This is a genomic window from Sphingomonas gei (assembly GCF_004792685.1).
GTDB classification, from domain to species: Bacteria; Pseudomonadota; Alphaproteobacteria; order Sphingomonadales; family Sphingomonadaceae; genus Sphingomonas; species Sphingomonas gei.
Genome location: NZ_SRXT01000007.1, coordinates 108,576 through 335,183 on the forward strand (window position 1 = coordinate 108,576; position 226,608 = coordinate 335,183).

General features: G+C 65.5%; 222 protein-coding genes and 2 tRNA genes (2 of these 224 running past the window's edge). 130 read left to right on the plus strand and 94 right to left on the minus strand.

The features are described from left to right. The 10 genes from secY to E5A73_RS17525 form a co-directional block, all read left to right on the plus strand. On the plus strand, positions 1 to 684 hold the 3' portion of the coding sequence (gene secY, locus E5A73_RS17485; protein WP_135965134.1) for a preprotein translocase subunit SecY. It extends 678 nt beyond the left edge of the window; 684 of the gene's 1,362 nt are visible here — the last part of the coding sequence; the start codon falls outside the window, past its left edge; the stop codon is at positions 682 to 684. Between the two features lie 27 nt (positions 685 to 711). Continuing rightward, positions 712 to 1,365, plus strand: a complete 654-nt coding sequence (locus E5A73_RS17490; RefSeq protein WP_135965135.1) for an adenylate kinase — start codon at positions 712 to 714, stop codon at positions 1,363 to 1,365. 31 nt (positions 1,366 to 1,396) lie between these two features. Then, complete coding sequence (locus E5A73_RS17495; protein ID WP_135965136.1) at positions 1,397 to 1,609, plus strand: hypothetical protein; 213 nt, start codon at positions 1,397 to 1,399, stop codon at positions 1,607 to 1,609. A gap of 121 nt (positions 1,610 to 1,730) precedes the next feature. Then, positions 1,731 to 1,901, plus strand: a complete 171-nt coding sequence (locus E5A73_RS21480) for a hypothetical protein (protein WP_168355971.1) — start codon at positions 1,731 to 1,733, stop codon at positions 1,899 to 1,901. Between the two features lie 98 nt (positions 1,902 to 1,999). Beyond that, complete coding sequence (locus E5A73_RS17500) at positions 2,000 to 2,692, plus strand: response regulator transcription factor (RefSeq protein ID WP_135965137.1); 693 nt, start codon at positions 2,000 to 2,002, stop codon at positions 2,690 to 2,692. Continuing rightward, positions 2,692 to 4,032 carry a sensor histidine kinase gene (locus tag E5A73_RS17505; RefSeq protein ID WP_206366530.1) on the plus strand — a complete coding sequence of 447 codons (1,341 nt, stop codon included), beginning with the start codon at positions 2,692 to 2,694 and terminating at the stop codon, positions 4,030 to 4,032. Before E5A73_RS17500 ends, E5A73_RS17505 begins: the two co-directional genes overlap by 1 nt. 381 nt (positions 4,033 to 4,413) lie before the next feature. Then, positions 4,414 to 4,782: a 30S ribosomal protein S13 gene (gene rpsM, locus E5A73_RS17510; RefSeq protein ID WP_135965139.1), complete on the plus strand. Its 369-nt coding sequence runs from the start codon at positions 4,414 to 4,416 to the stop codon at positions 4,780 to 4,782. Positions 4,783 to 4,796: 14 nt separating this feature from the next. After that, the gene (rpsK, locus tag E5A73_RS17515; protein WP_077511532.1) at positions 4,797 to 5,186 is read left to right on the plus strand and encodes a 30S ribosomal protein S11; all 390 of its coding nucleotides are present in this window, start codon (positions 4,797 to 4,799) and stop codon (positions 5,184 to 5,186) included. A gap of 101 nt (positions 5,187 to 5,287) precedes the next feature. Next, complete coding sequence (locus E5A73_RS17520; RefSeq protein ID WP_135965140.1) at positions 5,288 to 6,358, plus strand: DNA-directed RNA polymerase subunit alpha; 1,071 nt, start codon at positions 5,288 to 5,290, stop codon at positions 6,356 to 6,358. Positions 6,359 to 6,669: 311 nt separating this feature from the next. Further along, complete coding sequence (locus tag E5A73_RS17525) at positions 6,670 to 8,949, plus strand: TonB-dependent receptor (RefSeq protein ID WP_135965141.1); 2,280 nt, start codon at positions 6,670 to 6,672, stop codon at positions 8,947 to 8,949. Positions 8,950 to 9,028: 79 nt separating this feature from the next. On the opposite strand, the gene E5A73_RS17530 is transcribed toward E5A73_RS17525, so the two are convergent. Further along, the gene (locus E5A73_RS17530) at positions 9,029 to 9,469 is read right to left on the minus strand and encodes an anthrone oxygenase family protein (RefSeq protein ID WP_135965142.1); all 441 of its coding nucleotides are present in this window, start codon (positions 9,467 to 9,469) and stop codon (positions 9,029 to 9,031) included. A gap of 633 nt (positions 9,470 to 10,102) precedes the next feature. Between E5A73_RS17530 and rplQ the strand changes: the two genes are divergently transcribed. From rplQ to guaA, 6 genes are all read left to right on the plus strand, one after another. Then, positions 10,103 to 10,525 carry a 50S ribosomal protein L17 gene (rplQ, locus tag E5A73_RS17535; protein ID WP_135965143.1) on the plus strand — a complete coding sequence of 141 codons (423 nt, stop codon included), beginning with the start codon at positions 10,103 to 10,105 and terminating at the stop codon, positions 10,523 to 10,525. 70 nt (positions 10,526 to 10,595) lie between these two features. Continuing rightward, a complete protein-coding gene (locus tag E5A73_RS17540; protein WP_135965144.1) occupies positions 10,596 to 12,731 on the plus strand; it encodes a prolyl oligopeptidase family serine peptidase in 2,136 nt (711 codons plus the stop codon). Between the two features lie 155 nt (positions 12,732 to 12,886). Beyond that, the gene (locus E5A73_RS17545) at positions 12,887 to 13,633 is read left to right on the plus strand and encodes a hypothetical protein (RefSeq protein ID WP_135965145.1); all 747 of its coding nucleotides are present in this window, start codon (positions 12,887 to 12,889) and stop codon (positions 13,631 to 13,633) included. Beyond that, the gene (locus E5A73_RS17550; RefSeq protein ID WP_135965146.1) at positions 13,630 to 14,826 is read left to right on the plus strand and encodes a M48 family metallopeptidase; all 1,197 of its coding nucleotides are present in this window, start codon (positions 13,630 to 13,632) and stop codon (positions 14,824 to 14,826) included. The genes E5A73_RS17545 and E5A73_RS17550 overlap by 4 nt, the downstream gene beginning before the upstream one ends. A gap of 16 nt (positions 14,827 to 14,842) precedes the next feature. Then, positions 14,843 to 15,415 (plus strand): hypothetical protein, encoded by a 573-nt coding sequence (locus E5A73_RS17555; protein WP_240700242.1) that lies wholly within the window; start codon positions 14,843 to 14,845, stop codon positions 15,413 to 15,415. A 50-nt stretch (positions 15,416 to 15,465) separates the two neighbouring features. Further along, the gene (gene guaA, locus E5A73_RS17560; RefSeq protein ID WP_135965148.1) at positions 15,466 to 17,022 is read left to right on the plus strand and encodes a glutamine-hydrolyzing GMP synthase; all 1,557 of its coding nucleotides are present in this window, start codon (positions 15,466 to 15,468) and stop codon (positions 17,020 to 17,022) included. 114 nt (positions 17,023 to 17,136) lie between these two features. Here guaA and E5A73_RS17565 read toward each other — a convergent pair whose 3' ends face one another. The 3 genes from E5A73_RS17565 to E5A73_RS17575 are packed head-to-tail and all read right to left on the minus strand — an operon-like array spanning position 17,137 to position 19,176. Further along, a complete protein-coding gene (locus tag E5A73_RS17565; protein ID WP_135965149.1) occupies positions 17,137 to 17,769 on the minus strand; it encodes a class I SAM-dependent methyltransferase in 633 nt (210 codons plus the stop codon). A gap of 25 nt (positions 17,770 to 17,794) precedes the next feature. Next, the gene (locus E5A73_RS17570; protein ID WP_135965150.1) at positions 17,795 to 18,394 is read right to left on the minus strand and encodes an NADPH-dependent F420 reductase; all 600 of its coding nucleotides are present in this window, start codon (positions 18,392 to 18,394) and stop codon (positions 17,795 to 17,797) included. A gap of 47 nt (positions 18,395 to 18,441) precedes the next feature. Then, entirely contained in the window at positions 18,442 to 19,176 is a 735-nt protein-coding gene (locus E5A73_RS17575; protein ID WP_135965372.1) for an SDR family NAD(P)-dependent oxidoreductase, read from the minus strand. 216 nt (positions 19,177 to 19,392) lie between these two features. Here E5A73_RS17575 and E5A73_RS17580 point away from each other — a divergent pair, with 216 nt between their 5' ends. From E5A73_RS17580 to E5A73_RS17625, 10 genes are all read left to right on the plus strand, one after another. Further along, on the plus strand, positions 19,393 to 20,289 hold the full coding sequence (locus E5A73_RS17580) for a LysR family transcriptional regulator (RefSeq protein WP_135965151.1): 897 nt from the start codon (positions 19,393 to 19,395) through the stop codon (positions 20,287 to 20,289). 131 nt (positions 20,290 to 20,420) lie between these two features. Then, positions 20,421 to 21,032 carry a hypothetical protein gene (locus E5A73_RS17585; protein ID WP_135965152.1) on the plus strand — a complete coding sequence of 204 codons (612 nt, stop codon included), beginning with the start codon at positions 20,421 to 20,423 and terminating at the stop codon, positions 21,030 to 21,032. Further along, positions 21,017 to 21,445 carry a GNAT family acetyltransferase gene (locus E5A73_RS17590; protein WP_135965153.1) on the plus strand — a complete coding sequence of 143 codons (429 nt, stop codon included), beginning with the start codon at positions 21,017 to 21,019 and terminating at the stop codon, positions 21,443 to 21,445. The genes E5A73_RS17585 and E5A73_RS17590 overlap by 16 nt, the downstream gene beginning before the upstream one ends. Next, on the plus strand, positions 21,442 to 21,789 hold the full coding sequence (locus E5A73_RS17595) for an ArsC family reductase (RefSeq protein ID WP_135965154.1): 348 nt from the start codon (positions 21,442 to 21,444) through the stop codon (positions 21,787 to 21,789). The genes E5A73_RS17590 and E5A73_RS17595 overlap by 4 nt, the downstream gene beginning before the upstream one ends. A 529-nt stretch (positions 21,790 to 22,318) precedes the next feature. Continuing rightward, positions 22,319 to 22,759: a hypothetical protein gene (locus tag E5A73_RS17600; protein ID WP_168355972.1), complete on the plus strand. Its 441-nt coding sequence runs from the start codon at positions 22,319 to 22,321 to the stop codon at positions 22,757 to 22,759. Positions 22,760 to 22,806: 47 nt separating this feature from the next. After that, on the plus strand, positions 22,807 to 23,664 hold the full coding sequence (panB, locus tag E5A73_RS17605; protein WP_135965155.1) for a 3-methyl-2-oxobutanoate hydroxymethyltransferase: 858 nt from the start codon (positions 22,807 to 22,809) through the stop codon (positions 23,662 to 23,664). Between the two features lie 115 nt (positions 23,665 to 23,779). Next, complete coding sequence (locus E5A73_RS17610) at positions 23,780 to 24,451, plus strand: tetratricopeptide repeat protein (protein WP_240700243.1); 672 nt, start codon at positions 23,780 to 23,782, stop codon at positions 24,449 to 24,451. Beyond that, positions 24,448 to 25,770: an outer membrane protein assembly factor BamB family protein gene (locus E5A73_RS17615; protein ID WP_135965157.1), complete on the plus strand. Its 1,323-nt coding sequence runs from the start codon at positions 24,448 to 24,450 to the stop codon at positions 25,768 to 25,770. Before E5A73_RS17610 ends, E5A73_RS17615 begins: the two co-directional genes overlap by 4 nt. 166 nt (positions 25,771 to 25,936) lie before the next feature. Continuing rightward, entirely contained in the window at positions 25,937 to 27,313 is a 1,377-nt protein-coding gene (gene der, locus E5A73_RS17620; protein ID WP_135965158.1) for a ribosome biogenesis GTPase Der, read from the plus strand. Positions 27,314 to 27,406: 93 nt separating this feature from the next. Further along, complete coding sequence (locus tag E5A73_RS17625; protein WP_135965159.1) at positions 27,407 to 27,826, plus strand: Hpt domain-containing protein; 420 nt, start codon at positions 27,407 to 27,409, stop codon at positions 27,824 to 27,826. On the opposite strand, the gene bfr is transcribed toward E5A73_RS17625, so the two are convergent. The 6 genes from bfr to purL form a co-directional block, all read right to left on the minus strand. Beyond that, a complete protein-coding gene (gene bfr, locus E5A73_RS17630; RefSeq protein WP_135965160.1) occupies positions 27,823 to 28,305 on the minus strand; it encodes a bacterioferritin in 483 nt (160 codons plus the stop codon). The genes E5A73_RS17625 and bfr overlap by 4 nt on opposite strands. Before the next feature lie 91 nt (positions 28,306 to 28,396). After that, positions 28,397 to 28,567, minus strand: coding sequence for a (2Fe-2S)-binding protein (locus E5A73_RS17635; protein ID WP_135965161.1), 171 nt, complete (start codon positions 28,565 to 28,567; stop codon positions 28,397 to 28,399). Between the two features lie 76 nt (positions 28,568 to 28,643). Continuing rightward, positions 28,644 to 29,870: a DUF418 domain-containing protein gene (locus tag E5A73_RS17640; RefSeq protein WP_135965162.1), complete on the minus strand. Its 1,227-nt coding sequence runs from the start codon at positions 29,868 to 29,870 to the stop codon at positions 28,644 to 28,646. Between the two features lie 10 nt (positions 29,871 to 29,880). Beyond that, positions 29,881 to 30,555 (minus strand): nitroreductase family protein, encoded by a 675-nt coding sequence (locus E5A73_RS17645; RefSeq protein WP_135965163.1) that lies wholly within the window; start codon positions 30,553 to 30,555, stop codon positions 29,881 to 29,883. 35 nt (positions 30,556 to 30,590) lie between these two features. Beyond that, positions 30,591 to 31,016: a DUF3052 family protein gene (locus tag E5A73_RS17650; RefSeq protein ID WP_135965164.1), complete on the minus strand. Its 426-nt coding sequence runs from the start codon at positions 31,014 to 31,016 to the stop codon at positions 30,591 to 30,593. Positions 31,017 to 31,073: 57 nt separating this feature from the next. Beyond that, positions 31,074 to 33,293, minus strand: a complete 2,220-nt coding sequence (gene purL, locus E5A73_RS17655) for a phosphoribosylformylglycinamidine synthase subunit PurL (RefSeq protein WP_135965165.1) — start codon at positions 33,291 to 33,293, stop codon at positions 31,074 to 31,076. A 154-nt stretch (positions 33,294 to 33,447) separates the two neighbouring features. On the opposite strand from purL, the gene E5A73_RS17660 reads away from it, so the two are divergent. Beyond that, on the plus strand, positions 33,448 to 34,134 hold the full coding sequence (locus tag E5A73_RS17660; RefSeq protein WP_135965166.1) for a helix-turn-helix transcriptional regulator: 687 nt from the start codon (positions 33,448 to 33,450) through the stop codon (positions 34,132 to 34,134). An 81-nt stretch (positions 34,135 to 34,215) separates the two neighbouring features. Continuing rightward, entirely contained in the window at positions 34,216 to 34,599 is a 384-nt protein-coding gene (locus E5A73_RS17665) for a VOC family protein (protein ID WP_135965167.1), read from the plus strand. Between the two features lie 87 nt (positions 34,600 to 34,686). Here E5A73_RS17665 and E5A73_RS17670 read toward each other — a convergent pair whose 3' ends face one another. From E5A73_RS17670 to aroQ, 5 genes are all read right to left on the minus strand, one after another. After that, on the minus strand, positions 34,687 to 36,150 hold the full coding sequence (locus E5A73_RS17670) for a phospholipase D-like domain-containing protein (protein ID WP_135965168.1): 1,464 nt from the start codon (positions 36,148 to 36,150) through the stop codon (positions 34,687 to 34,689). Next, complete coding sequence (gene arsC, locus E5A73_RS17675; RefSeq protein ID WP_135965169.1) at positions 36,147 to 36,482, minus strand: arsenate reductase (glutaredoxin); 336 nt, start codon at positions 36,480 to 36,482, stop codon at positions 36,147 to 36,149. The genes E5A73_RS17670 and arsC overlap by 4 nt, the downstream gene beginning before the upstream one ends. Before the next feature lie 94 nt (positions 36,483 to 36,576). Beyond that, positions 36,577 to 37,932, minus strand: coding sequence for an acetyl-CoA carboxylase biotin carboxylase subunit (gene accC / locus E5A73_RS17680; protein WP_135965170.1), 1,356 nt, complete (start codon positions 37,930 to 37,932; stop codon positions 36,577 to 36,579). 2 nt (positions 37,933 to 37,934) lie between these two features. Continuing rightward, on the minus strand, positions 37,935 to 38,408 hold the full coding sequence (gene accB / locus E5A73_RS17685; RefSeq protein WP_135965171.1) for an acetyl-CoA carboxylase biotin carboxyl carrier protein: 474 nt from the start codon (positions 38,406 to 38,408) through the stop codon (positions 37,935 to 37,937). Positions 38,409 to 38,443: 35 nt separating this feature from the next. Beyond that, complete coding sequence (aroQ, locus tag E5A73_RS17690; protein WP_135965172.1) at positions 38,444 to 38,878, minus strand: type II 3-dehydroquinate dehydratase; 435 nt, start codon at positions 38,876 to 38,878, stop codon at positions 38,444 to 38,446. 184 nt (positions 38,879 to 39,062) lie between these two features. On the opposite strand from aroQ, the gene thiS reads away from it, so the two are divergent. Both thiS and E5A73_RS17700 read left to right on the plus strand, forming a co-directional pair. Beyond that, entirely contained in the window at positions 39,063 to 40,067 is a 1,005-nt protein-coding gene (gene thiS / locus E5A73_RS17695; RefSeq protein WP_135965173.1) for a sulfur carrier protein ThiS, read from the plus strand. A 225-nt stretch (positions 40,068 to 40,292) separates the two neighbouring features. Further along, positions 40,293 to 40,646: a nuclear transport factor 2 family protein gene (locus E5A73_RS17700; protein WP_276605818.1), complete on the plus strand. Its 354-nt coding sequence runs from the start codon at positions 40,293 to 40,295 to the stop codon at positions 40,644 to 40,646. Positions 40,647 to 40,710: 64 nt separating this feature from the next. On the opposite strand, the gene E5A73_RS17705 is transcribed toward E5A73_RS17700, so the two are convergent. Further along, the gene (locus E5A73_RS17705; protein WP_135965175.1) at positions 40,711 to 41,307 is read right to left on the minus strand and encodes a class I SAM-dependent DNA methyltransferase; all 597 of its coding nucleotides are present in this window, start codon (positions 41,305 to 41,307) and stop codon (positions 40,711 to 40,713) included. 91 nt (positions 41,308 to 41,398) lie between these two features. Here E5A73_RS17705 and E5A73_RS17710 point away from each other — a divergent pair, with 91 nt between their 5' ends. Next, on the plus strand, positions 41,399 to 41,569 hold the full coding sequence (locus tag E5A73_RS17710) for a CsbD family protein (protein ID WP_135965176.1): 171 nt from the start codon (positions 41,399 to 41,401) through the stop codon (positions 41,567 to 41,569). A gap of 58 nt (positions 41,570 to 41,627) precedes the next feature. On the opposite strand, the gene E5A73_RS17715 is transcribed toward E5A73_RS17710, so the two are convergent. Both E5A73_RS17715 and E5A73_RS17720 read right to left on the minus strand, forming a co-directional pair. After that, positions 41,628 to 41,867, minus strand: a complete 240-nt coding sequence (locus E5A73_RS17715; RefSeq protein ID WP_135965177.1) for a hypothetical protein — start codon at positions 41,865 to 41,867, stop codon at positions 41,628 to 41,630. Between the two features lie 40 nt (positions 41,868 to 41,907). Next, entirely contained in the window at positions 41,908 to 43,560 is a 1,653-nt protein-coding gene (locus tag E5A73_RS17720; RefSeq protein ID WP_135965178.1) for a thiamine pyrophosphate-binding protein, read from the minus strand. A gap of 149 nt (positions 43,561 to 43,709) precedes the next feature. Here E5A73_RS17720 and E5A73_RS17725 point away from each other — a divergent pair, with 149 nt between their 5' ends. The 19 genes from E5A73_RS17725 to E5A73_RS17815 all read left to right on the plus strand — a co-directional run bounded on the left by E5A73_RS17725 (position 43,710) and on the right by E5A73_RS17815 (position 61,665). Continuing rightward, positions 43,710 to 44,417, plus strand: coding sequence for a CoA transferase subunit A (locus E5A73_RS17725; RefSeq protein ID WP_135965179.1), 708 nt, complete (start codon positions 43,710 to 43,712; stop codon positions 44,415 to 44,417). Then, positions 44,414 to 45,490 carry an HAD family acid phosphatase gene (locus E5A73_RS17730; RefSeq protein ID WP_240700245.1) on the plus strand — a complete coding sequence of 359 codons (1,077 nt, stop codon included), beginning with the start codon at positions 44,414 to 44,416 and terminating at the stop codon, positions 45,488 to 45,490. The genes E5A73_RS17725 and E5A73_RS17730 overlap by 4 nt, the downstream gene beginning before the upstream one ends. Next, positions 45,490 to 46,143: a CoA transferase subunit B gene (locus E5A73_RS17735; protein ID WP_135965180.1), complete on the plus strand. Its 654-nt coding sequence runs from the start codon at positions 45,490 to 45,492 to the stop codon at positions 46,141 to 46,143. The genes E5A73_RS17730 and E5A73_RS17735 overlap by 1 nt, the downstream gene beginning before the upstream one ends. Before the next feature lie 152 nt (positions 46,144 to 46,295). Next, positions 46,296 to 47,531, plus strand: coding sequence for a hypothetical protein (locus tag E5A73_RS17740; protein WP_135965181.1), 1,236 nt, complete (start codon positions 46,296 to 46,298; stop codon positions 47,529 to 47,531). Positions 47,532 to 47,573: 42 nt separating this feature from the next. Then, entirely contained in the window at positions 47,574 to 48,257 is a 684-nt protein-coding gene (locus tag E5A73_RS17745) for a ferritin-like domain-containing protein (RefSeq protein WP_135965182.1), read from the plus strand. A 612-nt stretch (positions 48,258 to 48,869) separates the two neighbouring features. Then, positions 48,870 to 49,832, plus strand: a complete 963-nt coding sequence (locus E5A73_RS17750) for an NAD-dependent epimerase/dehydratase family protein (RefSeq protein WP_135965183.1) — start codon at positions 48,870 to 48,872, stop codon at positions 49,830 to 49,832. A 57-nt stretch (positions 49,833 to 49,889) separates the two neighbouring features. Continuing rightward, the gene (locus E5A73_RS17755; protein WP_135965184.1) at positions 49,890 to 50,729 is read left to right on the plus strand and encodes a c-type cytochrome; all 840 of its coding nucleotides are present in this window, start codon (positions 49,890 to 49,892) and stop codon (positions 50,727 to 50,729) included. Positions 50,730 to 50,805: 76 nt separating this feature from the next. Beyond that, positions 50,806 to 52,248, plus strand: coding sequence for a 3-isopropylmalate dehydratase large subunit (gene leuC / locus E5A73_RS17760; protein ID WP_135965185.1), 1,443 nt, complete (start codon positions 50,806 to 50,808; stop codon positions 52,246 to 52,248). A 156-nt stretch (positions 52,249 to 52,404) separates the two neighbouring features. Beyond that, positions 52,405 to 53,034, plus strand: coding sequence for a 3-isopropylmalate dehydratase small subunit (gene leuD / locus E5A73_RS17765; protein ID WP_135965186.1), 630 nt, complete (start codon positions 52,405 to 52,407; stop codon positions 53,032 to 53,034). Next, positions 52,997 to 53,992: an NADPH:quinone oxidoreductase family protein gene (locus E5A73_RS17770; RefSeq protein ID WP_135965187.1), complete on the plus strand. Its 996-nt coding sequence runs from the start codon at positions 52,997 to 52,999 to the stop codon at positions 53,990 to 53,992. Before leuD ends, E5A73_RS17770 begins: the two co-directional genes overlap by 38 nt. Before the next feature lie 200 nt (positions 53,993 to 54,192). Then, the gene (locus E5A73_RS17775) at positions 54,193 to 54,516 is read left to right on the plus strand and encodes a DUF1476 domain-containing protein (RefSeq protein WP_135965188.1); all 324 of its coding nucleotides are present in this window, start codon (positions 54,193 to 54,195) and stop codon (positions 54,514 to 54,516) included. Beyond that, positions 54,517 to 54,756: a BolA family protein gene (locus tag E5A73_RS17780; protein ID WP_135965189.1), complete on the plus strand. Its 240-nt coding sequence runs from the start codon at positions 54,517 to 54,519 to the stop codon at positions 54,754 to 54,756. It begins immediately after the preceding gene. 6 nt (positions 54,757 to 54,762) lie between these two features. Then, positions 54,763 to 55,095, plus strand: coding sequence for a Grx4 family monothiol glutaredoxin (gene grxD / locus E5A73_RS17785; RefSeq protein ID WP_135965190.1), 333 nt, complete (start codon positions 54,763 to 54,765; stop codon positions 55,093 to 55,095). A 488-nt stretch (positions 55,096 to 55,583) separates the two neighbouring features. After that, positions 55,584 to 55,952: a BlaI/MecI/CopY family transcriptional regulator gene (locus tag E5A73_RS17790; RefSeq protein WP_100283928.1), complete on the plus strand. Its 369-nt coding sequence runs from the start codon at positions 55,584 to 55,586 to the stop codon at positions 55,950 to 55,952. Beyond that, positions 55,949 to 57,457: a M56 family metallopeptidase gene (locus tag E5A73_RS17795; protein WP_135965191.1), complete on the plus strand. Its 1,509-nt coding sequence runs from the start codon at positions 55,949 to 55,951 to the stop codon at positions 57,455 to 57,457. Before E5A73_RS17790 ends, E5A73_RS17795 begins: the two co-directional genes overlap by 4 nt. 162 nt (positions 57,458 to 57,619) lie before the next feature. Next, a complete protein-coding gene (locus tag E5A73_RS17800; RefSeq protein WP_135965192.1) occupies positions 57,620 to 58,477 on the plus strand; it encodes an MBL fold metallo-hydrolase in 858 nt (285 codons plus the stop codon). After that, on the plus strand, positions 58,459 to 59,157 hold the full coding sequence (locus E5A73_RS17805; RefSeq protein ID WP_240700246.1) for a DUF4230 domain-containing protein: 699 nt from the start codon (positions 58,459 to 58,461) through the stop codon (positions 59,155 to 59,157). Before E5A73_RS17800 ends, E5A73_RS17805 begins: the two co-directional genes overlap by 19 nt. A 44-nt stretch (positions 59,158 to 59,201) precedes the next feature. Then, entirely contained in the window at positions 59,202 to 60,230 is a 1,029-nt protein-coding gene (nadA, locus tag E5A73_RS17810) for a quinolinate synthase NadA (protein WP_135965193.1), read from the plus strand. 10 nt (positions 60,231 to 60,240) lie between these two features. Continuing rightward, a complete protein-coding gene (locus E5A73_RS17815; protein WP_168355973.1) occupies positions 60,241 to 61,665 on the plus strand; it encodes a hypothetical protein in 1,425 nt (474 codons plus the stop codon). Positions 61,666 to 61,709: 44 nt separating this feature from the next. On the opposite strand, the gene dinB is transcribed toward E5A73_RS17815, so the two are convergent. Together dinB and E5A73_RS17825 are read right to left on the minus strand one after the other, a co-directional pair. Continuing rightward, positions 61,710 to 62,801 carry a DNA polymerase IV gene (gene dinB / locus E5A73_RS17820; RefSeq protein WP_135965195.1) on the minus strand — a complete coding sequence of 364 codons (1,092 nt, stop codon included), beginning with the start codon at positions 62,799 to 62,801 and terminating at the stop codon, positions 61,710 to 61,712. Between the two features lie 96 nt (positions 62,802 to 62,897). Then, the gene (locus E5A73_RS17825; protein WP_135965196.1) at positions 62,898 to 63,680 is read right to left on the minus strand and encodes an OmpA family protein; all 783 of its coding nucleotides are present in this window, start codon (positions 63,678 to 63,680) and stop codon (positions 62,898 to 62,900) included. A gap of 183 nt (positions 63,681 to 63,863) precedes the next feature. Here E5A73_RS17825 and nadC point away from each other — a divergent pair, with 183 nt between their 5' ends. Further along, the gene (gene nadC, locus E5A73_RS17830) at positions 63,864 to 64,709 is read left to right on the plus strand and encodes a carboxylating nicotinate-nucleotide diphosphorylase (RefSeq protein ID WP_135965197.1); all 846 of its coding nucleotides are present in this window, start codon (positions 63,864 to 63,866) and stop codon (positions 64,707 to 64,709) included. Positions 64,710 to 64,713: 4 nt separating this feature from the next. Here nadC and E5A73_RS17835 read toward each other — a convergent pair whose 3' ends face one another. The 7 genes from E5A73_RS17835 to aroA all read right to left on the minus strand — a co-directional run bounded on the left by E5A73_RS17835 (position 64,714) and on the right by aroA (position 71,953). After that, positions 64,714 to 65,124, minus strand: a complete 411-nt coding sequence (locus tag E5A73_RS17835; protein WP_135965376.1) for a DUF4112 domain-containing protein — start codon at positions 65,122 to 65,124, stop codon at positions 64,714 to 64,716. A 22-nt stretch (positions 65,125 to 65,146) separates the two neighbouring features. Beyond that, positions 65,147 to 66,613, minus strand: a complete 1,467-nt coding sequence (locus tag E5A73_RS17840; RefSeq protein WP_135965198.1) for an ABC transporter substrate-binding protein — start codon at positions 66,611 to 66,613, stop codon at positions 65,147 to 65,149. Between the two features lie 88 nt (positions 66,614 to 66,701). Then, positions 66,702 to 66,788 (minus strand) — tRNA-Leu (locus tag E5A73_RS17845). Between the two features lie 83 nt (positions 66,789 to 66,871). Beyond that, entirely contained in the window at positions 66,872 to 67,150 is a 279-nt protein-coding gene (locus E5A73_RS17850) for an HU family DNA-binding protein (protein WP_100283941.1), read from the minus strand. A gap of 171 nt (positions 67,151 to 67,321) precedes the next feature. After that, positions 67,322 to 69,037, minus strand: a complete 1,716-nt coding sequence (gene rpsA, locus E5A73_RS17855; RefSeq protein WP_135965199.1) for a 30S ribosomal protein S1 — start codon at positions 69,035 to 69,037, stop codon at positions 67,322 to 67,324. Between the two features lie 940 nt (positions 69,038 to 69,977). After that, a complete protein-coding gene (locus E5A73_RS17860; RefSeq protein ID WP_135965200.1) occupies positions 69,978 to 70,625 on the minus strand; it encodes a (d)CMP kinase in 648 nt (215 codons plus the stop codon). Next, positions 70,622 to 71,953, minus strand: a complete 1,332-nt coding sequence (gene aroA / locus E5A73_RS17865; protein ID WP_135965201.1) for a 3-phosphoshikimate 1-carboxyvinyltransferase — start codon at positions 71,951 to 71,953, stop codon at positions 70,622 to 70,624. The genes E5A73_RS17860 and aroA overlap by 4 nt, the downstream gene beginning before the upstream one ends. A gap of 100 nt (positions 71,954 to 72,053) precedes the next feature. Between aroA and E5A73_RS17870 the strand changes: the two genes are divergently transcribed. Next, positions 72,054 to 72,374 carry a TIGR02300 family protein gene (locus E5A73_RS17870; RefSeq protein ID WP_135965202.1) on the plus strand — a complete coding sequence of 107 codons (321 nt, stop codon included), beginning with the start codon at positions 72,054 to 72,056 and terminating at the stop codon, positions 72,372 to 72,374. Between the two features lie 88 nt (positions 72,375 to 72,462). After that, positions 72,463 to 72,538, plus strand: a tRNA-Ala gene (locus E5A73_RS17875). A gap of 42 nt (positions 72,539 to 72,580) precedes the next feature. Here the strand turns inward: E5A73_RS17875 and E5A73_RS17880 are convergent. Further along, complete coding sequence (locus E5A73_RS17880; protein ID WP_135965203.1) at positions 72,581 to 73,381, minus strand: hypothetical protein; 801 nt, start codon at positions 73,379 to 73,381, stop codon at positions 72,581 to 72,583. A gap of 148 nt (positions 73,382 to 73,529) precedes the next feature. Here E5A73_RS17880 and E5A73_RS17885 point away from each other — a divergent pair, with 148 nt between their 5' ends. Further along, positions 73,530 to 73,973 (plus strand): hypothetical protein, encoded by a 444-nt coding sequence (locus E5A73_RS17885; RefSeq protein ID WP_206366531.1) that lies wholly within the window; start codon positions 73,530 to 73,532, stop codon positions 73,971 to 73,973. Between the two features lie 15 nt (positions 73,974 to 73,988). Here the strand turns inward: E5A73_RS17885 and E5A73_RS17890 are convergent, their stop codons facing one another. The 5 genes from E5A73_RS17890 to E5A73_RS17910 all read right to left on the minus strand — a co-directional run bounded on the left by E5A73_RS17890 (position 73,989) and on the right by E5A73_RS17910 (position 78,211). After that, positions 73,989 to 75,092, minus strand: coding sequence for a calcium:cation antiporter (locus E5A73_RS17890; RefSeq protein ID WP_135965205.1), 1,104 nt, complete (start codon positions 75,090 to 75,092; stop codon positions 73,989 to 73,991). Positions 75,093 to 75,125: 33 nt separating this feature from the next. After that, positions 75,126 to 75,359, minus strand: a complete 234-nt coding sequence (locus tag E5A73_RS17895) for an antitoxin Xre/MbcA/ParS toxin-binding domain-containing protein (RefSeq protein WP_168355974.1) — start codon at positions 75,357 to 75,359, stop codon at positions 75,126 to 75,128. Positions 75,360 to 75,556: 197 nt separating this feature from the next. Further along, positions 75,557 to 76,576: an extracellular catalytic domain type 1 short-chain-length polyhydroxyalkanoate depolymerase gene (locus tag E5A73_RS17900; RefSeq protein WP_135965207.1), complete on the minus strand. Its 1,020-nt coding sequence runs from the start codon at positions 76,574 to 76,576 to the stop codon at positions 75,557 to 75,559. Positions 76,577 to 76,596: 20 nt separating this feature from the next. After that, the gene (locus tag E5A73_RS17905; RefSeq protein ID WP_135965208.1) at positions 76,597 to 77,010 is read right to left on the minus strand and encodes a CopG family transcriptional regulator; all 414 of its coding nucleotides are present in this window, start codon (positions 77,008 to 77,010) and stop codon (positions 76,597 to 76,599) included. 88 nt (positions 77,011 to 77,098) lie between these two features. Then, positions 77,099 to 78,211 carry an FAD-dependent oxidoreductase gene (locus E5A73_RS17910; protein ID WP_206366532.1) on the minus strand — a complete coding sequence of 371 codons (1,113 nt, stop codon included), beginning with the start codon at positions 78,209 to 78,211 and terminating at the stop codon, positions 77,099 to 77,101. Positions 78,212 to 78,273: 62 nt separating this feature from the next. On the opposite strand from E5A73_RS17910, the gene E5A73_RS17915 reads away from it, so the two are divergent. After that, entirely contained in the window at positions 78,274 to 78,720 is a 447-nt protein-coding gene (locus E5A73_RS17915; protein WP_135965210.1) for a MarR family winged helix-turn-helix transcriptional regulator, read from the plus strand. Positions 78,721 to 78,965: 245 nt separating this feature from the next. Then, entirely contained in the window at positions 78,966 to 79,214 is a 249-nt protein-coding gene (locus tag E5A73_RS17920) for a hypothetical protein (protein WP_240700247.1), read from the plus strand. Positions 79,215 to 79,266: 52 nt separating this feature from the next. On the opposite strand, the gene E5A73_RS17925 is transcribed toward E5A73_RS17920, so the two are convergent. Beyond that, complete coding sequence (locus E5A73_RS17925) at positions 79,267 to 79,755, minus strand: Ros/MucR family transcriptional regulator (protein ID WP_135965212.1); 489 nt, start codon at positions 79,753 to 79,755, stop codon at positions 79,267 to 79,269. A gap of 375 nt (positions 79,756 to 80,130) precedes the next feature. Between E5A73_RS17925 and E5A73_RS17930 the strand changes: the two genes are divergently transcribed. From E5A73_RS17930 to E5A73_RS21485, 6 genes are all read left to right on the plus strand, one after another. After that, the gene (locus E5A73_RS17930) at positions 80,131 to 82,272 is read left to right on the plus strand and encodes a TonB-dependent siderophore receptor (RefSeq protein ID WP_135965213.1); all 2,142 of its coding nucleotides are present in this window, start codon (positions 80,131 to 80,133) and stop codon (positions 82,270 to 82,272) included. Positions 82,273 to 82,280: 8 nt separating this feature from the next. Then, positions 82,281 to 82,586 carry a ketohydroxyglutarate aldolase gene (locus E5A73_RS17935; RefSeq protein ID WP_135965214.1) on the plus strand — a complete coding sequence of 102 codons (306 nt, stop codon included), beginning with the start codon at positions 82,281 to 82,283 and terminating at the stop codon, positions 82,584 to 82,586. Further along, complete coding sequence (locus tag E5A73_RS17940) at positions 82,583 to 84,076, plus strand: PepSY-associated TM helix domain-containing protein (RefSeq protein ID WP_240700248.1); 1,494 nt, start codon at positions 82,583 to 82,585, stop codon at positions 84,074 to 84,076. Before E5A73_RS17935 ends, E5A73_RS17940 begins: the two co-directional genes overlap by 4 nt. Beyond that, positions 84,073 to 84,414, plus strand: coding sequence for a DUF3325 domain-containing protein (locus E5A73_RS17945; protein WP_135965216.1), 342 nt, complete (start codon positions 84,073 to 84,075; stop codon positions 84,412 to 84,414). The genes E5A73_RS17940 and E5A73_RS17945 overlap by 4 nt, the downstream gene beginning before the upstream one ends. A gap of 98 nt (positions 84,415 to 84,512) precedes the next feature. Next, the gene (locus E5A73_RS17950; RefSeq protein ID WP_135965217.1) at positions 84,513 to 85,517 is read left to right on the plus strand and encodes a LacI family DNA-binding transcriptional regulator; all 1,005 of its coding nucleotides are present in this window, start codon (positions 84,513 to 84,515) and stop codon (positions 85,515 to 85,517) included. Positions 85,518 to 85,623: 106 nt separating this feature from the next. Continuing rightward, positions 85,624 to 85,791 (plus strand): hypothetical protein, encoded by a 168-nt coding sequence (locus E5A73_RS21485; RefSeq protein WP_168355975.1) that lies wholly within the window; start codon positions 85,624 to 85,626, stop codon positions 85,789 to 85,791. Between the two features lie 152 nt (positions 85,792 to 85,943). Here the strand turns inward: E5A73_RS21485 and E5A73_RS17955 are convergent, their stop codons facing one another. Then, a complete protein-coding gene (locus E5A73_RS17955; RefSeq protein ID WP_135965218.1) occupies positions 85,944 to 87,236 on the minus strand; it encodes an MFS transporter in 1,293 nt (430 codons plus the stop codon). 155 nt (positions 87,237 to 87,391) lie between these two features. Between E5A73_RS17955 and pgsA the strand changes: the two genes are divergently transcribed. From pgsA to E5A73_RS17970, 3 genes are read left to right on the plus strand one after another with little or no spacing between them, the layout of a single operon-like run. After that, positions 87,392 to 87,946, plus strand: a complete 555-nt coding sequence (gene pgsA / locus E5A73_RS17960; protein ID WP_135965219.1) for a CDP-diacylglycerol--glycerol-3-phosphate 3-phosphatidyltransferase — start codon at positions 87,392 to 87,394, stop codon at positions 87,944 to 87,946. Next, positions 87,946 to 88,197, plus strand: a complete 252-nt coding sequence (locus E5A73_RS17965) for a MoaD/ThiS family protein (RefSeq protein WP_135965220.1) — start codon at positions 87,946 to 87,948, stop codon at positions 88,195 to 88,197. Before pgsA ends, E5A73_RS17965 begins: the two co-directional genes overlap by 1 nt. Further along, positions 88,194 to 88,631 carry a molybdenum cofactor biosynthesis protein MoaE gene (locus E5A73_RS17970; RefSeq protein ID WP_135965221.1) on the plus strand — a complete coding sequence of 146 codons (438 nt, stop codon included), beginning with the start codon at positions 88,194 to 88,196 and terminating at the stop codon, positions 88,629 to 88,631. The genes E5A73_RS17965 and E5A73_RS17970 overlap by 4 nt, the downstream gene beginning before the upstream one ends. 106 nt (positions 88,632 to 88,737) lie before the next feature. On the opposite strand, the gene E5A73_RS17975 is transcribed toward E5A73_RS17970, so the two are convergent. The 4 genes from E5A73_RS17975 to E5A73_RS17990 form a co-directional block, all read right to left on the minus strand. Then, entirely contained in the window at positions 88,738 to 89,637 is a 900-nt protein-coding gene (locus tag E5A73_RS17975; protein WP_135965222.1) for a hydrogen peroxide-inducible genes activator, read from the minus strand. 139 nt (positions 89,638 to 89,776) lie between these two features. Further along, entirely contained in the window at positions 89,777 to 91,357 is a 1,581-nt protein-coding gene (gene ahpF / locus E5A73_RS17980; RefSeq protein ID WP_135965223.1) for an alkyl hydroperoxide reductase subunit F, read from the minus strand. Positions 91,358 to 91,461: 104 nt separating this feature from the next. Next, positions 91,462 to 92,025, minus strand: coding sequence for an alkyl hydroperoxide reductase subunit C (gene ahpC / locus E5A73_RS17985; protein WP_135965224.1), 564 nt, complete (start codon positions 92,023 to 92,025; stop codon positions 91,462 to 91,464). A 219-nt stretch (positions 92,026 to 92,244) separates the two neighbouring features. Beyond that, on the minus strand, positions 92,245 to 93,003 hold the full coding sequence (locus E5A73_RS17990) for a sulfite exporter TauE/SafE family protein (RefSeq protein WP_135965225.1): 759 nt from the start codon (positions 93,001 to 93,003) through the stop codon (positions 92,245 to 92,247). 157 nt (positions 93,004 to 93,160) lie between these two features. Here E5A73_RS17990 and epsC point away from each other — a divergent pair, with 157 nt between their 5' ends. Both epsC and E5A73_RS18000 read left to right on the plus strand, forming a co-directional pair. After that, positions 93,161 to 93,856, plus strand: coding sequence for a serine O-acetyltransferase EpsC (epsC, locus tag E5A73_RS17995; RefSeq protein WP_135965226.1), 696 nt, complete (start codon positions 93,161 to 93,163; stop codon positions 93,854 to 93,856). Then, positions 93,856 to 94,194 carry a DUF2794 domain-containing protein gene (locus E5A73_RS18000; protein ID WP_135965227.1) on the plus strand — a complete coding sequence of 113 codons (339 nt, stop codon included), beginning with the start codon at positions 93,856 to 93,858 and terminating at the stop codon, positions 94,192 to 94,194. Before epsC ends, E5A73_RS18000 begins: the two co-directional genes overlap by 1 nt. Positions 94,195 to 94,296: 102 nt before the next feature. Here E5A73_RS18000 and E5A73_RS18005 read toward each other — a convergent pair whose 3' ends face one another. The 12 genes from E5A73_RS18005 to E5A73_RS18060 form a co-directional block, all read right to left on the minus strand. Continuing rightward, a complete protein-coding gene (locus tag E5A73_RS18005) occupies positions 94,297 to 94,731 on the minus strand; it encodes a hypothetical protein (protein ID WP_135965228.1) in 435 nt (144 codons plus the stop codon). A gap of 580 nt (positions 94,732 to 95,311) precedes the next feature. Then, positions 95,312 to 96,433 (minus strand): hypothetical protein, encoded by a 1,122-nt coding sequence (locus tag E5A73_RS18010; protein ID WP_135965229.1) that lies wholly within the window; start codon positions 96,431 to 96,433, stop codon positions 95,312 to 95,314. 71 nt (positions 96,434 to 96,504) lie between these two features. Beyond that, positions 96,505 to 96,762, minus strand: a complete 258-nt coding sequence (locus E5A73_RS18015) for a hypothetical protein (protein WP_135965230.1) — start codon at positions 96,760 to 96,762, stop codon at positions 96,505 to 96,507. Positions 96,763 to 96,814: 52 nt separating this feature from the next. After that, the gene (locus tag E5A73_RS18020) at positions 96,815 to 97,702 is read right to left on the minus strand and encodes an SDR family NAD(P)-dependent oxidoreductase (protein WP_135965231.1); all 888 of its coding nucleotides are present in this window, start codon (positions 97,700 to 97,702) and stop codon (positions 96,815 to 96,817) included. Positions 97,703 to 97,768: 66 nt separating this feature from the next. Beyond that, a complete protein-coding gene (locus E5A73_RS18025; protein ID WP_135965232.1) occupies positions 97,769 to 98,179 on the minus strand; it encodes a Fe-S oxidoreductase in 411 nt (136 codons plus the stop codon). 77 nt (positions 98,180 to 98,256) lie between these two features. Further along, a complete protein-coding gene (phoB, locus tag E5A73_RS18030; protein ID WP_135965233.1) occupies positions 98,257 to 98,949 on the minus strand; it encodes a phosphate regulon transcriptional regulator PhoB in 693 nt (230 codons plus the stop codon). A gap of 10 nt (positions 98,950 to 98,959) precedes the next feature. Then, positions 98,960 to 99,649, minus strand: coding sequence for a phosphate signaling complex protein PhoU (phoU, locus tag E5A73_RS18035; RefSeq protein ID WP_135965377.1), 690 nt, complete (start codon positions 99,647 to 99,649; stop codon positions 98,960 to 98,962). Then, a complete protein-coding gene (pstB, locus tag E5A73_RS18040; protein WP_135965234.1) occupies positions 99,649 to 100,416 on the minus strand; it encodes a phosphate ABC transporter ATP-binding protein PstB in 768 nt (255 codons plus the stop codon). Before pstB ends, phoU begins: the two co-directional genes overlap by 1 nt. Continuing rightward, positions 100,416 to 101,657, minus strand: a complete 1,242-nt coding sequence (pstA, locus tag E5A73_RS21635; protein ID WP_420822588.1) for a phosphate ABC transporter permease PstA — start codon at positions 101,655 to 101,657, stop codon at positions 100,416 to 100,418. Before pstA ends, pstB begins: the two co-directional genes overlap by 1 nt. 88 nt (positions 101,658 to 101,745) lie before the next feature. Next, positions 101,746 to 103,122, minus strand: a complete 1,377-nt coding sequence (gene pstC, locus E5A73_RS18050) for a phosphate ABC transporter permease subunit PstC (RefSeq protein ID WP_135965236.1) — start codon at positions 103,120 to 103,122, stop codon at positions 101,746 to 101,748. Beyond that, positions 103,122 to 104,153: a substrate-binding domain-containing protein gene (locus E5A73_RS18055; RefSeq protein WP_135965378.1), complete on the minus strand. Its 1,032-nt coding sequence runs from the start codon at positions 104,151 to 104,153 to the stop codon at positions 103,122 to 103,124. The genes pstC and E5A73_RS18055 overlap by 1 nt, the downstream gene beginning before the upstream one ends. Before the next feature lie 75 nt (positions 104,154 to 104,228). Continuing rightward, complete coding sequence (locus tag E5A73_RS18060; RefSeq protein ID WP_135965237.1) at positions 104,229 to 105,431, minus strand: ATP-binding protein; 1,203 nt, start codon at positions 105,429 to 105,431, stop codon at positions 104,229 to 104,231. 62 nt (positions 105,432 to 105,493) lie between these two features. On the opposite strand from E5A73_RS18060, the gene E5A73_RS18065 reads away from it, so the two are divergent. The 5 genes from E5A73_RS18065 (at position 105,494) to E5A73_RS18085 (ending at position 108,852) form a co-directional block, all read left to right on the plus strand. Then, a complete protein-coding gene (locus tag E5A73_RS18065; RefSeq protein WP_135965238.1) occupies positions 105,494 to 105,883 on the plus strand; it encodes a hypothetical protein in 390 nt (129 codons plus the stop codon). Between the two features lie 214 nt (positions 105,884 to 106,097). Then, positions 106,098 to 106,364 (plus strand): HPr-rel-A system PqqD family peptide chaperone, encoded by a 267-nt coding sequence (locus tag E5A73_RS18070; RefSeq protein WP_338112878.1) that lies wholly within the window; start codon positions 106,098 to 106,100, stop codon positions 106,362 to 106,364. Continuing rightward, positions 106,361 to 107,221, plus strand: coding sequence for an HprK-related kinase A (locus E5A73_RS18075; protein ID WP_135965239.1), 861 nt, complete (start codon positions 106,361 to 106,363; stop codon positions 107,219 to 107,221). Before E5A73_RS18070 ends, E5A73_RS18075 begins: the two co-directional genes overlap by 4 nt. Further along, on the plus strand, positions 107,218 to 108,216 hold the full coding sequence (locus tag E5A73_RS18080) for a nucleotidyltransferase domain-containing protein (protein WP_135965240.1): 999 nt from the start codon (positions 107,218 to 107,220) through the stop codon (positions 108,214 to 108,216). The genes E5A73_RS18075 and E5A73_RS18080 overlap by 4 nt, the downstream gene beginning before the upstream one ends. 327 nt (positions 108,217 to 108,543) lie before the next feature. Beyond that, on the plus strand, positions 108,544 to 108,852 hold the full coding sequence (locus E5A73_RS18085) for a hypothetical protein (RefSeq protein WP_135965241.1): 309 nt from the start codon (positions 108,544 to 108,546) through the stop codon (positions 108,850 to 108,852). On the opposite strand, the gene E5A73_RS18090 is transcribed toward E5A73_RS18085, so the two are convergent. Further along, entirely contained in the window at positions 108,837 to 109,280 is a 444-nt protein-coding gene (locus tag E5A73_RS18090) for a GAF domain-containing protein (RefSeq protein WP_168355977.1), read from the minus strand. The genes E5A73_RS18085 and E5A73_RS18090 overlap by 16 nt on opposite strands. A gap of 176 nt (positions 109,281 to 109,456) precedes the next feature. Continuing rightward, positions 109,457 to 110,134 carry an HAD-IA family hydrolase gene (locus E5A73_RS18095; protein WP_135965243.1) on the minus strand — a complete coding sequence of 226 codons (678 nt, stop codon included), beginning with the start codon at positions 110,132 to 110,134 and terminating at the stop codon, positions 109,457 to 109,459. A gap of 74 nt (positions 110,135 to 110,208) precedes the next feature. Here E5A73_RS18095 and glmU point away from each other — a divergent pair, with 74 nt between their 5' ends. Then, complete coding sequence (gene glmU, locus E5A73_RS18100; RefSeq protein ID WP_135965244.1) at positions 110,209 to 111,561, plus strand: bifunctional UDP-N-acetylglucosamine diphosphorylase/glucosamine-1-phosphate N-acetyltransferase GlmU; 1,353 nt, start codon at positions 110,209 to 110,211, stop codon at positions 111,559 to 111,561. 143 nt (positions 111,562 to 111,704) lie between these two features. Then, positions 111,705 to 113,528 carry a glutamine--fructose-6-phosphate transaminase (isomerizing) gene (gene glmS, locus E5A73_RS18105; RefSeq protein ID WP_135965245.1) on the plus strand — a complete coding sequence of 608 codons (1,824 nt, stop codon included), beginning with the start codon at positions 111,705 to 111,707 and terminating at the stop codon, positions 113,526 to 113,528. A 14-nt stretch (positions 113,529 to 113,542) separates the two neighbouring features. Here glmS and E5A73_RS18110 read toward each other — a convergent pair whose 3' ends face one another. Continuing rightward, positions 113,543 to 115,189, minus strand: coding sequence for an ArnT family glycosyltransferase (locus E5A73_RS18110; protein ID WP_168355978.1), 1,647 nt, complete (start codon positions 115,187 to 115,189; stop codon positions 113,543 to 113,545). A gap of 28 nt (positions 115,190 to 115,217) precedes the next feature. Between E5A73_RS18110 and rfbF the strand changes: the two genes are divergently transcribed. The 3 genes from rfbF to E5A73_RS18125 are packed head-to-tail and all read left to right on the plus strand — an operon-like array spanning position 115,218 to position 117,834. After that, positions 115,218 to 115,991, plus strand: a complete 774-nt coding sequence (gene rfbF, locus E5A73_RS21815; protein WP_135965247.1) for a glucose-1-phosphate cytidylyltransferase — start codon at positions 115,218 to 115,220, stop codon at positions 115,989 to 115,991. Next, positions 115,988 to 117,076, plus strand: coding sequence for a CDP-glucose 4,6-dehydratase (gene rfbG, locus E5A73_RS21640; protein WP_240700249.1), 1,089 nt, complete (start codon positions 115,988 to 115,990; stop codon positions 117,074 to 117,076). The genes rfbF and rfbG overlap by 4 nt, the downstream gene beginning before the upstream one ends. Then, positions 117,070 to 117,834, plus strand: coding sequence for a TylF/MycF/NovP-related O-methyltransferase (locus E5A73_RS18125; RefSeq protein WP_206366533.1), 765 nt, complete (start codon positions 117,070 to 117,072; stop codon positions 117,832 to 117,834). The genes rfbG and E5A73_RS18125 overlap by 7 nt, the downstream gene beginning before the upstream one ends. A gap of 38 nt (positions 117,835 to 117,872) precedes the next feature. Here the strand turns inward: E5A73_RS18125 and E5A73_RS18130 are convergent, their stop codons facing one another. Genes E5A73_RS18130 through E5A73_RS18170 form a run of 9 tightly spaced genes read right to left on the minus strand, consistent with a single transcriptional unit; the run spans position 117,873 to position 127,957 of the window. Continuing rightward, positions 117,873 to 118,298, minus strand: coding sequence for a GtrA family protein (locus E5A73_RS18130; protein ID WP_240700250.1), 426 nt, complete (start codon positions 118,296 to 118,298; stop codon positions 117,873 to 117,875). Beyond that, the gene (locus E5A73_RS18135) at positions 118,295 to 120,115 is read right to left on the minus strand and encodes a thiamine pyrophosphate-binding protein (protein WP_135965250.1); all 1,821 of its coding nucleotides are present in this window, start codon (positions 120,113 to 120,115) and stop codon (positions 118,295 to 118,297) included. Before E5A73_RS18135 ends, E5A73_RS18130 begins: the two co-directional genes overlap by 4 nt. Then, positions 120,112 to 121,122, minus strand: a complete 1,011-nt coding sequence (locus E5A73_RS18140; protein WP_135965251.1) for an NAD-dependent epimerase/dehydratase family protein — start codon at positions 121,120 to 121,122, stop codon at positions 120,112 to 120,114. Before E5A73_RS18140 ends, E5A73_RS18135 begins: the two co-directional genes overlap by 4 nt. Further along, positions 121,119 to 122,411 carry a hypothetical protein gene (locus E5A73_RS18145; protein WP_135965252.1) on the minus strand — a complete coding sequence of 431 codons (1,293 nt, stop codon included), beginning with the start codon at positions 122,409 to 122,411 and terminating at the stop codon, positions 121,119 to 121,121. Before E5A73_RS18145 ends, E5A73_RS18140 begins: the two co-directional genes overlap by 4 nt. Continuing rightward, the gene (locus tag E5A73_RS18150) at positions 122,408 to 123,376 is read right to left on the minus strand and encodes a glycosyltransferase family 2 protein (protein WP_135965253.1); all 969 of its coding nucleotides are present in this window, start codon (positions 123,374 to 123,376) and stop codon (positions 122,408 to 122,410) included. The genes E5A73_RS18145 and E5A73_RS18150 overlap by 4 nt, the downstream gene beginning before the upstream one ends. Further along, positions 123,373 to 124,461 carry a capsule biosynthesis protein gene (locus E5A73_RS18155; protein ID WP_135965254.1) on the minus strand — a complete coding sequence of 363 codons (1,089 nt, stop codon included), beginning with the start codon at positions 124,459 to 124,461 and terminating at the stop codon, positions 123,373 to 123,375. Before E5A73_RS18155 ends, E5A73_RS18150 begins: the two co-directional genes overlap by 4 nt. Continuing rightward, positions 124,458 to 126,296 (minus strand): SLBB domain-containing protein, encoded by a 1,839-nt coding sequence (locus E5A73_RS18160; RefSeq protein WP_240700251.1) that lies wholly within the window; start codon positions 126,294 to 126,296, stop codon positions 124,458 to 124,460. Before E5A73_RS18160 ends, E5A73_RS18155 begins: the two co-directional genes overlap by 4 nt. Before the next feature lie 11 nt (positions 126,297 to 126,307). After that, complete coding sequence (locus E5A73_RS18165) at positions 126,308 to 127,138, minus strand: inositol monophosphatase family protein (RefSeq protein ID WP_135965256.1); 831 nt, start codon at positions 127,136 to 127,138, stop codon at positions 126,308 to 126,310. Between the two features lie 6 nt (positions 127,139 to 127,144). Continuing rightward, on the minus strand, positions 127,145 to 127,957 hold the full coding sequence (locus E5A73_RS18170; protein ID WP_240700252.1) for an aldolase/citrate lyase family protein: 813 nt from the start codon (positions 127,955 to 127,957) through the stop codon (positions 127,145 to 127,147). Between the two features lie 192 nt (positions 127,958 to 128,149). On the opposite strand from E5A73_RS18170, the gene E5A73_RS18175 reads away from it, so the two are divergent. From E5A73_RS18175 to E5A73_RS18190, 4 genes are all read left to right on the plus strand, one after another. Next, positions 128,150 to 128,749, plus strand: a complete 600-nt coding sequence (locus tag E5A73_RS18175; RefSeq protein ID WP_240700253.1) for a M23 family metallopeptidase — start codon at positions 128,150 to 128,152, stop codon at positions 128,747 to 128,749. Between the two features lie 83 nt (positions 128,750 to 128,832). Further along, entirely contained in the window at positions 128,833 to 129,348 is a 516-nt protein-coding gene (locus E5A73_RS18180) for an RNA polymerase sigma factor (RefSeq protein ID WP_135965258.1), read from the plus strand. Between the two features lie 33 nt (positions 129,349 to 129,381). Beyond that, positions 129,382 to 130,320 carry a FecR family protein gene (locus tag E5A73_RS18185; RefSeq protein WP_168355979.1) on the plus strand — a complete coding sequence of 313 codons (939 nt, stop codon included), beginning with the start codon at positions 129,382 to 129,384 and terminating at the stop codon, positions 130,318 to 130,320. Between the two features lie 19 nt (positions 130,321 to 130,339). Continuing rightward, a complete protein-coding gene (locus tag E5A73_RS18190) occupies positions 130,340 to 132,706 on the plus strand; it encodes a TonB-dependent receptor (protein WP_240700254.1) in 2,367 nt (788 codons plus the stop codon). Between the two features lie 65 nt (positions 132,707 to 132,771). Here the strand turns inward: E5A73_RS18190 and E5A73_RS18195 are convergent, their stop codons facing one another. The 4 genes from E5A73_RS18195 to E5A73_RS18210 form a co-directional block, all read right to left on the minus strand. Continuing rightward, on the minus strand, positions 132,772 to 134,808 hold the full coding sequence (locus E5A73_RS18195; protein ID WP_135965261.1) for a phosphocholine-specific phospholipase C: 2,037 nt from the start codon (positions 134,806 to 134,808) through the stop codon (positions 132,772 to 132,774). A gap of 115 nt (positions 134,809 to 134,923) precedes the next feature. After that, on the minus strand, positions 134,924 to 135,286 hold the full coding sequence (locus tag E5A73_RS18200; RefSeq protein ID WP_135965262.1) for a response regulator: 363 nt from the start codon (positions 135,284 to 135,286) through the stop codon (positions 134,924 to 134,926). Beyond that, a complete protein-coding gene (locus E5A73_RS18205; protein ID WP_135965263.1) occupies positions 135,283 to 137,430 on the minus strand; it encodes a PAS domain-containing sensor histidine kinase in 2,148 nt (715 codons plus the stop codon). The genes E5A73_RS18200 and E5A73_RS18205 overlap by 4 nt, the downstream gene beginning before the upstream one ends. A 73-nt stretch (positions 137,431 to 137,503) precedes the next feature. Next, complete coding sequence (locus tag E5A73_RS18210; protein ID WP_135965264.1) at positions 137,504 to 138,376, minus strand: HpcH/HpaI aldolase/citrate lyase family protein; 873 nt, start codon at positions 138,374 to 138,376, stop codon at positions 137,504 to 137,506. Positions 138,377 to 138,729: 353 nt separating this feature from the next. On the opposite strand from E5A73_RS18210, the gene E5A73_RS18215 reads away from it, so the two are divergent. Both E5A73_RS18215 and E5A73_RS18220 read left to right on the plus strand, forming a co-directional pair. Next, entirely contained in the window at positions 138,730 to 140,577 is a 1,848-nt protein-coding gene (locus tag E5A73_RS18215; protein ID WP_420822587.1) for a GGDEF/EAL domain-containing response regulator, read from the plus strand. Beyond that, positions 140,577 to 142,415, plus strand: a complete 1,839-nt coding sequence (locus tag E5A73_RS18220) for an ATP-binding protein (protein ID WP_135965265.1) — start codon at positions 140,577 to 140,579, stop codon at positions 142,413 to 142,415. The genes E5A73_RS18215 and E5A73_RS18220 overlap by 1 nt, the downstream gene beginning before the upstream one ends. 147 nt (positions 142,416 to 142,562) lie before the next feature. Here E5A73_RS18220 and E5A73_RS18225 read toward each other — a convergent pair whose 3' ends face one another. The 4 genes from E5A73_RS18225 to cysD form a co-directional block, all read right to left on the minus strand. Further along, a complete protein-coding gene (locus tag E5A73_RS18225; RefSeq protein WP_135965266.1) occupies positions 142,563 to 143,705 on the minus strand; it encodes an SET domain-containing protein in 1,143 nt (380 codons plus the stop codon). A gap of 386 nt (positions 143,706 to 144,091) precedes the next feature. After that, the gene (locus E5A73_RS18230; RefSeq protein WP_135965267.1) at positions 144,092 to 144,811 is read right to left on the minus strand and encodes a 3'(2'),5'-bisphosphate nucleotidase CysQ; all 720 of its coding nucleotides are present in this window, start codon (positions 144,809 to 144,811) and stop codon (positions 144,092 to 144,094) included. After that, positions 144,808 to 146,721, minus strand: coding sequence for a sulfate adenylyltransferase subunit CysN (gene cysN, locus E5A73_RS18235; RefSeq protein WP_135965268.1), 1,914 nt, complete (start codon positions 146,719 to 146,721; stop codon positions 144,808 to 144,810). The genes E5A73_RS18230 and cysN overlap by 4 nt, the downstream gene beginning before the upstream one ends. Continuing rightward, complete coding sequence (gene cysD, locus E5A73_RS18240; protein ID WP_135965269.1) at positions 146,718 to 147,623, minus strand: sulfate adenylyltransferase subunit CysD; 906 nt, start codon at positions 147,621 to 147,623, stop codon at positions 146,718 to 146,720. Before cysD ends, cysN begins: the two co-directional genes overlap by 4 nt. 128 nt (positions 147,624 to 147,751) lie before the next feature. On the opposite strand from cysD, the gene rfbA reads away from it, so the two are divergent. Both rfbA and rfbB read left to right on the plus strand, forming a co-directional pair. Beyond that, a complete protein-coding gene (gene rfbA, locus E5A73_RS18245; protein WP_135965270.1) occupies positions 147,752 to 148,684 on the plus strand; it encodes a glucose-1-phosphate thymidylyltransferase RfbA in 933 nt (310 codons plus the stop codon). Beyond that, the gene (gene rfbB / locus E5A73_RS18250; protein WP_135965271.1) at positions 148,681 to 149,742 is read left to right on the plus strand and encodes a dTDP-glucose 4,6-dehydratase; all 1,062 of its coding nucleotides are present in this window, start codon (positions 148,681 to 148,683) and stop codon (positions 149,740 to 149,742) included. The genes rfbA and rfbB overlap by 4 nt, the downstream gene beginning before the upstream one ends. Before the next feature lie 3 nt (positions 149,743 to 149,745). Here the strand turns inward: rfbB and E5A73_RS18255 are convergent, their stop codons facing one another. Beyond that, positions 149,746 to 151,062, minus strand: coding sequence for a UDP-glucose dehydrogenase family protein (locus tag E5A73_RS18255; protein ID WP_135965272.1), 1,317 nt, complete (start codon positions 151,060 to 151,062; stop codon positions 149,746 to 149,748). Between the two features lie 764 nt (positions 151,063 to 151,826). On the opposite strand from E5A73_RS18255, the gene E5A73_RS18260 reads away from it, so the two are divergent. From E5A73_RS18260 to E5A73_RS18270, 3 genes are all read left to right on the plus strand, one after another. Continuing rightward, positions 151,827 to 152,942, plus strand: coding sequence for a putative bifunctional diguanylate cyclase/phosphodiesterase (locus E5A73_RS18260; protein ID WP_240700255.1), 1,116 nt, complete (start codon positions 151,827 to 151,829; stop codon positions 152,940 to 152,942). Continuing rightward, positions 152,939 to 155,395 carry a tetratricopeptide repeat protein gene (locus E5A73_RS18265; protein WP_135965273.1) on the plus strand — a complete coding sequence of 819 codons (2,457 nt, stop codon included), beginning with the start codon at positions 152,939 to 152,941 and terminating at the stop codon, positions 155,393 to 155,395. Before E5A73_RS18260 ends, E5A73_RS18265 begins: the two co-directional genes overlap by 4 nt. 67 nt (positions 155,396 to 155,462) lie before the next feature. Further along, positions 155,463 to 155,849 (plus strand): response regulator, encoded by a 387-nt coding sequence (locus E5A73_RS18270; protein WP_135965274.1) that lies wholly within the window; start codon positions 155,463 to 155,465, stop codon positions 155,847 to 155,849. A 504-nt stretch (positions 155,850 to 156,353) separates the two neighbouring features. Here E5A73_RS18270 and E5A73_RS18275 read toward each other — a convergent pair. The 3 genes from E5A73_RS18275 to E5A73_RS18285 all read right to left on the minus strand — a co-directional run bounded on the left by E5A73_RS18275 (position 156,354) and on the right by E5A73_RS18285 (position 159,944). After that, positions 156,354 to 157,640: an MFS transporter gene (locus E5A73_RS18275; protein ID WP_135965275.1), complete on the minus strand. Its 1,287-nt coding sequence runs from the start codon at positions 157,638 to 157,640 to the stop codon at positions 156,354 to 156,356. A 301-nt stretch (positions 157,641 to 157,941) separates the two neighbouring features. Beyond that, positions 157,942 to 159,207, minus strand: coding sequence for an ATP-binding protein (locus tag E5A73_RS18280; RefSeq protein ID WP_240700256.1), 1,266 nt, complete (start codon positions 159,205 to 159,207; stop codon positions 157,942 to 157,944). Then, positions 159,204 to 159,944, minus strand: coding sequence for a response regulator (locus tag E5A73_RS18285; protein ID WP_135965276.1), 741 nt, complete (start codon positions 159,942 to 159,944; stop codon positions 159,204 to 159,206). The genes E5A73_RS18280 and E5A73_RS18285 overlap by 4 nt, the downstream gene beginning before the upstream one ends. Positions 159,945 to 160,184: 240 nt before the next feature. On the opposite strand from E5A73_RS18285, the gene rpsU reads away from it, so the two are divergent. Both rpsU and E5A73_RS18295 read left to right on the plus strand, forming a co-directional pair. Then, entirely contained in the window at positions 160,185 to 160,391 is a 207-nt protein-coding gene (rpsU, locus tag E5A73_RS18290) for a 30S ribosomal protein S21 (RefSeq protein ID WP_019368605.1), read from the plus strand. A gap of 76 nt (positions 160,392 to 160,467) precedes the next feature. Beyond that, complete coding sequence (locus tag E5A73_RS18295; RefSeq protein WP_135965277.1) at positions 160,468 to 161,109, plus strand: FKBP-type peptidyl-prolyl cis-trans isomerase; 642 nt, start codon at positions 160,468 to 160,470, stop codon at positions 161,107 to 161,109. A gap of 156 nt (positions 161,110 to 161,265) precedes the next feature. Here E5A73_RS18295 and E5A73_RS18300 read toward each other — a convergent pair whose 3' ends face one another. Next, positions 161,266 to 162,207 (minus strand): sterol desaturase family protein, encoded by a 942-nt coding sequence (locus E5A73_RS18300; protein ID WP_135965278.1) that lies wholly within the window; start codon positions 162,205 to 162,207, stop codon positions 161,266 to 161,268. 343 nt (positions 162,208 to 162,550) lie between these two features. On the opposite strand from E5A73_RS18300, the gene E5A73_RS18305 reads away from it, so the two are divergent. The 25 genes from E5A73_RS18305 to E5A73_RS18425 all read left to right on the plus strand — a co-directional run bounded on the left by E5A73_RS18305 (position 162,551) and on the right by E5A73_RS18425 (position 191,722). After that, positions 162,551 to 163,861 carry an O-antigen ligase family protein gene (locus E5A73_RS18305; RefSeq protein ID WP_168355980.1) on the plus strand — a complete coding sequence of 437 codons (1,311 nt, stop codon included), beginning with the start codon at positions 162,551 to 162,553 and terminating at the stop codon, positions 163,859 to 163,861. Between the two features lie 61 nt (positions 163,862 to 163,922). Next, positions 163,923 to 164,675 (plus strand): polysaccharide biosynthesis/export family protein, encoded by a 753-nt coding sequence (locus tag E5A73_RS18310; RefSeq protein ID WP_135965280.1) that lies wholly within the window; start codon positions 163,923 to 163,925, stop codon positions 164,673 to 164,675. A 44-nt stretch (positions 164,676 to 164,719) separates the two neighbouring features. Further along, positions 164,720 to 166,906, plus strand: a complete 2,187-nt coding sequence (locus E5A73_RS18315) for a GumC family protein (RefSeq protein ID WP_168355981.1) — start codon at positions 164,720 to 164,722, stop codon at positions 166,904 to 166,906. A 97-nt stretch (positions 166,907 to 167,003) separates the two neighbouring features. Further along, positions 167,004 to 168,128 (plus strand): tetratricopeptide repeat protein, encoded by a 1,125-nt coding sequence (locus E5A73_RS18320; RefSeq protein WP_135965282.1) that lies wholly within the window; start codon positions 167,004 to 167,006, stop codon positions 168,126 to 168,128. A 68-nt stretch (positions 168,129 to 168,196) separates the two neighbouring features. Beyond that, on the plus strand, positions 168,197 to 169,042 hold the full coding sequence (locus tag E5A73_RS18325) for an aldolase/citrate lyase family protein (protein WP_168355982.1): 846 nt from the start codon (positions 168,197 to 168,199) through the stop codon (positions 169,040 to 169,042). 43 nt (positions 169,043 to 169,085) lie between these two features. Then, on the plus strand, positions 169,086 to 170,513 hold the full coding sequence (locus tag E5A73_RS18330) for a lipid II flippase MurJ (protein ID WP_135965284.1): 1,428 nt from the start codon (positions 169,086 to 169,088) through the stop codon (positions 170,511 to 170,513). Beyond that, positions 170,510 to 171,064, plus strand: a complete 555-nt coding sequence (locus E5A73_RS18335; RefSeq protein WP_135965285.1) for a sugar transferase — start codon at positions 170,510 to 170,512, stop codon at positions 171,062 to 171,064. Before E5A73_RS18330 ends, E5A73_RS18335 begins: the two co-directional genes overlap by 4 nt. Position 171,065: 1 nt before the next feature. Beyond that, complete coding sequence (asnB, locus tag E5A73_RS18340) at positions 171,066 to 172,856, plus strand: asparagine synthase (glutamine-hydrolyzing) (RefSeq protein ID WP_135965286.1); 1,791 nt, start codon at positions 171,066 to 171,068, stop codon at positions 172,854 to 172,856. A gap of 116 nt (positions 172,857 to 172,972) precedes the next feature. Beyond that, positions 172,973 to 173,983, plus strand: a complete 1,011-nt coding sequence (locus E5A73_RS18345; RefSeq protein WP_168355983.1) for an acyltransferase family protein — start codon at positions 172,973 to 172,975, stop codon at positions 173,981 to 173,983. Then, entirely contained in the window at positions 173,980 to 175,068 is a 1,089-nt protein-coding gene (locus tag E5A73_RS18350; RefSeq protein WP_135965288.1) for an acyltransferase family protein, read from the plus strand. Before E5A73_RS18345 ends, E5A73_RS18350 begins: the two co-directional genes overlap by 4 nt. Continuing rightward, positions 175,065 to 176,117: a hypothetical protein gene (locus E5A73_RS18355; RefSeq protein ID WP_135965289.1), complete on the plus strand. Its 1,053-nt coding sequence runs from the start codon at positions 175,065 to 175,067 to the stop codon at positions 176,115 to 176,117. The genes E5A73_RS18350 and E5A73_RS18355 overlap by 4 nt, the downstream gene beginning before the upstream one ends. A gap of 158 nt (positions 176,118 to 176,275) precedes the next feature. Continuing rightward, positions 176,276 to 177,634, plus strand: coding sequence for a hypothetical protein (locus E5A73_RS18360; protein ID WP_135965290.1), 1,359 nt, complete (start codon positions 176,276 to 176,278; stop codon positions 177,632 to 177,634). A gap of 96 nt (positions 177,635 to 177,730) precedes the next feature. Further along, positions 177,731 to 178,897 (plus strand): glycosyltransferase family protein, encoded by a 1,167-nt coding sequence (locus tag E5A73_RS18365; RefSeq protein ID WP_168355984.1) that lies wholly within the window; start codon positions 177,731 to 177,733, stop codon positions 178,895 to 178,897. Between the two features lies 1 nt (position 178,898). Continuing rightward, a complete protein-coding gene (locus tag E5A73_RS18370; protein WP_135965292.1) occupies positions 178,899 to 180,230 on the plus strand; it encodes an N-acetyl sugar amidotransferase in 1,332 nt (443 codons plus the stop codon). 24 nt (positions 180,231 to 180,254) lie between these two features. Next, positions 180,255 to 181,013: an imidazole glycerol phosphate synthase subunit HisF gene (gene hisF, locus E5A73_RS18375; protein WP_135965293.1), complete on the plus strand. Its 759-nt coding sequence runs from the start codon at positions 180,255 to 180,257 to the stop codon at positions 181,011 to 181,013. Further along, positions 181,013 to 181,660, plus strand: a complete 648-nt coding sequence (gene hisH / locus E5A73_RS18380) for an imidazole glycerol phosphate synthase subunit HisH (protein ID WP_135965294.1) — start codon at positions 181,013 to 181,015, stop codon at positions 181,658 to 181,660. The genes hisF and hisH overlap by 1 nt, the downstream gene beginning before the upstream one ends. Before the next feature lie 7 nt (positions 181,661 to 181,667). Continuing rightward, positions 181,668 to 182,693 (plus strand): Gfo/Idh/MocA family protein, encoded by a 1,026-nt coding sequence (locus tag E5A73_RS18385; protein WP_240700269.1) that lies wholly within the window; start codon positions 181,668 to 181,670, stop codon positions 182,691 to 182,693. Then, positions 182,690 to 183,406, plus strand: coding sequence for an acylneuraminate cytidylyltransferase family protein (locus E5A73_RS18390; RefSeq protein WP_135965296.1), 717 nt, complete (start codon positions 182,690 to 182,692; stop codon positions 183,404 to 183,406). The genes E5A73_RS18385 and E5A73_RS18390 overlap by 4 nt, the downstream gene beginning before the upstream one ends. A gap of 20 nt (positions 183,407 to 183,426) precedes the next feature. Continuing rightward, positions 183,427 to 184,218 carry an SDR family oxidoreductase gene (locus tag E5A73_RS18395; protein ID WP_206366535.1) on the plus strand — a complete coding sequence of 264 codons (792 nt, stop codon included), beginning with the start codon at positions 183,427 to 183,429 and terminating at the stop codon, positions 184,216 to 184,218. A 36-nt stretch (positions 184,219 to 184,254) separates the two neighbouring features. Beyond that, the gene (gene neuB / locus E5A73_RS18400; protein ID WP_135965298.1) at positions 184,255 to 185,286 is read left to right on the plus strand and encodes an N-acetylneuraminate synthase; all 1,032 of its coding nucleotides are present in this window, start codon (positions 184,255 to 184,257) and stop codon (positions 185,284 to 185,286) included. Beyond that, a complete protein-coding gene (gene neuC, locus E5A73_RS18405) occupies positions 185,283 to 186,416 on the plus strand; it encodes a UDP-N-acetylglucosamine 2-epimerase (protein ID WP_135965299.1) in 1,134 nt (377 codons plus the stop codon). The genes neuB and neuC overlap by 4 nt, the downstream gene beginning before the upstream one ends. Next, entirely contained in the window at positions 186,406 to 187,032 is a 627-nt protein-coding gene (locus tag E5A73_RS18410) for an acetyltransferase (protein WP_168355985.1), read from the plus strand. The genes neuC and E5A73_RS18410 overlap by 11 nt, the downstream gene beginning before the upstream one ends. Positions 187,033 to 187,038: 6 nt before the next feature. Then, a complete protein-coding gene (locus tag E5A73_RS18415) occupies positions 187,039 to 188,514 on the plus strand; it encodes an aminotransferase class I/II-fold pyridoxal phosphate-dependent enzyme (protein ID WP_135965301.1) in 1,476 nt (491 codons plus the stop codon). Between the two features lie 222 nt (positions 188,515 to 188,736). Continuing rightward, a complete protein-coding gene (locus E5A73_RS18420; protein ID WP_206366536.1) occupies positions 188,737 to 190,563 on the plus strand; it encodes a polysaccharide biosynthesis protein in 1,827 nt (608 codons plus the stop codon). A gap of 19 nt (positions 190,564 to 190,582) precedes the next feature. Next, the gene (locus E5A73_RS18425; RefSeq protein WP_206366537.1) at positions 190,583 to 191,722 is read left to right on the plus strand and encodes a glycosyl hydrolase family 28-related protein; all 1,140 of its coding nucleotides are present in this window, start codon (positions 190,583 to 190,585) and stop codon (positions 191,720 to 191,722) included. Between the two features lie 10 nt (positions 191,723 to 191,732). Here E5A73_RS18425 and E5A73_RS18430 read toward each other — a convergent pair whose 3' ends face one another. Continuing rightward, complete coding sequence (locus tag E5A73_RS18430) at positions 191,733 to 192,503, minus strand: metallophosphoesterase family protein (protein ID WP_135965303.1); 771 nt, start codon at positions 192,501 to 192,503, stop codon at positions 191,733 to 191,735. Positions 192,504 to 192,652: 149 nt separating this feature from the next. Next, entirely contained in the window at positions 192,653 to 192,835 is a 183-nt protein-coding gene (locus E5A73_RS18435; RefSeq protein WP_240700257.1) for a hypothetical protein, read from the minus strand. Positions 192,836 to 193,266: 431 nt separating this feature from the next. On the opposite strand from E5A73_RS18435, the gene E5A73_RS18440 reads away from it, so the two are divergent. Further along, a complete protein-coding gene (locus E5A73_RS18440) occupies positions 193,267 to 194,289 on the plus strand; it encodes a M48 family metallopeptidase (RefSeq protein ID WP_168355986.1) in 1,023 nt (340 codons plus the stop codon). 5 nt (positions 194,290 to 194,294) lie between these two features. Here the strand turns inward: E5A73_RS18440 and wecC are convergent, their stop codons facing one another. The 3 genes from wecC to msrB form a co-directional block, all read right to left on the minus strand. Next, the gene (gene wecC / locus E5A73_RS18445; RefSeq protein WP_135965306.1) at positions 194,295 to 195,590 is read right to left on the minus strand and encodes a UDP-N-acetyl-D-mannosamine dehydrogenase; all 1,296 of its coding nucleotides are present in this window, start codon (positions 195,588 to 195,590) and stop codon (positions 194,295 to 194,297) included. Continuing rightward, positions 195,574 to 196,704, minus strand: a complete 1,131-nt coding sequence (wecB, locus tag E5A73_RS18450; protein ID WP_135965307.1) for a non-hydrolyzing UDP-N-acetylglucosamine 2-epimerase — start codon at positions 196,702 to 196,704, stop codon at positions 195,574 to 195,576. The genes wecC and wecB overlap by 17 nt, the downstream gene beginning before the upstream one ends. 288 nt (positions 196,705 to 196,992) lie before the next feature. After that, entirely contained in the window at positions 196,993 to 197,442 is a 450-nt protein-coding gene (msrB, locus tag E5A73_RS18455; protein ID WP_135965308.1) for a peptide-methionine (R)-S-oxide reductase MsrB, read from the minus strand. An 83-nt stretch (positions 197,443 to 197,525) separates the two neighbouring features. Here msrB and E5A73_RS18460 point away from each other — a divergent pair, with 83 nt between their 5' ends. After that, a complete protein-coding gene (locus E5A73_RS18460) occupies positions 197,526 to 197,789 on the plus strand; it encodes a hypothetical protein (protein WP_135965309.1) in 264 nt (87 codons plus the stop codon). 168 nt (positions 197,790 to 197,957) lie between these two features. Further along, on the plus strand, positions 197,958 to 199,436 hold the full coding sequence (locus E5A73_RS18465) for a PQQ-dependent sugar dehydrogenase (RefSeq protein WP_168355987.1): 1,479 nt from the start codon (positions 197,958 to 197,960) through the stop codon (positions 199,434 to 199,436). Positions 199,437 to 199,493: 57 nt separating this feature from the next. Here the strand turns inward: E5A73_RS18465 and E5A73_RS18470 are convergent, their stop codons facing one another. From E5A73_RS18470 to E5A73_RS18495, 6 genes are all read right to left on the minus strand, one after another. Next, positions 199,494 to 200,840 carry a nucleotide sugar dehydrogenase gene (locus E5A73_RS18470; RefSeq protein ID WP_135965311.1) on the minus strand — a complete coding sequence of 449 codons (1,347 nt, stop codon included), beginning with the start codon at positions 200,838 to 200,840 and terminating at the stop codon, positions 199,494 to 199,496. A gap of 55 nt (positions 200,841 to 200,895) precedes the next feature. Beyond that, entirely contained in the window at positions 200,896 to 201,906 is a 1,011-nt protein-coding gene (locus tag E5A73_RS18475; protein WP_135965312.1) for an NAD-dependent epimerase/dehydratase family protein, read from the minus strand. 245 nt (positions 201,907 to 202,151) lie between these two features. Beyond that, the gene (locus E5A73_RS18480) at positions 202,152 to 202,955 is read right to left on the minus strand and encodes a HesA/MoeB/ThiF family protein (RefSeq protein WP_135965313.1); all 804 of its coding nucleotides are present in this window, start codon (positions 202,953 to 202,955) and stop codon (positions 202,152 to 202,154) included. Then, positions 202,952 to 203,401: a dUTP diphosphatase gene (gene dut, locus E5A73_RS18485; RefSeq protein WP_135965314.1), complete on the minus strand. Its 450-nt coding sequence runs from the start codon at positions 203,399 to 203,401 to the stop codon at positions 202,952 to 202,954. Before dut ends, E5A73_RS18480 begins: the two co-directional genes overlap by 4 nt. A 1-nt stretch (position 203,402) precedes the next feature. Beyond that, on the minus strand, positions 203,403 to 204,641 hold the full coding sequence (gene coaBC, locus E5A73_RS18490; RefSeq protein WP_135965315.1) for a bifunctional phosphopantothenoylcysteine decarboxylase/phosphopantothenate--cysteine ligase CoaBC: 1,239 nt from the start codon (positions 204,639 to 204,641) through the stop codon (positions 203,403 to 203,405). After that, entirely contained in the window at positions 204,638 to 205,759 is a 1,122-nt protein-coding gene (locus E5A73_RS18495) for a hypothetical protein (RefSeq protein ID WP_135965316.1), read from the minus strand. Before E5A73_RS18495 ends, coaBC begins: the two co-directional genes overlap by 4 nt. 101 nt (positions 205,760 to 205,860) lie before the next feature. On the opposite strand from E5A73_RS18495, the gene E5A73_RS18500 reads away from it, so the two are divergent. From E5A73_RS18500 to E5A73_RS18520, 5 genes are all read left to right on the plus strand, one after another. Continuing rightward, positions 205,861 to 207,345 (plus strand): sensor histidine kinase, encoded by a 1,485-nt coding sequence (locus E5A73_RS18500; RefSeq protein WP_135965317.1) that lies wholly within the window; start codon positions 205,861 to 205,863, stop codon positions 207,343 to 207,345. Between the two features lie 2 nt (positions 207,346 to 207,347). After that, positions 207,348 to 207,797: a response regulator gene (locus E5A73_RS18505; protein WP_135965318.1), complete on the plus strand. Its 450-nt coding sequence runs from the start codon at positions 207,348 to 207,350 to the stop codon at positions 207,795 to 207,797. After that, complete coding sequence (locus E5A73_RS18510) at positions 207,794 to 208,831, plus strand: sensor histidine kinase (RefSeq protein ID WP_135965319.1); 1,038 nt, start codon at positions 207,794 to 207,796, stop codon at positions 208,829 to 208,831. Before E5A73_RS18505 ends, E5A73_RS18510 begins: the two co-directional genes overlap by 4 nt. A gap of 105 nt (positions 208,832 to 208,936) precedes the next feature. Further along, entirely contained in the window at positions 208,937 to 210,391 is a 1,455-nt protein-coding gene (locus E5A73_RS18515; RefSeq protein WP_135965386.1) for an ATPase domain-containing protein, read from the plus strand. Continuing rightward, positions 210,388 to 212,061 (plus strand): ATP-binding protein, encoded by a 1,674-nt coding sequence (locus E5A73_RS18520; RefSeq protein ID WP_206366539.1) that lies wholly within the window; start codon positions 210,388 to 210,390, stop codon positions 212,059 to 212,061. The genes E5A73_RS18515 and E5A73_RS18520 overlap by 4 nt, the downstream gene beginning before the upstream one ends. Here E5A73_RS18520 and ubiB read toward each other — a convergent pair. Together ubiB and E5A73_RS18530 are read right to left on the minus strand one after the other, a co-directional pair. Beyond that, positions 212,058 to 213,590: a 2-polyprenylphenol 6-hydroxylase gene (gene ubiB, locus E5A73_RS18525; protein WP_135965320.1), complete on the minus strand. Its 1,533-nt coding sequence runs from the start codon at positions 213,588 to 213,590 to the stop codon at positions 212,058 to 212,060. The genes E5A73_RS18520 and ubiB overlap by 4 nt on opposite strands. Positions 213,591 to 213,717: 127 nt before the next feature. Then, a complete protein-coding gene (locus tag E5A73_RS18530; RefSeq protein WP_135965321.1) occupies positions 213,718 to 214,449 on the minus strand; it encodes a class I SAM-dependent methyltransferase in 732 nt (243 codons plus the stop codon). Between the two features lie 45 nt (positions 214,450 to 214,494). On the opposite strand from E5A73_RS18530, the gene mutM reads away from it, so the two are divergent. The 3 genes from mutM to dnaA all read left to right on the plus strand — a co-directional run bounded on the left by mutM (position 214,495) and on the right by dnaA (position 217,455). Beyond that, a complete protein-coding gene (gene mutM, locus E5A73_RS18535; protein WP_135965322.1) occupies positions 214,495 to 215,304 on the plus strand; it encodes a bifunctional DNA-formamidopyrimidine glycosylase/DNA-(apurinic or apyrimidinic site) lyase in 810 nt (269 codons plus the stop codon). A gap of 92 nt (positions 215,305 to 215,396) precedes the next feature. Then, positions 215,397 to 215,660: a 30S ribosomal protein S20 gene (rpsT, locus tag E5A73_RS18540; protein ID WP_135965323.1), complete on the plus strand. Its 264-nt coding sequence runs from the start codon at positions 215,397 to 215,399 to the stop codon at positions 215,658 to 215,660. Between the two features lie 424 nt (positions 215,661 to 216,084). After that, entirely contained in the window at positions 216,085 to 217,455 is a 1,371-nt protein-coding gene (dnaA, locus tag E5A73_RS18545) for a chromosomal replication initiator protein DnaA (RefSeq protein ID WP_135965324.1), read from the plus strand. A 389-nt stretch (positions 217,456 to 217,844) separates the two neighbouring features. On the opposite strand, the gene E5A73_RS18550 is transcribed toward dnaA, so the two are convergent. The 4 genes from E5A73_RS18550 to secB all read right to left on the minus strand — a co-directional run bounded on the left by E5A73_RS18550 (position 217,845) and on the right by secB (position 222,000). Further along, entirely contained in the window at positions 217,845 to 218,663 is an 819-nt protein-coding gene (locus E5A73_RS18550; RefSeq protein ID WP_168355988.1) for a ThuA domain-containing protein, read from the minus strand. A gap of 93 nt (positions 218,664 to 218,756) precedes the next feature. After that, on the minus strand, positions 218,757 to 219,746 hold the full coding sequence (gene trpS, locus E5A73_RS18555) for a tryptophan--tRNA ligase (RefSeq protein WP_135965326.1): 990 nt from the start codon (positions 219,744 to 219,746) through the stop codon (positions 218,757 to 218,759). Between the two features lie 2 nt (positions 219,747 to 219,748). After that, a complete protein-coding gene (gene murJ, locus E5A73_RS18560) occupies positions 219,749 to 221,332 on the minus strand; it encodes a murein biosynthesis integral membrane protein MurJ (protein WP_135965327.1) in 1,584 nt (527 codons plus the stop codon). A gap of 158 nt (positions 221,333 to 221,490) precedes the next feature. Continuing rightward, complete coding sequence (secB, locus tag E5A73_RS18565; protein ID WP_135965328.1) at positions 221,491 to 222,000, minus strand: protein-export chaperone SecB; 510 nt, start codon at positions 221,998 to 222,000, stop codon at positions 221,491 to 221,493. A gap of 163 nt (positions 222,001 to 222,163) precedes the next feature. Between secB and E5A73_RS18570 the strand changes: the two genes are divergently transcribed. From E5A73_RS18570 to E5A73_RS18585, 4 genes are read left to right on the plus strand one after another with little or no spacing between them, the layout of a single operon-like run. Then, entirely contained in the window at positions 222,164 to 222,808 is a 645-nt protein-coding gene (locus tag E5A73_RS18570) for a Tim44/TimA family putative adaptor protein (RefSeq protein ID WP_135965329.1), read from the plus strand. Positions 222,809 to 222,818: 10 nt separating this feature from the next. Continuing rightward, on the plus strand, positions 222,819 to 224,123 hold the full coding sequence (mltA, locus tag E5A73_RS18575; protein WP_135965330.1) for a murein transglycosylase A: 1,305 nt from the start codon (positions 222,819 to 222,821) through the stop codon (positions 224,121 to 224,123). Continuing rightward, positions 224,120 to 224,758, plus strand: coding sequence for a Smr/MutS family protein (locus E5A73_RS18580; RefSeq protein WP_168355989.1), 639 nt, complete (start codon positions 224,120 to 224,122; stop codon positions 224,756 to 224,758). The genes mltA and E5A73_RS18580 overlap by 4 nt, the downstream gene beginning before the upstream one ends. Positions 224,759 to 224,810: 52 nt before the next feature. Further along, positions 224,811 to 226,484, plus strand: coding sequence for a putative bifunctional diguanylate cyclase/phosphodiesterase (locus E5A73_RS18585; RefSeq protein WP_135965331.1), 1,674 nt, complete (start codon positions 224,811 to 224,813; stop codon positions 226,482 to 226,484). On the opposite strand, the gene dapE is transcribed toward E5A73_RS18585, so the two are convergent. Further along, positions 226,481 to 226,608, minus strand: the final stretch of a protein-coding gene (gene dapE, locus E5A73_RS18590) for a succinyl-diaminopimelate desuccinylase (protein ID WP_135965332.1). 1,021 nt of this gene lie beyond the right edge of the window; 128 of the gene's 1,149 nt are visible here — the last part of the coding sequence; the start codon falls outside the window, past its right edge; it ends in the stop codon at positions 226,481 to 226,483. The two genes, E5A73_RS18585 and dapE, sit on opposite strands and share 4 nt — an antisense overlap.

Here is a 226,608-nt window from a genome sequence, read left to right on the forward strand (position 1 = left end):
ATCATGATCCTCGTCGGCGTCGCCGCGCTCGTGCTCGGCATCTGTTTCATGGAGCGCGCCCAGCGCCGGATCCTGATCCAATATCCCAAGCGCCAGACCGCGCGCGGGGTGCAGGCCGAGCGCAGCCATCTGCCGCTCAAGCTCAACACCGCCGGCGTGATCCCGCCGATCTTCGCCTCGTCGCTGCTGCTGCTGCCGCTGACCATCACTCAGTTCGCCGGCAACATGGCCGCGGGGGAGAGCCGCTGGGGCGATTTCGTGATCAGCCTCAACACCATGCTGCGCCACGGCTCGCCTTTGTATCTCTCGCTTTATGCCGCCGGCATCATCTTCTTCTCGTTCTTCTACACCGCCGTGGTGTTCAATCCCGAGGAGACCGCGGACAACCTCAAGCGCCATGGCGGGTTCATCCCCGGCATCCGCCCGGGCAAGAACACCGAGACCTATTTCGATTACGTGCTGACTCGCATCACCGTGATCGGCGCGGCATATCTGACGATCATCTGCCTGGTGCCCGAATGGGCCTTCTCGGCGATGAGCATTCCGTTCGTGATGGGCGGCACTAGCCTTCTGATCGTGGTCAACGTAACGATGGACACGGTTACGCAGATCCAGTCGCATTTGCTGGCGCACCAGTATGGCGATCTGATCAAGAAGGCGAAGCTGAAGGGCCGCATGCGCTAAGCGCAGCGCAATGAGGGGACTGTTGCGTTGAATATCATCCTGTTGGGCCCTCCTGGTGCGGGCAAGGGCACCCAGGCGAGTCGCCTCGAAGCGGAGCGCGGCATGGTCCAGCTCTCGACGGGCGACATGCTGCGCGCCGCGGTCAAGGCCGGGACCCCCACGGGGGTGAAGGCCAAGGCCGTGATGGAGGCGGGCGAGCTCGTCTCCGACGAAATCGTGTCGGGAATCATCGGCGAGCGGCTCGACATGGCCGACACCGCCAAGGGCGCGATCTTCGACGGCTATCCGCGCACCGCTGCGCAGGCCGAGGCACTCGACGTGTTGCTGGCGGAGCGCGGGCGCAAGCTTTCCTACGTCATCGAGCTCCAGGTCGACGAAGAGGCTCTGGTCGACCGCATCACCGGGCGCTTCACCTGCGCCCAGTGCGGCACGGGCTATCACGACCGCTTCAAGCTCCCCAAGGTCGCCGAAACCTGCGACGTCTGCGGTTCCCATGAGTTCAAGCGCCGGCCCGACGACAATGCCGAGACGGTGCGTACCCGCATGGCCGAATACCGCGCCAAGACCGCGCCGATTCTGCCGATCTACGAAGCGCAGGGGCTGGTCCGCCGGGTCGACGGCATGGCCGACATGGACGAAGTCGGCGCGCAGATCGCGGCGATCCTCGACGGCAAGGACTGAGGGCGCTAGCCTGCCGGAAACGGGAGCGCGCATGACCAAGAACCGCGACATCGTCCGATCGGCGCCTTCTGCAGAAGGGCCGCTCGCCACGCCGCAGCGCGCCGTATCCCGGTTGCAGTTCGGCGAGCGCTTCTCCGCCGCGGCCGAAGTCGAAGTCACCCCGGCCGGCCTGCTCGCGATCGGCGGCATGGTCGGCGTAATCCTGCTCGGCGCGGCAATCGTGGTGCGCGCCGCGAAGCGCTGAGGCGCTCCAGCCGGCGCATGACAAATTCTTCATCTCCGCGTCACCGCCACGTGAGGCGGCTGGGCTTAGGAAGGGGGCAGGGCCGGCAACTCGCCGGCTCCTTCTTCCACGGAGGATTTCGATGAAGCTTTCCCGCACCCTGCTTCCCATCGCCGCAATCGCGATGCTCGCCGCGCCGACGCTCGCCAGCGCAGCCGCCGCGCCGACCGCCAAGCATCACAAGGTCGCCAAGCACCACAAGGCGGCCAAGACCGTCACGACCACCCAGACGACGGTCAAGAAGGCCAAGTAACGCGCCAGACCCGGTGCCCTGCCCTGCATCGGTGTTACGGCCGGCGGAAGACCCCTCTTCCCGCCGGCCGTTCTGCGTCCTAAGCGATGGGACCGCCGATGACTCGCAAGATCCTCCTCGTCGAAGACGATGCCGCCGCGGCGGGCTATGTCGCCAAGGGCCTGCACGAGGCCGGCTTCGCGGTGGAAAGCTGCGGCGACGGCCGCGACGGGCTGTTCCTGGCGTCCGAGGGCATTTTCGATCTGGTGATCGCCGATCGCATGCTGCCCGGGCTCGACGGGCTGTCGATGCTCGGCGCGCTCCGGGCAGCGAACATCCGCACCCCGGTGCTGATCCTCTCGGCGCTCGCCACCGTCGACGATCGCGTGAAGGGGCTGCAAGCCGGCGCTGACGATTATCTGACCAAGCCGTTTTCCTTCGCCGAATTGCTCGCCCGGGTCGAAGCGTTGCTCCGCCGTGGTGACGGCGCGGGCGCCGAGCCGCAGGTCACCCGGCTGACAGTGGGGGACCTCGAGATCGATTTGCTCGCGCGCAGCGTCGCGCGGCAGGGCCGGGCGCTCCCGATCGGCGGGCGCGAGTTCAACCTGCTCGAATTCCTCGCGCGGCATGCCGGGCAAGTCGTCACCCGCACGATGATGCTCGAGAAGATCTGGAACTATCATTTCGATCCGGGCTCGAACGTCGTCGACGTGCATATCGGCCGGCTGCGCCGCAAGCTCGAGGAAGGCTTCGACGCGCCGATCCTCCACACCGTGCGCGGCGCGGGCTATCGCCTGTCGCTCGACGGCTGATGCGGATATCGATCACCGCGCGGCTCGCATTGCTCGCGGTTTCGCTGTCGCTGGTCACTAGCCTCGCGCTCGCCGGGCTGATCTGGCAGCAGACGCATGACGACGCGATCGAGGCGCTGCGCCGCGACACCGCGCAACAGACCGACGCCTTCGCCGCGGTGTACCGCTCGGGCGGCGTCCCGGCGCTGGCCCAGGCGATCGCCGACGCGCAGGCCGACGATGATTCGCTGGTGGCGGCTCTCGTCGATCGCAACGGCGTCCGCCGATTGGGTGTCGGCCCCGATCGGCTCGCCTTCGCGCCCTCGGTCGAGGCCTTCCGCATCGAGACGCTGGGCACCGCCGGCGACTGGGCAGGGCAGGAGGCGGGGATCGCGATCCGCCCGCTCGGGCGTGACTGGCTGGTCAGCGGCCGGCTGCTCGACGATTGGGAGCGGACTCAGCGCAATATCGAGCAGGCGCTGCTGCTGGCAGTGCTGCTGTCCCTGGTGCTCGGCGTCGCCGTCGGCCTCGTCCTCACTCGCTACGTCACGCGCCGGCTCGATCGCATCGCCGGCGCCGTGGACGCAGTCGCCGCCGGCGATCTTACGCGCCGCGTCGGCACCACGGGCGGCAGCGACGCCTTCGACCGGCTGGCGGTGCGGATCGACGGAATGCTCGACCGGATCGACCGGCTGATGGCCGAGCTCCGCGTCGTCACCGATTCGATCGCGCATGATCTGCGCTCGCCGATCGCCAGGCTCCGTGCCCGCGCCGAAGCCGCCGTCACTGCTACGCAGCCGCAACAGCGTGACGCCGCGCTCGCCGGGCTGATCACCGAGACGGACCTGGTGATGCGGATGCTCGCGGTGCTGCTCGAGATCAGCCGCTCCGAGGCGGTGACGCGCGACACCCTGCTTCCGTTCGACCCCGCGGCGTTGATCGAGGAGATCGGCGATCTCTACGCTCCGGTCGCCGAAGAGGCCGGGCTGAACTTCGCCATCGCGCCGCCGTCGGCGCCGGCGCCGAAAGTGAAGCTCCACCGCGAATTGCTGTCCCAAGCGCTCGCCAATCTGATCGACAATGGACTTCGCCATGCCGGGGCGGGCGGCGCGATCACGCTATCGCTGGAAGTTGTATCCGGAGAGCTTCGCTTCACCGTCGGCGATCGCGGCCCCGGCATTCCCGCCGGCGACCGGGCGCAGGCACGCAGCCGCTTCGGCCGGCTCGATTCGGCGCGCAGCCTGCCGGGGGCGGGGCTCGGGCTCGCGCTGGTCGAATCGGTGGCGCGGCTGCACGGCGGAAGGCTGGAGCTCGACGACAATGATCCGGGACTGATCGCGACGATCGTCGTGCCGCGTTAACTCTGTCCCTGAAAGGGAGGGGTTGGGGGTGGGTGCGAGCGCAGCGAGCCCATCGAGATGTCCGGTGATAAAGAAAAGGCCGGGCATCGAGCCCGACCTTTTCTAACCCACCCCTAACCCCTCCCTTGCAGGGAGGGGGATGATGCTGGTCATCCAGCTTGGCGGCCGGGCAACGTTCGTGTATACATCCGGTTCCGGCGAATACCGCCCGCAGCGCTTGACAGCGCCCTTGCGGCTGCATATGTCGCCCATCTTCCGAAACACCGGTTGCACGGCGGCGCTCCTTCTGCGCTCGCTGCGTCGCCGTATTTTCGGATCAACGCTACGAGATGGGGTGCGAAGCTGCCATGCGGCACCCCGTGGAGCTGGGAGAATAAATTCATGGCTCGTATTGCGGGTGTCAACATCCCGACCAACAAGCGCGTTCTGATCGCGCTGCAATATATCCACGGCATCGGCCCGACCAAGGCCAAGGAAATCACCGAAAAGCTGGGCATCTCTGCCGAGCGTCGCGTGCAGGACCTGACCGATCAGGAAGTGCTCCAGATCCGCGAGGCGATCGACGCCGGCTATACCGTCGAAGGCGATCTTCGCCGCACGGTGGCGATGAACATCAAGCGCCTGATGGATCTGGCCTGCTATCGCGGCCTGCGCCATCGCAAGGGCCTGCCGGTACGTGGCCAGCGCACGCATACCAATGCGCGCACCCGCAAGGGCAAGGCCAAGCCCATCGCCGGCAAGAAGAAGTAAGGGAGCGCTGAGCAATGGCACGTGAACCGCAGCGCATTAAGCGTCGTGAGCGCAAGAACATCACATCGGGCGTCGCCCATGTGAATGCTTCCTTCAACAACACCATGATCACGATCACCGATGCCCAGGGCAACGCGATCTCGTGGTCGTCGGCCGGCATGATGGGCTTCAAGGGGTCGCGCAAGTCGACGCCTTATGCCGCCCAGGTCGCCGCCGAAGACGCTGGTCGTAAAGCGGCTGAGCACGGCGTTCGCACCCTCGAGGTCGAAGTCAAGGGTCCGGGTTCGGGCCGCGAGTCGGCGCTTCGCGCGCTGCAGGCGGTCGGTTTCCAGATCACGTCGATCCGCGACGTGACGTCGATCCCGCACAACGGCGTTCGCCCGTCGAAGCGCCGCCGCGTCTGATTTGCAATACTGCTCGGTTCACGGGCCCCGAGGGCGGGGTCCGGACCGGGTAGACGTTACCCGGCAGGATGGCCCCGTCCTGCCCAAATATGAGGAAGCCCATGTCGGTGAACCCTAAGAACTGGCAGGAACTCAAGAAGCCCAACGGCCTGGAAAAGAAGGCCGGTGGCGATCCCAAGCGCAAGTCGACCTTCGTTGCCGAGCCGCTCGAGCGCGGTTTCGGCCTCACGCTCGGCAATGCGCTGCGTCGCGTTCTGCTCTCGTCGCTTCAGGGCGCCGCGGTCACGTCGATCAAGATCGAGAACGTGCTTCACGAGTTTTCCAGCCTCGCCGGCGTCCGTGAGGACGTGACGGATATCGTGCTCAACGTGAAGCAGATCGCCATCCGCATGCAGGGCGAAGGTCCGAAGCGGCTCCAGCTTTCGGCCACTGGCCCGGCTGAAGTGAAGGCCGGCGACATCGCCGTCTCGGGCGACATCGAAGTGATGAACCCCGAATTGGTGATCTGCCATCTCGACGACGGCGCGACGCTCAACATGGAGCTGACTGCCGACACGGGTAAGGGCTATGTCCCCGCCCAGTCGAACCGTCCGGCGGATGCGCCGATCGGCCTGATCCCGGTCGATGCCCTGTACAGCCCGGTTCGCCAGGTCTCGTACAAGGTCGAGAATACCCGCGTCGGCCAGGAGCTCGATTACGACAAGCTCACGCTGACCGTCGAGACCGACGGCACGATCACCCCGGAGGACGGCCTCGCTTATGCGGCGCGCATCCTCCAGGACCAGCTCTCGCTGTTCGTGCACTTCGACGATTCGTCGGTCACGCGCTCGGCACCGATCGGCATGGCCGCTCCGGCGGCTGCGCAGGACGGCGGCGCCGTCGGCGATACCGCGCAGATCAATCGTTACCTGCTCAAGAAGGTCGACGAGCTCGAACTGTCGGTGCGTTCGGCCAATTGCCTCAAGAACGACAACATCATCTATATCGGCGACTTGGTTCAGAAGACCGAAGCCGAGATGCTGCGCACGCCGAATTTCGGTCGCAAGTCGCTCAACGAGATCAAGGAAGTGCTGTCGAGCATGGGTCTGCGTCTGGGCATGGAAATCCCCGGCTGGCCGCCCGAGAACATCGAAGAGATGGCCAAGAAGCTCGAGCAGGAAATCATGGGCTGATCGCGGGCGGATCGCGCAAGCGATCTGCCGGCAGGACGATCTGCCCTCGACGATGCGGCTTTGCCGCCTCGGCCTCGAGCAACGACAAAGGGGCTCCGCAGCAATGCGGGGCCCTTTTCGTTTCGGGTGCGAAATCACCGCAAGTGCGTGCGCATGCTGCAGAAATCCGCAAGTCGTGCGTGTGTTTTTGGCAACATGCCCCCGCAAAACGCGCGCCACAAAGAAACTTTTCCACGGCTCCAAGACCGGCGCTCCTGCGAACCACCTATAAATTTGGGAGCAGAAACATCTCGGGCAATGGGGAAAGTTTAATGAAGCGTTTGAATACATCGGTCTGCTTTGGCGCGCTTGCTGTGTCGCTCCTGGCCAGTTCGCAGGTCTATGCGAAGGCAGACGACGTCGTAGCCGTTGCGGCGCCGACGGCACCGGTCGCTGCCGAGCCGACCGAGGACGAAGGCGAGATCGTCGTCACCACCACCGCGCAAAAGCGGTTCGAGAACGTCCAGAACGTTCCGCTCGCGGTTCAGGTGGTCACCCCCGATCAGCTCGAAGCGCAGGGCGTCCGCCATTTCCAGGACCTCGGCAAGATCGCGCCGTCGCTGACGGTCCGCCCGGCCGAGCATCCGGTCAATGCCAACGTGTCGCTGCGCGGCGTCGGCACCTTCGCATTCGGCATCGGCGTCGAGCCGAGCGTCGCGGTCACGGTCGACGGTGCCGCGCTCGCCTTCCAGGCACGCGCCTTCACCGATCTTCCCGACGTGGCGCAGATCGAAGTGCTGCGCGGGCCGCAGAGCACGCTGTACGGCAAGGCGGCGTCCGCCGGCCTGATCAAGATCATGACGATCCAGCCGACCGACACGCTCCACGTGCGCGCCAACACGGTCGCGACCACCGACGATGAATTCGGCGGCAATTTCAGCATCACCGGCCCGATCAGCGAGACGCTCGGCTATGTCGTGTCGGCGGGCTACACCAATTGGGGCGGCAACGTCCGCAACGTGGTCAATGGCGAGAAGTCCAATGGACGCGAGACGCTCAACAGCCGCGCCAAGCTGCGCTGGAAGGCCACGCCCGACCTCACCTTCACGCTGTCGGGCAACTACATGAACGGCAACACCACCGTCGGCCGTCCGTTCATCCGCATGGCGCCCGATGCGCTGCTGCGCAATTCGCCGGGCCTGACCCCGGCGGTCGCGTTCCCCGGCGTGACGATCGACGAAGACAATCAGAACATCGCCAACAACTATAAGTCGCGCACCAAATATTGGGGCTGGGGCACCTTGCTGCGCAGCGAAGCCAATATCGGCAAGCTCAACATCCTGTCGCTGACTGCGTACGATCGCTTCCGCCTCGACGATTATCTCGATCATGACGATACGGCGGCACCGGGTCCGTTCGGCAGCAATCTGCAGATCGGCGCGTTCAAGTCGCGGTTGTTCACCCAGGAACTCCGCCTGCTTTCGCCGGGGGACGAGGCATTCCGCTATGCACTGGGCGTCTATTACGCCAACGTCGCCTTCGAGCGCCCGTTCGATCGTGGCCCGGCATTTTCGCCCGCCAGCTGGGACGCCACGTCGGGTTCGCGCCAGATCGCCGGTTTCGCCCAGGTCGACTGGGAATTCCTGCCGCATCTGACCGCGACTGCGGGTGGCCGCGTGCAGAACGAAGCGATCAAATATACCTTCCGCGACAATGTCGCCGCGACCAACTTCGCTGGCGATGCGGACGATAGCGTCGCCACCTATCGGCTGGGCCTCAGCTATCAGGCGACGCCGGACATCATGCTCTTCGGCAGCTATACCACCGGCTATAAGGGCCAGACCTACGATCTGACCACCGGCTTCAACGCCACGCGGGCGAATGCCGGTCCGATCCGTCCGGAAACCTCGCGTGACAAGGAATTCGGCGTACGCACGCAGTTCTTCGATCGACACGTGACGTTCAACGTCACCTATTTCGACACCGACTATACCGATCTTCAGGCACAGTCGATCGAGGCGCTGCCGGGCGGCACGTCGAACTTCCGGCTCACCAATGTCGGCGGGCTCAACACCAAGGGCCTCGAATTCGAGCTGGCCGCCCGGGCCACGCGCGACTTGAGCTTCAACGGCGCGGCGACTTATCTCGATGCGACCTACACGTCGTTCCCGACCGCGCAATGCTATGTGCTGCAGACCGCCGCGCAGGGCTGCATCCCCGGCGCGCCGGCCAGCCAGAACCTGACCGGCACCCGTGCCGTGCAGTCGCCGAAGTGGAAGGCCTCGGCAGGCGCCGAATATGCGCCGTCGCTGGGACGCAACCTCAACGGCGTCGTGCAGGCAAGCTGGCAATATCAGTCGAGCCTGTATTTCGTCGCGCGCGATCCGCAGGCTTTCCAGCCGGGGTTCAGCGTGTTCAACTTCGGTCTGGGCGTGCGCGACCATGACCGCCGCTGGGAAGCGACTGCGTTCGTCAACAACGCGTTCGACAAGCAGTATTTCCAGTCGCTGGTGAACTCGGCGGGCAATTACGGCAACCGGATCGCCACCCAGGCACTGCTGCCGCGCGATTTCCGCCGCTATGGCGGGGTACGGGTCGGCCTGCACTTCTGACCTCGAAACGGGGCGGGACTGGTTCCCGCCCCACCTTGACCCCTCCCCCCAAGGGGAGGGGCTGATGTTGCCCCGGCCGTCAGCCTGCGCCTGCCAACGCCCAGGCAAAGACGAGCATCGTGGCCGTGCCCAGCGCGCTCCGGACGTCGTGCAGCTTTCCCCACTGGATCAGCATCGCTCGGCTTCCGGCCCCCGCCTCGCGCTCCTCCATTGCCATCAAGCGTTTGTTGACCGGCATGATGGCGAATAGGGTAAACGGCCAGTTGGCGAGCAACAGGATGCTTCCAGCGAACCATCGCCAATCCGCCGAGAGAAATCCGACGATCAGTCCCGCCGCACCGCCGGCAACCGCTAGCCCGGACTGGATCGGTAGCGCGCGCTTATAGCTTGGTTGCCACTGCGCCAGTAAGGGTCCGTCGGCCAATCCCAGACGCGCGGGATGCTCGACGAAGCTTATGTAAAGTGCGGCGCCGGCGAACAGCGTGGCGAAAACGAGGGCAGCTATCGATAGTTCGAACATTGGTATTCCTCGGCATCAGCCGGGAAGGCGCAAAAACCACGTCAGCGCCTTCCCAAGCAAGTTGGGTCGACGCCGCGGCTGAGAAGAACCCGACGAGCGGGCGCAGGAGCTACCGACCTGCAACTCTATTTTCGGCAACGAGAGAGTGGCCCGCGAAGGTCGCGATTGCAAGACGCCAGCGTCTGCAATTTGGACGGTTGCAATGTAGGATTTCACCTGCTTCGCTCGGCAGGCGCCGATGCTGCGCCGCTCTTTCCACCGTAGATCGTCCAGAATGACTGGCGCGTCAGGGACGCGTCCTCGCCGCGTCGGTGGCGCGCGGGCGCCGCGTGGATGCCGCGTCAGTGTAGCGTCGGCGCCGCCTCGCAGGCGCGACGCATCGTCGCCGCCTCCGGGGCGGGGAAATAAACCCGCAAAGGAGTCAACCGGAGTCAACTTGCGGCCGGAACGCCGCCCCGGGGTTTGCTGTCGTCCGCCGCCACGCAAGGCGGCGCGGGCATCGAATCCTTGACTTTGGGCACCGAATCCGCTTTGGGCGCGCCTTCCCGCGGAAACGCGTGGGGTTTCGGCAGCGCCCTTGCTGCCTGGTCTGGGGTACCTCAAACGGCCCCTTAACGAACGAAGGAAAATACCATGCGCCATCGCGTAGGCGGCCGTAAGCTTCAGCGGACCTCGGCTCACCGCATCGCCCTGTTCCGCAACATGAGCGCCGCGCTGATCAAGCACGAGCAGATTACCACCACCGTCGCCAAGGCGAAGGAGCTTCGCCCGTATGTGGAGAAGCTGATCACGCTCGCCAAGAAGGGCGGCCTTTCGAACCGCCGTCTCGCCCATTCGCGGTTGCTCGACGACGCCCAGCTGACCAAGCTGTTCGACGTGCTCGCCGCGCGCTACGCCGATCGCAACGGCGGCTACACCCGCGTGATCAAGGCCGGCATCCGCGCTTCGGACGCCTCGCCGATCGCGATCATCGAATTCGTCGACCGCGACGTCTCGGCCAAGGGCCAGGATTCGGGCCCGGTCCAGGGCGACCAGGATTTCGACGAAGCCGCCTGATCGCCCGGCGACTTGCGAAACAAAAGAGGCCGGGCCATCGTTGCCCGGCCTTTTTCGTTCCGGAGCCTCCATGCGCCACGTATTCGCCCTGCCGCTCATCCTCGCTGCCTTGCCTGCCCTTGCCCAGACCCAGGAGACATCCGTGAAGCTTGCTTACCCCGACACCCGCCGCGTCGATGTCGTCGAGGAGCAGTTCGGCGTGAAGGTGGCGGATCCCTATCGCTGGCTCGAGAACGACGTGCGCAACGACAAGGAAGTCGCCGACTGGGTCGCCGCGGAGAACAAGGTCACCAACGCCTATCTGGCGACCCTGCCCGGCCGGCAGCTGTTCCACGACCGGATCAAGACGCTGTTCAACTATGAGCGTTTCGGCGCGCCGCAGAAGAAGGGCGGGCGCTATTTCTATGCCCACAATGCCGGGTTGCAGAACCAGGCGGTGCTCTGGGTGCGCGACACGCTCGAAGGGCAGGGGCGCGTGCTGATCGATCCCAATGGCTGGTCGAAGGACGGCGCGACGGCGCTTGCCGAGTGGCTGCCCTCCGAAGACGGCAAGCTGCTGGCCTATTCGGTGCAGGACGGCGGCACCGACTGGCGGACGATCAAGGTGATCGACGTGGCCACCGGCAAGGAAACCGGCGACGAGATCGCCTGGGCCAAGTTCACCATGGGCGCCAGCTGGGCCAAGGACGGCTCGGGCTTCTTCTACTCGCGCTATCCCGAGCCGCCCGCCGACGCCAAGTTCCAGGCGCTCAACGAGAACCACAAGGTCTATTTCCACAAGCTCGGCACGCCGCAGTCGGCGGATCGCCTGGTCTACGAGACTGCGTCGAGCCCCAAGCTCAGCCATTATGCCGGCGTCACCGATGACGGGCGCTATCTGGTCATCGGTACCTCTGAAGGCACCGACAACAAGAACCTCGTCCACATCGTCGACCTGACCGACTCCAAATGGCAGGCGCGCGAAATCATCGGTACGCTGGCCAATGAATGGTCGGTGATCGGCAATGTCGGCACCAAATTCTGGTTCGCCACCGATGCCGGCGCGCCGCGTCAGCGCATCGTGACGCTCGACCTCGCCGATCCGAAGCTGACGCCGAAGCAGATCGTCGCCGAGCAGAAGGAGACGCTGGCCGGTGCCTCGATCGTCGGCGACCGGCTGATCCTCAACTACATGGTCGACGCCAAGACCGAGGTCCGCCGCTACACGCTCGACGGCAGCGCCGACGGCAAGGTGGCGCTGCCCGGCATCGGCACCGCGAGCGGCTTTGGCGGCGAGGCAGGCGACCCCGAGACCTTCTTCGCCTTCACCAGCTTCAATTATCCGACGACGATCTTCCGCTACGACGTGACCACCGGCAAGGCGACGCCTTGGGCCCAGCCCAAGGTCGCCTTCGATCCGTCGCAGTACAAGGTCGAGCAACGCTTCTTCGTTTCGAAGGACGGTACGCGGGTCCCGATGTTCGTGGTCCGCAAAAGCACGACGAGGGGCCCGGCACCGACATTGCTGTGGGGCTATGGCGGGTTCAACGTGCCCTATACGCCGAGCTTCTCGGCGGCGCGGGTGGCGTGGATGGAGCAGGGCGGGGTGTTCGTCCTCGCCAACATCCGCGGCGGCGGCGAATATGGCAAGGCGTGGCACGACGGCGGGCGTCTGGCGAACAAGCAGAACGTGTTCGACGATTTCATCGCGGCGGGCGAATATCTGATCAAGGAAGGGATCACCGGCAAGGACCAGCTGGCGATCCAGGGCGGCTCCAACGGCGGGCTGCTGATTGGCGCGGTGGTCAACCAGCGCCCCGACCTGTTCGCGGCGGCGCTGCCCGCGGTGGGGGTGATGGACATGCTGCGCTTCGATCGCTGGACCGCCGGGCGCTATTGGGTCGACGATTATGGCTATCCGTCGAAGGAGGCCGATTTCAAACGGCTCTACGCTTACTCGCCCTACCACAACATCAGGGGCGGAAAGCCCTATCCGGCGATCCTGGTGACCACCGCGGACACCGACGACCGCGTCGTGCCGGGGCACAGCTTCAAATACACCGCCGCGCTGCAGGCGGCCGAAATCGGCGACAAGCCGCACCTTGCCCGCATCGAGACCCGCGCCGGCCATGGCTCGGGCAAGCCGACCGACAAGATCATCGAGGAAGCGGCGGACCTCTATGCCTTTGCGGCAAAGTGGACCGGGCTCGGCGTCAAGCAGCGATAGGGATCGACTGAAGTTTCCGGGCAGTCGATTGTGTCCATTATGGACTCGATGACTCGAGACGAAGCAAAAATCCGGTTGCGATTCTACCCGGCCAGTTGATATTTCATCCCCTCCGGAGGCATCGCGAGATGTCTCCGGAATGGGGGGCACTGAAAATGAAGACTCTGAAAGGGATCGTCTTTGCGATCGGCTTGGCGTTGCTTGCCGCAACGCCCGCCGCCGCTCAGGAACGCTCGGCGCGGAAGCAGGGCTTCGAGCTGGCAACCGGCAGCGGCAAGCGAATTCTCGTCTTTCGCCCTTCGGTCAGTGTCGGGTCGCAGTCGACGGGGGGAATGTTCGAACCCAATGGCGATTGGACCGAGAAAGCGACGACGAACATCCGGGTTTCGCTCGAACGTCTGCAGAGCCGGCTCGGCAATTCGGTCGTCGCAGCCCCCGAAGCCTATGGCGACGACGCGCAGCGATTGCAGGAACATATGGCGCTGTTCGCCGCGGTCTCGCAGGCAGTGATCGAATACCAGTTCTTTCGCGGCAATCGACTGCCGACGAAGAAGCGCGACAACAAGAATGACGTGTTCGACTGGTCGCTGGGCACCGGAGTGGCATCGCTGCCGGGCGCGCAGGACGCGGACTATGGCCTGTTCATCTACAATCGCGATGCCTATGGCTCGACCGGGCGCAAGATCCTGCAGGTCCTAGCGCTGCTCGGGCCGGGAATCGCCGTGAAATCGGGCGAGCATGCCGGCTATGCCGGGCTGGTCGACCTCAAGACCGGCGATCTGTTGTGGCTGAACGCCGATGGCGCGATGGGCGGCGACGTGCGCGACGCGGGGGGATCGGAGAAGAGGGTTCGCCAGCTTCTAGAGGAGTTCCCCGGCGCGGACCTCAAGCCGGCGCAATGAACTGGCTGCTGCTTGCCGGCGCGCTGTCGGCGCTGAGTGCGATTCCGGCGGCTGCGCAGAAAGCCGCCGTGCCACCGCCTTATGCAGGCGTCTATCAGCCCCAGGGCGTCGACGAGATCGGCTGGTGGCGCCAGGACGACGAGGATGAGCGCACGCTGGCCGCATCGCCGCTCGTCATCCGCGACGAGAAATTGACTGGCTATATCCGGAACGTACTCTGCGCGACCGTGGGAACGGGCCGCTGCGCCTCTGCCCGCGTCTATGTGATCCGCGAGCCGGTGTTCAACGCGAGCATGTCGCCCAACGGTACCCTGCGCGTGTTCAGCGGGTTGCTGCTACGCATGCGCAACGAGGCGGAACTGGGCGCGGTGCTCGGGCACGAGTTCGGCCATTTCGAGCGGCGGCATTCGCTCAATCTGTTCAGGACCCAACGCAGCGGGACCGACTTGCTCGCCTGGTCCGGCCTGCTCGCCAGCATGGCGCCGAGCTATAACGTGATACGAGTCTATCGCGACCTGCAATGGTCGGTTTACGGGCATCTGTTCCGCTACGGTCGCGACCAGGAGCGCGAGGCGGACGCGCTCGGCGTCGGCTATCTCAACCAGAGCAGCCTGCCGCCCCAGGCGGCCGCGGCGATGTGGCAAAACCTCATGGCCGAACTCGAAGCGTCGGCCAAGGCGCGCGGGCTGCGCAAGCCCAACTTCAAGACCGTGGCGTTCACTGCGTCCCACCCGCCGGAGGGCGAACGCGCGGCGACGCTCGCGGGGCTGGCGCTGCCCGACGGCAGCGGCCGCGACAACCGCGCGGCACAGTATCGCGCGGCGCTCGCGCCCTGGCTTCCGCTGCTGCTGGAGGACCAGATCAAGCTCAACGATTTCGGCGGCAGCGACTATCTGATCCAGAACCTCGCCGCCGACGGCTGGACCGCCGATCTGTGGTTTGCGCGGGCCGAGCTGTACCGCACGCGGGGAAACCAGCGCGATTTTGCCAATGCGATCCAGTTCTATGGCAACGCGATCAGCCTGAGCGGCGCGCTCCCCGCCGCCTATCGCGGGCTCGGACTCGCGCTCACCAAAACCGGAAGGCTGATCGAAGGGCAGGCGGCGCTGCAGAAATATCTGCAACTGAGCCCCGACGCTTCGGATGCGAAAATGATCAGCATGATGGTGCCGGGGGCAATGCGCAATGAATAGAATAAATGCCGGGGTAATGCTGTTGGCTTTGCTGGCGATGGCGTTTCAGGCTCCGTTGGCCCACGCCCACAATCTGCGCAAGAAGGGGGAGACGGTCACCGTCGCCGATTCAACGCTCAGCGTGACGCCGGGGCGCGACTGGAACCGGCTCAGTGGCAAAGCCGGCAAGAATGTCGAGACCTGGACGCTGGACGGCGGGCAGCTCAACGATCTCACCTTTTTCGGCGGGATCGTCCCCGGCAAGCCGCTGGTGAAGGAGCGACACAAGAAGAAGGCGCCCTTGCCGAAGTTCCGCAAGGTCACTCTGCTCGTCGAGCTGCCCGAACTGCTGGAGGGCACCTATCGGACGTACAAGAATATCGGCACCTTCCGGCTAATCTCGACCAACCCGATCAAATTTCTCGGTCAGGACGGAGTGACCTTCACCTACGAATATACCGACCAGGATCAGATTACCCGCAAGGGCGAGGCGACCGCTGCGATCGTCGCCGGCAAGCTCTACATGGTCAGCTTCGATGCGCCGCGGTTGCATTATTTCGAACGGACCATCGCCGATGTCCGGGCGCTTGTGGCCACGGCGACGTTATAGCAGCCGCGCGGCCCTTCCCATGCCGGCCGCATCTGCTATGCGCGCTGGGCATGGAACATCATGCCGATTCAATCCTGATCGTCGATTTCGGGAGTCAGGTGACCCAATTGATCGCGCGCCGCGTGCGCGAGGCTGGGGTCTATAGCGAGATCGCCCCCTTCAATTCCGCCGCCGAGGCCTTTGCTCGGATGCAGCCCAAGGGGATCATCCTGTCGGGCTCGCCCGCCTCGGTGCTCGACGAAGGCAGCCCGCGGGTGCAGCAGGAAATCTTCGATTCGGGGCTGCCGATCCTCGGCATCTGCTACGGCCAGCAAGTGATGATGGAGCAGCTGGGCGGCACCGTGCAGCTCGGCGATTCGGGCGAGTTCGGGCTGGCCTTTATCGAGATCCAGGACAGCTGCGTGCTGTTCGACGGGCTGTGGGCCGAGGGCGAAAGTCATCAGGTGTGGATGAGCCATGGCGACAAGGTCACCGAGCTGGCACCCGGCTTCCGCCCCGTGGCGGTCAGCCCCGGTTCGCCGTTCGCCGTCGTTGCCGACGATGCGCGGCGCTATTACGCCACCCAGTTCCACATGGAAGTGGTCCACACCCCCGATGGGGCGCGGCTGCTGGCCAATTTCGTGCGGCACGTCTGCGGGCTGCAGGGCCACTGGACGATGGCCGAGTTCCGCGCCGCCAAGATCGCCGAGATCCGCGCGCAGGTCGGCACCGGCCGCGTGATCTGCGGGCTTTCGGGCGGAGTCGATTCGGCGGTGGCGGCAGTGCTGATCCACGAGGCGATCGGCGAGCAGCTGACGTGCGTGTTCGTCGATCACGGGCTGATGCGCGCAAAGGAAGCCGACCAGGTCGTCAGCTTGTTCCGCAATCACTACAATATCCCGCTCGTCCATGTGAACGCCGAGACTTTGTTCCTGAACGGGCTGGCCGGGCTCACCGACCCCGAGGCCAAGCGCAAGTTCATCGGCAAGACCTTCATCGAAGTGTTCGAGGAGGAAGCGAAGAAGATCGGCGGCGCCGATTTCCTGGCGCAGGGCACGCTGTACCCGGACGTGATCGAGAGCGTCAGCTTCACCGGCGGGCCGAGCGTGACGATCAAGAGCCACCACAATGTCGGCGGTCTTCCCGAACGGATGAACATGAAGCTCGTGGAGCCGTTGCGCGAATTGTTCAAGGACGAGGTCCGCGCGTTGGGCCGCGAACTGGGGCTGCCCGACATCTTCGTGGGGCGGCATCCGTTCCCCGGACCCGGTCTCGCGATTCGTATTCCGGGCGAGGTCACCAAGGAACGCTGCGATATTCTGCGAAAGGCCGACGCGATCTATCTCGAGGAGATCCGCAACGCCGGGCTGTATGACGCGATCTGGCAGGCATTCGCAGTGCTGCTGCCGGTGCGCACCGTCGGCGTGATGGGCGACTTCCGCACCTATGACTATGTGCTGGCGCTGCGCGCGGTGACTTCGACCGACGGGATGACCGCCGTCGCATTCCAGTTCCCGGGCGATTTCCTGCCGCGGGTCGCCACCCGGATCGTCAACGAAGTGCGCGGGATCAATCGGGTCACCTACGACTATACCTCAAAGCCGCCGGGCACGATCGAGTGGGAATGAACGGGAGTGTGGAGTGGCATCAGGTCACTTGAGCGAATTCCAGAAGGACTCGTTTGCTCCCATTGAAGTCGACATCTCCCATTGAAGTCGCCATGAGGTCGGCGCCGTGACCGGTCAGGGCTTCACGAACCGATAGGCGAAGCGATCGGTCCGCCCCTTGATCGACGGATCGAATATCTTGATCGAGTGCGGATCGTTCTTGTTCGCGAGCGCGGTGCTTTCCGCTTCCAGCACGAAGCCGGCCGCCTCCACCTCCTCGCGAACGGATACGGGCTCAATCCGATGCAGCGACCTAGCATCGCTCGTGCCCGCCCCGACGATGGCGGCGTGGTCTATGATGACGTAGAACCCCCCGGGCTTGAGCCGCTCGTAGACGGCTCGATTGAACTCGGCCGCCGTCGCGCCTTTGGCCTGGATCAGCGCGGTGTGGAGGTCGTGGTAAAACAAGTGAAGCCACGCGACATCCGCGGGCTGCGTGACCTCCGGCATAGCTAAGAGATCCGCGGTGACGGCTTCGACATTTGCTCGGCCCGGCTCCTTCGCCAGTGCCTGGATGTGGCCAACCGGGTCTTTCTCGAAGTGGGCGACCTCGGCCGGGACGAAGCTGTAGACCCGTCCCTCGGGTCCCACCATTTCGGAGAAGAGACGGGTCCACTCGCCGTTGCCTGGGTAAATGTCGATGACGGTGGCGCCGGCATCGACATGTGCGAACGGGATCAACTCGGAGAGTATGGATTGGTCGTACATCGGGATATCCCCTTACGATTTGCCATCAGTCGAACTTGATGAGGTTCTTGAAGATCAGACGACCCCAGCTGTTTCCGTGCGCCTGGACAAGTAGCCCGCCTTCAGAAAGCCCGCCCAGCTTGATCGGTGCGAAGCCGAGATCCTCCGCGAGCCCGCCGACTTCAGTTGCAGCACTGTCGTCGTCGCTCGCCAGGAATACAACTCTCTTGCCGCCATGCACGGCAGGGTCTTGATCGAGGACGGCCGCGACCAGATGGTTGAAGCCCTTGACCAGCCTGCCGCCTGTGAACGCTTGCGCGACGACCTTGGCGGAAGGCTGCCCACCCAGTTCTGCATCGGGCACGCCGTAGGCGTTAGTCACGTCGACGATGATCTTCCCCTGCCAGTTGGGCAGTGCCTTCGCGACATCCGCGTGCGATTGGAACCGGACAGCCAGGAAGATGACGTCCGCCTTAACCGCTTCCGCCAGTGTCTGGGGAATGACCCCGGATCCGATGGCGGCTGCGGCAGATGCAAAGCTTTCCGGGTCGCGCGTGGTTGCGACGGATACCTCGATGCCGCTTCGGGCAAATGCCTTGGCGAGGGTCTGGCCGATCTCGCCGAAGCCGATGATTGCGTAGCTCATTATATTCTCCTTTGGTTTTTGACGTTTCCGACGGCCGGTGCAGTACGTCAGAGTTGCGCGAGGCCGCCGTCGACGGCGAGCTCGCTGGCGGTCATGAAGCTGCTGTCCGAAGAGGCGAGAAAGGCGGCCGCTGCGCCGATCTCCGCCGGATCGACCATGCGCTGGAGCGGAGTCATCGCGGCGAAGGCCTTCTGGCCCTCCGCGCCCAGCGCTTCCTTGGCGAGCTCGGTCGCCGTCGCCCCAGGCGACAGCACGTTTACCCGGATGCCGGTGCCCTTCAGGTCCTCCGCCCAGCTCCGCGCGAGATTGCGCACCGCCGCCTTGCTCGCGCTGTAGGCAGTGAATGCGGGAGCGCCCGTGGTGCCGGCACTCGATCCGGTCAGGATGATCGAACCGCCCTCGCCCATCAGCGGCAGCGCCTTCTGGACCGTGAAGATCGTACCCTTCACATTGGTATCGAAGATTTCGTCGATATGCGCTGCGGTGATCTTGCCGAGTGCGAGCGGGCTTCCCGCCCCGGCATTGGCGAAGACCACGTCGAGGGTTCCGCGCTCGGCCCCGACCGCTGCGTAGAGTCGGTCGAGATCGGCCTCGTCGGAGACCGAGCCCCGCACGGCGCGGGCGTTGGGCCCTAGCTCGGCCACAGCGGTGTCGAGCGATTCCTGCCGGCGGCCGAAGAGGAACACGAAAGCGCCTTCCTCGATGAAGCGCTTTGCAGCGGCGAGGCCGATGCCGGTAGCGCCGCCGGTGATCACGGCGGTCTTTCCCTTCAGTCTGATCATGTCTTTCATGCTAATTCGCGTTGTCGGCCTAAGTCTGTGTGCGGCGGTTCCCCGAGAGCCCTGAGATGGGGTCGCGTGATCCTGGAGTGAGTGCGAAATCACGCACATCGGTGGTGCGTAAACGATCCGGCATAAGCGCGTCGGCGGTGCGCACCGCGGGTGAAGCGCGTCATCAAAAGGCTTTGAAGCGCGCGCCGCTCGGCGCAGGATTGCACCATGATCGATTGGGACGACGTTCGCTACTTTCTAGCCGCCGCGCGCGAAGGCTCGGTGCGCGCTGCCGCCAACCGCCTCGGTGTGAACCACGCGACCGTGCTGCGACGGATCGCTCAGCTCGAGGAACGCTTGGGCGCGCAGATGTTCGAAAAGCTGCCTACGGGCTACCGCTTGACGGCCGCGGGCGAGGAAGTCCTCGGGCTCGCGATTCAGATGGAAGCGACGTCTCACCAGCTGGAGACGCGCGTCCTCGGACGCGACCAGAGCGTGCGCGGGCTTTTGCGGGTGACGACGGCGCCGACCCTCGCGGCGCACCTGCTCATGCCGGACTTCGCCGATTTCGCGCGGCTGCATCCGGACATCGAGATGGACATCCTGTCGTCCGGCGAGCTGGCAAATCTGACCAACCGCGAGGCCGATGTGGCGATCCGAGTCGTCTACGACCGCAAAACCCTGCCGCTCAATCTTCACGGCCTGAAGGGCCCGGAGCTGTTCGGCGGCGTCTACATGTCTCGCGATCTACTGGCCGCGTGGCGTGCCGGCGCGGCTGACCCCATCCGCTGGATCGTCATCAGCATGCATGGCGTCCCGGACTGGGCGAGCGAGGGCGAGGTTCGCACGACGGGGGTTCCGTTCAGGACCACGGACGCCGAGGCGCAGGTCGTTGCCGTACGGCAGGGGCTCGGGATCACGACACTGCCGTGCTTCGTCGGAGATGCCGACCCGCTGTTGGTGCGGGTGCCGGGCACCGACCTGCACTTGTACGGAACGCTCTGGCTGCTCACCCAGGGGGAGACACGCAAGACGAAGCGCGTGCGGCTTTTTACCGAGTTCGTATCCGGCAGGCTCGCCGGACACGCTCCGCTTCTCGCCGGGCTGTCGATATCGCGCGACTGACCCCTGGAAATTCTCCCTTGAATTCAGAAGCGACAATTTCCGACGGGTCCGGGATACGGTTTCTCGTCGTCAGCGGGACGACCGCCCTTTATGGACCAACGCGTATGATGCTTCAGAATAATCGATCGGGAATGCTGCGGGTCGGTTTGCTTATCGCGCCGCTGGCGCTCGCGGGCTGCGGCGGCTCCGAGCGTGAGGCGCATGCCGGCCGCTCGATGGTGATCACCGGCAACGAGAACGAGTTGATCGTGCCCGTGCCGCAATCCGCCGCGAATGCGGCCGAAGCCTCCGAGCCGGTGGTCAACCTCGCGCCGGATGGCCTGAGCCTCGTGTTCGGCACCGGCGGCGCGCGTCAGGTGACGTTCGGGATGCCGCGCGCCGCCGTGACCGAAGCGCTCGCCAAAATGCTCGGCAGCCCGATCGAGGAGGGTGACGATCAGGAGTGCGGGGCGGGCGCATTGTCCTTCGCCAGCTTCCGCGGTGGGCTTGGTGCTTATTTCGACGGCGGCAAGTTCGTCGGCTGGGACCTCGATGGGCACGACGGTGGCCGTTTTGTCACCGCGGCCGGCGTGGGCATCGGCGCGACTCGCAAGCAACTCGAATCCGCAACCGCGGTCACGATCGAGGACTCGACTCTGGGTATCGAATTCAGTGCCGGCGGGATGTCCGGCCTGCTCAGCGCGCGCGATGCGGGGGGTGAGGTCACCAATCTCTGGGCTGGCGCGACATGCATCGCCCGTTGATCGAAGCTGCGGCGGCGGACGACGGCGAAGGGGTAGTGGAATTGTGGAATGCTTGCGGCCTCACCCGGCCGTGGAACGATCCGCAAGCTGACTTCGCGCTCGCGCTGGGCGGGGCAAGCTCGGCGGTCCTCGTTGCGCGTGACGGTAAATCTCTCGCCGGCAGCGTGATGGTCGGCTTCGACGGGCATCGCGGCTGGGTCTATTACCTCGCGGTCGCTCCCGACAGCCGCCGCGCCGGCCTCGGCCGCGCGCTGATGGCCGCCGCCGAGGACTGGCTCCGCGCCCGCGGAGCCCCCAAGCTCCAACTCATGGTTCGAGAGGACAATGACGCCGCGCTCGGCTTCTATGCGGCGCTCGGGCTCGAGCGGCAGAAGGTCGTCACGCTCGGCCGCTTCCTGAAGGATTCCGCATGACCGTCACGATATATGGCATCAAGAATTGCGACACGATCAGGAAGGCGCGTGCCTGGCTCGACGATCATGCCATCGCCCATGATTTTCACGACCATAAAACCGCCGGCGTGGACACCGCGTCGCTCTCGCGGTGGATCGCGGCCAAGGGGTGGGAGACCGTCCTCAATCGCGCCGGCACCACTTTCCGCAAGCTCCCTGATTCCGACAAGGCGAACCTCGACGCCGAGAAGGCGACCGCGCTGATGCTGGCGCAGCCCTCGATGATCAGGCGCCCGGTGCTCGAGCATCCCGGCGGGCTGATCGTCGGTTTCAAATCGGAACGCTACGCCGCCGCGCTGCTCTAGGTCAGGCCTCGGGTTAGAAACCGCTCGCGATCAAAGGCAGGCGATCGCGCCGCGGCGATGGAAGGTCACACCAGGGTCACACTGTCGCGCATGTCCAGCGGCAAACATGCCCTGCCGGAATTCGCAACGGTCCGGTGCAGACGCGCTTCGTATTTGGATCGGCGTCGACAGTGTCGAAGAGCGGCGCCGGAAGGCATCGCATCGATCTCAGCAAATGAAATCCTACATTGCAAGGGGGGGCCGTGGACTGCAAACCGTGCAAGCAAAATCGAGCGGCCTAGGTTCAAGACCGTATCCAAGTATATGATTTAATTAACAATTATCGCGATCGTCGCCATCCCGGCGAAAGCGGGCACCCATCTCCGCCGCGCGCCGCAAATAAAAGCCGTCGTAACTTTGGAGAGTCCGGGAGATGGGTCCCCGCTTTCGCGGGGATGACGAAGTTTGGGAATATGAGTCCTCCACCTAGCGATTCCGCCCGCATTCCGTTACATCTGCGTTCCAGAATTCGCAGGCATGGGAGGAAGGCGTGGCAACCTATCTTCGGCAGCGGCCCCCGGGCTGGTTCATCGCAGTCGCGGTGCTGCTGGCCTTGTGGGGCGTGCTCGGCTGCATCGCCTTGTACATGCACGTCAAGTTCGGTGCAGCGATGGACCCGAATGCCACCGACTGGGACCGCGCTTATTATGCGGCGCTGCCCGGCTGGTTCACGCCGGTCTACGCCGCAGCGGTAGGCGGCGGGCTGCTCGGGTCGATCGCGTTGCTGTTCCGCTCGAAGCTCGCTTTGCCGCTGTTCGCGATCTCGCTGATCGCAGTGATCGTCCAGTTCGGCTATGTCTTCCTGGGCACCGACATGCTCGCGCGCAAAGGGGCGGGCGCGACCATGCCGTTCCCGCTGTTCATCGCGGCAGTGGCGGTGTTCCAGATCTGGCTGGCCAGGTTCGCCCGGCAGCGCGGCTGGATCTCCTGACCGCGGCCTCGCTGGCGCGGGCGCGCACGAGCGGCTAGAGCCGATTCATGTCAACCTACACGCTCGACAGCGGCACCAGCCGCGCCAATCCGACGCCCGCGCCGATGAAGCGGCTCACCATTCCCGCGATCCGCAACCGCAAGGGCAAGGAGCCGGTGGTGATGCTCACCGCCTACACCACGCGGATGGCGCAATTGCTCGATCCGCACTGCGACGTGCTGCTGGTCGGCGACAGCCTGGGGCAGGTGATCTACGGCCTGCCGTCGACGCTGCCGGTGACGCTCGACATGATGATCGCGCACGGCGCGGCGGTAGTGCGCGGCAGCTGGCATTCGGTGGTGATCGTCGACATGCCGTTCGGCAGCTACGAAGCGAGCCCCGAGCGCGCGTTCGAATCGGCGGCGCGGGTGCTGGCGGAGACCGGTGCGGCCGGCGTGAAGCTGGAAGGCGGGACGGCGATGGCACCGGTGGTCGAGTTCCTCACCCGGCGCGGGATCCCGGTGATGGGGCATATCGGGCTCACGCCGCAATCGGTGAACGCGCTCGGCGGCTACGGCGCGCGCGGGCGCAGCAATGCCGAGCATGCCCAGATCCTCGACGATGCCCGCGCGATCGCCGATGCCGGCGCGTTCGGGATGGTCGCGGAGGGGGTGGTCGAGGGACTCGCCAACGAAATCACCGCGGCGGTTACGGTTCCGGTGATCGGAATCGGCGCGTCGGCGCAATGCGACGGGCAGGTGCTGGTTACCGAGGACATGCTCGGGCTGTTCGAGCGCACGCCGCGCTTCGTGAAGCGCTATGACGATCTCGCTGGCCGCATTTCCGCCGCGGTTGAGACCTATGCCGCCGAAGTCCGGTCACGGGATTTTCCGGGCGCAGAACAGGTCTATCCGGCGCGCGGCTGAAGGGCTAGGCGAGCGCTTCCCTCAGGCGGTGCCCGCGGCTAAGGTCCGCGCCCGCAGCACACCCATGGAGTCACTCTTGGCGCTTCCTCCTTCCGGCACCACTGACGAAGCATTTATGCGCGAAGTCGACGAGGAGTATCGCCGCGATCAGGCGATGCAGATCTTCCGGCGCTACGGCCAGCTGATCGTGGGCGCCGTCGTGGTCGCGCTGATCGCGCTCGCCGGGTGGCTGTATTGGCAGCATCACAGCCAGAGCCAGGCCGGCAAGCAGGGCGAGGGATATGACTCCGCAATGCGCCTGGTCGAGCAGAACCAGACCGACAAGGCGATCCCCGCGCTCGACAAGATCGCCACCGACAGCGGTGAGGGCTATGCCGCAATGGCGCGGATTTCGCAGGGGAATCTGCTGCTCCAGAAGAACGACATCAAGGGCGCGGCGGCGAAGTTCGCCGAAGTTGCGAACAGCACCAAATACGAGCAGCCCTTCCGCGACCTCGCACTCGTGCGCCAGACGGTCGCCGAATATGACACCCTCAAGCCGCAGGTCGTGATCGACCGCCTCAAGGGCCTGACCAATCCCAATTCGCCGTGGCTCGGCAGCGCGGGCGAACTCGTCGCCGCGGCGTATCTCAAGGCAGGCAACAAGGCCGAAGCGGGCAGGCTCTACGGGCAGATCGCCCAGGGCGGCGACAAGGTCCCCGAATCGATCCGTCAACGTGCGGTTCAGCTGGCCGGCGTACTCGGTGTCGACGCCATCGATCAGTCGAAGGAAACCAAGGCTAAATGAATAACAAGGTGAGGGTGGCTGCCGCTCTCGCGGCGCTCGCTATGGTGAGCGGCTGCGGGATCTTCAAAGGCGGCGGCAAGAAAACCCCCGTGCTCGGCGAGCGCGTGCCGATTCTGGTCTCGGAAAGGGATGTCGTCGCCGACAAGTCGCTGGCCGGCGTCGAAGTGCTGCTGCCCGAGGCGGCGGCGAACGACGGCTGGCGCCAGCCCGGCGGCAATGCCGCCAAGTCGATGGGGCACCTTGCGCTCGGCGCGAGCCCGACGCGGATCTGGTCGAAGGACGTCGCCAAGCCCTCGAAGAAAGAGCGCCTTGCCGCCGCGCCGGTGGTTTCCGAGAACAAATTGTTCGTGATCGACACCGATGGTGTCGTCCACGCTTTGGCGGCGGACACCGGCGCCGAATTGTGGCGCACCGCGACCACCGACGGCAAGGGCAATGAGAGCGCCCGCTTCGGCGGCGGAGTCAGCGTCGAAGGCGAGCGCGCTTTTGCCTCCAATGGGCTTGGCGATGTCGTCGCGCTCAACGCGACCGACGGCAAGGTGCTCTGGCGCAAGCGTCCGGGCGGGCCGCTGCGCGGTGCGCCGACGCTGGCCAACGGCAATGCCTATGTCGTGACGCAGGACAACCAGTTGTTCGCGCTCTCCCAGGACACCGGCGAGATCAGCTGGACGGTCTCGGCCAGTCTCGAGACGCAGGGCGTGTTCGGCGTCGCCGCGCCGGCTTCGGCGCAGGGCACCGTGATCGCAGGCTTCTCTTCGGGCGAGCTCAATGCCTATCGTTACGAGAATGGGCGGTCGCTGTGGGACGTGGTGCTGTCGCGTACGTCGATGTCGACCTCGGTCTCTTCGCTGTCGGACATCGATGCCGAGCCGGTGATCGATCAGGGCCGCGTCTACGCGATCGGGCAAGGCGGCCGCATGGTCGCAATGGACATCGCCAGCGGCAATCCGCTGTGGGAGCAGACCATTGCCGGCATCTCCACCCCCTGGGCGGCGGGCGAATGGCTGTTCGTAGTGACCGACGACGCGCGGCTGCTCGCGATCGCGCGCGGCACCGGCAAGATCCGCTGGATCTCGCAGCTGCGCCATTACCGCAACGAGAAGAAGTTGAAGAACCCGATCAGCTGGGTCGGCCCGGTGCTCGCCGGTGGCCGCCTCGTGCTCGGCAACAGCGAGGGCGAGATCGTCTTCGCCTCGCCGGCCGATGGCAGCGTGACCTCGACGATGGACGTCAAGGAGTCGATCACGCTGCCGCTGACGGTGGCCAACAACACGATCTACGTCCTCGACGACAAGGGCCGGCTGAGCGCGTATAGATAGTCTTTGTTCCCTCCCTGCTTGCAGGGAGGGGCTAGGGGTGGGTCAAGCAAAGAGCGGGGCTCGATGCCTCGCTCTTTGCTGTTTATGGCACGCTTGGGAGCTCGCTTCGCTCGCACCCACCCCCAGCCCCTCCCTTTCAGGGAGGGGAGATGATATCGGAATAAAAATGCCCCTACCCATCGTCGCGATCATCGGACGGCCGAATGTCGGCAAGTCGACGCTGTTCAACCGTCTGGTCGGCAAGCGGCTGGCGCTGGTCGACGACCAGCCCGGCGTGACGCGCGACCGCCGCGAGGGGGATGCCAATTTGCTTGGGCTCGAGTTCCGGGTGATGGACACCGCCGGATACGAGGAAGACGAGGCCGCGACGCTGCCCGGGCGGATGCGCGCACAGACCGAGGCCGCGGTACGCGACGCCGACGTCTCGCTGTTCATGATCGACGCGCGCGCGGGCATCACGCCGCTCGACGCGGAGATCGCGCGCTGGTTGCGCAGCACCGACCGCCCGGTGGTGCTGATGGCCAACAAGTGCGAGGGCAAAGCGGGCGAGGCGGGAATCTACGAGGCGATGGCGCTCGGGCTCGGCGATCCGATCCCCTTTTCGGCCGAGCATGGCGAAGGCGTGGTCGACCTGTTCGAAGCGCTGCTGCCGCATGTCGAGCGCGATGCGGAAGAGGGTGTCGAGCCCGAAGACGAGGAATCACCCGACGCGCCGCTCAAGCTGGCGATCGTCGGCCGTCCCAATGCCGGCAAGTCGACGCTGGTCAACAAGCTGCTCGGCGAAGATCGCATGATCACCGGCCCCGAGGCGGGGATTACCCGCGATTCGATCTCGATCGACTGGCAATGGCCCGACGCCGAAGGCAATCTCAGGGCCGTCCGCCTGATCGACACTGCGGGGATGCGCAAGCGCGCCAAGATCGAGGAGAAGCTCGAAAAGCTCTCGGTGATGGATGCGATGCGCGCAGTCGACTTTGCCGAAGTCGTCGTACTGCTGCTCGATGCCACCCGCGGGCTTGAAGTGCAGGATCTCAAGATCGCCGATCGCGTCCTTCAGGAAGGTCGCGCGCTGGTGATCGCGCTCAACAAATGGGACGTCGCCGAGAACGCTTCCAGCCTGTTCAACGGCGTAAAGGGCGCGCTCGATGAGGGGCTGGCGCAGGTCAAGGGCGTGCCCCTGCTCACCGTTTCGGCCGAGACCGGCAAGGGGCTCGACATGCTCATGCAGGTCGCCTTCGAGACCCGCGACGCCTGGTCGCGCCGTGTCTCGACCGGTCAGCTCAATCGCTGGTTCGAGCGCGCTATCGAGACCAACCCGCCGCCCGCGCCTGGCGGCAAGCGGATCAAGCCGCGTTATATCACGCAGAACAAGAGTCGCCCGCCCAGCTTCGTGCTGTTCGGCACCCGCGTCGATCTGCTGCCGGTCAGCTATCAGCGCTATCTGATCAACGGATTGCGCAAGGAATTCGATTTCGGCGCGGTGCCGGTGCGCCTCGCGCTGCGCGCCTCGAAGAATCCGTTCGATCGCGACAAGCACACCTGATCGCTCCAAACCCCCGGGCATTACCCGTCAACGCCCTGTTTACGTTCCTGTACTATCATCGTCCCGTGCCGTTCCGGGGGGTATGCTTGAGCTATGGACGTGACGATCGGCAATGATCCGCTGGTGAACTGGCAAAGCTACCAGCAGGCGCGCTCGGAGCTTGGCGCCAATTTCGTGCGCATTCTCGGCTATTTCCGCGAGGACGGGATCAAGTCGGTCGACCGCATCGAGGACGCGATGCGCGGCCACAACGCCACTGCGATGGTGATTCCCGCGCACACGCTCAAGGGCGAGTCGCGCCAGTTCGGCGCCGACCCGCTGGCAGACCTGGCGGAGACGATCGAAATGATAGCGCGCGGCTGCATCGAGCGCCGCGAGACGCCGACCGAGGCGCTCGAGCATGTCGTCAAGCTGCGGCCCTTGTTCGAGACCACGCTCGACCTGCTCGAACGCGAGGCGAACCCGCTGGTCGCGCGCAAGCCGATGGCGTTCGGTCGGCGGCCGGTTCTCTAGCTCGCTTCTTCCGCCTTGCTGTTGAGCTGGATGTAATTTTCCAGTCCCATCCGCGCGATCATGTCGAACTGGCGCTCGAGCGTGTCGACATGCTCTTCCTCGCTCTCGAGGATATAGGTGAACAAGTCGCGGCTGACATAATCGCGCACGCCCTCGCAATGCTGGATCGCGTCCTTGAGCAGCGCGATCGCCTCGATCTCCACCGCCAGATCGGCGCGGAGGATCTCCTCGACGGTCTCGCCGATGCGCAGCCGCCCGAGCAGCTGAAAATTGGGCAGCCCGTCGAGGAAGAGGATGCGCTCCGCCAATTTGTCGGCGTGCTTCATCTCGTCGATCGATTCGTGACGTTCCAGCTCGGCGAGTTTCCTGACGCCCCAATTGTCGAGCAGCCGGTAGTGCAGCCAATATTGGTTGATCGCGGTGAGCTCGTTCCTGAGCACCTCGTTCAAATATTCGAGGACCTTTGCGTCGCCCTTCATGGCCGTCATCCCTATGCTTTGCAGGGATGCCATAGCGCTAAAAGAGGGCGCCGAAAACCGCAGAAATCCGCGGTTTTTCTAGTTGCGAACGCTACGCAGCCGCACGCTCGTCATTGATGATCTCGCGGGCGAAAGGCACGCATTGCCCGCATTTCGGGCTCCGCCCGAGCGCACGATACGCCTGGCAGGCGCTGGTCGCACCGTCGCGGGCGGCCGCGCGCACATCCTGTTCCCGAATTGCATTGCAAACGCAGACGACCATCGGACCCTCACGCTTCGATCGGGCGGATGTACGGCTAATGAGATCGATTCGCAAGGGTATTGCGAGGCATTCGCATTTATACCGAGGCCGGGCCCCGCAGCCGCTGCCACTGCCCGCGCGCAAGGCTGCGCCACAGCCATTCGAACGGGCCGAATCGGAAACGGGCGAGCCACGGCTTCGACCATGACAATATCAGGGCCCACACCGCGAAGACCACCGGATAGAGCTGCCAGCGCGACAGCTGGCCGAACCAACCCAGGCCGTAGCCGTAGAACAGGGTCGTGCAGATCAGGCTGGTCAGCAGATAGTTGGTGAATGCCATCCGCCCCGCCGCGGCGAGGCGCTCGGTCAGCGCGCCGCCGGGCCTGGCGAGCAGCAGGATCAGGCAGATCCAGCCGGCGATCATCGGCGGGCGCAGCGGCGCGGTGAGCGTCCAGCTTCCCAAGGCCAATGAGAACAGGCCGAACTGCGCGAGTATGACGTAGAGAGCGAGCGCGACATAAGCGGGCAGCGCCACGCCCCAGCAGATGCGCAACCATCGGCGATACCGCGCCCGCGGCCATTCCCCGCGGAGCATGCCGCTGCGCAGCGCGGCCATGCCGAACAGCATATAGGCCAGCGTCTCGGGCCCGTAGAACCACAGCATCGGCAGCGGCGTGGTGGCATGTTCGGCCCATCGGGCAGGGAGAATCGACATGTAGCCGCTGCGATAAAGCGCGATCTCACGGGCGATCTCGGCGGCTGGGGGCATGCCCATCGTCCGGTTGAGCGCGGCGAGGCCCTGTCCCTGGTGCACGGCGATCGGCACCGCAGCGAAGAAGAAGACGCTCACGCCGATCAGCAACGCACCGAGCGTCACCAGCCGATGGGTCGGCAGGTCGCGCAATCCGAAGGCGAGCATCCCCACCAGCGCATAATGGGTGAGGATGTCGCCGTGCCAGACCAGCCAGAGATGCGCGAGCCCGAAGCCCAGCAGCCACGCCATCCGCCGGTAATGGACCGTGGCGGCGCTCTGGCCGCTCGCCTCTGCGCGCTCGGCGACGAGCAGCAGTGACGCGCCGAACAGAAACGAGAACAACCCGCGCATCTTGCCGTCGAACACTATGAAATTGACCAGCCACGCCGCGAGATCGGCACCGTGCCAGCCGCCATAGGCGCGCGGATTGAGATAGGCCGCCTCGGGCAGGCCGAAGCTCACAATGTTGAGCAGCAGGATGCCGAGCACCGCGACGCCGCGGACCACATCGAGCGAGGCGAGCCGGCGCTGGCCGTGCGCATCGTTGCTGGGCAGGGCCGCATTCATGCGGCGAGCGCTACAGCCAGCTCGCAATCTGCTCCAGCGACTTCTTTTCGACGGCGTGCGCGGGGATCACGGCATCCGCGCCGGGATGCCCGGCGACGATGATCATCAGCGGCTTTTCATTGTCGGGGCGACGGCACACCCGGTTGAGGAATCGCATCGGGTTCGGCGTGTGGACGAGCGTTGCGACGCCCGCCTGGTGCAGCGTGGCGATCAGCAATCCGCAAGCGAGGCCGACGCTCTCGGTCACATAGTAATTCTGCTTGAGGTTGTCGGGATCGGGCCCGCCGCGACGCTGTGCGAAGACCACGATCAGCCAGGCGGCAGTTTCGAGATAGGGCTTGTCGGAGCCGGTGCCGAGCGGGACCAGGGCCTCGAGCCATTCGCTGCCGGCGCGGCCGTCGTAGAATGCGCGCTCCTCCTCCTCGGCGGCGATCCGGATCGCGCACTTGGCCTCGGGCGAGGAGACGACGCAGAAATGCCAGGGCTGGCGGTTGGCACCGTTGGGGGCCGAGCCCGCAGCGGCCAGTGCCGCCTCGATGACTTCGCGCGGCACCGGCTCCTCGCTGAACGCGCGGCAGCTGCGGCGCGACTGCATCGAAGTGCTGAAAGCCCGTGCACGCGCGATGCGCTCGGCATCGGTCAGTGGAGGATAGGGCCGCCAAGGCAGCGCAGCACGGTTTGGCATGCGCAAATCGTGCACATTAAAATCGGAAAAGCCAGTCAGCGGTTTCCCTTAGGCTCGCGATTTTCCTTGCGGATCACGAGCTTGAGGCCCGACCAGGTCTCGTCGACGGCGCACACCTTGATATCGACCAACCCCGTCGGCAATGACACCTCGCGAATGACGTCTTCCGTAACGTCGGTGTCCACTTTGGCCGCCTGCTTAGGCCATGAAATCCAGATGAAGCCGTTCTGCGCCATCAAGGGTCGCAGCGCCGCGAGCTCGCGTTCCAGTCTGGCACGTTCGGTCACGAAAAGATGCGCGCATTGGAGCCCGTCGGAAGCGGTCGGCTGCTCCTCGACTTCCGCCCCCTCCGGGTCGATCGTCGCGCGCACGCTTTCGGGCATGTTGTGGAACCAGCAGCGCATGCCGCGCTTGAGCCCGAGCTTGTCGGCGAGCGGCGTTCCGGAATAGCCAGCGGTCATCAGCACCTCCGGGGGGCATCTTAGGCGCAATCCGGGGCGGGGATAGTCCCCGCGGCTTCAGGCGAGCGCCGCGTCGGCTCCCATCAGCGCCGGGAAGAAACCTTCGTGCGCGGTGCGGAGATCGGCCAGCGAGACGGTCCAGTCGCCTTCGTCGAGCTCGAAGATCATCCGCTCCTTGATCGTCCGGCCGAGATGGTCGGCGGGCACGTCGGCCTTGTGCGCCGCGACCATGAAATCGGCGAGGCACGAATCGCAGACGGTGACGATGTAGAGACCCTGATCCTCGCCGAACAGCGAGCCGGCGATGCCGAAGGGCTGCGGCTCGTTGACCAGCGCGCCGATCCCCGAGGCGAGCGCCATTTCGGCGACTGTGACGGCGAGACCGCCGTCCGAGACGTCGTGGCAGGCAGTGATCGCACCGTTGGCGATCTGCGCGCGGATGAAGTCGCCGGTGCGGCGCTCGGCGGCGAGATCGACCGGGGGCGGGGGGCCGTCCTCGCGGCCGTGGATTTCGCGCAGCCAGATCGACTGGCCGAGATCGCCGCCGCGCTCGCCGATCGCGAGAATCGTGTCGCCGACGCCCTTGAAAGCGATCGTGCAGCTCTTCGACCAGTCCACGAGCAGCCCAAGCCCGCCGATCGCCGGCGTGGGCAGGATCGCCGAGCCGCCGCCGGTCGCCTTGCTCTCGTTGTAGAGGCTGACATTGCCCGACACGATCGGGAAGTCGAGCGCGATGCACGCCTCCGACATGCCTTCGAGGCAGCCGACGATCTGGCCCATGATCTCGGGGCGCTGGGGATTGGCGAAGTTGAGGCAATTGGTGATCGCGAGCGGGTTGGCACCGACCGAAGTCAAATTGCGCCACGCCTCCGCGACTGCCTGTTTGCCGCCCTCGACCGGATCGGCAAAGCAGTAACGCGGGGTGCAATCGGTGGTGATCGCGAGGCCCTTTTGGGTGCCGTGGACGCGGACCACGGCGGCGTCGCCGCCCGGGCGCTGGACGGTGTCGGCACCGACCATGTGGTCATATTGCTCCCAGATCCAACGGCGGCTGGCGATGTCGGGCGAGCCCATCAGCTTGATCAGATCGGCGACCGGATCCTTGCTTTCGGGCACGTCCATCAGCGGCGCGCGTTTCGGCGTCGGCACGTGCGGACGGTCATAAAGCGGCGCGTCGTCGGCGAGCGGGGCGAGCGGAATGTCCGCAACCACCTCGCCCTTCCATTTGAGCACCATGCGGCCGGTATCGGTGACATGGCCGATCACCGCGAAGTCGAGCTCCCATTTGCGGAAGATCGCCTCGGCGAAATCCTCGCGGCCGGGCTTGAGCACCATGAGCATCCGCTCCTGGCTCTCGCTCAGCATCATCTCGTACGGGGTCATGCCGGTTTCGCGCTGCGGGACGTCGTCCATCACCAGCTCGATGCCGACGCCGCCCTTGCTGGCCATCTCGACTGAGGATGAGGTGAGTCCGGCGGCGCCCATGTCCTGGATCGCGACGATCGCGTCCGAGGCCATCAGCTCGAGGCAGGCCTCGATCAGCAGTTTCTCGGTGAAGGGGTCGCCGACCTGGACGGTGGGGCGCTTCTCGTCCGAATCCTCGCCGAAATCGGCCGAGGCCATCGTCGCGCCATGGATGCCGTCGCGGCCGGTCTTCGAGCCGACATAGACGATCGAATTGCCGATCCCCGAGGCGGCCGAATAGAAGATCTTGTCCTGCTCGGCGATGCCGACGGTCATCGCGTTGACCAGGATGTTGCCGTCATAGGCCGGGTGGAAGTTCACTTCGCCGCCCACCGTCGGGACGCCGACGCAATTGCCATAGCCGCCGATACCGTGAACGACGCCGGCGATCAGGTGGCGCATCTTCGGGTGATCGGGCCGGCCGAAGCGCAATGCGTTCAGATTCGCCACCGGGCGGGCGCCCATCGTGAACACGTCGCGCAGGATGCCGCCGACCCCGGTCGCCGCGCCCTGATAGGGTTCGATGTACGAGGGGTGGTTGTGGCTCTCCATCTTGAAGATGGCGGCCTGACCGTCGCCGATATCGACCACGCCGGCATTCTCGCCGGGGCCGCAGATCACTTGCGGGCCGGTGGTGGGCAGCTTCTTCAGGTGGATGCGGCTCGATTTATAGCTGCAATGCTCGGACCACATCACGCTGAAGATGCCGAGCTCGGTCAGATTGGGCGCGCGGCCCATCGCGTGCAGGACGCGATCATATTCCTCGGGGGACAGGCCGTGCTCGGCGACGATCTCGGGCGTGATCTGAGTCATGCCGCGGGCTTTAGCGAGGGTGCGAGGTTTCGTCACCCCGGTGCGGGTGGAGAAGTTGCGAACAAGCGGGGGCGAAGTGCCGCGCTGCGGCGAGAATGTCCCTACTGCCAGATCGTGGCACTATGCTATCATCGACCTCAGGAGGGCAGTCATCATGTCACGCGCCCAGCGCCTTCTCGACCTGATCCAGGTGCTGCGCCGGCATCGCCGCGCGGTTTCCGGCACTGTTCTGGCCGAGGAGATCGGCGTCTCTCTCCGCACGCTGTATCGCGACATCGAGACCTTGCGGGCGCAGGGCGCGCCGATCGAGGGCGAAGCGGGGGTGGGCTATGTACTGCGCCCCGGCTTCATGCTGCCACCGCTGATGTTCTCCGAGGAGGAGATCGAGGCTTTGGTGCTCGGCTCGCGCTGGGTTTCGGAACGGGCGGACGGGCCGCTGGGCAAGGCAGCGCGCAATGTGCTCGCCAAGATCGGCGCCGTGCTGCCCGAAGACCTCAAGGCGAGCGTGGAAGCGTCGGGCCTGTTGATCGGCCCCGGCGAACCGATAGCCGCCGGCGACGCCGAACTGGCGTCGATCCGCCAGGCCATCCGCTCCGAGCGCAAGATGCAGATCGCCTATGCGGACGAGCACGGCAACGCCACCGACCGCATCATCTGGCCCATTGCGCTGGCGTTTTACGATCGGGTGCGCGTGGTCGTCGCGTGGTGCGAGTTGCGTAACGGCTACCGCCATTTCCGGACCGACCGGATCATGGCGTTCGAGGTAACCGCGAGATATCCGCGCCGCAGGGTCGCGCTGTTCAAGGAATGGCGCACGATCCGGAACATTCCCGAACAATGACTGCTGCCACAAACTGACAGCATAATTTCGTAGACCTTCCCACCGGCGTTCGATCCCGAACGCCGCGAACGGAGGAACGTCATGCCGGATTTCAACTTCCTGCTGCTGCACGTCGCGGACGAAATCGCTAGTGCGGCCTTCTACAACGAGCAGTTGGGAATCCCGATCGTCGACCAGAAACCGGGCTTTGCGATGCTGGCGCTGCGGGACGGAGTCATGCTCGGCCTGTGGCTGCGCGATACTGTCGAACCGCAAAGCTCGGGGCAATCGGGCGCGAGCGAGATCGCCTTTGCCGTCGCCGACGCGGCGGCGGTCGAAGCCACGCACGCCGATTGGGCCGGGCGCGGGTTGACGATCCTTCAGCCGCCGACGGTCATGAGCTTCGGCACCACCTTCGTCACGCTCGACCCTGATGGCCACCGCCTGCGCGTATTCGCGCCGGGCGCCGCACAAGCGCAATCCTGAGTGGCGAGGGGCGAACGGAAAGCCGCTCGCCCCTTCATGCTCAGTTCGCCGAACCGCTCGCTTGAAGGGAAGGGGCTTATACGGGGGTCACCCCTTCGGCTTGCGCAGCCTTCGGAACAGGCCGGGGCCGGCGATCGGCTCGAACAGGTCCTCCGGATTTTCGGGGTCGAGGACCTCGTGGTCGGCGAGCCATGCGGTGACCCCCTCGAGGTCGGGGACTTCATAGGGCCGCAGCGTCTTGCCGCCGCGCTGGCGGAGGCGCTCGACCGCGGCGATCAGCGATTCGCTCTCGATCGCTTCGGCGACTTCCTCGGGCGTGCAATCGAGATGCTCTGCCAGCAAGCCGTTGCGGATCGAGGCGATATGGCTGCGATTCGACTCGTCCGCCGGCCCCGCCTCGATCGTCACGTCGCATTCGGTGTCGAGCCGCAGCGAGCGGTTGTTGAAGTTGGACGAGCCGACGCGCAGCACCATGTCGTCCACCACCAGCACCTTGGCATGGACATAGATCGGCGCGCCGCCGGCGGTGAACGGGTGATAGATTCGCAGCCGGCCATATTTGTCGCGTTTGCGTAGCGCCTCGACCAGCCGGGCGCGGGCCGTGTCCATCGCCACCTGCTCTAGCCAGCCATCGGCCGCCAGCGGATTGACGATCAGTATCTCCGGGCCGTCTGCCTCGTCGAGCCGCCGCGCGATCGCCTCGGCGATGCGGCGCGAGGCGAAATACTGGCTCTCGGCATAGATCGTCCGCTCGGCACGCGCGATCAGGTCGAGATAGAGCTGCTCGATCTCGTGGACCGCCTCGACGCCCTTCATCTCGGGCTGGGTGCGCGAGATCGCGGCGGGCACGTCGGTGAAATGCGGGGTCAGGATTTCGGGCCAGCACGCGTCGCGCGCGGGCGGCGGGGCGATCGGCCTGCCGCCGGCCAGCTCCCAGCGCTCGCGGCACAGGTCGCCCAGCACCGCCGCGACGGGCCCCTGCAGCGCCGTGGAAGCGTCGTGCCAGGGCATGTAGGCGGCTCCGCCGGGGTCGACGCGACCGGGCTCGTCGTCGCGGTGGCCGCGGGTGTCCCAGCGCTTGTTGGTCATGTCGATGCCCCCGCAGAAAGCGAGGCAATCGTCGATCACGACGATCTTCTGGTGGTGCGACGCGCCTGGCGGGTGGGTACTGTCGAGCATGGGATGGATGCGGGGATGGAGCATCCAGCGCGCCGTCGTGCTCAGGGTCTTGGGCCGCAAATAGGTCTTCAGCGCACCGACATCCCAGCGCAGCAGATAGATTTCGAGTTCGGGATTGCGCTTCGCCAGCCAGGTGATGAACGGCCCGACCTGCTCGGGGGCGTCGGGCGCTTCGTCAGACGGCTCCGCCAGCTCGATCCGGGCGTCGAAGTCCCAGCCGATCAGCAGGATCTGGCGTTTCGCCAGCAGCATCGCGTCGCGCGCGGCGCGGAAATAATCCTCGGCGTCGACGATCACCGAGACGCGAATCGCCTGCTCGACGCGCCACGCATTACGGCCGGGGCGGACGACCTTGCCCTTGTCGGCGGTCACAGGATTTCGCGCACCTTCTCGGGCGGGCGGCCGAGGCGGACGCCCTTTTCGGTCTCGACCAGCGGGCGTTCGATCAGCAGCGGATCGACCATCATCGCGTCGAGGATGGTATCGCCGTCGGCGGACTTGAGCGGCTTGGCGCCATCCTCTGCGATCCGCAGCCCCGCGCGCGGGCTGATGCCGGCGCGGGCATAGAGCTCGGCAAGCTTCGCGCGCGAGGGCGGAGTCTTGAGATATTCAACGATCTCGACCTCGGCGCCGGCCTCCTGCAGAATCGCCAGCGCCTCGCGCGATTTCGAGCAGCGCGGATTGTGGTAGATCGTGGCTTTCATTCACCCATCCGTTCGTGCTGAGCTTGTCGAAGCACGGTGCTTGACCGGTGCCGGAGGAAAGCGCCCTTCGACACGCTCAGGGCGAACGGTCGAGCTATTGCGCGTCCTGCTTCGCCAGCCATTCCTCGAGCCACTTGATCGTATATGCCCCCGCCTGGAACTCGGGATCGTCGAGCAGTGCCTGATGAAGCGGGATCGTGGTCTTCATCCCCTCGATCACGAATTCCTCGAGCGCACGGCGCAGCCGCATCAGGCAGCGTTCGCGCGTCGAGCCATAGACGATCAGCTTGGCGATCATGCTGTCGTAATAAGGCGGCACCTTGTAGCCGGTGTAGAGCCCGCTATCGACGCGGACGTGCATCCCGCCCGGCGCGTGGAACTGCTTCACCGTGCCCGGCGAAGGCGCGAAGGTGCGCGGATCCTCGGCATTGATCCGGCATTCGATCGCATGGCCGTGGAACTGAATCTTGTCCTGCGTGCACGACAGGCCATGCCCCTCGGCGACGCGGATCTGCTCGCGGACGAGATCGAGCCCGGTGATCATCTCGGTCACCGGATGCTCGACCTGGAGCCGGGTGTTCATCTCGATGAAGTAGAACTCGCCATTCTCCCACAGGAACTCGATCGTCCCCGCGCCGCGATAGGCCATATCGGCCATCGCCTTGGCACAGACGCCACCGATCCGCGCGCGATCGGCCTCGCCGAGCACGGGGGAGGGGGCTTCCTCGAGCACCTTCTGGTGGCGGCGCTGGAGCGAGCAGTCGCGCTCGCCGAGATGGACGGCATTGCCGTTGCCGTCGCCGAACACCTGGATCTCGATATGGCGCGGATTGCCGAGATATTTTTCGAGATAGACGGTGGCGTCGCCGAACGCGGCCTTCGCCTCGCTGCCCGCCTGCTGCATCAAGGTTTCGAGCTGGTCCTCGGAGGTGCACACCTTCATGCCGCGCCCGCCGCCGCCCGATGCCGCCTTGATGATCACCGGGTAGCCGGCTTTCGCGGCGATGATCTTGGCTTCGGCGAGGTCGCTGATCGCACCGTCCGAGCCGGGGACGAGCGGCAGGCCGAGCGCGCCCGCGGTGCGCTTGGCTTCGATCTTGTCGCCCATCGTGCGGATATGCTCGGGCTTGGGCCCGACGAAGATGATCCCGTGCGCCTCGACGATCTCGGCGAACTGGGCGTTCTCCGAGAGGAAGCCATAGCCCGGGTGGATCGCGTCCGCGCCCGAGATCTCGGCTGCCGAGATGATGTTGGGGATGTTGAGATAGCTCTCGGTCGCGCTCGGCGGCCCGATGCAGATCGCCTCGTCGGCAAGCCGCACGTGCATCGCGTCGCTGTCGGCGGTCGAGTGCACCGCGACGGTCTTGATCCCCATCTCGTGGCAGGCACGGTGGATGCGCAGCGCGATCTCGCCGCGATTGGCGATCAGCAGCTTCTTGATTTCGGCCATGCTTACTCGACGACCACGAGCGGCTGGTCGAACTCGACCGGCTGGCCGTTCTCGATGAGGATCGCCTTGACCGTTCCGGCGGCGGGGGCCTGGATGGCGTTCATCACCTTCATCGCCTCGATGATCAGCAGCGTGTCGCCGGCAGCAACCTTGTCGCCCACCGTTATGAAGCTCTTCGCCTCCGGATTGGGCTTGAGATAGGCTGTGCCGACCATCGGCGACTTGACTGCGTTCGCCGCGGCGGCGGGCGCAGAGGCCCCGACTTCGGCGGCGGCAGGCGCGGAAGCGACGGGCGCGGTCGCCGGTGCGGCATATTGCATTGCCGGCGCGACCGTCACGGTCCGCGCGACGCGCACGCGGCGTTCACCGTCCTCGACTTCGATTTCGGTAAGCTGTGTCTCGTCGAGCACGGCGGCGAGCTGGCGGACCAGCTCGATATCGACGTGCATCGCCCCTTGTTTGGTATCTTCGGCCATTGCGACCCTTTTATCCGATGAAACGCGGGCTCATGTCAGAGACGCGCCGCGGCTTCAAGCGCAAGCATGTACGAGAGCGCGCCGAAGCCGGCGATGGTTCCGCGTGCGGCACGGCCGACATAGCTGATGTGCCGGAAGTCCTCGCGCGCATGCGGGTTGGAAAGATGGACCTCGATCACCGGCGTCGTGATGCTCTTGACGGCATCGTGCAACGCGATCGAGCTGTGCGTGTACCCGCCCGGATTGAGGAGCACTGCCCTCGCGCCCCGGGCCTGCGCTTCGTGCAGCCAGTCGATGAGGTGGCCCTCATGGTTCGACTGGCGCATGTCGATGACCAGATCGAGTTCTCTCGCCCGGTCCTCGAGGTCGCCCGCGATATCGTCCAGCGTCGCCGAGCCGTAGATCTCCGGCTCGCGCAGCCCCAGCAGGTTGAGGTTGGGGCCGTTGAGGACGTAGATCGTATCGGCCAAGCCGGTGCCTTTCGGTTGCGGGTCTGCCCATCGCCTCTATATGACGCAGCGTCAGCGATCAAATCGGGCTGCTGATCCTTTCCCGTTCGCCCTAAGCTTGTCGAAGGGCCGCTCTTCTTCCTTCGTGGCGGCGGAAGAAAAGAACGGGGCTTCGACAAGCTCAGCCCGAACGGAGGTTAAGCGCGTGCACACCGACGGTACCGTCAGCATAGTCGTCAACGGCGAGCACAAGCGCGTCGCGGCGGGCCTCACCATCATTCAGCTCGCGGAACAGCTCGGGCTGGTGCCCGAGAAGATCGCAGTCGAGCGCAACTTGGAAGTGGTGCCGCGTTCGACCTTGGGCGAAGTCCTGGTCAAGGACGGCGACGAGCTCGAGATCGTCCACTTCGTCGGCGGCGGCGATCATGTCCGCCCGATCGCGGACGACAGCTGGAGCGTCGCGGGGCGGACCTTCCGCTCGCGGCTGATCGTCGGCACCGGCAAGTACAAGGATTTCGAGCAGAACGCCGCGGCGGTGGCGGCATCGGGCGCCGAGATCGTCACCGTGGCGGTGCGCCGGGTGAATGTCAGCGATCCCAATGCGCCGATGCTCACCGATTATATCGACCCGAAGAAGATCACCTATCTCCCCAACACCGCGGGCTGCTTCGATGCCGAGAGCGCGATCCGCACGCTGCGGCTGGCGCGCGAGGCTGGGGGCTGGGACCTGGTCAAGCTCGAAGTGCTCGGCGAGGCGCGGACGCTCTACCCGGACATGGTCGAGACTTTGCGCGCGACCGAGATCCTCGCCAAGGAGGGCTTCAAGCCGATGGTCTATTGTGTCGACGATCCGATCGCGGCGAAGCGGCTCGAGGATGTCGGCGCAGTCGCGATCATGCCGCTGGGCGCGCCGATCGGCTCGGGGCTCGGCATCCAGAACCGGGTGACGATCCGGCTGATCGTCGAAGGCGCCAAGGTGCCGGTGCTGGTCGATGCCGGCGTGGGCTCGGCCTCGGATGCGGCGGTGGCGATGGAACTCGGCTGCGATGGCGTGCTCATGAACACCGCGATCGCCGAGGCAAAGGACCCGATCCTGATGGCTGCGGCGATGAAGGCCGCGGTCGAGGCGGGTCGATTGTCGTACCGCGCGGGACGGATGGCCAAGCGGCGTTATGCCGATCCGAGCAGCCCGCTCGCGGGGCTGATCTAAGGTCTTGCAGTCGCGCGCGTGCGAAGGCGGGCGGCAGCGATGAACCCGGTTGCCGATCTGCCCGGTTGCTGACAGGCTGATGGCGCTACACTCGGATCACCATCTAGCTTGGAGCGGAGTATGATCGGGCCATTCGCGTTTGCATTGCTGCTTGCCCCCGCTCCGGTTGGTGCCGACCCTGCGCCACCTGCACAGTCGAGCGCGGTTGCACTGGACAAGGAGTTAATCGACCTCTCGAGGCAAAAGTGGCTGTGGATGGCCGACAAGAACGTCGACGCACTGGCCAGACTGTTCGACGACAAGGCGATCTTCGTCCACATGAGCAGGACGATGACCAAGCCCGAGGAACTCGAGGTCATCAAGGGCGGGAACATCGAGTATCGTCGAGCCGACATCAAGGAGATATCGGTGAGGTTTATCGGGGATACCGCCATCGTCCTCAGCCGGATCGATCTCCACGCCATCGTCCGCGGGAACGTGGCCGATAATCCGTTCTCGGTAACCGAGACATATGTGAAGAAGGGCGGCGAGTGGAAGCTCGGCGCGCTCGCCTTTTCCCGGCTGGCCACACCGAACTGAATCACGCGTGGACGCGTTGGCCTGACTGTCCCTAACCTTTTGGGGGCGAGATGAGCGCGCCGGCTTACTGCGGTTTGCGCGCCAGCCAGACCGCCCTTCCCCCGGCAGTCGCATCGCGTGGCGCGAACGCCACTTCGAGCAGCCCGTATTCTGCGAACAGCGCGCGATATTCGGCCGGGGCGAGGCTGGCATAGTATAGTCCCTCGCCGAACTGGCACCCTATGACTTCGCCGCGCGCCGGTCCGGTGTTGAAGAGGAACGCTCCGCCCGGTGCCAGCCAGTGGGCCACCTTCACCACTATCTCGGCCTGCTCCTCCGAGCGCAGGTGAAAGACGCTGTCCCAGGCGACGACGCCATGGAAGTGCCCGTCGATCACGACATGGCGCATGTCGCCGCGGATCCACCTGTGCCGGCCGAATCGGGTTCGCGCGAGTGTGATCATGGCCTCGGATGCGTCGACGCCGGTCAATTCCCGGCCCTTGTCGATCAGATAGCGGGCGATCGGTTCGCCTGCGCCGCAGCCGAGGTCGAGCACATGGCCACCCTTCGGCACCCCCAGCAGGAAGCGATCGAGCCAGGCCTTTTCGACGAAGTTCTTGCGGCGTGCTTCGTCGAACGCATGGGCGTGGCGTTCATAATGCGCGGCAATCCGATCGGGCATCGCAGGAACCCCACCCGGCCATAACCGTTGTTAGGATGCACGCAAGACAGGGCGCATCATGCGCCGGTCCTAGAGCCAGGAGTTTGAAATCATGGGTGAACTCACCGACAAGATCAAGGGCAACGTCAACGAGGCGGCCGGCAAGATCAAGCAGCAGAGCAGCGACCCCGAAACCCGCGACGAAGGCGCCGCGCAGGAGCTCAAGGGCAAGGGCCAGCAGCTGGCCGGCAAGGTCAAGGGCGCACTCGGCGACGATATCTGACGCCGGCGATCGGTGCTAGAAGAGGAGGGCGGTCTCGCGAGAGGCCGCCCTTCGTCATTCAATCGGGAACGTAGAACGACCAGAGCCCGCTTGGCAGCTTGCTCGCCGCGAACTGGACCGGGCGGGTCTTGGTGCCGACTTCGCAGATCATGTACGACTGGGTCTGCACCGGTTCGAGCGGATTGGGCAGCGTCACGGTCCTGCTGTCGAGCCAGCGCCATTCCTGCTGCCACACTTTTACACCGGAAAGTGCGAGCTGATCGCCTTCCTTGCCGATGTGTGCCGTCTTCCAACTCATGCCACTCTCCTTGCCTCCATTATAGAGGCTTAAGAGCCGGTTAGCGCTCGCGGATCGCGGTGATCGTCGTTGCTGGCGAGATGAATTCCACGTCGGTCTTGAGGTGGAGCAGCCGTACTCCGGTTTCCGCCAGCGCACGGTCCAGCGCGGGCGCGAATTGTTCGGTGCGCTCGACTGTCTCGGCCCAGCAGCCATAGGCGCGGCCGAGCGCGGCGAAGTCCGGATTGTGGAGCCTGGTGCCCGAAAGCCGCGCCGGATATTCGCGCTCCTGGTGCATGCGGATCGTGCCGTAGGCGCCGTTGTCGATCACCAGCACGATCATGTCGGCACCGTGCTGGATGGCGGTCGCGAGTTCCTGCCCGTTCATCATGAAGTCGCCGTCGCCGGCCAGCGCGACTACTTGCCGCTCGGGCGCGCGCAGCTTGGCGGCGACGGCGGCGGGGACGCCGTAACCCATCGCACCGGCGGTGGGGGCAAGCTGCGACGGTTGCGCGCTATACTGCCAATAGCGGTGCCACCAGCCCGAGAAATTGCCCGCGCCGTTGCAGATGATCGTGTCCGCCGGCATCGCCGCGCGCATCGCCGCGACGCACTGACCGAGATCGAGCGTAACGCCCTCACGCGGCTTGGGCGTGGACCATTCGAGCCATTCGGCATGGGCTTCGGTGGCGGCGGCGCCTTTGACCGCACCGATATTCGCGAGGCCGGCGGCACCGGCGAAGCTCGCCATATCGGCGCAGATCGCGACATCGGCGCGATAGACCCGCCCGAGTTCGCCCGGATCGGGATGGACGTGGATCAGCGTCTGGCCCGGATGATCGGGGGTGATCAGCGTATAGCCGTCGGTGGTCGCCTCGCCGAGCCGCGCGCCGACCGCGAGGATCAGGTCCGCACCCTTGATCCGCGACACCAGCTTCGGGCTGGGACCATAACCGAGATTGCCGGCATAGACCGAGGAACCGGCAGGCAGCGCGTCCTGCCGCCGGAACGCCGATGCCACCGGCAGGCCGATTCGCTCGGCAAATGCCGCGAACGCCGTGCCTGCCGCCGCGGTCCACCCGGCGCCGCCGACGATCGCGATGGGGCGCTGCGCCTGCTCGATCAGCGCCGCCATTGCCTGCATCGCATGCCGGTCGGGCGCTTGGGTGATTCGCGGCAGCGGCGGGCGATCCGCTGTCTCGACTACATCGCGCAGCATGTCCTCGGGCAGCGCGATCACCACCGGCCCGGGCCGCCCGCTGGTCGCGACGTTCCAGGCCCGCGCGACATATTCGGGGATTCGCGCCGCATCCTCGATCCGCGTCGCCCATTTGGCGATCGGCCCGAAAAACGCCGGGAAGTCGACTTCCTGAAATCCCTCGCGGTCGCGCATGCCGCGGTCGACATCGCCGATGAACAACAGCATCGGCTGCGAATCCTGCATCGCGACATGCACGCCGATGCTGGCATTGGTCGCGCCAGGCCCGCGCGTCACGAAAGCGACGCCCGGCCGCCCGGTCATCGCCCCGTCGGCGCAGGCCATGAAGCCGACCCCGCCTTCCTGCCGGCAGGTGACCAGGTCGATCGCCGGCGTGTCGTGCAGCGCGTCGAGCACGGCGAGGAAGCTCTCGCCCGGCACATGGAAGATGCGGTCGCAGCCTTGTGCGACCAGATTGTCGACGAGGATCCGGCCCCCGGTTCGTTTCGCGGTCATGCTGCTGTCCTAGCGCGGCTCGCCCGCGCTGCGTAACCCCCGTTGATGCATCGCCTATGTGCGGCGGAAGTTGAAGGACGATTCAGGTTCGCTTGACCGCCCGCCCGCACGCGGATTATCGCCGCGCCAGGTCAGGAGAGAATCGCGCCATGAAGAAGCTCTACCCCAACGCCGAGGCAGCGCTGGAAGGGCTGCTGTTCGACGGCATGACGCTGTGTGCCGGCGGCTTCGGGCTGTGCGGCATCCCCGAGCGGCTGATCGACGCGATCCAGGCCGCGGGGGTCAAGGACCTCACCATCGCCTCGAACAATGCCGGGATCGACAATGAAGGCCTGGGCAAGCTGCTGCGCAGCCGCCAGGTGAAGAAGATGATCAGTTCCTATGTCGGCGAGAACAAGGAATTCGAGCGGCAATATCTGAGCGGCGAGCTCGAAGTCGAGTTCTGCCCGCAGGGCACGCTTGCCGAGCGCTGCCGGGCGGGCGGCGCGGGCATTCCCGGCTTCTACACCAAGACCGGCGTCGGCACGCAGGTCGCCGAGGGCAAGGAAGTCAAGGTTTTCGACGGCGAGGACTATATCCTCGAGCGCGGCATCCGCTCCGACCTGTCGATCATCAAGGGCTGGAAGGCCGACGAGACCGGTAACCTCATCTTCCGCAAAACCGCGCGCAACTTCAACCAGCCGATGGCGACCGCCGGCCGGATCTGCGTCGCCGAGGTCGAGGAAATCGTGCCCGTCGGCAGCATGGATCCCGACGCGATCCATTTGCCAGGCATCTATGTGCAGCGGCTGATCCTCGGCGCGCCCTATGACAAGAAGATCGAGTTTCGCACCGTGCGTCCGCGCGAGGCGGCGTGATCGCGCGGCGGCCTGCGGCCGGGCTCGCGCTCGCGGCCGCGGGGGCGACGCTGCTCTCGGGCTGTGCCGCGGCGATGGTCGCGGCGCCGCTCGCAGCCGGAGCCGGCGTGTTCAAAGCGAGCAAGCAGGACCGCCCGTCGAAGCGCGACCGCAAGCGTGCGCAGCAGCAAGCGCCCAAGCCCGGGCAGGTTTTCACTGCGCCCGATGGCAGCAAGGTGCAGGTCACCACGCTGACCGCATTGCCGCCGCCGAGCGGCGCGGCCGCCGCGCCGGCCGCGCCGGGGGCCAATGCCCCGCCGGGGATGCAATTTCTCTATGGCTCGGGCGAGGCCGCGGCGCTCAGCCTCCAGGCGTACCAGGCGCTGTGGAATTACCTCAAGGTCGAGATCGGCTACCGGCGCGACAAGACGCAGGTCCGCTCGGTGGTGCTCGCTCCGGGGTCGACGCTGGACAATCCGCGGTTCGAGCCGTGCGGCAAGCGTCCGATGGCGGTGGTGCTCGACATCGACGAGACCGCGCTGCTCAATCTCGGCTATGAACGCGACGAAGCGAGCCGCGGCGGCAGCTATGACGCGGCGCGCTGGGCCCGTTGGGAGCAGAGCGGCGCCGACCAGGTCGCAGCGGTGCCCGGCGCCGCCGAAGCGCTGGCCGCCGCGCGGCGCGAGGGGTTCACGGTGATCTTCAACTCCAATCGCTCGGCCGCCAGTGCCGCGCAGACTGCCGCCGCGCTCGACCATGCCGGGCTCGGCCCGGCGGCTTTGTTCGATACCCTGTGGCTGCGCGGCGAAGGCGAGCCGAGCGGCAAGGACGCACGCCGCCAGAAGATCGCCCAGCGGTTTTGCATCGTCGCGATGGCGGGCGATCAGCTCGGCGATTTCAGCGACTTGTTCAACGCGCCCGATGCGCCGGTCGCCGCGCGGCGCAACAGCGTCGGCGGCACCCTGCTCGCGCCGCTCTGGGGCGCTGGCTGGTTCATGCTGCCCAACCCGGTCTACGGCACCGGGCTCAAGGGCGGCGTCGACGAGATTTTTCCGCCCGACGCGCGCTGGGTGGACCCTGAGGAGAAGAAGTAATGCCCTGGACCCGTGACGAAATGGCCGCGCGCGCCGCGAAGGAGCTGCAGGACGGTTTCTACGTCAATCTCGGGATCGGCATCCCGACGCTCGTCGCCAATCACATTCCCGAAGGCGTCGAAGTCACGCTCCAGTCCGAAAACGGCATGCTCGGCATCGGGCCATTCCCTTATGAGGGCGAAGAGGATCCCGACCTGATCAACGCGGGCAAGCAGACGATCAGCGAGCTGCCCCAATCGGCCTATTTCTCGTCGTCGGACAGCTTCGCGATGATCCGCGGCGGGCATATCGACTTGACCGTCCTCGGCGCGATGGAAGTCAGCGAGAAAGGCGACATCGCCAATTGGATGATCCCCGGCAAGATGATCAAGGGCATGGGCGGCGCGATGGATCTCGTCGCCGGAGTCAAGAAGATCATCGTGGTGATGGAACACACCAGCAAGAACGGCGACCCCAAGTTCATTCCCGAGTGCACCTTGCCGCTGACCGGCAAGAACGTCGTCGACATGATCATCACCGATCTCGCGGTATTCCAGCGCGACGACCATGACAGCCCGTTCAAGCTTGTCGAGCTGGCGCCGGGTGTCGGAGCGGAGGAAGTGGCGGCGAAGACGACGGGTCGTTACGAAGTAGCTTCGACCCAGCCGATCTGAATAGCCGCGGTTTTGCTTCGGCGTGAAGCTGCGGCTTCGCCGGCGGTACTGACATAGAGTCTGGCTTTATCTCGCGGCACTGCGTAAACTTGTCGCGGGGCCGCCGAATCGCGCCCGCGTAACTTGCGTTGATCCTAGGGTGGGGGACCCTGATGGCAAGCTATCCGCATGGTGCAGCGACGCAGAAACGACGGTTCGCGGTCAAGGTCGACGATGTCGAGGTGGGCGCGCACGACCGGGCTGGCGATGTAATCCTCCAGGTCTATTCGGTCGTGGTACCGCGCTACGCGGTATATCGCACCGAGAAGCGCGTGATGGTGCACTATTCGGACGATGGCGCAGAGCAGGCCGAACAGGAGAAGCGGATCGGACAGCTATACGCGGTCCGCGGGCAGATCAGCTCGCTGATCGACGGCTGGCGTGCCGAAGAGGACGTTCGCAACAGCAAGGGTGCGCGGGTCGGCAATGGCCGCCGTGCCGCGCGCTACGACCGGCGGATCGCCGATGCGCTGCTGCTCGCGCTGCAAGGCAATGTCCCGGCAGCGATCGAACTGCTCAACGGCGCCAAGAACGACATCGTCAGCGAGCGCCAGTCGATCGCGCGGATCGATTATCTATGGACCGCGATGGCGGTGACCGGCTTCTTCGTGCTGCTGATGGCGATCATCTCGTCCGGCACGCTATATGGCGTCGTGCACCGGCTCGGCCCGCCTTATGCGTCGGTGTGGACTGCGGTCAGCGGCGGGACGATGGGGGCATTTTTCTCGATCGCGACCGGGCTCAACACGCGTACCATCCTGATCGATCTGCAGAACCGCAATAACCGCGCCGACGCGGCATTGCGCGTGATGATCGGCGCGATCTCGGGCGGGATGCTGCTGTGCCTGCTCAGTTCGGGGCTGGCGGCCAATTCGCTGATCGCCATCGGCACGCTGAACGAGACCAGCGTCAAGGCGACGCTGCTGGTCTTCGTGCTGGGCTTCCTCGCCGGCTTCGCCGAGCGCCTGCTTCCCGATCTGCTCGAAAAGGCCAAGCTCGGGCTCGAAGACGATGCGCCGACCGCCCCTAAACCCTCGGGCGGCGGCGCCACCCCTGGCGCCGGAGCCGGTGGCGGCGGTGGTGGGGCGGAACTGCCCGTCACCGTCACGCCCGTCGCGGCGCCCACTCCGGAGGGGCGGGACGCGGAGGCGAGCGGACCGGTCGATGATCCTGACGCCCCCGTTGCGGACGAGAGTGGCGCTGCGGCTCCGCCGGAAAGCGTGGGGGATCCTGAAAGTCTCGCCCCCAGCGTGACGCAGGTGGACGATCCCGACGCGGCATCTCCGTTGGCGAGCGAGGAAGGTCAGCCTGTTACCGAGGAGCCGCCCGCGCGACCGCTGACGGCGTGAGCGGCGCGTTGACCCTGTTTGGGACGAGGCGTATCTTCGCGCATGTTTGCTTGGTTCCGCCGCCGTTATCTCGACCTGCTGGGCTCGATCTACATCTATAACGAGCATCGGGGCTATACGAGCATCGACCGTGTGCTCGATGCGGCGCGGGTGCGTTCGGCCGACGACCCCACCTTCATCGCCGCGATCGAGAAGCACCGCGCGGACGAGCGCAAACACTATCTGATGTTCAAGCGCTGGTTCGAGCTACAGGGCAAGATGCCGCTCGAGGTCGGCCGAACGTGCGGCCATATCGATCGCTTTGTCGAGATCATCTTCCACCGCACGATCGACGATCTCGATACCGACGCGATCATCGCCAGCGACGACGCGTTCGAGAAGCTCTGCCGCGTGATCTCGCTTACCGAGCAGCGTGGCTATCGACAGGTCGACATCCTGCTGCGTCATCCCCTGGTCACGGGGGACAAGGTGCTGATGAAGATATTCCGGATCATCGAGAAGGACGAACCGAGCCACTGGGCGCCCTATGAGGGCTGGCTCGAGGCCCATGGCAAGCGCGGTCCGAAATGGTGGGAGCGCGCGATCGACACGTTCATCCATTCCGAGCTGCTGTTCCTCAAGCTGCCCATGCTCTTCCTCAACCCGTTCGTGAAGCGCCGGGTCGACTGGGCGGATGCGCATGACTCCGCCCAGCGGTTGGCGAGTCCGCTCCCCGCGGGCATCTGATGGGGGCAGCCGGAGCGGGCGCGTCGACGGCTCGCAACTAGAGACGATTTCAGTTGGATTGACCACCCGAGCCGTTCGCCCTGAGCTTGTCGAAGGGCGATGCTGCCAGCGGTCCGTGCGTGGATAGCCGCCCTTCGACAGGCTCAGGGCGACCGGGAAAAGCACCGATTCCGTCAATATGAAATCGACTCTAGTCGGTCGCCTCTCCCGGAAGGTCAGGTCAAGGCGCGCTGCATCCGATGTCCTGGACCAAGGTGTCCCAGATCCATTCCGCCGCCGTGCAAGTGCGCGCCTGTTGCTTCGGAAGAAGCGTCGTGATCGTTGGCAGTATGACTGCGAAGGCGGCCGCCGCAAATGCAATGGCTTTCATGATATTGCCCTTGTCCCAGAGGATGTGATCATCGCAACTGACTTGCGGGTGTCGCTTTGCTGTCCGCCCCGCAATCTAAAGCTCGGGCGAATATGCAATCGAGTCAAGGTGGTATCGAGTGATCGACTGCTATGATCCGATCCTGTTAGCCTGCGCGCTCGCTTCATGCTTCGGGGCCTTGGTGCCTGCGGTGGGATGAACAAGTGTTTCAACAAGGCCGTCGCTCGGCTATCGACGCCGGCATGCATGTTCTTCTGACAGGTTCTTCCGGCTGGCTCGGCCGCTTCCTTGCGCCGCTGCTGCGTGCCCGCGGCGATGTGGTGGTCGGCCTCGATGTCGCACCCGGCGCCGACACCGACGTCATCGGTTCGGTCGCCGATCGCGCACTGATCGACCGCGTCTTCGCCGATCATGGCGTAGAGGCGGTGATTCACGCCGGCGCGCTGCACAAGCCCGACATCGTCCGCTATCCGGCGCGGGCGTTCGTCGACGTCAACGTGAGCGGCACGCTCAACTTGCTCGAAGCGGCAACGGCGGCGGGGCATGATCGCTTCGTCTTCACCTCGACCACGTCGCTGATGATCTCCAACGCGATCCGGGACGAGCTCGCCGATCATGCCGTGTGGCTCGACGAGACCAGCGGTCCGCTCGAGCCGCGCAACATCTATGGCGTCACCAAGCTTGCCGCCGAGCAGCTTTGCCGGCTCGCGCATCTGGAGAAGGGCCTCAACTGCGTCGTGCTGCGCACCAGCCGCTTCTTCCCGGAGGACGATGATACGCATCGCATCCTCTCGGGCGACAACATGAAGGCCAACGAGTTGCTCCATCGGCGCCTGACGGTGGAAGACGCGGCCCGCGCGCACCTCGCCGCGCTAGACCGGGCGCCGCAGATCGGCTTCGGCACCTTCATCGTATCGGCGCCGACGCCGTTCGACCGCGGCGAGTGCGCCGCACTCAAGCACGATGCCGCGACAGTAATCGCACGCCATTTCCCCGATGCACCTGCGTTATATGCCGCAAAAGGCTGGGAACTGCCCAATTCGATTGGCCGTGTCTATGACGCCGCGCTTGCGGAGCAAGTCATGCACTTTCGCTGCGAGACAGATTTTGGGAAATTGCTCGGCGCTTTGAAGGCTAGTGACTCGCTGCCATTCGCGCATGACCCCTCCTATATCTCGCCGAAGGAAGTATCGGGCGCTGCATGACCTGACGATGCGCGATGCGCATTGTTCGCGTAACAAGTATTTGAGCTTGGGGGGAATATGCGCTGGATCATCCGTGGACTGGCGGCGCTCGCCGGCCTGATCCTGGTCGTCGTCGTGATCGTCTATGCGGGGTCCGAATGGGTGATCCGCAAGGGCCACGCCGTGCCGCTCGCCGAAGTCGCGATCCCGCGTGACGCCGCCGCGGTCGCCGAGGGTGCGCGCGTCGCCCGCATCGCCAATTGCCGCGACTGTCACGGCGCCAATGGCGAAGGCAAAATCCTGTTCGAAGATCCGCTGCTCGGCCGCATCGCGCCGCCGCCGCTGGCGAGGGTCGCCGCAACGATGACCGATGCCGAACTCGTCCGCGCGATCCGCCACGGCGTCCACAAGGATGGCTCCTCGCTGTTCGTCATGCCGACCGCCGCGCTCGGCCATCTGTCGGATCAGGATGTCGGCCGGATCGTGGCGTGGATCCGCACCCTGAAACCGGGCCCGACGGATTCGCAGGCAACCATGTCCTACGGCCCGATCGGGCGGGCGCTGATCCTCGCGGGCAAGCTCCCCGCGGCGGCAAATTCGGCGAGTCTCTCGCAGCCTGCCCGCCCGGCCGACATGGGCCGCTACGTCGCCGACTTCGCCTGCCTCGCCTGCCACAAGCTCCATCAGGACGGCACGATGGAAGACGGCACCACCAAGGTCCCCGCGTTGGCCCCGATGGTCGCAGCCTATGATCCCGCCAGGCTCAAGAAGCTGCTGCGTACCGGCATAGGCACCAGGCCGGATCACGGCCTGATGAGCAAGGTCGCGCGCGAGAGCTTCTTCGTGCTCACCGATCCCGAGATCGACGCGATCCAGGCATATCTGAAGGGCGAGGCCGAGCGGGCGCCGGCGCAATAGGCCGGAATAGCCCAGCTTCGCGACGCAAAATTGCGGCGCGGCTTGCCCTGACGTACGATTGGACTAGATCGCCTGCATGGCCAGCATACCGCGCACCCTGTACGAGAAGATCTGGGCAGACCATGTCGTCGAGCGCCGCGGCGACGGAACCTGCCTGGTCTATATCGATCGGCATCTCGTCCACGAAGTCACCAGCCCGCAGGCTTTCTCGGGCCTTCGCGCCGCCGGTCGTCCTGTACGCCGCCCCGACCTTACCCTCGCGGTCCCCGACCACAACCTGCCGACCACCGCGCGCGTCGATGCCGCGGGGCGTGCGCTGCCGATCGCCGATGCCGCAAGTGCCGGCCAACTCGCCGCGCTCCGCGCCAATGTCGCCGAGTTCGGTGTTCCCTATATCGATGCGCTCGACGCGCGGCAGGGGATCGTCCATGTCGTCGGCCCCGAACAGGGCTTCACGCTCCCCGGCACCACGCTCGTCTGCGGCGACAGCCACACCTCGGCACACGGTGCGCTGGGGGCGCTGGCCTTCGGTATCGGAACCTCGGAGGTCGAGCACGTCCTCGCCACCCAGACCCTGCTGCTCCAACAGTCCAAAACGCTCGAGATCCGCGTCGACGGGAGCCTCGGCTTCGGAGTGAGCCCCAAGGACGTCGTCCTCGCGATCATCGGCAAGATCGGCGCGGCCGGGGGGTCGGGCTATGTTATCGAATTCACTGGCGAAGTGATCCGCGCGATGTCGGTCGAGGGCCGCCTGACCGTCTCCAACATGTCGATCGAAGGCGGCGCCCGCTCGGGCCTGATTGCGCCCGACGAGACGACCTTCGCCTATCTCAAGGGGCGCCCGATGGCGCCGCAGGGCGAGGACTGGGACAGGGCCGTCGCCTATTGGCGCATGCTCCCGACCGACGCCGGCGCGCGCTACGACAAGACTGTCCTTCTCCATGCCAGCGACATCGCGCCGTCGCTCACCTGGGGCACCAGCCCCGAGGACGTCGTCGCGATCACCGGTGCCATCCCCGATCCCGAGAGCTTCGCCGATCCGTCGAAGCGCGTCGCCGCGCAGAAATCGCTCGATTATATGGGCCTCGCCGCGGGCACGGCGATGCAGGACATCGCGATCGAGCATGTCTTCATCGGCAGCTGCACCAACAGCCGCATCGAGGATCTGCGCGCCGCTGCCGCGGTGGTGAAGGGCCGGCACGTTGCCGACCGCATCCGCCAAGCGCTGATCGTCCCGGGCTCGGGGCTGGTCAAATTGCAGGCCGAGGCCGAGGGGCTCGACCGCATCTTCACCGAAGCCGGCTTCGAATGGCGCGAGCCCGGCTGCTCGATGTGCCTCGCGATGAATCCGGACAAGGTGCCCCCCGGCGAACGTTGTGCTTCCACCTCGAATCGAAACTTCGTAGGGAGGCAGGGTCCGGGCGCGCGAACCCACCTGCTGTCTCCCGCCATGGCGGCGGCCGCGGCAGTGACGGGGCGCCTCACCGATGTCAGGGAGCTGATGTCGGCGGATGCGTGAGGGGACTGCGTATGAAACGGGCCTTGATGGTGTTGATCGTAGGAACGGTGTTGAGCGGCCTCGCCGCGGCGTATGCTTCTGCACACAGCAAGCCGCCGACAACGCAGTCGCCCGACCCGAACTGATCGGGCGGCCCACCCTCTGGAGTCCTTGCTGATGGAACCCGTTCGCCAAGTCGAAGGGCGTGCCTATCCCTGGGGCGCCAAGAATATCGACACCGACATCATCATCCCCGCCCACTGGCTCAAGACCACGACGCGCGAGGGGCTAGGGAAGGGTGCGTTCGAGACCGTCCGTGCGCAGCCGGGCAACATCTTCGACGATCCGCGCTATGCCGGCGCGCCGGTGCTGATCGCCGGCGACAATTTCGGCTGCGGGTCGAGCCGCGAGCACGCCGCCTGGGCACTCGCCGACATGGGCGTCAAAGCGGTGATCGCGCCGAGCTTCTCGGACATTTTCTCGGGGAATGCGTTCAAAAACGGGATCGTCGCCGTCGTCCTGCCGCAGGACGCGATCGACCGGCTGGTCGAAGTCGCACGCGACAATGAAATCACCGTCGACCTCGAGACGATGACCGTCACCACCCCTTTTCAGGACCGCTTCGCCTTCGAACTCGACGCCTTCCGCCGGCAATGCCTGCTGGAGGGGCTGGACGAGATCGGCATGACACTGGCAAAAGATACCGAGATTTCGAAATACGAATCCGGTGTCGCCATGTCGCGGCCGTGGATCGCAGTGGGAGCGGGCAATGAAGGCACTCTTGTCACAGGCGCCGGGCGGACCTGAAACTCTAAGCGTTTCCGACCTGCCGGATCCCGCACCCGGCAAGGGCCAGGTGCTGGTCGCAGTGCGTGCCTGCGCGATCAACTATCCCGACGTGCTGATCATCGAGGACAAATATCAGTTCAAGCCGCCGCGCCCGTTCGCCCCGGGCGGCGAGATCGCCGGATTGGTCGAGGCGGTGGGCGAGGGCGTGAGCCAGTTCGCGGTCGGCGACCGCGTCTTGGGCGTGATCGGCCATGGCGGGCTCGCGGAGAAAGTCGCCGTCGATGCCGCGCGGCTCTATCCGCTCCCCGAAGGCCGCAGCTTCGAGGAAGGCGCGGCGCTGCTGCTGACCTATGCGACGACGATCCACGCCTTGCTCGACCGCGGGCATTTGAAAGCCGGGCAGACCCTGCTCGTCCTCGGCGCCGCGGGCGGCGTCGGCCTTTCTGCGATCGAGCTTGGCAAGGCGTTCGGCGCGCGCGTCGTCGCGGCGGTCTCCTCGGACGAAAAAGCCGAGGCGGCGCGATCCGCAGGTGCCGACGAGACGCTCGTCTATCCGCGCGCACCGTTCGACAAGGCGCAGTCGAAGGCGCTGGCCGAGGCGTTCAAGGCGGCGGTCGGCCCCAAAGGCGCCGATGCGATCTACGATCCGGTCGGCGGCGATTATGCCGAGCCGGCGTTGCGCGCGATCGGGTGGGAGGGGCGCTATCTGGTGGTCGGCTTCCCTGCGGGCATCCCGAAGCTGCCGCTCAACCTGACGCTCCTCAAGAGCTGCGACGTCTGCGGGGTGTTCTGGGGTGCCTTCGCGGCGCGCGATCCGCAGGCCAACCAGGCGCATGTCGAGCATCTGTTCCGGCTGTGGGAGGAGGGCCGGATTTCGCCGCGGGTGACCGAGACCTTCGCGCTGGCGGACGGCGGCAAGGCGATCGCCAGGATGGCGGCGCGGCAGGCGATCGGGAAACTGGTGGTGACGCCCTAAAAGTCCTCCCTCGCGAAGCGGGGGAGGGGGACCACGAAGTGGTGGAGGGGGCCTCTCCGCGGGCGTGTCGCTTGCGGCTAAGCCCCCTCCGTCGCCTTCGGCGCCACCTCCCCCGCTGCGCGAGGGAGGATCGAGGTTGTTGCCTTGCTTCTCCTCCCCTCCTATCTCGGCGGAAACCGAACCCAAAAGGCGAGCAGCACATGACCACTTTCGACGATCGCGAACGCGGGTTCGAGGCGAAGTTCGCCCATGACGAGGACATCGCCTTCCGCATCGCCGCGCGGCGCAACCGGCTGCTCGGCCAATGGGCCGCCGCCAAGATGAAGCTGACCCCCGAAGAGACCGATGCCTATGCCAAGGCCGTGGTCCAGGCCGATTTCGAGGAAGCCGGCGATGAGGACGTCATCCGCAAGCTGCTCGGCGACCTGCTCGCCGCCGGGGTGGAGGTCGACGACGCGACGATCCGCAGCGCGATCCAGGAGCAGACGATCGAAGCACGCCGCCAGCTGATGGAATCCAAATAGATGGCGATGGCCGCAGCCGAGATCGAGGAGCTGATCCGCGCCGGCATCCCCGATGCCCGCATCGAGATCACCGACCTGGCCGGCGACGGCGACCACTATGCAGCGCGCGTCGTCGCCCCCATGTTCAAGGGGATGCCGCGGGTGCGCCAGCACCAGGCGGTTTACGCAGCGCTAGGCGGACGCATGGGCGGCGTGCTCCACGCGCTCCAGCTGACCACCGAAGCGCCGGCCGAGGAGTAGAGTGAAATGACCGACGACGTTCAGGCGCGCATCCAGGGTATCGTGGATGCCAATCCCGTTCTGCTCTTCATGAAGGGCAGCCCGCTTTTCCCGCAATGCGGCTTTTCGAGCCGCGCGATCGCGATCCTCACCCATCTAGGCGTCGAGTTCGAAAGCGTCGATGTCCTCCAGGACCAGGGCGTCCGTCAGGGCATCAAGGCCTTTTCCGACTGGCCGACGATCCCGCAGCTCTATGTGAAGGGCGAATTCGTCGGCGGATCGGACATCATGATGGAGATGTACGAGAGCGGCGAACTCGCGCAATTGCTGGCCGACAAGGGCGTGACGGCCTCTGCCTGACCTTCCTCTTCCCCTCCCTGCAAGGGAGGGGCTAGGGGTGGGTTAGAAAAGGTCGGGCTCGACTCCCGGCCTTTTCCTTATGTCCACCATCTCGTTGGGCTCGCTGCCGCTCGCACCCACCCCCAACCCCTCCCTTGCAGGGAGGGGAGTTCCTCAGTGTCGTTGCGAATCGCAATCATCGATGTAAGGGAACCCGGGTCGGGTGGGTCGACGCGAGACCGGTAAGTAAGCGGTCGACCCACCCTGGAATGAAGCGTCGAAACGCTCGGGTGCCTGATACGGTGCATTCGCCGTGCCACTTCGCGCGAACCCCCGAATCTCAACCGCTTCGTTGGTTAACGTTGGTTCCGCGCCTATCCCCGGTGTAAGCCAATCCGACACTTCGGCGGCAAGCGGTGCTGACGCATCGAAACCGTTCATCGGCCATTCAGCCTATTGACTACAGACGTAATCGTGGCGATTACAGCCGTAGTCAGTACGAGGGACCCATGACCGAGCGGATCAGCGAAGCCGAGCAGGCAGTGATGGAAGTGCTCTGGGAAGAGTCGCCGCTCACTGCGCAGGAAGTCGCCGAGCGGGTTCCCGCCGAGCGCGACTGGAGCGCCAACACCGTCAAGACCCTGCTCGGCCGGCTGCTCGCCAAGAGCATCATCGGGCATGAGGAAGACGGCCGCCGCTATCGCTACCGCCCGCTGGTCGAGCGCGCGGACTATGTCGTCGGTGAATCGCGCCGCTTCATGGACCGGCTGTTCGGCGGCAAGCTCACGCCTTTGGTCGCGCACCTCGCCGAGCGCGATGCGATCACCGACCAGGACATCGCCGAGATCGAAGCGCTGCTGAAGGAGCTGAAGTCATGATCGGCTGGGCACTCGAAACCTTCGTCGCCACCACTTTGCTGATGCTGCTCGTGCTCGCGCTCCGCGGACCCGTGCGCAAGTCGTTCGGGCCACACATGGCCTATGCCCTGTGGCTGCTGCCCGTGGCGCGGCTGCTGCTGCCACCGCTTCCCGAGAGCTGGCGCGAGCAGGCGGTGGCGCCGGTCGCCGCGGCAAGCGACATCGTCGCGGTCTATTTCGTCGAGCCGCTGGGCGCGGCGCCTTCCGCCGGGGCGGAGGGGAGCTTCGGCTTGTGGATGGTGATCCTGCTCGTCTGGGCGCTCGGCGCGGCGGCGTTCCTCGGCTACCATCTGGTCGCGCACGGCCGCTTCACCGCCAATCTGCTCCGCCGCGCCCGCGTCGACCGCACCGTCGCCCAGGGCAAAGTCCGGGTGATCGAGACCGACGCCGCGCACGGTCCCTTGGCCTTCGGGGTGTTCCGCAAATATGTCGCGTTTCCGCGCGACTTCTCCGAGCGGTATGACGAGCAGGAGCGCGATCTCGCGCTCGCGCATGAGCTCGGCCACCACGTCCGCGGAGACTTGATCGCCAATTGGGTGGCGCTGTTCGTCCTCGCGCTCCACTGGTTCAATCCGATCGCGTGGCGGGCGTTCCGCGCCTTCCGCGCCGATCAGGAAATGGCCTGCGACGCCCTGGTGCTCGCTGGCCGCGCCCAGGCACTGCGCCATGCCTATGGCCGTGCGATCGTCAAGTCCGCGCATGGGGGTGCGGTCTCGGCGGCATGTCACTTGCACACGATCAACGAAGTCAAAGGGAGGTTACGCATGCTTTCGAAGACCCGGCCATTTTCCCCCACCCGCGCCGCCGCGGGATTGATCGGGGTCGGCGCGCTGTCGGTCGCCGCGCTCGGGCTCACCGCCTCGGGAACGCAGGCCGCGGAGACGCTCAAGAACAAGGTCGAAACCGTCACCGGCGTCGATCTCGGCCAGGATATGCCCGCGCCGCCGGCGCCTGCCGAAGCGCCCGCCGCGGCCGAGGCTCCCGAGCCGCCGGAAGCGCCGGAGGCGCCCGCAATCGTAGAGGGGCCGCAGAAGGTCCATGTTCATCGCTTCTCGGTCGACGACAAGGGCAAGGACGGCAAGAAGATCCGCAAGATGGTCATCGTCCGTACCGATGGCAGCAAGGACGAGATCGTGATGCCCGATATGGACGCGATCCGCATCTCGATGCCCGAGATCCGCGACGGCAAATGCGGCAAGGGCGGTCCCAACGTCGAGCATCGCGCGGAGGGCGACAAGAAGATCATGATCATCTGCACCGACCGGATCGAGATGGCGGCGGAAGGCGCCGCGCAGATGGCGATGCGCCACAAGGCGATGGGTCTGGAAAGCGCCCGGATGGGGCTGCGCATGGCGCGCCGCTCGGTCGAGGCCGAGACCGACCTGTCGGCGGATGAGCGCGCCAAGGCGCTCAAGGGCATCGACGAGGCGATGGCCGAACTCGCCAAGGAGCGCGACGAGGATTGACGAGAGGGGAGGGGCGTCCGCAAGCCCCGCGGACACCCTTCACGACGGGGCCGGCTGAACTCCTTCGCAGCCGGCCCCGTTTAATTTTCTCTTGTTCCCCTCCCGCAAGGGAGGGGAGTAGAAGGGGTTGCACCGCACCCTTCCACCCGCCACATCCCCAGCATGATCGAGGCTCCCACTGGCATTGCGGTTGCGGTCGAGCCGTTGGTCACGCGCGTTCTCGCGCCCAACCCTTCGCCGTTCACTTATACCGGTACCCAGACCTATCTGGTCGGCACTACCGAGATCGCGGTGATCGACCCGGGCCCCGATGAGAGCGTGCACCTGGAAGCCTTGCTCGCTGCAATTGCCGGCCGCCCGGTCGTCGCGATCCTCTGCACCCACACCCACCGCGATCACAGCCCCGCCGCGGCACCGCTCAGGGCCGCCACGGGCGCTCCGATCATCGGCTGCGCCCCGCTCACGCTGGATGACGCCGGCCCGCGCGCCGACGCCGCCTTCGACACCAATTATGCCCCCGATCGCGTGCTCGCCGACGGCGAGAGCGTCACCGGGCCGGACTGGACGCTCACTGCAATCGCCACGCCCGGGCACACGTCGAACCATCTCGCCTTCGCGCTGCCCGAGGCCGGCGCGCTGTTCACCGGCGACCATGTCATGGGCTGGTCGACCACCGTGGTGGCACCCCCGGACGGCGACATGGCTGCGTATATGGCGAGCCTCGACAAGCTCATGGCGCGCGACGACCGCATCTATTACCCCGCGCATGGCGATCCGATCGAGCGCCCGCAGCGCTTCGTCCGTGGACTGATGGGCCACCGCAAGCAGCGTGAAGGCCAGATCCTCCGCCTGCTGCGCGAGGAGATCGGCGCGGTCCCGGCGATGGTCGAGCGCATGTATGTCGGGCTCGATCCGCGGCTGACGGGTGCCGCCGGCCGCTCGGTGCTCGCGCATCTGCTCGATCTGCGCGCGCGTGGTCTCGTCCAGGGGGAGGGCGAAGCGTGGAAGCTGGCGGCTTGATGCGCTGGGGCTGCCTGAAGTTCGCCGCGCTGGTCACCGTGCTGGTCCTGGCGATCGGCGGCGGTTTCTGGTTCCTCGGCGACACGATGAAGGGTCAGTTCCGCGGCCCCGACCCGGTCACCGTCGCGCAGGCGAGCCTGCAGGGGCTGCGCGAGCAGAACCGGCTCTCCACCTTCGCCGCGCGCTATGTCGCGGTCGTCACGTCGAAGCAGAGCCGCCTCGGCATGACCGCGGAGAAGACGCTGATCATGCCCGGCATGGTCCGCTATGAAGTCGACCTGGCCAAGCTCCAGCAGAAGAACCTCGCCTGGGACGCGGCCGACAAGCGGCTCACCATCCTGCTCCCGCCGCTCGAAGTGATCGGCCCCGATGTCGATCTCGACGGCATCCGCGAATATTCGCAGGGCGGGCTGCTGATGCGCTTCACCGATGTCGAGAAGCAGCTCGACGCCGCCAACCGCAAGTCCGGCCAGCAGGAATTGATCCGCCAGGCGCGCGGTCCGGTTCCCGTCAAGCTTGCCAAGGAAGCCACGCGCCGCGCGATCGAACGCAGCTTTACGATGCCGCTCAAGGCCGCGGGGCTCGACGCGAAGGTGACGGTCTATTTCCCCGACGAGCGCCCCGGCGAGGACTGGGACCGCTCGCGCCGCCCCGAAGACGTCATCGCCAATCGCTTCTGACGGTTCCACTTGATCCGCGCCTGCCCACGGGCCATCTGCCCGGGATGGACGCTAGAAACGGAACGGGCGCAAGCCTGACAGGGCTCGACCTTCGCGCCGAGATCGATCGGCTGCGCAAGGAGCGTAACGCGGTCATCCTCGCCCATTATTATCAGAAGCCCGAGCTCCAGGATCTGGCGGACTTCGTCGGCGACAGCCTCGATCTCTCGCGCAAGGCGGCCGAGACCGATGCCGACGTCATCGCATTCTGCGGCGTGCGTTTCATGGCCGAGACTGCCAAGATCCTGTCGCCCGACAAGATCGTCGTGCTCCCGGACATGAACGCCGGGTGCAGCCTCGAGGACAGCTGCCCGCCCGATCAGTTCGCCGCCTTCCGCGCACAGCATCCCGATCACATCGCGCTGACCTACATCAATTGCTCGGTCGAAGTGAAAGCGCTGAGCGACATCATCGTCACCAGCTCGAGCGCGGAGAAGATCCTCAGCCAGATCCCGCTCGACCAGAAGATCATCTTCGGCCCCGACCGCAATCTTGGCGGCTATCTCACCCGCACGCTGGGCCGCGAGATGCTGCTCTGGCCGGGCGTGTGCATCGTCCACGAGGCGTTCTCGGAGACCGAGTTGCTCAAGCTCAAGGCGCAGCACCCCGGCGCGCCGATCGCCGCGCACCCCGAATGCCCGCCGCACATCCTCGATCACGCCGATTATGTCGGCTCGACGCGGGGCATCCTCGATTTCGCCAAGAGCTTCCCCGGGCAGACGCTGATCGTCGCCACCGAGCCGCACATCATCCACCAGATGGAAAAGGCGCTGCCCGAGAAGCAGTTCATCGGTGCTCCGGGCGCCGACGGCAACTGCAACTGCAACATCTGCCCGTACATGGCGCTCAACAACATGGAGAAGCTCTATCTCGCGCTACGCGACCTCAACCCGCGGATCGAGATCGAGGAAGGCATGCGGCTGAAGGCCAAGAAGAGCCTCGACCGGATGCTCGAAATGGCGAGCGCGACGGTGGGGCAGGGCGATCTCGGCCCCGTCCCGGTCGTCGGCGGCGATCCGAAGAAGGGCGATTGACGCCGGCGTGATGCGCGGGCTTTCGCCTGAGGCCCGGGCCGGGCTGGCGGCGGCGCTGCTCTGCGTGGGGGTGCTGCTGTTCTTCTGGCCCGGCGTCGCGCATTACGACACGATTGCGCAATATCAGCAGGTCGTCTCCGGCGCGTATAACGACTGGCATCCGCCGGTGATGGCGCGGCTGTGGTCGCTTTTCCACGCGCTTGGCTGGGCGGGACAGGGGCCGATGTTCGTGCTCCAGACAATGCTCGGCTGGACCGGTCTCGGCCTGCTCGCGGCGGCGCTTGCCCGCGGCGGCGCCCGGATCGCCGCGCTGGCGGTGCTCGCGCTAGGGCTGTGGCCGCCCTTGCTCGGCTGGCAGGCGCTGGTGGTCAAGGACGGCCAAATGGCGGCCGCGTTGCTCGCCGTCACCGGGCTCTTCGCCTGGTGTCGGTTGGACGCGAAGCGGCTCGGGCCGATTGCGACGTCGGCAGTGGTCGCGCTGCTCGCTTATGCCTTGCTCGTCCGGGCAAACGCGGTGTTTGCCGTCGCGCCGCTCGCGGTGGGGCTGTTCGCGCCGTGGCGCTGGCAGGCGTGGCGCTCGAAGGGCCTGCTGATCGGCGCCGTGACGCTCGCCGCGCTCGCCTTGTCGCCGCTGATCAATCACCGCATATTCCGGGCCGAGCCCAGCGGCGTCGCTGCCACCCAGCCGATCTTCGACATGGCCGGCATCGCCCACCGCGCCGGGCCGAACGCAATCCCGCTGCTCCCCGCGGAGACATGGCAGCGGCTCGAGGCAGAGCGTTGCGTCTCTTCGGTGCTGTGGGACATCTTCTCGATCGGCAAGCGCTGCGATTTCATCCAGCACGGCATCAGCGGGCGCCCCCGCCAGGACATCTTCGCGGCCTGGACCCGCGCGATCCGCGACCATCCCGGCGCTTATCTCTCGCACCGGCTGGCGCATTGGAACGCGACGATGCGATGGTTCGTCCCCTGGCACTTCCCCCAGGCAGTGCCTCAGGCCGAATCCCTGCCGAACGAGTTCGGGCTGGGTTCGCCGGGGCATCAGGTCTTGGCCTATGATCGGTTCGCCGGCTGGCTCGCCAACAGCCCCCTCGGCGCGCCGATCCTCGCGCTGGCGGCGGCGCTGGCAGTGCTGGCGCTGGCAAGGCCTGCGCAGAGCGCCGCGCATGAACTTGCAGTCCCGCTCGCGCTGTCCGCCATGGCGATGGAATGCAGCTTCCTGTTCGTCAGCATCGCCAGCGACTGGCGCTATCATCTCTGGTCGATGCTCGCGGCGTGGCTGGCGGCGATCCTGCTGCTCACCCAGCCGCTGCCCAGGCGCGGGGCGCGGATCGCGCTGGCCGGGCTGGCGCTGGTTGCATTTACTTCGCTCGGGGCCCGGCTGGGGCTGCCGCAGGTCGGCGATGATTATGAGGCGCTGATTCTCAGATATTAAAATACTCCTTCCCCTGCTTCCGCAGGGGAAGGAGTCAGTCGAATCTAGGCCGCATCCTCCGCCCCGAACAGCGGCAATGCCTCCGCCGGCCCCGTATCCGCTTCGAAGTTCGACACCGTCACCCCCACCAGCCGGATTCCCTTTTCCGGCGGCAGCACCAGCCCGATCAGCTCGCGGCTCGCCGCGCGCAATGCCTCCTGTGTTTGTACCACCGTCGCGAAGCTCCTGCTCCGCGTGATCTGCCTGAAGTCGGCGAACTTGACCTTCACCGTCACCGTTCGCCCGAACGCCTGCGCCTTGTCGCACCAGCCCCAGACATCGTCGGCCATCCGCAGCACCCCCGCCTCGATCTCGGCGGGCTCGGTCAGGTCGCGGTCGAACGTGGTCTCCGAGCCCGAGGATTTGCGCTCGCGCGACGGGTTGACCGGGCGCTCGTCCAGCCCCCGCGCGATCGCGTGATACCATTCGGCCGCGCTGCCGAAATGCGCGCGCAGGAAATCGAGCGGCTTGTCGCGGAGATCGGCACCGGTCTCGATCCCCAGCCGCTTCATCTTGGCCGCGGTCACCGGCCCGACCCCGTGGAAGCGCGATACCGGCAGCGTCTCGACCCATGCCGCGCCCATCTCGGGCGTCACTGCGAACTGGCCATTGGGCTTGCGCTGGTCCGAAGCCAGCTTGGCGAGGAACTTGTTGTACGAAATCCCCGCCGAAGCAGTCAGCCCGGTCTCCTCCAGAATGCGCGCCCGGATATGCTTCGCGGTCGCCCAGGCGGTGTCGATCCCGCGGCGATTGGCAGTGACGTCGAGATACGCCTCGTCGAGCGACAGCGGCTGGATCAGCTCGGTAAATTCGGCGAAGATCGCATGGATCTGCTGCGACACTGCCTTGTACACGTCGAAGCGCGGCCGCACGAACACCAGCTCGGGGCAGCGCCTGAGCGCGGTCACCGAGGGCAGCGCTGATCGCACCCCGAAGGTCCGCGCCTCATAGCTCGCCGCCGCCACCACCCCGCGCGCCGCGGCATAGCCCACCGCCACCGGACGCCCGCGCAATTCGGGCGCGTCGCGCTGCTCGACCGACGCATAAAAGGCGTCCATGTCGATATGGATGATCTTGCGGACGGGCGCGTTGCTCACCGCCCCAGTCTAGCGCGTCCCGAACAATAGGGGAACGACAAAGCGGGAAGATCGGCCGAAAGGGAAGGGACGGCTGCACCGCCGCCCCTTCGCGGCTCAGTCGTCCCGCTCGAAGCGATCGGCGCGCTGGCCGAGCAATGTGACCTCGACGCGGCGATTGAGGCGCATCCCCGCAGGCGTATTGTTGGTGGCGACGGGCTCGCGCTCGCCATGCCCTTCGACGCGGAAGCGCGCGCGAGTCACGCCCATTTCGTCGAATGCCGATCGCACGCTGTCGGCGCGGCGCTCGGACAAATCCTGGTTATGCGCATCGGTGCCGCGCGAATCGGTGTGGCCGATGATCGCGACGCGGACGCCGGGATTGGCGCGCAGATAGCCGGCGAGCGGGCGGAGCTTTTCGATCGCGCCCGGGCGCAGATCGGCGCTGTCGGTCCGGAACAGCACGTCCTCCTGCAGCGTCATCGTCGCGCCGAGCGGGGTCTGGCGAAAACGATAGTTGCGCATTGCGCCGTGATCCCAGTCACCGCCGCGATCGGGAGTTACGACAACTTCGTCGCGCGATGACCAGTCGAAGCCACCGCGGCCGGGGCGGGCGACCTGGATGAACACCCGATTGGCTTCCTGCGCTTCGCGGCGGTTGATCCGGCCGTCGCGATTGGCGTCGAAATTGCGCATGACGAAGGCCCGGCCGCGATTGGTGTTGCGCAGCTCGCGGTGAAGCAGCGGCACGCCGGCGCCGACCAGGCGATATTCCCGGTCGCCCGCCCGGCCACCTCCCCAATCCCAGTTGCGCTGCTGCGCGAGTGCCGGGCTGCAGGTGGCGAGGATCGCCGCCGAAGCGGCGAGGGCGCGAAATGCCTGTTTCTGAAACTGAATCATGATCGTCTCCATGGCCCCCGCCATGGCTTTTTATGCAAGCATCGCGTTGAACCGGACCTGAGGACTACCGACAGCCGAGGTTCACGGCGGAAGGCCTCCTCTCTCTCAAATGAGGGGATCGAGAACGCGGCTGGTGCGCAATCGCAGCTTCCGCCGGCATGGCCTGAGATGTAGAGCGCCACCATGCCCTTTTCCCTCGATCATTTCGACCTCGCCGCCTTTGTCAGCGCCACGCTCGCCGAGGATGTCGGCATTGCCGGCGACATCACCTCGGCCGCGGTGATACCCGCCGACGCGGTCTTCGAAGGGGTCATGGACAGCCGCGACGCGGTCACCGTCGCAGGGCTGCCGATCGCCGAGGCTTTCTTTCGCGCACTCGATCCCGAAGTGACGGTCGAACGACTGGTCGAGGACGGGCAGGCGGTGCCCGCCAATACCGACCTCCTGCGCCTCCGCGGCAAAGCGCGCGCGATGCTCACTGCCGAGCGGTCGGCGCTCAACACCGTTCAGCACCTCTCGGGCATCGCCACGCTCACCCGTGCCTATGTCGATGCGATCGCCGGCACCGGCGCAATCTTGCTGGACACGCGCAAGACCATCCCGGGCCTGCGCGTGCTCGAGAAATACGCCACGCGCATGGGCGGCGCGCAGAACCACCGCATGGGGCTGTGGGATGCCGCGATGATCAAGGACAATCATGTCGGCGTCGCCGGCTCGATCGGCGAGGCGGTGCGCCGCGCAGTCGCCGCGGGGATCGACCGCATCATCGTCGAGGTCGACCGGATCGACCAGATCGCGCCTGCGCTCGAAGCGGGGGCCACGCATCTCCTGCTCGACAACATGGCGCCCCCGACGCTTCGCGAAGCGGTAGAATTGGTGGCGGGCAGGGTGCCGACCGAAGCCTCGGGCGGGGTCCGCCTCGACACGATCCGCGCGATTGCCGAAAGCGGGGTGACCTATGTCAGCGTCGGGCGCCTGACCCAATCGGCTCCGGCGGCCGATATCGGGCTCGATTTCGCCGCAGGCTGACTCGTCACAAGTCGATCGTCGTCGTCGCCGGATGATGCTTGTCGAGGTGCTTACGGATGATCTTGAGATTGCGCGAGTTCGAGCGGAAGAACAGATCAGGGATCGCGCCGACCCAGGGGATCATGCCCAGCGCCCAATCGAACCCGACATTGCCCGCCATCCGCGCGATCTGGGTTTTCGACATGCCGAGATTGCGCGCTTCCCACGCCATATAGGCGCCCATCGCGGCGGCGATCGTGGTGCCGATCCCCGGCACGAGATCGAGCACGACGTCTAGGCCGACCGGAAAGCGTGTCCCGGGAATGGTAAAGCTGCGCTCGAGCAGATGCTCCATCGCTTCGATCCGGCGGCGGATATGCGCGGGATCCTTGCCCAGCGGCAGGTCTTTCGCCGCCGCGCTCCATCCGCTCGCCATTCGCTCCGGCCTCGCCACCACCTTACTCCTTCTCGTTTCGCAGATGGTTCAACGGGTGCCAGCCCCGCGCGTTCCCCTGCCACGCTCCCAGCCGCAGCGCGACCAGCGACCAGCGCAGCGGCTGGGCGATCGGGATATAGGCGGCATCGGCGGTCAGCGCCGCATCGGCCTCTGCGATCCGCTGGGCGCGTGCCGCCAGATCGGGCGCCTCACGCCCCGCGGCGATAAGCGCCTTGGCTTCGTCCGAGCAGGCGACGCAGGCGGTCTGCACGAACCAGCGCCCGCTGTCATAAGGCGCGATGGCGTCGATCAGTCGCAGGTCGGCAGGAGCGGCCGCGCCGACGCGCTGCGGGGTGATGCCGATCCGCAGCATCGCTTCGGCGAGATGCGCCCACAGCAGAGTCGCACCCGGGCCGGCAGGCAGGGCGATGCGAAGCGTGAGCGGCTCGGGATGCACGCGCCGCCACGCGGTCACCCGGTCGCGCGCCATCTGCCGCCGCGCGTCGAGCGTGAGCGAAGACCAGTCCGCCCGCGCCGGCGGTGCGGCCGAATCGAGCTGGCCAGGGAGCAAGGTCTCCAGCGGTGTCCAGTCGGGGCGCAGCGCCTGAGTCAGCGCCGCGCGGTTGATCGCCATGGCAACGGCGGCACGGTTGCCCGGTTCGGACAGAAATCCCTCTCGTTCGGCCACCGCGAGCCCGAACAGCCCCGATGGCTGCTCGACATGCAGATTGGCCGGCGCGAGTGCGGCCTGCGCCGCGATCGGCCAGTCGACGAAGCTCCCGCCGAGGATCAGGTCGGACTCGCGCGCCTTGAACCGCGCCAGCGCGACTGCCGCCCGCTCGGCGAGAAGCTGGACGGTCTCCTCGGGCTCGGGCGCGCTGTTGTCGCCGGCGCCGCCGGGGTCCGGCACCGGGCGCAGCAGCACGCGCCCGCGCACGCTCGGCTGCGCGCGGAACGGGCCGCTGCCGTCGAGCGTGCCGGTGCGGAACACCGCCAGTTCGGGCTGGGCGAACAGCTTGAGCAGGTCGGGCCGCGGCCGCTTCAACCGCACTTCGATCACCGTCGGCGTCATCTCGACGATCTCGTCGATCACCGCCAGGAATGGCGCGAGCGTGTTGCGGCTGCCCGGCGCGGCGGCGCGGCGGAGCACGCGGACGACCTGCGCCGCGGTCACCGGCGCGCCGTCGGGCCAAGTGGCTTCGCGCAGGCGGAAGATGTAGCTGCGGCCGTCGTCGATGACGATCCAGCGCTCGGCCAGCGCCGCCTCGATCTGGCCTCCCGCGTCGAACCGCACCAGGCCCTGCGCAGTCGCGCCCATCAGCACGCGTTCGGCCGCGTCGAGCGGTCCTGCGCTGGGATCGGCGGCTTTGCTCTCCCCGCCGATGACGCTGACTACGACCGGGGCGTCATCCTTGCGCTGGCCGCTGCCGCATCCTCCCGCCGCCAGCGCGAGGCCGAGCAGAACAACAAGGGAGGTCGATCGCTGCATCGGGGTTTCCGCTGTTGGAGACGCGGCGGGTGTATGATCCGCGCCGCGCGCTGCCAACCCCTTGCCCGTCCGGCAGCCCTTGGGATTCTGGTGCGGACGGCGGGACTCGAACCCGCACGCCCCGAGGGGCAGAAGATTTTAAGTCTCCGGCGTCTACCGGTTCCGCCACGTCCGCATCCATAGCTTGCCAAGCGCATGAGGCCGGAACCGTCAAGCGGTTCCGGCCTCATCTGCGTTTCAAAAGGGTGACGCGTACGCTCAGACGTTGAGGCGGACGCGCATTTCCTTGCCGGGCTTGAAATAGGGGACGCGCTTCGGCGCGACGTCCACGGTCTCTCCGGTTCGCGGGTTGCGGCCGGTGCGGCCGTCGCGGGCGCGCGTGGAGAAGGCGCCGAAGCCGCGCAGTTCGACGCGGCCATCCTCGGTGAGGCGGCCGACAATGTCGTCGAAGAAGACCGAGACGATCTTCTCGACCTCGCGTGCGGACAGGCCGGGATTGTCGTCAACCAGCAATTGCACGAGTTCCGAACGGATCATCCGCACCCTCCCTTGGCACACGCGGACCGCGGTCGTCCGGCGCGGCTAGTCCCCAACGCAGCGACTGCTTAGCGCCGTTTCCCAACTTGCATCAACCCGAAGATTAACAGTTTAGGGGATTTATTTGAAACAACGAGGGGAAGCGGCCGAAACCGCTCCCCCAAAGCTGCGTCAGTTCTTCTCGTTGTTGCGGGCCTTGAGGGCCTCGCCGAGAATGTCGCCCAGCGACGCGCCCGAATCGGACGAGCCATATTGCTGCACGGCCTGCTTCTCTTCGGCGATCTGCATCGCCTTGACCGAGAAGGTCGGCTTCTTCGAACGATCGAAGCCGGTAACCATCGCGTCGAACTTCTGCGCGACCTGGAAGCGCTCGGGGCGCTGCTCGTCGCGGTCGCGGCCGAGATCGGTCCGCTTGATGAAGCCCGTCGCGCCGTCTTCGCCGACCTGAACCTCGAGGCCCGCATCGCGGACTTCGAGAACCGTGACGGTGACGACCTGGTTCTTGTTGAGCTTGTCGCCTTCGCCGGCAACCACGGCCGCCGAAGGACCGCCACGCTCGAGCTGCTTCATGCCGAGGCTGATGCGCTCCTTGTCGGGCTCGATCGCGAGCACCACTGCCTTAACGGTCTCGCCCTTGCGATGCAGGTTGAGCGCGTCCTCGCCCGAAATGCCCCAGGCGATGTCCGACATGTGAACCATGCCGTCGACGTCGTTGTCGAGGCCGATGAACAGGCCGAATTCGGTGGCGTTCTTGACTTCGCCTTCGACTTCGCTGCCGACCGGATGGGCTGCCGCGAAGGCCTCCCACGGGTTCGAGATCGCCTGCTTGAGGCCCAGCGAGATGCGGCGCTTCTCGGCGTCGACCTCGAGGACGACGACATCGACTTCCTGCGAAGTCGAGACGATCTTGCCCGGATGGACGTTCTTCTTGGTCCAGCTCATCTCGGAGACGTGGACGAGGCCCTCGATGCCCGCTTCGAGCTCGACGAACGCACCGTATTCGGTGATGTTGGTCACGCGGCCGGTGAGCTTCGCGCCGACCGGATACTTCTCGGCTGCACCATCCCACGGATCGCTCTCGAGCTGCTTCATGCCCAGGCTGATGCGCTGGGTGTCGCGGTTGATGCGGATGATCTGCACCTTCACCGTGTCGCCGATGTTGAGCACTTCGCTCGGATGGTTGACGCGCTTGTAGCTGAGATCGGTGACGTGGAGCAGGCCGTCGATGCCGCCGAGATCCACGAACGCACCGTAATCGGTGATGTTCTTGACGACGCCGTCGATCACCTGGCCCTCGGCCAGCGACAGGATCAGGCCCGAACGCTGCTCGGCGCGGGTTTCCTCGAGCACCGCGCGACGCGACACGACGATGTTGCCGCGCTTGCGATCCATCTTGAGGATCTGGAAGGGCTGGGGAATGTCCATCAGCGGCGTGACGTCGCGCACCGGGCGGATATCGACCTGCGAGCCGGGGAGGAAGGCCACCGCGCCCGAAAGGTCGACGGTGAAGCCGCCCTTGACGCGGCCGAAGATGACGCCCTCGACGCGCGCGGTCTTGGCGAATTCGGTTTCGAGCGTGTCCCAGGCGGCTTCGCGGCGGGCGCGGTCGCGGCTGAGCATCGCTTCGCCGTTCGCATTCTCGACGCGGTCGACATAGACCTGGACTTCGTCGCCGACCTTGAGATCGGCCTTCTGGCCCGGCGCGGCGAATTCGCGCAGCGGCACGCGGCCTTCGGACTTGAGGCCGACGTCGATGACCGCAAGGTCGTTCTCGATGCCGGTGACGGTGCCGACGACGACGCGGCCTTCAAAGCTTTCTGCGCCGCCGAGAGTTTGTTCGAGGAGCGCCGCGAAATCGTCGCGACTGGGGTTTGCCGTAGTGGCCATAAAAGTTCAGTTCCTAGTTCAATTTTTCCGGCCGGCCGGTTGTATCCGGCGGTCTTGAAAGGCCGAAATTGCCGCGGCGGCCGAATGCCGGTCGCGGCATCCATGCGGACGAGACAGGCGGAGGAGCTAGACGCGGTCGAATGCGAAAAGGGCGCGGGCGACTCAACGCGCCGCGCCATACCTCCGCAAGCAACGCTCGCAGAACGGGCGGGCCATAGCCGAAGCGGGGGGAAGAGGCAAGGCGGGGCGCGCGCTGCGACCGACCCGGAAGTGCGATCGCCAGATGCGATCGTCGGCGCGGTCGCCGAGCCCGAAGCTGCGGTGAGCAACCTCGGCGAAGCCATAGCGGGCGCAGCATCGAAAGTCACACCAAAGTCACACCATCGCGCACGTTCGCAGGGCTACGGATGTCAAAGGGCGCGTGGCAAGGCCACGGTTCATGCAAGCAGAGCAAATCCAACATTGCAAGCGACCTTCGACCGGATTTTGGTGGTTAGGTCCCGTTCAACGCACCCTGATGTTACCGCCGGCCTCGTGAATTTACCGAGGAACGCAAAAAGCCTGAGTCCGAGATGGCCCGCGGATTCGAGTGGGCGTATCAGGCGGCGGTGCGGTCTGCTTTCGGATCGCATCGCGAGCGCGCTGGCATGCACGGCCTGTCTTGTAGTCGATGCGCGTGATCGCGCTTCCATCAGAGATTATCAAAGTATGAGGACCCGGCCCGAACTGCGGGGTCTGGTCCCAAATCTCTGTGTCGCTTTGAAGGAGCAGGGCCAGGGTCAGCGCGATCATTCCAGCCTGTCCGGCGCATGCTTGTGCTTCGTCATCTTCGTTAGTCCTCGGCCCTGGCAAGCTTCTTAGTCAGCCATCGCATTGGAAAGGTGCACGCTTCTAGCAATGTGCGCAAACGAAGCCTCAGCCGTCGTACTAGTCCTCCGGCTCACGCCTGACCGGCCCCGCCGCCGGCGCCTCGCGTCCGTGCCTCGACCAGCGCAATCGCGCGCTGGATTGCGGCGTCGATCGACAGGAAGCTGGTGTCGAGCACCTGGGCATCCTCGGCCTGGCGCATCGGGGCTTCGGAGCGGTGCGAGTCGCGCTCGTCGCGCGTGCGGATGTCGGCAAGGACCTTGTCGAGGCTGGGGTTGGCGCCGTGTTTGCGCAGCTCGAGATGGCGCCGCTGCGCGCGGATTGTCGGCGTCGCCTTGACGAACAGCTTCGCGTCCGCGTCGGGCGCGATCACCGTGCCGATATCGCGACCGTCGAGCACCGCGCCGCCCGGCTGCTGCGCGAAGCTGCGCTGCCGCTCGAGCAAGGCTGCGCGAACCGGCGGGTGCGCCGAGACCACCGACGCTGCCTTGCCGACTTCGTCGGTGCGGAGCTCGGGATCGTCGAGCAGGCTGTCGGCAAAGCCGCAGGCGGCGAGCGCATCGGCCTCCGACGCCGGATCGCGCCCTTCACGCAGCACGCTGACCGCGACTGCGCGGTAGAGCAAGCCGGTATCGAGATGCGGCAGGCCGTAATGCCGCGCCAGTGCCCGCGCGATCGTGCCCTTGCCCGATGCCGCGGGTCCGTCGACGGCGATGATCATCGCGGCGTGCCCAGTGCGTCGAGCGTATGGAAGAAATCGGGATAGCTGGTCGCCACCGGGCTGGCGTCGTCGATGGTCACCGGCGCACGGACATGGAGCCCGGCGACGGTCATGCTCATCGCAATACGATGATCGAGCTTCGAGGCGATCTGTGCGTTGCCGGCAAGCGGTTCGCCGCCGGACCCGTGGATCGCAAGGCCATCTTCGAACTCCTCGGTATGCACCCCGGCGGCTTCGAGCGCGCTGCGCATCGTCGCGATCCGATCGGATTCCTTGACGCGCAATTCATGGGCGCCGCGTGCCACGGTGCGGCCTTGCGCGAACGATGCCGCGACGAACAGAATCGGATATTCGTCGATCATGCTCGGCGCGAGTTCGGGCGGCACTTCGATCGCGCGGAGCGGCGCATGGCGGACGCGCAGGTCGGCCACGGCCTCGCCGCCCACGTCGCGACGGTCGATCTCGGCGACGTCGGCGCCCATCAGCTTGAGCGCGGTGATCAGTCCGGTGCGCGTCGGGTTCATGCAGACGTTGCGGATCAATATCTCCGAGCCCGGCACGATCGACGCCGCGACCATCCAGAAGCCGGCCGAGGAGGGATCACCGGGCACCAGGATGTGCTGGGGCTTGAGCTCGGCCTCGCCGGTGATCGAGATGATCTTGCCCTGGGGCGCATCCTCCACGCTCAATTCGGCACCGAATCCGCGCAGCATCCGTTCGCTGTGATCGCGGGTCGACACCGGCTCGATGACCCGAGTGATTCCGGGAGTGTTGAGCCCGGCGAGCAGGATCGCCGACTTCACCTGCGCCGATGCGACGGGAAGACTATATTCGATCGGCACGGCGGGGTTCATGCCGCGCACCATCAGCGGCAGCCGCCCTCCCGGCGAAGCCGTGATGTCCGCGCCCATCCGCGACAGCGGCTCGATCACCCGACCCATTGGGCGGCCGGAGAGCGAGGCGTCGCCGGTGAAGGTCGCAGTGATCGCATGGCTCGCGACGAGCCCCATCAGCAGCCGGGTCGACGTCCCCGAATTGCCCATGTCGAGCGCGGTCTGGGGTTGGAGCAGCCCGCCCACGCCCACGCCGTGGACGCGCCACACGCCGTCGTCGCCGCGCGCCACGTCCGCCCCCATCGCCCGCATCGCCGCAGCGGTGGCGAGTACGTCCTCGCCCTCGAGCAGGCCCTCGATCCGGCTTTCGCCGACCGCCAACGCTGAAAACATCAGTGCGCGGTGGCTGATCGACTTGTCGCCGGGGACAGTTACGGTGCCGCGCAGCGGACCGCGCGCGGAGACGGTGAAGGGGCGAGGCTCAAGGTGCGACATTGCGCGCGGCTTTGACAGTCGCCTTGCGTCATGGCAAGGCGCGCCCCACTTCCGGGTCACACCCGAAATCCAAGATATTTTGAAAGGCAAGAGGCAACACATGGTGAAGCCGGAATGGGGCACCAAGCGCGCGTGCCCGAAGTGCGGAACGCGCTTCTACGATCTGACCAAGGACGAGCCGGTCACCTGCATCGCTTGTTCCTATGCGTGGGAGCCGGAGCCGATCCTCAAGTCGAAGCAGCCGCTGCCGTTCGAAGCGGCCAAAGCCAGCCCGGCCAAGCCGGAGGCAGTCGATTCCGATCTGGGTGACGAAGATCTGGACATCGCCGAGGACGAAGAGCCGTCGCCCGACGACGATGTCGATCTGGGCGGCGACGACGATCTCGGCGTCGAGACCGGCGGCGATAAGGACGAGCAGTAAGAGAATCGGTGGGGCAGGGGCGCATCCGGAAATGCGTCCTTGCCAAACCGGCAGAGCCCTTCTAATGGGCCTGCCTTCCCGGGGGTTTGGGGCCGTAGCTCAGCTGGGAGAGCGCTGCAATGGCATTGCAGAGGTCAGGGGTTCGATCCCCCTCGGCTCCACCATTCCCCCCGCCGGCCGCTTGATCCGCCAAGCCCGGCTCCGCATCAGCCGCGGGGGATGAAGAGGATGCGTTGCTCGATCTGATATTGCTCGACCAGCACATGCTCACCGGCTTCCAGCGGCTTTATCACGCGAACCGAATAACGCTTCTTGCCGAGCTTGCTCGCCTCGATAACGGCGCCGGCGATCTCGATCCGCGCCGGGCCGCCCGAGAATCGCACGGCGCGATGCGTGCCCGTGATCGCTATCGGCGCGTCGGCGGTGCCCAGCGCCTCATAGAAATGGTGCTGCCCAAGCAGCGGGTTCGATCCCGAGATGCAGAAGCCGAGCTGCAAGGCCTCCTCGGCTTCCGGCGGACCGATTTGATACCCGATCGGGTCGAACGTCAGCGCGACTCGCTTGGCGTCCGGATAGGGTAGCGCGGGAGCGAGACGGTCGGAGCGTGCTACCACGGCGTTGCCCTCCCAAAGCGTGTCGAAGCCCGCATTTCCGTCTTGATCGGCAAGGCAGAGCAACGCTGCCATCTTCTTCGGCTTGACGAGCCGGCAATAGACCGGCCCCTTGAAGCTCGCCCCGGCGGCGCGGTGCTCGAACAGGCGCGTACCGGCCGCCAGCAGCAGCGTTCCATCCGCCAGCTTGAGGTCGTGCGCAATCGTGGCGACCGATCGGTATCGCGCTTGCTGTGCGCCGAACATCGCGCCGGTGCTGGTTTCTTCGGGCACGGCATCGGCGGCCTCGCTGACCAGGATCGGCAGCTCCAAGCGCACATTGTCCTTCGGCGGCAACGCACTCGCGGCGGCCGCGGCGAACACTGGTGCGGCCAACCATGACAGAATGTTCCCCATTGCCGATCTTCCCCCCGGACTGGAGTCGTCGCTCCCGCCATGGGCATAATACATGCCGCGCGATCACATTATGCAAGGCGATTGGAAGATGCGGCTGTATCGAAGGCGCGAATAGCAGAACTGACGAAATGGACGAACACCGCCGATGTTGAGCAAGTTGCAACAGGCCGCGCTCAATCTGGAAGAGGCGCGCGGATTGCGCGCGTCGGGGGCCGGCTATCGCGAGATCGGCAGGAAGCTCGGCCTCAGCTCTGCCCAGCTCAGCCATATCCGACGGGCGCTGCGTCGTGAGAAGGCCGCCGGTACCCGCCTGAAGTCTGCGATGCCGGGAGCGACCAGCCGCGACCTGCCGGTCGCTCAGTCCGGTTTGCCGGCCGGGCTTCGCAAGAATCTGGTCAAATCCGGCTATCGAACGCTCGGCGATCTCGCGGACCGGGTTTCCGATCCTGCACTTCCGCGGATCGAGACGATCCCGGGGATAGGACCGCACAAGGCCGATCTGGTGAAGCGGCTGCTCGAATATTACGGTCTGCTCGCCGGCCGAAGCGACTTGCCGGCCGAGATCGAGCGCCTCTTTCCCGAATTCTTCTGACGGGCGCGCCGGCGCCTACGGGCTGAACACCAGCACCAGGAAGACGAAGAACAGCGACATATGGACCGCGCCTTCCAGCATGGTGGTGCGCGTGCCCGAGAAGGTCAGCGTGTTGAGCACCAGAGTCACCGCGAGCAGGACCATGTTGGCGGGGGAGACGCCCAGCACCACGGGCTGTCCCGTCGCGATCCCGATGAACAGCACCGCCGGCACCGTCAGGCCCAGCGTGGAGGTCGCCGCGCCGAGGCACAGGTTGATCGCGCGCGTCAGCTGATTGGCCGCCACTGCCTTCAGCGCCGCAATCCCCTCCGGAGTGAACACGATCAATGCGATGACGATACCGCCCAGCGCGGTCGGCGCCCCCAGCACGGCGATGCCGTGATCGAGCAGCTTGGCGAGGTCCTTCGACAGGATCACGATCGGCAGGATGTTGGCCACGAGTATGGCGATCCGCGCGCCGGTCGAGCCGGCTGCACGGGCGTGGTGCGGCAGCGGCGTTCCGACGTCGTCGCTCGCCTTTCCGCCGACCGCGACGAAGAAGCCGCGGTGCCTGCCGGTCTGGAGCCAGAGGAAGCCGCCGTAGAGCGCCATCGTGAACGCCGAGAAGAAGCCCGCCTGGAGCAGCGACAGCGTGCCGACCGCGCTGGATGTCGTGAAGTTGGGCAGCACCAGCGCGATCACGCTCAGCGGAATGATGACGGCGAGATAGGCAGTCGCGCCCTGCAGATTGTAGCTCTGCTGGTGGAAGCGCAAGCCGCCGACCAGAAGGCACAGCCCGACCACGCCGTTGAGCACGATCATCAGAACCGCGAACATCGTGTCGCGGCCGAGCGTCGGCACGTGCTTGTCGCCCAGCATGACCGCACCGATCAACGCCACTTCGATGATGACGATAGAGAGCGTGAGGACCAAGGTGCCAAGGGGCTCGCCGAGGCGCTCGGCCACTTCTTCGGCTTCGTGCACCACGCCGAACGCGGCCCACAGGATGATGCCGAGCAACCAGCCGAACAAAGCGACCGTCACCAGCGGATGCACCCCGACCAGCCGCATCGGATCGCCGAGCTGGACTGCTGCGACGGTTGCCCAGGCGGCTGCCATGCGCGCTGGCGGTAATTTCATCGTCTCTCCAGCCAAATCGTCAGCACGGCATCATCAGGCATCGCGCGCGGCGATCGCCTCCTCCACTGCGCGCAACCCCGCGTCGCTCGCGACGGCGAGGTCGATCGGCCGGCCGCCCAATCCTTCGTCATGGGTATTGAGAAACGCGACCGCGGCGCCCGGCTCGGGCATTTTTTCCCAGGCAAGTTGCGCCGCACGGCCCTGGCGCGCGGCTTCCTCGGCCGAAAGGCGCGGGCTGTCGAAGCGTTTCCGAAATTGCTTGTTCAATGTGTGGCTCCTCATCGATTGGCACTGATCCCGTAGGGCATCCGCCGCCGGGATCAGCGTTCCGCGCGCGACATGCGGACGGAGCCAGGAACCGAAAGGAGATATCGGCGCGCGCGCCTCAATGTCCGTCGCAGGCGCCGATAGCAGTGCTTATATGGTGGTCCGGTCCGCAATCGACAATGCGTCCGTCCCAGCCGTCAGGCGCGCTTCCGCTCCAGGAAGAAGCGCACCATCTCGTGCGACGCGTCCGGGCCGTTCGGATCGGCATAGGAGCCGGAGCGGTCGCCGCCCGACCAGGCATGCCCGGAACCGGCGATCGTCCATCGTTCGATCAGCACCCTGCCTTGCGGATCCGCGCTCGCTTCCCGGCGGTATGACCGTCCCGCGCTGCTGCCTTCGTCGACCCCGACGGTAAGCGGCACCCCGGCCGCGGCAGTGGCGGCGGCGACGATTTCCCGGCTGTTCACTTCATGCACGGTCGTGTCGCGGTCGCCATGGAAGGTGATGACCGGCACGAAGCGCTTGGCGCCGCGCGCCGTCGCCGCCTTGCCGCCACCGCGCTTCATCGCGGAAAGCGCGCTCGGAAGATCGCGCGCCGCGCCGCAGGCGAGGCCGGAATGGACGCCGACGGCGGCGTAGAGATCGGGATATTCCGACGCCATGATCGCCGCCGCGGCGCCGCCGGCGGAAAGCCCGGCGATATAGACTCTGTCCGCGTCGACGCCGTGCCGGGCGATCACTTCGCGCGTGATCGCCGCCAGGAGCGCCGGCTCGCCCTTGTCGCGTTGCTGGTCGCCCGGCTTGAACCAATTCCAGCATTTCTGCGCATTGGCGGTAGAGGATTGCTGCGGATAGGCGACCAGGAAGCCGAGTTCGTCGGCAAGGCGGTTCATCCCGGTGCCGCGCGCGAAATCCTCGGGCGATTGGGTGCAGCCGTGCAGCATGACGATCAACGGCATGCCGGCACTGGCCTGCGCCGGCCGGTACAGCCAATAGCCAATCGCACCCTCGCTTCCCTTATAAAGCTGCTCTTCGAACCGCGCGGCCTCGGGCACGCGCTCGGCCACGAGATCGATCGGATCGTTTTGCGGCGCGCGCACGGGCGCGGCCCGCGGCGCGCCGGGGTTGAGCGTCGACCGAAGCAGGGCGGCCGCTTCCATCAAATTGCCCGAGCGAGTCAGCCGAAGCGCCTCCGCCATCGAAGCCTGGAATGCCATCTGATTGTCCCTGATGATGTTCAAACGGTGCGGTCGGCGAGCGCGGCCTTGACCGCGGAACTCGCATGCAGCGCACCCAGAACGTGAAGCGATGAAATTGCCGAGTGCGCCAGCTCGGGCGAAACGTCCGCGGCGATCGTCGCGAGCCCGAGGACGCGGATGTCCAGGGTCTCGCCGGCGTCGCGGGCGGCTTCCAGCTGCGCACGCGAGAAGTGGCTGATCCCCAGTTCCAGCCGCCTGCGGACCACCGCTTTCTCGGCCGCCTCGCGGTGGCGGTCGAGCTGGTTGCGGATCGCGGTGCGAATGAAGTCGGTCCGGTTCGAGTAAAAGCCGTCCCGAACCAGCAGGTCGACATGGCCGAGATCGACATAGCCGAGATTGATGGTGATCTTCTCGCTGTCGCCCCGGGGCTTGATGTCATGCGCCTGCGGCATTGCGATCCTTACCATCCGTGTGGATGGTATATGGATGTCGAATCTTCGAGTTCAACCAGTCGGCGTCGAATTACAGGATCCGTTCGACTCAGGCCCCCGGATCGAGTGTCCGCTCCAGATAATGCTCCAGCACAGGCGCTGCGCCTTTCGACGAAAACGCGCCCGCCAGCCCCTGCGCGGCGCCTTCGGCGGCGGTTTCCCCGCGTGCCGCCATCACGCTTTCGAATTCGCTGACGGCCGGCCAGCCACCCGAACCCAATGCGTCCGCCAGGTCGACTGCGTCGGCGAGCGCAAGGTTCACCCCTTCGCCCGAAAAGGGCGACATCAGATGCGCAGCATCGCCGAGCAGGGTCAGTCCGGGCCGGCTGTCCCAGCGATGGCCGATCGGCAGCGCGTGGAGGGCGCGGACCGCGATGATTTCGCCGCTGTCGATGACCTGGGTCAGCGAGGGTGCCCAGCCTGCAAAGGCCTGTCGCAGCGCGGCGCGGACTTGCGCGGGTGGCAGCTTGCGCCAGTCCTGCGCCAGGGCTTCCGATATGCGGACCCCGGCATATCCGCGGATATGGCCATGCCCGTTCCTCTGGGTGATCAGCGCGCGATTGTCGCCCACCGCGAACATCTTCCCGCTTCCGGTCAGCGCGTCCACGGCGGGGTGGCGTTCGGTGTCGAAGCCGAGTTCGACCAAAGTCACGCCCTCATATTCCGGAACCGCGGTGCTGAGCAGCGGCCGGACGCGCGACCATCCGCCATCGGCGCCGACCACCCTGTCGAACCGCGCGCGAAAGCCGTCGCCGGCCACCGTCCACCCTTCGGCATCAGGCGCTATCTCGCGCACCAGGCTGCCCCAGCGCACCGTCCCGGGCGCGAGCGACTCGAGCAGGATCTGGCGAAGCGCGGTACGGTCTATCTCGGGGCGGTCGTCGCCCTGGCCATCGCGATCGTAGAGCAGGCTTCCGTCGACATCATATAGTCGGTCGCCCTGGTCCTCAGGCCGCGCGGCGGCGGCGAATTCCGCCGCCAGGCCCGCCAGCCTTATCGCGCGCTGACCGGTTTCGCCGTGCAGGTCGAGCGATCCGCCCTGCGGTCGCTCGCCGGCATGTGCATCGCGCTCGAACACCGTCGGCAAGCAGCCACGCAATTGCAGCAGCCGGGCCAGCATGAGTCCACCGGGACCGCCTCCGACGATAGCGACGCGTTCCATTGTCATTTCATCACCCCTCCGATACATAGGGTCCTATATAAAACAATATAGGACCCTATGCAATGGGCGAAGACGATTGGGATCCGCTGCGCCATCCGGGCCATTATTTCAGCCGCATTTCGCGCGGCCTGACTCGGGTCGGCGACGGGCGGCTACGGGAATTGGGCTTCGCCACCGCGCAGCTTCCGGTGCTGGCTGCGCTGAAGGACGGCGCACGGCTGTCGCAGAGCGAACTCGCGCGCTGGGCCAAGGTCGAGCAGCCCACCATGGCACAGATGCTCTCGCGGATGGAACGCGATGGCCTGATCCGGCGGGAGCCCGATCCGGAGGACCGGCGCTCAAGCCTGGTCTCGCTGACCGAGATCGCGCTCGAGCGGCTTCCGGCCGGGCGTGCCGTACTGCGCCAGGGCAATGCCGACATGACCAAGGGGTTGTCTCGGGACGAGGTGGATGCCCTCATTTCACTGCTGCGGCGCGTCCTCGCCAATGTCGAAGCGCTCGAGGCCTGATCCGGCTGTCGAGCGGGGCGCCGGCGAGCGAAGCGCCCGATGCAGGCCAGCCTGTTCCCCCACGTTGCCGCCGAAGCGGCGTGCGGCTAGGCGCAGTGCATGATGATCAAACTGGCAACCGGACCACGCATGCCCGTTCCCGAGAGCAATCGTCTGTGAATCCCGCAGATCTTTACGGGCGCCTCATCCTCTGGATCGGTGACGGTACGGGGGCGCCGGACACCGTCCTTCACATTCATGCCGGTATGGCGGTGCTGCTGGTCGTGCGGCTGCTCACCGGTCGGTCGCTTGCAACGCCCTGGCCGCTGCTCGCCGTGTACGCGGCCGAGCTTGGTAACGAGATCATGGATTATTTCGGACATGGTCGCGTCATGCCCGACACGTTGAGTGACGTGCTCAACACGGTGTTTTGGCCAACGGTGCTGTTCATCGGTTTGCGGGTCAGGCGCGCGCGCGAAGCGCGTCCGTCACGCCGCCACGACGCGCTGCGATAATCACGGAGCGACGGTTGGTGCCGCGCGATCGACCGCGCGGCACCTTGGTCGTTCAGGCGGTTTTGGCGCGGCCGCGCGGCGCAGCCGTTGCCGGTGCAGTCTGCGAACGGGCAGCGCGACCCTTCGCGCCGAGGCCGATCTTCTTCGCCATCGCGCGGCGCTGTTCCGAATAGCTCTCGGCGACCATCGGATAATCGGGCTTGAGGTTGTACCGCCGACGATAGTCCTCGGGGGTCATGCCGTGCGTCGAGAGATGGCGGCGCAGCGTGCGATACGGCTTGCCGTCTATCATCGAGAGGATGTGATCCTTCGATGCGAGCGATTTGCGCACCGATACCGCCGGCGAAAACTCCTGCCCGGCGCTGGCATCTTCCGTCTCGCTCGCGGCTGCGCCGCCGGCAAGCTCAGTTACCGTGGCGTGCATCGCCCGCAGGAAGGTCGGCACGTCCTCTCCCGACACGCGATTGTTCTGGTTTCCCAGCCACGCGATCGTCAACTCGGTCGCTAGTTCGACTGCGTTGAGGGTGTTTTCTTCCGACATGGGCGACTCCTTATCATTGTTTGCGACTGCAATTCTCTGCGTCGCGGCGGCACCATAGAGAAACATCGCGGTCTGTCGACTACATGCGTTGGCTTTTTTCACTTTTATCGTGACTGTTCTGAACCACACAAATTCCCAGTTCCGGAACTTAACCCCCATTCAGCTGATCTGCTCGAGACGTTTGGTCAAACTCGCCACGCAATAAATCCAGCAGTTTAGAAGGCGACTCTGCCCTTTGAAGAATGCTTCTGAACGCGGGGAGGTGCCGGGCATGACGGCAGCATGGCTCGCTGCGGCGCGTTAATGCTATTGCGATTGACTCGCATTACAGTCGCTTTTATGGCGCCCCCACCATCCGGTCCAAGGGGAAATCAAATGAAGCTGGCGCCGCGCCAACTCCTGCTGGCGAGCACGCTGCTTGCCGTCGCACCAGCTTCTACCCTCGCTGCAGTGGCCAATCCCGATCCGGCGGCGTCCGACGAGCAGGACCAGGCCAAGGGCGAAATCGTGGTGACCGGCACGATCGAACGGCAATCCAGCTCGGCGACGGGCCTGGCGCTCACGCCCAGGGAGACGCCGCAGTCGGTCACCATCATCGATCGCCAGCGGATCGAGGATTTCGCGCTGACCAACATCAACGACCTGCTCGACCAGACGGTGGGCATCAATGTCGAGCGCGTCGAGACCGACCGCACTTATTTCAATTCGCGCGGCTTCGACGTGTCGAACTTCCAGGTCGATGGGATCGGCCTGCCGCTCTTCTGGGGGATCCAGTTCGGCGAGCTCGACACTGCCTTGTTCGACCGGGTCGAGACCGTGCGCGGCGCCAATGCGATCATGACCGGCATCGGCAATCCCTCGGCGACGATCAACTATGTCCGCAAGCGCCCGGTCGACGGGTTTCAGGCGGATGCTACCGTGCAAGCCGGATCGTGGGGCAAGTGGCGGGGCGAGGCCGATGTGTCGATCCCGCTCGGCGACACGGTCGCGGCACGGCTGACCTATGCGCATGAGGAGCGCGATACGCATCTCGACTACAACCACGTCAACCGCGACGTCTTCGGCGCGGTCATCAGCTGGGACGTGACTCCGCAGCTCAAGCTCACGGCAGGCTACAGCCAGCAGGACAATGATGCCGACGGCGTGATGTGGGGGGCGCTTCCGCTCACCTATTCGGACGGCACGCGCATCGGCTTGCCGGTTTCCGCCTCCACTTCGGCCGACTGGACCTATTGGAACGTCAATGACCAGAGCGCCTTTGCCGAGATCGGCTATCAACTGGGCGGCGGCTGGTCGGTGAAGGGCGTCTTCACCTACAAGCGCTTCGAAGAAAATGCGAAGCTACTCTACGCCTTCGGCTATCCGGACAAGGCGACCGGCCTCGGCGTCGAGGGGTCTTCCGGCATCTATCCCTCGATCTACGACCAGTATCTCGGTGATTTCTATGCGTCGGGGCCGGTCAAGCTGTTCGGGCGCGAGCATCAGCTCGCCTTCGGCGTGTCGACTGCGCGCTCGGATGCGCTCGAATATGAGGATTTCTCCAACGACGCGATCGTCTATCCGCCGGTGGAAGACTGGGGCAAGGGCCTGATCCCTGAGCCGAGCTACGGAAACGAATATCTCGCCGCAGACTATAGCGATCGTCTCACGCGGGTTTACGGCGCCGCCCATCTCAACTTCGCCGACAATCTCAAGGCGGTCGTGGGCGCCAGCGCGATGTGGATCAAGTCGACCGGCTATTCCTACGACACCGACCAGTCGCGCAAGAACAACAAGGTCAGCCCCTATCTCGGGCTGCTCTTCGATCTCACCAAGAACGTCACGCTATATGCGAGCTATACCGACATCTTCAATCCGCAGGTCGAAGTCGATTCCGACAACCGCAAGCTCGATCCCGCGCAGGGCAGCAGCCTGGAGGGCGGGATCAAGAGCACCTGGTTCGACGGGCGGCTCTACGCCACTGCCTCCTTGTTCCGTGCCAAGCAGAAGGGGCTGGCGCTGTTCTCCGGGGTGTTCACCGATCCCGATGGTCCGGGCAAGGTCGGCAACAGCTTCTATGAAGGCGTCGACACCAGCTCGAAGGGCTTCGAGCTCGAAGTCGCCGGCCGGATCACCGACAATTGGAGCCTGAGCGGCGGCTATACCGGGTTCGAGGTCGAAGACGAGGCCGGCGAGCGCACCCGCATCTGGATCCCGCGCAAGACCCTCAAGCTCGCCACGACCTGGGTCGAGCCGCGGCTCAACGACCTCAAGCTCGGCGCGCAGTTGCGCTGGCAGAACGACATCCACTACGTCGACACCGGCGTTCAGGATGTGGGTGGCAACGATGTCGTGCTCAAGCAAAAGGGTTATGCAGTGGTCGATCTGATGGCCGGGATCCGCCTGTTCGATCGCGTGCGCGCCACCGCCAATGTCCGCAACGTCACCAATCACAAATATCTGGCCAGCCTGATGTGGGGACAGGCCTATTACGCGGCGCCCCGCAGCGCGACGCTGTCGCTAAGCATCGCATATTGAGCGTGGCGGTGGCGGGGGGCGCACGATCCGGGCGGGAAGGCTGGCGCTATCGCGGCAACGTCGCCGCGCGCGCGGTGATCGGCACCGTCGGGGCCTATGCAGTCGCGGCCTTGCTTGCCACCGCGCTGGCGCGCACGCTGGCGATGCCGCGCGTCGAGGCAGTAACCGTGGCGACGTTGCTCGGCTTCGTCGTCGCGCCCGCGGTCACGATCTGGGCATTCCTCGCGCGCGGGCCCTGGCGCGCCGCCGCGGGCGTGCTTGCGGTGGCGCTGCCGCTCGCCGCGATCGTCTGGGCGGCGGGATCGCCGGCATGACCGCGGTGCGCGAGGGTGCGCGGCAAGTGATGGCGTGGCTGCACGGCTGGACCGGGCTATTGCTCGGCTGGGTGCTGTTCGTGATGTGCCTCGCCGGCACGCTCAGCGTGTTCAAGCCCGAGATCGGCCGCTGGATGCGTCCCGAGGCGACCGCCATTGCCGATCCGGCCCAGGCGATCGCCGCTGCGGGCAATTGGCTTTCGCGCAACGCCCCCGACGCCACTGGCTGGTACCTCGCCGCCCCCGATGGCCGGATGCGCACCGTCGAGGCGGCGTACGATACCGGCGGCGCCTTTCTCTACCGCGCGCTCGATCCGGTGACCGGCGCGCCGGTCGCCCGCGAGACATTCGGCGGCGAGTTCTTCTACCGCCTCCATTTCGAGCTCGAATTGCCCTTTCCCTGGGGCCGGCTGCTCGCCTCGCTCGCCGCCGCGGTGATGCTGATCGCCCTGATCACCGGGATCATCGCGCATCGCCGCATCTTCCGCGACTTCTTCACCTTCCGGCCGCGCAAGGGCCAGCGCTCGTGGCTCGACGGACACAATGCGCTCGGCGTGCTGGCGCTGCCCTTCCATTTGATGATCACCTTCACCGGGCTGATCACGCTCGCCTCGCTGAGCATGCCCTGGGCGATCAGCGCGGCCTATGGCGAAGACGTGGCGGCGCTGTACCGCGAACAGGTCCCCGGCATCGCCGAGCGCGCCGCTACCGGAACCAAGGCGCCACTCGCCCCGCTCGCGCCGATGCTGAACGAGGCGCAGCGCCGCGTCGGCGGCGCGATCGGGCGCGTCTATGTGCTCAATCCCGGCGACAAGGCTGCGGTGGTGACGGCGTTCCGCGCCGATTCGGGCCAGATCGGCTATACCCCCGCCGAGATCAGCTTCGACGGCGCGACCGGGCGAGTGCTGGCCGAGTGGTCCGAGACGCGGCCCGCGATCCAGACCTACAATGTGCTCTACGGCCTGCACATCGCCCGCTTCGCGCCATGGCTGACGCGCTGGCTCTATTTCCTCGGCGGCGCGATGCTGACGCTGGCGATCGCCACCGGATTGGTCCTGTGGATCGTCAAGCGCCGCGAGCGCGCGCCGCTCTCGCTGGCCAACAGGATCCTCGAGCGCCTCAATGTCGGCGTGCTCGCCGGCGTGCCGCTCGGCTGCGTCGCCTTCCTGCTCGCCAACCGCCTGCTGCCGCTGGGCGTATCGGGTCGAGCGGAGGCGGAAGTGTCGGTCGCCTTGTGGACCGCCGCGGCCGCATTGGCGGTCGGCGCGGCGCTGCCGCCCAGGGTCGCCTGGCCATTGTTGCTCGGATTGGTCGCGGCGAGCTGCGCGATCGCGCCCTGGCTCGTGCCGCTGGGGCAGGGCGACGCGGCCTTGCGCATCGGCAATCTGATGCTGCTCGGGTTCGCCGCGGCCTTCGCGGCGCTGGTATGGCAGCAGCTGCGGCGCTCTTCCGTCCCCGTCTCGCGCCGCGCGGCAAGGGCGGCCGCATGATCGCAGCGGGGCTGCTCTATCTCGGCCTGTTTGCCTTGGCGGCAGCGATGCCGCGCCACGCGCCTGCGTTGCTAGGGCCTTGGCATGTGCGCCAGCGGATTCCCCGCCTGCCGCTCGTCGGCTGGACCCTGGTCCTGCTCTCGCTCGCGGCGGCGCTGTCGGCGCCGGACTGGCCGCGGGCCCTGGTCGCCTGGTTCGGCCTCGCGCCGCTTGCTGCCGGAATCGTGCTGCTGAGCCTCACCTTCGCGCCGCGGCTGGCGCGCGTGGGTGCGATATTGGCGGCCGGGCTGGCGATCGTCGGGCTCGCGACCCTAAGCGGGGCGGGCGGCCCGGTCTGAAGCGATAGCGACGCACCTGCAGCATATATCTTGGCTTGCACGATGGCAGCGCTGTCAAATATGCCGGGTGCCGGGCCGCTTTCGGCCGGGGGTCCGCCATGTCCAGCCGTCCGACGATCAAGGAAGTCTCGAAGATCGCGGGCGTGTCGTTCAAGACGGTCAGCCGCGTCCTCAACAACGAAAAGCATGTCAGCGAAGAGACCCGCCGCCGCGTCGAGGAAGTCGTCGCGCGATTGAACTTCCGCCCCAGCCATGCCGCGCGCACGCTCGCCGGGCGGCGCTCGTTCCAGGTGGCTTTGCTCTACGACAATCCCAGTCCCTATTATGTCTATCACATCCAGATCGGCGCGCAGAAGCGCTGCAGCGAGCTCGGCTATCGGCTGCTGCTCCAGCCGGTCGACAGCCAGTCGCCCGATCTGGTCTCGAATGTCATGGCGCTAATCGACGAGGCGCATCTCGACGGCGTGATCCTCTCCCCGCCGGTCACCGAAATGATTGGATTGCTCGACGAGCTCGATCGCCGCGGCCTGCCTTATGTCCGCATTGCGCCCGGCGCGCGCAAGGAAGCCGGCATGGCCGCGACAATCGACGATGTCGCCGCGGCGCGCGAAGTCACCGAGCATCTGATCGAGCTCGGCCATCGCTCGATCGGATTCATCCGCGGCCTCGAGAGTCACGTCTCGACCTGGGAGCGCCTGCAGGGCTATCGCGAGGCGCTCGAAGCGCACGGCATCGCGTTCGACGAGGATCTCGTCGCGGCGGGCGAGAACAGCTTCACGTCGGGCGGCGATGCGGCGCGGAAGCTGCTCGAACGCCAGCCGCGTCCGACCGCGATCTTCGCCGGCAATGACGATATGGCGGCCGGCGTGCTGGCAGTGGCGCACGAGAGCGATGTCGACGTGCCCGGCCAGCTGTCGATCGTCGGCTTTGATGATTCGGACCTGGCCAAGGCGGTGTGGCCGCCGCTCACGACGATGCGCCAGCCGGTGCGCGAGCTCGCTTACGCCGCCGCCAATCTGATGCTCGCGCCCGATGCCGAGCCGCAGGTCATGCTCGAGCACAAGCTCATGGTGCGCGCGACCACCGGCCCGGCACCGCGTTAACCACCCGAGCCGAGGAAATTCGCCGGGCGGACTGTCCCGCGAAAAGACGCGCGTTAACCTTCTTCGGCGCTGGCAATAAAAGTAAACAAGTCGTTAACTCCTGGCCATGCAGACTCGTCTCGTCGCCGAGGGCCATGCCCGCCGCCATCCGTTCCGCGTGCAGATGCGCCGCATAGTGGCGATCGAGCGCAAGATCAGCGACGACAGCGACTGGAAGCTGTTCGCACTGAGCTTCGCTGCGTTCTTCGTCTGCTTTTCGACGTTCATCGCCTGAAAATTCCTCCCTCGCTCCGCAGGAGCGGGGGAGGGGGACCACCGCCAAAGGCGGTGGTGGAGGGGGCGTAGCCGCAAGCGATGTCCGCGCGGCCAAGCCCCCTCCGTCACGCTTCGCGTGCCACCTCCCCCGCTGCGCGAGGGAGGAAAGAATCAGGGAATCGGATCGAGCCCGTGGGGCAGGTCCTCGGCCTTGTACAATCGCCACGCGCAATACGCCGAGGCTAGGCACAGCAGGAACACCACCCAGATCGCGTGGACGACATCCACCCCGGGGACATGCGTCAGCCCCAGCACGCCGACCGATCCGATCACCATCGCCCCCGAATTGACGATGTTGTTCGCCGCGACGGTGCGCGAGGTCTGCGATTTGTCCACCGTGGTGGTCAGGAAGGCATAAAGCGGCACGACGAACATGCCTCCGGTGATCGCGATCATCGCGAGATCGAACAGCACGCGCCACGCATCGGGCAGAGCGAGGAAGTTCGCGGTCTTGAGCAACGGCCCGTCGCTCACCGGAAAGAAGGTCGCGGCGAAGAAGAAGTCGACCACGAATACCGACATCGCCAACACCGAGGCGGGGGCATATTTCGCCGAGACATGCCCCTTGAGCAGCCGATTGATGATGATCGATCCGATCGCGATGCCCACCGAGAAGATCGCGAGGAACACGCTCGCCACGTCCTTCTGCGCATGGAACACGTTCTTGACCAGCGGCGGGAACAGCACGCCAAGGATCGCGGCGATCGTCCAGAACACGCTGATTGCGACGATCGCGAGATACAGCCGCGGAATGTGCATCGTCGCGCCGATCAGCCGGGCCGATGCGCGAAAGATGTTATAGTCGATCTTGAGCTTGGTCAGCGGCGGCGCCGGCGGGATCTGCAGCGAGGCCAGCCAGCCGATCATCGCGACGCCGATCACTGCGAACGCCGCGAAGGTCGGGCTGATCAGTCCTCCCGCGATCGTCCCGCACAAGATCGCGATATAGGTCCCCGCCTCGACCAGCCCGGTGCCGCCCAGCACTTCGTCGTCGTTGAGATGCTGGGGCAGCACGGCATATTTGATCGGCCCGAAAAAGGTCGAGTGGATCCCCATGCCGACGAGCGCGACCAGCATCAGCGGCAGGCTCTTGATGAAGATGCCCAGCGCGCCGACCAGCATGATCAGCACTTCCGCGGCCTTGATGATCCGCATGATCTTCGCTTTGTCGTAGCTGTCGGCGAGCTGGCCGGCGAGCGCGGAGAAGAGGAAGAAGGGCAGGATGAAGATGCCGGTGGCGACGGCGCTGAACCGCGTCTCCTCCTCGACCGAGTTGAAGATCTGGTAGGTCGCGAAAAAGATCATCGCATTCTTGAAGAGGTTGTCGTTGAACGCCCCCAGGAACTGGGTGACGAACAGCGGCAGGAAGCGGCGCTCCTTGATCAACCCGAGCGCACCGATCATATCGAACCCATGTCCTTGAAGCGCGAGGAGCGAGCCCCGCCAAATGACGGGTCCGCATAGCCGAGGGTCAGGGAACGTATCAACCGCCATATGCGTCGCACCCCCATGACGAAGATGGTTTCGGCAGCCGTGCGACCAATGCTAGGACAGCCGCGATGCTGACTCTTCCCAACATCCTGACGCTGTCGCGGATCGTCACGGTGCCGCTGCTCGCGGCGTTCCTGTGGTGGCCCGAATGGCGGACGGGATACGCCATCGCCTTCGCGATCTACTGCCTGATGGGCATCACCGATTATTTCGACGGCTATCTCGCCCGCGCGCAGGGCACCGTCTCCAAGCTCGGCGTGTTCCTCGATCCGATCGCCGACAAGATCATGATCGCCGCGGTGATCCTGATGCTGGTCGGCAAGGGCGTGATCAGCGATTTCCATTTGATCGCGGCGTTGATCATCCTGCTGCGCGAAATCACCGTCTCGGGGCTGCGCGAATTCCTCGCCCAGCTTCAGGTGTCGATGCCGGTGTCGCAGCTCGCCAAATGGAAGACGACGTTCCAGCTCGTCGCGTTCGGCGCGTTGATCCTCGGCCAGGCGCTGCCGCAATATCCGTGGGTGGCGCTGGTCGGGCTGGTGACGTTGTGGAGCGCCGCGGTGCTCACCGCGATCACCGGCTGGGACTATCTGCGCGTCGGCCTCAAGCACATGGATACGTGATGGACCTGCTCTATTTCGCCTGGGTGCGCGAGCGCATCGGGACGGGACAGGAGCGGCTCGATCCCCCCGAGGCAGTCGTCAACATCGCCGATCTGATCGGCTGGCTCGCTACCTTGAGCCCCGGCCATGCCGAGGCGATGCGCGAGCCGGAGCGGCTGCGCGCCGCGATCGATCAGCGCTTCGTGCCGCTCGATGCGCCGCTCGGCAATGCCCGCGAAGTCGCGCTCTTCCCCCCGGTGACCGGCGGATGATCCGCGTCTCGGTCGATTCCGCGCCGATCGAGCTGTCGGTCGAAGTCGCGGCGCTCGAGGAGCGCGGGGCAGGCGGCGTCGCCACCTTCACCGGCCTGGTCCGCGGCGACGACGGCGTCACCGCGCTCGAGCTCGAACATTATCCGGGCATGACCGAGGCAGTGCTTATCGACCTCGCCGAGGCGGCGACGTCGCGCTGGGAGCTGCTCGGCGTGACGATCGTCCACCGGGTCGGGATAATGACGCCGGGCGAGCGGATCGTTTTCGTCGGCGCCGCCGCCCACCACCGCCGCGAGGCGCTCGACGCCTGCGCCTATCTGATCGACCGGCTCAAGACCGACGCGCCGTTCTGGAAGCGCGAGCAAATCGGGGAGGGGGCCCGCTGGGTCGAGGCGCGCGCTAGCGACGGGGATGCTGCGGGGCGCTGGCTCTAAGCACCCCCAACTGTCACCCCGGCGAAGGCCGGGGCCCAGGGTTTCTGATACCGGCCGGTTCTGCTTGGCCCTGGGTCCCGGCCTTCGCCGGGATGACGAAAGGGGGCTATCGCGTCTGCGCCAGAACCTCCGCCAGCAACCGGAAGTCGCGCTCCCGCGGGCTCGCCTTGCGCCACACCAGGGCAATCTGCCGCGACGCATTCTCCGCCTCCAGCGGCCGCGCGGTCACCCGCGTGTGTTCGAGGATCCCCGCGTCGATCGCCATCTGCGGCAGCATCGTCACGCCCAGCCCGTTATCGACCATCTGCACCATCGTATGCAGCGACGTCCCAAGCATCGTCGCCTCGGCACGGAGCTCTGGGCGGTTGCACGCGGCCAGCGCATGGTCCTTCAGGCAATGCCCGTCCTCGAGCATCAGCAGCCGGTTGGCATCGATGTCGGCAGGGCGGATCGTCGGGGTCGGGTCCATCTCGCCTTCTGGAAACGCGACGAACAGCCGATCGTCGAACAGCCGCGCCGCCTCGACTTCGCCGCAGCCGAAGGGAAGCGCGAGCAGCACGCAATCGGTGCGCCCGTGGTGGAGCTGCTCGCAGGCCTGGCCGCTGGTCTCCTCGCGCAGGAACAGCTTGAGGTCGGGATATTCGCGGCGCAGCCGCGGCAGGATGCGCGGCAGCAGGAACGGCGCGATCGTCGGGATCACGCTCATCCGCATCTCGCCCGACAGTGGCCGCCCGGCGACCCGCGCGAGATCGCCAAGCTCGTCGGCCTCGCGCAGCACGCGCCGCGCCTTCTCGACGATCCGCTCGCCCAAGGGCGTGAACCGCACCACCCGCCGCGTGCGCTCCACCAGCACCACGCCGATCAGCGTCTCGAGCTCGCGAATACCGGCGGAGAGCGTCGACTGGGTGACGAAGCTCGCCTCCGCCGCGCGGCCGAAATGGCCGGAATCGTGCAACGCGACGAGGTACTGAAGCTGCTTGAGCGTCGGGAGGTAAGTCGCGGCCACTGATCGCCTCTATCGATTGAATTGGCGTATATAAGTGACTTCTTCTCTTACGTCATCCCGGCGAAGGCCGGGACCCAGAGCCACGGGCGACGCGGCTTTGGGCTCTGGGCCCCGGCCTGCGCCGGGGTGACAATAAGGGTCAGGCCGCGGCTTCGATCCGTTCTTCGGCCGGCAGCCGGATCAGATAATCGAACGCGGAGAGCGCCGCAGTCGACCCCGCGCCCATCGCGATGACGATCTGCTTGTACGGTACCGTCGTCGCGTCGCCCGCGGCGAAGATCCCCCGCTGCGACGTCTCGCCGCGCGCGTCGATCTCGATCTCGCCGCGCGGGCTCAGCGCGACGGCATCCTTGAGCCATTCGGTATTCGGCACCAGCCCGATCTGGACGAAGATGCCTTCGAGCGGGACTTCGTGCGAGGTGCCGTGGTTGCGGTCCTTGTAGACCAGGCCGATCACCTTCTCGCCGTCGCCCTGAACTTCGGTGGTCAGTGCCGAGGTGATCACCTTGACGTTCGGCAGAGTCGCCAGCTTGCGCTGGAGCACTGCGTCGGCGCGCAAGTCGCTGTCATATTCGATCAGCGTGACGTGCGCGACGATCCCCGCCAAGTCGATCGCGGCTTCGACCCCCGAATTGCCGCCGCCGATCACCGCGACGCGCTTGCCCTTGTAGAGCGGCCCGTCGCAATGCGGGCAGTACGCCACGCCCTTGTTGCGATACTGCTCCTCGCCGGGAACCCCCATCTGCCGCCAGCGCGCGCCGGTCGACAGGATCAAGGTCCGCGCCTTCAGGCTCGCGCCATTGGCCAGCCGCACTTCGTGCAGCCCGCCCTCTTGTCGAGCGGGGATCAATTTCTCGGCGCGCTGCAGGTTCATCACGTCGACGTCATACTCCTTGACGTGCTGCTCGAGATGCGCGGCGAGCTTGGGGCCCTCGGTATGCGGCACCGAGATGAAATTCTCGATCGCCATCGTATCGAGCACCTGCCCGCCGAAGCGCTCGGCGGCGATGCCGGTGCGGATGCCCTTGCGCGCCGCATAGATCGCCGCCGCGGCACCGGCCGGTCCGCCGCCGATCACCAGCACGTCGAATGCGTCCTTGGTCTTGATCTTGTCGGCCGCGCGCGCCTCCGCGCCGGTGTCGAGCCTGGCGACGATCTGCTCGAGCTCCATCCGGCCTTGGCCGAACGGCTCGCCGTTGAGGAACACCGTCGGCACCGCCATCACCTTGCGGCGCTCGACCTCGTCCTGGAACAAGGCGCCGTCGATCGCGACATGCTTGATCCGCGGATTGAGCACCGCCATCAAATTGAGCGCCTGCACCACGTCGGGGCAATTCGCGCACGACAGCGAGAAATAGGTTTCGAACGCGAAGTCGCCGTCGAGATCCTTGACCTGATCGATCAGCTCCTGCGCCGCGCGCGACGGATGCCCGCCGACCTGAAGCAAGGCGAGGACCAGCGAGGTGAATTCATGCCCCATCGGCAGACCCGCGAAGCGCACGCCGATATCGGTGCCGGCGCGGCGAATCATGAAGCTGGGCTTGCGCGCATCGTCCTTGCGGACGACGCTGATGTCGTCCGAGAGCGCCGCGATGTCGTTGAGCAGCCGCTCGAGCTCGCCCGACTTGGCATCGTCGCCCAGGCTGGCGACCAGCTCGATCGGCTGCTTGATGTTGACCAGATAGGTCTTGAGCTGCTGGGTCAGATTGGCGTCGAGCATGGGATACTCCGGTAACTTGAAACAAAACGACCCGGGATGAACCGAAATCCACCCCGGGCCGCATGGGCGCCCCCACAAGGGGGGAGGGAGGGGCGCCTTAGGGGCTAGATCTTGCCGACGAGATCGAGCGACGGCGCAAGGGTCGCTTCACCCTCTTCCCACTTGGCCGGGCAGACTTCGCCCGGATGCGCGGCGATATACTGCGCGGCCTTGATTTTCCGCAGCAGCTCGGTCGCGTTGCGGCCGACGCCTTCGCTGGTGATCTCGACCAGCTGAATCACGCCCTCGGGATCGACGACGAAGGTGCCGCGGTCCGCAAGGCCCTGACCCTCGCGCAGCACCTGGAAGTTGGTGCTGAGCACGTGGTTCTGGTCGCCGAGCATGAAGTAATTGATCTTGCCGATCGCCGGCGAGGTATCGTGCCATGCCTTGTGGCTGAAATGCGTGTCGGTCGACACCGAATAGACTTCGACACCCATCTTCTGGAGCTGCGGATAGATGTCGGCGAGGTCCTCGAGCTCGGTCGGGCACACGAAGGTGAAGTCCGCCGGATAGAAGAAGAACACGGCCCATTTGCCGCGGGTGTCGGCATCGCTGACCTCGACGAACTTGCCTTCCTTATAGGCCTGCGCGGTGAAAGGCTTGATCGAGCTTCCGATGAGCGCCATGCGAATTTTCCTCCAAAGGCGTTGTGTTGCAATGCGGGATATAGGCGCGCTGCAGTGCAATGCTAATGGGAAGCTTCGCTTGCGTTGATCGAGTGAGGCGATCAGTGGCGCGGAATTGATCGGACCCGTCGTCATCCCGGCGAAGGCGGGATCTCGGGAGTAGAGGACGGTACGTGGCACGAGATCCCGGCCTTCGCCGGGATGACGGATTACGTTGTTCTACCGCACTGCAAGATAAAGATTGTACAGGCTGGTCACCGTCAGCACCACGCCCACCATCAGCATCAGCCTTTTGGGGTCGACGCGCTTGGCCAGCATCGCGCCGAACGGCGCCGCGATCACGCCGCCGATGAGCAGGCCGACCGTGGCGAGCGTGAACGCCCCCCAGCCGAGCTGGGTGATGAACGTCGCCGAGATCGTCGTCGTCACGAAGAATTCGGCGGTGTTGACCGTGCCGATCGTCATCCGCGGGCTCGATCCCTGGACCAGCAGGTTGCTGGTCACCACCGGGCCCCAGCCGCCGCCGCCCGCCGCATCGAGGAAACCGCCGGCCAGCCCGAGCGGCTCGACGATCTTGGGGCTGCGCTCCTGCGGCGGATAATGCCGGCTGCGCCACAACAGATAGATCCCGATCGCCGTCAGATAGGCGAGAATGAACGGCTTGGCGGTCGCGGCGTGGATATTGGAGAGCACATAGGCGCCCAGCGCGCCGCCGATCACCCCGGGAATCGCGATCCGCAGAAACAGCTTCCAATTGACGTTCTTGTGGAGCGCGTGGCTGATCCCCGAGACCGCAGTGGTGAAGGTCTCGACGGTGTGGACGCCCGCCGATGCCATCGCCGGGGGCACGCCGAGGCTCAGCAGCAAGGTGTTCGAAATCACGCCGAACGCCATGCCCAGCGCCCCGTCGACCATCTGCGCGGCAAAGCCCACGGCGATGAAGGGAAGCAGCGCCGTGAGGTCAATTCCGAAGATCATCCGCGCCCTGCATCCGCCTGTTGGACGCGCAGGAATGCCGCGCCGATCCAATTCCTACAAGATACATCGTGTTTAGGTGGGACAAGCGCGGAGAGGGGCCGTTCTGGAAATTTGGCGTTCCGTGCATTAGATGAACCCGTCAAAGGGGAACCCGGCCATGTTCCGTCGTCTGAAGGCCTATCTCGATTCGATCCGCGCGCGCGATCCCGCGCCGCGCAGCCGTGCCGAAATCCTGCTCTACCCGGGGGTGTGGGCGGTCTTCTATCATCGCATCGCGCATCGGCTGTTCAAACGCGGCTGGTTCTTCCTCGCCCGCGCCGTCAATCACTGGTCGCGCTGGATGACGGCGATCGACATCCATCCCGGTGCGACGATCGGCCGCAATTTCTTCATCGACCATGGCTTCGTGGTGATCGGCGAGACCGCCGAGATCGGCGACAACGTCACGATCTACCAATGCGTCACGCTGGGCGGCACCAGTCCGGACAACGGCGTCGTCGGCAAGCGCCACCCGACCATCCTCGACGGCGTGATCATCGGATCGGGCGCGCAGGTGCTGGGGCCGATCACCGTCGGCGAGCGCTCGCGGATCGGCGCCAATGCCGTCGTCACGCGCGACGTGCCCGAAGGCGCCGTGATGGTCGGCATCCCGGCCAAGCCGATGCTCGTCGAGGCGGCGACGTGGCAGAAGGATTTCGTGCCCTATGGCACCCCGTGCAGCGAGACCTTCGATCCCGCGACGCAGAAGCTCGAGATCATGCGCTGCGAGCTCGAGACGCTTCGCAAACGCCTCGACACGATGATCGAATCGACCGAGGCCGCCAGCAAGACAGGGCGTCGCGACCGCGCCTGATGGGAACCGTGACGCCACTCCCGCTCGGCCGTCCGACACAGGTCGGCTTCGAGCGTCTCGAACTCACCCGTATCCTCGATCTCTACGGCCGGATGGTCGCGGCGGGGCATTGGAAGGACTATGCGATCCAGTTCGACCAGGACGCCGCCGTCTTCGCCGCCTTCCGCCGCGCCGCCGAGCGTCCCGAATTCCGCATCGAGAAGCGCCCGGCGCTGCGCAACCGCCAGGGCATGTGGGCTTTGGTCAACGAAGCGGGGATGATCCTCAAGCGCGGGCACGAGCTCGGCCCGGTGCTGGCGCCGGTCGAGCGGCGGCTGATGAAATTGGTGGGGGAGTAGAGCGCCGGCGAATGGCGACTTGTGGGTGGGAAGCGGAATGGCGGCTCTCAGGAACGACGAAAGCGATTGTTGCCCTTCCGCGTTGACCTCGCGGGAATGACGCTACCCCCCCGCTTTCAGTTGGGGAATGAAAGGCTGCAGTTGGATGCCGGGGCATGCTCTTCTCAGCTCCGACTGATGCGCATCATACATCGTCGTATTGTACAGATAAGCGAAGGCGCGGGCCGTCTGTGCGCGACGCCATTCGGTTCGTATCAGCCCGCGCCCTTCCGAGAAGTCCGCCTGTTCGATCTGCACCCGTTTGAGTTTCCAGAAGGCCGATGATTGCGCCGAGTCAGGACAATAGATGCCAGGCGTCCTCGTCCCGGGACTTATTGAATCATATCGATGCTCGTAAAGCTTCGGCGGTAATCCCGCGACAGCATCATCCAAGGCTTCCGCCGCACCGTTTCTGCCATCGTAGCTGCCGGTCGCTATGTGAAGCGGGCCAATTGCGAGTGCAGCGAAGACGGACGTCGCAAGAACCAACAAAGCCACTCTTTTCCACAAGATTGAAGAGGGGCCAGCAAGCCGCATCCGACTGTGGTGCCGCGGAGTGATTGCAATCGGGTTAAATACCCGTGTTCAACGTCGGCTTTCCGGCAGGTCGATGGCAGCTTAGAACGTCAACGGTTGGGGCGTCAGTGGTCGTTGCGTTGCTGAATGAACGAACGACCGCTTTCGGGAGCAACGGCTAACCTGCTGAATGGTGGGTATTAGGGGCGACGGCGGCGGTTCCGCTCCGATCTTCCATCGCCCAAAATCAACCCTGGCAATGTAGGATTTGTTCTGCTTTCGTTCGAGTATGCGCAAACCTCGCCTGCACCATGGCGTCACGCCGCATCCCGCCCGGCGGTTGACTCGTGACTGTGCAAACCAGTCAAGCGCGCCGCTTGACTCTGACCCTCGAACGCAAAAACCCACGAAAATCCGCGCTTTTCGATCCAACCAGATGGTTAGTAGCCCCATCCATGCCAACCTTTCGGTTGGCTATCCGTGCGCCCGCCGATCGCCGTGCGGCGCACAGCAAAAGGGCCCGGGAAACGCCCGAGCCCTTTCGAATCGACACGCCTTGGTGTCAGGCGATGGCAAGCTGCTGGGTGGGCGGCAGGCGCCCCTCCAGATCCTTGCCGAGCAGCCCCACGACCTGCCGCCGCATCGGCTGCCAGAAGGCGGAGAGGGTGAGCAGCGCCGATCCGATCACCAAGGCGGTCAGCGCCGCGGCCAGCTCGACGGCGCCGCTCTGCTCGAACAGCGCATACATCGCCCACAGCACATAAACGAGGCTCGAGACGAGCAGCGCCCGCCGGTCGACCGCCAGCGCCACCGCGGCGAAGACCACGTAGAGCGCGAGCACTACGCCGGCCATCGGCGCGGCGATGTCGCCGTCGAACACGCCGAGCATGTGGAACACCGGATGCGCGATCAGCGGCGCCGCGGCGAGGTGCAGCCAGAAGGCGACGTCCGAGCGGCGCGTGCGGCGCTCGCGGTCCGAAATGTCCCAGCGCATCGCGAAGGTGAAGACCAGCACGCCGGCGATCAGCAGCATCAGGTTGAGCGAATCCTGCGAAGCGGGAACGAAGGCCGTGATCGCCCCTACCGCCACCGCGACCAGCGCGAGCGCGCCTACTGCAATGGTGATCGGCACCATGAAGCGGCGCCAGTGCAGCCAGGTCGCCCCGGCAGTGACGATCCCGGTGACGATCCCGATCGCGCCGGCGAGCTGGCGCTGCTGGAGCTCGGTGGTCAGGCCGAATTGCTCGGAGAGCCACGGCGCATTGGCGCCCCAGATCGCGCCGAACCCGACGAAGATGCCGCCGGCAAAGCCGAGCAGCAGCAGGATGCTGGGGAGCGCCATCCGGCGTTGCCGCGTGAAATATTCGGCGAGCAGCCAGCTGGTGATCGACACCGCGAACCCGCCGAACGCAGCGGCGACGCCCACTTGGCGCGGGCCTTCATTGGCGTCCAGGTCCATGATCTTCGCGCCGATATAAAAGCCGATCCAGCCGACCGCGACGAGGATCAGGATCGATGCGATCCCGACGAAGATGTCGTTGAACCCGGAGAGCAACCGGAAGCTCTCTTCGTCGACGGTTGGGGTAGACCGGCTCGCGGCTACGTGGTTCCTGAGGGCGGCCGCAGCCTCGGGCGTGATCGCGCCCGCCTCCACTGCGCCTGCCAGGTCGCTTTCGCTGTACATGGGCAATCCTCCTGTTGTGCGGGAGGTTCTAGCACGAGTGTATTAGTGAAGCAATACGGTGATGCGCCGCGTCAACAAGCGGCTAGGGTCATGGCGAAGCCGACGCGCAGGCACAGGCCGTCCGCGACTCTGATTTTCGGACGCCGGTCGACGGTCAGCGGATCCGGCCGGGGCGCCGTGCGGGCGAGGCGGTCGGGTTCCCGCGCACCGCAGACGAGAATCTCCTCGTCGGCCAATTGGCGGCGGCATTCGGGCTTGGCGAAGAGGCGTGGCCCGATGACGACTTCGTCGGGATCTGCCGTCTGCATCAGCGCGAGGAGCAGGAACATCGGTGGTGCCTCCGGGCCGGAGATTGGTCCGCGGCGCGGCTGCAGGCAAGCGCTATTGCAGCCGCGACAGAATCGACATGGTCTGCTCGGATCCCGAATTGGGGACGATTTCGCCCGTACGGTCGATGATCTCGTGCCACTGCGCCGCCACGCTCTCGGGCGTCGGTTCGGCCAGTTTCGCGCCTTGCGTGAGCGTCACATATGCCGCCTGGACGACCCCGCCGCCCGCGCCGATGATCATGTTGGTCGGGGCGTCTTCCGAGACCAGAAACAGCGCCGCGGGGGCGACATTCTCGGGCGCGAAGGCCTTGAACGCGGCTTCGGGAAAGATGTCCTCGGTCATCCGCGTGCCTGCGACGGGGGCGATCGTGTTGACCTTGATCCCGTATCTGGCGCCCTCGAGGTGGAGCGTCTTGGCGAGGCCCGCGAGCCCGAGCTTGGCGGCGCCGTAATTGGCCTGGCCGAAATTGCCGTACAGCCCGGTGGAGGATGCGGTCATCAGGATGCGGCCGTAATTCTGGTCGCGCATCGTGTCCCATACCGCCTTGGTACAATTGGCCGAGCCGATGAGATGGACATCGACGACGAAGCGGAAATCCTCCGGCGCCATCTTGGCGAAGCTGCGGTCGCGCAGCACGCCGGCATTGTTGATCAATATGTCGACCCGGTCCCAGCGCGCCTTGGCGGCTTCGACCATCGCGACCATCTGATCATATTCGGTGACGCTGCCACCGTTCGAAACGGCCTCGCCGCCCGCCGCCGTGATTTCCTCGACCACCTTGAGCGCGGCGTCCGAGTGGCCGGTGCCGTCGCGCGTACCGCCAAGATCGTTGACGAGAACCTTCGCGCCGCGCCGCGCCAGTTCGAGCGCGTAAGCGCGTCCCAGGCCGCCGCCCGCGCCGGTTACAATGGCGACGCGGTTTTCGAAACTTATGGTCATCGGAAGCGCTCCAGCTGCGGAGCGCTTCCTAGACGTTTTTACCTCAGGCTGAACAGCCCGTGGGGCTCAACGGCCGCCGCGCTGGCGGCACTGGTCCTTCACGGTGCGCGAGCACAAAGGATAGGCGTTCGGTGCGGCAGTCGGCGCGGGGGCAGCTGCTGCCTCGGGGGCCGCCGTCGTGGCCGAAGCCTCGGGCGCGGGAGCCGCCGTATCGGGTGCCGGAGCGGCCGCATCGGGTGCCGGCGCCGCCGGTGCAGTCGCGGCATCAGGCGCGGCGGTGTCCGGCATCGTCGTCGTGCCCGATCCGGTGGTGCCGGCATTGGGGTCGGACGGCGGGGTGTTGGGATCCGGGGTGGTCGTGCCCGGCGCGGCCGGGCTGGTCGTCGTGGCGGGCGGAGTCGTCTGCTGTGGGGTATCCTGGGCGACGGCCGTGCCGCCGAATGCGGCGATAGCGGCCGCCAATGCGATAAGCTTCATCAAGCTTCTCCTGAATTTTGCTCGGACGCAGCATGCGCGTTCCGAACAATCAACGCAGGAGAATGCCGGTTAGCTCCTCAGTTCCCCGCGTCCAGGGCATAGCCCGCCGAACGAACCGTCCGAATGATGTCCGGCCGGTCGCCATTGTTGATCGCCTTGCGCAGCCGCCGGATGTGGACGTCGACGGTACGGCTTTCGATGTCGCTGTCATGCCCCCACACTGCATCGAGCAGCCGCTCGCGCGAGAAGACCCAGCCCGGATGCTCGAGGAAATGCTTGAGCAGGCGGAATTCGGTCGGTCCGAGCGAGATGACTTCGCCGCCGCGGCGGACCTTGTGGCCCACCGTGTCCATCTCGATGTCCGAATAGCTGAGCGCCTCGCCGGCGAGTGCGGGCCGCACCCGCCGCAGCACCGCGCCGACCCGCGCGACGAGTTCGCGGGGGCTGAAAGGCTTGGTGACGTAATCGTCCGCCCCGGTTTCGAGTCCGCGCACGCGATCCTCTTCCTCGCCGCGCGCAGTCAGCATGATGATCGGGATATTGGCGGTCTCGGGCATGCGGCGCAGCCGGCGGCACACTTCGATCCCCGAAAGCCCCTCGACCATCCAGTCGAGCAGCACGATGTCGGGGGTCGCTTCCTTGGCGAGCAGCAGTGCCTCCTCGCCGTCGGGGGTGTGCTTGACCTCGTAATCCTCGCGCTTGAAGTGCCACGTCACCAGCTCTGCGATCGCGGCGTCGTCCTCGACGAGAAGCATCTTTACCCGGGCCATATACGCGTCCTTATGCCGTTGCCGCTTCGTCGGCCAGATAGCGGCCGGTAGCGGCGAAATAGACCATTTCGGCGACGTTGGTGGCATGGTCGCCGATCCGCTCGATGTTCTTGGCGACGAACAGCAGATGCGCCACCTGGCTCACCGTGCGCGGATTCTCGACCATGAAGGTCACCAAGGTGCGGAAGATCGAATCGTAGAAATCGTCGAGCGCGGAGTCGCGCTGGCACACCTCGGCGGCGGCCTCCGCGTCGCGCGAAGCGAAGGCGTCGAGGACGTCGTGCACCATGTCGCTCGCCATCTGCGCCATTGCCGGCAGTATCGACAGCGCCTCGATCCGGTCCTCGCCCTCGGTGTGGATCAGTGGGACGCGCTTGGCGATGTTCTTGGCATAGTCGCCGATCCGCTCGAGTACCGCGGCGATCTTGAGCGCCGCGATCACTTCGCGCAGATCGTCGGCCATCGGCGCACGCAGCGCGATCAACCTAACGACGAGCTTCTCGACCTCGGCCTCGATGACGTCGATCTGCTTGTCCTTCTTGCGGACTTCGCTGGCCAATGCGGTGTCGCCGCGCTGGAGCGCCTTCATCGCGTCGTGGATCGCCTGCTCGGCCAGCCCGCCCATCTGGCTGATCAGCGCGCGCAGATGCTTGATGTCCTCGTCGAACGCCTTGACGGTATGTTCCTGGCCCGTCCCCATCATCCGTACCTTCCGGTGATATAGTCCTTGGTCCGCTCCTCGCGGGGCGTCGTGAAGATCTGGTCGGTATCGCCATATTCCACCAGCGTGCCGAGGTGGAAGAAGGCGGTGCGCTGGCTGACTCGCGCGGCCTGCTGCATGTTGTGCGTGACGATCGCGATCGCATAGCGGCCGCGCAGCTCGTGGATCAGCTCCTCGATCTTCGCGGTTGCGATCGGGTCGAGCGCCGAGGCGGGCTCGTCCATCAGGATCACTTCGGGATCGACGGCGATCGCGCGGGCGATGCACAGCCGCTGCTGCTGGCCGCCGGAGAGCGCGGTGCCGCTGTCCTGCAGTCGATCCTTGACTTCCTCCCACAGCCCGGCGCGCTTGAGCGAACGCTCGACGATGGCGTCGAGATCGGGCTTGGACGGGGCGAGGCCGTGGATGCGCGGGCCGTAAGCCACATTCTCGTAGATCGACTTGGGGAAGGGATTGGGCTTCTGGAACACCATGCCGACCCGGGCGCGCAGCTGGACCACGTCCATCGCCGAGGAATAGATATTCTCGCCGTCGAGCATGATATCGCCGGTAACGCGCGCGCTCGGGATGGTGTCGTTCATTCGGTTCAGGGTGCGCAGGAACGTCGACTTGCCGCAGCCCGACGGGCCGATGAACGCCGTCACCTTGTCCATCGCGATGTCGATCGACACGTCCTTCACGGCCTGCTTGTCGCCGTAGAAGACGCTGACGCCGCGCGCGGACATCTTGTGGGGAGTCTCGGTCATTACCAGCGGGTCTCGAATTTGTTGCGAAGATAGATTGCGAGCCCGTTCATGGCGAGCAGGAACACCAGAAGCACGATGATCGCGGCGCTGGTCTTCTCGACGAAGCCGCGGCTGACTTCGTCGGACCACAGGAAGATCTGCACCGGCAGCACGGTGGCGGGATCGGTGAACCCGCCCGGCGGGGTGACGATGAACGCGCGCATCCCGATCAGCAGCAGCGGCGCGGTCTCGCCCAATGCGCGCGCCATGCCGATGATCGTGCCGGTCAGGATGCCGGGCATCGCCAGCGGCAGGACGTGGTGGAACACCACCTGGATCGGGCTCGCGCCGATGCCGAGCGCGGCGTCGCGGATCGACGGCGGCACGGCCTTGACCGCATTGCGGCTGGCGATGACGATCACCGGCATGATCATCAGCGCCAGCGTCAGCCCGCCGACCAGTGCCGCCGAGCGGGGAAGCAGCGGGCCGAACTGATAGCCGAACAGATTCCAGCTGCCGAGGAACACCGCCAGCCCGAGCAGGCCGAAGATGATCGAGGGCACCGCCGCGAGATTGTTGATCGAGACTTCGATCAGGTCGGTCCAGCGGTTCTTCGGCGCATATTCCTCGAGATAAATCGCCGAGAGCACGCCGACCGGGAAGGCGATCAGGAAAGTCACCGCCATCGTCAGCAGCGATCCCTTGAGCGCGCCCCAGATGCCGACCGCGACCGGATCGGTCGAATCGGATTCGTACAGGAAATCCAGGTTGAAGTGGCGCGACAGCGCGCCCGCCTGCTGCAGCTTGGCGACGGTGGCCTTGGCCTCGGCATTGCCGTCGCCGCGCACCGCCTGGTCGATTTCGGTCGAGGCGGGGACGTCGATGCGCATCTTGCGGTCGAGGATCGACGGATCGGCCTTGATCGCGTCGCGGATGCGCAGCCAGGCGTTCTCGGAGATGAATTCCTCGCCGCCGGGCCCGAACGCCGTCGCTGCGGCGCCCTTGACTGCGTTTTCCAGCCCCGCGCCGGCCAGCGCCAGATCGGCAGCCGGAGTCCTGAGCTGCGCGCGCTCGATCAGCATCCCCGAAGCGGGGAAGTCGATCGGCAGCGCGACGTCGGTGCGGGTAAAGCCGCGCCAGCCGTTCGCGACCATCGTGATCAGCAGGAAGGCGAGGAACGCCGCCGACAGGCTCACTGCCGCCAGCCCGAAAAAGCGGAAGCGGCGCTCGGCGCCGTAGCGGCGGCGGATGCGCTTCTGCATCGCATGGGTCGTCCAGTCGGTCGGCGCGCGCCAAGAGCCTTTGGCGTCGGGCTCTTTCGGACCGGTCGGCAGCTGTGGGACGAGCGACTTACTCATAGGCTTCGCGGTACCGTTTCACGACGCGCAGCGCGACGATGTTGAGCAGCAGGGTGATCACGAACAAGGTCAGTCCCAGCGCGAAGGCGGCGAGCGTCTTGGGGCTGTCGAACTCGCTTTCGCCGGTGAGCAAGTCGACGATCTGCTTGGTGACCGTGGTCGCGCTCTCGAACGGATTGAGCGTGATGTTCGCGGCGCCGCTCGCCGCCATCACCACGATCATCGTCTCGCCGATCGCGCGGCTGACTGCCAGCAATATGCCTGCGACCACGCCAGGCAATGCCGCGGGGATCAGCACCCGCGAGATCGTCTCGCTGGTAGTTGCGCCCATCGCCAGGCTGCCGTCGCGCATCGCGGTGGGCACCGCCGCGATCGAATCGTCGGCCATCGACGAGACGAACGGAATGATCATCACCCCCATCACCAGACCCGCTGCCAGCGCGCTTTCCGATGAGGCATAGGTATAGCCGAACGACACTGCGAGATCGCGCACCGCCGGCGCGACGGTCAGCGCGGCGAAATAGCCATAGACCACCGTCGGCACGCCCGCGAGCATCTCGAGCGTCGGCTTCATCCATTTGCGCACGGTCGGCGCGGCATATTGAGTGAGGTAGATCGCGCTCATCAGCCCGAACGGGATCGCGACGATCATCGCGATCACCGCGCCGATGAAGAAGGTTCCCCAGAACAACGGCACCGCGCCGAGCGATTTGCCCGGATCATTGGCGTCGATCACCTGCGGGCTCCAGTGCGTGCCGAGCAGGAAATCGGTGATCGGCACCTGCTGGAAGAAGCGCAGCGATTCCCACAGCAGCGAGAGGAAGATGCCGAGCGTCGTCAGGATCGCGATCAGCGATGCGACCAGCAGCAACACCATCATCCCGCGCTCGACCTGGCTGCGCGCCTTGAAATGCGCACCCACGCGGGTCAGCGCGAAGGCGGCGCCGGCAAAGGCGAGCAGGATCGCCACGCCGGTGCCCATCCAGCCATAATAAGCCTGCGCCGAGCGGGTCGGGGCAGCGAGTTGCTCGGCAACCGGATCGAACGCCGTCGCGTTGTCCTCGCTGGCGACGCGCTTGGCTTCGGCGAGCAGCGCGTCGCGCTCGAATTCGAATTGCGGAAGCTGCGCCGCAGCCGGGTGCTCGAGCACCGCTTCTTTGACCAGCCCGGGCTGGGCCGCGCTCCACACCACGACGAACAGCAAGGCGGGCAGGATCGTCCACATCGCGACGTACATGCCGTGCTGGCCCGGCAGCGAATGCAGCCGCTTGGCGCCGCCCCGGTCGAAACGGTTGGCGCGCGCGCGCGCGGTGAGCCAGCCGATGAGGCCAAGCCCGGCGATCAGGAAGAGGAGTGCGAAGCCGTTCATCAGTGCAATCCGGCCGGGTCGAGCGCAGCGCGCTGCGCCACGATCTGCGCCGATTTCGCGCGCAACGCGTCGGGCGCCGCGATCAACCCGCGCTGGGTGAGCTTGCCCTTGGGGTTCCACATCGTCGTGTAGAGCGTGAGGAAGTCCGCAAGCCCGGGCACTGCCCGTAGATGGCGCTTCTTCACATAGAGGAACAAGGGCCGCGCGCCCGGATAGGTTCCGTCGGCGATGGTCGCATAGGTCGGCGTCACCCCTTCGATCGGCACGCCGTGGAGCCGGTCGATATTCTCCTCCAGATACGAATAGCCAAACACGCCGAGCGCGTTGGGGTTCGCGGCGAGCCCCTGGACGATCAGATTGTCGTTCTCGCCCTTGTCGATATACGGCCCGTCGTCGCGGATGCGCTTGCAGCGGGTGTCATAGGGCGCGGCGTCCTTCGCCGCCTTGAGCGCGTTGGCCTGCGGGTCGGCGGCGGCGCAGCCCGGTTCCATCACCAGCTCGACCAGCGCATCGCGCGTGCCGCTGGTCGACGGCGGACCCATTACCTGGATCGGAATCGCCGGGAGCGATGGATTGACGTCGCGCCACGTCCGCGCCGCATTGGGCTTGCCCAGCGGGTTCGCGGCGAGCGCCAGATAGACGTCCTGCTTGCTCAGCCGGAGCCGGGGGCCGTTATTCGCTTCGGCCAGCGCCACCCCGTCCACGCCGATCTGGACTTCCATGATCTCGCCGACGCCATTGGCCTGGCAGAGCTGGTATTCGGATTTTTTGATGCGGCGGCTGGCATTGGCGATGTCGGGGAATTCCCAGCCCACGCCTTCGCAGAAGCGCTTGAGCCCCGCGCCGGTGCCGATCGATTCGACCACCGGCGCCCGCCGTCCGCCGCCTTGATTGACGAAGGTCTCGGCGACCGCAGTGGTGAACGGATACACCGTCGACGAGCCCACGACGCGGATCTCGCGCGCCGTGTTGCTGTCGCAGCCGGCCAGCGTGAACGCCGCCGCTGCAATCAGGCCTAACCTGCCGAAAATGTCGCGAACTCCCGCTATGCCCCGAGTCGTGCGCCGCAGCACGCAAGCCGCATGTCTTGCAGCCCGGTTACGGCTTTATGACACTCGCCGGACCGGAAGCAGCATCGTGACCGTCGTGCCCTTGCCGACCGTGCTGGTGATATCGAGCCGGCCGCGGTGGCGTTCGATGATGTGCTTGACGATCGCGAGGCCGAGACCGGTACCTCCCAGCGACCGGCTGCGTCCCGAATCGACACGGTAAAACCGTTCGGTGAGCCGCGGCAGATGCTGGGCCGGGATGCCTTCGCCTTCGTCGCCGACGCTCAGGCGGACCATCGATTCGCCATCGGGCTGCAGTGCGATCGTCACCGGCGTGCCCTCGCGGCCATATTTCATCGCATTGCCGATGATGTTGTGGAGCACTTGGCTGAGCTGGGTCGGGTCGCCGGCCACCGGCGGCACGTCGGCGAGCTGGGTCACCAGATCGGCCGCGCGCGGGCTGCCCGAGAGCTCGATCGCGACCTGTCCGATCAGCTCGGCGAGGTTCACCGCTTTGTCGGGCGCGCGATATTTCTCGGCTTCGATGCGGCTCAGCGAAATCAGATCCTCGATCAGCCGCTGCATCCGCTGCGCTTCGCCGAACACGATCTTGAGGAAGCGGCCGCGCGTCTGCGGATCGTCGCCGGCGTCTTCGCGCAGCGTCTCGACATAGCCGAGCAGCGACGCCAGCGGGGTACGCAATTCGTGGCTGGCATTGGCGACGAAATCGACACGCATCCGCTCGGCGGCATAACTGCCGGTGCGGTCGATCAGATGGACCACGCGGCGCCCGTCGTCGAGCGCATGCACCCGCATCTCCCAGCGCTGGTCGCGCGTGCCCAGCCCAACCAGATGGATCGGCGCGCCGGGGGCGCCATTGTCGCGGCGCATCAGCCGCTCCGCCGCGGCGGGGTGGCGGATCGCGACGCGAACGTCTTCGCCCAGCACATGCTCGCCGAGCAGTTCGCGCGCGCCGTGATTGGCCGCCTCGACTCGGCTGTCGGTGATCACCAGCAACGGCTCGGCGACGGCCTCGATCACTTCGGCGATCGCCGGCTCGCTCTGCGGCGGCGGGGCGGCGCGTTCGGGCGGGGCGGGGGCTTCGTCGTTGCCGCTCGCGGCGATCAGCACCGCCGCCACCGCGCAGACCAACACCACCAGCCCCGCCTGCACATCGCCGTTGAGCAACATGCTCGCGACCGCGGCGATAGCCGCGACGACGAGCGCCAGCGCTGTTCGGACCCCGAGAAAGGAATGCATATGTCCCGTTCTAGGCGCGGATTTACGATTGCGAAAGCCGTGCGGGCGCATGACAAGGCATCATGGCCGACGAAACCACCGGACCCAAGGCTTCGCGCCGCCGCGCATTGATGCTCGGCGCCGCCGGCGCATCGGCCATCGTCTCGATTCGGCCCGCGCTCGCGCAGACCAGCGCTTCGGTGATGAACTGCGAGATTCCGGTTCCCGATCCGGCGCGCGCGGGCAATTACATCGCGCCCGATGGCAGCCTGGTCCCGGCCGGCACGCCGGGCGCCTATCCGCCGCCGGGGGCGCCGTTCAAGGCCGAAGACGTCAAGCGCGCGCTCGCCGGCGGCAATCTGCCCGGTGCCGATGCCGAGAGCAGCCGCGCCTACACCAATTACATCCGCCGCCTGCAGTCGGGCACCAGCGGCTTCACTTGCTTCGCCTCGCTGCAGATGCCGCGCGGCTGAACGCCGTGCGTGTGACCCGTCATCCCGGCGAACGCCGGGATCGCATGCGGCGAGCGTGCGCATGCCTTGTAGAAGATTTGTTCACGCGGAGGCGCGAAGCGGCTGACGCCGCCGAACGGACTGTTCTCGTCGCGTCGTCGCGTCGTTGCGCGAACCCTCTTCTTCTGCTCCGCGTCTCCGCGCCTCCGCGTGAACAACACAAAGCCCGCGCCTGATGATGCGTTACAAGGTCGCCCCCAGGGAAGCGCTGCGTGTCGTCCCCCTCGACGCGCTGACTCTCGTCTATCACCGCGCCTCCGGCATCACCCACATCGTCGACGCCCCGGTGCCCGAAATCCTCGAGGCGCTGACCGAACCGCTCGACGCCGATGACCTGCTCGCCAAATTGAGCGAAACCTTCGACCTCGCCGACGCCGATCCGGCGGCGCTCGCCGCGCGGCTCGACGAGCTCGCCGCAGTCGGCCTGGTCGAGCGGCTGTGAGGCACGCCACCACGCTCCGCATCGGCCCGGTGGGATTCCGCGTCGGCAGCGATTGGCGTGCGCCGATCGCCGCGTTGAACGACCTCTATCGCGATTACCCGCAGCCCGACGACGGCATCCCAGACTTCAACGTCCACCTGTTCGCCGCACGCCCATGGCGGCGGGTGTTGCGCCCGTCGGTCCACATCGGGGGCGACTTCGTCATTCCCGACGCCGCGCCGCTTCCGCTCGTGCAAGGGCTGCTCGCTGCCGAAATGGGGATGAACCTCCAGATGGCGCTCGGCCAGCGCCGCTATCTGCTGCTCCATGCCTCGGCAGTCGAGCGCGACGGCAGGGCGCTCCTGATGACCGGCATGTCGGGCGCGGGCAAATCAACTCTCGCCGCCTTGCTGATGGCGGCAGGCTGGCGGCTGATGGGCGATGAATTCGCGTTGCTCGACCCCGTCACCGGGCTGATCCACGGCTTCCCGCGGCTGATCAGCCTCAAGAACGAAGCGATCGGCGTGATCGAGCGCGCGCTGCCCAGGGCCCGGTTCGGCCCGCGGCTCGAAGGCACCCCCAAGGGCACGATTCGCCACCTCGTCCCCGACGCACGCGCAATCTCGGTGATGGCCGAGCCCGCCGCGCCGCGCCTGATCCTGTTCCCGAGCTACGGCTTCGCCGCCGCCGAACGGGCAGTGCTGCCCAGCGAAACCTTCGTGCGCCTGACCCAGGCCTCGACCAACTATGTCGCGCTGGCCGAACGCGGGTTCGGTGCCCTGACCGGTCTCGTGCGCAGGGTGCCCGCCCGTGCGCTCGATTATCCCGACACGGCGACGGTGCTCGAGCAGGTCGAGCGGATGTGGAGCGCGGGGTGACCGACGCCCGCATCCTCACCGAAGCATTGCGCGACCCGGCAACGGTCGCGCAACTCGACGCCGCCGGCTGGACCGCGTTGCTCGCCATCGCCCGCGCCGAACAATTGATCGGCACGCTCGCGCATCGTCTCGCCGGCCTGCCGATGCCGTCTGCCGCGGCGCGCGTTCTCGAAGACGCACGCGCCTCCGCCGAACAGGGCCGCATCGCCGCCTTGTGGGAAGCCGAGATGGCGCGCCGCGCGCTCGCCCCCACGGGCATGCCGGTGATCTTGCTCAAGGGCACCGCTTACGCCGCCGCGGGGCTCGCCGCCGGCACCGGCCGGGCGATCGGCGACCTCGACATCCTCGTTCCGCGCGCCCGGCTCGAAGAAGCCGAAGCGGTGCTCCTTCAGGCCGGCTGGGAATGGGTGAAGCCCGATCCCTATGACGATCTCTATTATCGCCGCTGGATGCACGAACTCCCGCCGCTGATCCACCGCGAGCGCGACCGGATGATCGACGTCCACCACACGATCCTGCCGCTCACTGCGCGGGTGACGCCCGATGCGGACGCGCTGATCGCCGACAGCGTGGTTCTGGAGAACGGGCTCCGCATCCTCGCCCCGCACGACATGCTCTGCCATGCCGCAGCGCACCTCTTCGCCGATGGCGATCTCGCGGGCGGCTTGCGCAATCTCTGGGACATTCATTGCCTCGCGGGGGAACACGGCATCGCGGGGGTCGAGGCCCGCGCCGTGCATCATGGCCTAGAAGCCGCCGTCGGACGCGCGTTGCGCCTCGCCGATCGGCTATACGGCGGCGGCCTTCGATACGGACAGGGCAGGGATCGCGATATGCTGTATCTGCGGCGCCTGCTCGCGCGTGACGATTGGGGCCGCCCCACCCGCAAACTGACTCGCCTCGGCTTCTATGTTCGCAGCCATTGGCTGCGCATGCCGCCGGCGCTTCTTGCACAACATTTATTTACAAAATGGCGAAAGACGGCGGCTCAATAAGATATGAATAATAGTGTTCCGAGAAATCGGCAAAGTAACGACTTGCCGCTGAGCTGATTCGATTTGAGATTCGAGTTGAAGGAGTAGTTTCGGAATATTACATTAGGTCCACGCTCTGGTCAGTGACAGCGCGTGCATTTGAACGAGCGCCTGATAAAAAATAAACTTTGGGCAGAACGCCTCCTGCTGCGCATCCGAAGGAGTGGCAGCAGGCTCTCCGTTAGCGGTTTGTTAACCTTTCCGAAGCGAAAGTTAACAGGCGACCGGAACAATCGGGGCACACGGCAAGGGGCGCAGATCGATGTAGTTCAGGGTGGTGAGGCTTTTGTGATCGACGAACCCGCGCAGGCTTGTGAATCCGCCGACGCAAAGACGATCGTCGACGCATTGTGGGCGAACTGGCCGATGGTCGTGACGCTTCGGGCGGCCGATGTCGGCATGGAGAGTGCCGAGCGCGTCACCGATTTCATCCGGAACTTCCAGGATCTCAGCGACGCCGGGATGATCAGCTACGAAGCGTTCGTCGTCGGTCCCGGCGGCCCCCAGGTCATCGACGCGGCGCTCACCGCGCGCGGCCGCGCGTTGACCGCGCGGCGAATGCACCCGCCAAGGGCACCGCGTCAGCTGGCGAGGTGAGGCTGGCGGATCATGTCCGCCACGACATCGGCGATGGTGCGCAGGATCTTGAGGTCGTGCCCGTCGAACGCGCGCTGCCCGCGCTGTAGCGCGACGATGCGGCCGAGCGGTGCGCCGTCGGTGTCGTGGAGCGGGACGCAGGCATAGGATCGAAAGCCGCTCGCACTCGCTTCGATCGGGTCGGCGAGCTGCCAGAGCAATGCCTCCGATCTCTCGGCCTCTCCGCCCGCAAGCAATATACCCGCGGTCGAGAGGCGCTCGGCTGCGGCGACGGCGCGCTGACGCTCGGCATAATGGCGGAGATCGACGATCGCCCCGTCGGCGACCAGGGTGAGCTGGACGAGTTCGGCCAGCTTGGCGGAGGCGATCCGCCCGCCCGGTTTCAGCCCGTCATCGGCCTCCCAGGAGGCGCGCCCAGACCCCTTCAACAACATCCCCCCGAAGCGACCCACGCTCTTTTCCTTCGTATATGCTCGGTCGGTTGTACGGTAAAAGCAAGACCCCGGTGTAGTCCGGTGAATCACGGGGCAGGACGGCGAACTATAGCGGCCGGATGCCCCTGATCAGCTGCCGAAGAAAAGATGCGGAAGCATCGAGATATGGGTCACTGCGCCGCCAGTCGCTCGAGCGTGGGTATCAGTTCGTCGAAATGGTCGATCACCGCGTCGGCGCCGAGTTCCTCGACCGGCTGCATCAGGAAGCCGAAGCTGACCGCGATCGACGGAATGCCCGCATTCTTCGCCGCTTCGATGTCGAAGATCGAATCGCCGACGAACGCCGCCCGCCCGCCGCCGCACCGCCGGATCATCTCGCGGATTCCCGTGGGGGAGGGTTTGCGGCTGTCCGGACCCATCGTGTCGCCGCCGATGACACAGGCGAAGCGGTGATCGAGGTCGAGTTCGGCGACCAGCCTCGCTGCCAGCTGCTCGGACTTGTTCGTCACGATCGCGAACTTGGCGCCGCGCGCGTCGAGCGCGTCCATCGCCGCCGAAAGCCCGGGAAAGGCGTGCGTGGCCCGGGCGATGTTGTCGCCGTAGAAAGCGAGCAGTTCGGGATAGACGCGCTCCAGCACTTCCGGATCGCAGCCGCCCGACGCCTCCAGCCCCTGCTGCAGCATGTATTTCCCGCCGCGCCCGATCATCGGCTTGACCGCCGCGATGCTCAGCGGTGGACGCCCGAGCAGGCCCAACCCGTGGTTGAGCGCATCGGTCAGGTCGGCGCTGGTGTCGAACAGCGTGCCATCGAGGTCGAACCCGATGATGTCGAAGGGGAAGTCGGTCATCGCCGCGCCTGCTGCCAGCAACGCTATGGAATTGGCAAGCTTGTCATGGCAGGGGATTGCGCTGGAGGGTATTCATGACAGCGCCGATAGCCGCGATCATCCTTGCCGCGGGCAAGGGCACGCGGATGAAATCCGATACGCACAAGGTGCTCCACCCGATCGCCGGGCGGCCGATGCTGCTGCACTTGATCCACAGCGTCGCCGCACTCGAACCCGCGCGCACGATCGTGGTGGTCGGTGCCGGCCGCGAACAGGTCGAGGCAGCCGTGCATCCGCTCGGCGTCGAAACGGTCGAGCAGGTCGAGCAACTCGGCACCGCGCATGCCGTGCTGGAAGCGAAACCCGCGCTCGACGGGTTCGAAGGCGATGTCCTGGTGCTGTTCGGCGACGTGCCGCGCGTCGGCGCCGGCACGCTCGCGCGCATGCTCGAGCGGCTGCATGCCGAGGATGCGCCGGCGACGGTCGCGCTCGGCTTCCGGCCCGCCGATCCTGGGGCTTATGGCCGGGTGATCGCGGATTCGGAGGGTAGGATCGACCGGATCGTCGAGTTCAAGGACGCCTCGCCCGAGGAGCGTGCAGTGACCCTGTGCAATTCGGGGCTTTTCGCTGCGCGCGCGGCGGATCTGTTCGACCTGCTGGCGAAGGTCGGCAACGACAATGCCGCCGGCGAATATTATCTTCCGGATATCGTCACCGTGGCGGCATCGGCGGGACGGCATTCGGCGGTGATCGAAGTTCCCGCCGCGGAAGTTGCCGGGATCAACAGCCGCGGCGAGCTCGCCGCGGTGGAAGCCGAATGGCAGCGCGACCGCCGGGCCCGCGCGATGGCGGAGGGCGCGACTCTGATCGCACCCGAGACAGTGTGGTTCGCATACGACACCAGGCTCGGCCGCGACGTGTTGATCGAGCCCAACGTGTTCTTCGGCCCTGGCGTCGAAATCGCCGATCGCGTCACCGTCCATGCCTTCAGCCATATCGAGGGCGCGACGATCGCCAGCGGCGCCGTCGTCGGCCCTTATGCCCGGCTGCGGCCCGGCACCGTGCTCGGCGAAGACGCCAAGGTCGGCAATTTCGTCGAGACCAAGAAGGCCGTGCTCGGCAAGGGTGCCAAGGCCAACCATTTGACCTATCTCGGCGACGCCGAAGTCGGCGCGGGGGCCAATATCGGCGCAGGCACGATCACCTGCAATTACGACGGCTTCTTCAAATATCGTACGAATATCGGCGCAGGTGCGTTCATCGGCTCGAACAGCGCTCTGGTCGCGCCGGTGACGATCGGCAGGGACGCCACCGTGGCGGCAGGATCGGTGATCACGCGCGACGTCGAGCCCGGCGCGCTCGCGCTGTCGCGTGCCCGGCAAGAGGCAAAGCCCGGCTGGGGAACCCGCTTCCGGGAAGTCATGAAGGCAAGGAAAGCCGCGAAGTAGTTCTTGCTCCCCTCCCTGCAAGGGAGGGGCTGGGGGTGGGTGCGAGCCGAAGGCGAGCCCTTTTCTCCCCAACGCGCCGACGCTAATGCGTCGGCACCCACCCCCGACCCCTCCCTTCCAGGGAGGGGAGAGAGACTTGAAGCATGTGTGGAATCGTTGGAATCGTCGGTACCGAGCCTGTCGCCGAGCGGCTGTTCGAAGGTCTCAAGCGCCTCGAATATCGCGGCTATGATTCGGCGGGAATCGCCACATTGCACGATGGCGAGATCGATCGCCGCCGCGCCGAGGGCAAGCTCGTCAATCTCGGCAAAAGGCTGGCGGAGAGCCCGCTGCCCGGCACGATCGGCATCGCCCATACCCGCTGGGCCACCCACGGCGCGCCGACCGAGGACAATGCCCATCCGCACATCGTCGGAGACGTCTCGATCGTCCACAACGGCATCATCGAGAACTTCAAGCCGCTGCGCGACGAGCTGATCGCCGAAGGCCGCGCGTTCAAGAGCCAGACCGATACCGAAGTCGTCGCGCATCTCGTTTCGCGCGAACTCGAGCGCGGCAGGACCCCGCGCGAGGCCGTCGCCGCGGTGCTGCCCCAGCTCCACGGCGCATTCGCGGTCGCCTTCCTGTTCCGCAACGAGCCCGACCTCCTGATCTGCGCCCGGCTCGGCGCGCCGCTCACCGTCGGCTATGGCGAGGGCGAGAATTATCTCGGCTCCGACGCGCATGCGCTCGCCGGGCTCACCCAGCGCATCGCCTATCTCGACGAGGGCGACTGGGCGGTGATCACCCGCGAGAAGATCGAGATCTTCGATCGCGACAACGATCCGGTCACGCGCCCGATCGTCGCTTCCGGCGTCTCGCCCGCGCTGATCGACAAGGGCAATCACCGCCACTTCATGCTCAAGGAGATTTACGAGCAGCCCGTGGTCGTCGCGCAGACGCTGGCATCGTATATCCGCCCGGTCGAGCAGAAGGTCGCACTCCCCGACATGAGCTTCGACCTGACCAGGGTCGAGCGCGTCACGATCGTCGCCTGCGGCACTGCCTCCTATGTCGGGATGATCGGCAAATACTGGATCGAGCGTTTCGCCCGGCTGCCGGTCGAAGTCGATGTCGCCTCCGAGTTTCGATACCGCGATCCGATCCTGCTCGCCAACACGCTCGGCGTCGTCGTCAGCCAGTCGGGCGAGACCGCCGACACGCTCGCAGCACTACGCCACATGAAAGCGAACGGCGTCACCACTGCAGGCATCATCAACGTGCCGACCAGCTCGATGGCGCGCGAAGTCGATCTTTTGCTGTCGACGCATGCGGGGCCGGAGATCGGCGTCGCCTCGACCAAGGCTTTCACCTGCCAGCTCGCCGTGATGGCCGCGCTCGCAGTCAATCTCGCCCGCGCCAAGGGCAAGCTCGGCGAGGACGAAGAGCGCGAAATCGTCCGCCACTTGCTCGAGGCGCCTGCCGCGATCAACGCCGCGCTGGCGCATGATTCGGAGATCGAGGCGATGGCGCACACCATCGCCGCGGCGCGCGACGTGCTCTATCTCGGTCGCGGCCCCGATTATCCGCTCGCGCTCGAAGGGGCGCTCAAGCTCAAGGAAATCAGCTATATCCACGCCGAAGGCTATGCGTCGGGCGAGATGAAGCACGGCCCGATCGCGCTGATCGACGAACATGTGCCGCTGATCGTCCTCGCCCCCTCGGGCCCGCTGTTCGACAAGACCGTCTCCAACATGCAGGAAGCCAAGGCGCGCGGAGCCCGCGTAGTGCTGATCTCGGACGCCGAAGGGCTGGCGCAGGCCGGCGAAGACGCCATCGCGACGATCGAGATGCCCAGCGTCCATCCGCTGATCGCGCCGCTGGTGTATGCGGTGCCGGTGCAGCTGCTCGCCTATCACGTCGCGGTGGCGAAGGGGACCGACGTCGATCAGCCGCGCAATCTCGCCAAGTCGGTCACTGTCGAATAACTCCCGGCCCGAACTCAGGGCGCGCGTTCGAATATGGTCACCGTCGGCCCGGCCCGCAGCCCGTTCGCCGGCGTGATCACGCTGCGCAAAATGCTTCCCTGCGTCAGTCGCGCATAACGCAGCCACTGCGACGGATATTGCGCCCGTGCGTCGCGGTAACGGTCGTAATGCACGAGAATGGCAAACCGGGCACGGCAGCCATCGATCCGTCCCGCGTCGACGTTTCCGAGATCCACGATCGGCGCTCCCGTGCGTAGTTTCTCCACTTCGCCGTAGCCCACACGACGCGTGAGCATCGCGCGAGCATCGACGCAGCCGGCGCTGCCCAGCGGAAACAATATCTTCCACGGGCCTGAGACCAGGTCGAGTGCGGCGTGCTCGACCAGGATCGAGCTGCCCGGCGGCACGTGACTGCGGATCCAGGCGGAAGCGATCTGGCGGGTGTCGTTCGCCCGCGCGACCGCTCGGCTCTGCGCCGCCGCGAGCATCGGCCCCATCAGCAACAGGGCGGCGGCGGGCGGCAGGAAACGCACCGCCGGATCGATCCGCGGCCGCAGCATTTCGGCGAACATGCGCAGCGCGTATCCCGCGGCAATCGCAGCGAAGGGGAGCAGCGGGATCAGCCAGCGCTCCCAGCGCAGCGCCTGCATGCAGAGCAGCAGGCAGAGCCCAGCCACGCCGGGCAACAAGGCGATGGCCGCCACGCGGTTGCGCAGCGCCAGCACGACCGTGCCGAGCCCCGCGAGAGCGAGCCCCGCCGCGCCGAAGGAGGCAGTCAGCGGACCACGCGCATACCAGGCCAGATTGGCAAGGAAACCGCCGCCGGTCGCTCCCAGATGCATCGGGCGCGCTTCGCGGGTGAGGTTCTGGATTACGGTGGGATAGTCGAGCAGCAGAAAGGGGGACGCGACGAACAAAGTCGCGATCGCACTGCCGACGAAGCCGGCCAGCTTGCCGGCATCCGAACTGCCCCGGTATATGCGCCACAGCCCGGCCGCTACGGGGCTCAGCGCAATCACTGCCGCCGGCCATTTCGTAGCGCAGCCCAGCCCGACGAAAATGCCGGCCCAGAGATAATCGCGCAGCCTGCCATTCTCCGCGATCGCGATCGTGGCGGACAGGCAGAGCAGCATGAACAGGCTGACCTGCACGTCGGTGCGGATCACCTGCGAATACTCGATATGGATCGCATTGACGGCCAGGAACGCCGCCGCGATCAGCCCGGTCTGCGCCCCGCCGATCCGCCGCCCCAGCCGCCAGGTCAGATAGACGCAGGCGACCCCGCAGGCCGCGAAGAACAGGCGGGCGGGGAGAAACAGGATCGTCGGATCGGCATAGACCGCGCTGACGAACGCGTCCGAATCCATATATCGGCCCGTCGCCACGCCGATCCCGCCGACCGCGAGGCTGACCAATGCGAGGCAATAGAGCGTGATCGTCGCCGGATGGCCGAACCAGCCTGGGTTGAGGCTGTGGTTCTGCAGCATCTCGACTGCCTTCATCATGAACAGCGGCTCGTCGGGATCGTTGAGCGCCGGAAGCCCGAACCCGATCCCGCGCACGCGCAGTCCCGCCGCGAGCAGCAGGATCAGCAGCAGCACGCCGCGCTGGGGCCAGGAATCGCCATCCGGCTTACGGGCTGAGGGGGAGGGGTACGTCATGGTGCTGAAGTGATGACGTGGAGTGGCGATGCGAACCGTAATCCTGGCCGGCGGTCTCGGCACCCGGCTCGGCGAAGAGACGTCGGTGCGGCCCAAGCCGATGGTCGAGATCGGCGGAATGCCGATCCTCTGGCACATCATGAAGATCTATTCGTCGAGCGGATTCAACGACTTCGTCGTGTGCCTCGGCTATAAGGGCTATCTGATCAAGGAGTTCTTCGCGAACTATTTCCTCCACACGTCCGACGTGACGATCGATCTGCGCGGCGGCAACGGCATGGAAGTCCATTACGCGCGCAGCGAGCCATGGCGGATCACGCTGGTCGAGACCGGCGCGACGACGATGACCGGCGGCCGTCTCGCGGCAATCCGCCCCTATCTCGATCCCGACGAGCCCTTCTGCTTCACCTATGGCGACGGCGTCGCCGATATCGACGTCGGCGCATTGGTCGACTTCCACAAAGCACACGGCCTGCGCGCGACGATCACGTCGGTGTCGCCGCCGGGGCGCTTCGGCGCGCTCGAATTCGATGCGGGCAAGGTGATCGATTTCAAGGAGAAGCCCGCGGGCGACGGCGGCCAGATCAACGGCGGGTTCTTCGTCGCCGATCCTTCGGTACTCGATCTGGTCGATGGCCCCGACACCGTCTGGGAAGCCGGCCCGCTCGAGCAGCTCGCGCGCGGCGGCGAGCTGATGGGATATCGGCACCAGGGTTTCTGGCAGCCGATGGATACACTGCGCGACAAACTCTATCTCGACGAATTGTGGAAATCGGGCGACGCCCCGTGGAAGCGCTGGTGACCGGCTGGCGCGGCCGCCGGGTCCTCGTCACCGGGCATACCGGGTTCAAGGGCAGCTGGCTGAGCCTGTGGCTCCACGCGCTGGGCGCCGAAGTCACCGGCTTCGCGCTGCCGCCGCCCACCGAGCCGAGCCTGTTTGCCGCGGCGCGGATCGATGCACTGATCGAGCATCACGAAGGCGATATCCGCGATCTCACCGCAGTCCGCGCGGTGGTCGAGGCGTCGCGGCCGGAAGTGATCTTCCACCTCGCCGCGCAGCCGCTGGTGCGGCTCTCGTATCAAGAACCGGTCGAGACCTACGCCACCAACGTCATGGGCACGGTGCACCTGCTCGAAGCCGCGCGCCGCGCGCCCGGCGTCAGAGCGATCGTCTGCGTCACCAGCGACAAATGCTATGACAATCGCGAATGGGTCTGGCCCTATCGCGAGAGCGATCCGATGGGCGGGCACGATCCCTATAGCAGCAGCAAGGGTTGCGCCGAGCTTGTCGCGGCCGCCTATCGCAGCTCGTTCTTCGCGGAGGGCCCGGCGCTCGCCACGGCGCGCGCCGGCAACGTCATCGGCGGCGGCGACTGGGCCACCGACCGGTTGCTGCCCGATCTGATCCGCGCCTTCGAAGCCGGCACCGCGCCGCTGATCCGCTCGCCGGACAGCGTCCGCCCGTGGCAGCACGTGCTCGAGGCGCTGAGCGGCTATCTGCTGCTCGCCGGGCGCCTGCTCGCCGGCGAACCGCGCTTCGCCGAAGGCTGGAACTTCGGCCCGTCCGACGAGGATGCGCGGCCGGTCTCGTGGATCGTCGAGCGCATGCGTGCCGCCTGGGGCGACAGCGCCGCCGCTATCCCCGACACCGGCCCGCGCCGGCACGAGGCCGGCCTGCTCCGCCTCGACAGCGCGAAAGCGCGCGCGGCGCTCGGCTGGCAGCCGATGCTGCGGCTGGAGGAGGCAGTCGCCTGGATCGCCGAATGGCACAAGGCCGTCGGCAGCGGCGAAGACGCGCGCGCGATCAGCCTCGGGCAGATCGCCGACTATGCGGCGCGCAGGGCGGTCAGCGTCCGCGAACCAACAGGGAGAGCAAGCGCGTGCTGAAGAAATTGTCGGGGGAATTCACCCAGCGCAGCGACAGCGAGGCGGACAACGACGCCCGCCTGTATGACCTCGCCCGCGCGCGTCACCGTGAGGGCGGCTTCGGGTCGCACTGGAACCACCACAGCACCGTGTTCCTGAAGCGCCAGGTGCTCTCGCGGCTGCTGTACGAGGACCAGCTCTATCGGCGGATCGTCAACGTGCCCGGCGTGATCTGCGAGTTCGGCGTTCACTGGGGCGCGACGATGACGACTCTGTGCAACCTGCGCGGGATCCACGAACCGTACAACCATTCGCGCACGATCGTCGGCTTCGACACGTTCAGCGGGTTCGCCGGGGTACACGATGCCGATGGCGGCTTTTCCAGCGACGGCGATTATTCCACCTCTACCGGCTATGAAGCCGAACTCGCCGAGATCCTCGCGCTGCAGGAGAGCTTCTCGCCGATCCCGCAGATCCGGAAGTTCGAGCTGGTGAAGGGCGATGTCGTCGAGACCCTGCCCAAGTGGCTCGACGACAATTCGCACGCCGTCGTCGCGATGGCGATCTTCGACATGGACATCTACCAGCCGACCCGCGCCGCGCTGGAGATGATCCTGCCGCGGCTGGTCAAGGGCTCGCTCCTCGTGTTCGACGAGATGGTCTGCAAACATTTCCCCGGCGAGACCCAGGCGGTGATGGAAGTGCTGGGGCTCAACAATCTGAAGCTCGAGCGCTCGCCGCACCAGCCCTACTGCGCCTTCGCCGAATTCGGGGCGTAGCGGGTTCCGCCGCCGAAGGCGGGCGGGAAATCAGGCGGTCATGCGGCGCGCTCCGCCGCGCGGAACGTCACGCGGCTGTGCCACAACCAGCTGGTGGCAATGACGATCAAGGTGAAGCCGGTCTGCACCACGGAAGGATGCACCCCGACGATTTCGACGAGCAACGGCAGCACCGCCCAGTTCGCGGCATAGTTGACCAGATAGAATCCCGAAAAGGTGCCGAATTCGCGCACTACATTACCTCGGGTGCGGAAGACTCCGTATTTATAGGTCGTGAAGGCGAAGAGCAGGCAGGTGATTTGCGCGATGCCCAAAGCCACCAGATAATGCGTGCGCATCGGCGGCATCGCCCACAGCAGCAGCGGATAGAAAGTCAGCCCGACGAGCGTATTGACGCCCCCCGCGATGAGGAATCGCAACGGGCGCCCGCCAATGCCGGGCATCCCGCCGGTCAGGCGCCTCATTCCTCCTCCAGCAGCGCGATGCGCATATTCTCGCGAAGGACTTCGCGCGGCAGGAAGGGCGAGAGGTCTTCGAGCGGCGGCGAGGTTATCCGCCCGTCGGGATGCGCCTTGGCGCTGAGCTTGGGCGCGAAGCCGACATGTTCGTCGACCATGATCTCGCAGAGCACCGGGCCCTCCGTCGCCAGCGCGGAAGCGATCGCGCCGGGCAAGTCGTTATGCGATTCCGCGCGGAAATAAGCGAAGCCGAACGCCGCGGCGAGCTTGGCGAAATCGGGAAAGGTGACGTTGCTCTTGGGCCCGCCGCCGACCTCGACCCCGTTGAAGAAATTGCGCTGGGTCTGGAAGATCGAGACATAGCCGTTGTTGTTGATCAGGAACACCTTCACCGGCAGACCATTGCCGGCGATCGTCTGCATTTCCTGCAGGTTCATCATGATGCTGCCGTCGCCGGCGATCGCGATCACGCGCTGCTTGCCGCGGGTCGCGGCGCACACCCCGATCGCGGCGGGCAGGTCGTAGCCCATCGTCGCGCAGCCCGAATTGGTCCACAGCCGCTGGCCGCGCTTGATCTCGGCGACCTGGAAGCTGACCACGCACGCGCTGCCATTGCCGGTGACCACGACATCGTCTTCGCCGAGCTGGGCGAACAGCGCCTCCATTGCGACATAGGGGTGCACGGTCGGACCGTGATTGCGATATTCGGGAAGCACCGCCGGGAAGCTCCAGACGCGCTCGCGCGACCATTCCAGCCATTCGTCGTGCGCGGGGGTGGGCCCTTGATAGGGCGCCTCGAGCAGAGCGGGGATCAGGTCGGCGAGGTCGGCCAATACGGGCATGTCGGGTACCACCGTCGGCTTGCGCAGCTCGACGGGGTCGATATCGACCCAGATCTTGAACGCCGCGCGCGCGAAGGTCTTCCAATTATAGCTGACCTGCCGGATGTTCAGCCGGCTGCCGAGGACGAGCAGCAGATCGGCGCTCTGCGTGACCATGTTGCCGCCGCGATCGCCCACGCTGCCGGGTCGTCCGGCGTATAGCGGATGCGCGTTCCATAGCACGTCGTGCGCGTTCCACGCGGTCACCACCGGCACGCCGAGCTTGTCGATCAACTGCAGGAACTCGGTATGCGCCCCGCTCAGCCGCACCCCGCTGCCGGCGAACACCACCGGCCGCTCCGCGGCGCGGAGCTTGTCGAGGATGGCGGCTGCGGCGGCATCGAGATCGGTCGCCTTCCACGGCTCGTCGAGCTCGGCGGGATCGAACCCGGCGAGCTGTGCCGGATCGATCCTGGCGGCCTGCACGTCGAGCGGAATGTCGAGCCACACCGGCCCCGGCCGCCCCGACGTGGCGAGATACAGTGCCTTTTCGAGATGGTAGCGGATGCTCAGCGGGTCGGTGACCATCGTGACATATTTGGTCACCGGCCGGACCAGTTCCTCGATGTCGAGCTCCTGGTCGCCGAACTGGCGCAGCGGCAGCCCGGTGGCGCGGACGGTGGTTTCGGTCTTCACCTGGCCCGAGATCACCAGCATCCCGATCGAATCGACATAGGCGCCGTACACGCCGGTGATCGCATTGGTCCCGCCCGGGCCCGAGGTGACGTTGACCACCGCGAGCCGGTTGGTCAGCCGGTAATAGGCCTCCGCCGCCATCGACAGCGCCTGCTCGTGATGCGCGAAGGTCGTGGCGAGCTTCGGGTGGGTGCCCAGCGCATGGTTGAGGTGCATCGCGCCGCCGCCGGTGATCATGAAGACATGGTCGATGCCGTGCGCGGCGATCCGGTCGGCTACCCAGTCAGCGAGCTTTACGAGAGTCATGGTTTCCATCCGTTGGAGAGCGCGGTCCGGCGGATCGCTTCGTCGAGCCCCACCGTCGCAGTGACGCCGAGTTCGGCGCGGGCGCGCGCGGTCGAGGGTACGTAGCGGCCGGGATTCCAGCCGGGATCGGGCTTGCCGAGGATCTCGACGCCGGGTCCGCCGAGCAAGGCCGCGGTGCGCCGGGCAAGCTCGGCGATCGAGACCGCTTCTTCCGACCCCATGTTGACCACGCTGCCGGGCTTCCCCGCGATCAGCAGCGTCCACAGCCAGACGGTGAGATCGGCTGCGTAGAGATACGAGCGTACCGCTTCGCCCGATCCGACCACCCGGATCGTGCGGCCCTGCATCGCGTCGCGGATGAAATTGCCGGCGGCGAAATGCACGTCGAGCGAGAGCAGGGGCCCGAGCAACGCGAAGATCCGCGCGTTGACCACGTCGACGCCGAATTGCTTGGCATGGATCGCGCACAGCATCTCTGCAGCGCGCTTGCCTTCGCCATAAGCCGAAAGCGGGTCGCACGGGTCGGGGCCGCCGCGATACGCCTCGTCGACATGGCGCACTTCCTGCGGCTGCGCGCCATAGACCGCGCCCGAGCTGAGGAAGAGCAAGCGCGCTTTGTCGTCGCAGGCGACGGCCAATGCGCGGCGGGTTCCTTCGACGATCGTGTCGAACATGCGCCGCGGATCTGTGGCGTTGAGCGCGGCGCTCGCGTCGGTCGCGGCGTGAATGACGTGGGTATAGTCGTCGCCGGGGGCAACGAAGCTGGTGACGTCCCCCTCGATCACCCGGAAGCGGCGCGCGAGATGCGGCGCCCGCTTTGCGAACCCCTGGGGGTCGCGGCTGAGCACGGTCACCTCCGCGTCCACGCCGGAGCGCGCGAGCGCCTCGAGCATCCACCGGCCGATGAACCCGGTCCCGCCGGTCATGAAGATCCGCGCGCCGGCAAGCTGCGGCCACAGCGGCGCCAGCGCCTGGTCGATCGCCGCCAGATCCTGCTCGAAGATCATGCCGGTGCCAGCCCCAGCGTCGGGCGGTGCGTCCCATGCGCGCGGACCACCCGCACCAAGCTGTCGAGCGCCAATGCCCACAGGATCAGCGCGACCAGCCCCGGGCGCACGAAATGCCCGATCGCCAGCCCGAAGCTGGGACTGACCGGCTGCCCGCTCAGCCAGCTGTCGATCGAAAGCTCGAGCACGGTCGAAAGCGGCCAGTCGGCGACCAGGCACAGCAGATAGGCGCAGACGATCGCGACGATCGGGCCGACGCCCTTCCACGGCTCGAGCAACACGAGGAAGAGCAGGAAGGTCTGGGTATAGCCGCCCGGCGACTGCGTCACGAGATAGGCGGCGAGCAGGATCGTCGAAACCCGGTGGAGTGGCAGCGCCTTGGGCTGGAGCCACGCGCCCGCCAGCGCGAGCAGCGCGATCGCCTGGCTGGCGCGGATCACGATCGGCACGACGAACTCGATCGTCTCGACGGTGCGCGACGGCACGAACTGCAGCACCGGAATCTGCGAATTCCGGATCATCAGGAACGGCGCATAGCTGGTGGAATAATGGATCTCGTTCCACACCTGCCCGCTCTGGAACACGACCCAATTCGCGGTGTTGACGACCAGCTCGACGGGCGTGCCGGCGCCGACGATCGCCAGCGTGACGAGGTAGACGAGGATCGTCGCGATCGCACTCAGTTCGAGCGCGCGCCAGTCGCGCTTCACGGCCTGGGCAAGCACGGGCAGCAGCAGATAGGGCTTGAAGTTGATCGTCGCCGCAGCCGCCAGCCAGCGCCACGGCCCGCGCGTCGCCAGCGGCCCGTGCGCGATGACGAAGCAGGCGAACGCGACGAGAATCAGATTGCCGCGCTCGAGCGTGAACAGCAGCGGCAGCCCGAGCCCGAAGGCGACCGTCCGCATCGGCGCGGTGCGCGGATCGACGCGGCGGAAGCTCAGCCAGACGAGCGCCACGTCGAGCAGATAGAATGCGAGGATCACGCTCCGGCCAAGCCAGTCGCAGTCGCGGGCGTAGAAGGGCGACTGGAGATAGCATCCCGGCAGGCTGAACAGGTCGAGGAACACGAAGGACAAAGGCGGGTAGATGCTGCGCCATACGTCATAGGCGCCCGGGCGGTTCGCCCAGAACGCGGTGTTGAACCAGTCCATGAAGGTGTCGCTGGTGTCGAACACGAACGGCTGGGGCAGATAGCCCGTCTCGCGAAAGGACATCGCCGTGGCGACCACGCTCGCCACCACGGCGAGCGCGAGGATGAGTTCGGGCAGCAGGCGCAGGCGTGCCCTCACGGCCGCCTGATCAGGGTGCGCGCGGCAGGGCGGGCGCGGTCGGCAGGGAAATTGATTCGCTCTTCCTCGATCACCAGCGGCACGTTGCGGCTGCGCTCGGCGAGCATGCGCACCTGCTCGCCGATCAGGCCGAGGAACAGCAGCAGCACCGCGAACATGCCGAAAGCGAGCGCAAAGCCGATCAGCGCGAGGATCGGCCCGTCGAGCAGCCCGGCGACGATCACGCCGAGCGCGGTCAGCCCGGCGATCCCGGCGGCGACGCACGCCAACAGGATCGGCAGGCGGAGCAGCGACTTGGCCGATCCGGCAAGCGCCGAGAGCGCGAACGAGGCGAGCGCGCCGATCCCGTTCTTGCTCGTCCCCGCGGCGCGCTCGGGCCGGTCGACCGGCACCACCGCCAGCCGGAAGCCGCTCTCGACCAGCATCCCGCGAAAGAAGGGCTCGGGCTCGTTCCACGCCGCCAGCGTGTCGACCACCACGCGATCGAACAGCCCGAACCCGGTCGCGCCGGGGATCACCGGAATGTCGCCGAACCTGCGCAGGAGAGCATAGCCGAGCCTGCGCACCGCGCCGAGCAGCGGCGATGTCCGCTCCGACCGCCTTTGTGCGAGCACGACCTGCGCGCCGGCGCGCCACTGCGCCACGAACGCGCCGATCATCGCCGGCGGGTCCTGGAAGTCGGCGCACATGCCGATCACCGCGGCGCCCTCGGCCTGATAAATGCCATAGGTCGGCGAGCGCATCTGGCCGTAATTGCGGTTGTTGAAGATCGCGCGGATGCGCGGGTCCTCGGCGCACAGCGCGCGCATCAGCGCGCGGGTGCCGTCGGTGGAGCAATTGTCGATCAGCAGGATCTCGTGCGAGCGCGCATGCTGCGCTGCCTCGGCGGTCACCGCCGCGCAGATCGCCCGGACATTCTCTTCCTCGTTGAAGCAGGGAATGACGATCGACAGCTCGGGCGTCATTGCGGCGCCTTGCGCCCGAAACGCAGGTCGATGCCGGTGGCGGGCGCGTAGATTTCGGTGAACAAGGCCAGCGCGACCAGCAGCGCCAGCAGCGCCACTGCCGGGATATTGTACTTGCGCTCGGAATCGAGCCGCGGCGCTTCGATCAGCTGGACGTCCGACGCGGTTTCCGCCGCCAGCGTCTCCACCGCGACTTCCTCGGAGGAGCGCGCGTAGACCTCGTACAGTGCCTGGGCGAAGCGATAGTCGCGATAGAGATTGAGATACTCGCCCGAAACCTCGGACAGCCCGGCGACATTCGGCCCGGCAACGCCCGCGCTCGGGCTCGCGGTCCGCGCGATCTGGCCGCGCAGCGATGCCACTTCGGACTGGACCGCCTGAAGCTGCGGGTTCTCCTCGCCCTGGAAGCGCTGGAGCGTCTGCAGCTCGACCAGTTTCGCCTGGAGCTGCGCCTCGAGCCCGGCGCGCAGCGACAGTGCGGAGCCGAGCTGCGCCTCGGGTTCGGCCAGCCGGTTGCGCCGCCGGAAGGCGTTGAGCGCGGCCTCGCTCTTGACCACGCGGCCGGCCGCCTCCTTGAAGCGCTCCTGCACCACGTCGCGCTTGCGCTGGACGCGGTCACGGCCCAGCGCGATGATCCGCTCGCTGATCGCCAGCACATAGGCGCGGGTCAGCGCCTCCGCCCGAGCGGCATCATGCGTGCGCACTTCGACTTCGACGATCCCGCCGGTCAGCGAATGCACGTCGACTCTCTTCGCCAGCGCGATGCGGGCGCGGTCCTGGCTGGCATAGCCGTCGGGCCCGACCAGCTTGAGCTTGGCGATCACTGCGTCGGTCACTTCGGTGCCGCGGGCGATCGCCAGATACATGTCGATCGGCTGCTTGGCGCCGCCGAACAGGGCGGCGAAGCCCTGGAGCTGCCCGCCGAGCGCATTCATCATCGAGCCGAGCCCGATGCTGTTATTGTCCTGCGGCACGAGCTTGGCGCGCGCGACATAAGGCTGCGGGAACACGCACAGCAATGCGAGCAGCGCCGCGAGCACCGCGTAGCCGATCCGCCGCCGACGCGGGTCCGTGAACAGGCTCATTCGGTGAGGTTCTTGATCGAGGACGCGCCGACCAGTCCGCCGAACAACGTGCCGGTGATGTCGCGCAGCCGCGCCCAGAACTCGCCGCGATTGGCGTCGATCGGCACATAGACCAGGTCGCCCGGCAGCGCCGGCGCGCGCAGCACGCGCTTGCCGTCGGCCAGCACCGTGCCGTTGGCGCGCACGACGAAGACTTCGCTCTTGTCGCCGAGCTTCTGCACCCCACCCGCCAGCCGGATGAATTCGCCGACGGTCGCGCCCTCGCGATAGGCGAAGGACGCCGGCGTCGGCACCGCGCCGAACACGCCGACGGTCACCGGGCGCGGCGGCACATAGATGGTGTCGTTATTCTCGAGGATCAGCTCGCCGGGCAGCGCTGGGGCAGTCACCGGCAAGTCGAACACCAGCCGCCCGCTGGGTTTGCGCTCGCGCAGCTGATCCACGATCGAGCGAACCAGGGTCAGATTTGCCGGCTGGACGAGCTGGGCGCGATTGGCCGACGTCACCGGCTGCGAGGTTAACAACAATTCCACATCCTGCACCGCCCGGTCGAAGCTCTGCTGCTGCTGCGCCTTGACGCTGTCGCGGGTGATCACGCTGGCATAGGGAAAGGCCTGGCCGGTCAGCCCGCCGGCCTGCGCCACGACATCGGCAAGGCGCGTGCCCGGCTTGAAATAATAGCGGCCGGGCTTCGATACCTCGCCGCTGATCGTGACGAGCACCGCCTGCTGCTCGAGCGGCCGCGCGATGCCGACATTGGAGAGTACGCGGACGATGTCGCCGCGCCGCGCCTTGCGCATCGCCGCGTCGGCGGCGCTCAGTTCCTCCCAGCCGGTCTGCCCGCGGCCGAGCGAATCGAACACCATCAGGCGGGTTGCATCCGCCACGGTGTTGACCCCGCCGGCATAGAGGATCGCGTCGTTGACCGTCTCGCCGGGCGCGAGCTCGAAGATCGCCTCGCGATTGACGCTGCCGATCACCGCGACCTGCTCGCCGGCGGGTGCGATGTAGAGCACGTCGCCGTTCTGGAGCACCGAATCGCCGCTGCGGTCGCCCTTGAGCAGCAGATCGTAAAGGTCGAAGTCCGAGACCAGGCGCCCGCCGCGGCGCAGCTGGATCGAGCGGAAGCTGCCGCCCGCCGCCGGCCCGCCCGAGGCGAGCACCGCGTTGACCAGAGTCGACAGGCTGCCGACGGTGTAGGATCCCGGCGCTGCGGCGAATCCGGTGACGTAGACGGTCACGCCGTGCAGCCGGCCCACCGCGACTTCGAGCTGGAAACCGCGATATTGCCGCGACACGCGCCGCGCGATCACTTCGTGCAGGTCGCCATAACGCACGCCGGCGACGGTGATCGCGCCGATCCGCGGCACGAAGATCCGCCCCTCGCTGTCGATCGTCAGCCGCAGATTGGCCGCCTGCACCGGCCCGGTTAGGCCGAGGACGAGCTCGTCGCCGGGGTTGAGCCGGTAATCCGGCGGCACGGTCGCGGTAGGACCGGCGGTGAAGTCACGCGCGCCGGGCACCAGCAGGTCGGTGCCGAAGCGGCGCAGCATTGTCCCGGCCGCCGCGGAAACGAAGCTTTCGAATTCGCTCGGGCGGGCGGGCGGCACCGGTTTCGCCGGAGCGTCTTGCGGGCGTTCGCGCGGATCGGTGGCCGGCACGTCGATCACCGTCGGCTGGTACGGCGCGACTTCGGCCTGCGGAACCGCGACTTGCGCCGCGGCCGCGCGCCGCGCGAGCGGATCGGCTTGTTGTTGCCCGCCCGCGACCGGCGCGGCGAGCTGCGCCGCCGCCGGTACGGACGCGACGGCGAGGGCGCAGCCGGCGAGAAGCATGCATCGGGCAATCATGAGGCGGGGCATTCCAATTCGATGAGGCCCGCGTCGGGGCCGAGCAGGACAGTCGCGGCCTGTTCCCAAAGATCTTCGCTCGCGGCGGCGAGAACGCCGATTCCGGCGCCGCCGACGCGATAGGAGGACCGGTCCCAATGGGTGATACGGCCGCCCGCCTCGGAGAGAAACAGGGCGCCGGCAGCATGGTCCCAGGGCAGGATGCGCTGGAACAAGGCGATGTCGTCCTCGCCGAGCGCCAGCCGCGGGTAGCTCGCCGCGGCGCAGCGCGGGACGGGGACGATGTCGAGGTGCAGTTCCGCCTCGGCATGCACCCGTTCGCGCCGATCGCGTGCGAGGAAATGGGTGCCCAACGCCGCGCGCGGCCGCGCGGCACCGGTCGGTCGGGCGCGGACCGGCGCCCCGTCGACGGTCGCACCCTTGCCGCGCGCCGCCTGGCAAAGCCGCCCGCTCAGCGGATCGAGCATCCACCCTTCGATCGGCACGCCGTCCTCGACCAATGCGATCATCATCCCGAAGGGCTCGCGCCCGCTCGCGAAATTGGCGGTGCCGTCGAGCGGATCGATCAGCCAGACCAGCCCTTCCCCGGCGCCGTCGAGCAAAGCCGGGTCTTGTTCGGCGGCCTCCTCGCCGATGATGCGCGCGCCCAGCCCGATCGCCGCCAGCCCGTCATGCAGGCGAAGCTCGGCCTCGCGATCGACCACGGTGACGATCTCCCCCGCGGTCTTGGTCGTAACCTCGTGGCTGGCGAGCGCGCGGAAGCGCGGCAGCACCACCTGCGCGGCGACGGCACGCAGCAGCGCGGAGACTTGGTCAGCAAGCGGCATGCGCAGTCAGGCGGCCACGCTCGCCAGGCGGCCCGCAGGCGCGCTGCCGCTGCGCTCCTGGATCATCCGGATGCGTGCGAGGTCCTCGTCAGCGATCGCGCGATAATAATCGCGCTTGTTCTCCAGCCAGGCCAGCTCGAATGCCACGGCATTGGCGATCCCCGCCTCGAACAGCTTGGATTCGGCTGCCGACCCGTCGAAAATCACCTTGCGCGTCTCGAACCGGTCGAGCCGCACGCTGCGGATCTCGCGCAAGGCGGGGCCCGCCTCGACCGCGACCGAGCCGCCGACGACGAGAGTCAGGTCGTTGGTGGCGCAGGCCTGGGCGACACGGAGGACCGCGTCGGTGATCTGGCGGTCGTTGATGCTCTTGCGCGAAAGCCCGCGCGACAAGGTGAAGTCGACCCGGCCGAAGACGATCCCGTCCAGCTCGGCCTTGGCGATCGGCAGCATCGCGTCGAGGTTGCGCAGCGTCGCCTCGGTCTCGACGTTGAACAGGAACTGGGTGCCCTGGGGATTGGCGCCATAGGTTTTGGCTCGCGCCTCGGCGAACTTGGTCAGCGCATAGGGCGTCTCGATCATCGGCGCGATGACGTGATCGACTCCATACAGCTTCGAAGCGAGCAGGTCCGACATCGCCTCGCAGCCGCCGATCTTGAGCGCGACCTTGAGGTCGGCGCGGCGCGTGAGTTCGAGCAGGCGAAGGAATTCGTCGGGCCGCGTTCCCTCGGCCTCGAACTCGGCCTTGACCGCGACCACGCCGTAAAGGTCACGACCCTTTTTGAGCATGTCGAGCATGCGGCGTTCGGTGGAATTCATCCTCGCCTCCCTGGCTGAAAAAAGCATGTACTGGCGGGAAGTGAGACGGAGCCTGGCGCCGGTTCCCGCAACGAAGATTTTTTCGCGCCGCGGTTACGGGGCGGGTCGATCGACTCCGTCAGAACAATGATGCCCGGCATGTTCCCCCTCCATCTGGCGCTTGCGCTCTTGTCCTCCCCGGACCCAAGGCCAGTGGCGCCGGGCATCACCGAACTTCCCGGTGGCGACAGCGCCATTTTTCGAGTGCACGAGACGGATGTGCCGGCACCGCAACCGACGCCGCGATCCGATCCGGAGCCCGAGAACCTGCCCTCGGTCCGCGTCACCCTGCCTCGGCTGTCGTCGCATTTCGGACGGCGCGGCGATCCGTTCCGGCGGACGGCGGCGATGCACTACGGCGTCGACATACCGGGCCGCCTGGGTACGCCGGTGCTGGCATCCGCGCCCGGCATCGTGCGCTTCGCCGGCGCTGCGGGAAGCTATGGCGAAATGGTGGAGATCGCGCATGATGGCGCGCTCGCCACGCGCTACGCCCATCTGTCGCGGATCCTCGTCCGTCCCGGCGCGCATGTCGAGCAGGGCGAACCGGTAGCGCTGATGGGATCGACCGGGCGCTCGACCGGCAGCCATCTCCATTTCGAAGTGCGCGTCGCCGGCCGCGCGGTCGATCCATTGGCCTATCTCGGCGCCGTGCCCCCTACTAGAGTACAGGCTTGGATCGAACCCGAAGGACCCCATATCTCCGCCTTCGCCCGAGCGCGTGCCGACGAACCGCAGGGACGCGCTTTCTGAACCGTCATGGAATCTCGTTTGCAGCAGGTCGGCCTTCGTATCCCGAACATCGTAGCCCGGCGGCGCATGGCTTTCCGCGCGCGATGAGCCGCGACCAGGACATTAGCGGGCTCCAGCGCGTCATTCTCAACGAGCGCGGCCGGCTGCTTCGCTTTCTCGCGGCGCGCGGGCTGGGGGACGACGCCGAGGACACGCTGCACGATCTGTGGCAGCGCGTCGCCGCCGCGCCGACCCAGCCGATCGCGGACCCCTTGTCCTATCTGTTCCGCGCGGCCGAAAACCTGGTTCGTGATCGGCGCCGTTCCACGGTGAGCCGCGACCGGCGGCATCACGACTGGCACGAGACCAGCGTACCGTCCGAGGAACAGCCGACCGGCGAGCGCGCGTTGATCGCCCGCGAGCGACTGCGCGAGGTTCAGACGGCGCTGGCCGCATTGGGCCCGCGCGTCGAACTGGTGTTCCGCAAATGCCGGCTCGACGGCCTCGCCCAGAGCGCGATCGCGCGCGAGCTCGGCGTGAGCCTGAGCTCGGTCGAGAAGGATTTGCAGAAAGCCTATCGCGCGCTCGGCGAGCTCAGGGCAAAATTCGATGCGGAATGATCGCGCCGGCTCCGTCATAGGGGTATCATGGCGATGAGCGCATCAGATCTGGAGCTTCGGGAGGCGGCCCGCGCCTGGGCGATCCGCGTCCAGGAGCCGGCGTTCGACGGTTGGGACGGCTTCACCCTTTGGCTCGAAAGCAATCCGTCGCATCTTGAAGCCTATGAGCTGGCGCTCGACGATGCGGCGTGGGGGGGCGAAATGCTCGCCTCGGCCCCGGCGACGGTCCCCGAGAGTCAGCCACGACGCCAATGGTGGCTCGCCGGCAGCGCCGCCGCTGCGGCTGCGGTCGCCGTGGTCGGCGGCTGGGCGATGCTCGACCGCGATGCTCCGGCGCAGCGGATCGTCACCGCGCCGGGCGAGCATCGTATTCTCGATCTCGCCGACGGCTCGAAGCTGGCGCTTAACGGCGCGACTCGCGTGACGATCGATTCCGATACGCCGCGACAAGTGATCCTCGAGCAGGGTGAAGCCCGGTTCGAGGTGCGGCACGACGCGCGCGATCCCTTTGTCGTGCTGTCGGGCGGAACCCGGCTGGTCGATGCCGGGACCGTGTTCAACGTGGTGCGCGATGGTGACGCGCTCGAAGTCGCGGTCGCCGAGGGGTCGGTGATCTACCAGCCGGGCGCCGATGCGGTCACGCTCAAGCCCGGCGATACGTTGCAGCTGCCGGGCAAGGGCGCAAGGCCGGTGGTCGGCAAAGCGAGCCCGCAGGCGATCGGTAGCTGGGCATCGGGCGAACTGCAATATGACAAGCCCTCCGCCGAACAGGTGGCGCGCGACCTGACCCGCAGCATCGGGCGCCCGGTGCGCGCGGCGGAAGGCGCCCGGCGGCTGCGGTTCACCGGCACGCTCCTGCTCGGCGGCAAACCCGAAGAGGTGCTGGCGCGCGCAGGGCCGCTGCTCGGCGTCAGGTTCGTTCCGGATGGGGAAGGATGGACGATGTCCCCGGCCCATGGTCCGCCCCGCTAGCCCGCTCGCCTTATTGTCTTTGACCATAGCGTCTCCTGCGCTTGCGCAGGAGCGAGCGGCCGAGGTCGACATCGGCGCATCGCGCCTCGACGTCGCGATCAAGCAATTGAGCCGACAGACCGGCACCAGCATCGGCTTTCGCGAATCCCGCCTCGCGACGACGCAAGTCCGTGCCGTCCGTGGACGCTTCACTGCCTCGCAGGCGCTCGAGCGAATGCTGCTGGGCGCGGCGATCCGCGCCCGCCGCGTGGCGCCGGCGACCTATCTCGTCGAGCCCTTCGTCAAGCCGCCGGTAGCTGCGCGGCGGCCGCCTGCACGGCAACGCCCCCTTGCCGTGGAGCCACCACATGGCGAGATCCTGGTCACTGCGACCAAGCGCGACATCCCGCTCGGTTCCTATCCGGGCGGCGTTCAGATCGTCGACGGGTCGGAACTCAGCGCCGCCGAAAGCCTGCGCGGCACCGAAGCGATCGAAGCACGGATCGCCAGCGTCGCGTCGACACATCTCGGCCCCGGCCGCAACAAGCTGTTCATTCGCGGCATCGCCGATTCGAGCTTCGTCGGGCCCACTCAGTCCACCGTCGGCCAATATTGGGGCAACAGCCGCATCACCTATAGCGCGCCGGACCCCAATTTGCGGCTCTACGACGTCAAGAGCGTCGAAGTGCTCGAAGGGCCGCAGGGCACGCTCTACGGCGCGGGATCGCTGGGCGGCGTGGTTCGCGTCGTGCCGCGTTCGCCCGATCTCCAGGCCTTTGAAGGCTCGGCCTGGGGCGGGGTGCTCGCCGTCCAGCACGGCAAGCCCGGCATGGATGGCGGCGCGATCCTCAATCTGCCGCTGAAGCAGGACGTGATTGGGCTCCGCGCACTCGCCTTCGGGTCGGTCGAGGGCGGCTATATCGACGATGTCGCCCGCCACCTCGACGACATCAACCGCGTCCGCACCTTCGGCGGACGCGCGGCGCTCCGCGTCGATCCCGGCGACGACTGGACGGTCGATCTCAACGCCGTTGCCCAGCGCATCGACGGCGACGACAGCCAATATGCCGAGCGCAGCGTCGGCGGTCTCGATCGCGCGAGTTCGATCGCCCAGCCGTTCCGCAACGATTATTGGCTGGTCGATCTGGTCGCCCGCAAGCGCTGGGGATCGCTCGAGCTGACGTCGTCGCTCGGCTATGCCGGGCAATATGTATTCGAGCGGTTCGAAGGCCCGGAGCTCGCCGATCCCGCCAGTCCCGAGGTCCAGCCGACCAAGAGCGCCGCCCCGGCCGCCTATTCGCAGGCCAACCGCATTGCGATGACGACCGGCGAAGTGCGGCTCACGCGCCGCGGCCCGAACGGCACCGGCTGGCTGCTCGCCGCAAGCCTGTTGCACAATCGCGCGCGAACCAATCGCCGGATGGAAGTCGCGCCGTTCGGCACCCCGCTCACCGGCGTGTTGAACCAGGTCGAGGAAGCGACGCTCTACGGCGAAGGCACGATCGAGCCGCTGGATCGGTTCACGCTAACCTTCGGCGGCAGGCTCACCCACGCCAGCCTGTCGGGCAGTTCGGAGGATGTCGCCGAGATCGTGGCCTTTCGCATCGATCCCGGCGCGCGCGCCTCGCGGTCGGAGACGCGCTTCCTGCCCTCGCTCGCCGCGGCGTATCGCGCCGCGGACCGGCTGACCCTGTTCGCGCGCTATCAGCAGGGCTTCCGGCCCGGCGGCATCGCCGTGCGCCGCGAATATATCCAGCGCTTTGCCGGCGACCGCGTCACCACGCTCGAGGCCGGCGCGCGATACCGCAGCCCGTCGCTCGACTTTGCCGCGAGTGTCTCGGCGACCCAGTGGACCGATATCCAGGCGGATTTGATCGACGGCTTCGGCTTCCCGACCACCGCCAATGCCGGCGACGGCCGCGTCCTGTCGATCGGGATGGTCTCGCGCTGGCGGCCGATCGCCGGGCTGGAACTCGATGCGGCGCTCTATCTCAACGACAGCAAGGTCACCGAGCGCTTCACGGTGGCGCTGCCCGCCGACCTGCTGACCACGGCTATCGACCGCCTGCCCAACGTCGCAGACGCCAGCGGCCGGCTCGGTGCCGCCTACACCGCGCCGCTCGGTACCGATCTCGAGCTGACCGCCAGCGGCTTCGCGCGCTATGTCGGCAAGTCGACGCTGGGGATCGGGCCGATCCTCGGGCGGCTGCAGGGCGACTATCTCGACACCGGCTTCGAACTCCGCATCGGCCGGGAGCGGCGCGGGGTGAGCCTCGCGGTCACCAATCTGCTCGACGCGCGCGGCAATCGCTTCGCGCTCGGCTCCCCCTTCCTGATCCGCGACCGCGATCAGACCACGCCGCTCCGCCCGCGCGCGGTGCGGTTGGGCTTCGATCTGGGGTTCTGAGCCAAATTCGAACGCATATCGCGATTCTCGTCATCCGGGTTTTATTTGTAAGTCCCAGCCCAGGATCAGCGGCTGCCCGCCTCGACCCGCCCGGCCACCCTTCGAACGAAGCCCGGCTCGCCGGGAACGGTCAGCGTCAGATCGTACCACCCGTCGGTCTTCTCCACCGACCAGGCATGTCTGCGCCCGCCGCGCAGTTCGCGGTGATGTGTTTGATAGGCGTTGGGCGTCACTACGACCCCGTCGACCGCAGCGGTCTCCAGCGCCACGCTGCGGTTTCGCGGGTCGAACCGCCACTCCAGCGCTGCGGCCAGCGCCGCATCCGTCCGGGTTCCCGCGAAATGCCGATGGAAGCCGTTCGGCCCGAGCACCCACAGATCGTACGCCGCATCCTCGCCGACGCCCGGCCAGGTGCCGGTGAGCTGCTTCCCCGCCTCGACCGTATAGCGCCGCGGCAGCCGATCCAGCGCCAGTCGGTCATAGACGTGGAACACCGCGCCCGCGCCGCCCAATGCGTGGAAGGTCAAGGCGATGTCGTTGGACGAGCGCGCCTCGCTGACCGCGAGGTGATAGGGGAGGGGCCTCGCCGGCCGCGTGCCGGGCTCCTGTTGAGGAAGGTTCGACCCGGCGGGCGCCTGGGGCGCGACTTGCCCCTTGATCGCCGCCGCCCGGACGGCATCGCCGCGTGGATCGGGGATGCCGGCGGGCATGGCGGCGTTCGGCCGGGCGAAGTCGAACGCCGAAGTGAGGTCCCCGCACACCGCGCGCCGCCACGGTGAGATGTTCGGCTCGGCCACGCCGAAGCGCTGCTCGAGGAAGCGGATGACCGAGCTGTGATCGAACACCTGCGAATTGACCCAGCCGCCGCGGCTCCACGGCGAGATGACGTAGAGCGGCACCCGCGGCCCCAGCCCGTAAGGCCGCCCGCGAAACTCGGGCAGGTCCACCGCGGCATCGGCCGCGCTCGGCACGTCGTGATATTCGCCCAACGTGCTCACCGTCGAAGCGCCGGCATATCCGCCCGGAGCTCCCGGATCGCGCGAAGGCGGCGCCGGCGGCGGGACGTGATCGAAGAACCCGTCATTCTCGTCGAACATGACGAGCAAGGCGGTGCGGCCCCACACCTTGGGATCGGCGGTCAGCGCGTCGATTATGTCGGCGGTATACGCCGCGCCCTGCGCCGGGCTCGACGGCCCGGGATGCTCTGATCCCGCCGCGGTGGCGATGACGTACGAGACCTGCGGCAGCCGCCCGGCGAGCACATCGGCGCGCAATGCATCGACCGCGCGGGTCTCCAGCGCCCGCTCGCGCAGTGCCGGATCGGCGCCGGCTGCGCGCTTGTGCGCCGCCCGGAAGGTCTCGAAGCCGACCAAGGGATTGTCGGTGAAATTGTCGGCCATGTCCTGGTAGATGCGCCAGTCGACGCCCGCCGCCTGCAGCCGTTCGACATAGCTGGTCCAGCGATAGGGCTCGGCGGCGCCGCCATATTCCGCGAAATTGTCGTGCGAATTGGCGATCGCAGGGCCTCCGGCGCGGCCCGACGGGTCGTTGGTGCCGGTCCATAGGAACAGCCGGTTGGTGTTGGTCCCGGTCTGCACCGAGCAATGATAGGCGTCGCAGAGCGTGAAGGCATCGGCGAGCGCGAACTGGAAGGGGATGTCCTCGCGCCGGTAATAGCCCAGAGCGCGCTCGGTCTTGGCCTCGGGCCAATCCGCCATGCGGCCCTGGTCCCAGGCGCGCTGCGCGTCGGGCCAGCCATGCGGCGTGCCCTCCATCCGCATCAGCGCCCAGTCGCGTCGCGTCGCCAGATGGAAGGGGGAGAGGTGGCGGTCGCCCTGCTCCCACACCGTACGTCCCGGGTCGCCCGCCACTGGGATCGGAAACCGGTCGGCAAAGCCGCGCACCCCGCGCAGCGTGCCGAAATAATGGTCGAAGCTGCGATTCTCCTGCATCAGGATGACGACGTGCTCGACATCCTCGAGCGTGCCCGAGCGCACGTCCGCCGGGATCGCCAGCGCGCGCGCAATCGCCGGCGGGAATGCGGCGGAAGCCGCGGCGCCGAGCGCACCCTTGAGCAAAGTCCGTCGGCGGATGTCGGTCATCTCGGTCTCCGTGCTACCCTTGATGTTGTGCAGGCTGTTCGATCCAGGAGTATCGGCATTCAGATCCGCCGGTCCGAAAAGCAACGAATGGCGGCTCAACCCGGCGCGCCCGCGCCTACTCCGCGCCGTTCAGCAGTCCCCGCAGCGCCGCGTCGATATCGGCCTCGCGATACGGCTTCTCGATCAGCGGCACCGTCTCGAATCCTTCGGGCACCGCGCCATAGCCGCTGGCAAAGGCGATGGGCACGCCGCGCCGGAGCAATGCCTCGGCAATCGGCGTGCTGCGTTCGCCGGCAAGGTTGATGTCGAGGATAGCCGCGCCGATATCCTCGCGTTCGGCGAGCGCAAGCCCTTCCGCAAGCCGGCCGGCGGGGCCGACCGTCTCGCACCCCAGGCTCTCCAATATATCCTCGAGGCACATCGCCACGACCGGCTCGTCCTCGACGACGAGCACGCGAAGCCCTGCATATTCGCTCATTCGGCTCCTTCCGGCAGCGGCGCGTCGACCGTGCAGACCAGGCCTTGGGGGCGGAATTCGATCCGCACCGTGCCGCTCAGCTCTGCGGCGAGGCCGCGTTCGATCATGCGCGTGCCGAAGCCCCGCCGCGTCGGCGTTATCACTTCCGGTCCGCCGCGCTCCTCCCACACCAGCAACAGACGCGCGCGGCCCTCGGCCTCCGTCTTGGCCCAGTGGATGCGCACGCGCCCGTCGGGCTGCGACAGCGCGCCGTGCTTGACGGCATTGGTCGCGAGCTCGTGGATGGCGAGCGCGAGGCTGATCGCGGTCTTGGGCAACAACGGCAGATCGGGGCCGTCGAGTTCGAGCCGGCCGGCGTCGCGGCCGTGCGGGGCGACTGCGTCGCCGATGATCTGTGCCATCGACACGGCGCCCCAATGCTCACGGGTGAGCAGATTATGTGCCTCCGAAAGCGCCGCCAGCCGACCCTCGAACGCATTCCGGGCGATCGCGGGATCGGTCACGCCCTTGAAGCTCTGCTGGGCGATGCCCTGGACGATCGCCAATGTGTTCTTCACGCGATGGTTGAGCTCGTCGACGAGCAGCCGCAGATGCGCTTCGGCGCGGCGGGCCTCGGTGACGTCGCGCCCGATCGCGTGGAGCCCGGTGGGTTTGCCGTCCGCGTCGGTGGTCAGGCGCGAGTTGATCTCCCAGATCAGCGCTCGCCCGTCCCGCGCGCGTACGGTTACGGTCAGTCGCGTGCTCCCGCCCTCGCGCATCTTCTGGTTGAACGCGTCGAGCGCGAGCGCCAGCTGATCCGGGGCCATGAAGTCGGCTATCGACGCACCGACTATCTCGTCTTCGCTATAGCCCAGCGCGGCGAGCACCGCCGGGTTCACCGAGGTGATCTTCTGATCGAGCGTGGTGGTGATCAGGAAGTCGTTGGCCTGCTCGAAGATCGTGCGGAACCGCGCCTCGCTCGCGCGGAGCTCGTCTTCGGCGCGCTTGCGGTCGGTGACGTCGAACGACACGCCGACGAAGCGGCTGGGACGATCGTCGCTATAGTCGATCCGGCTGCCATGGCTCTGCAGCCAGCGCTCTTCATTGGTATCGGCGCGGCACACGCGATATTCGATCGTATAGGGTTCGCCGGTGTCGAAGCAGCGCTGTGCCGCCGCACGCACGCTCTCGCGGTCGTCGGGATGCACGCGTTCGAGCCATTCGTCGATCGACCCTCGGCCGTCGTCGCGTCGCGGCATCCCGAGCAGATCGAAGCGATTGGCCGACCATTCGCCTTGCATCGTCTCGAGATCGAGTTCCCAGCTCGCCATGCCGGCGCTTTCGGTGGCGAGGCGAAGGCTCTCCTCGCTCTTGCGCATCTGTGCTTCGGCCTCGCGACGCTGGGTGACGTCGAGCGTTACCGAGAGCACGCCGAACGGCTCGCCATCGGGGCGCCGGATCACCGAGACCGAATTGTTGACCCAGACGATGCCGCCGTCCTTGCGGATATAGCGTTTCTCGTGGGTGTAGGACGTGCCCTCGGCCACGGCGCGGTCGAACAGCGGCAGGTTGCGCGCGCGGTCGTCAGGGTGCGTGATGTCGAGCATCCGCATCCCCATCAGTTCGTCGCGGCTCCACCCGGCGATCTCGCAGAACCGCTCATTGACCAACACGAAACGCCCTTCGAGGTCGACCTGCGCGAAGCCAGCGGTCGACTGGCTGATGAATGCCGAGAGCTGCGCTTCGCTGTCGCGCAGCGAAAGCTCGGCCTCCTTGGCTTCGGTGATGTCGTGCGCGACGCCGATGAAGCCGATGTGCCGGCCCTGGGTGTCGCGGCGCGGCGAGGAAGTCGAGTGCAGCCAGCGCCACTCGCCCTTGGCGTTGCGATAGCGGCCTTCGAGATCGAAGGTGTCCATGCTCGCCTCGCCGGCGATCGACTGCGCGATCAGCCGCGCGGCGTCGTCGGGATGGATCACCCGGCGCCAGTCGAACACCAGCGCCTCGTCATAAGGGACATCGAGAAATGCCAGATAGGCGCGGTTGATGAAGCTGCGGGTGCGATCGAGCCGCGTCACCCACACCACCACCGGCGCGCTGTCGGCGATCATGCGGAACTCGTCCTCGCCAACCGGCAGCGGTTCGTGCCCGGGCTCGGCCTCGCTCATCCTTTGGTACGCACCCCCAACTCCGTGTCCCGTTATCGTACCTCTAACCTGTGGAAATTCCAACCGTAACCCCTCAGCTCCGCGGCATGGCGAGCACCGCCCGGGCGCGCTTCAGATGCGGCATGTCGAGCATCGCGCCGTCGAGCCCGATCGTGCCCGCGCCGGGGTTCGCGTCGAACGCCGCGACGATCCGTTCGGCGCGCTCGATCTCGGCTTCGGAAGGCGAGAAGGCGCGGTTGATCACCGGCACCTGATCGGGGTGGATCGCCAGCATCCCGCGAAACCCCGCCCGCCGTGCCTTGGCGGCGACCTTGGCGAGGCCGTCGAGATCGCGGAAGTCGCCATGGATCGTCTCGATCGGCGCGACGCTCGCCGCCGCCGCGCCGGCGAGCGCGAGCGCGCGGAACAGCTGGTAGGGGAAGTCGTATTCGCCATGCTCGTCGCGATTGTCGGTCGCGCCGAGCGCGGTCGCGCTGTCCTCCGCGCCCCAGGTCAGCGCGGCGAGGCGCGGGCAGCCGGCATAATCGCCGAGCCCGAACAAGGCAGGCGCGGTCTCGGTCGCGACGACGATGGTGCGGATTTCGCCGATCGGCAGGCCGGCGGCGGCTTCGAGCGCGGTCAGATAATGGTGGAGCCGTTCGGCCTCGGCGCGCGTCGCCTTGGGGAGCATGATCCCGTCGGGCCGTCCCGGCACGATCGCGGCAAGGTCGGCAAGGGCATGCTCGCTGTCGAGCGGATTGATCCGAACCCATAAAGGCTGCGCCCGCTCGGAACTGCGCAAATGCGCCGCGACCAAGGTCCGCGCCACTGCCTTGTTGGCCGGCGCCACCGCGTCTTCGAGGTCGAGCAGCACGAGATCGGCGCCGCTGCCGCCGGCCTTGGTCAGCTTGCGCTCCGAATCCCCCGGCGCGAACAGCAGGGAGCGTGCAATCAGCGGGTCGGCCATGGATCCTCCGGTTTATCGGGCAAGACCTAGAGCGGGCAGCGCCGCGGGTAAACCGGGAGGAGCTCAAGCCGAAGCCGCGGAAGGTCCGGCGGCTCCGGCTTGCTCCCATGCGATGCCGCTCCCCGGGGGGAGGAGGGAGGCAAAGCAAACAGGCAGAGCCGCTGGGAGACGGCGGCATCCGCACGGCCTCTCTAGGCATGCGATCCGGCGCCGTCCGCCCGGGAGAAGTCCGATACGGGATATTACCGCGTTAACCATCCCGACGTTCGCCGCTCTCGCACGGCGGGGTGTTTTTACCAGCCGTTAACGCTGATCGGTTACCTTGTCCGGACACGCATGTGGGGAACAGGCAGTTGCGCATTCTGATCGTGGACGACGAGCCGGCGATGCATGATTCCTATCGCCAGTGCTTCGCCGTGCCCGATTCCGGGACGCTCGGCGCAATGGCGGCCGAATTGTTCGGCGAAAAAGCGCCTGCCGAGCCCGCACTCGCCTTCGCCTGCGATCACCGGATGCAAGGCGTGGACGCCGTCGCCGCGGTGGCGGAATCGCTCGAAACCGGCGCGCGCTATTCGGTCGCCTTTATCGACGTCCGCATGCCCCCCGGCATCGACGGCAAGGAAACCGCCCGGCGCATCCGCGCGCTCGATCCCGACATCAACCTCGTCATCGTCACGGGCTATTCCGATTTCTCGCCGGTGGAGATCAGCCGCGCCGCCGGCCCCGCCGACAAGATCTTCTACATCGCCAAGCCGTTCCAGGCCGAGGAAGTCCTCCAGACCGCGACCGCGCTCGCCCAGCGCTGGAAAGTCGATCTCGACCTGAAGCACGCGATCGCCCAGCTCGAGGAGCAGAAGCTCGAACTCGCCGCCAACGAATCGCGCGCCATCCACATGGCGAACCACGATTCCTTGACCGACGCCCCCAATCGCCTCGCCTTCCTCCACGCGCTCGGCCAGGCGGTGAAGGGCCAGCATTGCTTCGCGATGGCGATGGTCGATCTCGACCGCTTCAAGCTGGTCAACGATACGCTCGGCCACCTCGCCGGCGACGAACTGCTCCGCATCGTCTGCAATGTGCTCCAGACCAGTTTCCGCGACGGCTTCGTCGCCCGCATCGGTGGCGACGAATTCGCGGTGCTGATCGAGGTGACCGGCGAGGACGATGCGGTGATGCGCTGCGAACGCCTGCTCAAATCCGTGACCACCAGCGTCAGGGTATTCGGCCATTCGGTCCAGGCAGGCGCCTCGATCGGGCTGATCCTGGTCGAGCCCGGCAGCATCGGCGATCCGATCGACGTCATGCGCCGCGCCGATCTCGCGCTCAACGAAGCCAAGCGCCAGGGCCGCGGCTGCGTCCGGCTGTTCGACGAGAGCATGGACGAATCGATCCGCTTCCGCCGCCAGATCGAAACCGGCCTGTCCGAAGCGATCGCCAAGGGCGAACTCAAATTGGTCTTCCAGCCGATCGTCGGCCGCGATCTGAACATCGCCGGGTTCGAAGCGCTGATCCGCTGGTGCAGCCCCGAATATGGCATGGTCCCGCCGGCGATGTTCATCCCGATCGCCGAGGACTCGAACCTGATCCACGAACTCGGCGACTGGGTGATCGACGAAGCGCTTGCCGCGCTGAAAAGCTGGCCCCGCCAATATGTCTCGGTCAATTTCAGTCCGCGCCAGTTTCGCCGGCACAATTTCGTCGGGCACGTCGTCGAGCGTGTCGCCAGCGCCGGAGTCGATCCCGGCCGCTTCCAGATCGAGATCACCGAGACCGCGATCTTCGACAATGCCGAGCGCGCCGCGGAGATCCTGTTCAAGCTGCGCCAGATGGGCTTCCGCATCGCGCTCGACGATTTCGGCACCGGCTATTCGTCGCTCTACAATATCCGCCGCTTCGCGCTCGATTGCCTGAAGATCGACCGCAGCTTCGTCGACGGCATGGGCCGCGAGCGCGAATCGGCCGCGATCGTCCATTCGGTGATCCATCTCGGCCGCGCGCTCGGCATGGAAGTCGTCGCCGAGGGCGTCGAGACCGCGGCCCAGCTCGAAGCGCTGCGCGTTGCCGGATGCAGCCATATGCAGGGCTTTCATTTGTCGCGCCCGGTCGATGCCGAGGAAGCGCTGCTGCTCGCCGAAAACGGTAGCCTGGCGCCTGTTCGCGTTCCGGAGCCGGAGGTCGCAGGCACCGGGACCGGCGGCTGATGGCAATCGCGGCGCGATTGCGCCTGCCGCGGTCGCTCGGCGCCAAGCTCGTGCTGATACTCACCGGGGTCGGACTGCTCGGCGCGACTGCGCTGACCTTGCTGCTCGCCGCCGTCATCACCCCGAACTTCAATCGGCTCGAGCGCGATGCCGTCGCCGCGCATGTCGCCCGCACCCGCGCCGTGGTCGAGGATCTCGCGATCAAGGTCGAGAATGCCGTGCGCGATTATGGCGACTGGAATGCGTCGTGGGATTATATGGCGGCGCCCAGCCGCGCGTTCGAGGAAGAGAGCTTCTCGACGCTGGCGATGGCCAATCTCGACATGGACGGCATGGCGTATGTCCGCCCCGATCGCACGATGGTGATCGCCCGCTGGATCGATCTCGCCCGCAAAGCCGAGCAACCCGCGATGCGCGACGCGCTCGCCGCGGCGATCAAGCAGCTCGATTTCGAAGCCGCGCTGCATGGCCGCAGCTCGGCGGGCTTCTATCTCAAGCTCGGCGATACGCTCGCCGCGATCGGCATCGCCCGCGTCCGGCGCAGCGACGGCAGCGGTGTGCCGCGCGGCTATGTGCTGATGGCGCGCACCGTCACTGCGGGCCAGCTGAGCATGTTGCTCCAGCTAAAGGCGAGCATCGCGGCGCCGGCCGGTGAAGTCATCGTCACCCCCAGTCCTTCGCGCACGCGCATCGCAGTGCCGATAGCGGGGCCCGGCGGACGCGCCGTCGCCACTGCGGCGTACAGCGTCCCGCGCGATCTCTCGACGCTCGGCAAGCGCATGCTGATCCTTGCGGTACTCGGATCGTCGCTGCTGCTGGCGGTGGTTTTGCTCGTGTTGCGCCGGATGATCACCCGGCTGGTGCTCCAGCCGCTCCACCGGGTCGAGCGTCACATGGGTTTGGTTCGCAACTCGGGCGACCTCGGCCTGCTCACCGAACATTCGCGCGACGACGAGATCGGCAGCCTCGTCACCGGCTTCAATTCGATGCTCCGCCAATTGAAGGACCTGCGTGAGCGCGTCGAGGTCCAGGGCTTCACGCTGGGCCGCAGCGAAAGCGCGGTCGCGGTAATGCACAATGTCCGCAACGCGCTCAACCCGGTGACGACGGTGCTCAGCCAGGGGCTGGAGCGCCCCGCCGCGATCGACCGGGCAGTGATCGACAAGGCACTTGCCGAACTCGCCGACCCCGCATTGCCGGCCGAGCGTCACGGCAAGCTCCTCGCTTTCCTGGCCGCCGCGCTCGAGGCCGCCGAGCGCGAGCGCGCCGATCGCCGCGATCAGCTCGGGATCGGCCGGGCCGCGCTGCGCCAGGTGCTCGAGATCATCGGCGCGCAACAGGAAGCGGCCAACGAACGCCCGGCGCTGGCGACGTGCGACATCAGCGAGATCGTCGCACAGAATGCCACCATCGCCCGCTATTCGGGGGAGAACTCGATCGCCTTCAGCTTTCCGTCGAAACCGCATCTGGTGCGCGCAAATCGCGTGATCCTGAGTCAGGTTGTCGGCAATCTCTTCGCCAATGCTGCCGAGGCGATAGCCGCCGCTGGCAGGGGCGGGGGCAGCATCGCGGTCCTGGTCCAGCAAAAGGACGAACGTACCGAGATCGTCATCCGCGACGATGGCGAAGGCTTCGATCCGGCGACCGCGGCGACTCTCTTCCAGCGCGGCTTCTCGACGCGCGCGCATAAATCGGGCGGGCTGGGCCTGCATTGGTGCGCCAATTCGATGCTCGCGATGGAAGGGACGCTGGACTTGCAAAGCGACGGCAAAGGTCGGGGCGCCCGCGCGGTGCTGACCTTGGGCGCGGCGGCGGCGGCCGAGGAACTGGCGGCCTGATTTCCAAAATCCTCCCTCGCGAAGCGGGGGAGGGGGACCAGCGAAGCTGGTGGAGGGGGCCTCTCCACGGGCGGAGCGCTTGCGGCCAGGCCCCTCCGTCGCCTTTGGCGCCACCTCCCCCCGCTTCGCGAGGGAGGATTGCGGATATTAACCCGCCGCCCGCTTTGCCCCCACCTCATCCCGCCGCCGCAGATAGGGCGCCACCAGATTGCGCCCCCGGAACCACTCCTGTCGCTCTGCATCCAGCGTATCGAAGTCGCCGATCACCCGCCGGCATTCGGGTGCCTCGCACCGGCACAGCATGTGCCAGTTCGATTCCCTGAGCGTGGTCGAATAATCCCAGGCGATCTCCTCGCCCGGATCGATCGCGCGCACCGCGACGAGGAACACCCCGTCTTCGGTGAAGCGCAGCCCGGCATTGGGGGCGCAGCTGTGATTGACCAGGTCGTCGAGCTGCCCCGACGGCCCCATATAATGATCGGGCGCCACCTGGACGAAACGGTCGCCGCGTCCCCGCATCAGGCTGGGCACCCGGTGCGCGGGCAGCCGTCGCCCGGTGAATTCGAGCAGGATGTCCCCCTCCGCGAACGAGGCAGCGGCGAACACGGCCTTGCCGAGATGGTTGTCACCGACTTTGAAGAGATTGTTCGAAGGCCGGTAACGGTCGAAAATGCGCAGGCCGCCGCGGCGGACGCCGAACGCGCGCACCGGGTTGATCGTCGCCAGCCCGATCAGGAACCAGACGCTGGCGTGGCAGAGCAATTCCACCAGGATATAACCGAGCTCCGCCAGCCCTAGCTCTGCGCCGCGCACTGCGATCAACAGAGTCGCGAGATCGCCGAAGGTCCACAGCCCCCATGCGGGCGAACGCTCGCGTGATCGATCAGCCCACACGCTCGCCCATGTCGGCCAGAAACTCACGGGCACCGCCGCGACCACCAGCATGTGCGCCCAGAACGCTTCGCGAAACACGAGCCAGAGCAGCAACGCAGTCAGCGATGCGGCGATGCAGAAGGTCTCGGTCGGCGAGGGCGGTGCCCAGGCCGAGCGCCGCCAGATCGCGAGGGTCACTGCGATGCAAGCCACCGCGGAGAGCGCGAACACCCAGCCTTGCGGCGCATCGGGGTTCACCGCGGCATAGGTCAGCGCTTCGAGCGAAGTCGCCGCGGCCCAGATCAGCCACGAGGCGCGATTGGGCCGGACGGTCTGGCGGCGAAGCCCGAGCAGATACACGGCATAGCCCGAAAAGCTCAGCCCGATCGCCAGCACGAACCAGATTCCGAGCCCCAATTCCGCCCCTCCCCAACGCGGCGTTTACCATGTCGGGCGACTCGCGTCCACGCGCGACTCGTGGCGACTCCGCGAGTCGCGACTCATCAGGCGTGTCGGACCGTGATCTGTTTGAAATTGTTCCCCGGCGAAGGCCGGGGCCCAGTCGCAATGACCTCCGAGAGGATGGTCTCAGCTTGCCGGGCTCGCCGAACTTGGACCCCGGCTTAAGCCGGGGACAATTCTCCAAGCTGACTTTGGAAATGCGGTAGCCCGTTTTGATACGACGGGAGCGCTTCTTTTTCCGTTCGCCGTGAGCCTATCGAAGGGCGGCTATCCACCTGCGGACCGCTTGCGGCTCCTGCCCTTCGACAGGCTCAGGGCGAACGGCCGGGGTGATTCCTACTCTAGCGTCCGCAATCCCGCACCGCCGCCAGCACCGTATCCGCCCATTCCTTCCGGCAGATCAGCAGATCGGGTATCTCCGTCGCGCGGCCGTTATACACGATCGGCGATCCATCGATCCGCGAGGCGTGCAGCCCTGCCGCCAGCGCCACCGCGACCGGCGCGCAATTGTCCCATTGGTGCTGGCCGCCGCTATGCAGGTAGATCTCGGCCGCGCCGCGCACCACTGCCATCGCCTTGGCGCCCGCCGATCCCATCCCGACAGATACCGCGCCGATCCGCCCGGCAACATCCATGCACAAGGCGCTCGGTCGCGTCCGGCTGACCAGCAGCCGCGGCGGGTTCTGCGGCTTGGCGAGCGGCGGCGGCACATTGCTCGACAAGGTGAGTCCCAGCCGTGGCAGCGCCACCGCGCCGGCCTCCGCGCGCCCGTCCACCGCGAGTGCCACATGCACTGCCCAATCCTCCCGCCGCTCGGCGAACTCGCGGGTTCCGTCGAGCGGGTCGACGATCCACACCCGGCTGCGCTCCAGCCGCGCGAGATCGTCCGCCGATTCCTCCGAAAGCACCGCATCCTCGGACCGCGCCGCGCGCAGCCGTTCGAGGATCAGCACATTGGCCTCGCGGTCGCCGCGATCGCCCCCCGCGCATTCGTCCTGGATCCGTAGCAGCAGCGCACCCGCCTCGGCAGCGATGTCGCGGGCAAGTTCGGCGTCGGTCAAATTACCGGGCTCCACGTTCCCATGATCGTCTCGACGATCCGCTCGGCTGCCTCCTCGGGCGTTTCCCTGGTCGTGTCGACTTGGATCTCCGGCCGTTCGGGCGCCTCATAGGGGCTCGATATGCCCGTAAAGTTGGCGATCTCGCCGGCGCGCGCCTTGCGATACAGGCCTTTGGGGTCGCGCCGCTCGGCCTCGGCGATCGGAGTGTCGATGAAGATCTCGAAGAAATCCCCCGTCGGCAGCATCGCGCGGACCATCTCGCGCTCGGCGCGGAACGGCGAGATGAACGCAGTCAGCACGATCAGCCCGGCATCGGTCATCAGCCGCGCGACTTCGCCGACCCGGCGGATATTCTCGACGCGGTCTGCATCGGTGAAGCCCAGGTCGCGGTTGAGTCCGTGGCGGACATTGTCGCCATCGAGCAGGAAGCTGTGCTTGCCCATCGCGTGGAGCTTCTTCTCGACCAGATTGGCGATCGTCGACTTGCCCGAGCCTGAGAGCCCGGTGAACCACAACAATCGCGGCTGCTGGCCCTTTTGCGCGGCATGCGCGTCGCGGGTGATCTCGATCGCCTGCCAATGGACGTTCTGCGCGCGGCGCAGCGCGTGGTGCAGCATCCCCGCGGCAACGGTGGCGTTGGTCGCCTTGTCGATCAGGATGAACCCGCCGAGATCGTGGCTGTCGGCATAGGGTTCGAACACGATGCCGCGGTCGGCGGCGATTTCGGCCACGCCGATATCGTTGAGCCTGAGCGTCTTGGCCGGCGCATTGGCCAGCGTGTTGACGTCGATCGTGTGCTCGGGCTCGCGCACCGTGGCGCTCACCGTCTGGGTGCCGAGCTTGAGCCAATAGGCGCGGCCCGGCAGCAGTTCGGCCTGGTCCATCCAGACGATCGTCGCCTTGAACTGGTCGGCGACCTGCGGCGGTTCGTCGGCGGCGGCGATGACGTCGCCGCGCGAGCAGTCGACTTCGTCGGCGAGCGTCAGCGTCACCGATTCTCCGGCGCCGGCCAGGTCGCGGTCGCCGTCCATCGCCACGATCCGCGCCACGGTGGTGGTCCGCCCCGACGGCAGGATTCGCACCGCGTCACCGGGTTTGACCGCGCCGCTCGCGATCAAACCGGCAAAGCCGCGAAAGTCGAGGTTCGGCCGGTTCACCCACTGCACCGGAAGCCGGAACGGCCGGGCGCGGTCGGTGTCAACTTCGACGTCTACTTGTTCCAGATGTTCCAGCAATGCGGGCCCGGCGTACCACGGCGTATTCCCGGACGATCCAGTGATGTTGTCGCCCTTGAATCCCGAGAGTGGAATCGGCGTAAAGTCCTGAATTCCAATCGATTTTGCGAACGCGCGATAGTCGTCTACGATCGCTTCATAGGCTAGCTGATCGTAGCCGATCAGGTCCATCTTGTTCACCGCCAGCACGATCCGCCGGATCCCGAGCAGATGCGCAAGATACGAATGCCTACGCGTCTGTGTCAGCACGCCTTTTCGAGCATCGATCAAGATCACCGCAAGATCCGCGGTCGATGCGCCGGTGACCATATTGCGAGTATATTGCTCATGGCCCGGCGTATCGGCGACGATGAACTTGCGTTTTTCTGTGGAAAAGAAGCGATAGGCGACATCAATAGTGATACCTTGCTCGCGCTCGGCGGCAAGTCCGTCGACTAATAGGGCAAAGTCGATCTCCTGCCCTTGGGTGCCGACACGCTTGCTGTCGGCCTTCAGGCTAGCCAGCTGGTCCTCGAAAATCATCTTCGTATCGTACAGCAAGCGCCCGATAAGCGTGGATTTTCCGTCGTCAACCGAACCGCAGGTGATGAACCGCAGCAGCGACTTGTTCTGGTGCAGCGTCAGATACGCCGAGATATCGGACGCGATCAGCGCGTCGGGACGATAGGAAGTCAAAAATAGCCCTCCTGCTTCTTCTTCTCCATGCTCGCCGTCTGGTCGTGGTCGATCGCGCGGCCCTGGCGCTCGGAAGTGGTGGTGAGCAGCATCTCCTGGATGACCTCCTCAAGGGTGGCGGCCTCGCTCTCTACCGCCCCGGTAAGCGGATAGCAGCCCAAGGTGCGAAAGCGCACCGAGCGCTCGACTGGCGTCTCGCCGGGCTGCAGTTGGAAGCGATCGTCGTCGACCATGAGGATCAGTCCATCGCGCTCCACCGTCGGGCGCGGCGCGGCGAAATAGAGCGGCACGATCTCGATTCCTTCGGCGCGGATATATTGCCAGATGTCGAGCTCGGTCCAATTCGAGATCGGGAACACCCGCATGCTCTCGCCTTTGGCTTTCCGGGCATTGTAAAGGTGCCAGAGCTCGGGGCGCTGGCTCTTTGGGTCCCAGCGGTGCGAGGCAGTGCGGAACGAGAAGACCCGCTCCTTGGCACGGCTCTTTTCCTCATCGCGCCGCGCGCCGCCGAACGCCGCATCGAAGCCATAAAGATCGAGTGCCTGCTTGAGCCCCTCGGTCTTCCACAGATCGGTGTGCAGGCTGCCATGGTCGAACGGATTGATCCCCTGCGCCAGCGCATCGGGATTGCGGTAGACGAGCAATTCCATTCCCGCGGCACGCGCGGCCCTGTCGCGCAGCTCGTACATCGCCTTGAACTTCCACGTCGTGTCGACATGGAGCAGGGCGAAGGGCGGCGGCGCCGGATAAAAGGCTTTCCTGGCGAGGTGCAGCATCACCGCGCTGTCCTTGCCGATCGAATAGAGCATCACCGGGCGCTCGGCCTCGGCGACCACTTCGCGCAGGATGTGGATGCTCTCGGCCTCGAGGCGCTGGAGATGGGTCAGGGGGGAGAAAGGCATTCAGATCCCATTGGCACGCTCTGCACGGCTAAAGCTTCGTGAACCTTCTGCCGCTATTCGACAATCTGGATGTAGGCGGCAGGGGCCTTGCTTGCGAGGCGTTCCTAATTCGGAGCGGAGAAGAAAAATTGTCAGCTCAATATCGCCGCAGCGATGATCGCCGGCCCGAGCCGCATGGCGTCAAAGGCATTATCCTCGCCGGCGGATCGGGCACGCGGCTCTATCCGGCGACGCTGTCGATCTCGAAGCAATTGCTGCCGGTGTTCGACAAGCCGATGATCTATTATCCCCTCTCGGTGATGATGCTCGCGGGCATTCGCGACATTTTGATCATTTCCACCCCGCGTGATCTGCCGATGTTCCAGGCGCTGCTCGGCACCGGCGCGGCTTTCGGAATCAACTTGGTCTACGCGATCCAGGCCGAGCCCGAGGGGCTCGCCCAGGCCTTTTTGATCGGCGAGGAATTCCTCGGCGGCGGGCCCGCGGCTTTGATCCTCGGCGACAATATCTTCCACGGCGACGCGATGGGCGCCAAGGGCCATATGGCCGCCACCGCGGCGACGGGGGGTGGCGCGACCGTGTTCGCCTATCAGGTCGAGGATCCCGAACGCTATGGCGTTGTGAGCTTCGAAGCGGAGACGGGGCGCGCCACCAGCATCGTCGAGAAGCCCGCCGATCCGGCTTCGCGCTGGGCGGTCACCGGCCTGTATTTCTTCGACCGGGACGTGACCGGGATCGCCCGCACCCTGAAGCCGTCCCCGCGCGGCGAACTCGAAATCACCGATGTGATCCGCACCTATCTCGATCGCGGCGACTTGACCGTCAATCGCCTTGGCCGCGGCTATGCCTGGCTGGACACCGGTACGCATGACAGCCTGCACGAGGCGGGCGCGTTCGTCCGCACGATCGAGCACCGCCAGGGCATCAAGATCGCTTGCCCGGAGGAGATCGCCTTTGATCTCGGTTATCTAAGTGCCGCCGAGATGCTCGATCGCGCCGATTTGATGGGCAAGACCGGCTATGCCGATTATCTGCGCCGTTGCGTGCAGGACGCGGCATGATCCGGCGCGTATTGGTCACTGGCGGGGCCGGGTTCATCGGCTCGGCGGTGTGTCGCAGGCTCGTGGGGCGCGGATATCACGTCGTTTGCCTCGATAAGCTAACCTACGCCGGCAACCGCGCCTCGCTTCGCGATGTGGAGGGTGAATCCAATTTCTGCTTTGTCGAAGCCGACATCGCCGACACTGAGACGGTGCTCCGCCTCCTGCACGACGAGCAGCTTCAGGGCATCATGCACCTTGCGGCGGAAACGCACGTCGATCGCTCGATCGATTCCCCGGCGGCGTTCGTCGAGACCAATGTCGTCGGCACGGTGCGGCTGCTCGACGCCGCGCTCGCGCATTGGCGCACACTGCCAGCGCGCGCGCGCGAGCATTTCCGCTTCCACCACGTTTCCACCGACGAAGTGTTCGGCGATCTTCCCTTCGATAGCGGGGTCTTCACGGAGACAACGCCTTACGCTCCCTCTTCGCCCTATTCGGCGTCGAAGGCAGCCTCTGACCATTTCGTCCGGGCCTGGCACGAGACCTATGGCCTGCCGGTGGTGCTCTCCAACTGCTCGAACAATTACGGGCCCTGGCACTTCCCCGAGAAGCTGATTCCCTTGACGATCCTCAATGCGATCGAAGGCAGGAAGTTGCCGGTGTACGGCCGTGGCGAGAATGTCCGCGATTGGCTCTATGTCGACGATCATGCCGAAGCGCTCGAGCAGGTGATGACGGAGGGACGCGTCGGCGAAACGTATCTGCTCGGCGGGCGCGCCGAGCGGACCAATCTCGGCGTCGTCGAGACGATCTGCGACATATTGGACGGCCGCACGCCGCTGCCCGATGGAACGCCGCGTCGTTTGCTGATCGAGTTCGTCACCGACCGGCCCGGCCACGACCGTCGTTATGCGATCGATTCTGCCAAAGCGGAATCCGAACTCGCGTGGCGACGCCGTGAGACCTTCGATTCCGGCCTCGCCAGGACTATCGACTGGTATCTCGCCAATCGCTGGTGGTGGGAACCGATCCGTGCGTCGAGCTATGGCGGCGAGCGGCTCGGAAGGGTCGCCTGAAGTTCAGCCCTTTCTAGGCTTGCCTACGCTCACCAACTCCAGGCCGGCACGCTCGGCCTCGGCGGCCGGATAGATGTTGCGCAGGTCGACCAGCAGCGGGGTCCGCAGCGTCTTCGCCATCCGGCCCAGATCGAGCGCCCGGAACTCGTCCCATTCGGTGACGATCACCAGTGCGTCGGCACCCTCGGCGGCAGCGTAGGGGCTCGCGCTGAACTCGACGCCCGGCAGCATCGGTCGCGCTTGCTCGACACCCTCAGGGTCGTAGGCGCGCACCGTCGCGCCGGCGTCCTGCAGCGCCGCGATCACCGACAAGCTCGGCGCGTCGCGCATGTCATCGGTGTTGGGTTTGAAGGTGAGGCCGAGCACAGCCACGGTCTTGCCGTGGGCATCCCCGCCCATTGCCTTGATGACTTTGCGGCCCATCGCGCGCTTGCGATTGTCGTTCACCTGCACCGTCGCCTCGACGATACGCAGCGGCGTCTCGTTATCGGCCGCGGTCTTGAGCAGCGCCAGCGTATCCTTGGGGAAGCATGATCCGCCATAGCCTGGGCCGGCGTGGAGGAACTTGCCGCCAATGCGATTGTCCATGCCGATCCCGCGCGAGACCTCCTGGACATCGGCACCGACGCTCTCGCACAGATCGGCGATCTCGTTGATGAAGGTGATCTTGACCGCAAGGAAGGCGTTCGCGGCATATTTGATGAGCTCCGAGGTGCGTCGCCCGGTGAACAGCAGCGGGGCGCCCTGATTGAGCGAGAGCGGTCGATAGATATCGCGCATTACCTGCCGCGCGTCCTCGTCGTCGGTGCCGACGACTACGCGGTCGGGGCGCTTGAAGTCCTCGATTGCCGCGCCCTCGCGGAGGAACTCGGGGTTGGAGACTACCTTCGCCCCGCTGGTCGGCGCGACCTCCGCGATGATCCGCTCGACTTCGTCGCCGGTGCCTACAGGCACGGTGGATTTGGTGACGATCACGCTGGGGCCCGTCAGGTTCTCCGCAATCTCGCGCGCGGCGGCATAGACATAAGAGAGGTCGGCATGGCCATCGCCGCGGCGGCTGGGCGTGCCGACGGCAATGAATACGGCATCCGCATCTCTCACGCCCTCTGCAAGGTCGGTGGTGAAAGAAAGGCGGCCCGCTTTGACGTTCGACGCGACCAACTCGGCCAGCCCGGGCTCGTAGATCGGCATCACGTTCTGGTGGAGAAGTTCGATCTTGCGGGCGTCCTTGTCGACGCAAACGACCTCGTGGCCGAAATCCGAGAAGCAGGCGCCGGAAACCAGGCCAACATAGCCGGTGCCGATCATCGCGATGCGCAAGGTGTGATTCCCTTTGAAGTGAAGATCATGGCGCCCTTACCCAACCGTAGGCGCAGGGCAAGGGCAGCAGCACCTAAGCGGCGATCGCCAGCCTGCAGGCACAAAAAAAGCGGCCAGATTCTCCCGGCCGCCTCACGATAGTCGTCCGGGCCGGTCAGCGCGGCTTCACTGCTGAAGTCGCTTCACCGCCGGCCCGGAAGTGACGAAAATTCAGAACGGACGGATTTCTTCGCCCGTGCTCTTTTCGCGGAAAAGAAGGCCAAACGCGAACATCATTGATCTCCCATCGTGCGCAGTGCGCGCAATCAGCGTGGTTAAAGCCAGATTAATGACGACGCAATCAGGATTTCTGCGGGATGGCGCAGGTGTCGCGCCGGGTGCGACGTTGGATTTAACCGTTCCTTCAAGGGTCTGGCCCTAGGAGTTGTGGCATGTCGGTTGGGTCTGAGCCTTCGGTGTCCATGGGGGATGATGCGTCACGCGCGGACGCTGCTGTCGTGGAAGCCAATGGAATCGGTGCGGAAATCAGTTCGCGCCGTGGTCCGGATCTGCGTGTCTGGGGTAATGCCCAGACGTCTACCGACTTGCGCAAACCAGGCCACGAACTCGCCAAGCTCGGTGAAACGGCCGTACGTCGGGAGTCCGGATACTGGCGAATTCTGTCCCAATGTGAGATTGTGAACTTCGCGACCCTGCGTCGTCACCTCGGCCGGCCGAGGGCCGATACGCTAATTCTCGATGTTGGCGCGCGAATCGCTGCGCTTTTGCCTGAGGTTCGAATCCTCACTGCCGGGCGCGCTCTGGTCGAAATAGCGTTCGAACGCGAGAAGCCCGAAATGGGCGCCGCCGACATCGAACGGCTGCGCCTTGCGCTCGCGCAACCGTTCGACCTGGATGGCGAACCCTACCAACTGCAGATGCAGTTTGGCGTCGCTGCCGCCCCTTGCGACGATTGCGATGACGTTCGGCTGACCGAAGCCGCGGAATCGGCGCTCGAGCAGGCGCGCAGCGAAAAGCGCGTGGTCATGCTCGATCTATCGCGTGTCGACCTGAGCTTCGACCGCCTCACATTGATGCGCGAGCTTCCCGGGGCCATCGCTGCCAATGAGATGTTCCTGCAATATCAACCCAAGGTGCATGTGCGCCGGCAGGAGATCAGCAGCGCCGAGGCACTGGTGCGGTGGCAGCACCCGCAGCGCGGGCTGATCCTTCCGGGGGACTTCATCTCGGTGGCCGAGGAGGCCGGCGAGATCGGTGCGTTGACGATGTGGACGTTGCACCAAGTGATTGCCGATCAGAAGCGTCTCGCCGCCGAGGGGCACGATCTCACGCTCTTCATCAACATCTCGGGCATGCTGCTCGCCGACGCCGAGTTCGTGAGGGAGGCCTGCGCCATCGTCTCGACGAGCGGCGCAAAGCTCGGTTTCGAGATTACCGAGACCGCAGTGATCCGCGATCCGGACAGCGCGATCCAGCATCTCCAGACCTTCGCCGATATCGGGGTCCAGCTTGCGATCGACGATTACGGGGCAGGGCTGTCTTCGCTTGCCTATCTCAAGCGGCTGCCGGCCAAAGAGCTGAAGATCGACAAGATGTTCGTGATGCAGCTGACCTCCAGCAATCGCGATCCGCTGATCGTCCGCTCGACGATCGACCTTGCCCATGCACTTGAAATGGAAGTCACCGCCGAGGGTGTCGAAACGCCGTCGGCGCTGGCGCTGCTCAGCGTGATGGGCTGCGACATGGTGCAGGGGTACCTGCTTTCGCGCCCGCTAGGGTTCGATGCATTTCGCAAATACCTTGTCGACGAGGCGCATCTCGCCAGTTCGGCAAACGTCCAGTCGTTCATCCGGCCCGAGAGTTTCTGGAAGCGCGCGTGACCCGCGGCGCGCTCCGCGCACTCGGCGTCGCGCTTGCCTTGGTTGCGAGCCAACCGGCATTTGCACGGGAGCCCGACTTCCCCAAGCCGCTCGCGGCGCAGATCGATGCTGCCAAAAGCAGCATGATGGCCGACCAAGCCCAGACGCTGCGCCACGTTCAACTGATCGATGCGCTGGCGCGCCGAATTCCGGATCCCCGGCAGCGCGCGCTGGCACTCGCCACTGCCCGATGGCTCGGCGCCGAGGCCTATTTGCGCAGCAATGCGGCCGAGCGCGCCAAGCCGCTTCTCGACGACAGTCTTCGCCTCATTGAGGGGATAGCCGAACCGATCAAGCTCCGCGGCGATCTGCTGATGTCGCAGGGCGCCTTCTACATGCAGGCCGACGACGCCGTGAAGGCATTGACGCGATATCAGGAAGCGTTTCGCGTCTTCGGTTCGGTGCGCGAGCCGCGAAGCCAGGCGATTGCGCTTCAGAACATCGGCGCTCTCTACGGCATCGCGAACGACGACAATCGCGCGCAGCAATATTATCGCCAGGCATCCGAACTTTATGATGGCGACCCGGCGCTCTCGCTGTCGCTCCACAACAGCCGCGGCAATGTCCTCACGCGCGTCGATCATGGCAGGGCGGAGGCCGAGAAGGAGTATGAAGCCGCGTTGGCTATTGCTCGACAGCTGGAAAAGCCGTTGCTCGAAGCGCGCATCCTGGTGAACCTCGCGCGCAATCAGGTCGAGCTCAAGCATTTCGAAGCTGCCGATCATACCTTGGCGCGGGGCTTCAAGCTCGTCGAAGACGCCGATTCCGATCTCTTGCGCCGCCATCTGCTCGCCACCGCCGCGAGGCTGGCCTCGGATCGAGGCGACAAGGCGCAGGCACTTCGGTTGATCACCGAGTGCTTCGCCGGGGTGGATCTGACCATGACCACCGGCGATTTCCGCATCTCGCATTCCTTCGCTTATGATATTTTACGCGATTCCGGGGCATCGAAGCTCGCGCTGGCGCACCTTCAGGCGATGAAGCGGCTCGATGACGAAGCCAACAAGGTCGCCACCACCACCGGCGCCGCCCTGATGGCTGCTCGCTTCGACTCCGCCGAGCAGCAGGCGCGGATCCAGACGCTCAAGGCCGAGGAAGCGCGCCGGACCGCCGCCTTCCGGCTCACCTTGCTGCTCAGCATCGGCGGCGCGACGCTCGTCATCATCGCCTTGCTCAGCTTCGGACTGATCACGCTGCGGCGCAGCCGCAACCAGATCCGGGCGACCAACATCGTCCTCGGCGATACCAACGCCGCGCTCGAAAAGGCATTGCAGGCCAAGACCGAGTTCCTCGCCACCACCAGCCACGAAATCCGCACCCCGCTCAACGGCATCCTCGGCATGACTCAAGTGATGCTCGCCGATGCGAAGCTCGACCCGGCTACCCGCGACCGCATCGAGATCGTTCACGGCGCCGGCGTGACGATGCGCAGCCTCGTCGACGACATCCTCGACGTCGCCAAGATGGAGACGGGCAATCTCACGGTCGACGCGGCGCCGGTGGACCTGTGCGCGACGCTGCGGGAAGTCACCCGGCTGTGGGACGAACAGGCACGTGGCAAGGGGCTCGGCTTCCGCCTCGAGCTCAGCCATGCGCCAAACTGGATCGTCAGCGACGCGGGACGTCTCCGCCAGATCGTGTTCAATCTCCTGTCCAATGCAATCAAGTTCACCGAGCGCGGCAGCGTCACGCTGCGCGCCGTGGCGGAAGGAGAGGGCGTGGCGCGGCGCCTCCGCCTCGTCGTCAGCGACACCGGAATCGGCATCCCCGCCGACAAGTTCGAGCAGGTCTTCGAATCCTTCCGCCAGGTCGACGCAGGGACGACCCGGAAATTCGGCGGTACCGGCCTCGGCCTCACGATCTGCCGCAATCTCGCCCGCGCGCTGGGCGGTGAGATCATGGTCGAGAGCATCGAAGGGCAAGGCACGTCCTTCACGGTGGATTTGCCGCTCGTCCTCGCCGAGGCGCCGGTCGACATCGGCACCGGCATGGCGCGCAGCGGCGTCGCAATGGTGATCCTCGACCGCAATCCGATTGCGCGCAGCATGCTGCGCACCCTGCTCGAGCCGCGGCTCGCCTCGCTGCGCTTTGCCGGCAGCGCGGAGGAAGCGCATGCGCTGATCGCCGATGCCGTCACCACGCACCTCCTGGTAGACGAGGCGACGCTCAAGGCGAGCGACAGCGATCCGATGGAAACCCTGGAAGTGCTCGCCGCGGCCGTCGCGCCGGGCCACTGCACGGTCCTGTGGATCAATCCCGACGCCGAGATGAGGGCGCAGCTTCTCGCAACGGGGGTCGGCAACATCGTTGTAAAGCCGGTTTCGGGTGCGGCGCTCGTCGCGGCGGTCGTCCAGGATCCGGAAGAAAATTCGGACCCCGGGGCCGGCCGCCGTCTTGTGTCCCAGGCGGCTTAGGACGATAGCACACTAATATGATAAAAACGGTCGCAGAAATTCATTCCGTCCCTTGCGGCGGCACGCCATGAACATCCTGTTCATCGAGGACGATCCGATGAACCGTCGGGTTGTGAAGGACATGCTCGACGTGGCCGGCGCAACCATGGCCGAGGCGAGCTGGGCCGAGGAAGGTCTCGAAAGGATCGACGCCGAGAATTTCGACGTTATCCTCGTCGATCTGCGCATGCCCGGCACCGACGGCTTCGAGACGATCCGCCGCATTCGTGCGCGCGGCGACGAGAAGGCCGACCTGCCGATCGTCGTGGTCACTGCAGATACCGCAGTCGATCTGCGCGAGCGCTGCCTCGCGCTCGGCGCCGACGACGTGCTGTTCAAGCCGGTGGCGATGGACGCGCTGTTCGATTCGATCGGCCGGGTGCTGGCCAGCCGCAGCGGCGGCATCCTGGCCTGAACGCCCCTCTCCGGGCGGCAAAAGTCGCACAGACCGGGGTCTGCTGCGCGGCGGTTGACTTGCTGGGCGTTTTTTTGCGAGCGAGTTGACTCGCTAAGTTATTATTATCTTTGTATAAAATCTGGATACCGGTTGACTCGGCGCGCAGCTTCACGCCGCCTACGCGGCACCTACGCGGCACCTACGCGGCACCTACGCGGCACCTACGCGGCACCTACGCGGCACCTACGCGGCACCTACGCGGCACCTACGCGGCACGAGGGTCATTTGTGCGCGGCTGTGCGTTGACTCGCGATCGATGGTTCCGACGATGTCAAAGGGCGGACGGAGGGCCGGCCGGCGTAGGCAAGCAGACGAAATCCAACATTGCAAGTACCCGCGAACGAGGACCTCGACTCGAGCCCAGCTGCGATGATGTCGGGAGGACAGTCCAGCGCGTCGGATTCGTCGAGCCTGGGCCCCGGCCTTCGCCGGGGAACAGATTCAGATCTCTTGAATCACGCTCTAATCCTCCACGATCCGGGAATGCTTCGCAGTGTCGCGCATCTTCAGATAGGTAATCAGCGAAATCGCGATCATTGCGGTGACATACCAATAGAAGCCGCGTTCCCAGCCGGCGTCCTTGAACCGGAAGGCGATATATTCGGCGGTTCCCCCGAACAGCGCGTTCGCCAGCGCATAGGGTAGCGCCACGCCGAGGGTGCGGATGTGCGCAGGAAACAGCTCGGCCTTCACCACTGCGTTGATCGAGGTGTAGCCGGTGACGATCACCAGCGCGCCGAACATGATCAGAAATGCCGTGAACGGGCTCTTCACCGTCTCCAGCGTCGTGAAGATCGGCCAGGTCAGCAGCACGCCCAGCACCCCGAAGCCGACCATCAGCGGCTTGCGCCCGATCCGGTCGGACAATGCCCCCGCCAGCGGCTGGATCAGCATGAAGCCGAACAAGGCTGCGGCGTTGATCTGCGAAGCCGTCGCCCGGTCGAAGCCCGCGGTGTTGACGAGGAATTTCTGGAGGTAGATCGAATAAGCGTAGAAAGCGAGCGTGCCGCCCGCAGTGAGCAGCATCACCACTGCCGCCTCGCGCGGATGCTCGCGGAACAAGGCGAGCAGCCCGGAGCGCCGTCCTTCGCCGCGCGCATTCTCGAAGCTCTCGGTTTCGGCCAGCCGCCGCCGCAGCCAGAACACCACGACCGCCAGTGCGCCGCCGATCGCGAACGGGATGCGCCAGCCCCAGGCGTCGAGATCGGCCTCGCGCAAGGTCGCCTGCAGCACCAGCAGCACGAGCAAGGCGACCAACTGGCCCGAGATCAGCGTCACATATTGGAAGCTCGAGAAGAAGCCGCGATGCTTCTTGCCGGCCATCTCGGAAAGGTAGGTCGCGCTCGCGCCATATTCGCCGCCGACCGAAAGCCCCTGGAGCAACCGCGCGAGCACCAGCATCACCGGCGCCGCCGCGCCGATCGTCTCATATCCCGGGGTCAGCGCGATGATCAGCGAGCCCGCACACATCAAGGTCACCGACAGGGTCAGCCCCGCCTTGCGCCCGTGGCGGTCACCATAGACGCCCATCAGCCAGCCGCCGATCGGCCGCATCAGGAAGCCGACGGCAAACACGGCGGCGGCGTTGAGCTGCTGCGCGGTCCGGTCCCCCTCGGGGAAGAAATGCGGCGCGAAATAGAGCGTGAACGCCGAATAGGCGTACCAATCATACCATTCGACGAGATTGCCCGCCGATCCGCCGAGGATCGATCGCAGGCGGGACGCGCGGGCAGGTGCCGAGGATGCCATCGCGGCGCACTATAGCGGCGCCCCGCCTGCCGGGAAGTGGTACAGAGGGAACCACCTTGGCAGACGGGGCGCCTCGACCGGCACAGGGATGCCGGCCGCTCCACCCCAGTGGAGATCGCGGATTCATCGTGCTCCTGCGAAAGCAGGAGCCCAGAGCCACGATTGCTGTCCTGCGTGACACTGGACTCCTGCTTTCGCAGGAGCACGGTTTGCTACCGCGTCAACAGGGTTGAAAGCGGCGCGGCGGGGGGACCGCATCGTGCGATTTCGCGGGATGCCGAAATATTTCAGAGGTGGAAGATCACTCCGCCGGCAGACGCACGCGGACCCGACCGCCGCCCGCGTCGCGGTTGCCGAGGACCACTTCGCCGCCATGCGCCTCGGCGATCGAGCGGACGATCGCCAGCCCCAGCCCGGTGCCTCCCGTCGCCCGATTGCGCGAGGCCTCGCCGCGCACGAACGGCGCGAACAACGCCTCGGCGCGGCCGACGGGGAAGCCCGGGCCCTCGTCCTCGACCAGCACTTCGGCCCAGCCGGCGGACACCGACCAGCATAGCCGCGCCCGATCGCCATAGCGCACCGCGTTCTCGACCAGATTGGTGAACAGGCGGCGCAGCGCCACCGGATCGCCCTCGATGACTACGCGCGGGCCGAGATCGACTTCGACCGGCATCCCCGCTGCGGCGAGATCGTCGCCCAGGCTCTCGATCAGGCTGCCGAGATCGAGCCGCGCATGCTGCTCGCGGTTGCGGTCGTCGCGGGTGAAGCGCAGCACCGCGCCGAGCATCGCGCGCATCTCGTCGATATCGGCGGCGGCACGGTCGCGCGCCGCCTCGGGGAGCTGCTCGACCCAGAAGGCGATGCGCGAGAGCGGGGTGCCGAGATCGTGCGCGATCGCCGCGAGCATCGCCGTGCGGCCCTCGGCCTGCTGGAGGATGCGATCCTGCATTGCCTCGACAGCTTCGGCGAGTTCGCGCACTTCGCGCGGGCCGCCGTGCGGGATCGCCGGCCGGGCGCCGAGCCTGGCGCGAGTCGCGGCGTAAGCGAGCTCGCGGATCGGGCGCGAGATCCGTGCCGCGACGTACCAGGCGAGCACCGAGAGTATCACGAGCGTGATCAGCATCCCCGCCAGCCGGCGGAAGTGCCAGCTGGTGAAGGTGGGCGGCGGCGCAGTCGAGACGAGGATCCAGCCGTCTCCGTCACGCCGTCCCACCGTGAAGCTCCCCCGAATATCGCCGTCGGGATCATGCGGCGGAAATTCGTAGAGGCCGTGCACGCTCTCGACCGGCGTGGGGATCAGCGCCGCGATCGCCGCGTCGCGCTCGGGCGAGGGCTGCTCCTCGGTGCGGCCGAAGCGGTCCTCGCTGATCCGGACGACTTCGATGCCGCGGGCGTTCTCGGGAGCCCGGCCGGTGCGCAGCGCCTCGGCGACGCGGGCGACCGGCATCGGGCGGAACCACGGCGGGGGGCCGCTGAACATCGTCGTGAACTGCACCGTCGTCGCGATCAGCGCCGCGGCGATCACCAGCAGCACGATGGGAAGCGTGATCGACCTTGCGCGCCTCACCTGGCGGTCACTTCGGCGACGAACATATAGCCTTCGTTGCGGATCGTACGGATCAGCTCGTCGCGGCCGGGGCGGGCGAGCTTCTTGCGCAGCCGGCTCATCTGCACGTCGATCGCGCGGTCGAAATGCTCGGCCATCGGCCCGCGCGAGAAATCGAGCAGCATGTCGCGCGTCAGCACGCGCCGCGGCCGCTCGGCCAAAGCGAGCAGCAGCCGGAACTCGCCGTCGGACAGGTTGATGATGACGTTTTCGGGATCGTAGAGCTGGCGCACCACCGGATCGAGGCGCCAGCCGGCGAAGCGCAGGAAGCTGCGCTCGGGCAGCTTCGCAGCCGGCTTGCTGTCGCCGCCGCTGCTGCGGCGAAGAACCGAGCGGATCCGCGCGAGCAGCTCGCGCGGGTTGGCAGGCTTGGCGACATAATCGTCGGCGCCCATCTCGAGCCCGACGATGCGGTCGACATCCTCGCCGATGACCGAGTGCAGGATCACAGCGGGTCCGGTCTCGCGGTCCATCGAGCGCAGGATGGTCAGCCCGTCCTCGCCCGGCATCATCAGGTCGAGCACTACCAGGGCATAATCCTGCGCGGCCATTGCCGCGCGCATCTCGGCCCCGCCCGCGGCGGTATCGACGACATAGCCGTGCTGCGACAGAAACCCGGCGGTCAATTCGCGGATGCCGGGATCGTCGTCGACGATGAGGAGGCGAGTCTCGAGGTCCAGAGCGTAGGCTAACTGCATGCGGGTGGCGTGGCAGGCGAACCTATCGGGCGCGTTGCAGCGCTGCAACGCATTGTAATGTGGGCGCAGTGTGACCTTTAAGGCACAGGACTTTGATGCATTCCAGCCGAGATTCTCGTGTCCAGGCTGCCTCGGACCTTGAAAAATCGGATTTGCGCTGATAGGTGCCCTCGATCACGCCGCGGCCTGCGCTCCGGCGAACCCTATTCTATTGTATCGAGATTGGAGCTGTACGGCCTTATGCAAATCATCGTTCGCGACAATAACGTCGACCAGGCGCTGCGGGCGCTCAAGAAGAAGCTGCAGCGTGAGGGCGTCTATCGCGAGATGAAGTTGCGTCGTCACTACGAGAAGCCCAGCGAGAAGCGCGCCCGCGAGCGTGCCGCTGCGGTTCGTCGTGCGCGCAAGCTCGAGCGCAAGCGGGTCGAGCGCGACAGCGCACGGTAAGGCCTGCGCGAAACGCCAGGGTGCGTTTCGCCTTACCTTTACTACCCTTTCGCGTGCCCTTGCTGGAGCCTGACCGATGTCCGTGACCGCCGTTCCGCTCCAGCCTGTCAAGCGGGCTTACAAGGTCTGGCTGTGGATCGGCGTGCTACTGGCGATTGCGCTCGCGGCCGGCCTTGCCTGGCTGGGTACGCGCGAGCAGGTCGCCGCCAAGGGCACCGATGCGCAGTATCTCGCCTGGAACAAGAGCCGCGCGGGCGTTCAGACCACCGCGTCGGGCCTGCAATATCAAGTGCTGGAGCCCGGCGAGGGCGGCAAGGCCGGCGAAGGCGACTATGTCGTCGCGCAATATGAAGGCCGCTTCCGCGACGGCACGGTGTTCGACAAGAGCGAGCGCGCGGTGCCGTTCCCGGTGCAGGCGGGCAGTGCGATCCCCGGCTTCCTCGAAGGCCTGAAGCTGATGCAGAAGGGCGGCAAATACCGCCTGTGGATCCCGTCGAACCTCGCTTACGGCGCGCCGGGGGTGCAGAGCCCCGATCCCGAGCGGGTGCCGCCCGATGCGATGCTGGTGTTCACCGTGAGCCCCGAGCGGATCCTTCCGGCCGCCGTCGTCCAGCAGATGATGATGCAGCAGCAGATGCAGCAGATGCAGCAGAGCGGCGGGGCTCCCGGTGGCCCGCCGCAGCCGCAGCGGGATGCTGGCCCAGGCGCGCCACGTTGATTCCTTCCTAGGCGTCCTGCGGCTGGCGGTCGGATGGCGAGTGATCAGCGCCCCACTGGCGCGGCGCTGTCGCGCTGAGGCAAGTGCAGCGGGCAAGGTTGCCGGCGATCAGTCGCCTTAGGCCTATTCGCCGAAAACATCGCTTGCATAAAATGACTACCGACGGATTTCACTTCGCTTTCTCGCGCTCCGCTTTCGCCATATGTCGGCGCCGCTCTCGCTGAGGGCCTTGAAAAAACGGAATTGGGTCTGGCAGGTGTCGACGATCGCGCCCCGCCGGTTGAAAGGGTTGGCCTCCAAGCCGAGGACCGGCTTGAAATTCGAACCCGTGTAATATGTCCCGAACAGATGATCCCAAATCGCAAAGTTGTTCGCGAAGTTGGTGTCATGGTGCTCTTGTATTTTAGAATGATGTATCAAATGATCGCGAGGTGATTGGATCACCCATTTGCCGATCCAGCCATGCCATGGGATCCGGCTGTGTTTTACGTAGCCGATCAAACCATAAATGGTCATGAAAAGAGGGAATGCGACTACGGGCACTCCTATAACAATTGCCGGCACGGTCATCGCGATGACGTTGATCGCTCGATCCAGGGGGTGCTCACGAAACACCGTTATCGTATTAAACTCTTCCGCCGAATGGTGAAATTCGTGTATCTTCCACAAAGCGGGTATTCGATGCATCAGGCGATGTTGCCAATACGCCATAAAGTCTGCGGCGATAAGATATACCGGCAGATGAATCCAAGTTGGGAGCATTGGCCCGACATCGAGGTTCAGCGCATTCTTCAACGCGCTAGCAAAGAAAAACGGAATACCCGCGGAAAATGCGATGGCGAGAAGGGTGATGACACCCGTAGTATAAAGAATAAAATACACTAAATCCAAGATCGTAGACCGGGACGGCGTGAAGAAAATTCTCTTCAGGCCAGAGTTCGCATATCCCACGTATCGAGCTTCTATAACAAGAACAAGCGCGGCCGCTAATATTGACGCGGCGAAGCTCAACATCAGTTCCTGCCATCCCGCGATGAAGGTGTTGTGCACGAAGTGCCACAACTTATCAGTGACGTGCGATATCATCTTTCCGTCCATACGATCGGGGTGTCACCGTGGGCTCGTGCGAGCATCCTGCACTAGGGGAAATGCGGCACGCGCGCTACGTCCAATCGCGCATCGAGTGCCCGATCACCTACTTCGGCCGCCAGCGCTACCCCCTTGGCTATGACAGCCGATTGGGGCATTGAGAGGTCGGGAATTGGACGGCGTCGCTCTGTGGGTGCTCCCGCCGGAACTAGATGGGTAATATATGTCGTCCCAGAAAATTATGAAATATAGCGACAGTATAGTGGCGGTTTTGTTCGCGATATTTCTGATATGCGCATTTTGTTTTGGAGGCTCTTCGCGCCCTGATGCGGGAACTCAAATAATCGTGCGCTTGGCTTCGGTTATTATGCTTGCCGTGGCGCTGTTTCTTTCTTCGGGTCGCGACCTCGCTCGAGTGAAGTTTCCGCTGTTGTTTCTCGGCTCGCTGACCGCGCTGATGATCATTCAGTCCATTCCACTCCCCCCATTTATCTGGACGGCCCTCCCAGGGCGCGAGCTTTTCGCTTCGGGAGCTTCGATCTTGGGTGTCGAGCAACCTTGGCGTCCGATAAGTCTCGCGCCAGACGCAACGCTCAACAGCATCTTGTCGACGCTTCCCGGTTTCGCCGCATTGGTGGGCTTGGCGTCCTTTCCCAAGGCACGCATGTCCTGGCTGCTTGCACTGGTGATCGGCTTGACGATGGTCAGCGCGACGATGGGGGTCTTGCAGATTTCCAGCGGCGAGCTCTATCTTTTCGACATCACCAATCGAGGCAGCAGCGTAGGATTTTTCGCCAATCGGAACCATCATGCCGCGCTGTTGACGGCGGTCCTTCCGGCGCTCGCGGCGCTTGCGATCTATCCGTCCGACCGCCTGGTCCAGTTGCGGCTCCCACTGGCATGCGCACTTGCGCTTTTTCTGGTTCCGATGGTCTTGATCACCGGCTCTCGTGCGGGATTGCTGTTATTACTGGTCGGGCTGGCCGGCGCGATGATGCTCGTGCGCCCGGCATGGCGAACGCGGAACGGGGCGCCGGCGGCCGTGCAGAGCTTCCTGGCGTCGCGGCTCGGCAAGGCGAGTACGTTCGGCTTTGCGATAGTGCTGATCGCGATCGTGGTGACGTCGATCGTTTTGTCGCGGGCATTGGCAATTCAGCGTCTCTTCGCTCAAGATGTGGAAGCCGACACGCGACTTCGCCTGTTCGGCGTGCTGGTCGATATGACGAAGAACTATTTCCCGGTCGGCAGTGGCTTCGGTTCGTTTCCGGTCGTCTTCAAAATCGTGGAGCCGGATTGGTATCTCGGCCCGTCATATTTCAACCATGCGCACAACGACATTCTCGAGGTTCTCATCGAAGGGGGAGGCGCGAGCCTGGCGCTGGGGCTTGGCTTCCTCATTTGGGCAATCCGCGCATCGATCCGCATCTGGCGTCCGGTACGGCAGCTGGAAGGAGCAATTCTCCTGGGGAGAATGGGCAGTCTCCAGGTGCTCATGCTGGTTCTCGCGAGTATCGCAGACTATCCTCTTCGCACCCCGCTCAACCAGGTGCTGTTCGTGATCGGGTGTGGTCTAATGGCGCTTGCCTCCGAAGCCGTGAAAAGGGCCGGGCCGGAGCGTCCGGAAGCCCCAAATCGTCGCGTTAGTCCGCGCGTTGCGGGATAGAAAGAGCTAGACGCGCGAGCGCGTGCTGGTCTAGTGCGCGGGGCGGCTTGGGATTCAACGCATGCCGTTCCGCTTCCTTTACTCTCGGGGTAATTTTTTTGTGAAATCGGCTCCGTTTTCCGTTTGCTTAGCGGGCTTATTGCTTGTTGGCTGCGCCGGCACGCCGCCCATTGAAAACCGGGCGGGGCTGCAGGTGGTGCGGACGAGCAGCCTGCCCGCTCCGACGCGGGCCGATCTTTCGGCTGGTGATCGCCCCTATCTTATCGGCCCTTTCGACAAGCTCACCATCGACGTTTTCGGCATTGAAGACCTGAGCAAGAAGGTGCAGGCGGACGCCAGTGGCCGGATCTCGGTGCCGCTGATCGGCGCGCTCGAGGCCGCGGGGCGAACCCCTTCCGAACTCGCGGACGAGATCGCCAAGCGATTGCGCGGCCGCTTCGTCCGCGATCCGCAGGTTACGGTGAACCTTGAGGAAACCGTAAGTCAGGTGATCACTGTCGACGGAGAAGTCAAAAAGCCCGGGCTGTACCCGGTCATCGGCCGGATGACCTTGCTGAGGGCCGTCGCCACCGCCGACGGGGCAACGGATTTAGCGCGCTTGGACGACGTAGTTGTTTTCCGGAATGTCGATGGGCAACGCTATGCTGCGGTCTACAACGTGAAGGCGATCCGCCGGGGCGTTTATGACGATCCCGAGGTTTATGCCAATGATCTCGTCATGGTGGGTACCTCCGGGAGGGCTCAGCTACTCAAGAACACAATTGCTGTGGGTCCGGCGCTTCTGACGCCGTTGATCTATCTCCTCGGGAGATGACTTTGTATAAGAATGAAGTGGCTGCCGAGTATTCGGATGGTGGCATGAGGCGCACTGACGGAGACCGCGCCGATATCTGGGATGGCAGCCCCTCGTCGCTGGAAGAGCCGCGCCAAATTCCGCTATTGTTGCAATATTGGCGCGTCGTACTTCGCTGGAAGTGGCTAATCGTGGCCATCATTACGGTGGCACTAGTCGCCGGCCTAATTGTGACGCTGTTCATGACGCGGCAATACACCGCCGTAGTGTCGATCGAGATTTCGCGTCAAGCGGACAAGATCGTTAACGTGCAGGGCGTGAAGCCGGAAGTTAGCAGCGTCGACACAGAGTTTTACCAGACTCAATATAGCTTGCTGCGCGCCCGCTCGCTCGCCGAGCGCGTCTCAGCGGATCTGAAGCTGGCGGAATCCGCCGAGTTTTTTGAAGCATTTGGTGTCGATATGAGTGAGGGCGGGTTATTTGCCGGGCCGCGTCCCGGACGCCTGACTGCTCAGCAGCGTGAAAAGCGCAACAAGGTCGCTGCGGATTTGTTACAGGGGAATATCTCGATTTCCCCGGTGCGCGGTTCCTCGTTGGTCGAAGTCCGTTTCACCAGTCCGAACCCCGCTTTGTCGCAGCGTGTCGCCAATGCTTGGGCAAATGCATTCATAGCGGCCAATCTCGACCGCAAATTCGATGCTTCCTCCTATGCGCGCAAATTCCTTGAAAGCCGGCTGGCGCAATTGCGTCAGCGATTGGAGGAGTCCGAGAGGAAGGTGGTCGAATATGCGGCCGACCAGAAGATCGTGAACATACCTGGCAATCAGGAAGGTGCCGGCGAGCGGTCGCTCGTCGCGGACGATCTCGCGCGTTTGAACGGCGAATTGGCCGAAGCGATCGCCGATCGCGTGAAGGCGGAGAGCCGAGTGAGCAGCGGCGGCGGTGCGACGGTGGAATCGCTGAGCAACAACGCCATCACCGCCCTGCGCACCAAACGCGCAGAGGTGGCGTCCGAATATGCGAACCTGCTGACCAAATTCGAGCCTGGCTATCCAGCAGCAGCGGCGCTTGCGTCACAGTTGAAGGAATTGGACCGCGCGATCGGACAAGAGGAAGGTCGCGTTCGTCAGGGCACGAGCAAGACTTATTCCGACGCCCGAGCCCGGGAGATCGACTTGCGGCAGCGGGTCGATACGCTGGTGAGCAGCGCGCTCGATCTGCGTCGTCGTAGTATTCAATACAATATGCATCAGCGCGATGCGGATACCAATCGTCAGCTCTATGATGCGCTATTGCAGCGCTACAAGGAGATCGGCGTCGCCGGCGGTATCGGTACCAACAATATCATGGTTGTGGATCCTGCCCAGCTCCCGCTCCAGCCAAGTAGTCCCAGATTGTTTCTCAACCTGCTGATCGCGTTGGTACTCGGCGCGGGGCTGTCGGCGGTAAGCGTTCTGGCACTCGAGCAAATCGACGAGGCGATCAAGGATCCGTCGGAGGTCGTGAGAGCCATGGGAGTGCCCAATCTCGGTACGATTCCAGCGGTGGCCGAGGGTGAGCCGCGTGCGATCCTGCTGGACCGCAAGTCACCCATGGCTGAGGCCTATCTATCGGTGCAAACGAACCTGCGCTTCTCGACGGACCACGGAATTCCGCGGTCGCTGGCGGTCACGAGCACCCGCGCGAGCGAAGGCAAATCGACTACTGCTTACGCACTTGCGCAGACGCTGGCGCGAATTGGGCGCAGCGTGATCCTGGTGGATGGCGACATGCGGTCTCCGTCGGTGCATGTGCTTCTGGATATTCCAAACGCTCGAGGCACGAGCAATTTCCTGGCGGGGGAGGACGACGTGGCCACGATGGTGGTGTGGGTTCCCGGGCTCGGTATCAATGCAATGCCGGCGGGTCCGCAGCCGCCTAACGCGGCAGAGCTTCTCAACAGCTCGCGGCTTCAACTTCTGATCGATCGTTTGCTGGAGACCCATGACCATGTGATCATCGATTCGCCGCCGGTATTGGGGCTGGCGGACGCGCCCTTGATCGGAAGTCAGGTCGAAGGCGTGATATACGCCGTCGAGGCGAACGGCGCGAGGTCGAGCATCATACGCGCGGCTACGGCGCGCCTTCGCAGTGCGAACGTCAATCTGCTGGGCGCCGTCCTCACGAAGTTCGACGCGAAAAAGGCTCATTTCGGTTATGGATATGAGTATGGCTATGGTTACGGCGAGAAGGACGCGGTGAACGCCGCTTGACAGACGGGGGCAGTCAATGCGTCGATCGAGATCCATCGCCTTACGTGGCATCGTCATTCTCGCAGTGTCGGCGGGGCTCGCGTTTGCGGTAGTGGCAGTGGGCATCGCCAACATTGCCGACAATAATGCGCCATCGAGGGCTCTGCGCTTTTACCCGTTCCACGGGGACGCCTTGGCCAATCAAGCCTTCAATACTTTACAGGGCGGCCGCCCCGCTGATGTCGCCCGTGCGGAGGAATTGGCGCGTCGTGCATTTTATCGGGATCCCACCTCGGTAGCGGCAGTGCGGACCTTGGGTCTCATCCAGGATGTTCGGGGCAAACGCAACCGTGCGTCTAGGGTGCTTGGGCACGCGCTGGCACTCAATCGCCGCGACTTGGTGACGCATCTCTGGCTCATCGAGTATAATGTCCAACGCGGCGACGCAGTGGGCGCACTTCGGCATTACGACATGGCATTGCGAACGTCGGCCGCCGCCCACCCAATCCTCATGCCGATTTTGATCGAGGCGTCGTCGGACCCGGGCATTCGCGCTCCGCTTACCCAATTCTTGGCCAAGCGGCCGGCTTGGGCATCGACGTTCATCCGCGAGATCATCGCAAAGGCTGATCCGGTGGACGCCGCTGTCGACCTGGAACGACGATTGGGCCGAGCCGGGGCACCCTTTTCTGCGCAGCAAGACGAAGACCTCGCAGTTCGGCTGGTGGCGGAAGAGCGCTTCGTCACGGCTGCGCAATTAATGAACCGAAACGCCGATCCAGCGACGGTGATCGACCCGGGCTTTGACTTCCGAAAGCGCGCGGGGGTTTTCTCTTGGGCGCTGCAATCGACCTATAGCCTGGGCGCAGGCGAGGACCTCGCGACTTCGAACCAGGCGGATCACGTTCTCTCGATCTTCAGCGCACCGGGGCAGGGAGGCGAGGTGGCGAGGCAACTCCTTATGCTGAAGCCGGGACGTTATCGCATTTCGTCAACCGCGAACGGGCTGACTCTGGTCCCGCCAGACCAAGGACGTTGGGTGGTAAGTTGCGCGGGACGCAACGGACGCGATATCGTCACGCTTAACCTGCTTGGGGGATCGGGTAGCCAGACAGGGGCGAACGCGTTCGAAGTGCCCGATTTGGGGTGCGTCGCGCAGTGGATCGCGCTCGTCCTCAAGGCACCAGCGGATACCGGTATCCAAGGCCAGGTAGAAAAGGTCGAAATCACGCCGCTTCGCTGACCCCCATCGAAGGCAGGCGCTGCCGTTCGGGCAGGTCACGCATCACATCGCGCAACGGAACCGCTACCTTGAAATTCTTTTTCATCACTAATTCGCCGGGGCTGGCGGCCTTTGCCGTGCGGGCTGGCGTGGACCGGATCTTCGTTGACCTTGAGATTCTCGGCAAGCAGGAGCGGCAGGGTCATCTCAACACGCTTATCAGCGGGCACAGTTTCGAGGATCTGCGGCGGGTGCGGGCGGCCGTGCCCGACGCCGAGCTCATGGCGCGGCTCAATCCCATGAACGCCGGGACGCAGGCTGAGGTAGACGAAGCGCTCGATGCCGGCGTGCCCATCCTGATGCTTCCGATGTTTCACGAGCCAGGCGAGGTGCAAGCCTTTGCCGACTGCGTACGAGGGCGTGCACGTATTTGCCTGCTGGCCGAAACGATCGGTGCCATGCAGACGATACGCGCTTGTGCCGAGACCCCTGGTGTTGACGAGATCCATATCGGGCTGAACGATCTGAGCTTGGATCTCGAGCTTCCCTTCATGTTCCAGCCGCTGGCCATGGGACTGGTCGACCAGATGGCAGAGCAAATCCGCGCCGCCGGCAAACCTTTTGGAATAGGGGGGGTGGCACGTATCGACGAAGGGTTGCTGCCCGCGCGGTGGATCTTGGGCGAGCACGCCCGCTTGGGATCGACCGCCGCGATCCTCTCGCGCACCTTCCATCGCCAGGCGGTGGACGTCACCGAAATCGAAGCGCAGATGGATTTTGCCGAAGAGCTTCGCCAGCTTCGGACTGCCTATCGAGACTTTTGCGGCGCCACGCCCGGCCAGCTCGAAGCCAATCACGCTCGGGTCTGCGACGCGATCGGCGAAATCGCTCGCGAAAAGGCGGCGCGGCCGCACCTGACCCCGCGTGGTGGCTAGGAACTTCTCGCGGCTGCTTCGTCCCGTCGTCGGAGCGAGTACCTTGCTGGCGGCTATGTTGCTGCTCGGCCGATTTTCGGGCCTGTTCCGCGAATTGGAATTGGCGCGGGCATTTGGGGTGTCGCGGGACGCGGATATCGCGGTCGTCTTGCTGACGCTTCCCGATTTGCTGGTGAATCTGCTTCTCACCGGGGGGCTCAGTGCCGCACTGGTGCCGCGTTTCAGACAATTGCCGCTCGACGAACGCGCCGCGCTATTCCGCCAGGCCTCGCTGTGGGCGACCGCTGCATTTTCAGCGGCAGGCATCGTACTCTGGTTGTACCCGATGATCATTTTCGGGGTGATCGCACCCGGTCTGCCGGGACTTTCCGACCTTGCGGGAGGCGCCGTCGTCGCGGGAGTCGCGATCGCGCTTCCGCTAACGGCATTGTCGGGTGTCACCGCCGCATATCTTAACGCGCAGGGCCGTTATCTCGTGGCGGGAGCGGGCACGCTGCTGTTCAACCTTTCGGTGATCGCCGCGCTGGTGGGGCATTCTCACGGGCCTGATATGCTGGCCATGCTCGCCCTGGCGATCGGAGCAGGCGCGGCATTTCGCCTCGTCTCGCAAGTGGCGGTCATGCCTCGATCGGCGATGAATTCACTCTCTCTGCGCCCGTTCGCCGACCGTGCCATGGTGCAGGCCTTTGCGGCGGGCGCCCTCGCGGCGGCGCTGACGCTGGTCCCTCAGATCGTGGTTCGTGCCGCCGCATCCCTCCTCGGCAGCGGAACGGTCGCGAGCTTCAATTATGCGCAGAAGCTGGTCGAGTTGCCAGTCGGGATCCTGATTACCACGATATCCACCGTCGCATTGACCAAGCTCAGCGGACTGATTGCCGAAAAGCGCGAAGCGGAAGTGCGCATCGAGCTGTTAAAGGATCTGCGCCTGGCGAGCCTGTTGGCAGCGCTGGTGGTGGTGTTCGCCCTTTTCTTCGCCGACGCGGTGGTGTCCTTGCTGTTCGGCCGGGGCCAGATGGATCCCGCCGCGCTTGCGCGCGTCGCTGCGCTCACCAGAGTCGCGTTCCTCTCCGTCCCGTTCGTGGCGATCAGTAGCCTGATGATCGCGTTTCTCAATGCGCACCTGCAGACGTCGATCGTGTTCAGAATCACGCTGTCGTGCGTCTTGACGCTGCCGCTCCTGGTAGCGCCGGGGCTGTGGTTGCGTTCAGACGGTCTTCTGATGGGCGCGGTGGTCGTCTTTCAGGCCATCCTTGCGATTTGGCTGGCGAGACGGGCGAATATAGGCCTCGCGGGCGGGGAGGGGGTTTTCGCCGGCAAGATGGTCAGGGCGCTTGCAATAGGTATTGCGGTTGCCATACCGTTCTTGGCAATGGGACTGGCACTTAAAGACTATTCGAATTTTTTACAGCTTGGTTTCGGCGGGGTTGGTTTTTTGTTGGCGTTGTTCTGTTCGGCCCGGGTGCTGCGGTGAAGCGGCTGTTCGATATTCTCGTGGCGGGTGCGACTTGCGGAATGCTCGCCATCCCCATGCTCGTGATCGCAGGGATCGTGCGCGTGTCGGACGGGGGGCCGGCGATTTTCCGACAGGTCCGCGTCGGCCGCGGGGGGCGGCCTTTCGAGATACTGAAGTTCCGCACCATGATCGTGAATGCCGAGAAAGCGGGAGGGTATCGCACTGCCGACCGGGATCCTCGCATCACCGCGATCGGCGCCTTTTTGCGACGGACCAGCCTCGACGAGTTGCCGCAGCTCCTCAATGTGCTGAAAGGCGACATGAGTATCGTCGGCCCCCGACCCGACGTGCCGTCGCAGGAAAGCGAATATGCGCCGGAGGATTGGCAGTTGCGGCACACTGTCCGCCCCGGAATCACCGGGTTGGCACAGGCGCTCAAGCGTTCTACTGCGACCCCTGAGGAGCGCACTGCGATCGACCTTCGCTATGTCCGCTCGGCCTCGTTTCTGCTCGACTTGAGGATTATCTTGATGACCGCCCGACAGTTGCTTGCAAGGACGGGGAACTGACGTGTGCGGCATATTCGGATATTTTGACAGGTCCAGGTCTTCGCTTGGCCAGGACGTTCTTCGGAACGCCGGGCAGGCTATCGAGCATCGTGGTCCCGACGACCATGGCATATTCTCAGCCGAGGGTGTGGCCCTGGGCAACCAGCGACTGTCGATCATCGACGTTGCGGGCGGACATCAGCCGTTCGTATCTGACGATGGTCAGATCATCGTCGTGCAGAACGGCGAGATATTCAATCATGTCGAGCTTGCGCAGGAGCTCGCACAGAGCGGCTATCCGTGCCGCACCCACTCCGACACGGAAACCCTGCTTCGCCTTTACGAGCGCGAAGGGATCGATTTCCTTCATCGCCTGAATGGCATGTTCGCCATTGCCATCTTCGATCGGCGCGAGGGCGCGCTGTATCTGGCGCGGGACCGGGTTGGCGTAAAGCCGCTTTATGTCCACGATCAAGGCGGGCGGATCGTTTTCGGCTCGGAGATCAAGGCCATGACTCCGATGATCGGGGGCTTGCCCGACCTCGATGTCGAGGCGCTGCACCATTATCTGACCTTCAATTACGTTCCCCCGCCCTTCACCATTCGTCAGGGCACCCGGCACCTCATGCCCGGAACCGCGATGAAAGTGACGCGCGACGCCACCACTACGTGGCGCTGGTGGGATTTGTCGGAAGTCGCTCCGGAGCACGGCCGGCCCGAAGCCGACTGGATCGAAGAGTTCAACGCGATCCTCGAGGATGCAGTTCGCCTGCGGATGCGTTCGGATGTGCCCTTTGGTGCGTTTCTCTCGGGCGGCGTCGACTCGAGCAGCATCGTCGGCCTGATGGCGCGGCAGCGTCCGGAGCCGATAAAGACCTTCTGCATCGGCTTCGACGATCCGCGGTACGATGAATCGTCTTTCGCCCAGACGGCTGCAGATCGCTTCGCGACCGATCACGTCATGGAGCGCGTGGCGTCCGACATGCTCGATCTGTGGCCGATGGCGATCTACCATTGCGATCAGCCCCATGGCGACGTGTCGTTCCTGCCGACCTATCGAGTCTCGAAGCTCGCGGCGGAACATGTCAAAGTCGTTCTGACCGGCGATGGGGGCGACGAGCTTTTCGCCGGCTACGACAAGTATCGCGACTTTTTCGCGGCACCGGGCGTTCTCGAAAGCGACGATGAGAGCTTTCGCCGCCAGTATTTCGACAGCATCTCGCTCTTCGGTCATGAAAAAAAGCTGAAATTGTATCGGCCGGCCACCCGCGCGTCGATGTCGGGTGTGGATTCGTTCGATGTCGCGCGGCAGTGGTTCGATCAAGTGCCGCACCAGGATCGAATCAATCAGGCGCTGTATCTCGATACCCAATTGCTCCTGTCGGGCAACAACCTCGTCAAACCAGATCGCATGGGAATGGCCGTGTCGATCGAGGCCCGCACTCCCTTTCTCGACTATCGGATGATGGAATTCGCCTTCAGGATGCCGGGCGAGCTCAAGTTGCGCGGCGGCGTCACCAAATATCTCTACAAAAAGGCAGTGGCGCCGCTGATCGGCGAGGATCTCGCCTATCGCAAGAAGCAGATGTTCACCGTTCCTGTCGGCGACTGGTTCAAAGGGCGGCTGAGCGGCTATTGCAGCAGCCATATCGAGCGCCTGCTGCAGACGAGCAGCCATTTCGAGGCTGCGCCGGTGCGCAAGCTGCTCGAGGATCACGTTTCCGGCGAAGCCAACAATACGCGCGAATTGCGAGCCGTCATTGCGGTTGATCATTCGATCAATATGGCGAGCGAAGCGCAGGTGGCCGCTTGAGGCCACGCTCCAACGGGAGGCCAACGCTTTTGCCCACAAGCCTCGATGAAGTTTCCGTTGGGGGGGTAGAGGCCTCAACCGAGAGCGTTTCGGGCGTCGGCGTCGCGGGAGGGCGGTTGCACGCGCTGGATGCGTTGCGCGGCTTTTGCGCCATCGGCGTCGCGGTCTATCACTATCGTTTGTGGAGCGCACTCGCCGTGCCGGCGCCGGTGGAAGGCCTTCTCGCCTTTCTGGGTACCTATGGCGTCTCCATCTTTTTCATTCTGAGCGGCTATAGCCTCGCCCACGCTTATCAGCGGCGCTTCGACGGCGCACTTTCCGGAGAGCACGTACTTTCGTATCTCCGTCGCCGTCTGGCGCGGCTGGGGCCGCTCTTCGCGGTGACGGTGCTGCTCTCGATCGCAGGTAAAATCGCCACCGGCGGCGATGTGCCGGATCCGTTCACTGCCTTGGCGAGCATCCTGCTGATCTTCGGCTTCGTCGATCCTGCCAACACGCCGGTCATCGGCGGGTGGAGCATCGGCGTCGAAGTGGTTTTCTACGCGTTTTTCCCGTTCATGATGCTGCTGCGCCGCTTTGCTTTTGCATTTCTGGCGCTCTCGCTGTTCCTTACCGCCTGGGTCAGTTGGCGGCTCGCGTCTCTCCCCGATCTACCAGCCGGCTGGCACTGGTATGTCCATCCGGCAAACCAGATGATCTTCTTCGCCGGAGGCGTTTTCATGCGTCTGCACGCGGACAGATGGTGCGCGTGGAAGCAGGGCACGTGGCTGGCGTTGCTTGGCTGCGTGCTTGTGGTGGCAGTCCTGGTCGCGACCGGAGTGAGCGAACTCGAACTGGTCACCGGCTGGCGGCGCGTGCTGCTAGTGTCGGGGGCCTTGCTGATCGTGGCGGCCCTGGGCGCGATCGGCACCCCTCGCAGTTTGGCCAAGACCGCGGAGGTTCTCGGCGGGCTCAGCTATCCGCTCTATCTGCTGCATCCATTATTATATTTTCTGTCGTCGCGATTTATCCCGGTTAGCGTGCCCTCCATTCTCCTGCTGGCTGCTTTGGCCATCGTCGGCGCGATTTTTGTCGACCGATTTGTCGACATGCCGCTTCAGCGACGGCTGAAGGGGGCAAGCTGGTGACGGTCGAAAGCTCGAGTACGCGGCTCGAGGCGCTCGACTGGATTCGAGGCATCGCCTCGATGTGGGTGGTCCTCTACCATGTCGACCTGACGCTTCAGAAGGCGAAGTATTTCGGTCTGCCGCCGCTATCGCCGGTCACCGCGGTCGGTTATCGCGGGGTCGAGCTGTTTTTCGTGCTGAGCGGATTCATCATGGCGCGATCCTATGCCCGCGGTGCCGCGGCCGGATGGCACGATGCAATCGACTTCGCCATTCGTCGGATATTCCGGATATTCCCGCTGTACCTCATCGTCTCGATTCCCTTGTTCGTGGTGGCTGCGTCCGCCGGGATCGGCAGGCCCCCCGCCGATGTCGCCCTCGATGCGTCGCTGTTCTTCAAGAATCTGTTCCTGCTGCCGCGCGACGACCTGTCGACCTTCATCCCGGTAAGCGCCTGGACGCTCTCCCACGAATTGATGTTCTATGCGGTCTTCCTGATCTGGTTCTTCGCGCCGCGACTGTTCATCGCTGCGCTGACGCTCTGGGCGGGGCTGAGCCTGGTCCTGACGCTGTTGGACGTCCGACCCGCCGGATGGCAGATGCAGACGAATGCGCTCAATGCCTATTTCCTGGCAGGAGCGGCATGTTCGATGCTCGGCCGGCTGGGGAGACCCCGCCATCTCTGGGTATTGGGGCTTGCCGCGGCGATGCTATTGTCCGCAGCGATATCCCTGGAAGCCGCATCGCGCGCCGCCGGGATTGCCGCACATGCCTGCTACGCCGCCGCGTTCTGCCTGATCGTGTATTGCTTGTCTTTCGGCACGCCTTCCCTGCCGCGTTTCATTGAGGCGCCGATGCGCTATCTAGGCCGTATATCCTATGGCATTTATCTGGTGAACTATCCTCTGGTGGTGGTGATCGCCCTGGTCTGCATCAAGGCTGGCCTGCATGCTTACGCCGTGCCGCTGGTGATGCTCGGTGCCATCGGCGCGACCATCCTGGTGTCCGACCTTTTGCACCGCTTTGTTGAGCGTCCCGGAATCGCGCTTGGCCGGCGGGTATTCCGCAAGCCCTTGTCGGTTGCGCGGCAGGAAGTGATCCGATGAGTTCGACTCGTGCGACGCGCAGCGCCTTTTATGGGCTCGCCTTTTTGGTGATGCTGGCGCTGTATATCTATCTTCTGATACACTTTGAGCGAACAATCTTTTCTCCGCGGCCGGGACGTGTCGTTGATTCTGCCGATGGTTTCGAGTCGACGATAACGAACTTCATCTACGGATTCGGAGATTCTCCGCTCTGGCTGTACGCGCGATACTATATCGTTCTCCCAATTCTGGCATTGGAAGATCACGCATTTTCTCCGGTGCTTGAAGGTTTGTATCTGCTTATCTATTCCCTGCCGGTGGTATTATGGACTCCGCCAGGAAGGAACAATAATCCGGCTCAGTTGCTGCTCATCGTCATTCCGGTTTTTATCAGTTTCCGGCTGGCCATTTGCATGTACGCGATGGCATATCTGTTGATTTTTATCATAGATCGTCGCGCTAGGCCGTTGACCTTGCTGTGGTATTCAGCGACCGTGTTCTTGAGCTCGTCGACGATGTACATCTTCCTGTTGTATTTTCCGCTGTTTGTCTGGAAGCGGATTAGGACTGTGCATCTCGCCCTCAAGATCACGTTCGTGATTCTCTTTCTCCTGGTCATCACACAATTCTTCGACAAGTCGGCCGCCCTGCTGGATCGCTCGCTATCGGGCGAAGTGCTGAGCACCGCTGCAGCGGCGGGGCTGGATTATTCGGGGAGCGTGACGGGATTTTTCCTGGCGATGCTGACCGGCAATCCATTCTTCACGGCGATGGTTTCAGGCCAATATGATCGCCTTTTCGTGTTGGTACCGTCGCTGATTTTCGCCGTGGCGCTGCTCGTGATATTGTGGCGCCGGAAGCATCGGCACATCGTCGGCTTCCTGTTCATCCTGCTTACGTCGATGCTCTCGGAAGGCATAGGATCCTATTCGGTCGCCGTCGTGATATACATGATTATCATTCATTATCGGGACCTGCTGCTGGCCCGCCCGGCGCAGCGGCTTGTTCCCAGTGGCGGTCCAAGGCCCTCGCGGCAGCGTCCGTCGCCTTATACGCGGGAGTTACAATGACAACGCAGACCTCGCTTGCCAGCGCCTTCAATGCGCGCAGCTCGTTCTTCGCCCACCGGTCGTCGGCGATGTTCCCAGTCCGCATCACCAGGACGAGCGATCTGCACATCGTATTCCTGAACTATTGGCTGGTGAAGAATGGCACGCGCGCGATCGGCGTGAACCTGCGTCTCTATGATGCGGACGGCCAACTCATGGTCCGGACCTCGCTCGAGAGTATCGAGGTGCACAACGATATCTCGATCCGCGCCGGCCTCGTCGAACCGAACGCCCTCCCGATGCCGTTCGAGGGCATGGTCGAGGTGGAGATCGTCTCCAGCGAGAATCTGCGCTTCACGTTTCCCGCTATTCTCGCCGTCTACGAGTCCAACGGGTGTTTTAGTTCGGTGCATTCCGCCGGACGCGTCCGCAATGCGGATGAAGTGAAGAGCCGCTCCACCTCGGAAGAGACGAACTGGACGTGCAAGTTCGTCCCTGGCGAGGGTGGGCGTCATGCCGTGACTCCGTTCTTCCATTATTTTGTCGGCGCCGAACCCTTGGCGGGTCACGAGCGGATCGAAGTCAATCTACGCGATCCCAGGGGCCACGTGGTCACCACGCGCAGCGTGGACGTCGGACACATGACGCCCTTCTCTTCACGCATCTTCTTCGCGGATGAAATATTCGATCTGGCGGACGTGGCAGAGGGATCGTTCCTCTCGGTCAAGCTCGCCGCATATGACGTGTTTCCGCGGCTGGTGGTTGGCAACTATCATCGCGGACCGGACTTTCTGGAAGTGACCCACTCGTTTCCGCTGACCGAATTCCTCGACTTTTGCCCGGTTCCCGACCCGGTGGCGGCCGCGGGAACTTTCGGATCGCTATTGACGGCGCAGACCGCATCCGGGCTGGCGCTCAGCGTTCGCGTATTTCCGACCAATTGCCGAGGGAGCGTGGAGGCCTCCGTCGATACCAAGCGCTTTTCCGACGCGCGCCTGGCGGCAACCGGCGAGCGGTTCGACATGGCATCCGAGCCCGGCACCCCCGGCATCGAATTCGTGCTGGCTCCCGAGGAAGAGATGCGCGTGCTGCATCTGCGCGGCAACGAAATACCGTCGCGGCTCAACGCCTCGTACCGATATAGCGTTGCGGGCACCGATGGCCGCTTTTCCACCGATATCGCAACCGGTGCCAAGTCCAGCGTCTATCCGCCCAAGGGGCGGCATTGGGGGCACGGCTGCGTGGGTGGGGGATTCGAAAGCGTCATCCTGTTTCACAACAACACCCACACGCCTACAGCTACGCGCGAGAATGTCGGCGAGATCAGGATCGTTGGCGATGGTATCGACCGAACCTTCCCGGTGGCGGTCGAAGCGGAATCCTGCGTCGCCTTGAACCTCGCTTCGCTGCTCGATCTGCCGGATAGCGGCGAACCGCGATTTCTCTCATGGTTCCTCTCGATGAAGGTTCCGGTTGGCGAAACCTTCTGGGTCTCCTATCGGCCGGATGGCGCCATCTTTGGCGAGCACGGCTTCTAAGGCGGAAGTTCGAGCCGAAGAGCATTTTTGGGGGGCGTTTTGTCGTCACTGTTGTTTGTTGCCTACGGAGGGGGACATGCCGCCATGTTGGCCCCCGTGGCGATTATGGCGGTGGAAGCTGGGCATGACGTCCGGTTCCTCGCGCTCACCACAGCGCGGCGGATGGTGGAGGCGCGCGGGATTCCGGCGATCGGTTTCGCGGACCTGACCGAATTTGCCGCACCCGGTGCAGCGCATTTCGGCGCCGAACTCGCGGCGGGGCTCGCGCCAGGTGGCCCGGTGTCGATCGAAGAGAGTGCTGCCTATCTCGGCGCGTCGTTCGCGGAGTTGGCATCGGACGTGGGCGAGGCCGAAGCGCGTCGTCTTTACGCCGAGAAGGGGCGGCACGCCTTCCGGCCGACCGGCTTCTTCCGCCGCTGGCTCGCGGCCTTGCGGCCCGACGCCGTGATCGCCACCAATTCTCCGCGCGCGGAGCAGGCCGCGATCTTGGCAAGCGGCGAGTTGGGCATTCCGAGCGTTTGCGCGGTCGATGTATTCGCGCTCCAGGAAGTGCGCTGGGTCGGGCAGCCCGGCTATGCCGACCGTTTGTGCGTCATCAACGAGCAGGTTCGACAGATGATGCTGGAGCACGGCCGGCGGGCTGACGAAGTCGTCGTCACCGGCAACCCGGCTTTCGACCGCCTGACTGCGCCCGAAGCGGCCGAGTTGGGCCGGCGCTATCGCGACGGGCGAGGCTGGGACGATGGAAAGCGGACGATTCTATGGGCTTCGCAGATCGAGCCCGAGTTTCACCCCTTCGACGGCCGCGCAGGCGACCCCGACCTACCTCGCAAGGTCGAGCGCGAGCTGCGGGAATTGGTCCGGGCCAACCCGGAGTATCGGCTGCTGGTCCGGTACCATCCGAGCGAACGCGTTGCCTTTGTGGCCGAACCGGGCGTTGAGTTAAGCGGACGAGAAGAGAATCTCGATGCCGTATTGAATGCTGTGGATATTGTCGTAGTAACGGCGTCGACCGTGGGACTGGAGGCCGCCATAGCGGGGCGTCCGGTCATTTCAGTGGATTGTTCCGTATTCACCGCGGACACGCCTTACGCGCGGTTCGGGATCTCGGTCGGCGTGGACGCGCCGAGCGACGTGACCCGGGCGATCAAGGCGGTGCCTGTGCGCGCAGCTGCTTTCGGAGCGCAATTTGGCGTGGCCGGTGGGGGACACGCTACGGCTCGAGTGTTCGACGTGATCCAAGAATTAATGATGGAGTGTTGATGTGAGTTCCATTCCTTATCCGAGCAAGGTCGACAAGACCAAATTTGCCCCGGACGTTTCCAATCCGGAAACGAAATACGGCCTTCCTTCCGAAGTGCGCTTTTGCAGCCGTTGCGTCATTTCCAATCAGCGGCCAAATTCCGCAGTGGAATACAAGCACACCAAGGACAGCAAGAAAGTCACCATTCAGTTCGACGAGCACGGTGTTTGCGACGCCTGCCGGTTCGCCGAGAAAAAGCACAATAGCATCGACTGGCAGGAACGTGAGCGCCAGCTCGTTGAACTGTGTGACCGCCATCGCAGCAAAGATGGTCAATACGACTGCATCGTTCCTGGTTCCGGCGGCAAAGACAGCTTCTACGCTTCGCACATCTTGCGCACCAAATACGGCATGCACCCGCTCACCGTGACGTGGGCACCGCATGTGTATACCGATTGGGGATGGAAGAACTTCCAAGCCTGGATCCATGCGGGTCACGATAATTTGCTGACCACTCCGAACGGGCGCGTGCATCGGCTGCTGACGCGGCTGGCGGTGGACAATATCTTCCACCCGTTCCAGGCATTCATGTTCGGTCAGAAGTCCCTCGCGCCAAAGATGGCGCTGCTCCACAAAATTCCGCTGGTATTCTTTGGCGAAAATGAAGCCGAGTACGGGAATCCGATCGGAGACACCGATAGCGCGAAGCGCGACTGGTCCTACTTCACCTCCGACGATCAGTCGCAGGTGAGCCTGGGTGGCGTTTCCGTTGCGGAGCTCAAGGAAAATTACGGCGTGGAGCAGCAGGATCTTCTCCCGTACCTGCCTGCCGATCCCAACCAGATCGAGGAGCAGAATGTCGAGGTTCACTACCTAGGCTATTATCTGAAGTGGCATCCACAAAGCTGCTATTATTATGCGGTTGAGCATGGCGGGTTTCAGGCCTCCCCGGAGCGCACGCCCGGAACGTATAGCAAGTACAATAGCATCGATGATCGGATCGACGACTTTCATTACTATACCACGGGCGTCAAATTCGGTCTTGGGCGTGCCAGCTACGACGCGGCGCAGGAAATTCGTTCCGGTGATATCACCCGCGAAGAGGGTTCGGCGCTCGTCCGGCGCTTTGACCACGAGTTTCCCGAGCGTTTTGCCGACGAGATCTTCGAGTATTTAAGTATCCCGGAGCGCGAGTTCCCCGCAGCCAGCCAGATGTTCGAGCAGCCGACCCTGGACCGGGAATATTTCGCGACTTTGGCTGACACCTTCCGTTCTCCGCACCTGTGGAAGTGGGAGGATGGTTCCTGGAAGCTCCGTCACGCCGTTTGGCACGATGCGTCGGTCAGCGTCTGAGAGTTCGGATTCAGGTGACACCCGATGAGTAACCTTCGCATCATACCGCGCCTCGATATCAAGGGCCCGAACCTCATCAAAGGGGTCCGGCTGGAGGGGTTGCGGGTGATGGGCGATCCGCAGGAGTTTGCGGTGCGCTATTACGAGGCTGGCGCGGACGAGCTCGTCTATATGGACATCGTCGCCAGCCTCTATGGCCGCAACAACCTGTCGGATATCATCAGTCGCGCTGCCGACCAGGTCTTCATTCCCATCACGGTGGGAGGCGGAATTCGTTCGGTAGAGGACGCGCGGCACATCTTGCGTTCGGGAGCCGACAAGGTCGCGATCAACACGGCGGCTATCGCGCGACCCGAATTGATCACCGAAGTCGCGCGCCGATTCGGATCGCAGGCGATGGTTCTGTCGGTCGAGGCCAAGCAAATTGCTGCGGGGCGATGGGAAGCTTATACCGACAATGGCCGAGAGCGGACGGGGCTCGACGTCGTTGAGTGGGTACAGCGTGCAGTGGAGCTCGGCGCCGGCGAGGTATTGCTGACTTCGGTCGATAGGGAAGGGACCCGCAAGGGCTTCGAAACCGATCTGATCGAGGCGGTCAGCAGGAAGACGGGCGTCCCCGTGATTGCGAGTGGTGGCATGGGCTCGATTAAGGACTTCATCTCGGCCGCCAAAAGCGGCGCCGACGCGATTTCGATGGCCGATGTCTTGCACTATGGGCGCATGACGATTCCGGAAATCAGAATGGCGGCCCGTGATGCCGGCCTGCCCGTAAGGTTGACGTAATGACTAGCAAGGTCACGATTCTCGATTATGGCATGTGCAACCTCCTGAACGTTGCCCGAGCGTTTCAAGTGTTGGGAGCCGACGTGCTGGTCACCGACGATGCTGCGACCGCCGCCGCGGCCGAGCGACTTGTCGTTCCCGGCGTCGGAGCGTTCAAGGATAGCGTGGACGAAGTGCAGGGGCGAGGGTTCGACCAAGTCATCCGCGACTATGTTGCTACCGGACGCCCGTTTTTGGGGATCTGCGTTGGCATGCAGATGCTGTTCGATGCCAGCGAGGAATTCGGAGAGCATCGCGGACTAGGCCTGCTTCCGGGTCGGGTGCGGGGGGTTCCTGCGCTGACCACCGAGGGCGCGCCGCAACGGGTGCCGCATATCGGCTGGAATCATCTCGTCGTTCCTGAAGCCCGCCGCTCATGGGAAGGTACCTTCCTTGATAATTGCGTGGACGAAAGCCCCAGCGTATATTTCGTGCATTCCTTCGCCGCGGTCCCCGAACTGGAAAGTGATCGGCTGGCGGATTGCATTTACGGCGGTCATCGGCTTTGCGCCGCCGTCCAGCGCGACAATCTGATGGCGGTCCAATTCCATCCGGAACGCAGCGCACGGCAGGGGCTTGGCATGCTCCAGGGCTTCATGCAGCTTTGAATTGCCGATGTCCCATCCACGCCGCTATCTGATTTCCAGCCTTGGCAGCATTGGGCATCGACACCTTCAAAATCTGATCAGCTTGAGGCCGGGGAGCCGGATCGCGGTTTTGCGCCGCCCCGACTCCGTTGCCAAGCCGCTGCCTCCGGGCGTTGCGCAGCAGTTCGAGACGATGGAAGAGGCGCTTGCTTTCCAACCGGAAGCCGCGATCCTTGCGGGGCCGGCGCCGACGCATGTCCCGCTGGCGCTGGCGCTGGTCGGGCAGTCGATCCCGATCTTCATGGAAAAGCCTCTGTCCCACGATTTCGCGCGGGTCGCCGAGCTACGTGACCTTGCGGCGGCGCGGAACGTGCCGGTGATGGTGGGGTATAATCTTCGATTCAATCCCTCGCTGATCACGTTTCGTGAGCTGGTGCACTCCGAAGCGCTCGGAACGATCCGTGCGGTGCGCGCGGAAGTGGGGCAGTTTCTGCCCGATTGGCGCCCGCGAGCGGACTATCGGCATAGCGTCTCCGCCTCGCAGTCGCTGGGGGGCGGAGTCCTTCTCGAGCTAAGCCACGAAATCGATTATATCTACTGGCTCTTCGGGATGCCCGATCGCGTCAGCTGCCGAGGCGGTCGATACTCCGATCTGGATATCGACGTGGAGGACCTGGTCGAGCTATGCCTCGAATATAGCGCTCCGCGACGATTGGTGAGCATTCATCTCGACTTTCTCCAGCGGACGGCCACGCGGAGCTGCAAGGTGATCGGTGCCATGGGCGTGGCGACATGGGACGCGATGAAGGATCGTATCGAGCTGGATATCGTCGCTCCCGAACGGCGCGTGGAGACGATCGCGAGGCCCATGCAAGAACGCAACGAAATGTACCTCGCCGAATTGAGAACCTTCCTGCTCAGTGCAGAGCAGGGGGGGGCGACAGCCATCCCGCTCGATCAGGCCATCGACGTGCTCGCCATCGTCATGGCGGCGAAGCGCGCCATGGTCAGCGGGCGGCCCGAGACTCCTTCGACGATCGAGGTTGTTCGATGAGAATCCGTGCCTTCATATTCGCCCGGGGGGGCTCCAAAGGGGTGCCGCGCAAGAATATCCGCGACCTTGCCGGGAAGCCGCTGATTGCCCATGCGATCGAAATCGCGCGCGCCTGCCCGTCGCTCGGCACCGTGCTGGTGTCCACCGACGATGCGGAGATTGCCGAGGTTGCGCGGGCCCATGGCGCGCAGGTGCCCTTTCTTCGTCCTGCCGAGCTCGCGGGTGATACAGCTTCGGAATGGCTGGCGTGGCGACACGCGATCGAATGGGTGGCAAAGGCCGAGGGCGAGTTCGACCTCTTCGTCAGCTTGCCGACCACCTCACCTTTTCGCGCGGTCGAAGATGTCGAGGCTTGTATCCGGATTTTGCGCGACGAACCGCAGACCGATGTAGTCGCCACGGTGAAGGCCGCCGACCGCAGTCCCTATTTCAACATGGTACGAATTAATGAGGACGGCGCAGCCCAGCTCGTGATTCCGCCAAGCGGCCCGATTTTGCGGCGACAGGATGCGCCTGCGGTCTTCGACATGACGACAGTTTGCTATGTCGCCCGGACTTCGTTCATCCGCGAAAAAGCCGGACTATTCGAGGGCCGTCTGCGCGTCGTCGAAGTCCCCGCGGAGCGCGCACTCGATATTGACACTCCGTTCGATTTCGCGATTGCAGAGTATCTGGCCGAGACGCGCAAGATCGGCTCTCTCCCGCCTCAGTGATGGAGCTGTCTGTGCAAAGCTTGGCCGATTTGGGCAACATGACCGGGCGCGTCGCGCTTATCACGGGCGGCGCCGGCCATATCGGCCGGGCAATGGCGGCCGCATTGGCGGAAGCCGGCGCTGACCTCTGTCTCGTCGATCGAAACGGAGAGGCGCTAGCTTCGGCCAGAGCCGAATTGCATTGGGCGGCCGGAAACGTTTCCACCCACCAGATCGATCTCGAGCGTGAAGACGAGAGAGAAGGCCTAGTCGCGGCGGTGCGTGAGAGCCATGGCCGGATCGCCGTATTGGTGAACAATGCCGGCTTTGTCGGCGACAGCCAGCTAGGCGGCTGGGTTACCGATTTTGCCGGGCAGAGCATGGAGACGTGGCGTCGCGCGATGGAGGTCAACCTGGCCGCGCCATTTCATCTCGCCCAGCTTTTCGCGCCCATGCTCGAACAAAACGGACGCGGCGTCATCATCAACCTGGCGTCGATCTACGGCTTGCTCGGCCCCGACATGCGACTTTACGAGGGGACGAAAATGGGCAATCCGGCTGCCTATGCCGCAAGCAAAGGCGGCCTCGTGCAGTTGACTCGCTGGCTCTCGACGACCTTGGCGCCCCGCATCCGCGTGAACTGCATCACGCCGGGAGGATTGGAGCGTGGCCAGCCCGAGAGCTTCAGAAGCCGCTATGTCGAGCGGACCCCGCTCGGTCGCATGGGGCGAGAAGAAGATTTCAAGGGTGCCGTACACTTCCTTGCCAGCGATCTTTCGGCTTGGATGACCGGCCAGAATATCGTCGTGGATGGCGGATGGTCTGCGTGGTAGGGCGCAACTCTTTCAATCGTTAGACGGCATCATTTCATGCACACGTTTATAATTGCCGAGGCCGGGGTAAACCATAACGGCCGGCAGGACTTGGCCCTCGCCTTGGTCGAGCAGGCGCATCGGTGTGGCGCCGATGCCGTGAAGTTTCAGACATTCTCCGCGGACAAGCTGGTCCGGCCGGGTGCGGAAAAAGCCCAGTATCAACAGCTGGCGACGGGCGACGGCGACCAGCACGCCATGCTAAAATCGCTGGAGATGTCGGAAGAATTGCACCGCTTGTTGTATCGGCGGTGCAGAGAGCTCGGCATCGAATTCATGTCGACACCCTTCGACGAGGCCGCGGCGCAATTTCTCGTCGAGCTCGGCATGCGGCGGATCAAGATACCGTCGGGCGAAATCAACAACGAGCCGTTCCTCGGATTTCTGGCCAAATTTGATCTGCCGCTGATCCTCTCCACCGGCATGGCGACGATGGCAGAGATCGTGAAGGCAGTGGAAGTGATCGGCGCCGCGCGCGCGGCGGCCGGGTTCGCGGCGCCGCTGGAGACGATGCTGACCATTCTCCACTGCACCTCCAATTATCCAGCCGCCTATGGCGACGTGAACCTGCGCGCGATGCAGACGATCGCGCTCGAAACGAAACTGCCGGTCGGCTATTCCGATCATACGCTTGGGATCGCGGTCTCGCCTGCGGCGGTGGCAATGGGGGCCAGCGTGATCGAAAAACATTTCACGCTGGATCGTGATCTGCCGGGTCCCGACCATTCGGCCTCGCTTACCCTCGACGAGTTGCGCGACATGGTCGAGCAAATCCGAGCGGTCGAGGTGGCGCTGGGCTCGGCGGAGAAGGCGCCGACCGAAAGCGAGCTCCCGGTGCGGGCGCTTGTTCGTCGGAGCGTGACTTCTGCCCGCGCGATAGGTCGCGGGGACGTCTTCGCGATCGAGGACCTCCTGCTTCTTCGTCCGGGTAACGGTATCGCACCGGGCGATCGCGACAAGCTCCCCGGAACCAGGGCCGCGCGCGACATCCCCGCCGGAACCACGCTGCAATGGTCCGACATCGAATGATCCGCAAAATTTTATACGTATCGGGGACCCGTGCCGACTACGGATTGATGGAGGCTACGCTACAGCGGATCGCGGCGCATCCCGGGCTCGAGTTAGGGCTGGTGGTCACGGGCATGCATCTCGACCCGCGCTATGGCGCGACAATCGAAGAGATCGAGCGCGCGGGTTTGCACATTGCGGGGCGAATTCCGAGCGAGGTCGCCGGATCGACGGGGGCTGAGATGGCAAGGGGCATCGCGACCATGCTCGCCGGCCTCACGACGATATTCGAGCGGGAAGTGCCCGATCTCGTCCTGCTGCTCGGGGATCGCGGCGAGATGCTCGCGGCCGCCATCGCCGCGATCCACCTCAACATACCTATCGTCCACATCCATGGCGGCGAGCGGTCGGGCACTGTCGACGAGCCCGTCCGCCACGCGATTTCGAAACTCGCGCATTATCATTTCGCGGCCACGGACGAAGCGCGCGAGCGGCTGATCCGGATGGGCGAAGAGCCGGCACGGGTGACGGTCGTCGGCGCTCCGGGTCTGGTGGGGCTTGCCGATTCGCCGCGACGAACTCGGGAGGCACTCGCCGGCGAAGCGGGCTTCGATCCGACGCGACCGATCGCGCTCATGGTCTACCACCCCGTATTGCAGGACGCCGGAAGCGCTGGCGCGGAGACCGCGGCGCTTCTTGCTGCCCTCGCTGCGCACGATTGCCAAGTGCTAGCGCTATTGCCCAACGCCGATGCGGGCGGCCAGAGCATTCGCGAGGCCCTTGAAACCGCCCGGGGCAATAAGCGCGTCAAGATCGTCACGCATCTTTCCCGGCGCATATTCATCGAGTGGATGGCCGTCGCCGATTTGATGGTCGGTAATTCGAGCTCCGGGATCATCGAAGCGGCGACCTTCGGGACGCCGGTTGTAAATGTGGGTCCGCGCCAGAACCTGCGTCAGCGCAACGGGAACGTGATCGACGTGCCCCCTTCGGAAGCGGATATCGCCACGGGACTCCAAGCGGCGCTGGCCGCCGGCAGATACGTCCCTGCCAACGTTTATGGCGATGGCCTCGCCGACCAGCACATCAGCAATCTGCTCGCAACCATGGCTCTGCACCCAGACGTATTGCGGAAGTCCAATGCCTTCTAAGAGCCTCGTCATATTTGGCGCGGGCGGGCACGCGAAAGTGGTTCTCGACGCGTTGTTCGCCTCGGGTGGCGATTTCGGCCGGATCGAATTGCGTGACGGCGACCCGGAATTGTGGGGAAAATTGGTGCTCGGCCTCGCGATCGGTCCGCTGCATATCAGTAGCGAGCTGGCTGAGACGCCTTGCCATATCGCCATCGGCAATGCCGACATTCGAAGGCGAATTGCCGCTGAGATCCATTCGGCCGGGGGAAATCTCGTCACGATAGCGCATCCACGCGCGATCGTGTCGCCGCATGCGACGCTGGGCGCGGGCAGCTTCATCGCGGCCGGCGCGATCATTGCGCCGAATGCAGTGGTGGGCGAGGCCGTTATCGTCAATCACTCGGCAATCGTGGATCATGATTGTCTGGTCGGCGCCTTTTCCCATATCGCCCCCGGGGCGGTACTGGGCGGAGGCGTTACCATCGGCAGGCGAACGCTCATCGGCGCCGGTGCAACCATCTTGCCTGGGTGCAGCATCGGCAGTGAGACGATCATCGGCGCTGGCGCGGTGGTCACTCGTACGATCGGGGACCGCGAGAAGGTGATCATGGTTCCAGCTAGCAAAGTGGTATGAAGGGTGATGTCTGTGGATATCCGCGCTGTTTCCGTTACGTTCGACATGAGCTTCCGAGACGCGCTCGCGATCATGGACAAGGGAGGGCTCGGGCTGCTCCTCCTCACCGACCCGGAGGGACGTTTTGTCCGGACCGTCACGGACGGAGATTTGCGCCGGGCTTTTCTGGAGGGACATTCGCTAGCTGACACGCTTGCCCGGTTGACGCGCAAATCGTCGATAACGGTGAAGGCGGGCGCGAGCAGGCGCGAGGCTCTGGCATTGATGAACGAGAATTCGATCAATCATCTACCCGTCCTCGAAGCCGACGGCACGGTGCTCGACATCCTCAATCGCAAAGAGATTGACGATCAGATCCTGTTGTCGACTCCGCACATGGGCGATGCCGAGCGCGGGTTCATCGAAGAGGCATTCAAGACCAACTGGATCGCACCGCTGGGTCCGAATGTCGATGCGTTCGAATCCGAAATGGCGGACCATGTCGGATCCGCGGCGGGGGCCGCAGTCTCTTCGGGGACCGCTGCGATTCACCTGGCGCTGCGCCTGCTCGACGTGGGGCCGGGCGACAGGGTATTTTGCTCGACCCTCACTTTCGCAGCCAGCGTGAACCCTATTCTGTATCAAGGCGCGGAACCGGTATTCATCGATTCCGAAACGCAAAGCTGGAACATGTGCCCCGCCGCCTTGGAGCGCGCCTTCTCGAGTGCCAAGGCCGAGGGATGGCTCCCTAAAGCGGTGATCATCGTCAACCTCTATGGTCAGAGTGCCGACATGGATCCGCTGATGGCGATCTGCGATCGATACAGCGTGCCGATCGTGGAGGACGCCGCGGAGTCGCTTGGGGCCACCTACAAGGGCCGAGCGAGCGGCACCTTTGGCCGGATCGGCATATATTCTTTCAATGGAAACAAGATCATCACCACATCCGGCGGTGGGATGCTCATTTCTGACGACACTGCGTTGGTCGATCGCGCCCGGTTTCTGGCCACGCAGGCAAGGGATCCGGCGCCACACTATCAGCACAGCCAAGTTGGCTACAATTACAGGATGAGCAATCTCCTTGCAGGGGTTGGCCGCGGCCAGCTCAAGGTTCTTGAAGCGCGGGTCGCTGCCCGGCGCGAGATCTTCGAGATGTATCGCGCCGGTCTCGATGACATCGAGGCGATCGAATGGATGCCCGAACCCGAATGGAGCTTTTCTACCCGCTGGTTGACAACCTGCACGATCAGCCCGTCGATCGCGCTTCCTTTGCGCGATGTGATCGATCGACTGGCAGCAGAGTTCATCGAGGTTCGCCCGGTGTGGAAGCCGATGCATTTGCAGCCGGTGTTCGCCCAATATTCGCTGTTCTGTAGTGGCAACGCGCCCGTCTCCGACGGTCTGTTCGAACGAGGCCTTTGCTTGCCGTCCGGGTCGAACTTGACTAGGGAGCAGGTCGAAAGAACGATCGATACGCTGCGCGATGTGCTGCCCAATCGATAAGCCTGCTAAGGCAAAGGATGCGAGACGCTCGGACACGTCGAACGGCAATCCGAGAAGCGCACCGCGAAGGCCAGCAGGCGCCATTCTGACGTCTGCGCGAAAAGACATGGCAATACCTCAGGGGTGCGAATGGACAGGTTGACGGCGAGACTCCTGGCGATGCCCCGTCTGGGGAAGGGCGGAGTTGCGATACTTCTGGACGCAGCCGTTGCGGTTTTCGGAGTGTGGCTCGCTTTCTATGTGCGGCTCGATGGCCCGACGCGCATCGAGGGACCGTTCGTCATCGCGGCGGTCGGCGCGATCTTGTTGGCGGCTCCCGTCTTTTACTGCTTGGGACTCTATCGCTTCATTCTTCGTTACGTCACCCCTACGACTACGGTTGCGCTGGTACAGGCCAGCTTCGTCTTTGGTCTTCTCTACGCATTGATATTCTCGATTATGGGTGTGCCTGGCGTGCCGCGCACCGTAGGCCTGCTGCAGCCGATTCTCTTTTTCGTCGGTGCGGCGCTTTGGCGTTCGGCGGTGGGGTATATTCTTGGCGGGGCGCACCGAGGAAACCTCCGAAATCGGGGCGTGGGCACGAACGTGCTCATCTACGGTGCGGGCGCGGCCGGGCAACAGCTTGCGAGTGCCATCGCGCTCAGCAGGGAGTTGCGCGTCGTGGGGTTTATCGATGACAATACCGACCTGCACGGCCGCGTCTTGAATCGCGTGCGCGTGCACTCGACTACCGATCTCGCCAATCTCACCGAGACCCTCGATGTTCAAGAGGTGCTGCTCGCTATTCCGTCGGCATCCCGGAGCCGACGCAACGAAGTGATTCGTTCGCTTTTCGGACTCGACGTGCGGGTGCGGACGCTGCCGGGTCTGATGGACCTCGCGCATGGCCATGTTCAAGTAAATGACATCAAGCAACTCGAGATCGAGGACCTTCTCGGCCGGGATGTTGTCACTCCCAATGCGATATTGCTGGGGAAGGATATATCCGACCGCACGGTTATGGTTACGGGTGCGGGTGGATCGATTGGCAGCGAACTTTGCCGTCAGATCCTCAAGGTCCGCCCGGCTGCCTTGCTGCTCATCGAGAGTAATGAGTACGCGCTATACCAGATTCATCAGGAGCTGTTAAAGACGATTGCGCGCGAAGATCATGAAATCTCGCTGGTGCCACTATTGGGATCTGTGCGAGACGAGCGGCGGATGCACGAAATCATCGCAACTTGGCGCCCGCATACGATCTATCACGCCGCCGCCTACAAGCATGTACCCCTGGTCGAACACAATCCGGTGGAAGGCGTGCAGAACAACGTCATCGGAACGCTGACCGTCGCGCAAGTGGCGAACGAACTCGCGGTGCCGAAATTCGTGCTGATCAGCACCGACAAGGCGGTGCGGCCGACGAACGTGATGGGAACGAGCAAACGCCTTGCAGAAATGGTCTTGCAGTCTTTGGCGGACCAGAATCCGACGACGTGCTTTACCATGGTCCGTTTCGGCAACGTTCTAGGCTCAAGCGGGTCGGTAGTCCCATTGTTTCGACAGCAGCTGGCCGAAGGCGGCCCGATTACTATCACGCACCCCGATATCACGCGCTATTTCATGACGATTCCCGAGGCGGCGCAACTCGTCATTCAAGCCGGAGCCATGGCAAACGGCGGGGAGGTCTTCGTGCTGGACATGGGAGAGCCCGTCCGGATCATCGATCTCGCACGCAACATGATCGAGATGTCCGGGTTGACACTTCGCGATGCCGCGCATCCCGAAGGGGATATCGAAATCAAGGTCGTGGGACTGAGGCCGGGCGAGAAGCTCTACGAGGAGCTGTTGATCGGCGATAATCCAGAGCTCACCAGCCATCCCCGGATCATGAAGGCAAATGAGAGCTTCTTGCGTTGGGGAGAACTTGGCAAGTGCCTCGCGACTTTGTCGGCCACGTTGGCCGCGAATGATGTCGTGCAAGTTCAAGCAATATTGCGGCGTCTCGTGCCGGAATATCTTCCGACCGGCGCCATGGTCGACTGGGTGATGCTGCGTCGGAATGCAGATTAATTTTATTCGAGGGTTCTGGATGGCGTTGCTGGGTGCAGGTGGCCTTATCGCGGTACTGGCCGTTGCTGCCAATGTGATGTTGCAAAGCCCGATCGAGACGGCGCAGCCGGCCGGGCCCAGAGCCGTTCCCGCTATCCAAGGTGGCCAAGTGACGGCGATTGGGCGCCTTCAACCCGGTGTGGCTGACGTGCGGAGCTATGGCGCAACGGGCAATGGCGTCGCTGACGATACCGCTGCGATCCAAGCTGCCATCAACCAGCACGGCAAGGTCTATATTCCTGCGGGTGTCTATCGAATCGACCCGAAGATCGGCCTTGTCGTTCGCACGGGCACCGAGATCATTGGCGATGGGCGTACGAGAACCATCCTGCTTGCCGGCACGGGAGGTGCCACGATGAAGGAGCTCGCATCCTATGCGGGCGGGTCGCTCATCCGCCGCAGCTTCGACCCGGGGGGCAAGAACGACTATGTCACCTATGTGCGTCTGGCCGACTTCACCGTGCTCCTCACGCATCCCGCGGATAGCGTGACCGAGAACGCGATCCAAATCGGCATTGATCTGCGCAACATCTCGCGATCGCTAGTGGAGCGCGTACATGTCGGCAACATGCCTCCGTTGGGAGCCCCGATCACGCGTGCATATGATCGTCGCTTCTATAGTCAAGGATTTGGAATCGTGCTGGGAAGCGTGTCGAGTTCGACACGTTCCTATGCTGGCGGGGAAGTGAATACCGTCAGAGACTCGTCGGTATGGGGTGCTTACAAACTTATCGTTCAGGACGATGCGCAGCTCAGCCCACGTTCGGCGGCACACGCGGTGTTGATAGAGGCGTGCGATCTTCAGGGCGGTCACGTCCTGCTTTCGCAGGAGAGCCGATACACACGCGGAGTTTCTTGGCGAGACAATGTCCTGCAGAACGTGATTCCGCGCCCGGGCAGTCGGGAAGCGAGCGCAGTGCTTCGAATGGAGGGCAGCAACAATCTGATTGATGGGGGCTATATCGAAGCAAGCGGATCCGCGGATTATCTGCTGCAGCTGGGCTCGATTTCGTCGAACAACATGATTCGACTACCGTATGCGTCGACAACGAATCGCGCCAAAGTTGAGGATCTGGGCTCTGGAAATTCGATAAACCTGAAAGGCCCCGACTTTCCCTAGGCGCGGATTCTCACGGCAGCGATGCCTGAACCAGCCAGCGCTCCGTGCCTTCGAGCCCTAGCGCTGAGAGGCGTCCGGATGCGAATGCGCCCGTGTCGATGCCGATGCGATTGGCATTCCAATCCACTTCGTCGGTGATCGTGTGGCCATGAACGATGATGCGCTCAAAAGGCTTGCGATAGGTGAGAAAGTCTCCTCGTATCCAGCGCAGATCCTTGGTCGTCTGTTCGGAGAGCGAGGAGTTTGGGCGGACGCCGGCATGGACGAAGGCGTAATCGCCGATGATGATCATGTCCTCGCTGCCCTCGAGGAAAACGCGATGTTCGGTGGGAACGCGCGCGATCAGAGCCTCCATCAATTCGGAATAGTCGAAGCCATCATATTCTGACGCGGTGATCCCGTAGCTCAGGATCGTTTCGCGGCCCCCGATCCGAGCAAGAAAGCGGAGAGCCTCGATATTTCCCGTCAGAGCTTGGAGGAATACTTCCTCATGATTTCCAACTAGCAGACGGACATCGCCCCTAACGCGCTGCAGTTGTAGCACGCGCTCGACTACTTGGGCGGATTCCGGACCTCGATCGATCAGGTCGCCGACGAAGATGAGAGTGGTTTGGGCGGCATCACGCTGCGCCTCGTCGGTGTCGATTCGCGCCAGCAATTGATCGAGCAGATCAAGGCGGCCATGGACGTCGCCGATCGCATAGATGCGTTGCCCGGGAGGTATCGCGCCGCGAAGCTCGGACGGGGGCGGCCGCTTTCGTCCTAAGAACTTGTGAAGCATCGAAACAAGCGATTTCCTGAATGCAAATTCACTCGGCGGAGGTGGGGTTCGCCGCCCGGAGCGCAAGTGGGAACGAGCGCACGGGTTGAAGACTCAAAAAAATGGCGGCCATGAAGACCGCCATTTCATATTCCGGATATCCGAAAAGCCTACGGGCTGTCGGGATCGTCGTCGTTGTTGGCGAGCGCAACCGCGCCGCCGATGATCGCGGCAGTGGCAAGCACGCCAATGATTACGGCCGGGGCCAGCTCGCTATCCTTCTCGCTCGCCGTCGAGGCGCGCGAGAGCGACAGCTTGGAGGCCGGAGCCGCCATAACCGGGGTGGCAGCCATCGTAACGACCGCGGCCGCCGTAAGAAGCTTTGACAACATTATTCTACTCCCTCTTCGAGCTCCGGTGCTCTCGTCGGACGATCCTATGACATAGGACATCGCCAACGGCAACACCTCAAAATTCCAAGCTCACGACAAACTAGCTTTGCCGTTGCCTGAACGCAACACCGGTTCAGTTGATCCGAACTCTCTGCTCCACGACTTCGACCCGTGCCACGAGCGTATTCTATAACGCGGCGCAGCATTAGTGCCAAGGGGGTTAACGGAAGATGACTCTCAGCCGGACGGATTTTTCAGCGAATACCCGCGCGTTGCGAGCCGCTTTTGCCGTATATGGTCGCGAGGCGAACAGCGGATCGCATTGTGAATGCGGGCGTGCAATGGCTAAAGGACCCATGGACTTTACTCTCCTTCGCAGCACGCGCCGTGCAATGCGGCATACTCCCCTTGCGGCCTGTCTCGCCTTGTCGCTCGCGGGACCTTCGGGGCCAGCCAATGCAGGGCAGGACCGGCAGACATTCGAGGCGGTCAGGGAGGCAGACCTCAAGCTGGCGACCATCGGCTGGCGCCTGGCAGTGTCGAACGCACCGCTATGCGACCGGCTCGAGCCCGGAACCGGCTTGCAGCTTCATACGCTCGACCAGTTCGAGGCTGGATCCCGCGCCGCCGCAGCGGCGCATTTCGGCTTCGCGGCGGCCGTCGCGGTCGAGGGCGTGGTAGTCGGTAGTCCGGCAGAGCATGCCGGCATTCGCCCGGACGATTCGCTGGTCCGCATAGGCTCGATCGACATCGCTGCGCTGCAGGGGCAGCCGGGGACTACGCAACGGCTTGTCGCGGCACAGCTCGCGATTGCAAACCTGCCCCCCGGCGCGCCGATCGAGGTCGAGGCGATTCGTGCCGGCGCGCCCGTCAAGGCCACGCTCCAGCCCATCCCGGCATGCCGCTCGCGCTTCGAACTGTTCCTTACGAGTGGCTATAACGCCTCGGCCGACGGCACGATGGTGAAGATCAGCTCGCAGTTCCTCGAGGTCTATACGCCCGAACAGGCCGCCGCGGCGGTCGCGCACGAATTTTCGCACAACATCCTGCACCACCGCGATCGTCTGGAGGCGCGTGGGGTGGATTTCGGCATGCTCTCCGGCTTCGGTGCCAATGTGAAATATTTCCGCCAGACCGAGCTCCAGGCGGACCTGCTTTCGGTGTATCTGCTTGCCAATGCCGGCTATCCGCCACGCGCATCGATCGCATTCTGGCAGCGTTTCGGGCCGAGCAAGGCGGGCGGGATCTTTCGCAGCCGATCGCACCCGCATTGGCGCGATCGCGTCAAAACGCTCGAGGCGGAAGTCGCGAAGCTCGAGACGATTTCGGCGAGGCCGATGATTCCCGGGCTGATCGCCGAACGCAGCCAGCCGCTGAGCGGCGATTGGCAGTCGCTGCTGATCCGGAACAAATAGCGCGATCAGCTGGCCAGGCGAAGCGACTCGTTCCACGCCACTTGGGGCTGATCGGGCCAGATGCCGCGGGTGTCGTAAACGCGCTTTTCGGCGCGCTCATCGAGCGGGATCGAGCGAAACACGTCGTGATCGACGAGCACGACGAACGCGCCGCAGGTTTCGATCGCCGCGTCGATGTCGGTCAACGCGGCGCCGGTGCCGTCGAAGGCCGCGGGAAGCACAGCGGCATAGGGCTCGACGATCGCCACGCGTTCGCCGAAGCGGCGCGCCAACTCCAATGCGACCTTGAGCGCCGGGCTTTCGCGGAAATCGTCGATATTGGCCTTGAAGGCGAGACCGAGGCAAGCGACACGAGCCTTGGGACTGGCCTCGATCATCGCCGTTGCGCGCGCGACGACGTGCTCGATCTTGCCGTCATTCACTTCGCGCGCAGTGCGGATCAGCGGAGTCTGCTCGGGGGCCGCGCTGACCAGGAACCAGGGGTCTACCGCGATGCAGTGCCCGCCGACGCCCGGTCCCGGCGAAAGAATGTTGACGCGCGGGTGGCGGTTGGCGAGGCGGATGACTTCCCAGACGTCGACGCCCATGTGATCGGCGACGAGCGACAATTCGTTGGCGAAGGCAATGTTGACGTCGCGGAACGCATTTTCGGCGAGCTTGGTCATCTCGGCCGCCTTGGCGGTGGTCGTCACGCAGGCGCCGCGGACGAAACGGCGATAGAATTGCAACGCCTTGCGGGCGCAGCGCGGCGTGACGCCGCCGATGACTCGGTCATTGTCGATCAGCTCGACGAGGATGCGGCCGGGCAGCACGCGCTCAGGACAGTAAGCGATCGCGACGTCGGGGCTGCCCACGCTATGGCCGGGGATCTTGAGATCGGGGCGCAGCTCGGCGAGCAAGGCGGCGACCTTCTCGGTGGTGCCGACGGGCGAGGTCGATTCGAGCACGACGACATCGCCGGGCTTGAGCACGATCGCGACGTTGGTGGCGGCCTTGAGGACATAGCCGATGTCGGGAGCATGGTCCTCGCCGAATGGCGTGGGGACGGCGATGACGAAGACGTCGGCGGGCTCGATCTGCAGCGAAGCACGCAGATTGCCGCGTGCCACGACGCCCGAGACGAGGCCGTCGAGATCGATTTCCTCGATATGGACCCGGCCCGAATTGACCGTGTCGACCACCGACTGGTGGACGTCGACGCCGAGCACCTTGGCGCCGGTGCGCGCGATCACGGCGGCGGTGGGAAGGCCGATATAGCCGAGGCCGAGAACGGCGACCTTGAGCTCAGAGTCCGAAACCATGTGCGACGATCCCCGCAATTCGCTCTGCGGCATGGCCGTCGCCGAACGGATTGTGGGCGCGCGCCATGGCAGAATAAGCCTGGGGTACGTCGAGGAGGGTTGAGATTTCGGAAACGATGCGGTCGGGATCGGTGCCGACCAGCTTCGCGGTGCCTGCCGCGACGCCTTCGGGGCGCTCGGTGGTCTCGCGCATCACCAGCACCGGCTTGCCCAGAGCGGGGGCCTCTTCCTGCACACCACCCGAATCGCTGAGCACGATTTCGGTCATGCCGAGCGCTCGAATGAAATGCGGATAGTCGAGCGGATCGATTCGGCAGATATTGGCCCGATCGCCGAGCAGGCGGTCCATCACCGACACCACATTGGGGTTGGGATGCATCGGGAACAGCACTGCCGTGTCGGGCCGGGCGGCGATCCGGGCGATGGCATCGGCGATCCCGGCCATGCCGTCGCCGAAATTCTCGCGGCGATGGGTGGTGACGAGGATCAGCCGCTTGCCGGCGAAGCGCTCCGCTATCGCATCCAGCCCGGAGGCGAGCGACGGATCGGCCTCGATCCGGGCACGGGTGGTATGGAGCGCGTCGATGACGGTGTTGCCGGTCACATGGATCATCGTCGAGTCGATATTCTCGCGGCGCAGCGCCTCGGCGGCGGTTTCCGTAGGGGCGAAATGCTGGTCGGCGATCGGCGCGACGATGCGGCGGTTCACTTCTTCGGGCCAGGGCTGGTAGATGTCGCCCGAGCGCAGCCCCGCCTCGACATGGCCGACCGGGATTTTCCGGTAATAAGCGACGAGCGCACCGACCATCGCAGTGGCGGTATCGCCCTGGACGAGGACACGATCAGGTTTTTCGACGTCGAGTACCCGGCCCAGACCGGTGAGCAGGCGCGCGGTGAGTTCGTCGAGCGACTGGCCGGGGGTCATCACGTCGAGATCGAAATCGGGAAGGATCCCGGCGATTGCGAGCACTTGATCGAGCAGCCCGCGATGCTGCGCAGTGACGCAGGTACGGACGTGCATCCCGCCCTGGGCTCGCAGCGCCTGGACGACGGGGAACAGCTTGATCGCTTCGGGGCGCGTGCCGAACACGACGAGGACCTTGGGTGCGGACATGGCGCTTTGCTTAGCGCGCGATGCTTAAGAGCGGGATAAGCGCGCGGTCAGGAACGATCGAACGTCGGAATATCGGACCGGCGTTCGGGCGTTCCTGGCGGCGCGCTCGCGGTGGTCGACCTAACTTGACTCGATTCGCATGTTTTCGGGCGGAAGCGGTGGCACTTCGGTCCACGGTGCGAGAGGTGGCGCCGTCACGAGCGATGTTGGAGCGGGGTTCCGCAATGTCAAAGGGCGGCCGGCAATGCCGACCGCTCAGGCGCACACCAAATCTTACCCGGCCGGCAGTCAGGCGGGCTGCTCGACTTGATCGAGATAGGCGCCATAGCCTTCCGCTTCCATCGCCGCGCGCGGGACGAAGCGCAGCGACGCCGAGTTGATGCAGTAACGCAGCCCGCCGCGATCGCGCGGGCCATCGTCGAAGACATGGCCGAGATGGCTGTCGCCATTCGCCGAGCGGACTTCGGTACGTACCATGCCGAGGCTGGCGTCGCGCAGTTCGGCGACGTTGGCGGGCTCGATCGGCTTGGTGAAGCTCGGCCACCCGCAGCCGGACTCGTATTTGTCGGAGGAGGCGAACAACGGTTCGCCGGAAACGATATCGACGTAGATACCCGGTTCCTTGTTGTTTAGATATTTTCCGGTGCCGGGGCGCTCGGTGCCGCTTTGCTGGGTGACGCGAAACTCTTCTGACGACAGGGCGGCAACCGCTTCCGGGGTCTTGCGATATTGAGTCATGCGAACCTCCGTTTCGCCGCTTTATGTAGGGATGCCGAGGCGCCGCTTCCACCAGCACCGCGCGATCGGCTATCGGCGCGGCCATGACCAAGAAGAAGCGCTTCCTCACGGCGACGTTGCCCGATGGTTATGTCAAGACGATCGGGCCGACCGCCGCGCCGTTCACGCATTACTGGCGCATCGTCGCGCATCTGGGCGGCGGACGCACCGAAGTGTTCTGGGGGCACGCCAAATCGTTGCGCGAGGCGAAGGGCAAAGAGGCGGCGACCGCGGAGGCTGCGAAGCAACGCGGCTGGGAACGCTGTGACTTCGAGATCGTCGCGCTGGTCGAGTCCGACGAGCGCTAGCAATCCGGCATCGGATGAGCGGGCACGGCCTTCACAGATGTCGATGGGATTCAATTGCTTGCGGCAAGCAAATATGGCATCTGCTCGTCCCCGTTTGAGGTCTTTGACCTGGCCAGACAAGGGATCGACATGCGTTGCGTATCAAACTTTGCAAGCCGATCCCTGCTCGTGCCCGCGCTCGTCTCGCTCGCGGTGCTGAGCGCCTGCGACAATGACGGCGGGCCAGCGTCGGCACCCGCACCCACGCCTACCCCCGCTCCGGTCAACACGGCGCCGTCCTTCACCTCGGCGGTGACGGTCAACGTGCCCGAAGGGCAAACCGCGCCATTCTATAACGCCGTCGCAGTGGATGCGCAGGGCACGGCCGTCTCCTACGCAATCAGCGGTGGTGCCGATGCCGCGCGCTTCACGATTAATTCCACCACCGGCGGGATCAGTTTTCGCGCTGCACCCGATTTCGAGATCCCGGCGGACGCGGACGGCAACAATGTCTATGTCGTTCAATTGACGGCGTCGGATGGTGTGTTGACCAGCGCCACCTTCGTGTTGTCGATAACGGTGACCGATGATCCAGGCAACGGCGTGCGGGCACGCCGGGTGGCGAGCGGGCTCAACGACGCGCGGCAACTCAACGCGATTCCCGACGGGTCGGGTCGCCTGTTCGCCGTCGAGCGTGGCGGATTGATCAGGATCGTCGATCCCGCCTCGGGCGCGATCGCGGCGACGCCGTTCCTCGATATATCGGCCAGCCTCACCAGCGCCACCGATCGGGGCCTCCAGGGCTTCGCCCTGGCTCCGGATTTCGCAACATCCGGAACCTTCTATGTAGCATTCTTCAACAGCGCTAACGCAGTGGAGGTGCGGCGATACCGGACGCCGGCCGGCAATCGCGACCAGGCCGATCCTGCCTCTTCGGACACGATAATGCTGTTGCCGCATCCGGTCGCCGGCTATCCCGGCACCTGGCTCGGCTTTGACAATGACGGCATGCTGTTCGTCGCGAACCCGGCCAGCAGCGGGCAGCCGCTCGGCGCCAAGATTTTGCGGATCAACGTCAACGGCGACGCCTTTCCCGGTGATCCGAACCGTGACTATGCGATTCCCGCCGACAATCCCGAGCCCGACGGCGCAACCCCAGAGGTCTGGGTGTTGGGCATCACCAATGTGCGTGGCGCGAGCGTCGATCCGGTTACCAACAAGCTCTGGATTGCGGACCAGGAAAGCCGTGCGCCGGTCTATTATCGCGTCTCTCCCAGCGACAAGGGGAAGACCGCTTACAGCGGCAGCTTCTGCGCCGTGACTGACTCGATGCTGCCCCAACCCGAGGGCACGATCCGGTGGTGGCGCGACTATGCCGCATGCGCGTCGCCCCTCTTTACAACCGGTTCAACCGGCGGCCTCGTCTATCGCGGCCCGGTCGAGGCGCTCCAGGGAACCTACTTCTGGGGGTACCGCTATGGCAATGGAGCGGGCGTCGCGGCTTACAATCTGGTCGGGCGCCCAGTGCCCGGCTTTCAGTTAATCCCCGGGTCCGGAACCCCGTTCGTAGCCGCCGGGAGGGAGATCAATGCATTGGGAGAGGATCAGAGCCGCAATCTGTACGTGGCCAATGGCGATGGAGAGGTTTTCATCCTCGAAGGCGCGTGAACAAGCGGGTTTGGCTGGCACCGACCGGACCGGCGGCAATATCCGGGGCCAGCCTGGTCAGGCGCGGACGACCTTGCTGCTGACGATCCCGCCTTTGCCGCAGGCATTGCGCGTGTCGATCACCAGCGGCGCGGCCTCGACTAAGGCCGCATAGTCCACGGAATCGTGGTCGGTGGCGATCAGCACGGCGTCATAGCGGGCGAGCGCCGCCACGTCCCAGGCCACGCCGTGGCGATAGTTGAGTGTCGGATGTTCGCGCGTGCCGTTGATCTGGGCGACGTGCGGATCGTGGAAGTCGGCGGTGGCACCGCGGGCCTCGATCATCTCCATCAGGCGGAGCGACGGGCTTTCGCGAATGTCGTCGACATTCTTCTTGTAGGCGACTCCGAGCACGAGGATGCGCGCACCGCGCAAGCCCCGGCCAAAGCGTGCGTCAAGCGTGTCTGACATCACCCGGATCACATGCTGCGGCATGTCGGCATTGATCTGGCCGGCGAGCTCGATGAACTTGGTGTGCTGGTTGAACTCGCGTGCCTTCCACGTGAGGTAGAATGGGTCGATCGGGATGCAGTGCCCGCCGAGCCCCGGGCCCGGATAGAAGGGCATGAAGCCGAACGGCTTGGTCTTGGCCGCGTCGATCACTTCCCATACGTCGATGTCCATCGCGGTGAAGATGAGCTTGAGTTCGTTGACCAAAGCGATGTTGACTGCGCGGAACACGTTCTCGGTGATCTTCACCGCCTCCGCAGTCGCGGCGGAAGATACCGCGATGGTCTGCGGCACGACGTGCTTGTACAGGGCCAGCGCAAGATCTGCCGAGACTTTGTCGTCGGCGCCGACGACCTTGGGGATCTGGGTCGTCGAATAGGTCGGGTTGCCGGGATCCTCTCGCTCAGGTGAGTAAGCGAGGAAGAAGTCCTTGCCGGCGACCAGTCCGCCGGCCTCGAGGATCGGCTGCATCACTTCGCGAGTCGTGCCGGGATAGGTGGTCGATTCGAGGATGACGAGCTGGCCTTTGCGCAGCGTCTTGGCGATCGCAGCGGTTGTCGCCTCGACATATCGGAGGTCGGGCTCGAGATGGCGGGTCAGCGGGGTGGGGACGCAGATCAGCAGCACGTCGGCCTCGCCGAGCCGGCTCAGGTCCGACGTGGCGTCCAAGCGTTTGGCCTCGACCTGGGGAGCGATACGGGCGCCCTCGATGTGCTTGATGTAGCTCTCGCCCGCCTTGAGCGCGTTGATCTTGGCGTCGTCGAGATCGAAGGCGAGCACCGGGCATTGCGCCTCGCAAAAGGCAACCGCAAGCGGCAGGCCGACATAGCCCATGCCGATCACGCCGATCTTGGCGGTCCCGCCTTCGATACGCGACTGGAGCTTCAATCCGTGCGCCGGCCATTCGATACTCATCTTGATCCCCGTCAGCGATCGTGCCTTTGCGGCACGCTATCGCCCGGCGGGGGTTTCAGACTCGATAATGCTCCAGATACCAATCGACGAAGCGCGCCACGCCGACCGAGGGGGGAGTGGATGGAGCATAGCCGGTAAGCCGGCGAAGCAGCGCCGACGAGGCTTCGGTGGCCGGAACGTCGCCCTGTTGCATCGGCAGATAGTTCTTGATCGCGGTGCGACCGAGCGCGGTCTCGAGCGCGGCGATATAGTCCATCAACGGGGTCGGCTGGCCATTGCCGATATTGACGCTGCGGAACGGAGCGACCGGGGATAGGCTGTCGCCTTCGACGGGCTCGTGGCCGGGCACTGCGTCGGTGAGGCGGACGATCGATTCGGCGAGATCGTCGATGTAGGTGAAGTCACGCACCATATTGCCATTGTTGTAGACATCGATCGATTCGCCCGCGAGCATTGCCTTGGCGAACTTGAACAGCGCCATGTCGGGCCGTCCCCACGGGCCATAGACGGTGAAGAAGCGGAAGAAGGTCATCGGCGTGCCGAAGAGATGGCTGTAGCTATGCCCCATCAGCTCGGTTGCGCCCTTGGTGGCGGCATAGAGACTGAGCGGGGTCTGAGTGCGCTGGGTCTCTTCGAACGGCATCCGGGTATTGGCGCCGTAGACCGAACTGGTCGAGGCGGCGAGCAGATGCTTGACCGGGTTGTGCCGGGCGAGTTCGAGCACATTGTGCGTGCCGACGATGTTGGCGCCGATATAGCTGCGCGGCTCGTCGATCGAGTAGCGAACGCCCGCCTGCGCCGCGAGATGGATCACCGTGTCGGGCTTGAAGTCGGTCCAGGCGGCGCCGAGTGCGTCGACATCCTCGATCGATACGCGAGCGAGTGCGAATTCCGCATGGTTGCCGAGAATGTCGGTGCGCGATTCCTTGAGCGCGACGTCGTAATAGGCCGAGAAATTGTCGACTCCCAGCACCGTCGCACCCTGCTGGAGCAGCTTGCTGCAGGTATGGAACCCGATAAATCCTGCCGACCCCGTAACCAGAACCCGCTTGCCGCTGCTCGTCATGTCGTTCCTGCCTGCTCGTTTCGATCGAATGCGGCTAACCGGAAAAGGTTACCAGCGGCTCCGCGCAGGCGTGTCAAGGATCGGCTGGCGCGCTTTGACTCGCATCTTGGTGAAACATGCGTTAACTTGCGTCTCGATTGAGGGAGTACGGCCGTGCAAGAGCCGGAGAGGAATGAGGGCGAACTCGCGGACGATATTCGCGCGAAGCAAGCCACCACTGAGCAATTGGCGATCGAGCCGAAGGCCTATGCTTTCGACGGCTGGACGATGGTGCCGCTCGAGCCTGTGTGAAGCGCGGCGCAGGCAGCGCAACCCGGATCCTTGGGCAGCGCCAGCGTGCGGAAGCGCAGCGACAGCGCATCGACCAGCAGCAGCTTGCCGGCGCTGTCCTCGCCGAAAGGTGCACATGCGCGGATCGCTTCGAGCGCCGCGAGGCTCCCCATCATTCCCGTGAGCGCGCCGAGCACACCTTGTTCGGCGCAGGTCGCCTCGGGGCGCTCGGGATCGGCACCGACGAAGCAGCGGTAGCACGGCTTGTCCGGTTCCCAGCCGCGAAAGGTGCCGAGCTGGCCCTCGAACTCGGCAACCGCGGCGGCAATCAGCGGGATGCGCGCGGTGAGCGCCGCGTCGGCGACGGCGAGGCGAGTTGCGAAATTATCCGAACCGTCGAGGATCGCATCGGGATTGTATTGCGCCAGCAATTGCGCGGCATTGGCCAAACCAATCCGCTCGCCGATCGCGTCGAAGCGGACATCGGGGTTGAGGCGGGCGACGGCTTCGGCCGCCGCGGCAACCTTGGCCAGGCCGAGCTGATCGGTGCCGTAGAGCGTCTGGCGCTGGAGGTTCGAGAGCGCGACCCTGTCATCGTCGATCACGCTGATCCGCCCGACCCCGGCCGCGGCCAGATATTGGATCGCCGGCGAGCCGATCCCGCCGGCGCCGATCAGCAGGACATGACTCTGGAGTAGCCGCGCCTGCCCGGCCCCGCCGATCTCGCGCAGCACGATGTGGCGAGCATAGCGATCGAGCTGGGCGTCGCTGAGGCTCATCGGGTTCCGGTAGAGCCGAACCCGCCGGCACCGCGTGCGGTCGTCTCGAGCGCGGCAACTTCGGTCAACGTCGCGTGCTGAACGGGGGCGGGGACGAGCTGGGCGATCCGGTCGCCGCGGGCGATCGCGAAGGGCGCGTCGCCGAGATTGGCGAGGATGACCTTTACCTCGCCGCGATAATCGCTGTCGATCGTACCGGGGGTGTTGAGGCATGTCACGCCGTGCTTGAGCGCGAGGCCGGAGCGCGGACGAACCTGGACTTCATAACCCTCGGGAATGGCAATTGCGAAGCCGGTGGCGACGGCGCGGCGCGCGCCTGGGGCGAGCGTCAGATCTTCCGCGGCGACCACGTCCATCCCCGCCGCACCCTCAGTCGCGTAGGTGGGGAGAGGCAGGTTTTCACCATGCGGAAGGCGCTGGATCTTGATGCGGATCGAGGGGAGCATGTCAGGCTTTCGTGTCTTGTTGGAGCGCATCGGCTATTCGCTCGGCCAGCCGCCGGGCGACTTCGACCTTGGGCATACGCTCCCAGCGTTCGACGCCGTCGGCGGTGACGAGGTGGATGGTGTTCGCTTCGCCGCCCATGACGTCACCCGAGACGTCGTTGGCGAGGATCCAGTCGGCGCCCTTGCGGGTGCGCTTGGCAGTGGCATGCGCGATCACGTGCTCGGTCTCAGCGGCGAAACCGATGACCAGCTTCGGCCGCTGCGCGCTGTGGGCAAGGACCGCCAGGATATCGGGATTTTCGGTAAGTTGAAGCGCCGGCGGCGTCACGCCTTTCTTGAGCTTCTGGGCGGCGGGCGCGGCGCGCCAGTCGCCGACCGCGGCGACCATGACGGCGGCGTCGGCGGGAAGCGCGGTTGCGACGGCGCTGGCCATCTCCTGCGCAGTCTCGATATCGACGCGGGTGACTCCGGCAGGGGTGGCGAGCGCCACGGGGCCGCTCACCAGAGTGACGCGCGCGCCCAGCCGGGAGAGCGCTTCGGCGATCGCGAAGCCCTGACGGCCCGAAGAGCGATTGGCGATGTAGCGCACCGGATCGATCGGTTCGTGGGTCGGTCCAGCGGTGACCAGAATGTGCTTGCCGTCGAGACGGTCCGCCGTCGCCGCGAGGAACGAGTGCCCCTCGACAAAATCCGGGCCAGCGGGAGAAGGGGACAGTAAGCGTTCGATCGCCGCGAGGATCGCCTCGGGCTCGGGCAGGCGGCCGGGGCCATATTCGCCGCAGGCCATCGGGCCCTCGTCGGGCTCGAGCACGGCCACGCCGTCTGCGCGGAGCTGAGTCACGTTGCGTAGAGTGGCGGCGTGCTGCCACATCCGGACGTTCATCGCCGGCGCGGCAAGCACCGGTTTGTCGGTGGCGAGCAGCAAGGTAGTGGCGAGATCGTCGGCGAGGCCGGCCGCCATCTTGGCGAGCAGATCGGCGGTGGCGGGGGCGACGACGACGACGTCGGCCTCGCGGCTGAGCTGGATGTGCCCCATCTCGGCCTCGTCCTTGAGATCCCAGAGACTGGTGTAGACTTGTTGCTCCGAGAGCGCGGCAAGCGTCATCGGCGTGACGAAATGGCTGCCGCCTTCGGTGAGCACGACCTTCACGCCGATGCCCGCCTTGCGGCACAGCCGGACCAGCTCGCAAGCCTTGTACGCGGCGATGCCGCCGCCGACGATCAGCAGGATGCGCTTCATCGGGCTACCCTTGTCACGGTGATGCGGCGCCTGTCGAGATTGGCACGGAACAGGTCGCGCAATCCGTCGGGCACAAACAGCAGTCCGGTCAGGAACACCGGCGCGATCATCAATGCCCAGTAGAAGGTGTCGCTGCGCGCGAAGATGCCGATCAGCGCGGCGTAAGCGGCGAGGAGGGCGAGCATGCGCAGCCCGAGCGGATCGTCCCACGCCGCCCAGCCGAACAGCGCCAGCCCGACGATCAGCGCGGCGGCGGAAATCGGCAGCAATTGGAGCGCCGTGGCGAGGCTGATCGATTTGACGAAGAAGCCGAAGCCGAGCAGCCCGCTCCAGCCCGGCGAGGCCGGATCATGCGGGCCGGTGACGCCGGCGACGGCATATGCATGCGCGGCGAGTGCGACGGCGAACAGCAGGAGTGCGGCGAGCCAGCCCAGCGCCTCGCGCCGGTCGCCATCGCGCCAGGCGAACGCGAGCATGACCAGTACATAGAGCGCCGCGGTCTCGCGGATCAGCATCGCGACCAGCCCGAATGCGACGGCTTCGAACCAGCGGCCGGGCCGGCGCAGCCCGAGCGAGAGCGCTATCAGCAGCCCCGCCCAGATTTCGTGGAACGCGACGAGATCGGCCTGCAGGAAGGCGAGCATCGAACCGATCAGCAGCAGCAGCGCCGCGATCCGCGGCAGCGCGCGGGGCAGCGCCTCGGCCAGGCGCAGGCCCCAGACCATCCCAACATAGCCGGCGAGCAGATAGAGCAAGGCCGCCGGGGCCCAATCGGGCAGGGCCGCCTGTACCACCGCGAGCGACGGAAGCCGCACGGTCAGGAAGGGGCGCAGCGGATAGCCGCCGGCGCGCAGCGTATCGGTGGCGACGGTGTAGTAATCGCCGCCGCCCTTCACCCCGGCGACGATCTTTTCATAGACCATCAGATCTGTCTGGTCGGACTGGCTGGTAGCGGGGCCGGTGGCGATCGCCGTGGGATCGGGCACCGTGAGCGCGGTCAGGCAAGCGAGCAGGAGCAGCGCGAGCACGCCAAGGGCGATCCGCGCGCGCCCTTTGCCGATGGCGGCGAAGCGGCTGGGTGCGGCGAGCCAGAAGGTGCCGGTGGCGGTGCGTGCCATAGGAGCGGGGGACTACACGCGGGGTGGACGCAGTGTCGAGGGGGGACGTGCGCCGTTGAAGATGCTTGGAAGCCCGCCCCGGACCCCCTAGAGGGCAGCCGATGCCTCAGACCGAGCAGACCCAATCCCGCTTCACTCGCCGCGTCATGGCGCTCGTCGCGATCGGCTTCCTCGCGCTGATCGCTGCCGGAGTCGCGACTGCCTGGCTGCAGGCGCGCAGCCAGCAAATGGGCAATTGGGTGGAGCATACGCTCGGCGTGCAGGCGCGCTTAGCCGACTTTGCCAGCGCCAACGAGCGCGTCGAGACCGCGCGCCGCGGCGTGCTGCTCGGCGGCGGAACGGATTTCCGCAAGCGTATGGACTTGGCCGCCGGCGAGGCGCGAGCGGCGCTCGACGACATTGCGCGCGTGACCGCCGACAATCCACGCCAGGCGCGGCGCGCGCGCGCATTGCGCGACTTGCTCGTCCGGCAGCGCGAACTGCAGCTACGCTCGATTTCGACGACGGACGCGCGGCGCAGCGCGGCGCAAGGCGCGTTCGAAGACGATCCTGCAGTGATCGTGACGCGCCAGGTCCGCGATCTTTCGCGCTCGATGATCGCGGAAGAGCGCAAGCTGCTCGCCGTCCGGCAGGTCGAGCAAGCCAATGCGCTCGCGACCTTCTATGCGATCCTTGCGCTGACCGGTGTCCTGTTGGTGATCGTCGCTGCGATCACGCTGACCGTGATGCTGCGTTACACCCGCGACCTCACCGCTTCGCGGATCGAGCTGCGCCGGCTCAACCAGGGGTTGGAAGCGATGGTCGACGCGCGTACCGCCGAGCTCCAGCGCGCCAATCAGGAGATCCAGCGCTTCGCTTATATCGTCTCGCACGATCTGCGCTCGCCTTTGGTCAACGTAATGGGGTTCACTGCCGAGCTCGACGCTGCGCGCAAGACCGTGTCCGCGCATCTCGACGCCGTGGAAGCATCCTCGCCCGAACTGGTCGCAGAGGCGGTGCGGCTGGCGGTGCGGGAAGACCTGCCCGAGGCGATCGGCTTCATCCGCACTTCGACGCAGAAGATGGACCGGCTGATCAATGCGATCCTGCGCCTGTCGCGCGAGGGGCGGCGCAACCTTATGGTCGAATCGGTCGATCTCGACGCGCTGGTCCAGTCGATCGTCGACAGCCTGCAGCACCGAGTGAGCGACGTCGGCGCCGAGATCCTCGCCGAGGCGCTGCCAGCCCTCACCAGCGACCGACTGGCGGTCGAGCAGATCCTTTCCAATCTGATCGAGAACGCACTCAAATATCTCAACCCCGGCCGGCCGGGCGTCATAACGGTTCGCGGGCATAATGAAGGCGACCGAGTGGTGCTCGAAGTCGCGGACAATGGCCGCGGCGTCGATCCGCGCGATCACGAGCGCATCTTCGACCTGTTCCGCCGCTCGGGCGCGCAGGACCAGCCGGGCGAGGGCATCGGCCTCGCGCACGTCCGCGCGCTCGCGTATCGGCTGGGCGGGTTGATCGAGATAAGATCCGAGCTTGACCGCGGCGCCACCTTCAGGCTTTCGCTGCCACGGGTCCTTAAGCCGGGGGGAGAGTGAAAATGACGAATCATCAACCCGTTAACATCGTGATGATCGAGGATGACGAAGGCCATGCCCGTCTGATCGAGAAGAATATCCGCCGCGCGGGCATTTCGAACCGCATCCACCACTTTACCGACGGCACCACTGCGCTCGACTATCTGTACCAGTCGCCCGAGGGCCCGGCGCAGAACGGCCCGGCGCTGATCCTGCTCGACCTCAATCTGCCCGACATGAGCGGCATCGACATCCTCGCGCGGATCAAGGCCGAGGGCAGTCCGCTCAAGCGCACGCCGGTGGTGGTGCTGACCACGACCGACGACAAGGTCGAGATTCAGCGCTGCTACGATTTGGGGTGCAACGTCTACATCACCAAACCGGTCAATTACGAGAGTTTCGCCGACGCAATTCGTCAGTTGGGCCTGTTCCTGTCGGTGATCCAGGTGCCCGACATCGGGGACGCCGATTGAGCACGGCCCCGGCCCATATTCTCTATATCGATGATGACGAGGGGCTGCGACGGCTGGCCCAGCGCGGGCTGACGCGTCGCGGCTTCACGGTCAGCCTCGCGGCGAGCGGCGCCGAGGGCGTCGAGATGGTGCGCGCCGGCGGCTACGATCTCGTCGCAGTCGACCATTACATGCCCGGGCAGGATGGGCTGGTGACGCTCAACCTGCTCCACGCGCTGCCCGATTGCCCGCCGGTAGTCTATGTCACCGGATCGGAGGAAACGCGGATCGCAGTGGCCGCGCTGAAGGCCGGCGCGGCCGATTATGTGGTCAAATCACTGGGTGACGATTTCTTCGACCTGCTAGCCAGCAGCTTCCAGCAGGCACTCGAGAAGGTCCGGCTACGCCATGCCAAGGAAGCGGTGGAAGCCGAACTGCGCGCGAGCAACGCCCGGCTCGAGGCGCTGCTCGGCGAAGTCAATCATCGGGTGTCGAACAGCCTCCAATTGGTCTCGGCATTCGTCCACATGCAGGCCTCGGTGCTCGACGACCCGGTGGCGAAGAACGCGCTGACGGAGACGCAGCAGCGGATCCAGGCGATCGCGCAGGTGCATCGCCGGCTCTACACCTCGGGCGACGTCGAATTCGTGGCGATGGACGATTATCTGCGCGCCCTGGTCGCCGAACTCGAACAGACCTGGTCGACTCCGGCGTGCCCCCGCACGCTGCGGCTGACCGCCGAGCCGATCAAGCTCAAGACCGATCGCGCGGTTTCGCTCGGGGTGATCGTCAACGAACTGGTGACCAATGCCTGCAAATATGCCTATGGCCCGGCGCGCGGCGGTGAGGTGCGGATCAACCTTTCGCGCGCTTCAAACGGGCACTTCCACCTGAGCGTCGAGGATGACGGGATCGGCATGCCCGCGGACGGACGGATCCAGGGAACCGGACTCGGCACCAAGCTGGTGCGGGCGATGGCGAGCAGCCTCCAGGCGAAGATCGAGTTCGATCCAGCGCATGCCGGGGTGCGCACGACCTTGAGCGTTCCGTACTGAGTCCGGTGGCTATCCAGGTCCGGTTGGGATCAGTATGGCCTAACTTGCGTTATACTTCCGAACCGAATGAGGAATTCCGGCTTGGTGGAGAAGGCGAATTTGGGGGTGCCCGGGCTGGACGACATCACGTCCGGCGGACTGACACGGGGTCGATTATTTCTCCTCGAAGGTAGCCCGGGCACGGGCAAGACGACGATCGCGACGCAATTCCTGCGGGCGGGAGCGGAGGCGGGCGAGCGCTCGCTCTACATCACGCTCTCCGAGACCGAGGACGAGCTGCGTGCAGGCGCGGAGTCGCATGGCTGGACGTTCGACGGCATCGACATCTTCGAGCTGGTGCCGCCCGAGAGCCTGCTCGATGAGGAACAGCAGCAGAGCCTGCTCTATTCGTCGGACTTGGAATTGGGCGAGACGACGCGGCGGATCTTCGAGGCATTCGAGAGGACCAATCCGCAGCGCGTGGTGCTCGACAGCCTCTCCGAAATACGGCTGCTCGCGCAGTCCTCGTTGCGCTATCGCCGCCAGATCCTAGCGCTCAAGCACTATTTCGCGCGCAGCGGCGTGACCGTGCTGATGCTCGACGACCTTTCGAGCGAGGCCAATGACCGGACGATGCACAGCGTCGCGCACGGGGTGATCCGGCTCGAGGAACTATCGCCCGAATATGGCTCGGAGCGGCGGCGATTGCGGGTGATCAAATATCGCGGCCAGCGCTATCGCGGCGGCTATCATGATTTCGTGATCGATACCGGCGGCGTGCGCGTGTTTCCGCGCCTTGTCGCGGCCGAGCACAAGACCGAGTTCAGCCGCGACGTGCTCGAAAGCCAATCCGCGGGGCTCAACGCGCTGCTCGGCGGCGGCGTCGAGCGGGGATCGAGCACGCTGATCCTCGGTCCTGCCGGCACCGGCAAATCGCTGCTGACGCTGACGTTCATCGCTGGCGCGCTGGCGCGCGGCGAGCACGCGGCGATGTTCGTGTTCGACGAGGAACTGGGGCTGTTGTTCGAACGCGCCAAAGGAGTCGGGTTCGATCTCCAGGCAATGGTCGACAGCAAGCGGCTGCTGATCGAGCAGGTCGACGCGGCCGAGCTCACCCCGGGCGAGCTTTCACAAAAAGTGCGGCACTGCGTCGAGAACGGCGGGGCCAAAACCGTGGTGATCGACAGCCTCAACGGCTATCAGGCGGCGATGCCCGAGGAGCAGGCGCTGGTGCTGCACATGCACGAGCTGCTGCAATATCTGAATCGCCAGGGCGCATCGACTTTCCTCACCGTGGCGCAGCATGGGTTGGTTGGCGACATGAAATCCCCGGTGGACGTTACGTATCTGGCCGACACGGTGATCCTGCTCCGCTATTTCGAGGCGACAGGGCGCGTGCGCCGCGCGATTTCGGTGATCAAGAAGCGGACCGGCGCGCATGAGGACACGATCCGCGAATACCGCATCGACAAGCGCGGCGTCACCTTGGGCGAGCCGCTGATGGAGTTCCAGGGGGTGCTGCGCGGCGTGCCGACGCTGATCGGCGAAACCAACCGCCTGCTCGAAGCGGATCCCATTTGATTCCGGCGCACTCCGAACGCGCGCTGATCCTCGCGCCACAGGGCCGGGACGCCACGGTGGCGCTGGCGATGCTCACCGAGGCGGGGCTGCATGGTATTGTCGTGCAGTCGGTTCCGGAACTCGTGGCCTTGCTTGGCGAGGGCGCCGGGCTCGCCTTGGTCACCGAGGAAGCGCTGACCGGCGCCGACCTCAGTGCGCTGGCCGATTGGATCAACGATCAGTCCGAATGGTCCGATTTCCCGTTCGTGCTGCTGACCCAGCGCGGCGGCGGGCTGGAGCGCAATCCGGCGGCGGCGCGCTACCTGCAATTGCTCGGCAACGTCACTTTTCTCGAGCGGCCGTTTCATCCGACGACTCTGGTCAGCTTCGCCCGCGCGGCGATCCGCGGGCGGCGCCGGCAATATGAGGCGCGGGCGCGGCTCGAGGAATTGCACGAGCTCGCCACCGGGCTCGAACAGCGGGTGGAAGAGCGCACCGCCGAGCATCAGGCCGCGGTGGCCCAGCTCCACGAAGCACAGAAGCTCGAGACGCTCGGCCAGCTGACCGGTGGCGTCGCGCACGACTTCAACAATCTGCTGACTCCGATCATGGGGGCGCTCGACATGCTCCAGCGCAAATATGGCGATAGCGACCCCCGGTCGGCACGGCTGATCGACAATGCGTTGCTCTCGGCCGAGCGCGCCAAGACGCTCGTCCAGCGCCTGCTCGGCTTCGCGCGGCGCCAGACGCTGGAAACCAAGGCAGTCGACTTGGGCGGGCTGATCGACGGGATGCGCGACTTGATCGCGAGTTCGATCGGCCCCGAGATCGACTTGCGCATCCGCCACGGCGCCGATCTGCCCGCCGCCGTCGCCGATCCGAACCAGCTCGAACTCGCGATCCTCAATCTGTGCGTCAACGCGCGCGATGCGATGAACGGCAACGGCACGCTGACGATCGTCGCCGATCAGCTCGCGTTCGGACCGGGGTCGCAGCCGCGTCTCACGCCGGGGCTCTACGTGCGGCTGTCGGTGATCGACACCGGATCCGGGATGGATTCGGAGACGCTCGCGCGCGCAGTCGAGCCGTTTTACTCGACCAAGGAGACCGGACGGGGCACCGGGCTGGGGCTGTCGATGGTGCACGGCCTCGCCGCGCAGCTGGGCGGCGGCTTCGCTTTGTCGAGCGAGCCCGGACGGGGCACGCGCGCCGACCTCTATCTGCGGGTGGCCGAGGGCGGCGTCGCGCGCGATTCGGTCGATCGGCGGCGGCAGCCGCTGCTGGCGAAAGGCCGGGCGCTGTCGGTGCTGCTCGTCGACGACGAAGAGCTCGTCCGGGTGGGCACCGCGGAGATGATCCGCGACCTTGGTCACGAAGTCACGCATGCGAGCGGTGGCGTGGAGGCGCTCGCGCGGCTGGATGCGGGGCTGCGGCCCGACGTGATCATCACCGACTATAAGATGCCGGGGATGGACGGTGCCGAATTGGCCAGGCGGATTCGCGACACGCTTCCGGAAATCCCAATCCTGCTGATCACCGGCTATACCGGCACGACCGAAACCACCTACGGTCTGCCGCGGCTTTCAAAGCCGTTCGGACAGGCCGAGATCGCGATGGCGCTGGCCGGCTTGGTCGAACCCGATGACAAGGTTGTGCGCCTGCAGACGGGGCGGCGCGGCACCAAGCGCTAGAGAATCAGCCACATCGCCGCAGCGCTGGCCGCAGCGGCCGCCAATGCCACCACGACATAGCGCCAGCCACCGCCGACGCGGACGACTTCGATCTGCCGCAGTGGCGGGGCAGGGGGCGCGCCGCCGGGGGCGGGATAGCGCAATTCGATGTTGCGGATCAGCTCGGGGAGTCGGGCCAAGGTGCGCAGATCGGTGATGATCCGGTCAGCGATCGCGGCCTCGGGGCCGAGTTCGGTGCGGATCCATTCGCGGACGAACGGCGCGGAGGTCTCCCAAAGGTTGATCTCGGGATCGAGCCCGCGCGCGACGCCTTCCACCATCACCATCGTCTTCTGGAGCAGCAGGAGGTGCGGCTGGGTCTGCATGTCGAAGTCGCGGGTGATGTTGAACAGCCCGTCGAGCATCGCGCCGACCGACATGTCCTTGACGGGGAGCCCGCGCATCGGCTCGCCGACGGCGCGCAAGGCCGTGGCGAACTCGGCGACATTGTGGTGCGCCGGGACATAGCCCGCCTCGAAATGGATCTCGGCGACGCGCTTGTAATTGCCGGTGATCAGCCCGTAGAGGATCTCGGCCAGCCAGACGCGCGCGCGGCGGTCGATCCGGCCCATGATGCCGAAGTCGATCGCGGCGATGCGGCCGTCGGCGAGCGCGAACAGATTGCCCTGATGCATGTCGGCGTGGAAAAAGCCCTCGGCGATCGCCTGGCGCAGGAACGCGCGGATCAATTTGCCCGCAAGCGCCGTGGTGTCGTGCCCGGCGGCGACCAGCGCGCTGCGGTCCGACAGCTTGATCCCGTCGAGCCATTCGAGGACGAGGACCTTGCCGGTGGTGCGTTGCCAATCAATGGTGGGCACGTAGAAATCGGGCTCGGCGGTCATGCCCTCGGCGAGTTCGGACGCCGACGCGGCTTCGCGGCGCAGGTCGAGCTCGCGCGCGGTCCAGCGCTTGAAATGCTCGATGATCAGCCGGGGGCGGAGGCGTGCGGCCTCGCCGCCCATGCCCTCGACTTGCGCGGCTGCCCATTCATAGGTCTCGATCGCCTTGGCGAACTCGGCCTCGATGCCAGGGCGGAGCACCTTGACCGCGACGTGGCGGCCGTCGGTGGTCACCGCGCGGTGGACCTGCGCGATCGACGCGGCACCGACCGGGGTTTCATCGATGCTCGCGAAGAAGGCGTCGAGGGGGCGGCCATACGAATTTTCGATGCGCTCGCGGATTATCGCAAAGGGGAGCGGGGGGAGCGCGTCCTGGAGGCGGAGCAAATCGTGCGCCGCGGCCTCGCCGACGAGATCGGGGCGTGTGGCGAGCGTCTGGCCGAGCTTGATCGCGGCGGGGCCGATCGCCTGAAAGGCGTCGGCGTAGCGCGGCACTTCCGGAAGTTGCGCGCCGATGCGTAGGATGCGCGCGAGACGACGAACGGGCTTCGGTGCATTGGAGTCGCGCTCGATGCCGCGCAGCGCGCCGTGACGTGCGAGGATACGGCCCCATTTGAACAGACGGTAGAGGTGGATGGGGGGGGCGGTCACTAGCCCCTCCGCTTCAGGGGAGGAGTTGGGGTGGGGCGGTGCCCCAGGCGACAGGCTCGGGGAGACGGCCAGGCCCCACCCCCAACCCCTCCCCTGAAGCGGAGGGGCTTGAGACGAAGAAGGCGCATCAAATCTTCCAGCCGCTATGAATCGCGACCAGCCCGCCGAGCAGCGGCTCGACCCGGGTCTGGGTGAATCCCGCATCGCGGATCATCGCCTCGAATTCGGGCATCGGCGGGAAACGGCGAATCGATTCGATCAGATAGCGATACGAATCCGAGTCGTTCGCAAGCAGCTTGCCGAGCCGCGGCACGAGATGGTGCGAATAGGCGTCGTAGACCTGCCCGAAGCCGGGCCACTGCGTCGTCGAGAATTCGAGCACGTAGAAGCGGCCGCCGCGTTTGAGCACCCGGTGCGCCTCGCGCAGCGCCTTGGGGATGTCGGTGACGTTGCGGATGCCGAAGGCGATCGTATAGGCGTCGAAGAACCTGTCGGGCCATATCAGCGTCTCGGCATTGGCTTCGCTCCACACCAGCCCGTCGATCCCGCGCTCCGCGGCGCGCTCGACGCCGACGGCGAGCATCTCGGGGTTGATGTCGGCAACGGTGATCGCCGCGCCCGAGGGCGCCATGCGGAAGGCGATGTCGCCAGTGCCACCGGCCATGTCGAGGATGTGCTCGCCGGCGCGCGGCTTTACCCGGCGGACGAAGAGGTCCTTCCATAGCCGGTGCAGGCCGGCCGACATCGCGTCGTTCATAAGATCATATTTGGAGGCGACGCTGGAGAAGACTTCGCCAACGCGGGCGGTCTTGTCCTCGGGGGCGATGTCTTCGTAGCCGAAGGAGACGGTGTCAGGCATGGCTGCGCTCTAGCGGGGGCGGGTGAGCGCGGCTAGGGGTTTGCCATGCCAGAGCTTCCCGAAGTCGAAACGACGGTACGTGGCCTCGCACCGGTGCTGCAGGGCGAACGGATCGAGCGGGTGACTCTCCGCCGCGGCGACCTGCGCCGGCCCTTTCCGCCCGATCTCGGCCAAAGGCTGACCGGCGCGACTGTGACCGGGCTCGGGCGGCGGGCGAAATACGGGCTGATCGACACTGACCGCGGCGACACATTGGTCTTCCATCTCGGCATGTCGGGGCGCTGGCGGATCGACCCCGACGAGCTCGGCAAGCACGATCATTTCATCCTCGAGACCGCGAAGCATCGGCTCGCGCTCAACGACGCGCGGCGATTCGGCTCGATCGATCTGGTGCCCACGGAGGGGCTGGCGGCGTGGCCGGCGTTCAAGGCGCTGGGTCCCGAGCCGCTCGGACCCGATTTCGACGCGGCGCATCTCTCCCGCGTGTTCGAGGACCGAGTCGCACCGGTGAAGGCGCTGCTGCTCGACCAGCGGGTCGTGGCGGGGCTGGGCAACATCTATGTCTGCGAGGCACTGTACCTTGCCCGAATCGCGCCGACGCGACCTGCGGGTACGATCACCAAAGCGCGGCTGGCGAAATTGGTCGTCGCGGTGCGAGAAGTGCTGGAGGCCGCGATCCGTGCGGGCGGTTCGACGCTCAGGGACTATGCGCGGCCCGACGGCGAGCTCGGCTATTTCGCCAAGGAGTGGCGGGTCTATGGCCGCGAAGGCCAGCCGTGTGAATGCGGCGGGCGGGTCGAGCGGCGAGTCGATTCGGGGCGTTCGACCTTCTGGTGCCCGCGCTGCCAGAAATGATTGACCCGAATCGCCACAGGCGTTAAGGGGCTCCCCTTTCCCGGCGTGGGCCCGTTCCGCGCCTCTCCTAATTTGAGCAGGAACGAGACGGCATGGCGAATACGCCGCAAGCGAAGAAGCGTATCCGGCGGAACGACCGCCGTGCAGAGATCAACGGTACGCGCGTCAGCCGTATCCGGACCTTCGTCAAGAAGGTCGAGGCGGCGCTCGAATCGGGTGACAAGGCCGCGGCCAGCGCCGCGCTTGCCGCGGCCCAGCCCGAGATCGCGCGCGGAGTCGCCAAGGGCGTTTTGCACAAGAACACCGCCGGCCGGAAGTTCTCACGCCTCAACAAGCGCGTGCAAGCGCTGGCCTAATCGTCACATTTTCGTAACCGTAACCCCGTCGGAGTTGCTCCGGCGGGGTTTTTCGCGTGCGCAGCAAAGGACTTGCGGGGTGTTGCGGAACGGCACGGCCTAAGTGGCGGAAAACCAACGATTCGCATGCTTCAATTTTATGAAGATTAGCGTAAGTACATGATATTTCAGGCAGAAATATGTGACATGACGCAAATCCGTGGGTTCTTCCGAGTCAACTAAACTATTTCAGTTTCTTTGCACGCTGGCCCTTGCTCGACTCAGATTTCGGTTCCTAAAACAGTCCTCCCGGAGCGTTTCGTTGCCGGGCTTAGTGAAAGCTCAACGCGCCAGCCTGGGGGTTATCCGGCTGCGGGGGGCCTTTGTTCATAGCGGGTTTAGGCGCGGAAAGGTTCTGCTTTCCGCGGAGGAAGGGTGCGTCTTTGTGACTCAAGTGCAGACTCTGGAGCGGAGCGACATGGAGGCAGTCAACAAGGCGTGGAGCCATGTGCGCGGCAACCTGCGGCGCTCTGCGGGCCAGCGTCTGTTCGACCAGTGGCTCAAGCCAGTGGTGCTGATCCAGGGCTCGACCAGCGAGGCCGTGCGCCTCGGCCTGCCTTCGTCGTTCATGACGCAGTGGGTGAAGAATCACTATTCCGAGCGCATGCTGCTCGAATTCCGCGCGGTGCTGCCCGATGTCGTGAGCGTCACCATCGAGACGATGTCCGACGAGCCCAAGCGAGTGTTGAAGGCCGAGCCGGAAGCGGCCCCCGTGGTATTGCCGCAGGGCGAGCGGCCGATTTTCGACTCGCGCTTCACCTTCGAGCGATTCGTCGTCGATTCGGCCAACCGAGTCGCGTTCAACGCCGCCAAGGCAGCAGCGCAGCCGGGGGTTCCCCAGTTCAGTCCGCTCTACCTCCATGCCGGCACTGGCCAGGGCAAGACGCATCTGATGCACGCGCTCGGCCATGCCTTTCTCGAGGCGAACCCCGAGGCGACGGCGATCTACGTCACTGCCGAGCGCTTCATGTTCGAATTCGTCCAGGCGCTCCGCAACCGCGACACGCATGCGTTCAAGACGCGGCTGCGTTCGGTCGACCTGTTGATGATCGACGATCTCCAGTTCATCGGCGGCAAGGACGCGACGCAGGAAGAGTTCTTCCACACCGTCAACGAATTCATGTCGTCCGGCAAACGCCTGGTGATCGCCGCCGACCGCGCGCCGCAGGCACTGGAAGGCTTCGAACCGCGGCTTGCCGGGCGCCTCGGTTCGGGGCTGGTGGCGGACATCAAGCCGGCCGAGCTCGAGCTGCGCCGCGCGATCGTCGTGCGCAAGCTCGAGGATATGCCGGCGGTGGCGATGCCCGACGAAGTCGTCGACTTGCTCGCGGCGCGGATCACCTCGAACGTCCGCGAGCTCGAAGGCGCGCTCAACCGGCTCGTGGCTTATGCCAATCTGTCGAACGAGACGATCACCATCGACTTCGCCGTCGCGACGCTCGGCGAAGTGCTGCGCAACGCGCAGCGGCGGATCACCATCGACGAGATCCAGCGCGCGGTATCGAGCCATTTCGAAGTCAAGCAGATCGACTTGATCTCTGAGCGCCGCGCCGTTGCGATCGCGCGCCCGCGCCAGATCGCGATGTATCTGGCCAAGCGACTCACCACGCGCTCGCTCCCCGAGATCGGGCGCAAGTTCGGCAATCGCGACCATTCGACGGTGATCCACGCAGTGCGGCGGATCGAGGATCTGCGCAGCAAGGATGTCGAGATCGACGGCGCGGTTCGTGCGCTGATGCGCTCGCTCGAGGGCTGAGCGCACACAGAGTTCCGCCTCCAGGTCGAGGCGGCTCCCCACCCCAGGGTGGGGCGGGGTGGAGGAGATGAGAGCGGGGCAACGCGATGGTCACGCCTTCACCCCAATGGAGTTTATTCGACGCGCGCTGAGTAAGGCAGTTCCCCTGCGAAAGCAGGGGCCCAGAGCGCAGAGTGCGCTGCTTGTGACCCTGGACCCCTGCTTTCGCAGGGGAACTTGCAGAGTCTTAGAGTCGATATCATACCGAAGGAATCGGTGCTTTTCCCCGTTCGCCGTGAGCCTGTCGAACGGCGCTATCCACGCACGCACCGCTGGCGGCATCGCCCTTCGACAAGCTCAGGGCGAACGGCTCGGGTGGGTCAATCTAACTGAAATCGACTAGCGTGTCGTCAGTCGCAACCCTTGCCGGCTTTGCGCACGGCCCAGCCGATCGCGCCATCGACAAGCTTCAGATGGGCAGGGTCCGACCAACTCTCGGGATTGTGGCCGAGCGCCGAATAGAAGATCCGCGCTTTGCCTTCGCAGCGCCACCAGATCAGCGCGTGCTTGTCGCCCATGCGGTGCTTGGGTTCGAGCCGCATGCCCGTCTCGTCGAGGCGGGCGAGAATGTGCGCGTCGTCGCGCGGGGGCTGGCTATAGGCATAATATTCCTCGGTCCATCGCCAGCGCGGCGGCAAATGGCGCGTCGCCGGGTGGGTGCGATCGAGCAGGATCAGCTCGGATTGCTGGAAGTGGTCGGCCCCGCCGGGGTGGCCGGTATAGCCGCCATAGCCGAGCATGGCCTGATACCAGTCCGGATGGCTGCCGTCGCCGGCCCCGTGGAGACCGACAAAGCCGTGGCCCGCGGCGATCCACGCGCGGAAGGCCTCGCGCTGATCAGGCGTGAACAGGTCGCCGGTGGCGCTGGCGAAGACGACTGCGTCGAAGCGGGCGAGCTGGGCGGGGTTGAACACGGCGGCATTTTCGGTGGCATAGCTGCTCCAGCCGCGCGCGCGGAGCCGTTTGGCAACCGCGGCGACTGCTGCGGGAATCGAATCGTGGCGGAAGCTATTGGTCTTGCTGAAGATCAGGATCGCCGGGCGGCGGAGCGCCGGCAGCTGCGGGGCGACGGTGTCGAAAGTGGGGGCGGGGCTATGTGGGTCAGGGGCGGCCTGCCCTCCGAGCAGCGCGAGCGCGCCGAGGCCCAGGACCAGTTTCACAGCCAACATCGCCTTCTCCTCTGTATTCGTCATCCGGGCGCAAGCAGTGATCTCAGCCGTATTGCGCCTCGCTTGAAATCCCGGCCTTCGCCGGGATGACGGTTATACCTGCAACCCCACCGCTTGCTGCGCCGCCTTGAGCGTCGGTGCCGCGAGCGCCTGCGCGCGTTCGGCACCCCTGGCCAGCTGGGCGCCCACCGCGGCGCGATCGCCGAGCAGCCGCTGCAATCGATCGCGGACCGGGGCGAGCACGGAAACGGCGAGGTCGGCCAGCGCCGGCTTGAATGCGCCAAAGCCTTGCCCGGCGAATTCCTCGACCACCGATTGCGGCTCGCGTTCGGCGAGCGCGGCGTAGATCGTCACGAGGTTCTTCGCCTCGGGGCGTTCGGCGAGCGCGTCGAAGCTGTCGGGCAGCAGATCGGCGTCGGACTTCGACTTGCGGATCTTCGACGCGATCGTGTCGTCGTCGTCGATCAGGTTGATCCGGCTCATGTCCGAGGGGTCGGACTTGGACATCTTGGCGCTGCCGTCGCGCAGGCTCATGATCCGCGGCGCGGCTTTCGAGATCAGCGGCTCGGGAAGCGGGAACAGCTCGACTCCGAAATCGGTGTTGAACTTGGTCGCGACGTCGCGAGCGAGTTCGAGATGCTGCTTCTGATCCTCGCCCACCGGAACGTGCGTCGCCTGATAGACGAGGATGTCGGCGGCCTGGAGCACCGGATAAGTGAACAGGCCGACGCTGGCGCCTTCGCGGTTCTTGCCGGCCTTGTCCTTCCACTGCGTCATGCGATTGAGCCAGCCCATCCGCGCGGTGCCCTGGAGGATCCAGCACAGCTCCGAATGCGCGGGGACGCGCGACTGATTGAACAGGATCGCGCGGTCGTCGATCCCGGCGGCCAGCAAGGTGGCGGCCATCTCGATCGTCGAATTGGCGAGTTCCTGCGGGGTGACGTTGCTGGTCAGCGCGTGGAGGTCGGCGAGGAAGAACAGGCATTCGCCCTCATCCTGCATCGCTACCCATTGCCGGATCGCCCCGAGATAGTTGCCGAGGTGGAGATTGCCGGTGGTCTGGATGCCGGAAACGACGCGCATGTTCACTCCTTGGGTGCCGCCTGGGCTTTGCGGCGGATCAGTGCCTTCAGGTCACTCAGGCGATAGGCCCGGGTGACGAAGCAGGCGACGACATAGATCGCGCCGCCCGCGCCGACCAGCACGCTGAGTGCCGCGAAGCGCGTCAGGATGCTGCCGGTGAGATAGGGATCGAGCAGCCGCTCCCCCGCGAACAATACGCCGCCCATCACGACCGCGGCGAGCGCGAGCCGCGGGATACGGCGCTTGAGCTGCGCATCGGCGGCGAAATGGCCGCGCTTGCCGAGCGCGCGATAGAGCATCCAGACATTGACGGTCGACGCAATCGCCGTGGCGAGCGGTGGGCCGACATGCTTGATGAGCGGGATCAGCGCGAGGTTGAGCGCAAGGTTCACGCCGACCGAGATCGTCGCGAAGCGCATCGGGGTGCGGGTGTCCTCGCGAGCGAAGAAGCCCGGCGTGAGCACCTTGACCAGCACGTAAGACGGCAGGCCGATCGAGAAGGCCGAAAGCGCCCAGGCGCAGCGCATCGTGTCGACGGACGTGAACTGGCCGTGCTGGAACAGCCCGCGCACGATCGGCTCGGCCGCGACGACGAAGGCGACGGTAGCGGGCAGGGTGAGGAAAAGCGCGAGTTCGATGCCGCGATTCTGCACGTCCATCGCCTCGGCCTCGCGCTTGGCGCCGAGCAATTTGGAGATCGTCGGGAGCAGGATCGTGCCGAGCCCGATGCCGATCATGCCGAGCGGCAGCTGGTTCAATCGATCGGCATAATAGATGTACGAGATCGAGCCTCCCGCCAGCAGCGCGCCGGCGAGCGCGGTCGAGACGATCAGGTTAATCTGCACCGCGCCTGCGCCGGCGGCGGCGGGGAGGATCAGCTTCATCAGCCGGCGGATCTCGGGATCGAGCCGCGGGCGGCGCGGCTTGAGCGAAATTCCGGCGGCGCGGCAGGCGATCCACAGCCAGCCTAGCTGGAGCAGCCCGCCGATCGGAACCGCGATCGCCTGGGCGCGCGCAGTCTCCTCCGGGGTGCCGTGGAAGAACAGCAAGGCCGAGACCATCGCGATGTTGAGCAAGATCGGCGCCGCAGCGTTGACCCAATATTTGTCGAGCGAATTGAGGATGCCGCCGAGCAGCGAGGCGAGGCTGATCAGCATCAGATAGGGGATGGTGATCCGCGACAGCTCCACTGCGAAGGCGAACTGGTCGGGCGTCGGATGCTGCTTCGAGAAGCCGCCGGCGAGCCCCCAGGTGAGCGGCCAGGCTGCGGCGAGCATCGCTGCGGTCATCACCGCGAGGAAGACGAACAGCACCGCAAGCGCCTGCTCGGCAAAGGCAAGCGCGGGAGCGAGCTCGCCGTCGCTTTCGCCGACCTTGCGGTTGAACATCGGGATGAAGGCGGAGGCGAACGCGCCCTCGGCGAAGAAGGCGCGGAACATGTTGGGCAGGCGGAACGCGACGAGAAAGGCATCCGACGCGAAGCTGGCGCCGACAAAGGTCGCCTGAAGCGAATCGCGGACCAATGCGAGGACGCGGCTGGCCAGCGTGAGGCCGCCGATCGAACCGAGGCTGCGGGCGAGTTTCATGTCGCCGCCGTCATCCCCGCGAAAGCGGGGATCCATCTCCGAACGGAATCAGGAGGGATAACGGCCGTCGCGCTGGCCGTGCATTCGGGAGATGGGCCCCCGCTTTCGCGGGGGTGACGATGATTTGTCACACTGCGCCCTATCCCCCGGAGACTGGTTTAGGCGTTGCCCGCGATCTCGCCCTGCGCGATATCGCCGGCCTGGGCGCGCTGCTGCAGGTAGATGCCGGTGAAGTCGATCGGCTCGAGCATCAGCGGCGGGAAGCCGCCGTCGCGGACCGCATCGGCGACGACGCGGCGCGCGAAGGGGAACAGGATGCGCGGCGCTTCGCCGAGGAGGAAGGGCTCCATCTGATCCTGCGGCACGTTGCGGATCGCGAACAGCCCGGCGTAGGACAAGTCGACCACGAACGCAGTCTGGTCCTCTGCCTGCGCCTTGACGTCGATCTTGAGCACGACCTCGTACACGTCCTCGCCGACCTGGCCCGAGCCGATGTTGAACTGGACGTCGATCGCCGGCGCGGTCTGCGACTGGTACACCTGCGGCGCGTTCGGATTCTCGAACGACAGGTCCTTCACATATTGCGACAGCACGCCCGCGACAGGCGCGGTATCGGCACCATTGGCTGCGGGCTCGCCGAATTCGGCGATCGTGTCGTTCTCTGCCATCGAAGATTCCTCTTTTGCCGGAAAGTTTCGCGTACCTGACGCGTTTGTTCAGCCAGCGCGCCTAGCAGGCACGCGAAGAGACATCAATCGGGCGGCGTTTTCGCGGATTTGTAACCCGCGGCGCAAAGGCCTATGTATCTCGGTATAGAGGCTCGGAGGCTCAGTGTTTTACGTTATCCTGTTCGCGATGGTCGCCGGTTTTCTGGCACTCAGGCTGTATTCGGTGCTCGGCAAGCGCACCGGACATGAGCAGGCTTTGCCCAAGCCCGCCGAGGAGCGGATCGCACCCGCACAGATGCCGCGGACGATCGACGTCACACCCGAGGTGCGCGAAGGCGCCGGCCGGCCGATCGAGGCTGGGGCCGAGACCGGGCTGCGCGCCGTCATCTCCGCCGATTCGAGCTTCGATGTCGCGCAGTTCGTCGAGGGCTCCAAGGCTGCCTACCGGATGATCCTTGAGGCCTTCTGGAAGGGCGACGAGGAGACGTTGGGCTGGCTGGTCGAGGACGACGTCCGTGGCGGCTTTGCCGAGGCGATCGCCGACCGCAAGGCCGCGGGCCATGTGCTCGACAACCGGCTGGTGGTGATCGAGCGTGCGGTGATCACCGACGCATCGGTCGAGGGCAAGCTGGCGCGAGTCACGATGCGTTTCGACGCCGATATCGCAGCCGTGACGCGCGACCAGGACGGCAATGTCGTCGCCGGCTCGCTGACCGACGCCGTCGAGACGCACGACATCTGGACCTTCGCGCGCAACCTGCGCAGCGACGATCCCAATTGGAAGCTGGTCGAGACCGACGAAGCGTAAGGGGCCGAATATGCGTCTGTGGGGGGCAGTCGCATCCGCGGCTCTGTTGAGCGCCTGTTCGGGGGGAATAGTGCCGCCCGAAACGGCAACGGCGCGGGCACCTGCATCGACACCGGCTCGGCCGTGGGAGACTGTCGCTCGGCCGCGCGACCTTCCCGAAACTCCGATCCATTTGCCCGCGCGGCAGCCGACGCCGGCGACACCGCTGGCGGCGATGCCTGCATTTGCGGCGCCGGCCAGTGCGGCTACCGCCGCGGCCTCCGGGCGGGTTGCCGGACCTGCGCTCGACACGCTGCCGATCACGCAGGAGGGCGCCGAACGCGCGCTGACTGCGTATCGGCTGAGCTGCGGCGCGCTCCAGCGGCGCACCGATGGCACCGGGTTGACCCAGGGTGCCAACTGGGCCGAATCGTGCCGCGCCGCCTCGACCTGGCCGGTGCGTGACGCCCGGAATTTCTTCGTTCGCTACTTCGAAACGGTGCAGATCGGCGACGGCAAGGCGTTCGCCACCGGCTATTACGAACCCGAAATCCATGGCTGCCGCGAGCGGCGGGCCGGCTGCGACGTGCCGATCTACGGCGTGCCGAGCGACTTGATCGACGTCGATCTCGGCCTGTTTTCCGACGACCTCAAGGGCAAGAAGATCCGCGGGCGAGTCGAAGGCAGGAGCTTCGTCCCCTATTTCGACCGGACCGCGATTGAGGACGGCAGGCTGCACGGCCGCGCGCCGGTGATCGCTTATGCGAACGATCCGGTCGAGATTTTCTTCCTGCAGGTCCAGGGTTCGGGGCGGCTGCGGCTGCCCGATGGCGGGGTGATGCGGATCGGCTACGCTGGCCAGAACGGCCGCGACTATACCGGGATCGGCAAATTGATGCGCGATCGCGGGCTGCTCGGGCCAGGCCAGGCGTCGATGCAGGGGATCATGGGCTATCTGCGCGACCATCCCGAGGAGGGTCGCGCGATCATGCGCGAGAATAAGAGCTTCGTATTCTTCAAGGAACTGACCGGCGCGGGTCCGCTCGGCGCGATGGGACTGCCGGTGACGGGCTGGGCCAGCGCCGCAGTCGATCCCAAATTCGTGCCGCTCGGCGCACCGGCGTTCCTGTCGATGGACCGTACCGACGCGACCGGCCTGTGGGTGGCACAGGATACCGGCGGCGCGATCAAGGGCGCCAATCGCTTCGACACCTTCTGGGGCGCGGGCGACGATGCGCGGGCAATCGCCGGCGGCATGTCGGCGCGCGGGACGGCGTGGCTGCTCCTGCCCAAGGGGGTGCTCGCGCGGCTGACCGCGGCGGCGCCGACGCCGTGAAGCGGACTCTGGCGCCCGAGGAAGCGGCGCTGTGGAAACGCGTGATCGCGACGGTGACGCCGTTGGCGAAGCCCAAGCCTGCGCCTCTGGCCAAGACGGCGCCCCTTTGTTCTCCCCTCCCTGCAAAGGGAGGGGCTGGTGGGTCGATCGTAGTTGCGGGCTCGATGCCCGCTGCTACGAAGGTAGCCAAGCCGGTGAAGGTTGTTGCGTCTCCTGGGCGCGCAGACGCGCGCACCCACCCCCAACCCCTCCCTAAGAGGGAGGGGCTTGATGCTACTCTCGACGGCAGCTGGGATCGCCGCCTTTCCCGCGGGCTCGTAGCACCCGAATCCTCGATCGATCTCCACGGCCACAGCCTGTCCGCAGCCTATGACCGGCTCGATCGCGGGCTCGACCAGGCGATCCGCCAGGGCGATCGCGTGCTGCTGCTGATCACCGGCAAGCCGCCGCGGCCCGAATCCGAGCGGCCGCATGCGCGCGGCGCGATCCGCGCGGCGGTAGGCGACTGGCTCGCATCCTCGCGTCATTCGGACCGTATCGCGGCGGTGCGCACCGCGCATCCGCGCCACGGCGGCAGCGGCGCGCTCTATATCGTCCTGCGCCGCCCGCGTGCTGCACCGCCACGAAATTCTTAACTTCTGTCTGCAACATTAAACCCCGGGGACATTGAGGGGTAAGCGCGGCGACGTGGAAGGGTTTTCGCTAAAGAGCCGAGCCATCGCGTTTGCGATGTGCGCCGGGGCCGTGGCGTTCATCCTCGCCATTGCCGCAGCGTCGGAAGGCACCCTCACCGTCGAATCCGCCGGCCGCGCGCTGATCGCCGCGATCGTCTGCGGGGTGATGTGCTGGGCCTCCGCCGAACGCAGCATCGCCTCGACCGCCGGCGCGATCGACTCGGCGATCGAGCGGCTCGCCAGCGCTGCCAATGGCGATCTCCAGAGCGAAATTCCCGACGAAGTCCGCCGTTGCGTTCCGCCGCTGGCACAGGCAATGGACGGGCTGTTCCGCCAGCTTCACGAAAATCTCGAAAGCGTCCAGCGGCTGGCGATGTTCGATCCGGTGACGGGGCTCGCCAACCGCACCAATTTCCGCCGCACCGCCGAGCGGGTGCTCGCCGAACTGCCGCCCGGCGCCAGCGCCGTGCTCTATTTCATCGATCTCGACCGGTTCAAGACCGTCAACGACACGCTCGGCCACGCCACCGGCGACGTGCTGCTCGGCATGGTCGCCAATCGCCTGCGCGCTGTCGCGGACCGTTTCGCCGCCGAGGGCAGCGTTCGTCCGCCGCTGATCGGGCGGCTGGCGGGCGACGAATTCACGATGTTCTTCCCCGAACTCCGCAGCTTGCGCGACGCGGACCGGATCGGCCGCGGGGTGCTGTTCGCACTTTCCGAGCCGTTCGACCTCGCCGATCAGGAAATATCGATCGGCGCCTCGATCGGCGTGGCGATGCGGCCCGAACACGGGACGACGTTGCACGATCTGATGCGCGCAGCCGATGCCGCCATGTACCATGCCAAGGCGCTCGGGCGCGGGCGTGCAGAGCAGTTCACCGAATTCCTCGCGGCGCAGATCGCCGAGCGCGCGCAGCTCGAAAGCGACTTGCGCGTGGCGGTCGACAAGGACCAGTTTGCTCTGGTCTTCCAGCCGCAGGTCAGCGCCGTCGACGGGCGCATCGTCGGCGCCGAGGCGCTACTGCGCTGGCGGCATCCGGACGGGCTCAAGCTGCCCGGTGCGTTCATCCAGCGAGCCGAGGAGACTGGGCTGATCGTCGAGATCGGTGACTGGGTGGTCGCCAGCGTCGCCGAGACGATCTCGCGCTGGGGCAGATTGGGTATTCAGCAGCGGCTTGCGGTCAACATCAGCCAGCGCCAGATCGACCATGCCGAATTCTTCCGCCGGCTGCGCGCAGCGATGCACGCGGCGCGCGCGCCTGCCAGCCTGCTCGAGCTTGAGATCACAGAAACCTTGGCGATGCATTGCTCGAACGAAGTGCTTGAGGCGATCGCCGCGCTCCGGGCCGATGGCGCGAGCGTCGCGATCGATGACTTCGGCACCGGCTATTCGAACCTGGCGCGGCTGCGGCAATTGCCGGTCGACCGCGTCAAGCTCGATCGCAGCCTGATCGAGCATGTCGTCGATCAGCCCGAGGCGCGGACGATCGCCCAGGCAGTGATCGGACTGGTGCACGGGCTGGGATGCCAAGCGGTGGCCGAGGGGATCGAGAGCGACGCGCAGGCGGCGGTGCTCCGCGTGATCGGCTGCGACGTGCTGCAGGGCTATGCGGTGGCGACGCCGATGGCCGAGGAGGAGTTCCTCACCTGGGTGCGCGATGTCGAGCCGCGGCGGATTGCGGGCTAGGCGGCCACCCGCCGCAGCACTTCCTCGTACACGTCGGCGAGCGCCGCGAGATCCGCCAGCGCTACGGCCTCGTCGAGCTTGTGCATCGTCGCGTTGATCAGGCCGAATTCGACCACCGGACACA

Excerpts from the sequence above, each read along its gene's own strand:
- E5A73_RS17495 (WP_135965136.1), top strand. The coding sequence starts at position 1,397 with ATGACCAAGAACCGCGACATCGTCCGATCGGCGCCTTCTGCAGAAGGG.
- E5A73_RS21480 (WP_168355971.1), top strand. The coding sequence starts at position 1,731 with ATGAAGCTTTCCCGCACCCTGCTTCCCATCGCCGCAATCGCGATGCTC.
- E5A73_RS17500 (WP_135965137.1), top strand. The coding sequence starts at position 2,000 with ATGACTCGCAAGATCCTCCTCGTCGAAGACGATGCCGCCGCGGCGGGC.
- E5A73_RS17505 (WP_206366530.1), top strand. The coding sequence starts at position 2,692 with ATGCGGATATCGATCACCGCGCGGCTCGCATTGCTCGCGGTTTCGCTG.
- rpsM (WP_135965139.1), top strand. The coding sequence starts at position 4,414 with ATGGCTCGTATTGCGGGTGTCAACATCCCGACCAACAAGCGCGTTCTG.
- rpsK (WP_077511532.1), top strand. The coding sequence starts at position 4,797 with ATGGCACGTGAACCGCAGCGCATTAAGCGTCGTGAGCGCAAGAACATC.
- E5A73_RS17520 (WP_135965140.1), top strand. The coding sequence starts at position 5,288 with ATGTCGGTGAACCCTAAGAACTGGCAGGAACTCAAGAAGCCCAACGGC.
- E5A73_RS17525 (WP_135965141.1), top strand. The coding sequence starts at position 6,670 with ATGAAGCGTTTGAATACATCGGTCTGCTTTGGCGCGCTTGCTGTGTCG.
- E5A73_RS17530 (WP_135965142.1), bottom strand. The coding sequence starts at position 9,469 with ATGTTCGAACTATCGATAGCTGCCCTCGTTTTCGCCACGCTGTTCGCC.
- rplQ (WP_135965143.1), top strand. The coding sequence starts at position 10,103 with ATGCGCCATCGCGTAGGCGGCCGTAAGCTTCAGCGGACCTCGGCTCAC.
- E5A73_RS17540 (WP_135965144.1), top strand. The coding sequence starts at position 10,596 with ATGCGCCACGTATTCGCCCTGCCGCTCATCCTCGCTGCCTTGCCTGCC.
- E5A73_RS17545 (WP_135965145.1), top strand. The coding sequence starts at position 12,887 with ATGAAGACTCTGAAAGGGATCGTCTTTGCGATCGGCTTGGCGTTGCTT.
- E5A73_RS17550 (WP_135965146.1), top strand. The coding sequence starts at position 13,630 with ATGAACTGGCTGCTGCTTGCCGGCGCGCTGTCGGCGCTGAGTGCGATT.
- E5A73_RS17555 (WP_240700242.1), top strand. The coding sequence starts at position 14,843 with ATGCTGTTGGCTTTGCTGGCGATGGCGTTTCAGGCTCCGTTGGCCCAC.
- guaA (WP_135965148.1), top strand. The coding sequence starts at position 15,466 with ATGGAACATCATGCCGATTCAATCCTGATCGTCGATTTCGGGAGTCAG.
- E5A73_RS17565 (WP_135965149.1), bottom strand. The coding sequence starts at position 17,769 with ATGTACGACCAATCCATACTCTCCGAGTTGATCCCGTTCGCACATGTC.
- E5A73_RS17570 (WP_135965150.1), bottom strand. The coding sequence starts at position 18,394 with ATGAGCTACGCAATCATCGGCTTCGGCGAGATCGGCCAGACCCTCGCC.
- E5A73_RS17575 (WP_135965372.1), bottom strand. The coding sequence starts at position 19,176 with ATGATCAGACTGAAGGGAAAGACCGCCGTGATCACCGGCGGCGCTACC.
- E5A73_RS17580 (WP_135965151.1), top strand. The coding sequence starts at position 19,393 with ATGATCGATTGGGACGACGTTCGCTACTTTCTAGCCGCCGCGCGCGAA.
- E5A73_RS17585 (WP_135965152.1), top strand. The coding sequence starts at position 20,421 with ATGCTGCGGGTCGGTTTGCTTATCGCGCCGCTGGCGCTCGCGGGCTGC.
- E5A73_RS17590 (WP_135965153.1), top strand. The coding sequence starts at position 21,017 with ATGCATCGCCCGTTGATCGAAGCTGCGGCGGCGGACGACGGCGAAGGG.
- E5A73_RS17595 (WP_135965154.1), top strand. The coding sequence starts at position 21,442 with ATGACCGTCACGATATATGGCATCAAGAATTGCGACACGATCAGGAAG.
- panB (WP_135965155.1), top strand. The coding sequence starts at position 22,807 with ATGTCAACCTACACGCTCGACAGCGGCACCAGCCGCGCCAATCCGACG.
- E5A73_RS17610 (WP_240700243.1), top strand. The coding sequence starts at position 23,780 with ATGCGCGAAGTCGACGAGGAGTATCGCCGCGATCAGGCGATGCAGATC.
- E5A73_RS17615 (WP_135965157.1), top strand. The coding sequence starts at position 24,448 with ATGAATAACAAGGTGAGGGTGGCTGCCGCTCTCGCGGCGCTCGCTATG.
- der (WP_135965158.1), top strand. The coding sequence starts at position 25,937 with ATGCCCCTACCCATCGTCGCGATCATCGGACGGCCGAATGTCGGCAAG.
- E5A73_RS17625 (WP_135965159.1), top strand. The coding sequence starts at position 27,407 with ATGGACGTGACGATCGGCAATGATCCGCTGGTGAACTGGCAAAGCTAC.
- bfr (WP_135965160.1), bottom strand. The coding sequence starts at position 28,305 with ATGAAGGGCGACGCAAAGGTCCTCGAATATTTGAACGAGGTGCTCAGG.
- E5A73_RS17635 (WP_135965161.1), bottom strand. The coding sequence starts at position 28,567 with ATGGTCGTCTGCGTTTGCAATGCAATTCGGGAACAGGATGTGCGCGCG.
- E5A73_RS17640 (WP_135965162.1), bottom strand. The coding sequence starts at position 29,870 with ATGAATGCGGCCCTGCCCAGCAACGATGCGCACGGCCAGCGCCGGCTC.
- E5A73_RS17645 (WP_135965163.1), bottom strand. The coding sequence starts at position 30,555 with ATGCCAAACCGTGCTGCGCTGCCTTGGCGGCCCTATCCTCCACTGACC.
- E5A73_RS17650 (WP_135965164.1), bottom strand. The coding sequence starts at position 31,016 with ATGACCGCTGGCTATTCCGGAACGCCGCTCGCCGACAAGCTCGGGCTC.
- purL (WP_135965165.1), bottom strand. The coding sequence starts at position 33,293 with ATGACTCAGATCACGCCCGAGATCGTCGCCGAGCACGGCCTGTCCCCC.
- E5A73_RS17660 (WP_135965166.1), top strand. The coding sequence starts at position 33,448 with ATGTCACGCGCCCAGCGCCTTCTCGACCTGATCCAGGTGCTGCGCCGG.
- E5A73_RS17665 (WP_135965167.1), top strand. The coding sequence starts at position 34,216 with ATGCCGGATTTCAACTTCCTGCTGCTGCACGTCGCGGACGAAATCGCT.
- arsC (WP_135965169.1), bottom strand. The coding sequence starts at position 36,482 with ATGAAAGCCACGATCTACCACAATCCGCGCTGCTCGAAATCGCGCGAG.
- accC (WP_135965170.1), bottom strand. The coding sequence starts at position 37,932 with ATGGCCGAAATCAAGAAGCTGCTGATCGCCAATCGCGGCGAGATCGCG.
- accB (WP_135965171.1), bottom strand. The coding sequence starts at position 38,408 with ATGGCCGAAGATACCAAACAAGGGGCGATGCACGTCGATATCGAGCTG.
- E5A73_RS17705 (WP_135965175.1), bottom strand. The coding sequence starts at position 41,307 with ATGCCCGATCGGATTGCCGCGCATTATGAACGCCACGCCCATGCGTTC.
- E5A73_RS17710 (WP_135965176.1), top strand. The coding sequence starts at position 41,399 with ATGGGTGAACTCACCGACAAGATCAAGGGCAACGTCAACGAGGCGGCC.
- E5A73_RS17715 (WP_135965177.1), bottom strand. The coding sequence starts at position 41,867 with ATGAGTTGGAAGACGGCACACATCGGCAAGGAAGGCGATCAGCTCGCA.
- E5A73_RS17720 (WP_135965178.1), bottom strand. The coding sequence starts at position 43,560 with ATGACCGCGAAACGAACCGGGGGCCGGATCCTCGTCGACAATCTGGTC.
- E5A73_RS17725 (WP_135965179.1), top strand. The coding sequence starts at position 43,710 with ATGAAGAAGCTCTACCCCAACGCCGAGGCAGCGCTGGAAGGGCTGCTG.
- E5A73_RS17735 (WP_135965180.1), top strand. The coding sequence starts at position 45,490 with ATGCCCTGGACCCGTGACGAAATGGCCGCGCGCGCCGCGAAGGAGCTG.
- E5A73_RS17740 (WP_135965181.1), top strand. The coding sequence starts at position 46,296 with ATGGCAAGCTATCCGCATGGTGCAGCGACGCAGAAACGACGGTTCGCG.
- E5A73_RS17745 (WP_135965182.1), top strand. The coding sequence starts at position 47,574 with ATGTTTGCTTGGTTCCGCCGCCGTTATCTCGACCTGCTGGGCTCGATC.
- E5A73_RS17750 (WP_135965183.1), top strand. The coding sequence starts at position 48,870 with ATGCATGTTCTTCTGACAGGTTCTTCCGGCTGGCTCGGCCGCTTCCTT.
- E5A73_RS17755 (WP_135965184.1), top strand. The coding sequence starts at position 49,890 with ATGCGCTGGATCATCCGTGGACTGGCGGCGCTCGCCGGCCTGATCCTG.
- leuC (WP_135965185.1), top strand. The coding sequence starts at position 50,806 with ATGGCCAGCATACCGCGCACCCTGTACGAGAAGATCTGGGCAGACCAT.
- leuD (WP_135965186.1), top strand. The coding sequence starts at position 52,405 with ATGGAACCCGTTCGCCAAGTCGAAGGGCGTGCCTATCCCTGGGGCGCC.
- E5A73_RS17770 (WP_135965187.1), top strand. The coding sequence starts at position 52,997 with ATGAAGGCACTCTTGTCACAGGCGCCGGGCGGACCTGAAACTCTAAGC.
- E5A73_RS17775 (WP_135965188.1), top strand. The coding sequence starts at position 54,193 with ATGACCACTTTCGACGATCGCGAACGCGGGTTCGAGGCGAAGTTCGCC.
- E5A73_RS17780 (WP_135965189.1), top strand. The coding sequence starts at position 54,517 with ATGGCGATGGCCGCAGCCGAGATCGAGGAGCTGATCCGCGCCGGCATC.
- grxD (WP_135965190.1), top strand. The coding sequence starts at position 54,763 with ATGACCGACGACGTTCAGGCGCGCATCCAGGGTATCGTGGATGCCAAT.
- E5A73_RS17790 (WP_100283928.1), top strand. The coding sequence starts at position 55,584 with ATGACCGAGCGGATCAGCGAAGCCGAGCAGGCAGTGATGGAAGTGCTC.
- E5A73_RS17795 (WP_135965191.1), top strand. The coding sequence starts at position 55,949 with ATGATCGGCTGGGCACTCGAAACCTTCGTCGCCACCACTTTGCTGATG.
- E5A73_RS17800 (WP_135965192.1), top strand. The coding sequence starts at position 57,620 with ATGATCGAGGCTCCCACTGGCATTGCGGTTGCGGTCGAGCCGTTGGTC.
- nadA (WP_135965193.1), top strand. The coding sequence starts at position 59,202 with ATGGACGCTAGAAACGGAACGGGCGCAAGCCTGACAGGGCTCGACCTT.
- E5A73_RS17815 (WP_168355973.1), top strand. The coding sequence starts at position 60,241 with ATGCGCGGGCTTTCGCCTGAGGCCCGGGCCGGGCTGGCGGCGGCGCTG.
- E5A73_RS17825 (WP_135965196.1), bottom strand. The coding sequence starts at position 63,680 with ATGATTCAGTTTCAGAAACAGGCATTTCGCGCCCTCGCCGCTTCGGCG.
- nadC (WP_135965197.1), top strand. The coding sequence starts at position 63,864 with ATGCCCTTTTCCCTCGATCATTTCGACCTCGCCGCCTTTGTCAGCGCC.
- E5A73_RS17835 (WP_135965376.1), bottom strand. The coding sequence starts at position 65,124 with ATGGCGAGCGGATGGAGCGCGGCGGCGAAAGACCTGCCGCTGGGCAAG.
- E5A73_RS17840 (WP_135965198.1), bottom strand. The coding sequence starts at position 66,613 with ATGCAGCGATCGACCTCCCTTGTTGTTCTGCTCGGCCTCGCGCTGGCG.
- E5A73_RS17850 (WP_100283941.1), bottom strand. The coding sequence starts at position 67,150 with ATGATCCGTTCGGAACTCGTGCAATTGCTGGTTGACGACAATCCCGGC.
- rpsA (WP_135965199.1), bottom strand. The coding sequence starts at position 69,037 with ATGGCCACTACGGCAAACCCCAGTCGCGACGATTTCGCGGCGCTCCTC.
- E5A73_RS17860 (WP_135965200.1), bottom strand. The coding sequence starts at position 70,625 with ATGATCATCGCCGTCGACGGACCCGCGGCATCGGGCAAGGGCACGATC.
- aroA (WP_135965201.1), bottom strand. The coding sequence starts at position 71,953 with ATGTCGCACCTTGAGCCTCGCCCCTTCACCGTCTCCGCGCGCGGTCCG.
- E5A73_RS17870 (WP_135965202.1), top strand. The coding sequence starts at position 72,054 with ATGGTGAAGCCGGAATGGGGCACCAAGCGCGCGTGCCCGAAGTGCGGA.
- E5A73_RS17880 (WP_135965203.1), bottom strand. The coding sequence starts at position 73,381 with ATGGGGAACATTCTGTCATGGTTGGCCGCACCAGTGTTCGCCGCGGCC.
- E5A73_RS17890 (WP_135965205.1), bottom strand. The coding sequence starts at position 75,092 with ATGAAATTACCGCCAGCGCGCATGGCAGCCGCCTGGGCAACCGTCGCA.
- E5A73_RS17900 (WP_135965207.1), bottom strand. The coding sequence starts at position 76,576 with ATGGCATTCCAGGCTTCGATGGCGGAGGCGCTTCGGCTGACTCGCTCG.
- E5A73_RS17905 (WP_135965208.1), bottom strand. The coding sequence starts at position 77,010 with ATGCCGCAGGCGCATGACATCAAGCCCCGGGGCGACAGCGAGAAGATC.
- E5A73_RS17910 (WP_206366532.1), bottom strand. The coding sequence starts at position 78,211 with ATGGAACGCGTCGCTATCGTCGGAGGCGGTCCCGGTGGACTCATGCTG.
- E5A73_RS17915 (WP_135965210.1), top strand. The coding sequence starts at position 78,274 with ATGGGCGAAGACGATTGGGATCCGCTGCGCCATCCGGGCCATTATTTC.
- E5A73_RS17920 (WP_240700247.1), top strand. The coding sequence starts at position 78,966 with ATGGCGGTGCTGCTGGTCGTGCGGCTGCTCACCGGTCGGTCGCTTGCA.
- E5A73_RS17925 (WP_135965212.1), bottom strand. The coding sequence starts at position 79,755 with ATGTCGGAAGAAAACACCCTCAACGCAGTCGAACTAGCGACCGAGTTG.
- E5A73_RS17930 (WP_135965213.1), top strand. The coding sequence starts at position 80,131 with ATGAAGCTGGCGCCGCGCCAACTCCTGCTGGCGAGCACGCTGCTTGCC.
- E5A73_RS17940 (WP_240700248.1), top strand. The coding sequence starts at position 82,583 with ATGACCGCGGTGCGCGAGGGTGCGCGGCAAGTGATGGCGTGGCTGCAC.
- E5A73_RS17945 (WP_135965216.1), top strand. The coding sequence starts at position 84,073 with ATGATCGCAGCGGGGCTGCTCTATCTCGGCCTGTTTGCCTTGGCGGCA.
- E5A73_RS17950 (WP_135965217.1), top strand. The coding sequence starts at position 84,513 with ATGTCCAGCCGTCCGACGATCAAGGAAGTCTCGAAGATCGCGGGCGTG.
- E5A73_RS21485 (WP_168355975.1), top strand. The coding sequence starts at position 85,624 with ATGCAGACTCGTCTCGTCGCCGAGGGCCATGCCCGCCGCCATCCGTTC.
- E5A73_RS17955 (WP_135965218.1), bottom strand. The coding sequence starts at position 87,236 with ATGATCGGTGCGCTCGGGTTGATCAAGGAGCGCCGCTTCCTGCCGCTG.
- pgsA (WP_135965219.1), top strand. The coding sequence starts at position 87,392 with ATGCTGACTCTTCCCAACATCCTGACGCTGTCGCGGATCGTCACGGTG.
- E5A73_RS17965 (WP_135965220.1), top strand. The coding sequence starts at position 87,946 with ATGGACCTGCTCTATTTCGCCTGGGTGCGCGAGCGCATCGGGACGGGA.
- E5A73_RS17970 (WP_135965221.1), top strand. The coding sequence starts at position 88,194 with ATGATCCGCGTCTCGGTCGATTCCGCGCCGATCGAGCTGTCGGTCGAA.
- ahpF (WP_135965223.1), bottom strand. The coding sequence starts at position 91,357 with ATGCTCGACGCCAATCTGACCCAGCAGCTCAAGACCTATCTGGTCAAC.
- ahpC (WP_135965224.1), bottom strand. The coding sequence starts at position 92,025 with ATGGCGCTCATCGGAAGCTCGATCAAGCCTTTCACCGCGCAGGCCTAT.
- E5A73_RS17990 (WP_135965225.1), bottom strand. The coding sequence starts at position 93,003 with ATGATCTTCGGAATTGACCTCACGGCGCTGCTTCCCTTCATCGCCGTG.
- epsC (WP_135965226.1), top strand. The coding sequence starts at position 93,161 with ATGTTCCGTCGTCTGAAGGCCTATCTCGATTCGATCCGCGCGCGCGAT.
- E5A73_RS18000 (WP_135965227.1), top strand. The coding sequence starts at position 93,856 with ATGGGAACCGTGACGCCACTCCCGCTCGGCCGTCCGACACAGGTCGGC.
- E5A73_RS18010 (WP_135965229.1), bottom strand. The coding sequence starts at position 96,433 with ATGTACAGCGAAAGCGACCTGGCAGGCGCAGTGGAGGCGGGCGCGATC.
- E5A73_RS18015 (WP_135965230.1), bottom strand. The coding sequence starts at position 96,762 with ATGTTCCTGCTCCTCGCGCTGATGCAGACGGCAGATCCCGACGAAGTC.
- E5A73_RS18020 (WP_135965231.1), bottom strand. The coding sequence starts at position 97,702 with ATGACCATAAGTTTCGAAAACCGCGTCGCCATTGTAACCGGCGCGGGC.
- E5A73_RS18025 (WP_135965232.1), bottom strand. The coding sequence starts at position 98,179 with ATGAAGCTTATCGCATTGGCGGCCGCTATCGCCGCATTCGGCGGCACG.
- phoB (WP_135965233.1), bottom strand. The coding sequence starts at position 98,949 with ATGGCCCGGGTAAAGATGCTTCTCGTCGAGGACGACGCCGCGATCGCA.
- phoU (WP_135965377.1), bottom strand. The coding sequence starts at position 99,649 with ATGGGGACGGGCCAGGAACATACCGTCAAGGCGTTCGACGAGGACATC.
- pstB (WP_135965234.1), bottom strand. The coding sequence starts at position 100,416 with ATGACCGAGACTCCCCACAAGATGTCCGCGCGCGGCGTCAGCGTCTTC.
- pstA (WP_420822588.1), bottom strand. The coding sequence starts at position 101,657 with ATGCAGAAGCGCATCCGCCGCCGCTACGGCGCCGAGCGCCGCTTCCGC.
- pstC (WP_135965236.1), bottom strand. The coding sequence starts at position 103,122 with ATGAACGGCTTCGCACTCCTCTTCCTGATCGCCGGGCTTGGCCTCATC.
- E5A73_RS18060 (WP_135965237.1), bottom strand. The coding sequence starts at position 105,431 with ATGCATTCCTTTCTCGGGGTCCGAACAGCGCTGGCGCTCGTCGTCGCG.
- E5A73_RS18065 (WP_135965238.1), top strand. The coding sequence starts at position 105,494 with ATGGCCGACGAAACCACCGGACCCAAGGCTTCGCGCCGCCGCGCATTG.
- E5A73_RS18070 (WP_338112878.1), top strand. The coding sequence starts at position 106,098 with ATGATGCGTTACAAGGTCGCCCCCAGGGAAGCGCTGCGTGTCGTCCCC.
- E5A73_RS18095 (WP_135965243.1), bottom strand. The coding sequence starts at position 110,134 with ATGACCGACTTCCCCTTCGACATCATCGGGTTCGACCTCGATGGCACG.
- glmU (WP_135965244.1), top strand. The coding sequence starts at position 110,209 with ATGACAGCGCCGATAGCCGCGATCATCCTTGCCGCGGGCAAGGGCACG.
- glmS (WP_135965245.1), top strand. The coding sequence starts at position 111,705 with ATGTGTGGAATCGTTGGAATCGTCGGTACCGAGCCTGTCGCCGAGCGG.
- E5A73_RS18110 (WP_168355978.1), bottom strand. The coding sequence starts at position 115,189 with ATGACGTACCCCTCCCCCTCAGCCCGTAAGCCGGATGGCGATTCCTGG.
- rfbF (WP_135965247.1), top strand. The coding sequence starts at position 115,218 with ATGCGAACCGTAATCCTGGCCGGCGGTCTCGGCACCCGGCTCGGCGAA.
- E5A73_RS18130 (WP_240700250.1), bottom strand. The coding sequence starts at position 118,298 with ATGAGGCGCCTGACCGGCGGGATGCCCGGCATTGGCGGGCGCCCGTTG.
- E5A73_RS18135 (WP_135965250.1), bottom strand. The coding sequence starts at position 120,115 with ATGACTCTCGTAAAGCTCGCTGACTGGGTAGCCGACCGGATCGCCGCG.
- E5A73_RS18140 (WP_135965251.1), bottom strand. The coding sequence starts at position 121,122 with ATGATCTTCGAGCAGGATCTGGCGGCGATCGACCAGGCGCTGGCGCCG.
- E5A73_RS18150 (WP_135965253.1), bottom strand. The coding sequence starts at position 123,376 with ATGACGCCCGAGCTGTCGATCGTCATTCCCTGCTTCAACGAGGAAGAG.
- E5A73_RS18155 (WP_135965254.1), bottom strand. The coding sequence starts at position 124,461 with ATGAGCCTGTTCACGGACCCGCGTCGGCGGCGGATCGGCTACGCGGTG.
- E5A73_RS18160 (WP_240700251.1), bottom strand. The coding sequence starts at position 126,296 with ATGCTTCTCGCCGGCTGCGCCCTCGCCGTCGCGTCCGTACCGGCGGCG.
- E5A73_RS18165 (WP_135965256.1), bottom strand. The coding sequence starts at position 127,138 with ATGCCGCTTGCTGACCAAGTCTCCGCGCTGCTGCGTGCCGTCGCCGCG.
- E5A73_RS18170 (WP_240700252.1), bottom strand. The coding sequence starts at position 127,957 with ATGAATTCCACCGAACGCCGCATGCTCGACATGCTCAAAAAGGGTCGT.
- E5A73_RS18180 (WP_135965258.1), top strand. The coding sequence starts at position 128,833 with ATGAGCCGCGACCAGGACATTAGCGGGCTCCAGCGCGTCATTCTCAAC.
- E5A73_RS18185 (WP_168355979.1), top strand. The coding sequence starts at position 129,382 with ATGAGCGCATCAGATCTGGAGCTTCGGGAGGCGGCCCGCGCCTGGGCG.
- E5A73_RS18195 (WP_135965261.1), bottom strand. The coding sequence starts at position 134,808 with ATGACCGACATCCGCCGACGGACTTTGCTCAAGGGTGCGCTCGGCGCC.
- E5A73_RS18200 (WP_135965262.1), bottom strand. The coding sequence starts at position 135,286 with ATGAGCGAATATGCAGGGCTTCGCGTGCTCGTCGTCGAGGACGAGCCG.
- E5A73_RS18205 (WP_135965263.1), bottom strand. The coding sequence starts at position 137,430 with ATGAGCGAGGCCGAGCCCGGGCACGAACCGCTGCCGGTTGGCGAGGAC.
- E5A73_RS18210 (WP_135965264.1), bottom strand. The coding sequence starts at position 138,376 with ATGGCCGACCCGCTGATTGCACGCTCCCTGCTGTTCGCGCCGGGGGAT.
- E5A73_RS18220 (WP_135965265.1), top strand. The coding sequence starts at position 140,577 with ATGGCAATCGCGGCGCGATTGCGCCTGCCGCGGTCGCTCGGCGCCAAG.
- cysD (WP_135965269.1), bottom strand. The coding sequence starts at position 147,623 with ATGCCTTTCTCCCCCCTGACCCATCTCCAGCGCCTCGAGGCCGAGAGC.
- rfbB (WP_135965271.1), top strand. The coding sequence starts at position 148,681 with ATGATCCGGCGCGTATTGGTCACTGGCGGGGCCGGGTTCATCGGCTCG.
- E5A73_RS18270 (WP_135965274.1), top strand. The coding sequence starts at position 155,463 with ATGAACATCCTGTTCATCGAGGACGATCCGATGAACCGTCGGGTTGTG.
- E5A73_RS18275 (WP_135965275.1), bottom strand. The coding sequence starts at position 157,640 with ATGGCATCCTCGGCACCTGCCCGCGCGTCCCGCCTGCGATCGATCCTC.
- E5A73_RS18285 (WP_135965276.1), bottom strand. The coding sequence starts at position 159,944 with ATGCAGTTAGCCTACGCTCTGGACCTCGAGACTCGCCTCCTCATCGTC.
- rpsU (WP_019368605.1), top strand. The coding sequence starts at position 160,185 with ATGCAAATCATCGTTCGCGACAATAACGTCGACCAGGCGCTGCGGGCG.
- E5A73_RS18295 (WP_135965277.1), top strand. The coding sequence starts at position 160,468 with ATGTCCGTGACCGCCGTTCCGCTCCAGCCTGTCAAGCGGGCTTACAAG.
- E5A73_RS18300 (WP_135965278.1), bottom strand. The coding sequence starts at position 162,207 with ATGGACGGAAAGATGATATCGCACGTCACTGATAAGTTGTGGCACTTC.
- E5A73_RS18310 (WP_135965280.1), top strand. The coding sequence starts at position 163,923 with ATGCCGTTCCGCTTCCTTTACTCTCGGGGTAATTTTTTTGTGAAATCG.
- E5A73_RS18315 (WP_168355981.1), top strand. The coding sequence starts at position 164,720 with ATGAGGCGCACTGACGGAGACCGCGCCGATATCTGGGATGGCAGCCCC.
- E5A73_RS18355 (WP_135965289.1), top strand. The coding sequence starts at position 175,065 with ATGAGTTCGACTCGTGCGACGCGCAGCGCCTTTTATGGGCTCGCCTTT.
- hisF (WP_135965293.1), top strand. The coding sequence starts at position 180,255 with ATGAGTAACCTTCGCATCATACCGCGCCTCGATATCAAGGGCCCGAAC.
- hisH (WP_135965294.1), top strand. The coding sequence starts at position 181,013 with ATGACTAGCAAGGTCACGATTCTCGATTATGGCATGTGCAACCTCCTG.
- E5A73_RS18385 (WP_240700269.1), top strand. The coding sequence starts at position 181,668 with ATGTCCCATCCACGCCGCTATCTGATTTCCAGCCTTGGCAGCATTGGG.
- E5A73_RS18390 (WP_135965296.1), top strand. The coding sequence starts at position 182,690 with ATGAGAATCCGTGCCTTCATATTCGCCCGGGGGGGCTCCAAAGGGGTG.
- neuB (WP_135965298.1), top strand. The coding sequence starts at position 184,255 with ATGCACACGTTTATAATTGCCGAGGCCGGGGTAAACCATAACGGCCGG.
- neuC (WP_135965299.1), top strand. The coding sequence starts at position 185,283 with ATGATCCGCAAAATTTTATACGTATCGGGGACCCGTGCCGACTACGGA.
- E5A73_RS18410 (WP_168355985.1), top strand. The coding sequence starts at position 186,406 with ATGCCTTCTAAGAGCCTCGTCATATTTGGCGCGGGCGGGCACGCGAAA.
- E5A73_RS18415 (WP_135965301.1), top strand. The coding sequence starts at position 187,039 with ATGTCTGTGGATATCCGCGCTGTTTCCGTTACGTTCGACATGAGCTTC.
- E5A73_RS18425 (WP_206366537.1), top strand. The coding sequence starts at position 190,583 with ATGGCGTTGCTGGGTGCAGGTGGCCTTATCGCGGTACTGGCCGTTGCT.
- E5A73_RS18430 (WP_135965303.1), bottom strand. The coding sequence starts at position 192,503 with ATGCTTCACAAGTTCTTAGGACGAAAGCGGCCGCCCCCGTCCGAGCTT.
- E5A73_RS18435 (WP_240700257.1), bottom strand. The coding sequence starts at position 192,835 with ATGGCTGCCACCCCGGTTATGGCGGCTCCGGCCTCCAAGCTGTCGCTC.
- E5A73_RS18440 (WP_168355986.1), top strand. The coding sequence starts at position 193,267 with ATGCGGCATACTCCCCTTGCGGCCTGTCTCGCCTTGTCGCTCGCGGGA.
- wecC (WP_135965306.1), bottom strand. The coding sequence starts at position 195,590 with ATGGTTTCGGACTCTGAGCTCAAGGTCGCCGTTCTCGGCCTCGGCTAT.
- wecB (WP_135965307.1), bottom strand. The coding sequence starts at position 196,704 with ATGTCCGCACCCAAGGTCCTCGTCGTGTTCGGCACGCGCCCCGAAGCG.
- msrB (WP_135965308.1), bottom strand. The coding sequence starts at position 197,442 with ATGACTCAATATCGCAAGACCCCGGAAGCGGTTGCCGCCCTGTCGTCA.
- E5A73_RS18460 (WP_135965309.1), top strand. The coding sequence starts at position 197,526 with ATGACCAAGAAGAAGCGCTTCCTCACGGCGACGTTGCCCGATGGTTAT.
- E5A73_RS18470 (WP_135965311.1), bottom strand. The coding sequence starts at position 200,840 with ATGAGTATCGAATGGCCGGCGCACGGATTGAAGCTCCAGTCGCGTATC.
- E5A73_RS18475 (WP_135965312.1), bottom strand. The coding sequence starts at position 201,906 with ATGACGAGCAGCGGCAAGCGGGTTCTGGTTACGGGGTCGGCAGGATTT.
- E5A73_RS18480 (WP_135965313.1), bottom strand. The coding sequence starts at position 202,955 with ATGAGCCTCAGCGACGCCCAGCTCGATCGCTATGCTCGCCACATCGTG.
- dut (WP_135965314.1), bottom strand. The coding sequence starts at position 203,401 with ATGCTCCCCTCGATCCGCATCAAGATCCAGCGCCTTCCGCATGGTGAA.
- coaBC (WP_135965315.1), bottom strand. The coding sequence starts at position 204,641 with ATGAAGCGCATCCTGCTGATCGTCGGCGGCGGCATCGCCGCGTACAAG.
- E5A73_RS18495 (WP_135965316.1), bottom strand. The coding sequence starts at position 205,759 with ATGGCACGCACCGCCACCGGCACCTTCTGGCTCGCCGCACCCAGCCGC.
- E5A73_RS18500 (WP_135965317.1), top strand. The coding sequence starts at position 205,861 with ATGCCTCAGACCGAGCAGACCCAATCCCGCTTCACTCGCCGCGTCATG.
- E5A73_RS18505 (WP_135965318.1), top strand. The coding sequence starts at position 207,348 with ATGACGAATCATCAACCCGTTAACATCGTGATGATCGAGGATGACGAA.
- E5A73_RS18530 (WP_135965321.1), bottom strand. The coding sequence starts at position 214,449 with ATGCCTGACACCGTCTCCTTCGGCTACGAAGACATCGCCCCCGAGGAC.
- mutM (WP_135965322.1), top strand. The coding sequence starts at position 214,495 with ATGCCAGAGCTTCCCGAAGTCGAAACGACGGTACGTGGCCTCGCACCG.
- rpsT (WP_135965323.1), top strand. The coding sequence starts at position 215,397 with ATGGCGAATACGCCGCAAGCGAAGAAGCGTATCCGGCGGAACGACCGC.
- E5A73_RS18550 (WP_168355988.1), bottom strand. The coding sequence starts at position 218,663 with ATGTTGGCTGTGAAACTGGTCCTGGGCCTCGGCGCGCTCGCGCTGCTC.
- trpS (WP_135965326.1), bottom strand. The coding sequence starts at position 219,746 with ATGCGCGTCGTTTCCGGCATCCAGACCACCGGCAATCTCCACCTCGGC.
- murJ (WP_135965327.1), bottom strand. The coding sequence starts at position 221,332 with ATGAAACTCGCCCGCAGCCTCGGTTCGATCGGCGGCCTCACGCTGGCC.
- secB (WP_135965328.1), bottom strand. The coding sequence starts at position 222,000 with ATGGCAGAGAACGACACGATCGCCGAATTCGGCGAGCCCGCAGCCAAT.
- mltA (WP_135965330.1), top strand. The coding sequence starts at position 222,819 with ATGCGTCTGTGGGGGGCAGTCGCATCCGCGGCTCTGTTGAGCGCCTGT.